We start from the raw sequence: 220194 nt of genomic DNA, 5'->3' as shown, positions 1-220194 counted from the left end.
CTTCGGTCCGATTGAAGAGCTGCGTCAGAAACACGGCCAGCTTGCAGCGGTTGCGCCGTTGCCATCGGCGCACTTCACCAAGCCAAGCATCGTGATTAAACCAAACGCCAACGCACGTCCGTGCGGCGACACAACCGGCTATCTGGCCAACCCGAAGGAGGTGTGAGATGGGAAGTGGATGGCATGAATGGCCGCTGGTGCTATTTACGGTATTGGGGCAATGCGTCGTTGGCGCAACGATAATTACGGGAATGGGCTGGTTGGCAGCGCGCAATGAGCCGGAGGATCAGCGCCGGATCGTGCGTAATATGTTCTTCCTGTGGGTCATTATGGGCATCGCCTTTTTTGCTTCGGTGCTGCATCTTGGCTCACCGCTGCGGGCCTTTAACTCGTTAAACCGGATCGGCGCCTCGGCGCTGAGTAACGAAATCGCCAGCGGTTCGGTCTTTTTCGCCGTTGGAGGCTTTTGGTGGTTGCTATCAATGGTCGGTAAAATGCCAGCGACGCTCGGACGAGTTTGGCAAATCATCGGCATGGTGCTGGGATTAGTCTTTGTCTGGGCGATGACGCGTGTTTATCAGATAGATACCGTGCCAACCTGGTATAATGGATACACCACAGCTTCTTTCTTCTTAACTGTGGTGCTCACCGGGCCGCTGTTTGCCGCCCTGCTGCTGAAGCTTGCGAAAGTGCCGTTTAATGGCAAGTTCTTTGTCTCATTAAGCGTGCTGGCTTTGCTGGCAAGCCTTGCGCTGGTGGTGATGCAAACCGCCGAGCTTGGCTTTATTCACAGCTCGGTTCAGCAAGCCAACGCCCTGCTGCCAGACTGGGGAAGCCTGCAGGTATGGCGCTTTGTACTGCTGACGGCAGGTTTAGGCTGTTGGATTTGCCCGCTGTTGCGCCGGGTTTCGCCGCGCGCGCTTGGGCTAGCAGCAGGCTTGGTACTGGTGCTGTTGGGTGAGTTTATCGGCCGCGGGCTGTTCTATGGCCTGCACATGACCGTCGGTATGGCGATTGCCGGATAATCTATCGGGGCGGAAAGACTTCCGCCCCATTTAAAGGAAATGCAGTAATGAATGACGTTAAGCCAAACGACGCTTTAGCTTTCTCCGCCCGCGTGCTCGGGGCGATGTTTTATTTCGCACCGGACAGCGCGCTTGCTGAGCCGCTGGTTGCCGCCTTTCGCGACGGCGAATGGGCCGCGCAGTGGCCATACAACGTCGAAAACGTCGATGCCCTCAGTGCGGCGTTTGCTGCCGATACGGATGAATCGTTAGCTCAAGCTTGGCAACGACTGTTTATCGGCCCCGACGCGCTGCCTTCACCACCGTGGGGTTCGGTATGGTTAGACCGCGAAAACGTCCTGTTTGGCGATTCCACGCTGGCGCTGCGTCAGTGGATGCGCGACAACCAAATTGCCTTCGATGTGCAGCAAAACGAGCCGGAAGACCACTTTGGCACTCTGTTGATGCTGGCAGCATGGCTGGTGGAAAACGATCGCCAAGAAGCCTGCGATCAGCTGTTAGCCTGGCATCTGCTGCCGTGGGCTAATCGTTTTATTAGCGAATTTATTCAGCACGCTAGCCACCCGTTCTTCATCGCGCTGGGGCAGCTCGCCCAGCAGACGCTGGGACACTGGCAATCTCATTTGCTGATCCCGGTTGCTGATAAGAAGCTGTATCGCTAATCCGATGCAGCGCCTTCACCACTACCCCGATATTAAGGCGATGCTCCGTCGCCTGTTTATCGCCACGCTCGTCGGCATCTTGGCGGCGCTGGCGGTGGCGTTGTTTCGTCACGCCATGTATCTGCTCGAATGGCTGTTTTTAAGCAACGACAGCGGCAGCCTGGTTAACGCGGCTGAGAGGTTGGTGTGGTGGCGACGATTAATCACGCCGGCACTCGGTGGCCTTGCTGCCGGCACGCTGCTGTGGGGCTGGCAACGCTACACCCGCCAACGCCCGCACGCCCCCACCGATTACATGGAAGCGCTGGAAAGTGATGAAGGTAAATTGGATGTTGGCGCAAGCCTTGTTAAATCCACCGCCTCGCTGCTGGTCGTCGCCAGCGGCAGCGCCATTGGTCGTGAAGGGGCGATGATCCTGCTGGCCGCGTTGGTCGCCTCATGCCTCGCACAGCGATTTACGCCAAAAGAGGAATGGAAGCTGTGGATTGCCTGTGGTGCCGCCGCAGGGATGGCCAGCGCCTATCATGCGCCATTGGCGGGTAGCTTATTTATCGCCGAGATCCTCTTTGGCACGCTGATGCTCGCGTCGCTCGGGCCTGTGGTCATTGCCGCCGTTGTCGCCCTATTGACGACACAAATGATGAACGGCGGAGCTGAACTCCTGTACCGCGTCGCAGCATTACCCACGCTGCATGCCAGCCACTATGGATTAATGCTGGTTATCGGGCTGGTCTGTGGGCTGGGGGGCCCGCTGCTCATGTGGCTGATGGAAATAGGTCATCGGGGATTTGTGCGGCTCAAACTCTCACCACCTTGGCAGTTGGCGCTCGGCGGAGCAATAGTCGGTTTACTGTCGTTGTTGACGCCCGCGGTCTGGGGCAACGGCTATAGCGTAGTACAGGGATTTTTGCTCGCGCCGCCGGTGCTCAGCGTGATTGCCGGTATTTTTGTGTGCAAACTGTTGGCGATCCTCGCCAGCAGCTGTTCGGGCGCGCCCGGTGGGGTATTTACGCCTACATTATTTATCGGTCTGGCTATTGGGATTCTGTTTGCCGATACGTGGCATTTCGTCTTTCACGGGGATCAGGGAATGGCGGTTTTGCTGGGGATCACCGGCATGGCTACGCTGCTGGCAGCCACCACGCATGCGCCGATGATGTCAACGCTGATGATTTGTGAAATGACCGGGCAATATACGCTGCTGCCCGGTTTACTGATTGCCTGCGTTGTCGCTTCGGTGTTGTCTCGCACCTTACGCCAGAATTCTATCTACCGTCAGCACGTTACTTAACATCGCTAAATCAACGTACTGGCTCAGCTCACGCTGTTCCGGGCGCGGCAGATATGGCAGTTCGCCAATCAGCGGTGCGGGCAGTTTTTTGCTCAACACGTCGATGATTTCCGCATAGTGCGAAAGACCCGGATTGATGCGGTTCGCCACCCAACCGATCAGCGGTAAACCGTCGTTGGCAATGGCCTGCGCCGTCAGTAACGCATGGTTAATGCACCCTTCCTGAATCCCCACCACCATCAAAACCGGCAGCTGTTCTTGCACGACCCACTCGGAAAGCGGACGCAGATCGTTCATCAGGCTACGCCAACCGCCGGTGCCTTCAACCACCACGTTATCAACCTGTTTACTCAGATTGGCTAAGCCATCCGACAGCAGCCCATAATTGATAGGGCAACTGTGTGCCACGCTGCTCTCTTCTTCGCTCAGTGCGATAGGATTGATTGCCTCGTAAGGCAACACCAGAGATGAAACACTTTGCAGCACCAACGCATCTTTATTGCGCAGACCTTCAGCGGTCTCCTTGCTGCCTTTTGCTACCGGTTTGTATCCCGCTACCCGTTTCCCGCTGGCGGCGAGCGCCTGCAATAGCGCACGAGAAACCACCGTCTTACCGACAGAAGTATCAGTTCCAGTAATGAAGAAACGATTAAGCATGACCCACTAACCCCACAGCGACGCCTGAAAAAATCAAGGCAATGAATAATTCAACCGGGTGAAAGTTTACGTGATGCACAGACAAGGCGGCTTGCGTTAGCGCAATTTTTTGCAAAACCGCAAAAAATTGTTAACCCTGTAACAGTCTGATCAGCAATGTTCCATTATAGAGCGCATCTTTCACCAGCGCGGCGCCGGCCATGGTGCCTCGATTCGAGAATTGCGTCTGTTCAACGGAGATGTGTTTGCTGTATGCCGGTAGAGACTGTTGATTAATGCAGTCGCTAATCGCCGGGAAGAGGATTTCAGAGGCAAGATTAAATGGAGAACCAATCAATATTTTCTGTGGATTGAACAGGTTAACCATGATGGCAAGGATCCGTCCAACGTTGGTACCGATGCTGCCAATAATATCCTTGGCGAGCAGATCTCCCTGAAGCGCAGCCTGACACAGCCACTCAACGGTCAGCGGCTTTTGATGCAGCATGGAGCTCATCGACTGCTGCATACGCACCTGCGTCAATTCCATCACGCTTTCGACGCTGGCAATAGTTTCAAGACAGCCGTGATTACCGCAGTAACAGCGTTTCCCGTAGGGATCGACCTGGGTATGGCCAATTTCCACCAGGCTACTGCTGCCTGCATGCAGCAAGCGACCGTCGGTAATGACCCCAGCGCCCACGTTGTGATCGATAGCTACCTGAATAACGTCTCTTGCCCCACGCGACGCACCAAATAACGCCTCAGCCATTGTCCACGCGCTGATATCGTGCTGAATATAAATTGGCACGCCGGTATGCGCCTCAAGCGTAGCTCCCAGCGGCACATCGGTGACGTCGTAAAACGGCATACGGTGAATAATGCCGTTTTCGGTATCAATGATGCCAGGGAGCGTAATGGCAATCGACGTTAACCGCTCCAACACATTCTGGTGACGAATAAAGAACTGGTCGATATGAGCAAGCACTCGGTCTAAGAAAGGCTCTTCATGTAAAAGCGACAGCTCGAGCTGTTCTTCCACCACCAGCTTACTGCTGAGATCGCGCAAGGAGAGATGAATATCACCACGGCCAATACGGACGGAAAGATAGTGCCAAGCTTCAGTTTCCACTTTTAGGCCTACGGCGGGACGGCCACGGCTACCCACTTCCTGAATTTCCGTTTCCTGAACCAGATGCGCTTCCAACAGTTCGCGGACGATTTTGGTGATGCTGGCCGGGGCCAATTGCGCGAGTCGTGAGAGGTCGATACGGGAAACCGGGCCGAGCTGATCAATGAGGCGATAAACCGCCCCTGCATTGGTCTGCTTGATTTGATCGATATGGCCTGGCTGACTGTCCGATACCACCGTAAACTCCCTTATTTTCGCGCTTCGAAATAAACTTTGGGCTATGGTGAAGTACTTCAACGGCTGGCGTCAAATTTTTACTTAGCCTTGTGATTTACTGCACAATTTTTCATGCTTTTGTCGGCGAAACGCTCACCTTTGCCGCAGTCAGGAGGTGTTGTTTAAAACGCTCCGCCGCCTGACTCAGTTCGTGGTGCTTTGACCAGACCAGCCACATTTCCGATACCGCATCCGCTTGCGCAATCGGAACCCAGCGCATTTCCTGTAGCTGAACCCGCCGAAACGAGGCCGGTAAAATCGACACCCCTAGTCCCGACGCCACAAGGCCAATAATGGTCATCGCTTCCCCCACTTCCTGAGTGATGGTTGGTGTCACGCCATAACGCCGCATCAGTCCCAGAATATCGTCATATAACCCGGTGCCAACATGGGGATCAAAAAAGACAAACGGCTGCTGGCCCAGTTCAACCAGACTCACTGCTTCTTGACTCGCCAGCGGGTTATCTCGGTGAATCATCGCTAGCAGCGGTTCGCGCAGAATAACCTGCCAGTCGAGCGTGTCGGGCAGCTCAGTGTTACGCATCAACCCCAATTCCAGTTTGCCTTCGGTCAGCGGTGAAATTTGCTCGCGGGTGTTAGTCTCACGGGTTTGAATATGCACGTCGGGGTAATGCTGACGAAAGGTCGATAGCGTATCGGAAACTGCCTTAATAAACGGTGCGGAAGAGGTAAAACCGATGCGTAGCTCGCCGGTTTCGCCGTGATGAAGACGACTTGCTCGCGCCGCGGCCTCGTTGACCTGCAGCAGGATCTGCCGGCTGTCAGCAAGAAACTGACGCCCTGCTTCCGTCAAACTGACGCTCCGGTTGGTTCGGGCAAAAAGACGGGCACCCACCTGCTGTTCGAGGATCTGAATCTGCTGGCTCAGCGGCGGCTGGGAGATATTCAACCGCGCGGCGGCGCGGCCAAAATGTAGCTCCTCGGCAACTGCCACGAAATAGCGTAGGTGGCGAAGCTCAATATTCATATGTTAAAGGTCTTAATTGAGATTATTAATATATTAGACATAATATTTACAATTTCCTACCCTGTTTATGTGACCTATGTCGTTTTTATATCTCGTTTTTGATCAAGGATTTCCCCGTGAGCCGCACAACGACCGCAGACCATACGCCCGTTATTGATGTCCGCGATGATACCCCCTCTCCAGCCAATACCTTTATCCGCCGTGGTACGCCGCCATTTATTCGCGTGACGCTGGCCCTATTCTCCGCAGGGCTTGCAACCTTTGCGCTGCTGTACTGCGTTCAGCCGATTTTGCCGGTTCTTTCTCACGAATTTGGCATCTCTCCGGCACAAAGCAGTATTTCATTGTCGATCTCAACCATCATGCTGGCGGTCGGTTTATTGGTGACTGGCCCACTTTCTGACGCTATTGGTCGTAAGCAGGTCATGGTGACCGCCTTAGTGCTCGCCTCGTGCTGTTCGTTGCTCTCCACCATGATGACCAGTTGGCACGGTATTCTAATTATGCGCGCGCTGATTGGCCTCTCGCTGAGCGGCGTGGCGGCAGTGGGCATGACCTATCTCAGCGAGGAGATCCACCCAAGCTTTGTGGCCTTTTCGATGGGGCTCTACATCAGCGGTAACTCGATTGGCGGCATGAGCGGACGACTGCTTACCGGTGTCTTTACCGACTTTTTTGGCTGGCGCGTCGCGCTGGCGGTGATCAGCGCCTTCGCGCTGGGTGCGGCGATTATGTTCTGGCGCATTCTGCCGGAGTCACGCCACTTTCGCCCTAGCTCACTCAAACCCAAATCACTGCTGATTAACCTACGCCTGCATTGGCGCGACCGCGGTCTACCGCTGCTGTTCATCGAAGGTTTTCTGCTGATGGGCGCGTTTGTCACGCTGTTTAACTACATTGGCTACCGCCTAATGCTCGCTCCGTGGTCGCTGAATCAAGCGGTGGTGGGCCTGCTTTCTGTCGCCTATCTGACGGGAACGTGGAGTTCACCGAAAGCCGGGATGATGACGACGCGATACGGTCGTGGGCCGGTGATGATTTTCTTTACCGGCGTCATGCTGCTTGGCTTACTGCTAACGCTGTTTTCGCCGCTGTGGGTGATTTTCCCCGGCATGCTGCTTTTCTCCGCTGGTTTTTTTGCCGCCCACTCGGTTGCCAGCAGTTGGATTGGCCCACGCGCACGGCGCGCGCGCGGTCAGGCCTCGTCGCTGTATCTGTTTAGCTACTATCTGGGTTCAAGTATTGCCGGGACGCTGGGCGGTGTGTTCTGGCATCACTGGGGATGGAACGGCGTGGGTGGGTTTATTGCCGCAATGCTGGTTCTGGCGCTGGTGACGGGCAGCAGTCTGCACCATCGTCTGCAAAAGCCCCTGCGTTAATGACTTCCCTTCTGGCCCGCCGCTGTGCGGGCTGTTACCAGATGCCGAGGAAAGGTGATAGCCCTGCCACATCTCTCAGCGCATCAATCGACAGCAGCAAGATAAAGATCCAGATGAACGGATTCATGATGTACCGCCCGCAACTGTTAACTTAGTGTTAAGTATGGACCAGCCCACGCATTTTCCCTCATACTTTGGTATTGTTTTTTGACCCTCCCCGCCCTTCAATTTCGTTCACTCGGATCAGGACAAAATGGAAAATAATAACTACCAACAACTCACTCGTACTTTCCAGCGTTTATCCCGTTTTTCCCATCTCGGTTCCATTGCCCATTGGGATATGGCGGCGATGATGCCGCCCGGTGGCAGTGCGGCCCGTGGCGAGGCGTTAGCCGAACTCGGCGTATTGCAACATCAGATCCTCACCGATAAAAAAGTGGCGGACTGGTTGGCTGGCGCCCGGCAGGAAAATCTGAATGACGACGAACGGGCGAACCTGCGTGAAATGACTCGTGCTTACCAGCAGGCCGCGCTGCTGCCGGAAAGCTTGGTGGAAGCCAAATCGCTGGCGGGCAATCGCTGCGAACACGCCTGGCGCACCCAGCGCAAAAATAACGATTGGGCAGGTTTTGCGCCTAATCTGAAAGAAGTCGTTCGCCTGAGCCGTGAGGAAGCCAGAATTCGCGCCGAAGCCAGCGGATGTTTGCCGTACGATGCGTTGCTTGATATTTATGAGCCAGGCATGACCAGCAGTCGGCTCGACGTGCTGTTTACCGATCTGAAAAGCTGGCTGCCAGCGCTGTTACAAAATGTGGTGCAGAAGCAATCCAGCCTGAAGCTTATCGACCCACAAGGCCCCTTCCCGACCGACTCACAGCGCCAACTGGGGCTGGATGCGATGACCCTGCTGGGTTTCGACTTTGACGGTGGCCGCCTTGACGTCAGCTCTCATCCGTTCTGCGGCGGCGTGCCGGAAGATGTGCGCATCACCACCCGTTATGATGAAAACGATCTGCTGAGCGCGCTTTTTGGCGTTGTCCATGAAACCGGGCACGCCCGTTACGAGCAAAATCTGCCGCGTCATTGGGCCGGGCAACCCGTGGCTCAGGCGCGATCGATGGGCGTTCACGAATCACAAAGCCTGTTTTTTGAAATGCAATTGGGCCGCAGTAACGCCTTCCTCAAGCACCTGTTGCCGATGATCCAACAGCGTTTTGCTCACCAACCCGCCTTCACGCTCGATAATTTTATCGCATGGAGCCAGCGCGTCGAGCGTGGTTACATTCGTGTCGATGCCGATGAAGTCAGCTACCCGGCACACGTGATCCTGCGCTACGAAATTGAAAGCGCATTGATTAACGGTGAAATCGAGGTGGATGACATTCCGGGACTGTGGAATGAAAAAATGCAGCAGTATCTTGGCCTTACAACCGAAGGCAACTACCGCAACGGCTGTATGCAGGATATTCACTGGACCGACGGTGGTTTTGGCTACTTCCCGTCCTATACTCTGGGCGCGATGTACGCCGCACAGCTGTTCCAGGCTGCCCGCAAGGCGTTGCCAGAGCTCGATAATCAGCTCAATGAGGGGAATTTCTCCCCACTGTTTGGCTGGCTGCAACAAAACATCTGGCAGCACGGTAGTCGTTTCAGTACCTCGGAATTAATGATCAAAGCCACCGGAGAAGACCTTAACAGCCGTTATTTCCGCGATCATCTCACCGCACGATATCTGTAATCATCAACGCCAGGGGGTTTTCCTGGCGTTGTACATTCGGTTACACGCCGAAACCAATCACTCACGGAAAGCGCTGCGACCCGAAGGTATAGTTCTTTCAACGGCCCCGCAGTGGGGTTGAATGAAAAACCAATTCGAGGGTATTAGAATGAAAAAAGTATTAGCTCTGGTTGTTGCCGCTGCTATGGGTCTGTCTTCCGCTGCATTCGCTGCTGACGCTGTTGCCACTCCGGCTCCGGCTGCTACTGCGACCGCAACTCACGCGGCTCCAGCGAAAACCACTCACCACAAAAAACACAAAAAAGCAGCACCAGCTCAGAAAGCTCAGGCCGCTAAAAAACACAAAAAAGCAGTGAAACACGAAGCGACTAAACCCGCTGTAGAGCAGAAAGCTCAAGCGGCTAAAAAACACAAAAAAGCCGCAGCTAAACCTGCTGTAGCGCAGAAAGCTCAGGCTGCTAAAAAACACAAAAAAGCAGTGAAACACGAAGCTGCAAAACCAGCTGCACAGCCAGCTGCGTAATTCAAACGCAAGTTGATTCCTGATGATACATCGGCGCTTTTATAGCGCCGATTTTTTCCCGGAGAGCAGTCATGTTGCGGCGCTATCGTTTCGAGCTCATCCTGGCTTTACTTATCGTCTGCGCACTCATCGCGACTCAGTTTTTCTTTTACTGAGCGTAGTTCGCTGATTTTTCTCCCACTTTTCATTCCTCCCGTCTATAGTAGTCTCATTGGGTATTTCTTTTATAATCATAATTGCCCCATCAGAGAGTGATATGCGTACAGCCTTTGTGTGTTATTTACTGGGATCGTTGTCCGTACTGCCTTTTCTTGCCCACGCCGATGATAGCGACATCAGCGCAAAAGATATTAAAACCCTGTTCTTTGGTCAGGACAATCGTGTCGTCGTTACGGATCCCGCACAATCGCCGTGGGATGCCATCGGCCAACTGGAAACCGCCAGCGGCAACCTGTGCACGGCCACCTTAATTTCCCCTCACCTAGCGCTTACCGCCGGGCACTGTTTGCTTGAACCGCCGCGCGGCAAGCTCGATAAAGCCGTCGCCCTGCGTTTTGTTTCGCACAAGGGCAACTGGCGCTATGAAATTCACGGTATTGAAGGACGCGTTGATCCGTCCCTTGGTAAACGTCTAAAACCCGACGGCGACGGTTGGATAGTTCCCGCCTCCGCAGCACCTTGGGATTTTGGCCTGATCGTGCTGCGTTACCCGCCGTCTGGGATAACGCCTATTCCGCTTTTTAGCGGGGATAAAGACGAACTGACCGCCGCGCTGAAAGCGGTAGAGCGTAAAGTCACGCAGTCGGGTTATCCGGTTGACCACCTTGATTCACTGTACAGTCATCAAGATTGTACGGTCACCGGCTGGGCACAAACCTCGGTGCTTTCACATCAGTGCGATACCTTGCCGGGCGATAGCGGCTCGCCACTGCTGTTAAAAACAGACTCTGGATGGCAGGTCATTGCCGTACAAAGTTCAGCGCCAGCCGCAAAAGACCGCTGGCGGGCCGATAACCGGGCCATCTCGGTGACCGGTTTTCGCGATAAGCTCGAAGCGTTAGCCGCCGGAAACTAGCTCAGTCGCTGCTGGTGGCGTAACGCCAGCAGCGAGGATAACGGCATCGGTTGGCTAAAATAAAACCCTTGCAACTGGTCACAACCCGCCAAACGCAGCAGCTTCATCTGTTTCTCGGTTTCCACTCCTTCAGCGACCACCGTCATCCCTAACGCGCTGGCAATGCGGATAGTGCCGCTCACCAGCGCTGCGGCTTGATCGTCGTTATCCACCAGCCCGGCCAGCGATTTATCAATCTTGATGGTGTCGAAGTTAAAACGTCGCAGGTAGCCAATGCTCGAATAACCGGTGCCGAAATCATCAAGCGCCACGGCGGTGCCCAGCGCTTTTAACGCCGAGATTGCCACCCGCGCGCGCTCTGGTTTTTCCAGCACGTAAGTTTCCGTCACCTCCAGTTGCAGCCTCGCCGGTGGGAACCCAGACGACTTCAGCACGCTGGACACTTTTTCTTCAAATTCTGGGTCGCGAAACTGCGCGGGGGAAATATTCACCGATAGTTTCAGATCGTTGTGGGCCAACAGGTCGCGACAGGCGCGGGCCAGCACAAACTGCCCCAGCGAGTAAATCAGCCCGCTGGTCTCGGCAATGGTGATAAAGGCATCGGGCATCAGTTCTCCTTTCGGTCGACGCGGCCAGCGTACCAATGCTTCAACCCCCACCATCGCTTGGGACCGGGCGCAGACAATCGGCTGATACCACACTTCAAACTCGTCTCTTTCCAGACCATGGCGGATATCGTTTTCAATTGACAGTTGGTATTCACGCACGCTGTTTAGCTCGGCGTCGTAATGGGTGATTCGTCCTTTGCCGGTAATTTTAGAGTGGTACATCGCGATATCCGCCTGGCGGAAAAGTTCGGAGCTGGAGCTTGCCTGCAACGTACCACTGGCGATACCGATGCTGGCGCTGATGTGCAGCGTCCGCTCACCGATACGAATCGGCGTATTCAGATATTCCAATACTCGCTCGGCAAACGCCGAGGCCTGCGCCGGTGAGCGTTGACCACCGACAGTCATCGCAAATTCGTCGCCGCCCATCCGCGCCAGCATTCCCCCTGCCGGCACTAGCGTTTGCAACATATCGGCTATGCGAATAATCAGAATATCGCCGATATCATGTCCGTAAATATCGTTAACATCTTTAAAACCATCAAGATCGATAAAAACAACGGTTTTCAGATCCTTATCGCCCCGCATGCTGATACGCTCGAGCTGTTCAATCAGCGCCCGTCGGTTTGGCAAATGGCTGAGCCAATCGGTGAGCGCAATTTCACGCGCCTGTCGTTCCCCTCGCGCCAGTTTCCAAAGCCCCAGACTGCTCAGCAAGATAAACAACAGAATTAACCCCGCGGCCAATAGGACGATTTCACGAATTTGCGGCGACGCCGCATTTGCCGCTTCTACGCCTGGCTGGCGCAACTGCCAATCAAGCCAGCCGACCACGCGGTCACCGGCGGTGCGAATGGGAATGTTGTACTGATTTCGCGGCGCATCGGTAAGGCTCAGATTTTCAATCTGAAATGTGTTGCCCAGATTACGCAACAGCGTTGGGTTTACGTGACGGGTAATCACCAGATAGCGGCGAGTACTGTCATAAACTTCTAGCCGGCCGGTCATCGGACGAATGAGTCCAATGCCGATAAACGCAATGCCTTCCCGGGTACGCGTGATCCCGGCGAACATATTTCGCCCTTCACTAAGCGGCCTTTTATTTTCGTCAATCAGTTCGCGCAGCCCATCGCCAAAAAAGCGCAGATCCTTCTCGTTAAAAGGATTGCTATGAAACGCGCCCCACAGCACGTGATAATTTTCATCCAGCACAAAGGTGCCGTCATAGAGGTTATTGATTTTAAAGCCAGCCCCCCAGGTGTTGTACAACCAGGTGGTATCCAGCGTGGGCGGGTAGACTTTGCGGACGGCATCGTCCCAGATAGCATTATCGATAACCAGCGACAGCACGCGGTTGATGGATGTCTGAACAGCGCCATCGACGGAAAGAGCGGATCGTCTGGCATCAATATCGTTGGTTTTTGCACTAATCAACTGCTGTGAGAGATACAGCAACGAGATAATAGAGAAAATCAGACCAATGCCGGCCAAAAATATCATCACAAATAGCGTTCTGGCCGTGGCAATATTACGCCAGCGTGACGGATTTAACATGTATCACCCTCGCATACGCTCGTACAACCCTTTGTTACAAGCGTAATACAGACGGGCAATTTCGCTGCCTGAAATCTCAGGCAGCGATCACATCAGGCAAGTTTAATCAGTATCATTCCAATCAACAGCAGACCGACCCCAACCCAGCCTTTATTATTTAAACGCTGGCCGAAGAGGATCCACCCGGCGGCAAGCGTTGCCGCAACGCCAAAACCGCCCCAAATGGCGTAGGCCACCGAGAGATCGATCCCTTTTACCGCCTGCGATAGCGCGCTGAACGCGGCCAACACAGCGACCAGTGAAAGGATGCCGTACAGTTTGTTACGGAAGCCATCCGAAAACTTAAGGAAAATATTAGCGACAATCTCCAGAACAATGGAGCCTGCCAACCATGCGCCGTGAACCCACTCAAACTGCTGCATGGTCCACCTCTTTATTCATCACTTTACGCGGAGATTTTCGCGTTCCCGATTTGATAAGCACAATACCGGCAATCAACGTCGCCAGACCTGCCAATTTCATCACCGTCAAACTTTCGTCAAACAGCAAAACGCTGAACAGGGTTATCAATAAAATCCCGATCCCTTCCCACAATGCGTAGGCCACGCCGAGGGCGATTTTTTTCACCGCAAACGAAAGGAAAATATATGACAGCGCGATCATCACGAGCATTAAAATAAAGCCGGTATTTCCATCACTGACGCTTGCCCATTTCATAGACAGCGTACCCGTAATTTCTGCAACAATGGCGAGGGCTAATAGAATCCAATAAAACATGGTGCTTCTCCTGCATGAGAATATAATCCGTCGCAGCTTGCGAGAAACGCAAACTGAAAAAAATGATTAAAATTTAGCTCAAACGAAGAAGGAGACTAAAGCGCGTTGCGCCAGTGCTGCTCACCAAGGAAGGCAGAATAGGAAGGTAAAACAGAAGGTTTGGTAGAAATGTACGTCCTGAACATATTGTCCATAAAATTACAATTATCCGCGGTATTGCTTCTCATCGTTGCGGAGTAAAATTGTCCTCAGTAGTTAAACACAGCTAATTTCTAACACAATTGCAGAAGTATCTCAAAATGTTTTCAAATCTTTACTGATGTTGTTTGATGTTAATGTATTTATTATGAGGTAAATCGCAATTATCATATTCTACATAAAATAATTCGCGTTGCAGAAAGATGGCAAACGGAAGAATGAACGCAGCCAACGCCTCTGCAATTTGAAGTATGACGTGTATCTTTATATTTTTTGCTGGAGTTAACTCAACATGTCCAGGCCGATAATCACGCTTAATGGATTAAAACTAGTCATCATGCTGGGCATGCTGGTGATCATTCTGACCGGTATTCGCTTTGCGGCGGATATCATTGTTCCCTTCGTGCTAGCGCTGTTTATTGCCGTGGTGCTAAACCCGGTAGTGCAGTTAATGGTGCGCTGGCGAGTGCCGAGGGCGCTGGCGATCTCAAGTCTGATAGGCGTTATCATCCTAGCCGCTGTACTTCTGCTCGCCTCGCTTGGCACCTCGCTGAATGAACTGACGCGCACCCTGCCGCAGTATCGTTCCTCACTCGCCATCCCTTTGTACAATTTGCAGCCGTGGATGCAGCGTTTTGGGATAAGCGTTAGCCCGGATGAACTGATTAAATATATCGACCCAAATGCCGCAATGACGCTGGTTTCCCGGCTGTTATCGCAGCTCTCCAACGCGATGTCGTCCATTTTCTTACTGCTGCTAACGGTGGTGTTTATGCTGTTTGAGGTCCCGCAGCTACCCGCAAAACTGCAACAGGTGATGAGTCGCCCCACTGAGGGAATGGCGGCAATTCAGCGGGCGCTGGACAGCGTGTCGCATTATCTGGTGTTGAAAACGGCAATCAGCGTGGTGACCGGTCTGTTGGTCTGGGGAATGCTCGAGCTGTTGGACGTCCGTTTTGCCTTTATCTGGGGGCTGCTGGCCTTCGCGCTTAACTACATTCCCAACATTGGTTCGGTGCTGGCAGCCATCCCCCCTATCCTGCAGGTGTTGGTATTTAGCGGCTTTTACGATGCGCTGATCGTACTTGCGGGGTATCTGACCATAAACTTGGTTTTTGGCAATATTCTAGAGCCTCGCATTATGGGACGCGGGTTGGGGCTCTCCACTCTCGTCGTGTTTCTGTCGCTGATTTTCTGGGGCTGGCTGCTCGGCCCGGTTGGCATGTTGCTATCGGTGCCATTGACGATCATCGTCAAAATTGCCCTCGAGCAGACGGAAGGCGGGAAAAGTATTGCTATTTTGCTCAGCGATCTGAGCAAGTAGCACTCAAAACAGCGACAGCATCAGCGCAACGGGAAAGCTAAACGGCCAAGTTGCGCCAATCAGTAGCGCCGCTATTAAGCGAATGGCGGCGCTTTCTTTCGTCAGAAACCAAGTAATAAAGGCACAGATAACGCCCATCACGGCATAGAAGACGAGCATATGTTGGTACAGCGTCACCAATCGAATCCTTATAATTGATAGTTAAAGCGGCGCAATATGCTACGTTTTTTGACGTACATCAAGTTTTTCGCCGCTTTTCGCTTGGGGAAGTTCAGCGCACAGCTATTCATCTCCAGATGAATAATCTGCCCATCCATGTAAATGCCGGGTTAGCCTATGCCGATAAAGAGGTTAATTCTGTGATTCATCTTACATTCAGCGTTTTGGCTGGGAGGTTGCAAAAATACTGTCGGCGGTCGGATCGCTAACGTAGCGGTTAGGATCGTACTGAGGAATGAGATTGACCTTCTCCGTATCCCAAGCTTCGCCCAGGCAGGCTGCGCTAACGGATTGCGCCCCATCACAGGTGGCGATTCGGCTCGCCGAAAACCAGATACCAACAACCATCGCCGTGGCAATCACCACTGCGCTACTAACAACAATTTTATTCATGACTCTAACTATGCTCAGTTTTTCAACGGCGCGGATCCTCGCACGTTGCCTCGAGCATGTCAAAAGTGAGGGGCTGCGCGGCAGGCCTGAAGCCTACCGCGAAGGGAGTAACTAGTGCTTTATCATGACGTGGCGAACCACGGTGTAATCCTCAAGTCCGTATACCGACATATCCTTACCGTAGCCCGATAACTTCTGCCCACCGTGCGGCATTTCGCTCACCAGCATGAAATGGGTGTTGACCCACGTGCAGCCATATTGCAAACGGGCGCTCAGGCGATGAGCGCGCCCCACGTCTTTCGTCCAGACCGATGAAGCTAGGCCATACTGCGAGTCGTTTGCCCACGACAGCACCTGATCTTCATCCTCAAACACGGTCACGCTGACGACCGGGCCGAAAACCTCACGCTGGACAATATCATCTTCCTGCCGCGCGCCAGCCAGCAGAGTCGGTTGGAAATAGTAGCCCTTACCCGAGGCCTTTTCGCCCCCGGTGACCACCTTAATATGTGAGAGCGCTTTGGCCCGCGTCACCGCCTCGTTGACTCTCGCCAGATGCGCCTCGGAGCTTAGCGGCCCCAGTTCAGTTGCCGGATTGTCCGGTGCACCCAGTTGAATGCTGGCCACCGCCGCCCCCAGTTTCTCGACCAGTTCCTCATAGACGCCCTTTTGGGCATATATTCGACACGCGGCAGTACAATCCTGACCGGCGTTATAGAAACCAAAGGTTCTGACCCCTTCCACCACCGCGTCAATATCCGCATCGTCAAACACGATAACCGGCGCTTTACCACCCAGTTCCATATGTGTGCGCTTAATCGACGGCGCGGTATGGGCGATGATATGTTCACCGGTGGCAATGGAACCGGTTAAGGAGACCATCCGCACGCTGGCATGTCCGGTCAGCGGATCGCCAACCGTTTTACCGCGTCCGAACAGCACGTTGAGCACTCCGGGCGGGAAGATATCTTTTGCCAACTCCGCCAGCGTTAACGCCGTCAGTGGCGTAATTTCTGAAGGCTTAATCACCACGCAGTTACCCGCCGCCAGCGCCGGGGCCAGCTTCCACGCCGCCATCATTAGCGGATAGTTCCACGGAGCGATGGATGCCACGACGCCGACCGGGTCACGGCGGATCATCGAGGTATGTCCTTCCAGATATTCTCCCGCCGCCAGTCCGTTTAAGCAGCGCGCCGCGCCGGCGAAAAAGCGAAACACATCAACCACCGCCGGAATCTCATCGTTGATGACACAGTGCAGCGGTTTACCGCAGTTCAGGGATTCGAGTTTGGCGAAGGTTTCCGCATGTTGTTCAATCACATCGGCCAATTTAAGCAGGCATTCCGCCCGCTGCTTCGGGGTCGTTTGCCCCCACTGGGCGAACGCGCGGTCGGCGGCGGTGACCGCCGCGTCAACCTGCGCCGCTGACGCCTCCGTGATGTGCAGCAGGATCTCGCCCGTTGCCGGGTTAAACACCGGCTGCGCTTCGCCTTCACCTGCCACCAGTTCACCATTAATCAGTAACTTATGTTGCATAGCATGATCCTGTGTTATTTAAACGTCGTACTTCCACCGGCAGCGCCTTCATCTTCGCGAGTCAGCCACCATGCCCCTAAAATCGGTATCATCGTCAGTATCATCACCAGCAGTGCCACCACGTTGGTTACCGGAACATCGCGCGGTCGCCCTAACTGATTAAGCAACCAAAGTGGCAACGTACGCTCGTGCCCGGCGGTAAAGGTGGTGACAATAATTTCATCAAATGACAGCGCAAAGGCCAGCATTCCCCCGGCCAGCAGCGCCGAACTCAGGTTCGGCAATACCACATGACGGAAGGTTTGCCAGCCGTTGGCCCCCAAATCCATCGATGCCTCGACTAGGCTCCACGAGGTGCGCCGGAAGCGGGCAATCACGTTGTTAAACACCACCACCACGCAAAAGGTGGCATGGCCGATAATTATCGTAAGAAGCCCCGGCTCGAGATTGACGGCTTTAAACGCCGTCAGTAACGCAAGTCCGGTGACAATTCCCGGCAGCGCAATCGGCAGCAGAAGCAACAGCGACACCGCGCTTTTGCCAAAGAAATCACGCCGCCAAAGAGCCGCTGCAGCAAGCGTGCCAAGTACTAAGGCGATGGTTGTCGAAAACGCAGCAATTTTAAGTGACAGTGTCACCGCCTCGAAAATATCGTCGCGCCCTGCCGCCTCGCTAAACCAGCGTAGCGTCAGCCCTTGCGGGGGAAAGCTAAACGCCGCGTCCTCGGTGTTAAAGGCGTAAATCGCGATTATTACCAACGGGAAATGCAGAAAGATAACCCCGCCCCAAGCGGCAATTTTGAGGAACAGCGGTGCGCGTTCAGAGTGCATCAAACGCTCCTAGGCGCTTCACGAACGCCAAATAAAGGGCAATAAGAACGATCGGCACCAGGGTAAACGCCGCCGCCATCGGCATATTGCCAATCGCGCCCTGCTGGGAATAAACCATATTGCCGATGAAATACCCTGGCGGCCCCACCAGCTGCGGGACGATAAAGTCGCCGAGCGTCAGTGAAAAGGTAAAGATCGATCCGGCAGCAATACCGGGGATTGCCATCGGGATAACCACGTGGCGGAAAGTCTGCCGCGGCAGAGCGCCCAGATCGGCGGAGGCCTGCAACAGCGAGGATGGAATCCGCTCAAGCGCCGCCTGAACGGGCAGGATCATAAACGGCAGCCAGATATAGACGAACACCAGAAATCGTCCCAGTCCGGAAGTCGAGAGCGTATTGCCGCCGACACCTGGCACCGTCAAAATGGCGCTTAATACCGACCCCAACCCCATATGATTAAGAAACCACTGCGCCACGCCATCTTTCGCCAGCAGCAATGTCCAAGCATAGGCTTTAACGATATAGCTCGCCCACATTGGCAACATCACCGCCACGTAGAAAAACGCTTTTTGTTTGCCGCTGGTGTAGCGCGCCATGTACCACGCCATCGGAAATGCCAGCAGCGCACTGGCGAGGGTAACGGCCAGCGCCATCACCAGCGTTCGCACAATGATGTCGTAGTTGGCGGGGTTAAACAGCGCGTACAGATTCGCCAAGGTCAGGGTTGGCGTGACCGACATGGTGAAATCATCGAAGGTATAAAAACCCTGCCACAGCAGCGTCAAAAGCGAGCCAAAGTAAACGATGCCAAACCACATCAACGGGCCAAGCAGCAGCAGGAAGAGCCCCAGCGTCGGCCGACGCCAGAACAAACTCGACAGGCTTTTCAGACCGCGCGACGGAGGAACCGGAGCCATGCTCATATCCATTTACCTCCCTCCGTCGAGCGCAATCATCGCATTGCGCGCCCAGGACACCAGTACGGTGTTGCCGACAACCGGGCCGTTCGCATCCAGTCCGGCAGAGAAGTTACCTTGGCTGACCAGCAGCTTGCTACCGCCCTCCAAAAGCAGCTCATAGCGCGTCGCGGCGCCCTGATACTGCACCGCTTGCACCCGGCCTTTGGTTTGCACTTCTCCGCCATCGTTGAGAGAAATATGTTCCGGCCGCAGCGCCCAGTTGCCGTCCATACCGCACAGCGCCAGCGCCGTAGCGGGGTCAAAAACGTTGGAGGTGCCAACGAAGCTGGCAACAAACGGCGTGCGCGGACGCAGATAGAGCGCGCGCGGCGTGTCCACTTGTTCAATACGACCGTTGTTAAAAACCGCCACGCGGTCGGACATCGACAGCGCTTCACTCTGATCGTGGGTGACGAAGATGAAGGTGATCCCCAGCTCCTGCTGCAGTTTTTTCAACTCCAGCTGCATCTGCTCGCGCAGCTTGAGATCCAACGCGCCCAGCGGTTCGTCGAGCAGCAGCACGCGCGGCTCGTTGACCAGTGCACGGGCAATCGCTACCCGCTGACGCTGGCCGCCGGAAAGCTGCGACGGCTTACGCCCACCAACAAACCCGAGCGCCACCTTTTCCAACGCCTGAGCCGCCTTGCTTTGCCGCTCTTTTTTCGCCACGCCTTTGACCATCAGTCCATAAGCGACGTTTTCTAGCACCGACATGTGCGGAAACAGCGCGTAGTCCTGAAACACGGTATTGACATCACGATCCCACGGAGGCAGTTCGCTAGCCTGTTGTCCAAAGATTGAAATCGAGCCGCCTGAAAGCTGTTCAAATCCAGCAATCAGCCGCAGGCAGGTGGTTTTGCCGGAGCCTGACGGCCCCAGCATAGAGAAAAATTCCCCGTCGTGGATGGCAATGCTAACGCCATCCACCGCCCGTACGTCACCATAAAGTCGCGAGACGTCATGAAACTCTACTGCATACGTCATGATGGACTCCTGGGTGATTAACGACCGCCCATGATGGCGATGTAGTCTTGCGTCCAACGGCTATACGGCACATATTTTCCGCCTTCGGCAATTGGCGTCTTCCAGAAAGCTATCTTGTCAAAGAAGCTATAGCCGTTGGTTTCACAGCCTTTATCGCCCAGCAGCGCACTGGCTTTACAGCCTTGCGCAACCACCGGCAACGAGCCAAACCATGCTGCGACATCGCCCTGAACCTTCGGCGTCAAGGACCAGTTCATCCACTTATAGGCACAAACTGGGTGCTTCGCTTCGGCGTGCAACATGGTGGTATCCGCCCAACCCGTTACACCTTCTTTAGGGAAGACGGTGGCAATCGGCTGGCCTTCGCCTTTCAAACCGTTTGCCTGATATGGCCACGCGCTAGACGCCACCACCCCTTCATTTTTGAAGTCGCTCATCTGCACGGTGGTATCGTGCCAATAACGGTGGATCAGCTGATGCTGGTCACGCAGCACTTTGAGCACCGCCTGATATTGGGCTTCGGTCAATTGGTACGGATCGCTAATGCCAAGCTGCGGCTGGGTCGCTTTCACAAACAGTGCCGCATCAGCGATGTAGATTGGACCATCATAAGCCTGCACGCGCCCCTGATTGGTTTTGCCATCCGGCAGATTTTGTTTCACGAAGACGACGTTCCAAGAGTCCGGCGGCGTTGGGAAGGTTTTGGTGTTGTACATCAGCAGGTTTGGCCCCCACTGATACGGCGTGCCGTAGACTTTGCCATCGACGTTAAACCACGCCCCTTTCTCAAGGCGCGGGTCGAGGGTTTTCCAGTTTTCAATCAATGCGGTATTAATCGGCACTACGCGTTTGCCCATGATCAGGCGCAATGAGGCATCACCGGAAGCGGTGACCAGATCGTAGCCACCTTTCGCCATCAGGCTGACCATTTCATCCGAGGTAGCAGCCGTTTTCACATTCACCTGGCAGCCAGACTCTTTTTCAAAGGCGGTGACCCAGTCATATTGCTTGTCGGTCTGACCGCGTTCGATATAACCCGGCCAAGCGATAATATCGAGCCGCCCTTCGCCTTTGCCCAGCGAGGTTGGCGGTTCGGCGGCATTGGCGGTTGCCACGGTCATGACAAGCGCGCACAGGCTGCTGCGGGCAAATTTCTTGCTCATAAATTTTTACTCCTGTCAGAATAGAATTGAGCGGCAGCCGTGCCGTTAAAAATATCTCCCTGTTTAAAAATAGACGCCGCGATGCCAGCCACCTGTGCGACACAAAGAAATATGTACAGGTTGTGACCAAGGGCGCATTGTGCAAAAAAGCCAATTTGGGGATAGATAATCTGGATTATAGACAAGGAGTTACCGGCCACAGGTCGCTATGCGAATTTCCTATGACCGGTATAAAGAATTCCCCCTCGATACGATGACGCAGGGGATGAAAGCGTAGGTGTGAATTACATGAGCTGTCGAATCAGCCGTCCTAACGTTTCGACGGCTTTATCTTCCCTTTCTCCCCAGCCCCAGGCCGTATTGAAACGGAAAAATGATGCCCAGCTGTCGGTGGTTGAAAACATCTTGCCCGGCGCAATGCTGATATGGTGCTCCAACGCGTTAGAACTCAGTTTGCCTGCATCCATGCCAGCTGGCAGTTCCAGCCACAGAAAATAACCGCTGTCGCTATGGTGGATATGTACCTCCGGCGGCAACGAACGCAACAACGACTGCCATGCCAGTTGCTTACGCTCTGCCAACTGCCGACGTAGCCGCCGCAGATGGGCGTCATAGCGTTTGGTGGCGAGGTAATCCACCAGTGCCATCTGCATTGGTGAACTGGTCGATAACGTGCTCATCAGTTGCAAATGCTGAATGCGCTTGGCGTGTTTACCCGCCGCCACCCAACCGATACGAAATCCCGGCACCAGGCACTTTGAAAACGAGCTGCAATGCAGCGTCATATCACTTTTATCCCACGCCTTTGCGGGCAACGGTTTTTCGCGGCCAAAATAGAGCTCACTGTAAACATCATCTTCAATCAGCGTGACGTTGTATTCGCTGAGGATCGCAATCAGGCGGGCTTTCTTTTCTGGTGTGAGGGTGAAGCCCAGCGGATTCTGGCTATTGGTCATCAGCCAACAGGCCTTCACCGGATAGGTTTGCAGCGCCTGCACTAGCGCATCGAGATCGATGCCCTCTTTCACATCGGTCGCCACCGACAGCGCTTTGAGCTTCAGCCGTTCCAGTGCTTGGAGTGCTCCGTAGAAACAGGGATTTTCGATAATGACCCAATCACCCGGTTCGGTGACCGCCTGTAAGCTCAGGTTCAGCGCTTCGAGGGCTCCGGCGGTAATCACAATCTCATCCGGTGAAATCGTCATTCCCTGTAGCGCGTAGCGGCGGGCGATGGCATGGCGCAGTTCGTCGTTTCCCGGCGGCAGGTTTTCAATCACGCTCATCGCCGTCGCGGTTTTACTGACCTGCGCCAATGAACGGTTTAGCTGTGGCAGCGGGAAGAGTTTCGGATCGGGAAAAGCTGAAGCAAACGGCAGAACCGCCGCATTACGGCTGGCCTGGAGGACTTCAAAAATATAGGTGTTGATATCCACCGCGTTATCCGGCATCACCTGTGCGGCAACCGGCCGCGTTGTTGCTACCGGACGCGGCGCAACATAATAACCGGACTGCGGGCGTGCCACGATACGCCCTTGGCTTTCCAGAAGCTGATAGGCGTGGCTCACGGTCATAAAACTCATACCGCTATTGACCACCTGTTCACGCAGCGATGGCAGCTTGTCGCCCGGCTGCCACACCCCGAGGGCTATCTGTTCCGTCATCTTCTCAGCGAGACGCTGGTACTTTTTCATGGTGATTTCCGCAGGCTTTGACTTTGCGCCTATATTATATCAGCGTTAAAAATTATGCATTTTTATGTAACTGATATAAATCCACAAACTCGCCTCATCAAAGCCTGCGGCAAAATAGTTTTATTTTTTTTCGATTTCTTTGCATCCGTTTTCTTTTGTCAATCGTATTACTTCATGAGGGCTTAAGAAGTCCGATTCGACAACGTTAATGAGGAAATGAAAATGAAACAATTTCTGCCATCTCTTCTCTTTTCTGCACTGGCTTTCAGCGGCGTGACTCAGGCCGCAATGATGGACAACAACACCGTAATGGTTGGCGGCGCAGCGATGTACCCGTCCAAAAATATTGTGCAAAACGCGGTCAATTCGAAAGATCACACCACCTTGGTTGCCGCGGTAAAAGCCGCAGGACTGGTGCCGACACTTGAAGGGAATGGGCCATTTACCGTTTTCGCCCCGACCAACACGGCATTCGAAAAACTGCCAGCGGGAACGGTCGATTCTCTGCTTAAACCCGAAAATAAACAAAAACTCACCGCCGTGCTGACCTATCACGTGGTGGCGGGAAAATACGATATGAAAGCCCTTGAGAAGAAAATTAAGGCCGGTGGCGGTAAAGCCGAGCTGAAAACGGTTAATGGTGGAGCGCTATGGGTCATGGCAAACGGCCCGCATAATATCCAGCTTAAAGATGCGCACGGCAATATTGCCAACATCAGCACCTATGATGTTAATCAGAGCAACGGCGTGATTGATGTAATTGATACCGTGCTCATGCCATAAGTCTATCGTTGCCTATACTTGGTGCAGCCACCCAGTCTGTGGCTGCACCTTTATTAGGGACACTAATGACAACACATTCGGCGCAGATCCATGCAGGATTAATGAGCCAGATAGCCTGTGGTGATAAACAGGCGCTGGAACTGCTTTATAAAACGATATCACCCCGGTTATTCGGTATTATTTTGCGTATTGTCAGACGCCGCGATTGGGCCGAAGAGATCCTCCACGATACCTTTATTCAAATCTGGCAATGTGCCCTGTATTACGACGCGCAGCGCAGCGAACCGCAAATATGGCTCAATCATATTGCACGAAACCGCGCGATTGATTATCTGCGTAAACACGAGAATCGTTGCTGTTCGGTAGACGATATCGATGAAGCAGAAGAGATGTCGCAGCGACCGCTGACCGCGGACGATGTTCCCGATGAAGCAAAACGGCTTCACCACTGCATGGAACATTTGCCCTCTGAACAGCGCCAAAGCATCGCCCTGGCCTACTACCGTGGGTTGTCTCAAACTGAGATTGCACTCTCCTTGAGCCAACCGGAAGGTACGGTGAAAAGCTGGATCCGACGTGCGTTAATTCACCTTCGGGAGTGCATTGGCCTATGAATACGCAGGAAAACGATGCCATCCTTGCCGCCGAATATGTCCTCGGACTGGTGGATGCGCCGACGCGCCAGTTGCTCGACCGACGCATGAATGAAGATGATGCCTTTGCAAAACAGGTATTGCACTGGCAAAAAGCATTCAGCGGTATTGATGCCATCACCGAAGAAAGTGTGCCATCGCCTGAAATCTGGCAGAAAATATCGCACAAAGTGAATCACGACACTCGGACCACAACGCCGTTACGCCCCGCTGCGTGGCTCGGCTGGTCACTTGCTGCCGCCCTCGCTGGCATCCTTATCTTTAACGTGGTGAGACAACCCGATTCTTCCGTTGAAATGCGCCCCGTCGCAGTACTGAACGGAACGCAGTCTGACGCCCAGTTTATCGTCAGCCTCGACAAATCAGCCCGCCTTCTTCGGGTGTCGTCACTTAATGTCGTCCTGCCTCAGGCCAAAAACCTACAGCTGTGGCTGATTAAAGGGCATGAACCGCCTCAATCCATTGGGTTGATTACCGAACGGGGCAGCAATGAATTCCAGCTGGCGGCAAATATGCTGGATAATCAAACGACGCTGGCAGTCAGCCTTGAACCGGTTGGCGGTTCACCACTCGTTGGGCCTTCAGGGCCAATCGTCTACATGGGCAAAACTGTTATGGATTAATAACAGCCGACTGTCTCTGCAAGACAGCGCAGGCAGACTTTAGAATCAAGACCGAGTTTTTAATCTCTACGGAGTTTGCATGTTCGGTCTTGATGCGTTTCACCTCGCGCGAATACAGTTTGCGTTTACCGTTTCGTTTCACATTATCTTCCCCGCTATTACCATCGGCCTTGCCAGCTATTTGGCGGTGTTGGAAGGGATATGGCTTAAAACCCGCAACCCGGTTTGGCGTTCGCTGTATCAGTTTTGGTCGAAAATTTTTGCCGTCAACTTCGGCATGGGCGTCGTTTCCGGGCTGGTGATGGCCTATCAGTTCGGTACCAACTGGAGCGGTTTTTCCCAGTTTGCAGGCAGCATTACCGGGCCGCTCTTAACCTATGAGGTGCTAACCGCCTTTTTCCTTGAAGCCGGTTTTCTTGGCGTGATGCTGTTTGGCTGGAACCGTGTGGGGCCAGGGCTGCACTTCTTCGCCACCTGCATGGTGGCACTAGGAACCATCATCTCAACGTTTTGGATCTTGGCCTCAAATAGCTGGATGCAAACGCCGCAAGGGTATGAAATTGTTAACGGTCAGGTGGTGCCGGTAGACTGGTTTGCGGTGATATTTAACCCGTCGTTCCCCTATCGCCTGTTCCACATGTCTATCGCCGCGTTTCTGAGCAGCGCGCTGTTCGTCGGCGCGTCCGCGGCATGGCATCTACTGCGCGGCAATCAAACGCCGGCCATCCGCATTATGTTCTCCATGTCACTGTGGATGACGCTTATCGTCGCGCCGATTCAGGCGATGGTTGGCGATATGCACGGGCTAAATACTCTTAAGCACCAGCCGGCCAAAATTGCGGCCATTGAGGGCCATTGGCAAAACGTACCGGGTGAACCGACCCCACTGCTGCTGTTCGGCTGGCCTGATATGCAACAGGAGCGAACCCGTTTTGGTCTTGAGATCCCGGCGCTCGGCAGCCTGATCCTCACCCACAGTCTGGATAAACAGGTTCCAGCACTCAAAGAATTCGCACCTGAAAACCGCCCTAATTCCACCATCGTGTTCTGGTCATTCCGCATTATGACGGGGCTGGGCATGCTGATGCTGCTGTTAGGCATGATCGCGCTGTGGTTACGCAAAAAGCAGACGCTTTACACCTCGCGTCCATTCCTGTGGTTTGCCCTGCTGATGGGGCCATCGGGACTGGTGGCCATCCTCGCGGGCTGGGTTACCACCGAAGTGGGTCGCCAGCCGTGGGTGGTTTATGGCCTACAGCGCACGGTAGATGCGGTCTCCGCTCACGGTGACCTGCATATGAGCGTGAGCCTGCTGGCGTTCTTTGTGGTCTATACCTCGGTGTTCGGCGTCGGCTACAGCTACATGGTTCGGCTGATCCGCAAAGGACCGCAGCCCTTCAATGAGGCACCACACGGCACCGCCGCGCGTCCGCTATCTGCGGCCATGACCCCTATTTCTCAAAAGGAGGACCGCGCATGAGCCTCGACCTCTCCATTATCTGGTTTGTGATTATTGTCTTTGCCACTCTGATGTATATCGTCATGGATGGTTTTGATTTAGGGATAGGCATCCTGTTTCCCTTTACCCGCGACGCGAAAGATCGCGACCTGATGGTTAACAGCGTAGCCCCGGTCTGGGACGGTAACGAAACCTGGCTGGTACTCGGTGGCGCAGGTTTGTTTGGCGCATTCCCACTGGCTTACGCCGTCATCATCGATGCGCTCACTATTCCTTTAACGCTGATGCTGGTGGGGCTGATTTTCCGCGGCGTCGCCTTTGAATTCCGCTTCAACGCCACTCCATCGCATCGTCCCTTCTGGGATAACGCCTTTATGGGTGGGTCTATTCTCGCCACCTTCTGCCAAGGGATCGTGGTCGGGGCGGTGATCAATGGCTTTGAGGTCAGCGGACGCGCATACAGCGGCGGCCCATTCGACTGGTTGACACCGTTTACCCTGTTTTGCGGTCTGGGACTGGTTATCGCTTACGCGTTGCTGGGCGCCACTTGGTTGGTAATGAAAAGTGAATCAACGCTACAAAATACCATGCGTCGCAGCGCGCGCAGTCTGCTGCTGGTACTGCTGGCCGTTATCGCCGTGATAAGCCTATGGACGCCGCTACTCCATCACCAGATTGCCCAGCGCTGGTTTAGCCTGCCAAATCTCTACTATCTGCTGCCGGTTCCCCTGCTGGTAATCGTCGCGAGCACCCTGTTGTGGAGACATCTTGGCCGTGATTCCAGCCACAATCAGCCGTTTATTCTCACTCTGGTGTTGGTGTTTCTCGGATTCAGCGGCCTTGGCATCAGTATTTGGCCGGCGATCATCCCGCCGTCTATCACGCTTTGGCAGGCTGCCGCGCCGGTACAGAGTCAGGAATTCATGCTGATTGGCGCGCTATTTATTATTCCGGTCATTCTGGTTTACACCTTCTGGAGCTACTACGTTTTTCGCGGCAAAGTGCCGCAGGATGAGGGCTATCACTGATGAAAAATCCTTGGGTTTCACGAATTTTCTGGCTGGTTGTCCTTTGGGGCGGCAGCGTGTTGGCGTTGACGGTAGTGGGCGGACTGTTTCGCGTGCTGATGAACGCCGCCGGGTTTAAGTCCTGAAGGTGGCAGCGGTTATTGATTGGTCAATAATCTCAGAGACTTCCTAATTCAGGCCGTTCTTCACAATTGCTCCATGATTTGCGCGCCAACTAGGCCTCACACGAAAGCAATGATTGGAGTACGTGATGAAAAAATTAGTGGCATTATCCGCCATTCTGGCAATGGGTCTGTGTTCAACTGCATTTGCCGCTGAACAACAGCCGCCAAGAAAACCGCCGGTGGAACAGCAGCAAAACGGCCATCCGTCGCACGACAACAAAGGCCAGCAGCACGATGGTAAAGGCCAGCCGCAACGTGACGACAAAGGTCAGCAGCATGACGGCAAAAACCAGCCGCCGCGCGACAACAAAGGTCAGCAGCACGATGGCAAAGGCCAGCCGCAGCATGACAACAAAGGTCAGCAGCACGATGGCAAAGGCCAGCCGCAGCATGACAACAAAGGTCAGCAGCACGATGGCAAAGGCCAGCCGCCAAAACACGACGGCGACAACAAACTGCCACCAAAAGACGCGCCGCGTAGCTAATTAAAAAAGGCCGGAGAGTGTCACCACTTTCCGGCCTTTTCATTTGTGCCCCGCTTACCCTCGCCGCTTTGGCAACGTCTTAAGCAATTCGTCCGGGCTCACCGATGCCACCACGCTTCCCGGCAGCGGCATCTTTAGAATGTGATTTTTCATCTTGCCAATGACATGCATTTCGCACGGACGGCAGTCAAACTTCAGCGTCAGCACTTCATCACCGTTAACCAACTGCATCGGCGTGGCTTTCCAGCTTTTTATTGACCCTTTCGCCTGCTTCGGACAGAGATTAAACGCAAAGCGCAGGCAGTGTTTGGTGATCATCACCGGCACGTCGCCTTTTTCCTGATGCGCTTCATATGCTGCATCAATCAGCTGTACGCCATAGCGATGATAAAATTCACGCGCTTTATGATTATAAACGTTGGCGAGGAAGCTTAAATGATTGTCCGGATAAACCGGCGCCGGATACGCAACCACTTTACGCTCACCACGGCGATAGGCTTCGAGGCGCGCGATGTCGAGCATCTCCACCGTTTCACGGCGCAGCTGATTGAGCAGGCTGTTCGGTACAAATAGCGCTTCAGGCAGCATAACGTCAACGCTGCGCGGATAGTAAAGGGTTTGCCCCAGTTTGCTAATGCCGTCATGCAACTGCTGACGCGCTTTTTCGCCATTGTTGGCAATGGCAAATTCGCCGTCGAGCATATGGCTTACGCAAACGCCCTCTTCGCTGGTTAACGTCAGCACCAGTTGTTCGCGCCAGCCGGAAAGCACGATGTCGACGGCAACCCGCCGCTCGCTGGACGTTTTTTGCAGCGCCTGCTGCCAGTTGTGGTCAAGGTTGCGGTTCAGCACCTGATTAGGACGGACTTTGTGCAGATCGATGGGCATTTCGTTGGGCTTCACGCGATAGCGGTTTTCGCCAATTTTCTCTACCGTATTGGCGCGAAAACCGACCACTTCACGTTTAATCAGCACGTTTAGGCCATCGCCGTTAGCCAGCGGTTCGCTCACCGCGACGTCCAGCGTATCTTTGTTGACCTTCAGCACTTCCCCTACCGGTAGCCCAACAAATTTTGGCGAATCGAACGCCCCGATATTCATCTGCCGTTCATTAACAAAGTAATCGGTGCTGCCACGGTGGAAGGTTTTATCCGTCGACGGGATAAAGAAATGTTCCGTGCGTCCTGCGGAAGAACGTGAAAAATTACCGCGCGATTCAATCAGGGAATCGAGCATTTGCCGGTAATGGGCGGTGATGTTCTTCACGTAACTCATGTCTTTGTAGCGCCCTTCAATTTTGAAGGAGCGCACGCCGGCGTCGATTAGCGCGCCGAGGTTGGCGGTCTGATCGTTGTCTTTCATCGACAAGAGATGTTTTTCAAAAGCTACCACGCGACCGTCGCCATCTTTCAGGGTGTACGGCAAACGGCAGGCCTGCGAGCAATCGCCACGGTTGGCGCTGCGCCCGGTTTGGGCGTGGGAGATATTGCACTGCCCAGAGTACGCCACGCACAGCGCGCCGTGGATAAAGAACTCAATCGTGGCATCCGTGGCGGCGTGAATTGCTTTTATCTGCGCGAGGTTCAACTCGCGCGCCAACACAATCTGGCTGAATCCGACGTCAGAGAGGAATTTGGCTTTTTCCACACTGCGGATATCGCATTGGGTACTGGCGTGCAGTTCAATGGGCGGGATATCAAGCTGCAAAATGCCCATGTCCTGAACAATCAGCGCATCGACGCCGGTTTCATACAGTTGAGTAATCAACCGCTGCGCCGGTTCCAGTTCATCATCGTGCAAAATAGTATTCAGGGTAATGAAGATTTTTGCCCCGTAACGGTGGGCAAATGGCACCAGTTCTGCAATATCCTGCAGGCTGTTGCTGGCGTTATGTCGGGCGCCAAAACCGGGGCCGCCAATATACACGGCGTCTGCACCGTGGAGAATGGCTTCACGAGCAATCGCCGTATCGCGGGCGGGGCTTAGGAGTTCAAGATGCGCGTTGGGCTGGGACATACAATCGGGATCATCCAATAGGCACACTAAATGTCAGTCTATTGTAACCAGAAGCCACGATAGACGGAATAATTTCCCCTAGAACTCATCACGAATAGCTTATTTTCAACAACCTATTACCGAATTCGGCATTTCCACCAACGGCGGCACTGCGATAGAGTCGGTGCCGTATTCCGGACTTCCTCGTAACGGCCACGTTATGGTTCATTGTCGTGATTTGCCGCAGGCTTGCCTGCGGCTTTTTCTTTGGGGTAATGGATAATAGAGTGAAAGTGCGCCGTCTGCTCGCCGCTGTTACGGTAAGCGTGAGCCAGATCGCCTGCAAAGCGTAAGCCTGCCCCGGCGTATAGCGGTTGCCATTGTCCTTCCACAAACATATCCAGCGTGCCGCTTATCACTACTACGTGCTCAATCACCCCTTTTTCATGCGGCGTCGATTCGCTTAGCGCACCCGGAGCGAGGGTAATGGAGAAATGGTCAAAGCACAGTTCAGGGTCCCAAGGGAAGACCGGGGTGACCACCATCGCTTGCTGCTGCGGATCAAAGGCTTGTTCACCGTTTGATTCCGGCGGCGTAATAAACACCGAAAATGGGACGTTCAGACCGGTGGCGATTTTCCATAATGTGGCCACCGTAGGGCTGGATTCGTTACGTTCAATTTGCCCCAGCATCGCCTTCGATACGCCGGTTTGTTCCGCCAGCTTAGACAGGCTCCAACCGCGCTGCTGACGCAGAGTTTTCAGCGTTGCAGCAAGATGTTGCGCAATATTCATTCCACCTCCGTCTGATTGCATGATGTCAGTATACCCCACGCAGCAAGCCACTTAGCAATGCAATTGCCACCATTGTGCGCTATAACGCACAATGCTAGACTCATTGGATGCTATAACGCACAAGAGAATCATCATGCTTCCTGCTTTCGTTCCTTTTCCAACTCTGCTGGCGGGTTTTGTCGCCGTACTGGTGGGCTATGCCAGCTCCGCCGCCATCATCTGGCAGGCTGCGGCTGCGGCTGGAGCCAACGCACTGCAAATCTCAGGCTGGATGACGGCGCTGGGGCTCGCGATGGGCGTGAGCACGCTGGTGCTCACCCTGTGGCGCAAAGTCCCTATTTTAACCGCCTGGTCGACTCCGGGTGCCGCCCTGCTAGTGGGCAGTTTACAGGGCGCCACGCTCAATGATGCGGTAGGCATTTTTATCTTTGCCAATGCGCTGATTGTTCTGTGCGGACTTACCGGCTGGTTCGCCAAGCTGATGAAGCTTATCCCTCATTCGCTTGCCGCCGCCATGTTGGCCGGCATTCTGCTGCGGTTTGGTCTTGAGGCGTTTGCCACGCTACAAGGGCATTTACTGCTTTGTGGCAGCATGTTGGTGGCATGGTTGCTGTTTAAAGCAATTGCCCCACGCTATGCGGTGGTGGCCGCGCTTGCGGTCGGGACCGTTGTGGCGATGCTAAAAGGTGACGTTGTCACTGATTCATTAAGCATGGCCGTGGTTCTGCCACAGTTTATCTCCCCCCACTTCTCCGTCACCCAGTTGCTCAGTATCGGTATTCCGTTCTTCTTGGTGACCATGGCTTCACAAAATGCGCCGGGTCTTGCCACTCTCCAGGCCTCTGGCTATCACGTGCCGGTGTCGCCATTAATCGTCATCAGCGGCGCGTTTGGCCTATTGCTGGCACCTTTTGGCGTCTACTCCGTCTGCATCGCCGCCATCACCGCCGCCATCTGCCAAAGCCCGGATGCCCATCCCGACCCACAAAAACGCTGGCAGGCCGCGGCAGCAGCTGGTGTTTTCTATCTCATCGCGGGGATTTTTGGCGGTTCCATTACCGCGCTGATGGCGGCGCTGCCTACCGTGTGGATCCAGATGCTCGCTGGGTTGGCACTGCTGGGTACACTTGGCGGCAGTCTGTTTGGGTCGCTCAACGTCGCAGATGAACGCGACGCGGCGCTGGTGACATTTTTGGTCACCGCCAGCGGCATCACGCTTGGCGGTATAGGTTCCGCATTCTGGGGATTAGTGATTGGCGGAATAAGCTTTGCGCTGTTATCGAGAAAGCGCAAGGCGTAGCTGGGAAGGCGTGGTACCGATAGCCGCTTTAAAACGGTTGCTAAAGTGGCTGGCGGAGCTAAATCCGCAGTTGAGCGCAATCTCGGTCAGCGGCAGCGTGGTATCACGCACCTGCTGCTGCGCTCGGTCCATCCGTCGCTGCATCACATACTGATGCGGCGCAAGCCCGACCGACTGCCGAAACATACGGGCAAAGTGATATTCGCTGAGACTCGCCTGGGCTGCCAAATCCGCCAGTGTCAACGGCTGAGCGAGCTGAGCATCGATAAACTCCAGCGTGTTGCGCAGTACGCCGGGTGACAGGCCGCCGGTCACGGTCGGTAGCCGCCAATTGACGTTGGCATAGTTCTGCAACAGATGGGTCAAAAGCAGCGTGCTGGCGCTGCTTAACGTCAGTTGATTAGCCGCCTGCTGCCAGTCATAGCTCAACAGGAACTGGCGATAGAGCAACGTTATTTTCTCATCACTACCAAATATCTGTTCATCCAAGCTGAGCGACGCCGGGCTGCGGTCCCACACCTGCTCACCAACCTTACGCAGGTGCTCCTCGGTGCAATAAAGATGCACAAACGACAGATCGCCGCGAATATCCCACGTGGATTCGCTGTCTTGCGGCATCAGGCAAAAACGATCCGGTCCTCCGCCATTTTTCCAGCCGTGCGGCGTTTTTTGATAGCTTTCATAACCATCTGCCACATACAGGCTCAACGTGTGGTGATCGCTTTGTACCGTCAGGTTGTCGCATTTATTGTACCAGGCAGCCAGTTGGATCCCAGAATTCAGCGCAACGGTCTCCCTCAGAACAGCATTCTGACTTTTTAATCGTTCAAAGGTCGCGTAGGAGTGGGTCATTAACATATCTGCCACAAATATCTATTGCGCCAGTCTAGAGCGTGAGCCGCCGGGATTCCAGCACTGTGCGCGTTAGCGCTGATAAAAAACCGCAAGAATATGCAAGTCGTTGGCAACCTTGTGCAAGCGCCCGCATCGCCATCGCGCCAGACTCAATGCATTATCGTTTTTGCCGTGGGGTATTATGAACGCGTTGCTTTATGCTTTGGTGGTAGTTATCTGGGGAACCACTTGGATTGCCATTTTCTTACAACAAGGTCCGGTGCCAGAAGCAGTGTCCATTTTCTGGCGTTTCGCTATTGCCAGCGTCACCATGCTGACCATTTTGTTGTGCCTACGCCGTTTGCGCCCGCTGACGCTGCGCGATCATCTGTTTTGCATGTTGCAGGGCTGCTGCGTTTTCGGCTTTAACTTCTTGTGTTTTTACACCGCAGCGAAGTGGATTAACACCGGGCTGGAGTCCGTTATCTTCTCAATGGCGGTGTTATTTAACGCCATCAACAGCTTCCTGTTTTATCGTCAGACGCCGCCTAAGCGCTTCTACTTTGCCGCCCTGCTGGGGTTGGCGGGAATTATCATTCTGTTCTGGCAAGACCTACGCTCCGTTGGTATGAGCAGCACCTTATTGGCTGGGATCCTGCTCAGCGCGCTGGGCACCTACGGTTTTTCATTAGGCAATATGCTCAGTATGCGTCACCAGCGTCGCGGACTGGAAACGCTGACCACCAACACCTGGGCCATGCTGTACGGCACCGCCATTATCGGCGTTATCGCTCTGCTGCGCGGCGACAACTTCAGCATACAGTGGACGGTTAGCTACGTGGGAGCGCTGTTGTATCTGGCCATTTTCGGTTCAGTTATTGCGTTTGGCGTTTATTTCACGCTAGTCGGGCGAATTGGCGCCAGCAATGCGGCTTACAGTACGCTACTGTTTCCGCTGGTCGCGCTGACGCTTTCGACGATTTATGAAGGCTACCAATGGCATGCCAATGCCATTATCGGGCTGGTCTTGATTCTGCTGGGCAATTTGGTGATGTTCGCTAAACCTCAGCTCTGGCGAGTTCCGTTTGCCAGTCGAGCTTAAAAACAGAAAGGGGCGGCAGATATTTGCCGCCCCCTCTCTTTAGACGGGGATTAATTCAAATTAATGCTGGTTCAGTTCAAATTTAACTGCGTCAATCGCCATATCATCAATCACCTGCTTCAGCGTATCGAGCGTCAACTGCGAATCAGAGTTAGACAAATCTTTGCCTTCGCCCTTACGTACGACTTTAATCACCGGCTTATTGGTCGCCGCATCAATCACTTCACCTTCAAAATAAAGGTCGGTATTCATCGTGCGGTGTCCCGTCGCGGCCTCGGTTCCGGCGACAACCATCGCAATCGGGATCACTTCGTAGAACTGCAATCCTTCTTTGCTGGAGTCAACCGCAGTAATAGCGCCACGGAAAATCAGGCTGTGCGGACCGGCGGTCGTGACCAGCGGCTTGCGTTCACTGATGGCTTTCTTAAGCTGGGTGTTGGTGTAAGTTAGGATATCTGACAGCGCCTTTTGCCCAACCTGCGTCGTCGGTTTCGGCACCGGATAATAGGTCACCGGGTTATAGACAACGTTGGTGTAGTTATTCGGGTTGTAATCTGGAGAGATCCAACGCAGCTCAGTTTTTCCTGACGGCGTGGTTATTTCTTTGAGGCCTGAATAATCTTTTAAAAAACCGGAGTATTGTTCTTTTGTCGTGGTCTTTGATGCACAACCGGCTAATGCCAGCATGCCCACAAGGGCTGCCGCTTTGAAAAACGTTTGAGTACGCATGAGAATAATCCCTGATAAATGCATAGATGCCAGTTAGTTATAGCAAAGGAATCAGGTTTTTGTTGTGGCAAAAATAGCTGTCGATCTCAATATTAATAAAAATGATTCAGCAAATAACGGGCTTCCGCCCGTTATATAAATGCCAATTATAATTGCTTACGTGCCAGCATCGTCGCAAAGCGTAATTTGATACGGTTACCGTTTTCATCGGTGCGGTGCAGTTCACCCACATCTTCGTTGTATTTCAGTAGATCCCAGCCGGCATAATAGTTTTTCAGCTCACCGGTTTTAAACGCAAACGGGAATCCCACGGTGCATGGGAAATCATCGGTATCCATTGCCGCCACGATCAGGTTATAGCCGCCTGGTCTCGTGCAGCGCTGCATATTGGCGATAAGACCGGGAATGGTTTTCGCTTCCAGAAACATCATCACCACGGTGGAGAGGATAAAATCGAACTCGCCATCAAAGGTTAACGTATTGAGATCCTTAATGGATGCCTGCAGGTTCTCCAGCCCTTCAGCTTCACGAATCGACAGCAAATTCTGAATGCTCATCGGGTTTTTATCCCACGCCGTCACATCATAGCCATTGGCCGCGAGATACAGGCTGTTACGGCCGTTGCCGCAACCCAGATCGAGCGTTTTTCCCGGCTTAACGATGGTCGCCGCATGCACCACATCGGAATGGGTACGGGTCATACCATATTTGTCGGTGAAGTAGTTTTCATCACAAGTGGTCATTATTCATCCTTCGGTTTCATCAGTGTCGACCGTGCAACACGGGTCAAGAGTTTGCCTTGAACCAGCAACAGCAGCGTTCTTAACAGCAGCAGGCCAATTACGATATTGGTAAAAATAAACAGCGGCAGCGCCAGATTATGGAAAAAGCCCGCACCGCTGGCGTGGCCTAGATGCAGGCCGGTGGACGCCAGCGCGGATATGCCGAACGAGAAGCTCCAGAACGACGCATTAAATGCCTGGCGGAGATACCAAGGCATCAGGCGCAGCATAAACAGCAGTTGCAGCAACCCGTAGCCGAACAGCATTTTGGCGAAGACATCTGCGTGGCCACCATTGACGCTAAGCCAGGCATTACAGGCCACCAGCGCGGGTGCGAGTTGAATACCCAGCGACGTGCGCAGCGGTACCGACAGCGTGCCGCCGCTACGCAGACGCTGCACAATAGCCGGCTCCAGCGTTATCCAAGAGATGATGCCCGCACCTAAAAACACCAGTCCGGCGTCGTTAAAGCCGAGCGCACCGCAGGCCATCGCGCTGATAAAGTTGTTCGCCACGGTTGGCAGATAGAGCCCCGGCGTCGTCGCCTCGGCAGGATGTTCCCCGCGCCACAGACCGGCGGTTTGCCACGCGGCGTAGCACAGCTGAAGCACGACGCCCACGCTAAACAGGGATAACGCCAGCGGGCGCGACCACGGCGTGACGCCGATGGCGACCAGCATCGTCGTGGCAGGAAACAAACTCACAAAGCTGCTGGCAATCGGATGGTTCATCTCCTGCCAGAGGCTATAGGGAAAACGTACCGCTCGGGTCACGAACGATAGCGTGAGCAGTGACCACATGACGATAGCCAAAATCACTAGCCCATCGCCAATCGCATGGCTGACCGGCAGAATCGTGCTGGCATAGCGCCAAGCAAAGCCCATACCGATAGTCCCCAACACCATGCCAAAATAACCCGCAGGGAGATTGAGCACTCGGGCTTCATCTTCTTTTTTATGCATTTAGTTTATAATTTCAAATATTATTTAAGTTGCATTTTAAATGATTCTTTACTGCTGCGCTAGCGAGAAAAAGAGGTAACAATCAGCTTGCAACCAAGAATCCCCAAGATAGTGGCAGAAGTCCTATCCACCGCCCCTTTCACTCGCAGATAGACACGGCGCGGCTTTTCCGCCGACAGTAAAAACGCCACCAGCGAATACCATCCTGCATCAATCACAAAACTCATCACCGGTACAATATAGTAGAACGCCGTGGGGATATGGGTTGGCAGCAGCGCGGTAAAGATGGAAGCAAACACAATCGCCGTTTTCGGGTTACTCAACTGGGTAAGAAGCCCATTGCGAAACGCATTCCATAGCGACATGGTTGTCGCCTCGCCGCCGAGCGCAATTGCCATCGGTTGACGAGCGCCACGAAAAATCTTAATGCCCATCCAGATAAGATAAGCGCCACCGGCGATTTTCAGGCCAATAAACAATTCAGGCACCGCATTCAGCACCCTTTGCAGCCCTAACATCGCCATGATGGCAAACACGCTGGCTCCGATGCCGGTTCCTAGCGCCGTCATTAGACCGTGCAGACGCGAGTGCACCACGGCGGTTCGCGCCACATAAATAAAGCTTGGCCCTGGGCTCATGACGCCCATGATTAATACGGCTGCAATAGCAATGAGACTTGAAATCACCCTGTTAACTCCCGATTTTTATCATGTTAAGAGCCCCCAGTTATACCGCAGAAACGGCTGATATGGTCAGGTTTTGCTACAGTTAAAACGAGGCATATTTCCGGGGCTATCATGAACAAATACCGTCTAAGCGAAGATACCCGTACCGTTCAGATTGGCGAGCCTGGCGCTAAAGAAAAACGCGTGGTGCGCCAGATTATCGCGCTGCGCGATTTTGCTGACGTCACCGCTGGCATGCGCGGTGGTTGGTTGGAAGATGAACAAGCGCTCAGCCACGATGGTGACTGCTGGATTTACGACGAGAACAGTCTGGTCTATGCCGGCGCACGGGTGGAGGGCAATGCCCGCGTGACCCAGCCTTGTGAAATCAGCCATCACGCCCAAATAAGCGGTAACGCCTGGGTCGATGCGAGCCGCGTCAGCCATCACGCTCGCCTGAGCGGTCAGGTCGCGCTACAGGCCTCACAGGTGCATGGCGTTTGTCATCTCTTTGGTCATGCGCGAATCGGCGAACATAGCCAAATTATTGGCGCGAAAGGGTTCACCGCCGAACGTGATCGCGAGCTGCAAATTTACGATAGCGCCCGTCTCATCAACTGCCGGGTGGTGCATCAGGCGCAGATTTACGGCAACGCTTGGCTTAAATACGCCTTTGTCGAACACCGGGCGGAAATTTACGACCACGCTCGCCTGGAAGGCAACGAAGAGAACAATATCTGGGTCTCCGACTGTGCGAAGGTGTACGGCAACGCCCACATCATCGCTGGTTTCGGCGAAGATGAGATCCCGACGCTACGCTACAGCGCGCAGGTGGCAGAAAGCGCGGTGGTTGAGGGAAACTGCCTGCTTAAGCATCACGTGCTGGTCGGTGGCAATGCAAAACTGCGCGGCGGCCCTATTCTGCTGGACGATCATGTGTTGGTGCAGGGGGACGTACAGATTATTGGCGATGTGATTCTCGAGTATCACATTGATTTAACCGATAACGTGGTGGTCGAGGCTTTTCCCGGGGAGGCTATCCATCTGCGGGGGCGGAAATCGCTTAGCGGAGAGCAGCATATTATCCGCACTCCGCTATTTGGTGCGCTATAACGCCGGTTTGTCGATAATGCGCGCGTAGATGTTCTGGTCATGGAACGTTCCGTTTAGGAACTCAGCCTGGCGTAAACACCCTTCCAACGAGAAACCATTACGCAGTGCGACCTGATTGCTACGCAGGTTATCCACCCGGCATTTAATCACGAAGCGGCGGATCTCCCCGCGTACCGCGTAATAATCGATAAACGCCTGTAGCGCCGCCGTTAATATCCCTTTCCCCTGCGCATGTTCATCTAGCCAATAGCCAATGTAGCCCGTCTTATTAGACGGTTCTATTTGGTTAAAGGAGAGCACGCCGACCATACGCTCATCACTAAAAATGAGGAACATTTTGGCGATGCCACGCTGGTGCAACATCATATTGCCCTGCACGTTTTGCCGAGTATCCTGCTCGCTGTTGACGAACTGCGGCCAGTTGAGCGTGTGCTGTAGCCAGTCTTTGTTTTCTAGCACTAACTGATGCAGCGCGGCGATATGTGTTTCGTTAACGGCCTGCAGAGACAGCGTCTCGCTAACGGTAATGATTTCTGCGGGAGTCATGTTCAGGAGGTTCCGTTCAGATAAAAAAACCCGGCAAAGCGAGGCTTGGCCGGGTTATTGCGGCATTACTTCATGATGCGGTCGTCGACGTATTGACGTTTATCAGGCGCCGGCGGGAAGTATTGATACAGCCAGGTTTCGCTGATGGCATCACCCTGACAGCGCAGGAACAGACGCATATCCACCGGGTCGGTCGAATCGGAGGTCGGATACCAGTCGAACAGAATGCGGTAGCCATCGAACGGTTCGACGTAGAGGATTTCTATCTGTTTTGCTTCGCCGTTGGAAAGCGTGATCACAGGCTCGATGCCCTTCGGTGCCGCCGCTTTTAAATCACCGCCGACAAAATCAATGGCAAAGCGACGAGACCATTTTTCCGGGTAATGCTCGCCCGGCGCCCAACCTTCCGGGAAGCTACCCATACCGGTACGGGTCGCCAACACGCGGGCCAACGGTGAACGGATTGGCGGCATGGCGCTCCAGTACAGGCGATAGCTGAAGTCCATGGTGTCGCCGGCTTTCATCGGTTTTTCCGGCTGCCAGAAGCAGACGATGTTATCCAGCGTCTCACCGGTGGTTGGAATTTCCATCAGGCTGACGGCTCCTTTCCCCCAATGGTTACGTGGCTCAACCCACAGGCTTGGGCGCTTGTTATACCAGCCCATGACATCCTGATAGTGGGTGAAGTCGCGATCCAATTGCAGCAGGCCAAAGCCTTTCGGGTTTTTATCCTGATAGGCGTTAAATTGTAGCTTCTGCGGGTTGTTCAGAGGACGGCAAATCCACTCACCGTTGCCCAGCCACATCGCCAAGCGGTCTGAGTCGTGGATTTGCGGGTGGATGGTATCGCAAACGCGGCGTTCGTTATTGCCGCAGCTGAACATACTGGTCATCGGTGCGATGCCCAACTGCTTAATATCCTTACGGGCATAGATGTGGTTTTCCACATCCATAATCACCTGGGCCTTTTCACAGTGCACCACGAACTTGTAGGCACCGGTAACGCTGGCGCTGTCGAGCAGTGCATAGACGGTAAAGGTGGTCGCTCCCGGTTTGGCGGTTTCAAACCAGAATGAGGTAAAGTCTGGGAACTCTTCCAAGCTGTCGGTATAGGTGTCGATAGCCAGCCCGCGAGCGGAAAGACCGTACTGATAGGTGCTGTCCACCGCGCGGAAATAGCTGGCGCCGAGGAATGAAACAATATCGCGGCGCGCCAGTTCTGGTGCTTTAAATACGCGGAACCCGGCAAAGCCGAGATCGGTCTGGCCTTCGAGCTGCTTGGTGTCGACGCCCGCGTCGTTGTACTGGAACAGTTCAGGACGGAAATGAATTTCACGGGCTTGCTGGCTGGCTGAATCCAGCGAGAACATGCGCACGCGACGGCGGAACCCCATGCCCACATGGAAGAACTGCACATCGAGCTGGCGCTCTTTGACGTTGTTCCACAGTGACTGAGAGGCGTCGTACTGAATACTGTTGTAGGCCTGCGGGGTCAGCTTTGCCAGCGTATCCGGCAGCGCACGCGGTGCACCGCTCCACGGCTGACGCGACAGATCGTGCGCCATGGATTGCAGGACGTTGAAATCAAAACGACGCGTCTGGCCGTCGGCGATATCGGACTCCTGAGCCAGCGCGGCCTGGGAGAATAGCGATGCAAAACCGGAGGTACCGCACACGGCGGCAACGGCCATTGAAGATTTGAGAAAGTGTCTGCGATTCATGCCTGGCAAAGCGTCCTTTTAAAGTCGGAATGCTGCAAAATAAAAACGGCGTTTGAAGCGCCCACTCTAGACAAAAATGACTGATAATCCAATTGGTCAGCGAACAAAATCTGCTAGTCCAAGCTCACATGATGCTTCATCACCCGTTTGAACAGCGCCATGCGCGCGCGCATAAAGCGGTTCTCCACGCGGAATCCCGCCTGCTTGTGCAAACCCATACGCAGCAAACGATCCCGACCGCGCACCGCTGCCGGCCAACGCAGCGGCCCTGCCAGTACGGTATGGCTGGCGCTGGCATCACGGGCAAAGCTCGCCCAATAGTCTGCCATGGCTGCTGCAAACGTCAGGTCGGCATCAGTAACATAGTCGCGCGACGGCGTTATCTGCCCGAGAGTATCGAATATATAAGGCACTTCATTGCCGTGCCACGCGCCGTGGGGATAGGTCTGATGCTCGGCTTCGGCAACATAATCAAACCAGTAGCGCCAGCAAGGTTGGTTGACGCGCTGCTGCGCCTGCATCACCACATAGCCCAAGGTGGTAAACGCCATATCCCGGCATACCTGACGGCCCAGCTCTTCATCACCTTTCACGCCCGGATACAGCAGTTTAATCAGCCCCAAGCCAAAGCGCCGCTCGCGGCGTAACTTCTCAATCTGACCCGCAAGATCGACGCCAAATACCGCCATTACGCTGGCTTCATCGCTGTTGGAACCCACCAATACCGGCATGGCATGTTGCTTACCGGCGAAGAAAACATCCAGCATCGGCTGCGGTAATACCGCATCGCCAACAATAGGCGCAGGCCCGGTATTGTGCGGAGATTCAAGAGACCAGAAAACATCGGCGGGCAATTCGCGCAGACTTTGCGCCGTGGCATTGGGGAGATTGAAGTGTTCGGCTAAGCGTTCGCCACGGGCAAGCGCAGCCTCTCGCGGTAGATCAGGTAAGGTGTAGCCACTTTGGATAATCGCTTTGTGGAAAAGCCCTTGCGCTTTTGGTGAGGTCATCAGCGACAGCACGCTGCGCGCACCGGCCGATTCACCGAATAACGTGACGTTGTCACGATCGCCGCCAAATCCAGCAATATTCTCCTGCACCCAGCGCAGCGCGGCTATCTGATCCATTAAGCCAAAATTGTACAGTCGTTCGCCGTCTTCGCCTTCCAGCGCCGGATGAGCAAAAAAGCCCAGATGCCCGAGGCGATAGTTGACCGTCACCACCACCACGCCGCGCTGAGCCAGCGCTTTACCTTCATACGGCGGCAGGCCACCCGCGCCGATGGTAAATCCACCACCGTGCAGCCAGACCATGACCGGCAGCGTGGTCGAACGTTCGGCTGGCGACCAGACGTTAAGGTAGAGGCAGTCTTCACTAAAACGACCCGGATCGCCTCCCCCCAGTTCTTGGCAATATTCACTGTTTTGCCAGCTTGACGCCGAAAAGCTGTCGCATTGACGGATACCCGTCCATGGGCTCAGCGGCTGAGGCGCTCGCCAGCGCAGTGAGCCCACCGGCGGCGTGGCGTAAGGAATGCCGCGCCACACATGAATATCCCCATCCACTACGCCTGATAACGTTCCCTGTAGCGTGTCCAGCCGGGTCGAGGTATTCTGCATGTCTATATCCTTTTTGCTTTCAATCCATGCAGAGTACCTGTTTCAGAGCAGACCGCAACGCCGTTTGCTGCGCAGTTCAGCCTCTTCGTACAGATTAAATTCATTGAGCACCGCGCGCCCGAGCGCCTGTTCAAAGGCATCACGGCAGGCATTGCCGTGGCTATGGGTTTGCGCATCGCCCCCTAGATTTGATTGGAAAATCCCCGCCGCGCTTACCGGCAGAAAATCCTCATAGGTGATCGGCTGCGCCACAATCCAGCCGCGTTCGATGAGCGGCTGCGGGTCGTCGCCGGGGCGAATGGCCTGTCGATGGGCGTCACCGGTCGGCGTCAAGCGATAGCGGAACCACGCCAGCCCCTGCTGGCGCAGTAAAAATTCACTGTCTGGGAAGGCTTTAAATACCGCCTGTAAATGCTGTTGATGAGTCAGGTTATCTTTGCCAACGCCCGCTTCGGCAAGCAGCTTATCGTACAGAGCTCGACCTTTTGGCGTCAACGCCACGCCGCGTTGCTCGATCTCGCCAAAACGCGCGGTATGAGTGCCGCTAAGTTCACCGGCAAATTCCACCGGTTCCTCCAACGCTTTAAAGCTGGTTTGCCGTAATAAAAGCGGCACCACCCGACGCGGCGGGCCTTCAATCACCGCTTTTGGCTCGATACCGTATTCCGCCATCAACGACTGCACCCGGTCGATATCCAAGGTGCGCGGCGTCAGGTGGTTAATATGACAACCGGGGAAACACACCACGTCGGCAATGAGCCGATGCTGTTGATTGAGCGCCTGATAGGTTTCTTTATCCACCGTCGCGTGGCGATGCCAGCGGAAGGTTTCCAGCGCTTCATGGACAAACTCATGTGCCTGAGCCGCGGTGAATCCGCCCTGCTCATCATGAATGTCCATTAACGCCCGACAGCGAGGCGTAAAGATGTCACGACGAGCCAGAATTTTCGCCGCTTTCTGGCGCAGCGCAGGGTCGTCGATAAGTTCCAGACGCAGTAATGAGGTGAATACGCGGAAAGGATTTCGCTGCAATGCCGCGTCATCCACCGGGCGAAAAGCGGTAGAGTGCACCGGCACGCCGGCCACCGACAGGTCGTAATAACCTACCGGCTGCATCCCCATAATGCCGAAGATCCGGCACAGCGTTGCGAGCTCCTCGGCGGTGCCCACGCGAATGGCTCCGTGCCGCTCTACGTTTAGACGCGACAACTCGTCGGCGTTCGCCAATTGCTCATGTAAGCGCGTGTTGCTTTCCAGCACAGCCAGGTTTACGTCAGCGACTAATGCCATCAAAGTGCCATACTGCGGCACTTCTTGCTGGTACATAGCCGACATTGCTTGTGAAAAATCTTCCCGGATATCGTCCGCCGAAAGGGTGTGCGCCATGATGTCATGTCTCCTGTGACTATATTTGCAGTGTAGGAAAGCCAATGACGCTGTGCGGTAAGAATTTACAAACTGTGATCCGGGCTACTGAGTTGATTTACTAAATGAATTTTCGGTTGTACATAACCTGAAGTTATCCAAAACACCCCTTAAATTCACTTTAAATTAACAATATGTTTACACACACTGTCTGTGGCAATAATAAAATACCCTACACGGAGCCACCTATGAGCACGAAATGGTCACCGCAAGAAGTGATTCACCGGGATTATAATAACCACCCACCCGCCTACGCCCCAGGCTACAAAACCAGCGTATTACGTTCGCCGCGCAACGCGCTTATCTCGCTGCAAAACTCCTTGTCTGAAATAACCGGCCCGGTCTTTTCCCAGCAGGATCTTGGCCCGCTGGATAACGACCTGATCCTAAACTATGCCAAAGAAGGTCTACCGATTGGCGAACGCATCATCGTTCACGGCTACGTGCGTGACGGTTTTGGTCGTCCGCTGAAAAACACACTGGTTGAAGTCTGGCAAGCGAATGCCGGTGGTCGCTATCGGCATAAGAAAGATCAGTATCTGGCCCCAATTGACCCGAATTTCGGCGGCTGCGGTCGCGTGATGACCGACGAAAATGGCTATTACTTTTTCCGCACCATCAAGCCCGGTCCTTATCCGTGGCGCAATCAGGCCAGCGACTGGCGCCCTTCGCATATTCATTTCTCCATTTTTGGTGAAGCTTTTGCCCAGCGTCTGATTACCCAAATGTATTTCGAAGGTGACCCGCTGATTAAACAGTGTCCGATTGTGAAAGCCATTAATAACGATGACGCCATTCGCACGCTGATAGCTGAGCTCGATACCCACGCGGCGGTCCCTCTGGATTGCCTAGCGTACCGCTTCGATTTGGTCTTGCGCGGTCAGCGCGCGACGCTATTTGAAAACCGCACTCAGGGGGCTGCCCGATGAAAGATTATTTGCCGGAGACGGCATCACAAACCGCTGGCCCCTACGTGCACATTGGCCTCGCGCCGGACGCCGCAGGTTTCCATATCTTTGAAAAAAACTTTGGCCCGACCCTCACCAATAGCCACACGTCGGGTGAGCGCATTGCTATCGAAGGCCGCGTCTTCGACGGCTCCGGCACCCCGGTTCGTGATGTGCTGATAGAGATTTGGCAGGCTAACGCCAACGGGCGTTATAACCATATAGCCGACCAGCAGAGCGAAAAGTCGCTGGAGGAAGATTTTCGTGGCTGGGGCCGCGCCTGTTCAAACTTTGATAGCGGCATCTGGCGTTTTGACACCATCAAGCCTGGCCAAGTTACGGGCCGCGATGGGCGTCTGATGGCACCGCACGTGAATTTGTGGGTCGTCGCGCGCGGCATCAATATTGGCCTGAACACCAGAATGTATTTCTCCGATGAACAAGACGCTAACGCCAAAGATCCGGTGCTGAATATCATCGAATGGGAAGTCCGCCGCCAGACGCTGATTGGGCGCAAAGAGCAACGTGGTAACGAAACCGTGTACTGCTTCGATATTTATCTGCAAGGCGAGAAAGAAACGGTGTTTTTTGATGTGTAGCTTGGTGTCGTGATGCTGCCTGATGGCGCTTCGCTTATCAGGTCTACGTGTAGGTTGCTGTAGGCCTGATAAGCGAAGCGCCATCCGCGCCCCCCAATGCAACAAAATACTTGTCTGTTAAACCGCACAAATGTTAATAATATTTTGCTAGCAAGTTATCAAATTTAAACAACATCACTTGTCACTGATGCCGCTCTGTTTTTAACATCGCCTATGGAAAAAAATGTTCTCTTTAGTCAGCGCATTCGACTGCGCCATCTGCACACATTCGTAGCCGTCGCTCAGCAAGGAACTTTGGGGCGAGCGGCTGAAACCCTTAATTTAAGCCAACCTGCGCTTTCCAAGACGCTGAACGAACTCGAGCAGCTCACCGGCTCTCGCCTGTTTGAACGTGGGCGCATGGGGGCACAACTGACCCTCAACGGCGAGCAGTTTTTAACCCATGCGGTGAAGGTTCTCGACGCGCTTAATAACGCGGGCCAAGCGCTTATTCGTAAAGAAGGTGTTAACAACGATGTGGTGCGCATCGGTGCCCTGCCGACCGCCGCCCTTGGGGTTTTGCCTGCCGTAATCGGCCCATTTCATCAGCAGCAAAAAGAGGTGACTTTACAGGTCGCCACCATGAATAACACCATGCTGCTGGCGGCGCTGAAGTCCGGTGATATCGACTTGGGTATTGGCCGAATGTCCGACCCAGAACTGATGACCGGGCTGAATTATGAACTCCTGTTCCTTGAATCGTTGAAGCTAGTGGTACGTCCGGACCATCCTCTGCTGCACGACAACATCACCTTAAGTCGAGTGCTGGAATGGCCGGTCGTTGTCTCTCCGAAAGGCACGGTACCAAGGCAGAACGCCGAAACGCTGCTGCAAAGCCAGGGCTGCAAAATGCCAGCGGGATGTATTGAAACCCTTTCGGCGTCGCTCTCTCGCCAATTGACGGTTGACTATAACTACATCTGGTTTGTCCCCTCCGGCGCGGTGAAAGATGATTTGCGTCGCGGGGTTCTCACTGCGCTACCGATTGGCACGCAGGGCCAAGGAGAACCTATCGGGATATTAACGCGAGTCGACACGCCGCTTTCGGCTGGCGCCCAGATACTGCTGAGCGCAGTACGTAAATCGATGCCAACTTGAGATCTGCCCGGTGGCGTATAGCTTACCGGGCCTACAGTACCGTGCAGGCCCGGTAAGCTTTACACCGTCAAGCGGAAGCCAAAGCGAGGACAGATTGTTTTTCAACCTTACTCCACGCCAGTTTGGGAAATGCGTTAACCGCGCTTGCGGGAGAAACATTCACTATTTGAATATTATTTCTTTCGCAATATGATTGAGCTGTAATAAATGCGTTTATTATATTATTGAAGTCTCTTGCAAGACGAGTCGATTGCACATCACTCTGGTTTTCATAAAACCTTGGCGCCGTGAAATTATTCATATCCAATCCCACAAGATAGATTTCTTTATAACCGAGCGCGCAGGCAATTTGTAAGGCCGGATAGGTTACCGTGCCGCAATCAAAAACAACGCGGTTTACATCATCTGAAAAACCTATTCCGTTATGCCAGAAAAAATGGGCATCGCCCTTTTTGATAGGATAAGTTGCCCCCAGAAATTGATGTACCGTCGAGTCAGTCACCGTTTCAATAATTTTAAATTTACAGCGGATCGCTTCCCACGGAATCAGCGAGCAAATCGACTCCAGACATTTGCACGGACAAAACAGGGTTAGCTCATCTCTCGATACAATTTCTCTAACCAAATCAATACGATTAATGACAAAACTGCGATCAATGATTACATACCAATCAAAGGCAATCGATGCCATCGCCCCCGCTCCGTTCACCCCCATGTAATCAAAGTAGTCGTCAAAGAATGTAGTGGAAATCTCATTAACCGATGGCCCAGAAGCCATAATTAAAAGTGGTTTTGTTCTTTCATTGCGGTTTACCTCAATGGTATTGAGTTTTTCTTTTTTGAAGAACACATTTTTAATTGCCCCCAACGGTTCCCTTTCCACTTTAAAATAAGGCCAAAGGTTTTTGTTGTGTCTGTATTTTTCAGAATGCGTTAGACGGTAAGTTGTTTTACAAATCCATCTGGAAAACATATGTAATCCCGACATGCGTTAATTCCCTGAATATATTAATTGGTCATATTTCCGATGCGGATTAATAATATCTAAATAGCGCTCTGTCTAAGCAATAAATGCGAATGACTCAGTTTTCAGGTGAAAAAATAGACAATTAAAAATATGCAATTCGTCTAGGACTTCTTTGCGATAGCACGCAACCTCCCCGCGTCATGCCCTCAAGGCTACAGCAACCGATAAGCAATTAATGCGAAATTATTTATTAACAATTGCGCAATGCATTTTAACAGATCTATCATACCCGGAATTAACCAAATGGTTCACATGCAGTACTTAAGATGAACTAATGATTTCATCATGAAGCCATTTCAGGCTTCATTCAAAACTAAATAGCGAAAACCAAGTTCCACCTGGTTCATTTCGCGCCACTTTATTTGGCTTTTTGCAAGGAGAACAATATGGCGACTGGCTACGTGCCGCGAGGATTCCCCCGGGTCCTACAGTGGCTTCTTATCGTGCTGATGATGGTAATCGGCCTAGCAATCGGTGCGCTAGGGGCAAAACTGGCTTCTGTAGGGGGAAGTTGGTTCTTCGCGCTGATGGGACTGGTGATGGTGGTCAGCGCCGTTCTGATTGCTCGCCAGCGTCGTGGCGGGATTGTGCTGTATGCACTGGCCTTTATTGTCTCGATTATCTGGTCTATCAGCGACGCGGGATGGGATTTCTGGCCGCTATTCTCTCGCCTGTTCGTTTTCGGCGTGCTGGCAACGCTGAGCGCGCTGGTATGGCCGTACATGTCCAACGCACCAACCAACAACAAGGCCCCGGCGTTTGGCATTGCGGCAATTTTAGCCGTGGTGCTGTTGGGCAGTATGGGGTGGATGTTTAAACCGCAGACGCTGGTTTCCGCCACCGAAGCGGTTCCGGTGAAGCCGGTTGCCGCCGGTGAAGAACAGAAGAACTGGGAGCATTGGGGTAATACAACCCACGGCGACCGATTCGCTGCACTGGATCAAATCAATAAGCAGAATATCAATAAACTGCAGGTGGCGTGGGTAGCGCATACCGGTGATATCCCACAGAGCAATGGCTCTGGCGCGGAAGATCAGAATACCCCATTGCAGGTCAGCGATACCCTTTTCGTCTGCACGCCTTACAGTAAAGTGCTGGCGCTGGACGTCGATAGCGGCAAAGAGAAATGGCGCTATGACGCAAAGGCGACCGCCCCAAACTGGCAGCGCTGTCGCGGTCTTGGCTACTTTGAAGACACGCAGGCGCTGACTACGCCGACGGCGTCAACCCAACCGGCTGCCTGCCCGCGCCGCCTGTTCCTGCCAACCACCGACGCGCGGCTTATTGCCATCAATGCCGATACCGGCAAACTGTGTGAAGACTTTGGCAACCACGGCGTGGTTGACCTGAGCATTGGCATGGGCGAAATCAAACCAGGCTACTACCAGCAAACCTCGACACCACTAGTCGCCGGGAATGTCGTGGTGGTCGGCGGCCGTGTCGCAGACAACTTCTCTACCGATGAACCGCCAGGCGTCGTTCGCGCCTATGATGTTCGTAGCGGTAAACTCGCCTGGGCTTGGGATCCGGGTAACCCGAATCTGACCGGCCTGCCGCCGGAAGGCCAGACCTACACTCGTGGTACGCCAAACGTCTGGTCTGCCATGTCTTATGACGCGAAGCTGAACCTAGTCTATCTGCCAACCGGTAACGCCACGCCGGACTTCTGGGCCGGTGAACGCACGGCGTTGGATGATAAATACAGCTCCTCAATCGTCGCGGTTGATGCCACAACAGGTAAAGTACGCTGGCACTACCAGACGACTCACCACGACCTGTGGGACTTTGATCTGCCGTCACAACCGCTGCTGTACGACTTGCCTAACGGTAAAGGCGGCACCACGCCGGTACTGGTACAGACCAGTAAGCAGGGCATGATCTTTATGCTCAATCGTGAGACCGGTGAACCTGTGGCGAAGGTAGAAGAGCGTCCGGCTCCGGCTGGCAACGTTCAGGGCGAACGGTATTCACCCACGCAGCCGTATTCGGTTGGTATGCCGATGATCGGCAACGAAACGCTGACCGAGTCCGACATGTGGGGCGCCACGCCGGTTGATCTGCTGCTGTGCCGTATTCAGTTTAAAGAGATGCGCCATCAGGGGATCTTTACCCCGCCGGGCGTTGACCGTTCGCTGCAATATCCGGGCTCGCTGGGCGGCATGAACTGGGGCAGCGTCTCCGTTGACCCGAACAACAGCCTGATGTTCGTTAACGACATGCGTTTGGGCCTGGCGAACTATATGGTTCCACGCGCTAACGTGGCGAAAAATGCCAGCGGCATTGAGATGGGTATTGTACCAATGGACGGGACGCCGTTTGGCGCGATGCGCGAACGCTTCCTGTCACCGTTGGGCATTCCGTGCCAGAAGCCGCCGTTCGGTACTATGTCGGCAGTCGATCTGAAGTCGGGGAAAATTGTCTGGCAGGTGCCGGTTGGGACCGTGGAAGACACCGGCCCGCTGGGGATCCGCATGCATATGCCAATCCCAATCGGCATGCCGACGCTCGGCGCGTCTTTATCTACCCAGTCCGGCCTGCTGTTCTTTGCCGGGACGCAGGATTTCTATCTGCGCGCGTTTGATACCGCGACAGGGAAAGAGATTTGGAAAGACCGTCTGCCGGTTGGCAGCCAGTCTGGCCCAATGACCTACGTGTCACCGAAAACCGGGAAACAGTACATCGTGATTAACGCCGGTGGCGCACGCCAATCGCCGGATCGCGGTGACTATATTATTGCTTACGCGTTACCTGATTCGCAGTAAATGGCAGCCCCGTCACCCTTGCGGCGACGGGGCATTATCATCGGGAAATGTGCGGTAATCTTGCCTGATGGCGCTGCGCTTATCAGGCCTACAGGCTACTTGCTGTAGGCCGGATAAGGTGTTTACGCCGCCATCCAGCAACATGCACTAATCAGAACGTTTCCCAGTTATCAGCCCCCGCAGCCGCTGGCCGCGTTGGGATAAATGTCGGTTTCACGTTCGTTTTTTCCACCTCAACACGCTCAGCGCCTTCAATGCGGAACGTGCCTACTGCATGAGTCAATCGCGCCGCCTGTTCTTCTAGAGAGGCTGCCGCCGCTGACGCTTCTTCTACCAGCGAGGCGTTTTGTTGCGTGACGTTGTCCATTTCGGTCACCGCCTGACTCACCTGCTGAATTCCCCGATTTTGTTCGTCGGACGCAGCGGCAATTTCCAGCATAATATCGGTCACCCGTTTCACCGCATCGACAATATCGGTCATGGTTGAGCCGGCGCGTACGACTTCGTTAGACCCGCGTTCAATCAACGTTACCGATTCGCTGATAAGCCCCTCAATCTCTTTCGCCGCTTGAGCACTGCGGCTTGCCAAGGTGCGAACTTCGCTGGCGACAACCGCGAATCCGCGCCCCTGTTCACCGGCACGAGCCGCTTCTACCGCTGCGTTCAACGCCAGAATATTGGTTTGGAAAGCAATGCTATTAATCACCGAGGTGATTTCTGAGATTTTCTTCGAGCTGGTCGAAATGCTCCCCATCGTTGACACTACGCCGGAGACCAGTTGTCCACCGCGAGAGGCTTTGCCAGAAGCGTCTTCCGCCAGTTTGCTGGCGTGGTGTGCGTTGTCCGCATTCTGCTTCACGGTGGCGGCCAGTTGTTCCATGCTTGCGGCCGTCTGCTCAATCGCTGCTGCCTGCTGTTCGGTACGAGAAGAGAGATCGGTGTTGCCCATCGAGATTTCGCTGGTGCCACGATAAATCTCTTCTGCGCCTTGACGTACGGTGCCCACCGTTTTCACCAGAGAGTGCTGCATCTTTTGCAGGTTGCCGTTGAGCTGACCAATTTCACTGCGCCCAACCGGCTCATCTGCCACCGTTAAATTACCGCTAGCAATCTGCTCGATTCGCACCCCGGCGCGCTGTAATGGCTGGATAACCACGCGACGTAAAGTCGTGAAGGTAATGATGGTCATTAATACCGCTAGCACAAACGCGCCAATCATAAAGATGATGCCGAGCGTGGTGCGGCTGTGCGCCAGTTCGTTGAGCTGGTTAGCACGCGCGGTACGGATATCAATAACCTTCAGGCGTACGTCGTTATAGCCATCATCCAGCGCACGGGCCTGCTCGCTTTCATAATTGATAATCGCTTCAAACATGCCATTTTGCGCATATTTCAGCATCGGCTTCATGCCTTCAAGATAAGCGTTATAGCGCTGATTCATTTCCGCATCGAGCGCGAGATCCGCGGCCGTTTTCACCGCTCTGTCGGTGTAGAGTTTAAATCCTTCCTGCGAACGCTTTATCCCGGCCTGCGCCGCCGCCAGGTTTTTCTTCATGCTGTCCATTTCAGCAATGCGGCTGTCTGCGCCCGCATGAATCATCATCATCCGTGCTTCACGCAGGTAGTTGGCGCTGTCCGAAAGCCCGACGCGAACCTGCAATTCCTGAGTCACATCCCGCTGATCGGTATCGGCCTGCCACAGAAAATAGCCCGCCAGCCCCGAACTTAACGCGAACAGCAGCAAAATACCGCCGAGTACGGAGCCGAAGAACGGAACGAGCCGAATGTGGTGGAGGAAACTTAGCTTTTGCGCACGACTCTGCGTCGACTTTTTATCCATGAGTAGACTCTCTTGTACTTGAGGTAAGTAAGAGAGTCATCGGCCATAGCCGTTAATTTCTTATCAGGAAAGATGTAAAACGCAAGGTGGGTCACAAATAAGAAAACCGGCGGGATAATTCCCACCGGTTGATGGCGTTACTTATCGCCGAAATGAATCACGGTACGGATAGATTTACCTTCGTGCATCAGATCGAAGGCTTCATTGATTTTGTCCAACGGCAGGCGGTGTGTGATAAACGGATCGAGCTGAATTTTGCCCGACATCGCTTCTTCCACCATGCCCGGCAACTGGGTGCGCCCTTTCACGCCGCCGAACGCTGAACCGCGCCATACACGGCCGGTCACCAGTTGGAACGGTCGGGTTTTGATTTCCTGCCCCGCGCCCGCCACACCGATGATGATGCTTTCGCCCCAACCTTTGTGGCAGCATTCCAGCGCCGCACGCATCACGTTGACGTTGCCGATACATTCGAAACTGAAATCAACGCCGCCGTCGGTCAACTCAACAATCACATCCTGGACCGGCTTATCATAATCTTTCGGATTGATAAAATCGGTTGCCCCCATCTCCCCGGCCAATTTGAATTTTTCAGGGTTGGTGTCGACTGCCAGAATGCGTCCGGCTTTCGCCTGCACCGCGCCCTGGATGACCGCCAGACCAATGCCGCCGAGGCCGAATACCGCAACGGTGTCGCCTTCTTTTACTTTCGCCGTATTGTGTACTGCGCCGATACCGGTGGTGACGCCACAGCCCAACAGACACACTTTATCCAACGGCGCCTGCGGATTGACCTTAGCCAAAGAGATTTCGGCCACCACGGTATATTCGCTAAAAGTACTGGTGCCCATGTAGTGATAGATTGGCTCACCGTTATAGGAGAAACGCGTGGTGCCATCCGGCATCAGACCTTTGCCCTGGGTCGCACGAACCGCTTGGCACAGGTTAGTTTTGCCGGATTTACAGAATTTACACTCGCCACATTCGGCGGTATACAGTGGAATAACGTGGTCGCCGGCCTTCAGGCTGGTGACGCCTTCGCCCACTTCCACCACCACGCCGCCGCCTTCATGCCCGAGCACCGCCGGGAACACGCCTTCCGGATCATCACCGGAGAGCGTGAAGGCATCGGTGTGGCAAACGCCGGTATGGGTGATTTTGACCAGCACTTCACCTTTTTTGGGCGGCGCGACGTCAATTTCAACAATTTTCAGCGGCTGACCTGGGCCAAACGCAACTGCAGCACGTGATTTCATAGCTGTCTCTTCCGTTGTGATGATTATTTTAAATAGGAGCGTAGCAGATGACCGACTTCGGTCATGCGTAAGGCACGCTGATCCGGCGTCGTTTCGCCGCTGACCAGTTCATCTTTGAGATGCATCTCGACCATTTCGCCCATCAGACCGTTAGACGCTCCGCGAATCGAGGCGATTTGTTGCAGGATGGTCAGACAGGATTCACCTGACTCGAGCGCGCGCTCCAGCGCCTCTACCTGCCCTTTGATGCGACGAACGCGGCTTAACGCGCGTTTTTTGTCTTCAGGTGAATGCGGCATTGAACCTCCAAATAATATAGGGGGGTATACTATATAAAAAAGCAGAAGCTGTAAAATTAATGTTGCATAAGGGAGTTTAGCAAGACGTGCAGGCCGAATAAGCATAGCGCCATCCGGCCATAACATTTAGGACTGCAAGGTCGCCAGTCGCGCCGCAAAACCAACAAACACCAGCCCAATGAGACTGTTGCCAATTTTCGCCAGCTTTTTACGCGTTTTCACGTAGCGAGTGACCAGTGAGCCGGAAACAATCAGGAAGCTCAGGTAGGTGAAGCTCACCAGTTCCAACGTTACCGCCAAGATAAAGAAGGCCAAGCCTGGGGTTGTCGACTGTACGTCGATAAACTGCACGAAAAACGACACGTAGAACAAAATCGCTTTTGGGTTTGTCAGGCTTAGGGTCAAGGCGCGCTTAAAGATAGCATGGCCCGGTTCTGGCTCCTCTTCCTGCCCTACCGTTTTGCGTTTTAGCGTGCTGTAGAGCATTTTGCCGCCGAGATACAGCAGATAAATCGCCCCCAAATAACGCACAATGTTAAACAACAGCGGGGTAGTTTTAATCAGCGTTGCCACGCCAGCGAAGGAGAGAGACATCAACACGGCATCGCCAATAAATACCGCCAGCGCCGCCATATACCCTTTGCGGATACCGTGCGCGACGCCAGTTTTCAGGACGAAAAAGGTATTTGGCCCCGGAACCAAAATAATAAAAATGGCCCCGAGCAAATAGGTCCAGTAATTCAGTACGCCAAAATCTGCGAACACCCTGTTCTCCTCCACACAAACATAAGAAATACCGATGGCGTATGGTAACGCACAGACTTGGCAGTTAAAAGCCTTGTCAACGGCGCTTGCGCGGCATCATCCGCAACAGCGTATTGTCCTTCCACCAATAGTGGTGCGCCAGTGCCGCCAGCGCGTGCAGGCCAATCAGCCAGTAGCCAATATTAGCCAGTAAAATATGGTAGGACTTGAGCGTATCCACAAGGTCGAAGTTGCCTTCGGCGGCGTGCGGCATCACCAGACCAAAGGCCATCCACGGATTGCCTCGGTTATACATCATCACCAAACCAATCAGCGGCAAGGCGATAAAGAGCAGGTAGATACACAGATGCCCTAAATGCGCCATACCGGTCATCATCGGTTTAGGCTTCGGGGTTATTGGCGGCGCCGGACGCTTTAGACGCACAAGCAGGCGCGCCACCATCAGCACTAGAATGCTGATGCCGCAGGAAACATGCACCATATTAATCAATGGCCGATCGCTACGGGGGAAGAAGCCACGTAATTCCATCGCAGCATAGGCTACGACGACCAGCCCAAACACCAGCCAGTGAATGGCTATTTGTAAGCGGGAATATTTGTCGTTCATCGCGAAAACACCCTGGAAAGTAACACAAAAGAGCAAAGTAACCGTCTTTCATTAAAAATTCATTAACTTTTTCATATCGATACAAATTAAATTAGCGAAATAACGTTGCCCTTCCCGGCGAGCTGAACTAAGCCTGGACAGGTGAAACTCATCATCCATATTTATTAATCATAGTTTTTTTAAAGCACGCGTATGGGGCAACCCCCATTACTGACAGGAGTACACCATGAGTAAGATAGGCATTAACGGGTTTGGGCGTATCGGCCGTCTGGTTCTGCGCCGTTTACTGGAAGTGTCCAGCAGTCACGAAGTGGTCGCGATTAACGATCTGACCTCGCCGAAAGTGCTGGCCTATTTATTGAAGTATGACTCGAACTACGGTCCGTTCCCGTGGAGCGTAGATTTCACCGATAATGCGCTGATTGTTAACGGTAAGACCATCAACGTGTATGCCGAAAAAGAAGCCAAAAACATTCCATGGACGGCGCAAGGTGCGGAGATCATTGTTGAATGTACCGGTTTCTACACCTCAACCGAAAAATCGCAAGCGCACCTTGATGCTGGCGCCAAAAAAGTACTCATTTCTGCGCCTGCCGGTGATATGAAAACGTTGGTCTTCAACGTCAACGATGACACCCTCAACGCCAGTGACAAAATTATCTCCGTCGCGTCATGTACCACCAACTGCCTGGCGCCGATGGCAAAAACCCTGAACGATGCTTTCGGTATTCAACTGGGTACGATGACCACCATCCACGCTTATACCGGCACGCAGTCACTGGTGGATGGTCCACGCGGCAAAGACCTGCGCGCATCGAGAGCCGCGGCTGAAAACATCATTCCGCACACCACGGGGGCGGCAAAAGCGATTGGTCTGGTGATTCCGGCGCTCAGCGGTAAACTGAAAGGCCACGCCCAACGCGTACCGACCAAAACCGGATCGGTCACCGAGTTAGTCTCTATTCTCAGTAAAAAAGTCACCGCCGATGAAGTCAATCAGGTGATGAAAAACGCGGCGAAGAACAACGAATCCTTTGGTTATACCGAAGATGAGATTGTCTCCTCCGATATTATCGGCAGCCACTTTGGTTCTGTCTTTGACGCCACCCAGACCGAAGTCAGTGAGGCAGGCGATCTGCAGCTGGTGAAAACGGTCTCTTGGTACGATAACGAATACGGATTTGTGACCCAACTCATTCGCGTGCTTGAGAAGTACGCCAAAATGTAATCACCTCGCGGGGGATGCCACTCCCCCGCTTTTCCGCCCAAAAATGGTCGTCCAATTTTCGGTTGTGAGTATTCATCGCCTCGCGGCACACTCCGCTTGCCCCCACAACCGGAGATCACCATGGATTTTACCGCACTGCATTATCAAGCCTCCCCACTGCTTCTTGCCAACGTTTGGGACGCGAGCAGCGCCCGCGCCGCCGCCCAGGCAGGTTATCAGGCACTTGGCACCTCAAGCGCGGCCATCGCGACTATGCTCGGATATGCGGATGGCGAAAGCCTTACCTTTGAAGAACTGTACTTTATGGTTTGCCGGATCCGTGCTGCCAGCACGTTGCCGCTGAACGTCGATATGGAGTCGGGCTACGCCGAGACGCCAGACGGCGTGGTCGAAAACCTGCTGCGATTGGCGGCACTCGGCGTCGTCGGTGTTAATTTGGAAGATAGCCGAGTGCGCAACGGTAAACGCGAGCTTGAAGATGCCGCGCTGTTTGCTAACCGCCTGCAAAGCATCCGCAAGGGACTCACCGCCCAGAGCTGCACATTATTTCTTAACATTCGCACCGACCCTTTTTTACTCGGACTTGCCAACGCCCGTGAAGAAACCTTAACTCGCACAATGCGTTATGCAGAACACGGCGCTGACGGTATTTTTGTGCCCTGTGTCACCCACCCTGATGACATCGCCGCTATTGTGAATCAAACTTCGCTGCCGCTAAATGTCATGGCTGTGCCCGTTCTGCCGGACTTTGCCCAGCTGGGCAAACTCGGCGTGCGACGCATTTCTATGGGCAATGCGCTACATTGCGCGATACAAAACAGGCTAAACGAACTACTGTTAACCCTTCGCCAACAGCAATCCTTTACAGGAGTTTTCGCCGATGAAAATCACCGATAGCGCCCAGTGTGATACGTGGTATCAGGCGCTACTTGAACGCGCTTCGGAATATACCGGCGTTTTCTTTGTCGGTGTCAAAACCACCGGGGTATTTTGCCTGTCCATTTGCCGGGCGCGTAAACCGAAGCGGGAAAACGTGGAGTTTTTTAATACTTTCAAATCGGCGCTGGACGCCGGTTTTCGCCCGTGCAAAGTGTGTCGTCCCACCGAAAATGCCTGTTCAGCGCCACCGTTCATCGAGCAGGCGCTAGCCCTGGTACGTCAAACGCCCAAAGCGCGGGTTAGCGATAGTCTGCTGCGCCACCATGGGATTAGCCCTGAACGGGTACGGCGCTGGTTCTTACAGCATCACGGCATGACCTTTCAGGCGTTTCAACGCATGCAGCGGGTTAACGTGGCATTGCAGGAGCTGAAAGCGGGACGCAGCGCTACCGACGTCGCTTTTGATAGCGGTTACGAGTCGCTTAGCGGTTTCGGCTATACCTGCAAAAAGCTGACCGGGCACTCCCCAGTTGAGCATCAGCAGACTATCCTAATTCACCGTTTTACCACCCCGCTTGGGCCAATGTTCGTTTGCGCTACCGAGCGCGGTGTATGTCTGCTGGAGTTTGTCGACCGAAGAATGCTGGAAACAGAATTTAGCGATCTGCAACGCTTGTTACGCGCCAGGATTATCGCCGGTACCAATTCGCATATTCGCCAAGCCGAGCAGGAAATTGGTGAGTACTTTGCCGGTCAACGCCGTGATTTTACCCTTGCGTTGGATACGCCGGGGAGCGATTTTCAGCGCAGCGTTTGGCAAGCGCTGGCCCAGCTTCCCAGTGGGCGCACCACCCATTATCAGGCACTGGCCGAATCGATGAATAAGCCCACCGCCGCCCGCGCCGTGGCCGCAGCAAACGGAGCCAACCGCATTGCCATTGTCATCCCCTGTCATCGTGTCATAGGCAAAGATGGCAGTATGACCGGCTACGGCGGCGGGGTGGCGCGCAAAGCTTGGCTGCTAGAACACGAGAAAATGTTCGCCATCCCGCAACGGGAAGCCGTTTTCGAACAGGAAGAATAACGCGGGCAGTCATGGGACAGGAATAACGGGAAAGCGTTTCGTATCGGCGGCCGGATGACGACGTTTGTCGCATCCGACCGCCCGGGATTTAACCTTGAGTCTGTAAATACACCATTTGAGTTTGCAGATATTCATTCAGGCCGTGCTTTCCATCTGCCCCGCCAATACCTGATTTACGCCAACCGGCATGGAAACCCTGCATCGCTTCAAAGTGCTCACGGTTAATATAGGTTTCGCCAAACTTCAGCCCGCGAACCGCTTTCATGGCCAGATTGAGATCGCGCGTATAAATAGATGAGGTCAAGCCATACTCGCTATCGTTAGCCATCGCGAGCGCGTCATCGAGAGTATCGAACATCACCACCGGCAGTACCGGCCCGAAGGTCTCTTCATGCATAATATCCATCTCCTGACGCACATCGAGTAGGAGCGTAGGCGGATAGAAATAACCCGTGCCCTCAACCGCTTTACCGCCCAGTGCCACGCGCGCCCCTTGCTTCACGGCTTTAGCAACCTTCTGCTCGACGCGTTCCAGCGCGGCGGCGTTAATCAGCGGCCCCATCGCAATATCGTTACGCTGCGATGGATCGCCAAATGCCACCGCTTTCATCGCCTCACCGAGCTTATTGATGAAACGGTCGTAAATACCTTTTTGCACATACAGACGCTCAGCGCAGTTACAGACCTGCCCGGTGTTGATGACTCGTGAGTCCACCACCGCTTTTACCGCCAGCTCAAGGTCGGCATCGTCCAGAACAATCGCTGGCGCTTTGCCGCCAAGTTCCAGACAGACTTTGGTGATATTTTTCGCCGCCGCCGCCATGATTTTCTCACCGGCCGCCACGCTGCCCGTCATGCTGACCATCGCCACTTTCGGGTTGCCCGCCAGCTCTTGACCTACGGTTTCACCGCGCCCCAGCACAAGGTTAAAGACCCCTTTCGGCAGGCCAATCTGATGCACAATCTCGGCGAACGCCACCGCGTTATTGGGCGTAAATTCGCTCGGTTTAATGACAATGGTATTGCCGGTGATAAGCGCAGGAGCAAGCTTACGGGCAATCAGGAAGAAGGGGAAGTTCCACGGCAAAATGCCGGTGGTCACGCCCAGCGCGCGTTTGAAGACAAAAATGTTTTCACCCGGACGGTCACTTTGCAGGATTTCGCCTTCATAGCGACGCGCCCATTCGGCCATGTATTCGATATAATCCGCAGTGAAACCGACTTCCACCTCCGCCAGCTGTTGAATTTTGCCACCTTCGGCCACAATCATCTGGCTGATTTCAGGCGCACGAGCGCGGATCCCTGCGGCAATTTTGCGCAACCATCCGGCGCGTTCAATAGCGGGCAGTGCCTCCCAGGCCGGTTGCGCGCGTTCCGCAGCATCGATTGCCAACCTAGCGTGCTCAGCGTCGCCATCAGGAATGCGGGAAAGACACGCTTGTGTCGCGGGATTGATAACGTCAATCCACTGATCTCCCTGCCAGTTAACGAACTGTCCATCAATATACATCGGATGTTGCACGGTTGCCGTCATGACCTGCTCCTGTTTGTATGATGTTTTAACAAGTGAAATTATTGTTAAATACATATACATTTCGGCAACTTTTCCCACTTAATCCGTCCGTTTCTGTGAGGCAACTCATAAACATAGATCAAGAGTTGAAACAGCATGCCAGAATTCGGTTGAGCCTTTGTTTATGGCCAAAAACGTATGATGGAGACAATTGTTTTTAATTTCCGGCTTTACTGAGTTTAATCATGCGCAGAACCCTCATTTCATCAGCATTTGCATCCGCCGCCGCGCTGGTTGCCCCCTGCAATGCGGGTGAAATCAACCTGTACTCTATCAATACGGGTTCCTTCGTTTATCACATGACCGATAATCACGGCCAATATAACGAAAAATTCAATAATGATTTCTTTTCGGTCGAACGGAAGTTTTCCGCTGATTCAAAATACAGTCTGCTCGTCGGGACAATGAAAAACAGCTTCGCCGATCGCTGTCTGACGCTGGGCGTGCGGCGGGATTGGTTCAACAGCCAGACGGGATGGACCTTTAAGGGGATTTACGCCTATACCGGCGAGTTCTTCTTTGATGCTTTCAGCCACTGCGGCGATGACGGTGCCTATCATACGGCGAAAAAAATCACCGGCGTCGGTTTCGCCCCTTATGTTTATCATGGCCTGCAATATAACTTTACCGACTATTTCGGCGTGGAGAGCGGCATTATTCTGCCTTCAATATTTGTCGTCAGCGTGCAGTGGAGCTTCCGTTAATACGGGCCGCTGACGGCGGCCCGTAGGTTTGAACTAACCGATATTGCGGCTCGCCAGTTCCGCTAATAGCTGCGGTTGTGCAGCCAAATGCTGCCAGGCGTCTTCTACGTCGCTTGGAATATCGACATGACTAATAAACCCTTTGCCCCGTGGACCGTAACCATGGGCATCATCTCGCAAACGCGGCAACTCACCGAGAATCAACGATAGATAGCGGGCAACCGGCCATACACCTGCTGCTGGCTGCTGCCAGGCCACGCCCTGCGGCGTATTTTCCAGTACCGGTATAAAGCCGGGGAAACTCACCCATTTCGGTGACGGTGTCACGTCTTGCCAGACCCGTGCAAAGGTCGCCATGGTGCGCCGCTGCATGGTGGGGTCCTGCACCAGCGTTGCACTTTGTGGATTGATGCCTTGCTGTTCCATCACTCGCCGGGTAAACCATGCGTTTTCACCGCAGTTGGTGGACTCATCCTCAACCACAATACGCTCGCGTGGAATGTGCCAGAACTGATGCGCAATTTCCGCCAGCAGCGTTGCTTCCGGTTCGCCGTTCACACTTATTTGCCGATAGCGCGGGTGCTGCGCCAGCGCTTGATAAAGAAATGAGGTTGAATGACCTACTCCGCCGCAGATAAGCAGCGTGCCGCCGCTGCGTTTTGCCAGTTCGCAGGCGGCATCGACCGTCGGCATCACGGCGTTTCCGGCCAGCACCACCAGCTGTGCGTCGGCGGTATCCGGTCGGCCGTCAACATCATCCTGCGCCAACCAGCGTCCCAGCCGATTTGCCGCCTCCAGTGAGGCTTGTGTTAAACATGACACGCTCATTGTCCTCGATACTCCTTTGTCTAGCTCCGGCAATTTGTAACAGAAATGAAATAACTAGAAACGTCTAAAAACAATGCGGTTGCACCTGAATTTTACACCACAAATTAGAACGATTTCAGAATTAACACCTAACATATCCCATTATTACAGTCATTTAAAATAGAAATAAGGTTCATTTTAACTCACAAACTTCAACGTCAGGCTTGCCAAAGATAACGCGCATATCTAAGTTGCTTAACAATCAAGCAACCTTTTTCACAATTAAGGTTGCACCATTTCACCTTTCAGGGTGACACCTGATTTTAACCCAACGTGGCGGGAGTGATTCTTCATGACAATACAAGAAAGCAGCACCACGATCCTGAAAAAAAATAAAAGGGTCCTGATTGCTAGCCTAACCGGTAGTTCCATTGAATGGTTTGACTATTTTCTGTACGGCACGGCCGCCGCATTGGTCTTCAACAAAATCTTTTTCCCAATGGTTGACCCGGTTATTGGCCTGATTCTCTCCTACCTCTCTTTCTCACTCACTTTCTTTATTCGTCCAATCGGCGGGGTAATTTTCGCCCATATTGGCGACCGCATTGGCCGCAAAAAAACCTTAGTTCTTACCCTTTCGCTGATGGGCAGTGCAACCGTCATGATTGGCCTGCTGCCAACCTACGACCAGATTGGCATCTGGGCACCGATTCTGCTGATTCTGATGCGTATTATTCAGGGCATCGGCATCGGCGGCGAATGGGGCGGCGCATTGCTGCTAGCCTATGAATACGCGCCAGAGAAGCGCAAAGGCTTCTTCGGCAGCATCCCGCAGGCGGGCGTCACCATCGGGATGCTGATGGCAACCTTTATCGTCTCGTTGATGACCCTGTTTAGCGAAGAACAGTTCCTCTCCTGGGGCTGGCGTATTCCGTTCCTGATGAGCGCCGTGCTGGTGCTGGTCGGTCTGTGGATCCGTAAAGATATCGATGAAACGCCAGAATTCAAGAAGGTGAAAGAGTCCGGCAAGGTCGCCAAAGCGCCGTTACGCGAAACCCTAACCCACCACTGGCGCGAAGTGATTATTGCCGCAGGCCTGAAGGTGGTGGAAACCGCGCCGTTCTATATTTTCTCTACCTTTGTGGTCAGCTATGCCACCACGACACTCACCTACCAAAAGTCGCAGGTGCTTGAAGCCGTGACTCTCGGTGCGCTGGTGTCGACCGTTATGATCCCGCTGATGGGCCTTCTGTCGGACAAAATTGGCCGTCAACGGATGTACGCCATCAGCGTTGTTCTGCTGGGCCTGTTTATCGTGCCGTGGTTCCTGTTGCTCAATACCGGTACTACCTGGGGCATTATGCTGGCGACGGTTATCACTTTCGGCATCCTGTGGTCACCGATTACCGCCGTGCTGGGGACTTTGTGTTCCGAGATTTTCAGCGCTAACGTACGCTATACGGGGATAACGCTAGGTTATCAAATTGGCGCAGCATTGGCGGGCGGCACCGCGCCGCTGATTGCTACCGGTTTGCTGGCGAAATATAACGGCAACTGGGTTCCTGTCGCTTGGTATCTGGGGATCACCGTGGCTATCTCGCTGACGGCGATTTTCTTTGCTAGCCGCCGTAAACGTCAGGATGTGGTCGTTAACGGCCAAGCCAGCCAGATCTAATCTTATGGCCCGGCGGCGCAGCGTGACGTCGGGCCTTTCGCTAACAGTCCCGTTCCCTTCAGATAACACTTATTTTTCATATTCACTTGAATTATGGTTTCCGCCGAACGTAAACTCATTAGAGCTCTAATGATTATGAATAATTCGCCATGGATAACCGTCAGCTAAATTTCTCCCATCTTCTCTATCTTACCGCCCATCACTGGCGACTGGCCGTCAATCGGCGACTTAAGGATCTTGGCATGAGCCAAGCCATGTGGGTTGCCGTCGCCTCGATTGCCAGCAACGAGCAGCCGCTTTCGCAAATCGAGCTGGCGCAAGCGCTTGGTGTCGAAAGCGCCACCGTAGTGCCCTTGATTAACAAGCTGGTCAATTTGGGGCTGGTTGAACGGGCGCTCACCGAGCGTGATAAGCGTAAACGTCTGCTGGTCGCCACCGAAAAAGGGATGGCGCTCTATCATCAGGTCAAAGCGGTGGCTGATGAGCTGCGAGAAGAGATTCTGACGGTCATTACCCCAGAAGAACAGGAACAAACCCGTGAAGTTCTGATGAAGCTACTGCGTGAAGTGGAGAAGAAATAATGTCCCCTCCACGCCGCGATCCTTACGCCCCGCACGACTGGGCGCCGCATGAAAAACCGGCCATTCTCGGTTCGCCGTCAACGCCAATTCACAGCATGCCAAAACGGGTTGCCTACGGCATCGTCGGCCTACTGGTGTGCCTGACCGGTGCACTGGGCAACGCGGTGGTCACCGCCAATCTGCAAAACCTGCAGGGTTCGTTCGCCGCCTGGTCGACGGAAATCGCCTGGCTGCCTGCGGTATACGTGATGACCAACGTGTCCATCAACCTGCTGCTGGTCAAATTTCGCCAGCAGTTTGGCCTGCGTGCGTTTACCGAAGGCTTTCTGGTGCTGTATGTGCTGGTGACCTTTTTCCACCTGTTCGTCAACGATCTCAACTCCGCGCTGATGGTACGCGCCGCGCACGGCATGGTGGCGGCGGCGCTCAGTTCGCTGGGCATTTACTACCAAGTTCAGGCATGGCCGGCAAAACACCGACTAAAGGCGCTAACCATCGGTATTACCGGTTCATCGCTGGCGATCCCCCTCGCCCGTCTGTTCTCCACCGAACTGCTGCAAATCGACGAATGGCGCGGCCTCTATTTCTTCGAATTAGGACTCGCGCTGGTGTCATTGGCCTGCGTCATTGCCCTAAAACTGCCGCCAAGCGACCGCAAAAAGGTGTTTGAGAAAAAAGACTTTATCACCTTTATTCTGCTGGCCCCCGGCATGGCGCTTATCTGCGCGGTGCTATCGCTGGGCCGTCTTGATTGGTGGTTCGAAGCGCCGTGGATCGGCTGGTCGCTGGCTGCCGCCACGGTGCTTATCATCAGCGCCATGATTTTTGAACATAATCGCAGCAACCCGCTGCTCAATACGCGCTGGCTCTCCAGTGGCAGTATTCTGCGGTTGGGATTGATCATGGTGCTAATTCGCATTGTGCTGGCAGAGCAAAATACCGGGGTTATCGGCTGGTTGCAGTTTGTCGGATTACAGAACGAACAAATGACCTCGCTGGCGTGGTCTATTTTTGCCGGTATCCTCTGTGGAATTATCGCCAGTTGCCTGACGCTAAATCCCGCGCGCCTATATTGGCCCACCGCCACGGCGCTGGCGCTTATCATGATTGCATCGCTGCTCGACAGCCAGTCCACCAGCCTCACCCGCCCAGACCAGCTAATGCTGAGCCAGTTCCTGTTGGGCTTTGGCAGCGCCTTTTTCCTCGCCCCAGCGATGCTGGCGGGTATCGGCGGCGTCATTGCCGACCAGCGCAATCTCGTGAGTTTCTCGGTGCTGTTTGGCATGAGCCAGAACCTCGGCGGCCTATTGGGTTCCGCTATCCTCGGCACCTTCCAGACCTGGCGTGAAAAATTCCACTCCAGTCAGTTAGCTGACCAGATAACGACCCTGAATCCGCTGATAAACGATCGCCTGCAACAGTATGCTCAGCAATATCAAAGTCAGATTGGCGACAGTACGTTGCTCAATGTGCAGGCCAGCGCCCTGCTCCAAACCGCGTCTACGCTCGAGGCCAATATTCTTGCCTACAATGACACCTTTATGCTGACAGCGGCCATCTCTGCCGCCACGCTGCTATGGGTATTCTGGCGATTGTTGAGACTGCGAATTACCGCTCATGTTGCGCTCAAACGCGCAACGGGCAGCAAATAATAACAAAAGAGATCTGGAGTCGTTATGAGTCAGCAGGATGCGGCCAAGCAACAGGCCAACACCCGCAATAATATCCGCGTGGTATCGATTTTTACCGCCGCTGCCATCGGTCTGGTGGGCGTATTGGTCATTCTGTACGCCTGGCAGCTGCCACCGTTTACCCGTCACAGCCAGTTTACGGATAACGCCTACGTGCGCGGGCAAACCACCTTTATTAGCCCGCAGGTCAGCGGTTATATCACCGGGGTGAATGTCCAAGACTTTAATCAGGTCAAAAAAGGACAGGTGCTGTTCCAGATTGACGATCGCATTTACCGGCAACGGGTTCATCAGGCGCAGGCGCAACTGGCGATGAAAGAAGCCGCGCTAAAAAATAATCTCCAGCAGCGTAAAAGCGCCGAGGCGGTGATTGCCCGTAACGAGGCGGCGCTAGAAAACGCCCGCGCGCAAAATCTGAAAACCCAGGCAGATTTAAAGCGCGTGCAGGATCTGACCGCCGACGGTTCATTATCGATTCGAGAGCGAGATTCTGCGCGTGCTAGCGCCGCTCAGGGCATCGCCGATATTGAACAGGCTAAGGCCACGCTTGAAATGTCGCGTCAGGATCTGCAAACCACGATTGTTAACCTTGATGCACTAAAGGCAGATGTCGCCAACGCGACCGCAGCGCTGGAGCTGGCGGAAATTGATCTTAACAATACGCAGATTATCGCCCCCACCGATGGCCAGATGGGACAAATTGCGGTGCGCCTCGGCGCTTACGTTACGGCGGGTACGCACCTCGCTCCACTGGTGCCGCCGCAGCATTGGGTTATCGCCAATTTGAAAGAGACCCAGTTAGCCACCGTGCGCGTCGGCCAGCCGGTGACCTTTAATGTCGATGCGCTAAATGGCGAAAAATTCCACGGCACCGTACAAAGCATTTCACCGGCGACCGGCGTGGAGTTCAGCGCCATTTCACCGGACAACGCCACCGGTAACTTTGTCAAAATTGCCCAGCGTATTCCGGTGCGGATTGCCGTTGATGAGGGGCAGCGCAACAGCCTGCGCCTGCGACCGGGGATGTCGGTGCAGGTGACCATTGATACCCGCGCGGAGACAACGCCATGATCCGCCCCGTCGCCATTGCCCTGGCGCTGATGCTAGCGGGCTGCCAATCGGCGGATATTCAGCGCGCCGAGCCTACGCTTGCCATCCCCACCGCTTGGCGCGCCGATATTGGCCCAACAAGCAGTGTTGAGGGGGTCTGGTGGCGCAATCTCCACGACAGCGAGCTCAATCAATATGTTGATCGGGCGCTTGAATATAACAGCGATGTGCTCATTGCCCGTGAGCGGGTTAATGAATATCAGGCCCGCGTATACGCCGCCGATGGCAGTCTCTTCCCGACGCTGGACGTGGGATTATCCGGCACCCGCGCCCGTTCGCAATCTGCCGCCACCGGCCTGCCAATTCACAGCACGGTGTATAAAGGCGGCCTGACCGCCAGCTATGATGTCGATCTGTGGGGGGCAAACCGCAGCGCTGCCGATGCAGCACAGGCTAGCCTCGAGTCGCAAAAAGCCGCTGCCGCCGCGGCAAATCTGACCGTTGCAACGTCAGTGGCGGTGGGTTACGTCACGCTGCTGTCGCTAGACCAGCAGCTGCGCGTCACCGAGCAGACGCTAAAATCCCGAGAAGATGCCTACAATCTGGCTAAACGCCAGTTCGAAACGGGCTACACCTCGCGACTGGAATTGATGCAGGCCGACTCGGAACTGCGTTCAACTCGTTCGCAGGTGCCGTTATTGCAGCATCAGATAGCCCAGCAGGAGAACGCGCTCTCCGTGCTGCTCGGTGCCAATCCTGGGGCGATAAAACGCAACGAATTTGACCGGCTCACGCCGCTCGCGCTGCCTTCACAGCTGCCATCAACGCTGCTCAACCGCCGCCCGGACGTGGTACAGGCGCAGCGACAACTGGTTGCCGCCGACGCGACCCTCGCCTCATCACAGGCAAAATTGCTGCCGTCAATTAATCTCACGGCCGCGGGAAGCTATCAGGACCGCACCTTGGCGGATCTGCTTGATAATCCACTGCGCTTATGGAGCGTCGGCGGCAGTATTCTCGCCCCGCTGCTCAATCGCCAAGCGCTCAACGCTCAGGCCGACGTGTCGATGGCGCAACGTAATCAGGCGCTTTATGGCTATGAAAAAACGGTTCGCAGCGCCTTTAGAGAGGTGAATGACAGTCTTGACGCTATCACCCGTTATGGTGAACAGTTAACCGCGCTTCAAGGGCAAGAAGAAGTAGCGCAGGAGACGCTACGGATTGCACAAAATCGCTATCGCAACGGCTACTCTTCTTATCTTGATGTGCTGGACGCTCAGCGCACGTTGTTCGCGACCCAAATCAGCGTCGTGCAGGTTAAAAACAACCTGCTGCTGGCGCAAATAGACCTTTACCGGGCGCTGGGAGGCGGCTGGTCTTCACTGTCAGGCTGACAAAATCAGGCGGGTGTCATGATGCAAAAGCAGTGGTCTGAAGTTGATAATTATTTAATAGAAAATCTCATTCCTGACTGTCGGGTTTTGGCTCAGGTTTTGGAAAATAACCATCGTGCTGGGCTTCCCGCACACGATGTTGCGGCCAATCAGGGGCAACTGTTGGCGCTGTTTGTCCGGATGGTCGGGGCAAAATCGATACTGGAAATTGGTACGCTTGGCGCGTACAGCACCATCTGGATGGCGCGAGAACTGCCGGAAAATGGGCGGTTGATTACGCTGGAAGCCGACCCTAAGCACGCGAAGGTGGCCCGTGAAAATATTCAGCTCGCCGGGCTTGGCGATCGCGTGACGCTTCACGAGGGGCCAGCGCTGGATTCACTGGCGACATTGGCAACAGAGGCGCCCTTCGACCTCATTTTCATCGATGCCGATAAACCCAACAATCCATATTACCTACAGTGGGCGTTGAAGTACGCCCGTCCCGGGACGCTGATTATTGGCGATAACGTGGTGCGCGATGGCGAGGTGACTAATCCGAATAGCACTGACGAACGCGTGCAGGGCGTGCGCCGGTTTATCGAGATGATGCGCAACGACCCGCGGCTCACGGTCACGGCGCTGCAAACGGTGGGAATCAAAGGGTGGGATGGATTTACGCTGGCATGGGTGAATGCCTGATGACGTGAAGCTTTAAGGCCTACAAGAACGCTTATTGTAGGCCCGGTAAGCTTGCGCCACCGGGCAATCTTTACGCCGTAATCTGCTCCATCGCCTGTAAAATACGCTTGTCGGAGATGGGGTACGGAGTTCCAAGCTGCTGCGCAAAGAAGCTGACGCGCAGCTCTTCAATCATCCAGCGGATCTCTTTCACGTCTTCATCTTCCCGACGCGCTGGCGGCAGCTTATTCAACCACTGCTGCCACGCCTGCTGCACGCTTTCCACTTTCAGCATTTGCACTCGGTCGCGGTGCGGGTCAACGGCCAGTTTTTCCAGACGTTTTTCAATCGCCTGAAGGTAACGTAGCGTATCCCCCAGTCGACGGAAGCCGTTGCCGGTGACAAAACCGCGATACACCAAACCGTTCATCTGTGCCTTAATATCCGACAGGCCCAGCGCCATCGTCATATCCACGCGCCCTTTCAGTCGCTTGTTGACGTTAAATACGGCAGTGAGAATTTGCTCAACCTGTTTGGCGATACCGACCACCGTTTCGTTGAGGTCGGCGCGAACTCGTTCATGCAAGGCTGCAAAGCCTGCCTCCGTCCACACCGGGCCGCCCGCTTCGTCAATTAGCTTATCGACGCCGCAGGAGATGCAATCATCAATGAGATCAAGCACCTTACCGTACGGGTTGAAGTACAGCCCCAGTTTGGCTTTATTCGGCAGCTTCTCGTGCAGATATTTAATTGGCGATGGAATATTCAGCAGCAACAAACGACGCAAACCGCGCCACATCATCTGCTGTTGCTCCAGTTCGTTATCGAACAGCTTGATAGCCACACTGTCGCGTTCATCGACCAGCGCCGGCCAAGCTTTCACCTTATAGTTGCCGCGTTTTTGTTCATAACGCTCCGGCAGGTCGCCAAAGCTCCAGATATGCAGATTACTCTGCTCGATACCATCGTCAGCAACCGCCGACAGCGTCTCCTGCACCTTGCCCTTCAGCGCATCTTTCAGATCCTGTAAGACACGCCCTTCCTGCAGTTTCTTGTTTTTGTCGTCAACAACCCGGTAGGTGATTTTTAGGTGATCGGGCACCTGATCCCACTGCCAGGCATCGCGGTCAACGGTGACACCGGTCATCCGGCGCAGCTCGCGCTCCAGAGAATCAAGTAACGGCAGCTCCAGCGGCGTCACGCGGCCTAAGAACGCTTCAGCGTAGTTGGGTGCCGGTACAAAGTTACGGCGAACAGGTTTCGGCAACGATTTAATCAGCGCGATAATCAATTCACGGCGCAGCCCTGGAATTTGCCATTCAAATCCGGCCTCTTCAACCTGGTTTAATAACGGCAGCGGAATATGCACCGTCACACCGTCAGCATCCGCGCCCGGTTCAAACTGATAGGTCAGACGCAGCTTCAGGTTGCCCTGATGCCAGAAGTTCGGGTAGTCCAGCTTGCTGACCTGCTCCGCCCCTTCCTTAATTAGCATGTGCTTCTCAAAGTTGAGCAGATCCGGCGTTTCACGGCTGGCCTGTTTCCACCACTTGTCGAAGTGGCGCGCGGAAATCACATCATGGCTGATACGCTGGTCGTAAAATTCGAACATCGTCTCGTCATCCACCAGAATGTCGCGACGGCGCGATTTATGCTCCAGCTCTTCAATTTCATTGCGCAATTTTAAGTTGTCGCGGAAGAACGCGTGGCGTGTCTGCCAGTCGCCCTCGACCAGCGCATGACGGATAAACAGCTCGCGGCACAGAGCCGGGTCTATTTGGCTGTAGTTAACCTTACGCGCCGCGACAACCGGCAGACCGTAAACGGTCACTTTTTCCGTCGCCATCACCGCGCCTTGCGCGCGCTCCCAGTGCGGTTCGCTGTACGAGCGTTTCAGCAAATGTTGGGCGACAGGCTCAACCCATTCCGGATCGATGCGGGCGGCAATGCGTCCCCACAGGCGGCTGGTTTCCACCAGTTCGGCAACCATCGCCCATTTCGGCGGTTTCTTGAACAAGCCAGAGCCCGGGAAGATCGAGAATCGAGCGTTACGCGCGCCGGTGAACTCCTGCTTGTCGGTATCTTTCATACCGATATGCGACAACAGACCGGTGAGCAGCGCGATATGAATTTCGCGATATTCCGCCGGTTCGCTGTTCACCGGAATGCCCAGTTCCTTCACCACCTGGCGCAGCTGAGTGTAGATATCCTGCCACTCGCGTACGCGCAGATAGTTAAGGAAATCCAGCTTGCACTGACGGCGGAACTGATTCGACGACAGCGCTTTTTGCTGCTCGCCTAGGTAGTTCCACAGGTTCACAAACGCGAGGAAGTCAGACTCTTTGTCGTGGAATCGGCGGTGTTTTTCATCCGAAGCCTGCTGTTTGTCCATCGGCCGCTCGCGCGGGTCTTGAATGGAGAGCGCCGACGTAATGATCATCGCTTCGCGCACACAGCCATGTTTTTGCGCTTCCAGCACCATGCGTGCCAGACGCGGATCGACCGGCAGTTGACTAAGCTGTCGGCCCAGCGGCGTCAGCTTATAAGCGGTTTGCTGTTCGTCGGTGGTAATCGCGCTCAGCTCCTCGAGCAAACGCACACCGTCTTGAATATTGCGCTTATCCGGAGCTTCGACAAACGGGAACGCCGCGATATCGCCCAGCCCCAGTGCGGTCATCTGCAAGATAACCGACGCCAGGTTGGTACGCAGAATTTCCGGGTCGGTAAACTCAGGACGCGAAAGGAAATCATCTTCCGAGTACAGACGAATACAAATACCTTCCGACACACGACCGCAGCGGCCCTTACGCTGGTTTGCCGACGCCTGTGAGACCGGCTCTATCGGCAGACGCTGGACTTTCGTGCGGTAGCTATAGCGGCTAATACGTGCAGTACCCGGATCGATAACGTACTTGATCCCCGGCACGGTCAGCGACGTTTCCGCCACGTTGGTCGCCAGTACAATGCGACGTCCGCTGTGCGACTGGAAGACCCGGTTCTGTTCGCTGTTCGACAAACGCGCATACAGCGGCAGGATTTCCGTGTGTCGCAGGTCGCGCTTACTCAGCGCATCGGCGGTGTCGCGAATCTCACGTTCACCACTCATAAAGATCAGAATGTCGCCCGGGCTTTCACGGCCCAGTTCATCCACGGCGTCGAAAATGGCCTGTAGCTGATCGCGCTCGGTGTCGTCCGCCTCTTCAACGATAGGACGATAGCGTACGTCGACCGGATAGGTTCGACCGGATACTTCAATAATGGGCGCATTGTTAAAGTGGCGCGAGAAGCGTTCTGGATCGATGGTCGCCGAGGTAATGATGATTTTCAGATCAGGGCGGCGTGGCAGCAGTTCACGCAGGTAGCCGAGCAGGAAATCGATGTTCAGGCTGCGTTCGTGGGCTTCATCGATAATGATGGTGTCGTACTGCATCAACAGGCGGTCTTGCTGGATTTCGGCCAGCAAAATACCGTCGGTCATCAGCTTGACCATGGTGTTGTCGCTGACGTGATCGCTAAAACGGACTTTGTAGCCGATGCAGCCACCCGGCTCAGTTTGCAGCTCTTCTGCAATACGATTAGCGACGGTACGCGCCGCCAGACGGCGCGGTTGGGTGTGACCGATAAGGCCTTTGATCCCACGCCCCAGCTCCATGCAGATTTTTGGCAACTGCGTGGTTTTACCCGAGCCGGTTTCCCCGGCAACGATAACCACCTGGTTGTCGCGAATAGCGTCGAGAATGTCCTGTTTTTTCTGGCTTACCGGCAGATTTTCCGGGTAGTCGATCTGCGGACGCGCGGCTTCGCGTAGCACGACTTTACCTGCTGCCTGTTCAATTTCTTGCGCCATCTCCTGAATAATGGCCTGTTGAGCATCAGGATTTTTAACCTTCTTAACGCCATGTAATCGGCGGATAAACCGCTGTTTATCCCGCAGCATCAGCGTTTCAAGGCGCTGGTTAAGCATCGAAAAGGTGATTTTTTGTTGTTCTGTCATAGTGTTATCAGGCAGCTTAGTGCCGGGAAAAAACTCTTATAAAGTATGGTCCTAGAGTACCACATTTGTGTATTTCATGCTTTGTTCAAAAAAACTGACAATAGAATTCGATATATTGCGCTATCCCTGTGGCAGGAATGTGAATAGAGTGTCAACAAGCAACAGGGCAACGCCCGTCAATCAAATATAAGGAATTACCTATGAGCAAAGTATTGGTTCTGAAATCCAGCATCCTGGCAGGCTACTCTCAATCAGGTCAGCTGTCCGACTATTTTGTTGAACAGTGGCGCGAAAAGCACTCCGCTGACGAAATCACCGTCCGTGACCTGGCTGCGAACCCAATTCCAGTACTGGATGGCGAACTGGTAGGCGCACTGCGCCCAAGCGATTCCCCACTGACTCCACGCCAGCAGGAAGCGCTGACGCTCTCTGACGAGCTGATTGCCGAGCTGAAAGCACACGATGTGATTGTTATCGCCGCGCCAATGTACAACTTCAACATCCCAACTCAGCTGAAAAACTACTTCGACCTGATTGCCCGTGCTGGCGTGACCTTCCGTTACACCGAAAAAGGCCCAGAAGGTCTGGTGACCGGCAAACGTGCTATCGTGCTGTCCAGCCGTGGTGGGATCCATAAAGATACCGCAACCGACCTCATCACCCCGTACCTGAACGTGTTCCTGGGCTTTATCGGTATCACCGACGTGAACGTAGTCTTTGCTGAAGGCATCGCTTACGGCCCAGAAGTTGCAACCAAAGCGACTTCAGATGCGAAAGCGGTCATCGACAGCCTGGTTGCCTAATCGCATTCAGCCTTAGATACCCATAAAAAAACCTGCTGATGCAGGTTTTTTTATGCCGTAAACGACAGCCTATTACCACCGCAGGCTTTAGCCCTTCGCCGCAATGCCATCAAGCTTCGCCAGCACCTCAGCCGATAGCACCACCTGGCTGGCAGCCATATTCTCCCGCAGGTGCTCCACCGATGAGGTGCCGGGGATCAGTAAGATATTAGGTGAACGGTGCAGCAGCCAGGCCAGCGCGGTCTGCATTGGCGTAATTCCCAGCGAGCTGGCAATGTCATTCAGGGTTGACGATTGCAGCGGCGAGAAGCCGCCCAGCGGGAAGAACGGCACGTAGGCAATGCCATCGCGAGCCAGTTCATCAATCAGCGCATCATCACCACGATGGGCGATATTGTATTCATTTTGCACGCAGACAATGTTGGCTATCTTACGCGCTTCGGCAACCTGAGCGGACGTGACGTTACTGACCCCGATATGCTTCACCAAACCCTGGTGCTGCAGTTCCGCCAACGCGCTGATGGATGCCTCAATCGAGCCTTCACTCGGCCCATGTCCGTCACCGAGCATAATGCGCATATTGACCACATCCAGCACATCCAGCCCAAGATTACGCAGGTTATCGTGCACCGCTTTTTTGAGTTCTTCCGGCGAGAACGCCGGGAGCCAGGCTGCGGCCTCATCGCGGCGAGCGCCAATTTTAGTGACAATCACCAAATCGTCGGCGTAAGGATGCAGCGCTTCACGGATTATCTGATTGGTTACGTGCGGACCGTAGAAATCGCTGGTATCGATGTGATTCACACCCAGCGCCAGCGCTTCGCGCAAGACACTGATTGCCGCGTGACGATCTTTTGGCGGGCCAAAAACACCCGGCCCTGCCAGCTGCATTGCCCCGTAGCCGAGGCGATTGACAAATTGGGAACCAAGGGAAAACGTACCGTACTGAGTCATAACGTCCTGCCTGTCGCATCATGAAGTGTCATTCTATTCTTAACCATTGCGCAAAGGCGCTCAACAAGAATAGATGGCTTTTAGTGCATTGCGCGGCAAATGTTCTTAATTCCACCACGTTATTTCCCCGTTCAGCAAGCTGCCTATTTTGGTGTTGAAATGAAGACGCTGACGCTATAGGTTTGACTGCACCAATAAAGCACTGCGGATCATGATGTTGCGAATCAAGCGACGGGTGAATTCCTGTGTAATATTGCGTTGATAAAAAACTTTAATAATAAATAGCAGCAGAACCCTTCGTCCTTAATACAAATTAATATCACGGATAAAAATGTATAAAAATATTTTAGTCGGTGGCCTGGCCGCCATACTTCTGAGTGGATGTACCGCAGGTTTCAGGCCTGCGCTTGAGGATTATAAAGGCACCGATGCCGCGCGTATTCGCGCCAGCACCTCTGGTAATACCGCATTGCAGTTTTACGAAAAGCAGGTAAATGGTTGCTATAAGAAAGTCCTTGAGAGACGCATTACCACTGGTCTCGCTATTATCGGTATTCCGGTAACCGGCAACAAACGACTTTCAGACATGCCAGCGTCTAATGATGTTAAAGGCGTATTTATTAATGAGTTCACCATCAAGCCGGGACAACTCATTGATATCGTGCATTACGCCAGCACGACATCCCATTCTGATTTCGTCCCGCAGCCGAACCATAATTACGATATTATCGTTACCGGTTCGTTATATTCCGGTGATTCTGTGGCGGTTAAAGATTTGGATGCTAACGCTAAAATGGTGCGCTGGAGAACGGACGGCGTTAAATTGTGCCCGAGTGGGGTTTTTGATTAATCTTATGCTTGGAGTTGATAAGGCTTCTTCGCGTTTGGCTTAAGGGAAAGACCATTCGGGGTTCAGCTCCCGGTTGCGCTCCTTTTAGCATTCCGCCATATAAAACGAACGGATGCAGGGAGCGCTTCGGTGATTTAGACGCCACCCACACCGCTGCGTTCTTTTAGTTAACAGCAAGCAACGGAGTGGCTGGAACCAATGAGTCCCCGCTTGAAATCGGCGAGCCGGAGAATGGAAGACAAGGTCAGGACGCCATGGATGGCGGACTGAGGCGAACCGAGACAGGATGTCGAGTTTCGCCGTGCCGCAGGCTGGAATTCGGAGGAGAGCGTAGTGCGAAGCACCGATTTCGCTGCGGGGCCGCGGGGATTGCAAAGGGGGTCACGGCTGACCCCCTTTGCCCGTTCACCGGTGAAGAGGCTCCCTGTTCTGCCGAACATAAAGTGAACGGAACCCAGCTCGATCTTCATTACGCCTGATAGAAAACACAAACTAGCGCCCTACGTTCTCCTCAGCAACGTTTCGCTGATGACGACTCATCAACCAAAACACCGCCAGCCCAGCTAGCACAATCCCAGGCGCTGAAGCCGCCATCACCCCCACCGTCCCCGTGCCGAGTGCCAGCATTTTACCGGCGAGCAGTGGGCCGCTCATCGCCCCCAACCGCCCAACCGCCACCGCGGTACCCACCCCGGTGGCGCGAATTTCAGTGCCATAGAACAACGGAGCCAACGCATAAAGAACGCTTTGCCCACCGGTGGCGAACATCCCGGCAACAAAGCCCGCGGCTATCATCATGCTAAATGAGCTCGCCGTCCCCAAAGCAATCAGCGATGCCAGCATGCCGCAGTAGATCAACAGCGACATTTTAAGCGGGCTGAGTTTGTCCATCAGCGCGCCCAGCATCAGCGTACCCAGCGCAGCCCCCATTTGCAGTGCAAACATCACACCGGCCGCCTGTGAGCGACTAAATCCCTGATCGACCAGCAGCATTGGCAGCCAGTTAATCAGCATATACACCACCAGCAGGGTAAAGAAATAGCACAGCCACAACAGCAGCGTTGAAGACGCGGTGCCAGAGGCAAAAATGGCGCGCAGCGGTGCTGGAGCATCTTGCTGCTGGCGGCTAAACGCCTGCGACTCCGGCAAGCGGAGCATCAACAGCGGAACCAGCAGCAGCGGCACAATGCCGCCAACCCAGAATATCGTCTGCCAAGCCTGCGTCAGGCCGCTGAAGCCCATAGCAGCTGCCAGCGCCGCGCCAATCGGTACGCCGCAGTACATCAGACTAACCGCTGTACCGCGAAAACGGGGTCCCGCCGCTTCAGAGGTTAGCGCAATCAAATTGGGCAGCGCCGCCCCTAACCCCGCGCCGGTCATAAAGCGGGCAAACACCAGCGAGGGGAAATCCCACGCCAGTGCGGTCACAATCGAAAATAGGCCAAACAGCACCACCGAGCCCAGCAGGACTTTCTTACGTCCGTGCCTGTCGGCTAGCATGCCGCCAAACAATGCCCCCGGCAGCAGGCCAAGGATCCCAGCGCTGAAAATCCAGCCCATCTGCATTTTGTCCAAACCAAACGCCTGAGCAATACCGACGGCGGCGATGCCCGCGGCCTGTAAATCCAGCCCTTCCATCAGAGCGACTAAAAAACACAGCCCGACGGTTTGCATCAGGCGGGACGTCTTCGGCGGTGAGGTAGCATGGGTGATATTCGACATAATAAGACCTTTTGTAGAGTGCAGGTTGAAAGGTGGCCGATACGTTGCCGGCCACATTATTTTTTCATTTTCGTTCGCCCGGTCGGTACATTGCCGACCGGTAGTTATCAGGCTTGTGCTTTAGCTTTTAGATCCAGCGCGACGTCAACGATCATATCTTCCTGACCGCCCACCATCCGCCGTTTGCCCAGTTCGACCAGAATATCAACCGCGCTTAGGCCGTAGCGGGCTGCCGCCACTTCACTATGACGCAGGAAGCTTGAGTACACGCCGGCATAGCCCAGCGCCAGCGTTTCGCGATCGACGCGAACCGGACGATCCTGCAATGGGCGCACTAAATCGTCAGCGGCCGCCATCAGCGCGTACAGGTCAGTGCCGTGTTCCCAGCCCTGCTTGTCAGCAGCGGCGATAAACACTTCCAGCGGCGCATTCCCGGCGCCCGCACCCATGCCGGCCAGGCTGGCATCAATACGGTCGCAGCCCTCTTCTACCGCCACCAACGAGTTAGCTACGCCAAGACTTAAGTTATGGTGAGCGTGCATACCGGTTTGGGTTTCTGGGCGCAGGACATCTTTCAGCGCGCGGAAGCGATGACGAATGTCGTTCATGTTCATCGCGCCGCCGGAGTCCACCACGTAAATACAGGTTGCGCCGTAGCTTTCCATCAATTTGGCCTGCTGCGCCAGATTCTCCGGGCTGGTCATATGGCTCATCATCAGGAAACCGACGGTATCCATCCCCAGCTCGCGGGCATAGGCAATGTGCTGGGCGGAGACGTCCGCTTCGGTACAGTGCGTCGCGACACGCACCACACGGGCACCGGCCTGGTAAGCATTTTTCAAATCGTGCAGCGTGCCGATGCCGGGGATCAGCAGCGTGGCAATTTTACTGTGGGTCACCACCTCTGCCGCCGCGGCAATCCACTCCACATCGCTGTGTGCGCCAAAACCGTAGTTAAAGCTGGAACCCTGCAGACCGTCTCCGTGCGCCACTTCAATGGAATCGACGCGGGCATCGTCCAGCGCTTTCGCAATCTGGCGTACGTTATCTAATGAATATTGATGGCGGATAGCGTGCATACCGTCGCGTAATGTCACGTCTGAGATATAGAGTTTTTTACCGTTCATGCGACTTCTCCTGCCACTTTCATGCGCGTTTGGGCCATTTTTTCTGCGGTCGACATCGCCGCGGAGGTCATAATGTCGAGGTTGCCTGCATAGGCTGGCAGGTAGTGCGCCGCACCCTCCACTTCCAGATAGACGGCGGTTTTCAACCCGGAGAACTGTCCCACGCCCGGAATGTTGACCGGTTGGTCTTCCGGAATGACCTCAAACTGGACCTTTTGTTTTAAGCGATAACCCGGCACATAGGCCTGCACCGCCGCCGCCATCTCTTCAATGGAGGCTTCAATTTCCGCTTGCGATGCCGCTTCGCTCAGCACATACACCGTATCGCGCATCATGACCGGCGGCTCTGCCGGGTTTAAAATGATGATGGCTTTACCCTTCGCCGCGCCGCCGACAACCTCAATCGCCTGCGAGGTGGTTTCGGTGAACTCATCGATGTTGGCGCGCGTGCCCGGCCCCGCTGATTTACTCGAGATTGAAGCAATAATTTCCGCATAGTGGACTTTCGCCACCCGTGACACTGCCGCCACCATTGGGATAGTGGCCTGCCCGCCGCAGGTCACCATATTAACGTTGCCCTGCGACAGATTTTTATCCAGATTCACCACCGGCACGCAGTACGGGCCAATCGCCGCTGGCGTCAGGTCGATCAGACGAATATCCGGTTTGGCCTTGCGCAGCGCCGCGTCGTTCTTAATGTGTGCACCGGCGCTGGTCGCATCAAACACGATATCGATGTCGGCGAACTCTTTCATCGCCATCAGCCCGCTAACTCCTTCATGCGTCGTGGCGACACCCATGCGTTTGGCGCGCGCCAGACCGTCGGAATTCGGATCGATACCCACCATCACCGACATTTCCAAATGCTTGCCATGGCGCAGAATTTTAATCATCAGGTCGGTGCCGATATTGCCGGAGCCGATGATGGCGACTTTACATTTACTCATGACTGACTTCCTTCTTGTACCGCGGAAAACGTCGTGGATACCGAACCAATGCCTTCGATAAACGCCTCAAACCTGTCGCCCGGGTTAACCGCAACCATCGGGCCAAGTGCGCCGGTCAAGATGATGTCACCGGCGCGCAGCGGCTCGTCGAGGCTGGCCATCTTGCGCGCCAGCCACACGGCGGCGTTCAGCGGATGGCCTAGGCATTCGCTGCCTAAACCACGAGAGACTTCTTCGTTATTGCGCGTCATCTTCATGACGCAATTTTTCAAATCCAGCGCCGCCGGACGCTGTGCAGGTCCGCCGACCACATACACGCCGCAGGAAGCGTTATCCGCAACGGTATCGACGAATTTTATCGACCAGTCGCGAACCCGGCTGCCAACCACTTCCAGCGCCGGAAGCACCCATTCAATAGCGTTGTACAGCTCGTCAAAAGTGGTGTCGGCATGCGGAAGATCGCGGTTTAACACCAGCGCGATTTCCGCTTCAATTTTCGGCTGCAGCACACGCGAGAACGGGATAGTTTCGTTATCGCCGTAACACATGTCGGCGAACAGCGTGCCGAAGTCCGGCTGGTCAACGCCCAGTTGCTGCTGCACTTTCGGATGGGTTAATCCCACTTTGCGGCCCACGATACGACGCCCCTGCGCCACGCCATGCTGGACGTTAATGCGCTGAATGGCATAGGCCGCTTCGGCGTTTTCAATACCGATAACATCGCGCAGTGGCTCAATGATTTGCCCGCGCTCTTCGGCGTGGCGTAAGGCCTGCGCCAGCGACTCCAGAGAGTAATTCGACATGTCGGCTCCTTATGCGCGGTCGAGGAAATTCAGCACCAGTTGGTTGAACGCGTCGGCGTGCTCCCACTGCGCCCAGTGCCCGCAGTCGCGGTAAATGTGCAGCTCAGAACCGTTAATGCCCGAGAGCAAGCGCAGCCCCGCATCCATTGGCACGAAACGGTCGTTACGGCCCCAAACCACCAGCGTCTGCGCCTTGATTTCGCCCAGTCGAGGGCCAAAATCCGGGAACTGTTTCGGGTTGGCTTCAAGACTTTTAATGAAGTTTTCCAAGTGATCGCGACGCGACAGCATATTGTTGAGACGCGCTTCAAACAGCGCTTCGGTCAAATCGCTGGTGTCGTAAACGAAAATGCTCATCATCTTTTTGAGATTATCGATGGTCGGCTCGCGATACAGGGCGTTCAGCAGTTTGATGCCTTCGGTTGGCATCGGGGTAAACAGGCTCATGCCGCCTGTACCGCCGCCCATCAGCACCAATTTGCCCACGCGCTCAGGCCACGTTAAGGTGAATGCCACCGCGCTGTGCCCGCCCATCGAGTTGCCCAGCAGGTGAACTTTTTCGATATCCAGTTGATCCACCACGCTTTTCAAAATGCGGGCGTTAAGGTCGGAGCGAGAGCCGGTATTAACGATGGAGTCGCTTTTGCCCCAGCCCGGGCAGTCCAGCAGCAGCACGCGATAGCCGGCCTCGACCAATGGGTCGATATTGCGGCTAAAGTTAGCCCAGCCGGTCGCCCCAGGGCCGGAGCCGTGCAGCAGAACAACGGTTTCGTCGCCCTGACCGCAGTCGTTAAAATGGATGCGTAGCGTCTGCCCGGCCTCTTCAACGTTGAGAAAACGGCTGGTGGCAGCTTCGGTTTGTGGTTGATAACTCATCATATTCTCCTGCTCAATCAATTCGTGGTAGTGGCGCTCAGGGAGCCAAATCCGGCGATCCACTCAGGGATCGGGCGATAGTAACGGCCTTCCGTGCGGTAGTTGCCCATCGCGGCAAGCGTGGCGAATGCGGCGGCCCAGGTTTTCACTTCGTGCGTCGATTTACCGGCAATAGCGGAAAGCTCTTCGTTACTAATGGCGTCTAATTCGGTTAGTCGCCCCTGCTCGAGCAGCGACATAAACTGGTTATCCCAGATAGGGTTGAGCGGATGCAGCGTCTTTTGGTCTTCAACAAAACGCTCAGCGGCTTCAATCACCCGGCGCTGGCGCAATTCGCGCTCGTCGGCTGGCAGGTATCTGCCGCTGCCCAACAATCTGTCGCGCATATGCGCATCCACTCGAGCCAGTTCCGGTACCGGCGGCTGATGCGACAAGCCGCCCGAGCCTAAAATCAGCACCCGTTTGTTCAACGTTGACAGAAAGCGTCCCATGGCTTCACCCAGCATGCGGGTGCGCTGGAAGCCCGGCAGCGGCGTCGCTACACCGTTGATAAATACCGGCAGCACCGGCACGTTATCCAGCCCACCGAGCAGCAGTTCCAGCGGCTGAGCAAAACCATGATCGACCTGCATACAGTAGGAAACGGCTAAATCGATGCCGCTTTTCATCACCGAATGGGCGCAGGCTTCTGCCAGTTCAGTTGGCACCGGCAGTTCACCTGCCGCACTTGAGAAATCGCCAATCGAAGTTGCGCCGACGCCGAGGCAAAACGGCGGCATCACGTCGTAGAAAAATCCGTTGTAGTGATCCGGGGCATACAGCACCACCAGTTCCGGCGCAAACGCCGCAATACGGTCGCGGGCCGCGGCGATGACGCCATTGACCTCATCCAGCACCACTTGTTCCGGGTCAACGTAGCCCACCAGCGGCGTATGGGAGAGACAGTGAAGATAGGCATTCATCTCAGGCCACCTTTTCAACAAGAAGGTCAGAATCCACGCTGGTTAACGCCATCACGTCAGCAAGCTGGTCGAGTTTTTGACTTAGGGTTTGTGGAATAGCCAGCGCCGCAACGAATCGGTCTGGGCGCACGATGACAATCGAAGCATCCTGCGCGGCGAACCAGGTTTTCAGTCGGTTTTGGCTATCGCCAATGCGGATAACGCCGTCGAAATTATCCTGCGGCGTGCGGATCTGCACCTCTGGGACCACCTGAATAAAGCAGGTGCCCAGTTCACGCCATTGGGCAATTTGGCGATCGTTCATGCCCCACAGCGGGTTGCATCCCCAGGCTATCACCGCAAATTTGGCACCAATCACCTGGTCGAGCAGGACGACATCTCCGTTTTCATGGGTCACTTTGGGCTGAATAAACATTTTGCCCACCGGCGAGGATTTCGCGTTCCCCTCCAGCAGCAGCGCACCTTCGCGATACTGCGGCATCGGCTTAAAGCGCATTTCTAGGAAGTAGCGTTTGACCGGCGGGAGATAGTTCAACAGCCAAGAGATGCCGTCGCGCACCGTGCCGTGCCAGCGCTTTGACGGCGCAAGGACGTTACCGGCGGTAACGGAGAGATCGATCATGGCTTTGGCGTGATCGCGACGCTCTTGCTGATAGCTATCCAGCAGCGTATCGCCGGCCTTGCCCTTCACCACCAGCGCCAGTTTCCACGCGAGGTTGAAGGCATCGCGCATGCCGCTGTTGTAACCCTGCCCCTGCCAAACCGGCATGATATGGGCGGCATCCCCGGCCAACAGCACGCGGTCGATGCGAAAACGTTCGGCTAAGCGAGCGTTGTGGGTGTACACACGCTGGCGGATCAGCTCGACATTATCCGGGTCAGGCAGCACCTGGCTTAGCAAGCGACGCATATTCTCTGGCTCGCTGAGCTGTGCCTCCGTTTCCCCCGGCATCACCATAAATTCGAAACGACGTACGCCGTGCGGCAGCGCAGCGGAGACATACGGACGAACCGGGTCGCAGCACAGATAAATATGCGGAGTGGCGAGCGGGTCGTTGGCAATATCAATAACGATCCACTGGTTAGGCGCCGTCTTGCCCTCGAACGGCACATTCAAGGTGCGGCGAATCACACTTGCCCCGCCGTCACAGGCAACCAGCCAGTCGGCTTTAACGGTTTCACGTTCACCGCTGGCGCCTTTCAGATTAATAGTGACACTGTCACTATTTTGGCTAAACCCATCTAGCTCGCGGGAGAACAGGCAGCGGACGTTCGGGAAGCGTTTTAGGCCCTGATACATCACCTCATCAACCTGTGGCTGAATGAAAGCGTTACGGCGCGACCAGCCAAACTCGTCGGTCATCGGTTGGATATCGGCAAAACAGCGGCCTTTCGGCGTCAGGAAACGCATGGCATGCCACGGCGTGGTGTGCGGCAGGACTTTATCCACGAGATCCACGGATTGCAGGGTGCGCAGCGCTTCATCGTCAATACCGATGGCTCGCGGATAGTCGATGAGCTTATCCAGTTTCTCGACCACCAGCACCTCGATGCCCATCTGTCCTAAATAGTTCGCCATCATCAATCCCACCGGACCCGCGCCAGCAATGGCGACCTGAACGCGGTGTTGTACTGCGGGTTGGATATCTGGATTGGATGTTGTCATCTTTAATACCTCACGGCTCGGACCAAACGATCGACTGCGGTTAATGACAGCGATCGCTTGTTAAATGGATGTAAAATATTTTTATAATGAACGCAGTATATGTCCGGGAATTTGCGCTACAATCAAAACAAGCCAAAACGTGCACTAGGTGCACAACGTTGTTTTAGATGAATAAATGGCGGGAAAAGTGAAGAACAGCGAGAGCACAGACTACAAAACGGTCCGCGGATTAACCCGTGGGTTATTGTTGCTAAATTTGTTAAATAAATTCGACGGAGGCGCATCAACCGCGACCCTGGCCGAGTTTAGCGGCCTGCATCGCACCACCGTAAGACGATTGCTGGAGACCCTTCAGGAAGAGGGATATGTGCGGCGTAGTCTGTCAGACGATAGTTTCCGTTTAACCCTGAAAGTTCGGCAGTTAAGCGAGGGATTTCGTGACGAGCATTGGATTTCTGCACTCGCAACACCGTTACTTGGAGAATTATTGCGCGAGGTCATATGGCCGACCGATTTAACCACTCTGGACGTTGACGCAATGGTAGTGCGCGAAACCACTCACCGCTTTAGCCGCCTCTCCTTTCACCGCTCAATGGTTGGCCGCCGTCTGCCGCTGCTGTTGACGGCTTCTGGCCTGACCTGGCTTGCCTTCTCGCCCGACAGCGAACGCCAGCCGATTATCGCGATGCTGGCCGGACGCCCGGAAGAGGAATATCAGTTAGCGCGCGAGCCGGAAAAACTCGAGGCCATCCTTGAGCGTACCCGACAAAATGGTTATGGCGCCAACTTCCAAGGCTGGCAATTGGAGCAGAAAATTGCCTCCATCGCCGTTCCGGTGCGCAGCCAGGGCCGTGTTATCGGCTGTTTGAATCTCGTCTATATCGCCAAAGCGATGACTATCGAGCAGGCGGCGGAAAAACATCTACCAGCTTTGCTGCGGGTGACGCACCAGATTGAAGAACGAATGGAAGAAGAAGAGATCGTCTATGAGCGGCGCTGAGGGGATTTTCACTTTATTCATATAAGACTTATCGTCTGCGGGCTATTTTTCCCCTCACCGCTTGCGCCTAACATCCGGGCATTGCAGACAATACCCGGAGTTACCATGAAAGCATTCGCCATTACCCGCGCAGCCTTACAGGGCAGCAACATTGCCAATATTGAAGCCATCACGTTGCCCATCCCGCAGGCAACCGGTCACGATATTCTGGTCGAAGTGAAGGCCATTTCCGTCAATCCTGTGGATACCAAAGTTCGTGCCGGATTCTCCGGCGATACCCCGCGCGTACTCGGCTGGGATGCGGTTGGTGTAGTGAAAGAGATTGGCGACGGCGTAACCCTATTCGCCCCCGGCGATGAAGTTTGGTATGCCGGGGCGCTGGGCCGTCCAGGTAGTAACAGTGAGTTCCAGTTGGTGGATGAGCGCATTGTGGCGCTGAAACCCAAAACGCTGGATAACGCCTCAGCGGCCGCGCTGCCGCTGACCGCTATCACCGCGTGGGAGTTGCTGTTCGACCGACTGGGCGTACAGCGCGAGGGGAATGCTGGCGATACGCTGCTGATTGTCGGCGCGGCGGGCGGCGTCGGTTCTATTTTGACGCAACTGGCGAGTAAGCTTACCAAAATGACGGTCATTGGCACCGCTTCTCGTCCACAAAGCCAAAAGTGGGTGCGCGATGCCGGAGCCGATTATGTTGTCGATCATACTAAACCGCTGAATGAAGAGCTGGCGCGCATTGGGATTAAAGAGGTCACCCATGTTGCCAGCCTCAATAATACCGAAGGCCATTACCTGCAGCTGATTGATGTTCTAGCGCCGCAGGGGAAACTGGCGCTGATTGACGATCCGCAAAGCCTGGACGTAGTGCCGCTGAAGCTGAAAAGTATTTCGCTACACTGGGAGTTTATGTTTACCCGTTCAATGTTTGAAACCCGCGATATCACCGCACAGCATCATTTATTGACCGAGGTGGCGACACTGATTGACAACCAGATCATCAAAACCACCCTTGGCGAACATTTCGGCATCATCAGCGCGGAGAATTTGCAAAAGGCGCACGCCCAGCTTGAAACCGGTCGTGCGGTCGGCAAAATCGTGCTGGAGGGGTTTTAAGATGATTTCGTTGATTGCCGTATTGAAGGCCGAAACCGGAAAAACCGACGAACTGCGTCAAGCGCTTCAGGCGTTGCTGTTACCTACGCGCCAAGAGCCGGGCAACGTGGAGTATGCGCTGTTCCAGCTACGCGACGAACCCGAAACCTTCTACATGCGCGAGTCGTGGAAAGACCAGGCGGCGATGGATTCACACGTTGCCCAGCCACATTTTCAGACCTTTATCGCGCAGATGGATGCCCTGCTGGCTGAGCCCTTACGCTTGGACTATTTGACCCCGATTGAGCCGCGATAGCCATTTTTCATAATGTGCTGGCCACTGTACCGTTGGCGTTCCCAGTCGGCCCATGGCAAAACCGTGGCCGCCGGTTGGGTAGCGATACAAAGTGACGTCAACCTGCTCACGAATGCATGCGGCCTGCATGATTAGCGTATTGCGCGGGTCGGAGACCGGGTCATCTTCCGCCTGCACCAAGAATACGGGTGGCGTTTGGGGCGTGACGTAGTGCTGCACCGACCATGCAGCTTCTTGAGCGGGCGTGGCGGCGTGGCCCAACAATATTTTATGCGTTGAAGTATGGTTGAACGGTTTCTCCAGCGTGATTATCGGGTAAATCAGCGCGGCGCTGTCCGCTCGTGGGGGCAGATTGTCCAGCGCATCAATGCGCGTATAGCTGCGATAATCTGGCCGTGTTGCCGCCATCGCCAGCAGATGTCCCCCGGCAGAAAACCCCAACACGCTAACCTGCTTTTCACGGCTTCGCACCATGCGCAGCGCTCGCTGAGCATCCTGTAACGCCACTTCATTGCCATCGTGCCAACCCTCTCCCGGCAAACGGTAACTCAGGATGTAGGCGGTATAACCGCGCGCCACCAGCCAGTGCGCCGCGGGCCAGGCCTCCATGGCCATTTCAATCCGCTTGTAACCCCCTCCCGCCGCAATCAGTACGCCGTGACCGTTTGGCGATACCGGTGTGACTACCGTTAAAAACGGCAGCGCAATATGGCTTTGTGCCCCCTTTGGGCTGATGTGCATCTCACCCGTTGGCCCGCCGCCGCCCGGGGGGAGTCCCGGCCATAAACGCAGCGTATAGGGCGATTTCACCGCCGATGCGGCAAAAATAGCCCCGGATTTCAGCGCTAATGCGACGGTGGGGAAACACAATAAAAACTGTCGGCGATCCATAATGATGCTCTGAGTCTGGCGAGATGCTCAGTTAAGCAGAAAAAATGGTCGTGAGGATGAAGGATGTGTGGCGAATTGTGACGAACAGGTCGGCGGTGCGCAGGCGGTCAGGCTAAATTCTGAAAACACAGAACATGTGTATTTATACAGCAGTTGTTGATTGCCGCTCAAGCTTGCGCTGCTATAGGATGGTCGTAATCCCGATTTTCGGGAGAGGCGCAATGTTGCGGGGGCTTGATCCCTGGCGGCAGCTGTTGCTGGAAAGAGAAAACCCCCGCACGTTGTTCGGTAAAACCTGGCAACAATACGGGGGCTAACCTTGACCGTCAACACGTTGAGAATAGCCGCGAATCGTTGCCATTGCAATCAGGATAGCGCTATGACGCTGATGCAATGGGCGTTTATGTTCTGGCACGATCTGGCCGCTCCGGTCATGGTCGGTGTGCTCACCGGTCTGATTCTGGGCTGGTGGCGTAGTCGGAAGTAAACGCCCGGGCGTCATGAGCGCCGCGATGGCGGCATGCGCCCGAACCGGGCCGCGGGGGAAACTCTGCGGCCTTTTTCGTTAGTGACGCCCAGGCCAGTAGAAATTTAGGGGTATTCCCGTCAGACGGTTTGCAATTACATTCGTTATATAATCAAATACACACCGTTTATTCACTCCTGACTGAGCGACCCATGTCCACACTACACCGTTTACTTCTCGGCCTTACGCTTGCCTGCTCTTGTCTCGCGTCCGCAACTCCGGCCCTAGCCGATCGTACCGTCACCGACCAGCTTGGCCGACAGGTTACCCTGCCCGATACCGTTAACCGCGTTGTTGTTCTGCAGCACCAGACGCTAAACCTGTTGGTTCAACTCAATGCCTCCGATGATGTTGTCGGTGTGCTGAGCAGTTGGAAAAAACAGCTCGGCCCGCAATTCGCCCGCTTTATGCCCACGATTGAAAAGCTGCCAATGCCGGGCGACCTGACCCAGGTCAACATTGAAAGCCTGCTAGCGTTGCATCCGCAGGTGGTGTTTGTGGCAAATTACGCCCCTGAACCGATGATCCAGCAGATTCAGAATGCCGGTATTCCGGTGGTGGCAATTTCACTGCGTGAAGACGCCGTGGGCGAAAAGAATAAAATGAATCCGTCGATGGCAGACGAAGAACGCGCCTATAACGAAGGACTTAAACAGGGTATCCGTCTGATTGGCGAGGTGGTGAATCGTGATGCCGAAGCCAAAAAGCTGATTGACTATATCTTCGCTGCCCGTGCCAAATTTAATGCCCCGGTTGCCACCATTCCTACGGCGGAAAAAGTGCGGGTGTATATGGCAAATCCCGATCTCAACACTTACGGCTCCGGCAAATATACCGGCCTGATGATGCAGCATGCGGGCGCAATGAACGTGGCCGCCGCGACGGTGAAAGGCGCACGCCAGGTATCGCTTGAGCAAGTGCTGCAATGGAACCCGCAGGTTATTTTCGTGCAGGACCGCTATCCGGAAGTGTTAAAGCAGATAACCACCGACCCGCAGTGGCAGGCCATTGATGCGGTGAAAAACCATCGCGTGTGGCTAATGCCGGAATACGCCAAGGCCTGGGGTTACCCAATGCCGGAAGCGCTGGCAATTGGCGAATTGTGGATGGCGAAAAAACTCTATCCGCAGCGCTACACCAACATCGACGTCGATGCACAAGCGCAGGATTACTACCGCCGTTTCTATCGCACTGACTGGCAGGCTAATGCACATCAGTAGCCATCCGAAATCGGTTCAGGGTGGGCTGATGCTGCTCACTCTGGCCGTCGCTGTCGTCTCGCTGTGCTTTGGCCAATATGGCTTATCGATCAAGGATGTGCTGTTCCAGTTGGCCCATCCTCATCATACCGTTGATATCGCCCACCAAATTGTCTGGTCGGTGAGACTGCCAAGGATCCTCATGGCTCTGCTGGCCGGCGGCGCGTTGGGGCTATGTGGCGCGACATTGCAGGGAGTATTTCAAAACCCGCTGGTCGATCCGCATATTATCGGCGTGACCTCCGGTTCTGCCTTTGGCGGCACGCTGGCGATTTTGCTCGGACTAAGCATGCCGATGATGATGGGTACCACCTTCTTCTTTGGCCTGTTGGCACTCACCTTGGTCTATCTGCTGGCCGCCTTACAACAGCGTGAAAGTACGCTGGTCTTGATTCTGGCCGGGATCATCTTGAGCGGCTTTTTTGCCGCGCTGGTCAGCTTAATGCAGTACATGGCTGACACCGAAGAGGTGTTGCCCAACATTGTCTTTTGGCTACTGGGCAGCTTTGCCACCGCTAACTGGACGAAGGTTTTACTGCTGGCAATCCCGATGACCTTGGCGGCGCTAGTGCTGTTTAAACTACGCTGGCGCATTAATTTGCTGTCGTTGGACGATAAAGATGCTCGGGCGCTGGGCGTACAGGTGACGGCATTACGACGCGGCGTGTTGCTGTGTTGCGCGCTGCTGGTCGCCGCACAGGTGGCTGTGAGCGGCAGTATTGCATGGGTCGGTTTAGTTATCCCGCATCTGGCGCGCATGCTTGCCGGAGCCGACCACCGTCGTCTTCTTCCCTGCGCATTTTGGCTCGGAGCCAGCTTTATGGTGCTGGTTGACGATCTCGCCCGTACCCTTACCGCCGCGGAGATCCCCATCGGGATTATCACCGCGCTGGTTGGCGCACCGCTGTTTGCCGTTATGTTAGTGCGCGCGAGCCGTAAAGGAATGCTGAAATGACCCCATCGCTTACGCTATCGCAATTAGAATATGGTCACAAAGCGCCGCTTTTCGCTCCGCTTGATCTGCACTGTCGGCCCGGGGAAGTCTGGGCGGTACTGGGAGCCAACGGGCGCGGTAAAAGCACCTTGCTGGATACCATCACCGGCGTGCTGCCCGCCCTTAGCGGCAACGTCACCGTCTCCGGCGGCGTCGGGATTGTGCCGCAGTCGTTTCGCGCCGCCTTCGCTTGGCGAGTGAAAGAGGTGGTATTAATGGGTCGCGCGCGTCATATCGCCCTTTTCTCTCAGCCGCAGGAAGAAGACGAACGGCAGGTGCTGGAAGCGCTGGCGCTGTTGAATATCACTGAGCTTGCGGATGCGATGTTCAGCAACCTTTCCGGCGGGCAACAGCAGTTGGTGATGATTGCCCGCGCGCTGGTAAGCGCCAGCCAGAATATCCTGTTAGATGAACCGTGCTCGGCGCTGGATTTAGGCAATCAGCAAACGGTGTTACAGCTCATCATCGACCTTGCGCGGGCGCAGGCTCGTACGGTGATGTTCACCACTCACGACCCCACTCATGCGCTGCAGGTCGCCAGCCATACGCTGCTGCTGTTGCCTAACGGACAGTGGCTGGCGGGCGCCACGGCGGATATTGTCCAGCAGGAGACGCTACGGCAGGCCTACGGAGTTACTGTGCGAAAAATCCAACTGCCGGATTACCCGACCGCCGTGGTGACGCCGCTGTTTGAACTTAGACGCTAGCCTTCAGGAAACCCGCCTCATGTAGGCAGCGCTGCCCTTCGTCCGCGAGGACAAACTGGCAAAACTGCCGTGCTGCGTCGTTTTCGTCCAGCATCGCCATGTAGTATTCGCAGCGAATATTCCACTCTGCCGGTATGCAGACGCTGCGGAGATCCGTTTCCTCCGTCAGCGCCGTGGCGTAATGCGCATAGCCGATAAACACGTCAGCCAAATTTTGCCGAATGATCCAGCTGCTCGCCATTTCACCCACGGGTAACACCAGCGTGTCGCGCCCGCCCACCAACGGCATGGCCCGCAATTTTAGTGACTCACCGAGACCCGGATGGCGAGCTTCAATACGGTCAAATAGCTGCCACGTATAGTCGCCCGAAGGATCGCACTGCGGCGTCGAGGTTCCCAGCCGCAACGTGTTGTCACTTAATAACTCCAGCCAGCTTTTACCGGCGGTTTGCGGAGTGTTTCTCACGGTTAAAATCAGTTCATTACGGGCGAAAAGGCGCGGTTCACTCGCGCGTCCAGCGGCATAAAGCGCCTGCGGGTGTTGGCGATTAGCCGAAGCAAAAACGCAACATGGCTCGCCTTGTTCAATTCGTTCACGCAGCAAACCTGCCGGGCCGTAGTGGATGGTCATCGGTATCCCGCTTTGTTGCGTAAACCGTGCCTGGAGGGGGGTAAATGCGCGGCGGAGACTACCCGCCGCGAACAGAGTGAGTGTGGAATGCATAAGAGATCGTCATCGCCCGGAAATAAGCGTTATGTTACTCGGGCTATTACGCTATTGACCAGCGCTTTAATAACGAATTTGCGCCAGCGCCCGGAGCTGCTCCGGCGTCGCCACCGGCAGGTGGAAGAAATCCAGATAAGCGGGGATCATTTCAAACAGCATATCGGTACCGCGTTGCACCGGACATCCTCGCGCCATTGCCGCCTGTAGTAACGGCGTAATCTCCTGCTTCATCACCACCTCGCCAACAAACGTACCGGGCGCAATCCGCTGCACCTCAATCGGCAGCGGATCGCCGGGCGCCATGCCGAGCGGCGTGGCATTCACCACCAGCGAATGTCCCTGCGGATCGTTCGACATGACCGTCAGTTTAAGTTGCGGATAATGGGTTTGCAGACGGTCAGCCAGCGCTTGCGCCGCCGCCTCTCGCGCATCAAACAGCGTTAGCGCACTAACGCCCGCGGCCGCCAGCGAAGCGGCTATCGCCGAGCCCACTCCGCCGCTGCCCGCCACCAGCGCTCGCGCGCCCCGGGTTTGAAAGCCTTTACGCTGAATGCCGCGCACAAAACCGTCGCCGTCAAACATGTCGCCGGTCAGCGAGCCATCGCTTTCCCGGCGAATGGCGTTACAGGCACCGGCAATTTGCGCCGTGGGGCTAAGACGATCAACCAGCGAACAGGTCGCCACTTTGTGCGGCATCGTGACCAGCGCCCCCGCAATATTGGTCAGGGAAAATAATGTCGGGATTAACGCGGCGTAATCTTCCGGTTTAATTCCCATTGGCACCACTTTGACGTCCACCTGCTGGTTTTCAAACCACGGGTTGTAGATCATCGGCGCCTTAAAACTGGCCGTGGGATAGCCTAAATGCGCAATAAGGCGCGTGTGACCACTAATTTGCATGCGTGGCCTCTTGGTCTGGCAGATCCAGTTCGATACGCTTAACGTCGCCCAGAATAAACAGATACGCCACTACGCCCAGCAGCGCCGCACCGCCGATATAAATCAGCGCATAGAAGAAATTGCCGAAGGCGGCGACGATAAAACCAATCACCAGCGGCGTCAGGATCCCCGCAAGGTTGGCGCAAAAGTTAAATAAGCCGCCGGTTAATCCGCCCAGCCCTTTTGGCGCCATATCCGAGATCAAGGTCCAGCCTAGCCCCACCATGCCCTGCCCGAAGAAGGCAAACGACATCACCAGAATGACCGCCATATCGCTGTGCAACCAATTCGCACTAATGATGCAGCTCGCCATCAGCAGCCCGGCGATAATCGGCAGCTTGCGCCCCAAATTCACATTGCCGGTGGCTTTGAGCAGTTTATCGGAGACCCAGCCGCCGAACATTACGCCGCCCGCCGCCGCGAGGAACGGCAGAATGGCAAAGAAGCCGACTTTCAGCCAAGGCATATGACGTTCAGTCGCCAGATAGGTTGGAAACCATGTGAGGAAGAAGACCAGTACGGTATTGCCAGCAAACTGACCGATGCTCGCCCCGACAATCTGTCGTTTGCCAAGCAGTTGGCGCACCAACGGCCAGCTAAAGACTTTGCGCTGTTCGGCACCGGTGCTCATACCGCCGCCCGCCATAATGTAGTCCCGCTCTTGCGCACTTAAGCGTTTATCTTCATGCGGCTCGCGGTAGTGACGCCACCAGACCAACGCAAACAAAATGCCCACCACACCGACGGTGATAAACAGCATGCGCCAGCCAAAGCCGTCCATAATCCAAAACAGCAGCGGCGCAAAGCAGGCCAGCCCAAGATATTCGCCAACCGTATAAACCGCCGTGGCTCGGGCGCGTTCTTGCTGTGGAAACCAGGCGCTCACCACTCGACTGTTGACCGGAAAACACGGCGCTTCGCTGATACCCAGACCAAAACGGCACAACAGCAATGACTTCAGGCCGACGGCGAAACCGTGGAATAGCGTAAACAGTGACCAAAAACTCAGCGCCAGAAAATAGGTCACTTTATTGCCGAAGCGGTCGAGGAACATGCCACCGGGGATTTGCGCTAGCGCGTAGGTCCATGCAAAGGCGGAAAAGACGATGCCCATCACCGCCGCCCCAATACCCAGTTCCTGAGTCAACTGCGGGGCAGCGATGCCCAGCACGGTTCTATCGAGATAGTTAATCATGGTGCCGACGGCTAGCAGCGCCAGAATGCCGATACGCCGCCGGGTGCGAGGAACTGCGTTAACCGCCTCAGCGGTCGCCACGCGATTATGGCCGAGTGAGTTCATAGAGTTTACCTGTCGTTGTCGGGTGCAGATGAATGTTTCTTGTTATGGTCTGTCCTACGGCACTTGCGTACCGTTTGGTACATTTTATCATTTAACGATATTGCATTGCCGAAAGCCTGACCGCCGCGTTGACCGCGCCATACTGCGCGTAGCCATGGCGTCTTTCGGTTAATTCAAAGAAGAAACGGCCCTCGCTGAACGGCCAGGTATAGCGATGCAGAAACTCACCGCCCGCGCTGTCGCGGTCGTAGAGAATTTGCTGACGCTGGAGGCGTTCTGCCTGTGCCGACACACCAAAACGCGCCAGCAAATCTTCGTAATAGTTGGCGGGTACCGGTAGCGAGAGCGAGGCGTCCAGCGGCTGACTTTCCAGCAGGGAAAGAAGGCTGTTGCAGGCAAAAGCCGCATGTTGAAGCCCCGCGCCCTGATAGCAAGCAACCGACCGGGCAATCTGCGTGGCCCGGCTTTGGGAAATATTCAGTGCTAGACGAATATTTCCCTGCGGGCTTTGCACCGCCAGGCTGCGGACCAGCCCGTAAGGATCGGGGAGAGTCTGTTCGTGTTCGAGGGTGAAGCCCAGCACCGTGCGGCAAAACATCACCCAGTTATCTCGGCTATCGGCATCCATCCCTAAGGCCAGATGGTCAATCCCCAGCAGATGCCCTTCGCTCGCCGTTGTGGTCAGATTAAAATCCTGTGCGTAGATATCTTGTTTATCATCAACCAGATAAATCAGGCTGCCATCCGGTGCGCACACGGCTGGAATAGCGCTTTCATTCGGCCCCGCGTCCCCCTGCCAGGTGGCGTAGCCATAGGCTTTGGCGCGGGCAATAATCGGCGCGCTTTCGCTAACCCGCAGCGCCATCGCGCAGAGCGAGACTCCGTGGCGCTGGTAAAAATGATCGGCCCAACTATGGGGCTGATAGTTAATAATGACCCGCGCACCACCGTTGCTCCACAGCGCCACCTGTTTTGAGCGGTGCATCCCCGCTAATCTAAACCCCATGCCTTCCAGCATATTACTGAGCTTTTTCGCTTCCGCAGGGCTTGCGGCAAATTCAATAAACTCGGTGCCACTGAAGGTCGGTAACGGTGCCGATGCAAATAGGTCGGCATCAGTTTCCCGAAGCGTTCGCTGCGTTTGTTCCTCTAGCCACAGCAGCGATCGATAGCCATCTTTCGCCGTCGTGCCGTTGGGCGAGGCGCGAAAACCGTCGTTGAAAATCTCCAACGACCAAGGGCCACGGTAGCCAAGACGCGTCAGTTCACGCGTGAACTCCACCAGCGGCAGTTCGCCTTGTCCGGGGAAACAGCGGAAATGGCGGCTCCATTCGAGCACGTCCATCTTCATCAACGGCGCATCGGCCAATTGCAGAAAGGTGATTTTCTCCATAGGGACTTCGTGCAGGCGGTGTAAATCGTCGCCCAACGCCAGGATATGAAAACTGTCGAGTACGATGCCCATCGCCGGGCTGTCGACGGTTTTTACCCGCTCCCACGCCTGATACCAGTGGTTTACCTGCGTTCCCCACGCCAGCGCTTCGTAGCCAATTTTGATATTTTCCCGTTCGGCGAGCGTCGCGAGCGCGCGCAAATCGGCTATTTGTAGCTCAACGTCAGCGGAACAGTCGGCCTGCACGTTGCTGCACAGCAGCATCGTGTCGCAGCCGAGCTCATGCATCAGGGAAAATTTACGTTTTGCGCGTGCCAGATTTGCTGCAAACTGGGTCCGGCTTGCGCCTTCAAAATCACGAAATGGCTGAAATAACGTAATTTTTAGCCCCAGATCGTCGGCCATCTTACGGACATCCGCTGGCGTACCGGTATAATAGAGCAAATCATTTTCGAAGATCTCAACCCCCTGATAACCTGCCGCGGCAATCGCGCTCAGTTTTTCGGGCAAGGTTCCAGAAATAGACACGGTAGCAATAGAACGCAGCATAGTTTCACCTGGCTTACGCGGTAACAGTTGCATCGAATATGAATCATTTGGTTCAACGCCGCCAGATTTGGTTGCTAATTTGTGATCGTTGTGTGTATTTTTTGTTCCACTGGAAAAGTTAACAGGAGTTGTTATGTCGGCCATTGACCACGATGAAGCCCAATCGCTCAAAACCCGCATTTTCACCGCTGCAATTGCCATTTTTGCAGAGCATGGGCTGGCTGGCGCCAGAATGGAACAGATAGCCGGAGAGGCACAGACCACCAAGCGCATGGTGGTTTATTACTTTAAAACCAAGGAAATGCTGTACCAGGCGGTACTGCAATATGTCTACGCGCGGATCCGTGAAACGGAACAGCAGCTAGGACTTGAGAATCAACCGCCGGTTGAAGCGCTGGTGCAATTGGTGAAATGGAGTGTGCGTTATCATGCTCAACACGCCGACTTTATGCGGATTATCTGTATGGAGAACATGCAGCGCGGAAAGTGGCTGCTCGCCAGTGGGGATTTGAAGCGGTTAAATAAGAGCGCCCTGTCGTTACTTGAGCACATTTTGCATCGAGGGCAGGAGCAAGGAATTTTTCAGCCAGCACTGGAAGCTCGTGACGTACACCGTTTAATTAGCTCTTTTAGCTTTTATCAGGTTTCCAACTTTTACAGTTTTAATAGCCTTTATCTGGACGGCCCGCTTCCGGATATCGATGATGAAGCACTCATCACTCACCATAGTGAACTGGCAGTGAAAGCGATTCTGCGCTTCGTCATCGCCTGACCACGCTATTTATTGACGGATAATTACTGCCCCGCCAGCGCCGTCACCACCTTTTGCATCGCTTCACGCGTGAGTTCTGAGCGCTGGACTTTATTATTTGCCAGCGCAGTACGGACAACGCCGGCAATCACAATATGTTTTGGCTCTTGGCCAAGATCACGCATTTCCAGCACCACTTTTCCCACCACGCGACACATCTCCTGGTACAAAACGTCGTCTTTCGTCAGATTTCCCATCATTTACGCTCGCTAATTTCCATTATAATCAATTTATTATTGTTTTGTTTCGTTGATAACGCAAATCAACATCTTACCGACAACGCTTCGTTTTTTGGCCGTTGCGCAATTATCTGTTACATTTTTACCGATAAATCGTTTTTAATTTGTTAATGGTCTTGTTTTATTTTTGAAACGGTGTTTTTATTTTCTTTTTGCCGCATAACATCGTATAATCCGCCGCGTTTCTTTCTTGAATGGTTTCAGCTCATTGGACTGCATTAATAAACGATTAAAACATCGCCTATTTCACTATGCTGAACCTCTAGCACACTTTCCTCTGCACGCTTTTTTTATGTCACCTATCCTTATGGCGTGGCATAGCAACTTTCGTAATACCGGTTTGACTCCGTGGCCGTGCGCGCATGGAGCGAGAATTCAAAATCCCAATCCTTCTCAATCTCAACTTAAAGACTAAGACTGTCATGAAAAAGACCAAAATTGTTTGCACCATCGGACCAAAAACTGAATCCGAAGAAATGTTAGGCAAAATGCTTGATGCTGGCATGAACGTTATGCGTCTGAACTTCTCCCACGGCGACTATGCTGAACACGGTCAGCGCATCAAAAACCTGCGCAACGTGATGGGCAAAACCGGTAAGAAAGCAGCAATCCTGCTGGATACCAAAGGTCCAGAAATCCGTACCATCAAGCTGGAAGGCGGTAACGACGTTTCTCTGAAAGCGGGCCAGACCTTCACTTTCACCACCGACAAATCCGTTGTGGGCAACAGCGACATCGTTGCTGTGACCTATGAAGGTTTCACCACTGACCTGACCGTGGGCAACACCGTTCTGGTTGACGATGGTCTGATCGGCATGGAAGTTACCGCTATCGAAGGTAACAACGTTATCTGTAAAGTGCTGAACAACGGTGACCTGGGCGAAAACAAAGGCGTTAACCTGCCAGGCGTTTCTATCGCACTGCCAGCACTGGCTGAAAAAGACAAACAGGATCTGATCTTCGGTTGCGAACAAGGCGTTGACTTTGTTGCTGCATCCTTCATCCGTAAGCGTTCCGACGTGGTTGAGATCCGTGAGCACCTGAAAGCCCACGGCGGCGCAAACATCCAGATCATCTCCAAGATCGAAAACCAGGAAGGCCTGAACAACTTCGACGAAATCCTCGAAGCTTCTGACGGCATCATGGTTGCTCGTGGCGATATGGGCGTTGAAATCCCAGTTGAAGAAGTTATCTTCGCGCAGAAAATGATCATCGAAAAATGTATCCGTGCTCGTAAAGTCGTTATCACTGCGACCCAGATGCTGGATTCCATGATCAAAAACCCACGCCCTACCCGCGCTGAAGCTGGCGACGTTGCTAACGCCATCCTCGACGGCACCGACGCAGTTATGCTGTCCGGCGAATCCGCTAAAGGTAAATACCCGCTGGAAGCTGTGACCATCATGGCAACCATCTGCGAACGTACCGATCGCGTGATGTCCAGCCGTCTGGACTTCAACAACGACAGCCGCAAACTGCGCATCACCGAAGCCGTTTGCCGTGGCGCTGTTGAAACCGCAGAAAAACTGGATGCACCGCTTATTGTTGTTGCAACCCAGGGCGGTAAATCTGCTCGTGCTATCCGTAAATACTTCCCAGACGCCACCATCCTGGCGCTGACTACCAACGAAACTACCGCGCGTCAGCTGGTGCTGAGCAAAGGCGTTGTCGCTCAGGTGGTTAAAGAAATCAGCTCTACCGATGATTTCTACCGTATGGGCAAAGAAGTCGCTGTAGAAAGCGGTCTGGCTCAGAAAGGTGACGTTGTTGTTATGGTTTCCGGTGCTCTGGTACCAAGCGGAACAACCAATACTGCATCCGTGCACGTACTGTAATAATTCACATACTTATTATAGTTTGCTTAAAAAAGCGCCCGACGGGCGCTTTTTTTATACATTCAGATAACATCATTGAATAAAAATCAAATAGGATTTCACTATTTAAAGTTTGATTATCTAAGATGAATCCGATGGAAGTTCCCTGTTTTCACAGCCTTTTTCACTGCAAAACCTTAAAGTCGGTGCTTCTTTGAGCGAACAATCAAAAATAAGGGAAAAGGTTTAAAAAAATATTCTCAATACAAAAAAGTTTGTGTAATACTTGTAGCGCTACATGGAGATTAACTCAATCTAGAGGGTATTTATAATGAATCGTACTAAACTGGTACTGGGCGCGGTAATCCTGGGTTCTACTCTGCTGGCAGGTTGCTCCAGCAATGCTAAAATCGATCAGCTGTCTTCTGACGTTCAGACTCTGAACGCTAAAGTTGACCAGCTGAGCAACGACGTGAACGCAGTGCGTTCCGACGTTCAGGCTGCTAAAGACGACGCAGCACGCGCTAACCAGCGTCTGGACAACCAGGCTCACTCTTACCGTAAGTAAGAGTTCTGGTAATAAAAATGGCGCACATTGTGCGCCATTTTTTTTGCCTGCGATTTACCCTTCTCTACTGCGTCACTTTCTCAGACGTCACATCACCATTTTGCGCCGACTGCACCGACGTTGCTGGCGTCATCTTCGAATCAGACACCATCATCGGATAACCCGCACGACGCGACAGAATTTTCTGCACTTGGGCTTCGCCTACGCTCGCCTGTTGCACGAACTGCTTGAAGTCAGGTGACAGCGTCATCTTCATGGTTTGCGTGTCCTGAGACTCGTTCTGTGACAATGGACGGTGCACTTCCAGATAGCGTGTGCCATTCGGCTCGACCGAATATTTCACCGGCTCGTTGATAACCCTAACCGGCGTCCCACTGCGCACCTGGGCGAACAGGGATTTAATATCCGGAGCATTCATGCGAATACACCCTGAGCTTACACGTAGACCGACGCTATCCGGCGCGTTGGTACCATGAATGAGATATTCGCCGTTACCGTAAGCTAGACGCAGCGCATACAGTCCCAGTGGGTTACCTGGCCCCGCAGGAACCACCGCCGGCAACGTTACGCCGCGTTCCAGCGAACGCTTGCGGATACCCGCCGTTGGCGTCCACGTTGGATTCGGGATTTTTTGCCCTACCCGGGTGGTCATTTCCGGGGTTTCCAGACCCTGTAGCCCAATACCGATAGGATACACCTGCACCTGCTGTGCGCCCGGCGGGAAGTAATACAACCGCAGTTCAGCAAGATTCACCACAATCCCTTCACGCGGCACATCCGGTAGCAACATTTGCGAGGGAATGGTCACCACGGTGCCCGCTCTGGGAACCGGCGCGATGGTATTGTTCGCTTCGAGGATTAACATCGCCGCCGTATCAAAGCGTCGGGCGATAGCCTGGAGGTTTTTGTCCCCTTCCTGGACGGTGTAGGTTTGGTTCTGACCGATTAAACGACTGTTGGCAGGGGGTAATGGGTAGTCGACGGCCCAGGCGCTAGAAATCGCGCTGAGGGCGCTTAAAATGCTGAGTGTTAAAAGAGACGCGCGCTTCATATCTGGATTCCTTATTCATTTTCACTGACAACATGCCAGAAAGCTGAACGACCAGTGGGACGGGCAACCCGCCCTTCTTTCTTCATAACAGAACCGAAGCTGTCTTTACTCGTTGTCTTTCGAGTTGCAGGTGCGTTGACTGCGTTCCCGCAACTCGAAATCCATAGAGTTTATATTAGCTAAAACTCGCCGCACGCGTACGAATTGCGCGGATCATCGCCTCCAATCCTTGAGAACGTGATGGCGTCAGATGCTGCGCTAGCGCCATCTCCTCAAACCAGGGACGTACGTCGAAGGCCTGCACATCCGTGGCGGTCATCCCATCGTAGAGGATAAACACAACGGCAATCAAGCCCTTAACGATAGCCGCATCGCTATCGCCCTGTAGCGTGATGCGCCCCTGCGCGTCACGGTCCATCACTATCCATACCTGGCTTTGACATCCTTGAATGATGTTTTGCGCCGTATGCTGCTCCGGGCTTAGCGGCGGCAATCGCTGCCCCAACTCGATGATATAGAGGTACTTCTCTTCCCAGTTGGCGCAACGGTTAAAGTTGCGCAACAGTTTGTCTTTGTCCGGTAAAACCGCCATCGTTGGCTCCCGTTATCCCAGTAAACGTCGAATGCGCTGTAACCCTGCCACCAGTCGGTCGACTTCCTCAGTGGTGTTGTACATGGCCAGCGATGCCCGACACATGGCGGGCACCTGATAAAACGCCATCAGCGGCATCGCACAGTGATGCCCGGTGCGCACAGCAATGCCATAATTATCGAGGAAACTCCCCACGTCATAGGCGTGGTGCTGCCCGAGGTTAAACGCAATAACGCCGACGCGATCGGCCGGACCGTAGAGGTGTAGATCGGGAACGTGGGTCAGCGCGTCCAGCGCGTAGCGCATCAGCGTCTGTTCATATTCACCGATGGCCGTTAGCCCCAAGCCGCTGACATAGTCCAGCGCGGCGCCTAGACCAATAATTCCTCCGGTATTCGGCGTGCCGGCTTCAAAACGCCACGGCGCTTTCGCCCAAGTCGTGCCCTCTGTCAGGCTGACGGTAGCAATCATTGAGCCACCGCCTTCCCACGGCGGCATGGATTGAAGAACATCGGCTTTCACATATAACGCGCCAATGCCCGTCGGCCCATACAGCTTATGGCCGGAGAAAGCATAAAAGTCACAGTCCAGCGCCTGCACGTCCACCGACTGATGCATCACCGCCTGCGCCCCGTCCACCAGCACTTTAGCGCCGTGCTGATGCGCCAGCGTAATCAATTCAGCCAACGGGTTTTCAGTGCCCAGCACGTTGGACACCTGCGTGACCGCCAGCAGGCGGGTGCGTTCATCAAACAGCTGCGCTGCGGCATCGAGTTGCAACGTACCATCGGCATTTAACGGGATCACGCGAATCTCAGCACCGCTACGCGTGCAGAGCATCTGCCACGGCACAATATTGGCATGATGCTCCATCGCGGTGATCACGATGTTGTCACCCGCTTTGACGTTGTCGGTGCCCCAACTGTTGGCCACCAGATTTATTGCTTCGGTGGTGCCGCGCACAAAAACAATTTCTTCCGCGCTGGCGGCATTAAGAAAATGCGCCACCTTCTGGCGCACCTCTTCCATCCGCTGCGTGGCTTCGGCGCTTAGCGTATGGATCCCGCGGTGGACGGCCGCATAACCGTGACGATAAAAGGCGGCCTCCGCGTGGATCACCTGCTCGGGTTTCTGCGCGCTGGCGGCTGAGTCGAGATAGGCCAGCGGCTGGCCGTTAACCTCGCGCGCCAGCACGGGAAAATCACTACGCACCTGTTGTACGGAAAAGGTCATTATTTACCTCCAGACAGACGCTGCCCAATCCGCTCCAGCACGTGTAGCTTGAGCGGTTCTAAGGGAATAACGTCCGTTAATCCAGCGGCGAAGGCGTAGAGGATGATTTTTTTCGCCTCCTCCAGCGCGATGCCACGGGCACGCAGATAAAAGAGCTGTTCGTCATCGATTCGGCCAACGGTCGCACCATGGCTGCACTTCACATCATCCGCGTAAATTTCCAGCTGCGGCTTGGTATCAACCTCCGCCAAGCGCCCCAACAGCAGATTGTTATTAGTCATCTGCCCGTCGGTTTTAATGGCATGCGGTGCCACCGTGATCACGCCGTTAAAGACCGCACGACCTTTGTCGCTGACGATGGTTTTGTGCAACTGGCGGCTATCACAGTAGCCTTTGTTGTGCTCAAGCCAAGTACGTGTGTCGCACACTTCGTTATTGACCGGCATCGCCAAGCTGTTGATGCGCAGCGTGCTGTTTTCGTCATTCAGCTGCGTGCTGGTGTGATGACGCGTCACCGCCGCCCCCAGCAGGAAGCTATGGCTGAAGGCAGACGCGTCGCGCCCTAAGCGCAGATCGTTATGACCAAAATGGTAGCTCTGGGCATTTTCAAAGCCCAGTTTGAAATGCTGAAGCTGGGCGTTATCAGCCACCTCAGCGGTCAGGCGTGAGCCGGTAAAGTGGCGCGCGTCGTTCAGACTGACGTACTGCTCAATCACCGTCGCCTGCGCCCCGCTCTCTAGTTGCAGATGGTGGCGATAGTGCGCGGTGTTCATCTCATCGCTCGTCAGGCCGCGAGTGATATGCAGCAGCAATAGCGGTTTGGCGGGCCGTTGGTTACGGCGCACCTGAATATGGGTGACGCTGGTCGCCAGACTTTCGGTTAAATGCAGGAATATCTCACCGTGAACGGCTTCCGGCAGCGATTGTCGCTGGTTGTTGACCGTGACCTCAAAGCCGCTGTCTGAGAGTGAGTCGCTAAGCCGCGCATCGAACTGTCCGTCGACAAACACCAGACGCCAAGTATCTAGCGCCAACGCATGGGCATCGCACTCGGCCACCGTCAGCGCCGGGAGCGCCGGGGCAACAAAAGTACTGGTCAGCAGTTTATCCAGCGACGTGTATTTCCAGTCTTCGTCTTTACGCGAAGGCAGCCCCAGATCTTTAACCTGTTTAAGATGCGCGAGCGCCTGCGGCGACGCCTGTCCACCACGCGCTTGAAGTAACGCATGCCACTGCTGCAACGCGCTACTGCTGTTCGCTAAGCCAGCCATAGCCCTGCTCCTCCAGTTGTTTCACCAGAGTGAAGTCTCCGGATTTCACAATGCGTCCCTGATAAAGCACGTGCACAACATCAGGCTTGATGTAGTCCAGAATCCGCTGATAGTGGGTCACGATGATAAAGGCGCGCTTACCGTCACGCAGGGAGTTCACCCCTTCAGAGACAACTTTCAATGCATCGATATCCAGCCCGGAGTCCGTTTCATCAAGAATGCATAAAGATGGCTCCAGCACCGCCATCTGTAGGATATCATTGCGTTTTTTCTCACCACCGGAGAAACCGACGTTCACCGAACGGGTTAATAGATCCGGCGGCATTTTCAAAAGATCGATCTTAGCTTCCATTAGATCTTGGAAGTCGAAACGATCCAGCGGTTCCTGTCCGCGATGGGCGCGTACCGCGTTAAGCGCAGTTTGCAGGAAAAACTGGTTGCTGACGCCGGGGATCTCCACCGGATATTGAAAGGCCATAAAAATACCTTCGCCCGCACGTTCTTCCGGCGACATCGCCAGCAGGTCGTTACCGTTAAAGGTCACTTCACCGCCGGTCACGGTATAATCTTCACGCCCGGCAAGCGTGGCGGAGAGCGTACTTTTCCCCGAACCGTTCGGCCCCATGATGGCGTGGACTTCGCCCGGACGCACGTTCAGACTCACTCCACGAAGGATGGCCTTATCATCAACCGAGACCTGTAAATCTTTGATATTCAACATACCGTTTCCCTTAATACTTAACCGACGCTGTGTTCAAGGCTGATAGCCAGCAATTTTTGTGCTTCCACGGCAAACTCCAGCGGCAGTTCCGAGAAAACATCCTTACAAAAGCCATTCACAATCATCGAGATAGCATCATCTTCGCTAATCCCTCGTTGCAGGCAGTAAAACAGTTGGTCTTCACCAATACGTGAGGTGGTCGCCTCATGTTCTAGCGTGGCGCTGTTGTTGCGACATTCCACGTATGGGAAGGTATGGGCACCGCAGTCCGGGCCAATCAGCATTGAGTCGCACTGGGTAAAGTTACGTGCGTTGGTCGCGGTCGGCATGATTTTCACCAAGCCGCGGTAGCTGTTCTGGCTGTGTCCGGCGGAGATCCCTTTTGAGATAATGGTTGATTTGGTGTTTTTGCCGATGTGGATCATTTTGGTGCCGGTATCGGCCTGCTGATGACCGCTGGTCAGCGCCACCGAGAAAAATTCACCGACTGAGTTGTCGCCGCGCAGAATGCAGCTTGGGTATTTCCAAGTGATAGCCGAACCGGTTTCCGACTGCGTCCACGACATCTTGCTGTTTTCGCCTTCGCACAGCGCGCGTTTGGTGACAAAGTTGAGAATGCCGCCGCTGTTGCCGTCGCCGGGGAACCAGTTCTGCACGGTGGAATATTTCACTTCCGCATCTTTATGGATAATCACTTCCACGACCGCCGCATGGAGCTGGTAGCTGTCACGCACCGGGGCCGAGCAGCCTTCAATGTAACTGACGTAGCTGCCTTCATCGGCAATCAGAATGGTGCGTTCAAACTGACCGGTCTTTTCCGCGTTAATGCGAAAATAGGTTGATAGCTCCATCGGACAGCGCACGCCTTTCGGGATATAGATAAAGGTGCCATCTGAGGCAACGGCGGCGTTGAGCGCGGCAAAGAAGTTGTCGTTTTCCGGCACCACCGTGCCAAGGTAGCGCTTTACCAGCTCAGCATGTTCATGGATGGCTTCGCCAAAAGAGCAAAAAATCACGCCATGTTCGGCCAGCTTTTCTCGGTAGGTCGTCGCGACCGAAACGGAGTCAAAAATGGCGTCAACCGCCACCTCTTTTCCTTCTCGTACCGGGACACCCAGTTGGTTAAACGCGGCTTCGACCTCATCGGTCAAGAAGCTGCTCGTCCCTGCCTGCTGGTTCGCGCCGGGTTCCGAGGCGCAGGTATCGTCGCAGTTACCGCATGATGGCGCTGAGTAATAGCTGTAATCCTGGTAGTTTAAGCCTTCATAGTTGGCTTTCAGCCAGTGTGGTTCTTCCATTTCTAGCCAAGCGTGATAGGCCTTCAGGCGAAATTCCAACATCCACTCTGGTTCATTACGTCGTGCAGAAATCGCCCGCACAACGCTTTCGTTAATGCCCTGCGCCAATTCGTCGGTTTGTAGTTGGGTAAAGAACCCTTCTTTGTAATTCAGCGGGCCACCGGCCCAGCTCTGGACATCGTCAGTTGCTTCAGTATTACGAGACATAGTACCGCCTATACCCCAAAGCTTTCGCCGCAGCCGCATTCGTTTTGGGCTTTCGGGTTATGAAATTTGAACAGCTGGTTTAAACCTTCACGGACGTAATCCACTTCCGTACCGTCGATAAACGGCATCGCCTGCAGCGCCACAAACAGCTTCGCGCCGTCGGTTTCGAAAATGAGATCGTCCTTTTCAACCGACGTCACGGTGTCGAGCACGTAGCCAAAGCCAGCGCAGCCGGTTTGCTTCACGCCGAGCCGTAGACCAAGGATCTCGGGTTTGTTGCTGATTAACTGGTGAATATGCGCTGCTGCCGCTGGCGTAAGCGTTAAGCCGCGCCACGCAAAATCAGCAGGATTGAAAGTTTCTGACTGCAGTTCCATCGTTCCACCTCATGTTTTAGGCCACTAGGGCATAACACCATGTTAGTGATAATGATTATCACTTCAACCCCTGATCAGCAGGGGCTTTGCGCGAAAAAAGCCTTTTACTAAGCATAGACCCTGTGTGGTGGCTGGATAGGCTAAGCAAAAATTATGTAATTAACTGATAAATATTGGGATTGGGTGGCCTACAAGCGTGAAGATGGGCGTTTGTAAAGATGTGCTAAAAATGCCTATTTATCTGATAGATATTTTGCTGTTTTTGGCAAATACACTCCCACCCTCGCATGTCAGCGGTCCATCGGGATTTTTGTCCCATGAACAAATTTCCGCAGATAATTCTGCAGTAAGCGTTAAGATAACCGCTCAGCCGAGTTAGCCCGTCAGTCGGCGACTCAAAAGATGTAGGGAGCGATGGTATCAATATGCAGCGTCAGGACGTTTTATCATCAAGAATAAAATCAATTGGTTATGACGAAAAACATAAGCTTCTTGAAATAGAGTTTTTTACTTTAGGCATCTACCAGTATGTTGGTGTTCCGCTAAAAACTTACGCCACTTTTTTAAGCGTTAAATCCAAAGGACGTTTTTTTGACGGCGTTATTAAAGATAAATTTCTCTGCCGTAAGATAGGTTAAACACTCTTTGGGGTTCTACAGACCCGTTTTTTTACTCTCTGAATAGCACATCAGATTATGGAGTTCACATGGAAAATCAACATATTGGTGACGTCGTCCTTGATGAAAAAGCTATCGCCACAGGCGTAAGCAGCGTGGCGGCGCAACTGAACAACGATTTTACGGATGCCGTCGTGATTACCGTTGTTCCCGGCGGGATCCTCTATACCGCCGACCTCACCCGGCAGCTTAATTTTGATATCAGCATGGATTATATATCGTGCCCCCATACGCCAGGCGATCGTAACAACAACTCCAGCATCGTTTACCACCATAATATTGAGATTGCTGGCCGCCACATCATCATCATCGACGATGCTATCGAGTCTGGCGGCACCATGAAACGTCTAGTGGAATTCATTGCGCAAAACTATCAGCCCGCGTCTATTTCGATTGCCGTGCTGTTCGTCAAACCCGGCCGCGTTGAGATCCCCGTTAAACAATATTATGCCTACGAAATGGATAACGACGACCTGCTGATCGGTTATGGCATGCCGTGGGACAACAAATACCGCAACCGGCCGAATGTGGCCAAGCTTATCAAGTAACAACCTGCCGCCTCCGCAGATGACATGACGTTATGTCATCTGCGATTTTAATAAACGTGAATGTGAAAAACTCGAGGCCTCACGTGTGGTTTATTTCTGGCCGTTAATCAGAAAATGAAGCCTGATTTTCAGTGATTGAATCGCGGAGGTAACGGGTTGGAGTGGTCCCTGTGTACTGGCGGAAAAAGACAATGAATGCACTGTCGCTGACAAAATCAAGCTGCTGAGCAACCTGACTCAGTTGCCAACCATCACAGAGCATTTCCATTGCTTTCAGCAGCCGCCATTGTTGCCTCCAACTCTGATAATTCATTCCCGTATCTCTGGTAAATATACGGCTTATTGTACGTTCACATGCCCCGACCTTTTGAGCTAACTGTCCCAGACGTGGGGGCAATTCTCCCCTGCGCACCCTGTCCAGCCATGCGCTCAGACGATTATCGGAGGGAAATTTCAACGTCCAGTTTTCGCTTTGAGCACTTTTGATTTCTTCACAAAAAACGGTGATTAGGCTGCCTTGTCGTTCTTCCGTCATTCCCCATTGCCAAAAGGCCATCCGTTCTATCACCTCGAAGAACAGCGGATTAACTTCAACGATCTGCAGAGGCAACTCTAATAACGGTAATTTGCTTGAAAAATAAAGAGAACGATAGGCCATTGAGCTATTCATAATCGCACGATGAACCGTGCCAGCCGGTATCCAGGCCGCGCGTCGAGGCGGCAGTAGGCATAGGGTATTATCCAGCTCAATGGTGATGCTTCCGGCCGCCGAGAAAAGGAGCTGATGGCGAAGGTGGCTATGCATCCCTGAATCGTGCACCCCCATATCGGATGCAATTCCGATAACCAACTCATCGAACGTGTCCGGATCGAAAGAATCATCTTGATTGATCTTCATCTTATGTCCGACTTTTAATATATACAGTCCTTATAATGGTAATGAGACATAGCAAGTTTCGCAATAATAGCTGCATATTCTGTTTATCTAAGGATTGTTGCTATGAATATCCATAAACAGCCACCGTTGTGGCTGCTGACATTATTAATCATGTTTCCCCAGTTGGTGGAAACCATATACAGCCCGGCATTGCCAAACATTGCCCATGCCTTTTCGGTAAGCAGTGAGCGTGCCGCTCAGACTCTTTCAGTCTATTTTGTCGCATTTGCCGTCGGCGTTGCGCTCTGGGGCTGGTTAAGCGACCGCATCGGTCGTCGACCAGCCATGATAGCTGGACTGCTGTGCTACGGGACAGGCTCCGCACTGGCGCTGGTTGCGACAGACTTTAGCGTCTTGCTCCTCGCTCGCATGGTGGCAGCCGTCGGCGCTGCGGCAGGGTCCGTTGTTGTGCAGACCATGCTGCGGGATAGTTATGAATCGACTGCATTAGCCCGCGTCTTTTCCGTTATGGGAGCGGCGCTTGCAGTGAGCCCAGTCTTTGGCCTAGTCAGCGGAGGCTGGCTGGTTAGCCTGTATGGTCATGCTGGCGTATTTATTGCGCTGGTCACAATGGCGCTCGTGCTGCTCACGCTGACGGTCATCATGCTGCCTGAAACGCGGTCAGCAAATACATCTGGCTCCCGGTTTGGCGGGCTGGCTAGCCGGATGGCGGGAGATAGAAGTCTGTGGAAAAATGCGATGCTTGTTGCGCTGCTGAATACGATGCTTTTCAGCTACTACAGTCTTGCACCGTTTCTGTTCGGACAATTGGGCTGGAGTTCTCAGGCCTTCGGATGGACGGGAGTCTTACTGGCCCTTGCCTCTTTAACGGGAAGCCTCTGGAACAGGAAGTTGCTGTCCATCGGCTTGTCTCCTGAACGACTAGTGAAAAATGCCTGCGCGCTAGCGCTTTTATCGGGCGTCATGGCATGGCTATTACAGCAATCGGTCTGGATCCTTTTGCCGATGGCCGGCGTCGTGGTTGCCTATGGTATTGCGATCCCCAACGTACTGAGCCAAGCCTTGAGCCAATACCGTGAACAGGCAGGGGCCGCCGGAGCGCTGTTTGGATTGGTCTACTATCTATTGCTGGGAATGATGCTGGGACTTGCCGGTATCGTGCAGCAACTGGGATTAGTTCTGACAGTTTGTGCTGTGATAGCTTGGCTTTGCTGCCTATCACGCCGCTAAAAACCCGGTGCCGCTGAGACACTCTGACTTGCCCTTCTCAGCCAACAAAAAGCACCGGATAACATGCCAATGCCGCCTTCGGGCGGCATTTTTAGCGTTGTCGTTGTCCGTTGGGCTCACCGTTTATTGTGAACCTTATCTTGAAAGGATTGATTGGAATAAAGCAAATGAGTAACATCCGCTCTTTCGGATAAAGAAAATGTCTATTGCTGATTCACTTCTCGCTTTCTCCTTCGCAGCACTATTACTCACGCTCACTCCAGGCCTAGATACAGCGCTCATCCTTCGAACGGCCTGCGCTGAGGGCGGTAAAAAAGCTTTCCATGCGGCTCTTGGAATAGACTTCGGCTGTTTCATATGGGGCACGCTTGTCGCGTTTGGTTTAGGCGCACTAATGGCGGCTTCAGAGCTCGCTTATTCAATGCTCAAAATCTGCGGCGCGATATACCTGTGCTGGTTAGGTTTACAGCTATTGATGCGACCGAGATCGTCTTTTAACCCTAGCGATAACGGTATTTCTTCATCCGGAAATTGGTTTGTGAAAGGAATGCTTGGGAATGTACTCAACCCTAAAATGGGTATTTTCTATGTCTCTTTTTTGCCTCAATTCATCCCGGCCGGGCACTCTCCTCTAATCTGGACATTTATTCTTGTTAGCATTCATGTCGCGATAGGGACAATTTGGTCTGTCACGCTCATTTTATCGACGCACTTTGCATCCGCCATGCTGAAGAAAAGTCATATAGTCAGGATAATGGACAGAGCTACCGGCGGTTTGTTTATATGCTTTGCGGCTAAACTGGCTCTCAGTTCGAGATAAACCAATTGGTGATGGCGCCGCACAACATGTCCGCTTCTGGCATGGAGCGGACGAGTTATCTGAGGCGAAGGTCCGCGGTGAGCAAACCTTCGTCTCTTTTGTTTTTCAAAACCATAACAATCAATCATTGTTCGGTATTGGATAACTTAACTCTATATCAGGAGCATCAGCTAAATGCCTACCTGAGCGGGCCATCAAATACCCAGCAATCTCTTCTGCACTAAGATGGGTATGTAACATTTCAGGATTCTGAAACCAGCTATCCGGCCAGAATATTAGGTCGGATGGATTACCAGAAAAATTACATTCAAGTAATGAAAGCGCGAAGCTTTGTTCAGATTCTTTGCCTTCGCAGTTGCATATGAATTTGATTGTTTGAAGCAGTTCTTCCCACGTAAAGTCGGGGTAAAATTTATCCAGATTAAAAGCCATCCGGGTAAACTCTCTGGCGCTGGTCCAAGAGGCGTAATCTCTGAAATCAGAAAATGCATAGGGACACACAACATGATTGTTCCATTCGACAATCATAGCCGCCAGAATAGGGTCTTCCTCATCTGAACCTTCATCAATTTTAGAAAGTATAAATTCAGCATTTTTTGAGAGTTCATTAATCTTTTTACTACTGACTTTGGTGGGTTTCATCCTTTCTGGCAGTGGCATTGTTTTAATCCTTGAGAAGTAGGACATTAAAAATATTGGTTAAGAATAATACTACCTATGCAGATGCTGCACTACTACAGTCCGCCTAGGACACCAAGCAGACAAACTCGTTGAGCTGAGGGCCCTTTGTAAACGCGGCGTAGATATTCAACATTAAAGCTACTCTCTGATTTTTTTATGCTAAAGTTTTGTATCGATTATCCGACGAGTAGCGTTTCCCATGTAAAGATTTTCTCTTTTAACAGTGCTTATTTTCCGCGTTGCCCTTGGGCTGCGTGGGCTTCTGTTATTTAAGATGAGAATCTACTTACATGAACACACTACTGTTTGCGCTTATTGGCGCATTGCGCAGCCATCGTTGGCTTCGTCTCCTTGGATTTGCCTATATCCTGTCATCGCTGGGCAATGGACTCACTCAGGTCATTATTTTCGGCCAGCTCTTATATTGGCAGGCTTCTCCTGCCACGCTTACCATGGTGTATATGCTGTCGATGCTGCCCGGTTTTATTGGCAGCATTTGGGGCGAGAGACTGTGTAAGAAAACGTCACCATTACGGATCCTGATTTTTGCCGAAATCTTGGGCCTGCTTGCACTTGCTTTTCCCGTGTATGGTTTGCTGCATCATAACGTGCCGGCGCTACTGGTGGTGCAATGTATCGAAGCCCTGCTCAGCGGTATAAGCTACCCAGCGCTGACGCTATTGTTCAAACGAGGATTACGCCATGATGAACTTCCAGCGGCAACGGCCATGGAAACCATCATTTTTGCGTCACAGGTGCTGTTGGGGACCGGCTTGGGCGTTCTTCTGTTTGGCCTGATCGATACGTTGCATCTGCTTGCCATTGATGCCCTTAGTTTTGTGGCTTCTGCAATTTTGATTATGATGTCTGCCGCGGCTTTTCGCACAGCAGAAACCCAGCCAACAGAGGCTATGCCGGGCCGACAGGAGCCACTCTGGCGCGCCATATCCCCCTCGCAAAAAAGAACCATTATGCTGTTACCCGCGCTTGCCGCAGTTGGTGCGCCTGCGATGGCGCTCTTGCCTGCGCTGGCACAAGAAATCAGACCTGAAGATTCTGCCGGGCTGGCCTTACCGCTTCTTTTTGCGCGAAGCCTTGGGCAGCTTTGCGGGCCGCTGATGCTTGATGCCCGTAAATTACAGCTGTATGCCGTGAATAACAGGATATTGCTCGCATGTCTGGGTATATTTATTGGATGCTATTTTTTATTACCGCTATCCGCCGGATATTCTTACATTGGGCTGATTCTGATTTTCAGTGCGCATATGGCATCGAATATTGTATTTGCATTGGGCACGTTTGGCATTCTCGGAAACTTTCCCCAGACACAGGTTGCAAAAGCCAGCGCGATGTCATGGCGAGCGCAGGTACTGGCCGCCACTGTCTTCACCGGTATAACCAGTGCGATGGCGCATTACTTTGGCGCATTTAACGCGCTTTATTGTATGTTGCCGTTCAGTCTGGGAATCGTAGGGGTTTTACTCTGGCTGAATCGAACGAAAGCGCCAAATAATGTGAACCTACGTCTTCGCGAGTAAAGAGCATCTGCCGTCGATCCTGCTTGCCAACCAATGGTTGGCAAGCTTTTTATCTCAACGCGTCTACTTCAGGCTTACAGAGATGAAAGTCCGCTGCGAGCGAGGAGCGAACGTTGAGGCATCTAATAAATCGTCTCAATTTTCAACGTTTCTTACCCTTAATGTCCTGATTAGCAAATCATATAAACTATCCACAGCTGAAGAGCCCTGAGAGGCACGACTTCTGAACAATGCTACTTCCATAGGTTCAAGGGGCCCCAAAAAATGTTCACTGCCAAGAACTTGTAAATGGGGTGGCACGCTGCACTGGGTCAGAACGGCAACAGCTAGGCCACTTTCTACTGCTGTAATTTGTCCCGACAGACTGGAGCTGTTATAGACCACCTTATATCTACGCCCCTGTAATGCTAATGCATTGATAGCACTACGCTTAGCAAGGCTCGCGCTTTCATATACCGCAATGGGTAATGGATCACGCCTCCAGACCTCAAATTGCGGAGAACCTACCCACACCATCGGTTCATAAAATAATAACGAGCCTTGGCTGGGATGTTCCCGTGAGACCAAGGCCAAATCGAGATCGCCGCTCTCAACGCGAGGAATTAACGAAGTTGATTGTTCACAACTCAGTTCGATCTCGACTGACCCGAAGTTAGGCGCAAATCTCTTCAGCGCAGGTGTAAGGTATTTTGCTGCATAATCATCAGGGACACCTAAACGAATACGCCCTGTTAACTCCTTACCGTGGAATGCCGCCTGCGTTTCAGCATGAAGGTCGAGCATCCTTCGGGCATAACCCAACAGTTTTTGTCCTTCAGACGTGAGTTGATGTTGACGAGGACCGCGAAGTAAAAGTTGGCACCCTAACGCGGATTCCAACTTTTTAAGCTGCATGCTGACCGCAGACTGCGAGCGATGGACTTCAGGTGCCGCAGCCGAAAGCGATCCCGCGTCCACTACCGCGACAAAGCATTTGAGCCAGTCCATTTGTAGGTCTTGATTATGCACTCAGGAACCTTGTATTCGATTATCAAATATTAACATCAATTATTATGCGTTTTTATCGATTCTACAACGCTGTCATAGTGGCTGCCTGTTTGCTTTTGATCAGGAGGACCCAAATGACGTTTCGAGAGCCCGATTTGTCTCAACTTAGCCATTCACTGATTTGGTCTGGTTTTCGGCAGCTTATCCCGGTTTCATTATTTGTCGCTGTTTTTGGTGCCGCTTTTGGCCTAGCCGCATCCCAGAAAGGAATGGATCAGACCTCGGCCGCAATGATGAGCTTGTTGGTATTTGCCGGTTATGCACAATTCGCAGCGTTAGAGCTTTGGACGCCTCATATTCCTGTAATAACGCTAATAGCCACCGTCTTTGCCATTAATGCCAGGCATCTGTTGATGGGGGCCACCTTATATCCGTGGTTGCGCTCTTTAACACCCGCTAAACGCTACGGAATCATGATGGTTGCATCCGATGCTAACTGGGCTATGTCCATTCAGGCATTCAGCAGGGGAAAAGCAGGCCTGGGATTGCTCTTTGGCGGCGGTCTTGCGTTATGGCTTTTTTGGGTAGTAGGGACTCTTGTAGGACTGTATTTCGGTAATGCTATCCAGGAGCCTAAAAACTATGGTCTTGACATGGTCATGGGATGTTTTCTCCTTTCCATGGTGTTCGAAGGAGAAAGAAATCTAAGAATATTTTGTATCTGGGCCGTAGCGGCCGGAGCTTCGCTGATTGCTTATAAATGGTTACCAGAAAATAGCCACGTGATCACCGGAGCCCTCGCCGGAGGCATCACTGGAATCATCATGAGAGATAAAAAATGAGTATTGAGACGGTAGGTTTTGGGTCTCTGATTATTATCATTATAATGGCCTTGGTCACTCTTGCTACCCGATGGGGTGGCGTCTGGGTTATGTCTTTTGTTCCTTTTAATAACAGAATAAAAGCCTTTATTCAGGGCATGTCAGGTTCTGTGCTCGTTGCGATTTTAGCCCCCGTGGCTCTTACAGGCGACAAAGGTGCTCAGATGGCATTATTAACCACCGCTATTTTAATACTGGTTTTAAAAAGGCCTTTGATTGCTATCACTTTTGGGATTGTCGTTTCAGCGCTGGTCAGATATTTTTGGCCAGTCTAAGCCCAATAAATACACTGATGCATTTAAGCGAAATCTATGAGTTTAAAGCCGCGTACAATCGTTTTAATCCCCGGATTTATGCTGAATGAAATGCTTTGGCATGAATTTGAAACATACCTGCCATCAAACTGTATTGTTCATCATGCACCCGTAACCGAAGGCCAAACAATTCGTGATGTAGCGCGGTATCTGATTACTCTTCTGCCTGAAAAGTTTTCTTTAATAGGTTTTTCGATTGGAGGATACATTGCCCGACAACTGGCAGCAGAATTCCCTGAACGCGTGGAGTCCTTAGTACTTATTGCCAGTTCCTTACGGGAAGATACGCCGTTAGAGGCTGAAGCAAAGCGGCAAAGTGTACAGTCACTGCCCCCGACAACATTTAAGGGGTTGAGCAGCTATGCTATTGCCCGGTCACTCCACCCTCTAAACGCATCAAATCAGGATATGATTTCAGCTATCCAGAAAATGGGATGCTCTCTGGGATTTGAAGCCTTTATCATGCAATCATCATTATCTAGGCAAGGTATACCTTCATCAGCAACGATATGTTGTCCAACGCTGATTATCGCTAGTGAAGATGATGCTATCCGTTCGATGAAGGAGGCAGAAGAGTTGGTCGAAGCCATACCTTATGCATCGTTAAGAATCATTCGGGGTTGCGGTCATATGATCCCGCTCGAACAGCCCGGGGAGTTGGCAAGAATAATTGCTGAATGGATCCCGGCTACGTGAATTATTAGGTGTTTATCCCTCAAATTTCCTAGCTTATTGCATCAGGGTAAGGTCCACTCCTGGCACGGAACGGGCATTCGGACATAGCTAATCTCCGGAGAGTCCAGAACATCTCCCGCCCTCTTCAGCGTGATATTGTCAATATGGATGGATAGATAACAACGGCAGGCGTTAAGCCCGCCATCACTCAGCGGAAAAAGTCATCCACTGAATCACTCCACTCATGGCCGGACACAGACCATACCTTGTTTATTGGAGGAGGAAATCCGCTTCTGCAGTAGCCTTTTTTTCCGACAAAATCGAACACTCCATGCGGATATCCGTTGATAAGGAGTACGCACTTCTGACTGTCTTCAGACCAGCCGATTTTAACGTCAGAAGGAATGTTTCCGTCTGAAATATCCTCGACATTGTATATATGCACGACATCCTGAATCGGGTTTCCTTCAACGGACTCATCGAGCGCGTAGAAATACCCGGTCTGGCCGTCGTCTTCGAATACGGCGGCCAGCATGCCCTCAGGAGCTAGGCTTTTTATCACCTGCGCTTCTCCAACAATGAGCTGTGCCTGTATCGTCACTAAAATCGTCATACCGATTACTCTCCTTTTCCTTGTTGTTTTGTTAGGCAACTTTCTAACTGACAAGCAATTTACCACAACATCCTTGCGATGAATTACAGCCGTAAATTGAGTCTATTCAGTTGACAAGCAATTGCTTTAGAAAGGTCTGCTGTTGGGATGAGGAGGACAGGCATGAAGGGCTAAAAGTGCCCATCGAAGAATTAAGGCAAAGTACAACATCTTCAGGTAATAAATGTGCTTGGCTGCAATAACGTGATTACCGACCCGAAGGCCGGTAATTGCTAACACCGATAAACGTTTACCATGCGTAGGCTTCAGGTGCTTCTCCGCCTGGTCCCGGCCAAATGGTATCCAGCCTTTTGAGCGTGTCGTCTGAAAGGGACAACGTCAGGGCATTGAGATTCTGACGGAGCTGTTCAGCCGTACGCGGGCCGCTGAGCACGGCGCTAACCACGGGGTTTTGCAGCAACCAAGCCAACGCGACGTCTGACGGAGATTCCCCCAAGTCATCGCACAGTGTTTCCCAAGCTTCCAATTGCGGGCGCAGGCGGCTGATTTGCGCCTGCGTTTGCGGCGATGCCCTGCGGCCACCCGCTATTTTCTTCAGAACGCCACCCAGCATGCCCATCCCGACCGGGCTCCAGGGAATAAGGCCAATGCCGTAATGACGCAGTGCCGGAATAACTTCCAGCTCAACCGCACGCTGGGTCAAGTTATACAGACTCTGTTCCGACGCCAGCCCCAGCAGGTTGCGCGCGTCCGCCTTACATTGTGCGGTAGCAATATCCCAGCCTGCAAAGTTACTGCTGCCCACATAGCTGATTTTTCCCTCGCGGATCAGCTGTTCCATGGCCTGCCAGACTTCCTCCCAGGGCGTGTTCCGGTCAATATGGTGCATTTGGTAGAGATCGATATGGTCCGTTTTCAGCCTTTTCAGGCTGGCTTCACAGGCTCGGCGAATATGGTAAGCGGACAGATATTTGTCGTTCGGACCCGTGTCCATCGGCTGGTAGACTTTCGTGGCCAGCACTATTCGGTCACGCTGACCACTGCGCGCCAGCCAGTTACCGATGATCTCTTCGGATATCCCGTAACCCTTTGCCATATCCGGCGATTGCGGCCCGCCATAGACATCCGCGGTATCGAAAAAGTTGATGCCCGCATCCACAGCTTCATCCATGATCCTGAAGCTGGTCGGCTCATCCGTCAGCTCACCGAAATTCATGGTGCCGAGGCCGATGCGGCTCACCCGCAGGCCGGTGCGGCCCAGATGTTTGTAATTCATATCAGATGTTCCTTAACTGAACGCGTTATCGCAGGTTCTTACGGAAAAAGTCGGTTAATTTGTCAAAAGGGATCAGGTCGGTACGGTCATACAGATCGACATGCCCTGCGCCCGGGACGATATACAGCTCTTTAGGCTGACCGGCGCGTTTGAATGCGTCTTCGCTGAACTCTTTTGAATGAGCTTGGTCTCCGGTGATAAACAACATCGGGCGCGGCGAAATAGTTTCAATGTCATTGAACGGATAGAAGTTCATAAATTTGCCAATACTGCTCAGCATCGGTTTTGTGGTCAGTTCTTCTTTCTCGCCCTGCGGGGTGTAGCCGCCGCGTTCTGTGCGGTAGAAATCAAAGAATTCGCGCTGAATTTCCGGCGTGGAGGCATCCAGTTTATTCACGGTGCCGGGAATATACGCGGTCTCTCCCCCTTTGAACTCGCCAAAACGTTGCTCAATGGCCGACTGGATAACGGCCTTACGTTGTTCCAGTGTCTGGGAATGGTTGAGGCCATTACGGAACGCGGACCCCATGTCATACATGCTGACCGTAGCGATGGCTTTCATCCGCGGATCAATCTTCGCGGCGCTGATAACAAAGCTTCCGCTGCCGCAAATGCCCAGCACGCCGATGTTTTCCGGATCAACAAACGGCTGTGTGCTCAGATAATCAACCGCCGCACTGAAATCATCCGCGTAGATCTCCGGTGAAATCAGATGCCCCGGCTTGCCTTCGCTTTCCCCCCAGAACGAGAGATCAATCGCCAGCGTGACAAACCCCTGCTCCGCCAGCTTTTGTGCATACAGATTTGAGCTTTGCTCCTTGACCGCCCCCATTGGGTGACCCACGACGATCGCCGGTTTTTTGCTGTTCTGATTCATCGTCTTCGGCATAAACAGGTTACCGACCACGTTCATCTGATACTGGTTCTTAAAGGTCACTTTCTCCTGCGTCACCTTATCGCTTTTATAAAAATTGTCGGCCCCACGGGACATATCCGCCGCGGAGGCGGCAAACGCACTGATGAACAGCCCCAGCGCCAGCGTAAATTTATTCATGATGGTCTCCTTAACAGGACAAGAGTGATGAAGAGTCTCAGGCAGAGGTGTCTGCACGTGAGGTTAGAAAAATCAGTACGGTGGCAATAATCAGCATCACAGCGCTTGCCAAAAAAGTGATCTCGTAGCCGTGATGGTCGAAAAGCAGGCCGCCCACCGTCGAACCGAGGGCAATGGACAACTGCACCATCGCCACCATCAACCCGCCGCCCGCTTCGGCATTCTGAGGGAAGGTACGCGGAACCCATGCCCACCACCCCACAGGTGCTGCGGTGGAGATCAATCCCCACAGCCCGAGCAGCGCCGTCACGATAGCCACCTGACTGCCGAAGACGGTCAGCGTCAGCGCGGTCATGGCCATCAGGACGGGGATGGCAATCAGGGTCGGGTAGAATCCTCGTTTCAGAACCCTGCTAATAAGCATGGTGCCGATGAAACCCGCGACGCCGATAACCAATAGGAGCTGAGTCACCGTTGCGGCATCCACCCGCGTCACCGTCTCAAGGAAAGGCCGGATGTAGGTGAATAGCGTGAACTGCCCCATAAAGAAGATGCCAACACCCAGCATGCCCAGCGTGACCACACGGCGGCGAAACAGCGTGAAAACGTTGCCGGAACCGGTACTCTGGCGGGTGACTGGCATGGAAGGCAGGCTTGTCAGTTGCCAAACAAATGCGACTATCGCGACCGGCACTAGGCAGAAAAAGGCCCCCCGCCAGCCGATCGCCGCCCCTAGCCAACTGCCCAGAGGCGCGGCCACGACGGTAGCCAGTGCATTGCCGCTGTTGAAAATAGTCAGAGCCAGTGGAACACGGTGCACCGGAACCAACCGCATTGCCGTCGCAGCCGACATCGACCAGAATCCGCCGACCACGATGCCAATCAGAGCCCTGCCCGCCATATAGGTCAGGTAATTGGGTGCCATCGCAATCACGCCACCGGAAACCGCCATAATGGAGGTCAGGCCTAGTAGCAGAGTTTTCCGGTTAAGCGTGCCTGCCAGCACGGAAATAAACAGGCTGGTCACCACGGCAAACGCCCCGGAAATAGCGATGCCCTGCCCGGCCATACCTTCGGTAACCTGCAGGGTCTGCGCTATCGGTGTCAGGAGGCTGACCGGCATAAATTCGGAGGCGATCAGAGCGAAGACGCACAGCGTCATGGCAAAGACGCCACTCCAGTGAGCGGGCGGCTTTCCGCTTCCGGTTCTTTTTGTTCTGTTCTCGTCTGTCTTGTTACTCATTTACGACTTTCTTTTCAGTGGTTAACGTTGACTTTTTCATCGCATTATTGTTACCAATATGCAGCGGGTTAACTAGCTAATGAATCCTTAATGACCTTATAAGTAAAACTTATAAATAGACCGGAAACGAACATGCCCAGACGCAATCTCAACGATTTACTCTCTTTCATCACCGTAGCGCGGGAAGGCAGCTTTACGCGCGCTGCCGCGCAGCTTGGGGTGACTCAACCGGCGCTGAGCCAGGCGATTTCCGGACTGGAAGAACGGATGCAAATCCGCCTGCTGACCCGGACCACCCGCAGCGTGTCGGTGACGACCGCCGGGGAGCGTCTGTTGCAGTCGGTGGGCCATCGTATTGATGAGATTGAAGCCGAACTGGACATGCTGACGGCATTGCGTGATAAGCCTGCGGGAACCGTCCGTATTACCTGTGGACCTAATGTCCTGAAAACCACGCTGCTGCCAAAGCTGACGCCGCTGTTACGCGAATATCCGGATATTCATATTGAATTTGACGCCAACCATGGGTTCCGTGACATCGTGGCGGATCGTTTTGATGCTGGTGTGAGGCTTGGAGACACCATCGACAAGGACATGATAGCGGTGCCCATCGGCCCAAAACTGCGCATGGCGGCTGTCGCTTCTCCTGAGTATTTTGCCCGGTGCACCGCCCCTCAGACGCCACGCGATCTTATGCAACATTGCTGCATTAATGAGCGAATGGTTCAATCAGGGAAGATTTACGCCTGGGAATTTGAGCAAGAAAGCGGCAAGTTTCACGTTCGGGTTGAAGGGCAATTGACGTTTAATACATCAGAACACGTCGTTGATGCTGCGCTTGCTGGGCTCGGGATTGCTTTTTTACCTGAGGAGGAGTTCGGCACGCATTTGCGGGAAGGAAAACTGATCCGGGTGCTTGAAGAATGGTGTCGGCCTTTTCCCGGTTACTATCTTTATTACCCCAGCCGTAAACAGCCCTCCCCGGCCTTTTCACTCGTTGTGGATGCATTGCGCATTAACCGGAAAATTTAACGCTGAATTATCGGGCCAATATTTCCAGAATGGATATGAATGCCCTACTAGGTACTGACTGGCCCAGCCCTTCAGGACTATTTTTAATAAAGGAGTTCGCATGCTAAAGGTCATCGCCGAAGATTTTATCAAACCCGAGTGCGTCGACACGGTTCTGCCTTTATACCGCGAACTCATCGCGGCAACGAAGAAAGAGCCGCTGTGTATTGCTTATGATTTATACCGGGATGAAAAGGATCCCGGACATTTTATTTTCATTGAAGAATGGCCTGACCGAACAGCGCTCGATGCACACTGTGCCAGCGAGCATTTTACTCGGCTAGTTCCTTTGATTGATCAATATGCACGTAAAGCGGCGCAGTATATTCTGATGGATGGTCGAGTGTAGCCGGAGAGATAAAGTTTGCTTCTTGGTGCGGTGGGGATGAGTTATTTGAGCTGAAGGTCTGCTTTGAGCGAAGAGCAGACATCATTGACCAAGGAATCATGAATATTATTATCTCCTAGGCTTATTAAATAGACTTAGGGAGAACTGGTGTTGGGCTGGAAATTACACATCGGCTTTCTTTTGGTCATCATCATTGGGTTTGTACTATTTGGTTTCATTTCTTCACTCCAGCAACGGCAGTGAAATGTTCGTCACCCTTGCAGCAGGCCATCCATGAAACACAAAAACCCGCTCAGGGCGGGTTTTTTATCACGTTCACTTATCTGCTCAGGCCAGTGCCGTCATCGCTGTCGTAAGCGTCTGTGTCGTTATCGGCAATTAAAGCGCGACAACATTTCCGGCAGCCGGACCTTTGGCACCATTCTCAATCGAGAACTCAACCTTCTGGCCTTCGTCGAGAGTTTTGTAATCGTTGCTCTGAATGGCAGAGAAATGAACAAAAACATCTTTGCTGCCGTCAGATGGCGTAATGAAGCCGAAACCTTTGTCAGAATTAAACCATTTTACTAAACCAGTCATTTTATTAGACATAGATACTTCCTTTAATTTTCTTGAGCCACACGTTGTGGCGAACATGGCCTGCTTGCAGATGAGGACTTATTGGGCACTTAGGAGGAGGCTCATGCAGAAGAGTATCTAAGGATAACGCTTGAAATGAGGACTGCTTTACTAAAACTGCTTTCATAAGGTCTGTATGCCAAACCGATGATGCATCTTGGACTCATATCAGTTGATAAGCAAGATTATTTTTGTCAGTAATCTGTTGGGGAAACTTACAATTCAAAGGGACAGTAATCTTAAAAGCCCTGACCATTGCAGCCAGGGCTTTTAAGGTACTACAGACTTCAGATTTAACATTAATGGACTTAATAAAGTGATACTGCTATTTATACTGCTTTCAAATGTACCCGTTCACTACAGATAATATTGGGCATCAATACTAAAAAGCCTCCCTCTATTTATCTAGTTATACACCGCCTACGCTTTAAAAATCTAAGCGCGGCAACTTAAACAAGCACATCCCCCATCGCGACATATACTCTTTGATGCGTTGCCCTTTGCTGATACGGTTACCATCAAAAACGAAACTGTCAGCATAAACTAAAAAAAACAAGGCCTTACATCGTCGCACTAACACTACCATTTTGCGAATCAGCACAATCACTACGAGGCCTGAAAGCTAACTACATCCCAAACAACAAACTTCGTGGCCTGTGAAGCAAAATGGCTTAACCCAGAACTTCTTTCTATTTACTAACCGACTAACCACTTTCATTGTGCTGCTGAGTACTAATTTACTTATTTAAGATTTGTGGTCAATACTGTTTTTTAAAACATGTTTTTATTAACAGCGATAGTGACTATGCGGCATCCCGTTACTCATTGTACCGCTCTACTAGCAACCGTCTGCTATTTGCACTTAACGGGCATAATAAATCCGAAGAGGTGCGACGCAACATTAGTGTTCATATTTATTTCACCTGCAACAAATCACCGAATCTTGTCGTGTATCGTGGCGACAACATGTCCCTTTTCATTTGCCACTCTTGCTGAGTGCCCTGCCCGGCAAAATACAAGGTTCCCCGCCCGGCCTTCGCGTTGAGCTGATCCAAAACCTTCATTAGCTGAGCGCTCTTTTTCCGTGGCGGGCGCTCATCAAACAGGTCGAGCTGAGCCACACCTTGGCTGAAAAAGTCACCTAGCATCACCCCTGCTTTCTGGTATCTGTGGCCATTTTCCCATATCGCATCTAGGCAGCGGATGGCTGCCTCAACAATATCTCTGGTATCCCGAGTGGGAGTGAGCAATTTCACGGAGCCGCTGTTCCCGTAATACGACTCCCTAACGGCGAATGGCGACGTTTTGACAAACGCAGAAATAAACCGGCAGTACTGGTGCTCGCCACGCAATTTTTCTGCAGCCCGTATCGCGTAGCTACAAATGGCCTGCCGCATCTGCTCGTACTGAGTGATGCGTTCTCCAAACGATCGGGAGCAGACAATTTCCTGCTTTTCTGGCGCAAACTCTTCCAGTTCGAGGCACGGCTCGCCACGGAGTTCTCGCACCGTCCGTTCGAGGGTCACGTTGAAGTGCTTCCTGATAAAACGGATGTCGGTATCCGCCAGTTGGAGCACGGTTTTGATGCCCATCGCTTCAAGCTTTTTGCTGATACGCCGCCCAACGCCCCACACTTCATCGATAGGTAAAAGCGCCATTAATTTCCGCTGACGTTCTACATTTGACAGGTCGACAACTCCGCCAGTCTGGTGCTGCCACTGCTTCGCAGCGTGGTTGGCCAGCTTTGCTAGCGTTTTGGTTGGCGCAATACCTACCCCAACGGTGAGGTGTGTTCGCTTAAACACGGTTGCGCGAATTTCTTTGCCAAAATCGGTCAGGTCCCGGCAATTTCTGACGCCGGTCAGGTCGCAAAATGATTCGTCAATTGAATATATCTCGCAGCGCGGCAACATCTCTTCCAGCGTGGTCATCAATCGCAGACTCATATCGGCGTAAAGCTCATAGTTACTCGAAAAAAAGTGGATTCTTTGCGGAAACCGGACATCTTTAAGCCTGAACCAAGGCGTTCCCATTTTGATCCCCAGCGCCTTAGCTTCCGTGCTGCGAGCAATAACGCAGCCGTCGTTGTTGCTCAGGACACAGACTGGTTTCCCTTTGAGATCAGGGCGAAAGACCATTTCACAGGAGGCGTAGAAGCTGTTCGCATCCACCAAGGCAAACATACTTAACCTCTGATTTTGATAATGCTGGTGACGACGCCAAAGATATCAAGAATACCCTCACTGCCGATGACTATCGGGCTGTAGGCTTCATTCATCGGATTCAATTGAACAACGGGATGCAGTTGTAGCTGTTTGACGGTGAACTCTCCGTCCACGGCCGCAATAACAATGTCCCCCTGCTTTGCCGTTAGAGAACTGTCGATGACCAGAAGATCGCCCGACGCAATCCCGCCATCAATCATGCTATCGCCAGCCGCTTTGACGAAATAGGTCGCCGACGGATGCTGCACGAGTAGTTCGTTGAGATCGATGCGCCGTTCGACGTAGTCTTGCGCCGGGCTTGGAAAGCCACAGGAAACGGTAGTGCCATACAACGGCAACGCGATAACGTCGCGCTGCTCAGAGAATGTGAAAAACTGCATGATAATCACCCAATGCATATACTGTACATTTATACAGTATATGCATTGGCCGTTGGCAGCAAGTCCCCGGCGGATAAATCTGCCGAGGCTAGGCAACGCCTGTCGTTGTCTCTCCTACGCTACGACGTTGTCATTCAAGGAAAAGCACACTGAAAACCATTAACCTAGAATAGAAAAAATTAATGCGGATAAATCTGACCAAACGATAACCTGCAGCGAAACCCGCAATATCCGCCTTAAATCAAAACCACTTCCAAGCGAGTTGGGGCTGTCATCCCACCCTATTATCGGCAAAGACATTCATTCTTTATCGCCCTCGGCCTGCATTCCACCTTGAAATAATATGTTAACTTAATTGCTTGTTATCAATGATGTTATCTGTAAACTGTCTTTCCATATCATCTGCAAAACTAATATTGATACTTTCTCGTTGCGAATAACATCAGAGCGTTACTCGCCAAGCTTTAATCATAAAAAATAAAAACCATGTGGTTTAATGTTACAAATGAAAAAAAATCCAACAGAAAAGAAAAATAAAGACTCATTTATTACGTCTCGTTACATAATACTCTGTATCGGTATTCTTTTTTGCCTTGCCGTTTTGCTGATCCGCGTGGCGGATTTACAGTTTTTAAACCATCCAATGCTGGCTCGCGAAGCAGATCAGCGTTCATTACGAACCGTTGAGCTGCCAACAAACCGAGGAACGTTAGAGGATCGCAACGGTGAAGCCTTAGCGATGAGCGTCCCTTCTCGCGATGTGATTGCCGATCCGGTGAAAATCGTCGAGGCGAGCCCCAACTTCCACGACCCCAAATGGCAATATCTGGCCTCTGCGCTCAACACCACCACCGATGAAATTGCCAATAAGATTTACCAGAATGCACACCGGCATTTTCTGTTTCTCGACAGAAAAGTGGAGCTTGGGATCGCCAAAGATGTGGAAAATCTGCATATAAAAGGAATCAGCGAAGTCTATAACGACAGTCGTTACTATCCGATGGGAGAAGCCGCCGCGCCGTTGCTGGGTATCGTGGGTGCCGATAACTCAGGGTTAAACGGTGTGGAAAAAGGCTATGACAATATTCTGCAAGGCGAGCCGGGAAAAGAGATCTACCGCAAAGACGCCTCCGGCGGCATTATCAACGTGCTCGATTACGATGCGCCGAAGCAGCCGCCGACCGTACAGCTGAGCATTGATAAATTTGATCAATACACGATGTACAGCAAACTGCGCGAAGGGGTGTTGTTGAATAAGGCAGACTCCGGCGCGGCGGTGTTGGTGAAAATTGATACCGGCGAAATCCTTGCGATGGCCTCTTACCCTTCGTACAACCCTAATAATTTTGACAACGCGACTCAAACGCAGATGCGCGATGTGGCCATTAACGACAGCTTTGAGCCCGGCTCAACGGTTAAGCCTTTGGTGATTATTGAAGGGCTGGAGCGGCATATTATTCAGCCCGATACGCTGCTGAATACCACGCCGTATCGCGTTAACGGGCACCTGATCCGCGATGTCGGTCATTGGCCGCAGCTCACGCCGACCGGCATTTTACAAAAATCGAGCGATATCGGGGTGTCTCATATTGCGCTGGCGATGCCGGCACAAGCGCTGGTCGATACCTACCATGCCTTCGGTCTAGGAAAACCAACCGGGCTTGGGCTGAGCGGCGAAAGCGTAGGTTATTTCCCACTCCATCGTCAGCAGTGGGCAGATATCGAACGAGCCACCTTCTCCTTCGGCTACGGTCTACGCGTGACACCGCTACAAATTGCGCGCGAATACGCCACGATGGGTTCGTACGGTATTTACCGCCCGCTGTCGATAACCAAAGTGACGCCACCGGTAATAGGCCAACAGGTTGCCGACCCAGCGATTGTGAAAACCGTCGTCCGTATGATGGAAAGCGATGTTTTGCCCGGCGGGAGCGGCGTGAGAGCGGCGGTGCCGGGATATCGTCTGGCGACCAAAACCGGTACGGCTGAAAAGCTTGGCGATAGCGGAAAGTATGACGGCGGCTACGTGAACTATACCGCAGGCGTAGCCCCGGTGAGCCATCCTGAGGTCGCACTGGTGGTGGTGGTTAACAACCCAACGGCGGGCACGCACTTTGGGGGATCGGTGGCAGCCCCGATATTTGGCAATATTATGGGTCCGGTGCTGAAAAATATGAATATTGCGCCGGATGCATTGCAGTAATGCCATGCCTGATGGCGCTTCGCTTATCAGGCCTACATAACACGTAGGCCGGATAAGGCAACGCCGCCATCCGGCAATCTACCGCACTAGCGCCTGACGACGCTGCGCCTATCAGGCCTGCACAACAGCGGTGGTGAGCCGTGATGAGCAGCACAAACGCCCCTGCTCATCGAAGATCTCAATCTGCCAGACCTGATGACGACGCCCAGCGTGCAGCGCTTTACAAACGCCGCGCACCCGGCCGCTGCGCACGGAGCGGATATGGTTGGCGTTGACTTCAAGCCCGACCACCCGATCCTCGCCTTCAGTACACAGATATCCGGCCACGGAACCCATGGTTTCCGCCAGCACCACCGATGCACCACCGTGCAGCAGGCCAAACGGCTGATGCGTGCGATTATCCACCGGCATTGTCGCCTCCAGCGAATCATCGCCGATACGGTCAAACTGGATATCCAGCAGGCCGACCATATTGCCTTCCCCCATCGCATTGAGGGCTTCCAGCGTCACGTGTCGTTTCCAGATCATCCGATAATCTCCAGTAAAGCCTGCAGCGGATGGCGAACCCCGTTACCTTCAACGCGTTTCACCTGGCTACGGCAGGAATAGCCCGTTGCCAGACAGCGATTACGCGGTAGCCGCTGCATAGCCTGATGCCAAGACAGCTCATAGATGCCCAACGAGTTGACGTGATTTTTCACTTCATGACCGTAAGTCCCGGCCATGCCGCAGCAGCCGACACTGACGTTTTCCAGCGTCGCACCAAAGCGCGCAAAGATCGTAGCCCACTGTTTTGGTGCCGTTGGCAGCGCCGTGACCTCAGTACAGTGGCCGAATAGATACCAAGATTCTCCCGCAGGCAGTGTGTTCTCGCGCCCCTCAAGCACCTGCGGCAGCCATTCATGGACCAGCATCACGTTGAAATCACCGCGTTGGTCGCCCAGCACCTGCTTATACTCATCGCGATAACACAGCACTAACGCCGGATCGACGCCGACCATCGGCATACCCAACGCCGCCACCCGATTCAAGTAGTCTGACGTTTTCTGCGCCGTTTTGGTAAAGCGCGTGACGAAGCCCTTAATATGCTGCGCTTTACCGTTTGGCGAGAACGGCAGCAGCACCGGCTGATAGCCTAATTTATCGATAAGACGAATAAAATCAGCAACCACCTGCGCATCGTAGTAGCTGGTAAACGGATCCTGCACCACCAGCACCGTTTGCGCTTTTTGCTCAGGCGTTAACGCTTCTAACTGCTCAAGCGTCAGGTTCGCCGAACGGTGCGTAACCACCTGCTTTTGCAGCGACGGAACCGACAGCATCGGCAAATCCACCATCCCAATGTGTTTTTCTGACAGCTTGCGCACCAGCGGCTGATTCATAAAGAAGTTGAAGGTCTTCGGCGCTCGCGCCATCAGCGGTGCATAGCTTTCGACCGTCGCCACCAGATGATCGCGTACCGGACGCAGATAACGCGTGTGATAAAGCTGCAGGAAGCGGGAGCGGAACTCCGGCACGTCAATTTTGATCGGGCACTGGGTGGAACAGGCTTTACAGGCCAAACAGCCGGACATTGCCTCTTTCACTTCATGCGAGAAATCGTATTCCCCTTTACGGGCATGCCAGCTGTTGCGCGTACGTTCCACCAGCGAACGTAGGCTCGCGCGTTGCTCCGGCAGATCTTTTTCCAGCATTCCGGGGTCAACGCCGCGATCGGCCAGCAACCGCAGCCATTCACGCACCAGCGTCGCACGGCCTTTCGGCGAATGCATACGGTTGTTGGTGATTTTCATCGACGGGCACATTGGGCTTTTGGCATCAAAGTTGAAGCACAGGCCGTTGCCGTTACACTCCATCGCGCCACGCCATGACGAACGCACGCTGACCGGAATCTGCCTGTCGTAGGTGCCGCGTTTCACCGCATCCACCTTCATCATTGGCGCATCAACGCCTTCCGGTGGACAGATTTTCCCCGGGTTCAGACGATTATCCGGATCGAATGCCGCTTTGACTTTCCGCAGTTCGGCGTAAAGCTGCTCGCCAAAGAAGGCCGGACTGTATTCGGCACGGAAGCCTTTACCGTGTTCCCCCCACAGCAGGCCGCCATATTTGGCGGTAAGCGCCACGACGTCATCGGAGATCTGTTTCATTAAGATCTCCTGCTGCGGATCGCACATATCCAGCGCCGGGCGAACATGCAGCACACCGGCATCAACGTGACCAAACATGCCGTAGCTCAGACCGTGGCTATCAAGCAGGCCGCGGAATTCAACGATATAGTCCGCGAGATGCTCCGGCGGCACACAGGTATCTTCGGCAAAGGGAATCGGCTTCGCAGCCCCTTTGGCATTACCGAGCAGGCCAACCGCTTTTTTACGCATCGCGTAAATACGCTCGATACCGTCAAGTTCATTACAACGCTGCCAGCCAATCAGCCCACCTTCATGCTGGGCAATCAACTCGTCCAGACGCTGGCACAACGCGCTCACCTGGCTTTCAATCAGCGCTTCGTCATCGCCCGCAAACTCAACGATATTCAGGCCCAGCATCTCTTTGTCGGGAACATCAGTAATCAGTTCATTGACTGAATGCCAGACAATATCTTCCCGTGCCAGATTCAACACCTTCGAGTCAACCGTCTCAACCGACAGCGCACGGGCTTCAACCATAAACGGCGCATTACGCAGCGCGGAGTCAAAAGAGTCGTATTTGATATTCACCAGACGGCGCACTTTCGGCAGCCGGGTGATGTCCAGACGCGCTTCGGTGATAAACGCCAGCGTCCCTTCCGAACCGGTCAGCACGCGGGTGAGATCAAATTCAGTCATCGCGTCATTAAAGACGTGACGCAGATCGTAACCGGTCAAGAAGCGGTTCAGTTTGGGAAATTTATCAATAATCAGTTGGCGGTTGTCATGGCAGCTGTCAAACACGGTTCTGTAGATTCGCCCCGCCGTCGACTGCTCTTTCGCCATCGTTTCAGCAAGCGTAATGGGAACCGGTTGGGTATCTAGGATATCGCCGCCCAGCAGCACCGCGCGCACACCCAAGACGTGATCGGACGTTTTGCCGTAAACCAATGACCCTTGCCCGGAGGCATCGGTGTTAATCATTCCGCCCAGCGTCGCGCGGTTGCTGGTCGAAAGTTCAGGTGCAAAGAAGTAGCCGTAGGGTTTTAAATATTGATTGAGTTGATCCTTAATCACACCAGCTTCAACGCGCACCCAACCCTCTTCGGGATTGATTTCAATAATGCGGTTCATATAGCGGGACATATCAACGATGATGCCCTGATTCAGCGCCTGACCATTAGTCCCGGTGCCACCGCCGCGCGGGGTAAAGACCAGAGATTGATAGCGTTCTTCGGCTGCAATACGGGCCAACAGCGCAACATCCGCCGTGGAACGTGGAAATATCACCGCATCAGGAAGAAGCTGATAAATACTGTTATCGGTCGCCATCGTCAGCCTGTCGGCGTAGCGTGTCGCGGTATCGCCGGTAAAGCCTTGTTGCTCCAGTGCTTGCAAATAATTCAGCACCAACGGTACTTCGCCAGGTGCTTGGGAAATCAGTGGGATCATTACGATTGACCCTTTTTAGAATTTGGAATGTTGTGTTATTCGCACAAAACTTCACCAGCCATCATAATGACATCAGCCAGCAGCGTTATGTGTATTTATACACGGCACACTTCAAGTTGCAGGTGCGTTGGCTGTGCTCGTTCACCCCAGTCACGTACTTATGTACGCTCTTGGGATTCACTCCCTTGCCGCCTTCCTGAAACTCGAATTATGTTGTGTATATGATTAATCGTTTGCGTCGTGCCATTATGGTTTTATCACATTTTTTCCTTATGCGCCCGGTAGATTTTGCCGCAGAATCAGCGCCGGGAATTTATTGATATTATTATCAATGAACGGATTTATGCCGCGTCAGCGGCCTTTCGAGTGACTGAAGGTAAAGCTTATTTATGAACACGGTTTCTAAACCACGGGATATTCCACAAATACTGCTATCAGTGCTGTTTATTGCACTGATGATCATCGCTTGTTTATGGATTGTTCAGCCGTTTATTCTGGGCTTCGCCTGGGCATCCACTATCGTGATTGCCACCTGGCCCGTGCTGATTTGGTTCCAGCGCCTCCTTTTCGGTCGCCGCTCGCTGGCTGTTCTTGTCATGACGTTGCTACTCTTTTTACTGTTCGTCATACCTATTGCCTTGCTGGTCAACAGCCTCGTTGACGGCAGCACACCGCTTGTTCACGCCATCACCAGCGGAACCCTGACGCTGCCAGATTTTGACTGGTTGAACAGCATTCCATTTATTGGCGCCAAAATGTACAGCGGTTGGCACAGCCTGCTCGATATGGGCGGCAGCGCGTTAATGGCGAAGGTTCGCCCTTACCTCGGCACCACGACCACCTGGTTTGTGGGCCAAGCCGCGCATGTCGGTCGCTTCCTGTTGCACAGCGGCCTGATGCTGTTGTTCAGCGCCCTGCTGTACTGGCAGGGTGAAAAGGTCGCCTTTGGCATGCGCTACTTTGCGACCCGCTTGGCGGCAAAACGTGGCGATGCAGCGGTTCTACTGGCCGGACAGGCTATCCGCGCCGTTGCGTTGGGCGTGGTGGTCACCGCGCTCGTTCAGGCCGTGCTCGGCGGCATTGGTCTCGCTATCTCCGGCGTGCCCTATGCGACACTGTTAACCGTGGTGATGATATTTTCTTGCCTCGTGCAGCTTGGTCCATTAATCGTCCTAGTCCCTTGCATTATCTGGCTCTACTGGACTGGCGATACAACCTGGGGCACTGTGCTGCTGGTTTGGAGCTGCGTGGTGGGGACGATGGATAACGTCATTCGCCCGATGCTTATCCGCATGGGCGCCGACCTGCCGATGATTCTCATCCTCTCTGGCGTTATCGGTGGACTGGTTGCCTTCGGCATGATTGGCCTGTTTATTGGCCCGGTGCTATTGGCCGTCTCCTGGCGTCTGTTTGATGCTTGGCTTCACGAAGTGCCGCCGCCGTCCTCCGACCCGGATCAGGTTCTGGAAGAACTGGCTGAGCTTGAACAGAATAACTATCCCAAACAGTAAGGTCGTCCATTAAGGGGAGTGCTTGTCATGATTCCCCTGACCATTCGACAATCGCAGTGCGGTCACGTCCATCAGGATTATCACCTTTGCGGTACAGGTCAATTTTCCTTTAATTTCGCTATGTTAGGGTTGTGCACTCGACGGAAAAGGAGCGCACGGTGGCGGACGATTTTGACCTAATTATTGTTGGCGCGGGGATCGCAGGATCAACCTGCGCTCTGCTCTGCTCTCGTGCGGGATTATCCGTATTGTTGCTGGAACGCGGTGAATATCCCGGCAGCAAAAACCTCTCCGGCGGTCGGCTTTATGGCTATGCCCTTGCCGATATTATTCCCGATTTTCAAAACCACGCTCCGCTTGAGCGCCGCATTACCCATGAGCATTTTTCCCTGCTGACCGCCGAAGGCGCAACGACCATCGGAGGAACGCACCCCGCCAGCGCCTCATGGAGTGTGCTTCGCGCACGTTTCGATCCTTGGCTTGCCGCACAGGCTGAAGCCGCCGGAGCGCAGTTGCTCTGCGGCGCCACGGTCGACTCGCTGTACACGGAACAGGGGCGGATAGCTGGGGTAATCTGTGAGGGCGAACGGATTGGTGCCAAAACGGTAGTACTGGCGGAGGGCGCTAACAGCCTGTTGGCAGAACAACATGGGCTGGCGGCCCGGCCAGCATGGGATACGATGGCGTTAGGCATTAAAGAAACCCTAGCACTTGATCCGTCGCTGCTGGAGGAGCGTTTTAATCTGGAAGAAAATGAAGGCGCGGCGTGGCTGTTCAGCGGGCAAATCTGCGGAGCGAAACCCGCGGGTGCGTTCTTGTATACCAACAAGCAGACCATCTCGTTGGGCATCGTTGCCCCGCTGTCCTCTCTTCGCGACGGCCCGGGTGCCGCCTCTTCTCTCCTTGCAACACTAAAACATCATCCCACGTTGCGTCCACTGATACGCCATGCGCAACCCGTTGAATACGGCGCGCATCTGGTCCCCGAAGGCGGGTTACACAGCATGCCGCAGCGCAAATCGGGGGATGGCTGGCTGCTGATGGGTGATTGTCTGCGTACCTGTATTAATACCGGCGTGACTATCCGCGGAATGGATATGGCGGTTCTCAATGCGAAGGCAGCAGCCCAGGCGCTGATTGCCCATACCCAAGAGCCGGAAAAAACGCTATCCCAACTCTACGAGCAGTTCATCGCGCAAAGCGCTCTATGGCAGCAACTTCAACGCTATCGCCACGTTCCAGGTTTATTGCAGCGTGAAGGTTGGTATCGCCAGTGGCCCACCTTTGCGCAGAATGTGCTACGGGATCTATCCCGCGTAGAACCAGACGCCAATCTGCCGTTGTGGAAAATAGTACTGCGGCATACGCGACATTTTGGCCCAGCGCGTTTAACTGCCGATATTTTAAGGAGTCTGCGATGTCTGTAAACGAGAGCTTAGCGCAGAATTGCTATCATCCCGACGAAACATCACATATCACCCTGCACGAATCGCTCAGTGCAGAGCAGTGTGCATTACTGGAAAAAATTTGTCCCGCCGGGTTGTTCCAACGTGACGCTAGCCTCAAGGAAATGCTTCATTTTGAAGGTTGTTTGGAGTGTGGATGCTGTCGTCTTATTGCGGGTGATGGCGCCATAGATAAGTGGCGCTACCCCGCTTCCGGCAAAGGGATAAGCCTACGCTTTAGTTAAATTATCTAAGGATCGCCAAGTGCCCTTACTCCACCTGTTAAGACAAAACCCGGTGATTGCCGCGGTAAAAGACAACGCCAGCTTACAGCTCGCCATTGACTCCGACTGCCGGTTTATTTCCGTGCTCTACGGCAGCATTTGTACCATCAGCCATATCGTGCAAAAAATTAAGCAGGCTGGGAAATTTGCCTTCATCCATGTCGATTTACTCGAAGGCACATCAAATAAAGAAGTGGTGATCCAATTTTTGAAGCTGGTTACGCAGGCTGACGGAATTATCAGCACCAAACCCAATATGCTGAAAGCTGCACGCGCCGAAGGCTATTTTTGCATTCACCGGCTATTTATCGTCGACTCAATATCGTTTCACAATATTGATAAACAGGTGGCGCAGTCCAATGCAGACTGCATTGAGATCCTCCCCGGCTGTATGCCAAAGGTACTGAACTGGGTAACGGAGAAAGTCCGCCAGCCGTTGATTGCCGGCGGTCTAGTCTGCGACGAAGAAGATGCCCGCAATGCGATCGCAGCAGGCGTTGCCGCGCTTTCCACCACGAACACTGACGTGTGGAAACTGGCTAAAAAGCTGAATTAAGCGGATGGCTAACCACGTTAAAAATTGCCCGGTAGCGCTACGCTTACCGGGCCTTCATGCCATCATCATCTTTTGACGAGATAGGTCTGCAAACTGGCTTCATCAGGAAAAGTGAGCTGTTAGTCATCCATACAGTCAACCAATGCCGTCAGAACCGCCTCAGCATCCCCAACGATGCCCACGTCCGCCGCGGCAAATATCGGTGCCGTTTGGCTGTTGTTGACAGCCACGATAAACCCACTTTGCTGCACCCCTGCCATGAATGCTGATGCGCCAGAAGCTCCGGCGATAATGCAGATTTCAGGCGCGACGTTCAGACCGGAAATACCAATCATCCGCTGTTCATCACAACCACCGGCCATCACTCGCTGGCGGGTAAAACCAAGCTCGGCGTTTAGTTCGGTGGCCAACTTATCAAAAATTTCCGTTTGTGCGCCCAGCCCGGTTGCCAACACCACTTTCGCTGCGTTTAGCGGATGGCGCGTTTTTGCTAGGATCTCAGGCGCAGGCAACGGATCTGCAGTAGGCTGAACCACAATATCAAGCGTCGGCATCGCTGCGGGAAGTCCCTCGCCGCGTAAAGCGCGATTGCGCGATGCCGACAGGCAAAGCGGGCGATTGCTTGCCCGTAGAGTTGCATATAACGCGTTGCCGTAGACGGCTTTACTTAAGGTATGGGCAACAGGTGAATAGGTCTCAACCTGGCAAACGCTACTCCCCCCCAGACGCCACGCCAGCCGCGTTGCCAGTTCATCACCGATGATTGATGCAGGGAAAACGATCGTCTCGACGATTTGACAATAGTATTGGGTTTCGAGCGCGGACAATATCGCGGGTATCGAGAATACGTCGCCCGGCAATCGCCAACCTATCAATGCGCTTTCAGTCAGCCCACTATCGGCAATAAAAGACGCCAACGGCTGTTCATCAGCGGAATCCAGCAGCACCACGGCAATCGTCATGACGGCATCCTTTGTGCGAGATAGTCACGCCATAAACGACGGGCGGCAGCCTGCGGTGAGTTTTCGTTAATAAGCAATCCCGCGCGGCGCACCGGTTTTCTTTCCAGCGCAACACAAGCAATGGAAGGCGGCAAATTCGATTCACACATCGCATGGGAAACTTCCACCTTCGCCGCTGCAAGCCGTGCGCGCATGCCGGGAACCCGAAGTGCCATTTGCCCACGATTTTGTACCATCAGCACCGTGGGCTGCTGTACATGCCATTGAGTACGCTGCGTCAAATTCTCACACTGCACCATAAAACCCGCCTCAGCTAACGTTAATCCGCACACCTGAGACAAACACGGCCAGCCGAGCATCTCCGCCAACAGCCAACCGGTCTGCCCGTTCTGCCCTTCACTGCTTTGCGTACCAAGCAACACCAGTTCGCTCCCACTTTGTTTCACTTGCTTTGCGAGCTGCTCCGCCACCAGCGCCGGATGAAAGCGCATATCTTGCTGCGTTTCGAGTAACGTCAGTTGCTCGAAGCCAAGCGCCGCTAAATGACGCAAGGCAGGAATTGCGCGTTCATCGCCCATCGTGACGGCACTTAGCACCGTAGAAGGCGCATTGTCACGCAGCATCAACATCAGTTCCGCGGCGCCCTGCTCATCATTGCCCATCATCACGCGCATTAATGCTGAATCAGGCCCGATAGTCCCGGTGGCCGCGGCCTGCCAATTCGCCTCAACCAGCATCGAGAGATCGGGTTCGGATTTAAACGCCAACAGTATGTTCATTCACCTTTCCTTGTGGCTTTGGCGGCAGATCGGCTGCCTCCACCAGCGAGAGATTTTTCGTTTCCGGCGCCCATAACGCAGAAACAAGGAGCCCAACGAGCAATATAGCCACCAGTACAAGTAACGTGTTACGCATTCCCCATGCGGTCAGCGCTACAGGCAGCAGGCCGGTGCCGAGGGCTGCGCCAAGGCGGCTCATGGCCGTAGCAAATCCCACCCCCAACGAGCGAATATCCGTAGGAAAACTCTCAGCGGGTAAAATACCCACCAGATTACTGGCCGCAGAAATGGTCGCACTGAACAGGATAAATAACAGTAAAATCAGGAAACTATTGCTAGCTGGCGTAAAGGCCAGCGCGGTCAACGTCACGGCCAGTAATAGGAAGCTGCTGATTAAAAACTGGCGACGCGACAGAGACCAAGTTAGCACCAGCCCGATCAGCGCGCCGATGATCAGCAGCCCGTTGAGGATAAGGCTCGCGGTGAGCGCATCCTCAAGGCCTATCGTCATGGAGATAGTCGGCAGCCAGGTGTAGATGACAAACCACGGTACAACCAGACAGACAAAAAATAGGCTGTTAAATGCCGTTCGCCGCCAGTATCGGGCGGAAAACAGCGTGCTGATATGACGCGTGGTGACGCCCGCTATCTCATCTCCGGGCAAAACATTGGCCCCGAGAAAGCGTCGGACAATCGCATGGGCCTCGGTGATTCGTCCCTGTCGCATCAACCAGCGTGGTGATTCCGGCGTCCCCATTCGCAAAAGCGTTATCGCCAGCGCAGGGAAAGCCGCCGACGCTAGCAACCAGCGCCAAGCTTCTGGGCTGCTGTTAAGCCAAGCGTGTCCCGCCACACTTGCCAGTACATAGCCAACGGTCCAGACCACGCTGAACGCGCCCAACAACATGCCTCGATAGCGCTTAGGTGAAAACTCAGCCAGCAGAGTATGACCGACGGAGTAATCCCCGCCGAGGCCAAAACCAATCAGGATGCGTAGGAAAATAAGCTGTTCCGGGGTGGTAACAAAAAATTGCAGAAAAGAGGCCAACGTAATGAGTAAAAAGCTGAAGGTAAAAATACGCTGCCGGCCAATGTGGTCGGATATCCAGCCCAAAATCAGGCTGCCAAGAAACAGGCCAAACAGCGCCGAGCCGCCAATCAGCCCCTCCTGCATCGGCGAGAGATTCATTTGCGGCTGCAACTGGATCATGGCGTAGCCAATAACCCCAAGCACATAGCCATCGGTCAGATGTGCGCCAAAAGTCAGGCCGGCAATACGCCAGTGAAAGCGGGTTAGCGGCAGATCGTCCATACGAATGGGTGACGTACTCATAGCTGCCCCTTTAAAAAAAGATGGTTTCCCGTTTAGGGAAACCATTGGCGTGATTATTTTTCAATCGGATAAATCGTCCCGGTATTCATAATGCCGTTCGGGTCGAGCTGTTTCTTCAGCGCTTCCAGCAGCGCCCAAGCGCTACCGTGCTCTGCTTTGGCCCAATGAACGCGATGCTTACCAATACCATGATGGTGAACCATTGAACCGCCGAGATTAATAGTCTCTTCGCAGATGATCTTATTGAGCGGATTGTGGTACTTGTCGATCTCTTCTTCCGGCTTGCAGTCCACCACGTTGTAATCGTAAACAAAGTACATATTGGTGCCGTTAATGTAGCTATGGGAAGAATGACCGCCCAGCATGGTAATGTCGTCTGCATGCGGGAATTCAGTGCGAATGCGGTGGAGAACACGCTCATAGATGTTGTGGATGCTACTCCAGTCGCCGGACACTTCCGTAGTGAAGCCCATGTTGCCGGTTTTCAGGATCTGCACGCGTTCCGCAGCCACTTTCTCAGGGCCCCAGTTCAGATTGTTGAACCAGTTTTCGATAAGCTTGCTGTCAACACGGGTACACTGCGGGAAACGGGCAACAAGTTCAGCGATGCCTTCACCGGTGGCGCGAGCCATTCGTGGATTACCTTCAGCCATGAAAATCAGCACGCATTTGCCATCAGCAAAGTGGGTGAAGTGCTGTGTGCCGTCTTCTGCATCGTACAGACGAGCAATCGACGGACGATAGCCTTCCACCATGACCTCACGCAGGATCTCGAAGCCCACTTTCATGTCGTCGAGAACATAGCCGTAAAAGAGATTGTTTTCTGGCGTGTATTTGAAAATTTTCACTGTCACTTCAGTGATATAGCACAGCGCCCCTTCGTTACCGATGATGATGTGACGGATATCTGGCCCCGCGGCACGGCGTGGCACATTTTTAATGCGAGTGATGGTGCCATCCGGCAGAACGGCCTCCAGCCCAACAACCATGTCTTCAATCGCGCCATATAACGTGGAAAATTGGCCGATGCTGCGAGTGGCGACCAAACCGCCCATCTGGGCTAGCGGTTTAGACTGCGGCGAATGTCCGGTGGTATAGCCTTTTGCACGCAGCGCATCTTCCAACACCTCCAGCGGCACGCCGCACTGAGCGGTGGCCTGCATGTTCTCAATATCAATATCGATAATTTTGTTCATCCCGGAGCCATCAAGCACCAGAGAGTTCTTCACCACCGTTTCCAGCCCGCCTTCTGTCGCGGAAGCACCGGTACGCGGCACGCCGGTGATTTTGTGCTGGTTCATAAATGCCAGCACCTGAGAAACCTGCTCGGTCGATCCCAATTTCACCACCGCAGCGGGAAGGGGTAACGTATAAACACCGTGAATGTCTGCATACTTTCTGAAGCGGTCGTAGCTATTTTTCTTCAACACATTTTCATCAGTAACAACGCGGCCAGGACCAACTAACTCTTTGACCTGTTCGACAATGGCTTCGCGGGATAAAGACATAGTATTTCCTTTCTGTTTTGAACATAAAAAATACAGGAACCACCTTTTAACAGGTAATATTCTTTAAGGATTTTCTTAACTAGCGAACTAAATATCCGCCATCAACGACCAATAAATGACCATTCACATAATCAGATGCCCGACTCGCCAGATAAACCATTGCCCCCATTAAATCCTGAGTATCTCCCCAACGATTTGCAGGGATATGATCCAACACGCGCTGGTTCGTTTCGGGATTACTGCGGGTAGCTGTCGTAATTTCCGTGGCATAATAGCCAGGCGCAATACCATTTACTTGAATATTATGCTGCCCCAACTCGTCGCAATATGCCTTGGTAAAACCAGCCAGTGCATGTTTTGTTGCTGAATATGCCGGAGACCATTGCCCACCTAAATAAGAAAATAGCGAACATATATTAATGATTTTCCCGTGCTGTTGCGGGATCATGACTTTTGCCGCTTCATGGCTTAATTCAAACGCAGCGGTCAGGTTGACCGCAATCATTGGGTCCCAATCGGCACGCCCAAAATCCAGCACCTTGTTCAGCTTACAAATACCAGCGTTATTCACGAGGATATCCACGGTGCCAAAACGCTCGCAGCAGGCAGCAACTATCTCACGAGGTGCGCCTTCAGCCGTGATATCCACCTGCATAAATTCAACCTGTACACCCTGTTGTTCAATCAGTTCGCGGGTTTCGCCATTATCCTTGATGAAGCTCGGTATAAACAGATTGGCACCTGCCTTTGCCAACGCCATCGCAAAGGCCTGGCCTAATCCACTGTTGCCACCGGTCACAATGGCGGTTTTACCTTGCAGTGAGAAGAAATCCATGGAAAAAGCATTAAGAGATTCAATAGACATGATGGGCTCCAAAATCCTTTAGGCAAAAAAAAAGAAAGGCAACTTCCCCCGCTTGAGGGAAGTCACCTTTCTCATATTCTCTGGTAACTGGAATTAGTTTTATCACAGCCCAGAAGGATCGATTGTGATGAAACTCACAGAGCCAAACTTCCACCATTTAAAAATAATAATAAAGAGAATCGTGATTATTCTCACACTCAAATCTTGTTGGCCATGATATTTATAACGCCAATTACTGGAGACCATGAGAAAAGTAATCCACCTGCAAGGGCGGTTTACTTTTCTCTTTTTTTTGTCTTTAATTCAGCCCCAATAACACGAGAGAACGATATGCAACATTCATCATATCGCCGTTGGATAACCCTCGCCATTATTAGTTTTAGCGGTGGCGTCAGTTTTGATCTTGCCTATTTGCGTTATATTTACCAGATTCCCATGGCAAAATTTATGGGTTTCACTAATACCGAAATAGGCTTAATAATGAGCACATTCGGAATTACCGCAATTATTCTCTATGCGCCCAGTGGGATTATCGCTGACAAGTTTTCTCACCGTAAAATGATTACCTCCTCAATGATTATTACCGGGCTGCTGGGACTGTTAATGGCCACCTATCCCCCGCTTTGGGTGATGTTACTCATTCAGGTGGCTTTTGCTATCACCACTATCCTGATGCTGTGGTCAGTATCGATTAAGGCCGCATCTCTGCTTGGCACACACAGCGAACAGGGCAAGATCATGGGCTGGATGGAAGGACTGCGAGGCGTCGGCGTGATGTCGCTGGCGGTCTTTACCATGTGGGCTTTCTCGCAATTCGAGCCTGAAGATCCCAATAGCCTGAAAACCGTCATCCTGATCTACAGCGTGGTCTATATCCTGCTGGGATTCCTGTGCTGGTTCTTTGTCAGCGAGGGAAAATCTCCACACAATGACGATGCAGGGCAAGCAAATAAAGCCTTTCAGCTCAGCGATATCCTGGCGGTTTTACGCATCAGCACCACCTGGTACTGCAGCATGGTGATTTTTGGCGTATTTACCATCTACGCTATTCTCAGCTACTCCACCAACTATCTGACAGAAATGTATGGGATGTCGCTGGTCGCTGCCAGCTACATGGGGATTGTTATCAATAAGATTTTCCGCGCAATCTGTGGCCCTCTCGGTGGGATAATCACCACCTACAGCAAAATCAAATCCCCTACCCGCGTGGTTCAACTGCTCTCCATTATCGGCGCCATCGCGCTTATCGCCCTACTGGCGACCAACTCCAACCCTGAGTCAGTGGGAATGGGAATCGGCCTGATATTGCTGCTCGGTTTCACCTGCTACGCCTCTCGTGGCCTTTACTGGGCCTGCCCAGGCGAAGCCAGAACGCCGTCTTACATTATGGGAACCACCGTCGGGATCTGCTCCGTCATCGGTTTCCTCCCTGACGTCTTTGTCTACCCGGTAGTTGGCTACTGGCAAGACACCCTGCCCGCAGCCGAAGCCTATCGCAATATGTGGCTGATGGGGTTGTGCGCCCTAAGCATGGTTATCGTCTTCACCTTCCTGCTGGCAAGAAAGATCCGCGCCGCCAGCCGCGATGAAAACGTGACGCTACCCGCCGACAAAACGGTCAGCGAGTGACGGTGTAATTTTAAAGGAGAAAGACTATGTCTAAGAAGTACATCATTGGAATTGATGGCGGCAGTCAAAGTACAAAAGTAGTGATGTATGACCTCGAAGGGAATGTAGTGTGTGAAGGCAAAGGCCTGCTACAGCCCATGCACACCCCTGATGCAGATACCGTGGAACACCCAGATGACGACCTGTGGACTTCTCTGTGTGCGGCGGGCAAAGATTTAATGGGCCGTTTTCAGGGCAATAGAGCGGATATCGTAGGTATCGGCTTGGGATCGATTCGTTGCTGTCGTGCGCTGTTGAAAGCCGACGGCACGCCCGCTGCGCCATTGATTAGCTGGCAAGATAGCCGCGTAACGCGGCCCTACGAGCACGACAACGAACAGGTGGCCTATGTGACCTCCTTCTCCGGCTATCTTTCACATCGTTTGACCGGAGAGTTCAAGGACAATATCGCCAACTACTTCGGACAATGGCCAGTAGATTACAAGACCTGGGGCTGGAGTGACGATCCCGAGGTAATTCAGAAATTTAATCTACCGCGTAGCATGTTATTTGATGTACAAATGCCCGGCTCCATTTTGGGACATATCACATCAGAAGCATCAGCGTTAACGGGCTTCCCACAAGGTTTGCCGGTGGTATGCAGTACCAGCGATAAAGCCGTTGAAGCACTTGGCGCAGGTATGCTGGATGATGATACGGCGGTTATTTCTTTGGGCACATACATCGCCCTGATGATGAACGGCAAAGCGCTGCCGAAAGATCCTGTTCATTACTGGCCTATCATGTCATCCATACCGGAAACCCTGCTGTATGAAGGTTACGGCATTCGCAAAGGCATGTGGACGGTAAGTTGGCTTCGAGACATGTTGGGGGAGTCATTCATTCAAGATGCCCATTCTCAAGGGCTTTCCCCGGAAGATTTGCTGAATAAAAAAGCCAGTCAGGTGCCACCGGGCTGCGACGGTCTGATGACCGTGCTGGACTGGCTCACCAACCCGTGGGAGCCGTACAAGCGCGGGATTATGATTGGGTTTAACGCCACGATGGATTACGCCTGGATTTACCGCTCGATTCTTGAAAGCATCGCGCTGACCCTGAAGAATAATTACGACAATATGACGTCGGAAATGAAGCATTCTGCCAAACAGATAATCATCACCGGCGGCGGCTCAAACAGCTGTCTGTTTATGCAGATTTTTGCTGATGTGTTTAACCTGCCCGCCAGACGTAATGAGATTAACGGCTGCGCAAGCCTCGGTGCTGCAATCAATACGGCTGTTGGGCTAGGGCTGTATACGTCGTACCAACAGGCCATCGACAATATGGTACGGGTGAAGGATGTCTTTACGCCGGTGGCAGAAAATGCTGCACGTTATGAAGCGATGAATAAAGGCATCTTTAAAGACCTGACACAGCACACCGATCCTATCTTGAAAAAATCCTACGCGGTCTTCCACGGTGATTTGGATAACCTAGACGCGATTCAAAGCTGGTCAAACGCATAATCAAAGAAAGCGAGGCCGGCATAACCGATTGGTTATGCCGCCTCATAGCCTCAAGCAGCACCAACTTCACGGCCTCAAAGCGCCCTCTTGATTACTTAAATAAATCTAACCGGTTGGTGCGTTGCCAAGGGACAAAAACCGGCGCGATTTGCGACATCTCGCGGAAATTATTCACATTTATTTAACTATTGAGAGGAATCCGATCGACGCAAAAAATACGTATGCCTACTATAAGCTTCAAGGTAATAGAACAACCCCTTGATTTATATATCCCCTGAGTGAAACAACGAATTGCTGTGTGTAGTCTTTGCCCATCTCCCACGATGGGCATTTTTTTTAACACTATATCAGCCGATTTCGCAGCGGCTCATCATCCGCCAATTCGACGGCAACACGCGGGTTTGCCCATTAACCTGCACCGTCACGCGGCAATGAATATCTGCCGATGAACTCCCAATCTGCAACTCAAACTCACCGGGTTCAACGATGCGCTGACCGTCATAGCTGGTGAAGTTCAGCATATCTACCGGCAGCGTAAAGGTTAGCGTCGTCTGTTCACCTGGTGACAGTGTCACGCGTTCAAACGCCTTCAGTTCCTGAAGCGGACGCACCATCGATGCCACTTTATCGCGCACATAAATCTGCACGACTTCGCTGCCGCTACGCTCTGCGATATTTTTGACCGGAATACGCAAGGTAATGTCACCGTCAATCGGCACTTGGCTTTGCGCCAGCTGCGGCTCACCATAGGTGAACTCGCCCCAACCTTTACCGTAGCCAAACGGATACAGCGCGCCAAAATGGAAGGCAAACGGCGTACCACCACTTTTCAACTTATGGTTATAGTAAAACGGCATCGCCCCGGCACTTTTCGGCACGCTAACCACCAGACGCCCTTGCGGTTCGGCGCGTCCGGTCAGCACGTCGGCTATCGCCCAGCCGCCCTCTTGACCCGGCGCCCATGCCAGCATCAGCGCCGCGACTTTCTCTTCTAGACCTTGCAGGTTATACGGACGTCCACCGGTCATCACCACCACGACCGGCTTGCCGGTGTCCACTAGCGCCTGAAGCAGCTGCTGCTGTACGCCGGGCAAATTCAGGCTGTCGGTATCAGAACCTTCACCCACCGTACCGCTCTGGAACAGCCCCGCCAGATCGCCCAGACAGACGACAACCACCTCGCTTTCCAACGCGGCAGATACCGCTTGCGGGATCAGGCTAAGATCCTCAGATACCGGAGAAGACTGCATCGGCTTGCCCGAGCTATCACCAGGGAAGACCGGCGCGCCCGCCATGCGTTGCTCAATGATATGGCAGCCTTTGGCATAGCGAACCTGACTATCACCAAGATAATGGCGAAGTGCTGCCAGCGGTGTGGTCACCTGCGAGGTTTTCTCCACCATATCGCTGATGATCAAATGCACCGGGAAGCTATAGCCGCTAAGCAGCGCCAGCGGATCGTCCGCCGTCGGGCCGACGACTGCAATACGAGGTTTGCCGGTAAGCGGCAGCACATCGCGGTTCTCCAGCAGCGTAATCGAGCGGGTTGCCACTTCTCTTGCCACCTGGCGGGTCGTATCTGACTGCAGCGAGATGGCATTCTCATCGGTATAAGGGTGTTCAAACAGGCCAAGACGGAATTTTTCCGTCAGCGTGCGGGCGACAATTTCGTCAATTTTCTCAGGGGAAATAAGCCCGCGCGCAACCGCTTCAGCCAGATGACGAGCGCAGTCGTCTTTCGGTAGCTCTACGTCCAGCCCAGCGTTAAATGCCAGTGCCGCCGATTCAGCCGCATCCTGCGCAACGCCGTGGTGCTGATGCAGCAGACTCACGCCACCGTAATCAGCCACGACGATACCGTCAAAGCCCCAGCGCTCACGCAGCACCGTGGTTAACAGGAAGCTGTCGCTGTGCCCCGGCTGATTATCGATGTCGTGATAGGCCGGCATCACAGATCCCGCATTCGATTGTTTTACCGCCATTTCGAATGGCAGCAAGAAGGTATCGTTCAGTTCACGAAAGCCCAAATGCACTGGCGCATGGTTACGCGCCCCTTCGCTAAACGAGTGACCAACGTAGTGCTTAAGCGTCGCCAACACGTCGCGTTTTTCGCCCTGTAGCCCTTCAACATAGGCACAGGCCATGACCCCCACCAGCCACGGGTCTTCGCCAAAGGTTTCTTCGGTGCGCCCCCAGCGTACATCGCGAGAAACATCGAGCACCGGCGCCAGCCCCTGCTTGCAACCGGTGGATCGGGCCTCTTCACCAATCTGCTGTGCGGCACGTTTGACCAGCGCGGGATCCCATGTCGAGCCGTAGTTCAACGATGATGGGAACAGCGTGGCGTCTTTACACAGCAGTCCCACGAGGCACTCTTCATGAAATAGCGCGGGGATCCCGAGGCGAGTCTCTTCAATCATCATTTTTTGCAGGCGATTGGCGGCGCGAACGCCGGTTTTAGCATCGACAATATGGGTGCCCAACGGACGGGTAATTTGCCCAACCCCAAGTTTTAAGCGTTCGCTGAGCGATGACTGCGCACTAACGCCCGCAAATTCATCGCTCATGTCAGTTCTTTCACGATGCTGTCCCTCTTCCGACAGCACCAGCCACCAAGCATGCATCTGGGCGTATTTCTCTTCAGGCGTCATACGCGCCAGTAAATCATCGACACGCTCCTGAATCGGGCGTTGGGGATCTTTGTAAATCGGGGTCATAGCCGTTCTCCTGAGTTGCTGGTCAATGCCCGAAATCATTCAGCACAATGACGGGTTAGCGCACGGTATTAGCATTTGTGAATCAGTATTCAGAAGTGACGGGCGTGGAACAATTGTCGAAATTGCCAGCGGATTTATGATTTTTGGTTTTCTTCGCGAAGTGTGATCGCCAACAACTCGAATGATTTGGGGGAACGGCAAAAAAAATCCCGGACACAAGGCCCGGGATTATCAACGGCAAGATGCGTTATTTTTTCAGTTCGGCCAGACCCAGCCAAGTTTGAACAACGGTATCAGGGTTCAACGACAGGCTGTCGATCCCTTCGTCCATCAACCAGGCGGCAAAGTCTTCGTGATCGGACGGCCCCTGGCCACAGATCCCCACATATTTGCCCTGTTTCTTCGCCGCGCGAATCGCCATCGACAGCAGCGCTTTCACCGCGTCGTTGCGCTCATCGAACAGTGCCGAAACCACGCCAGAGTCACGGTCAAGACCCAGTGCGAGCTGCGTCATGTCGTTGGAACCGATAGAGAAACCATCGAAATGCTCGAGGAACTGTTCGGCTAACAAGGCGTTAGATGGGATTTCGCACATCATAATGATCTTCAGACCATTTTCGCCGCGCTTGAGCCCCTGACGCGCCAGTTCATCGACAACCGCTTTCGCTTGGTCGACGGTACGTACGAACGGCACCATAATCTCAACGTTGGTCAGACCCATCTCGTTACGTACGCGTTTCACCGCGTCACACTCCAGCGCAAAGCAGTCGCGGAAGCTATCAGACACGTAACGACCTGCGCCACGGAAGCCGAGCATTGGGTTCTCTTCTTCCGGCTCATAGCGCTCGCCGCCCACCAGGTTGGCGTATTCATTAGATTTGAAATCCGAGAGGCGCACAATGACGCGTTTCGGATAGAATGCCGCGCCGAGCGTGGCAATCCCTTCGGTCAGGCGGCCAACGTAAAACTCTTTCGGCGAGTCAAAACCTTTCATCATCTCGCGGATTTCGTTTTGCAGCTTAGGTTCCTGGTCATCAAATTCCAGCAACGCACGTGGGTGTACGCCAATCATCCGGTTGATAATGAATTCCAGACGCGCTAGACCGACGCCTTCGTTTGGCAGACAGGCGAAGTCAAACGCACGGTCCGGGTTACCGACGTTCATCATGATTTTCAACGGCAGATCCGGCATGGTATCGACGCTGGAACTGTTGATGCTAAAGTCCAGCAGGTCGGCGTAGACATAGCCAGTGTCACCTTCGGCGCAGGAAACGGTAACCTGTTCGTCATCCTTCATGCGCTCGGTGGCATCACCACAGCCTACGACGGCTGGAATGCCCAGTTCACGCGCGATAATCGCCGCGTGACAGGTACGCCCACCACGGTTAGTGACGATGGCTGCCGCTTTTTTCATGATCGGTTCCCAATCGGGGTCGGTCATGTCGGTCACCAGTACATCACCCGGCTGGATCCGATTCATTTCACTGATATCGTGGATCACCTTCACGCTACCCGCACCAATGCGGTGGCCGATAGCGCGGCCCTCAGAGACAATGCGCCCCTGAGAATGCAGCGTATAGCGCTCCATTACCTGCCCACGCGAACGTACGGTTTCTGGACGCGCCTGAACGATAAACAGCTTGCCAGTGTGACCGTCTTTAGCCCACTCGATGTCCATTGGACGACCGTAGTGCTGCTCAATCTGTACGGCCTGCTTCGCCAGCTCTTGGATTTCGTCGTTGGTCAACGAGAAAATGTCACACTGCGCCTGCGGTACGTCTTCAATACGTACCTGCTTGCCGTGCTCTTGGGTCGGTGCGTACACCATACGAATTTTTTTCGAGCCCATCGTGCGACGCACAATAGCCGGGCGACCGGCGGCAAGCGTCGGCTTGTGCACATAAAACTCATCCGGGTTCACAGCGCCCTGCACCACCATCTCGCCCAGTCCCCACGCGGAGGTAATAAATACCACCTGATCGAAGCCGGATTCGGTATCGATGGAGAACATCACGCCGGAGGATGCGAGGTCGGAACGCACCATCAGCTGAACGCCCGCCGACAGCGCAACGCCGCGGTGGTCATAGCCTTGGTGAACACGATAGGAGATCGCGCGGTCGTTAAACAGTGAAGCAAATACGTGCTTCACGGCGACCAGCACTGCATCAAAGCCGTGGACGTTTAGGAAGGTTTCCTGCTGTCCCGCAAAGGAGGCATCCGGCATATCTTCTGCGGTGGCTGAGGAGCGCACGGCAAAAGAGGCATTGGCATTGTCTGCCGCCAGCTGGTTATATGCCTCGTGAATAGCCTGTTCCAGTTCGCTCTGGAAAGGAGTGTCGATGATCCATTGGCGGATCTGCGCGCCGGCTTTCGCCAGGGCGGTAACGTCGTCAATATCGGTGTTATCCAACAGCTGATAAATCTGCTGGTTCACGCCGCTCTGGTCGAGGAACTGATTAAACGCATCGGCAGTGGTGGCAAATCCGTTAGGTACTGAAACTCCCATCCCGGACAGATTCGTAATCATTTCACCCAAGGAGGCATTTTTGCCTCCAACTCTGTCTACATCATTCATGCCGAGTTGGTTATACCAAAGCACCAGCGGTGACGAGCCATTGTTGGACATCGAGACAATCCTTTTTTGATTAAAGAAGCAGTGATAAGTAACGACTGACTACTCAAAATATCCTCGCATATTTAAACTGCTGAAAAAAACGGTGAATCGTGTAAGCAAATTATTTTTTTACTTTTTAGGATTGATTCCATGTAATTCATAACCTACTGATTAAGCTAAAAAGCCACAATAACCGACGGTCTATTGGCGATAAGATAAAAATGAAATGGGTATTTCATTAAAAATAAAAATACCATTTCATTTTTAATTTAACGACAAGCATCATCCGGTTGTGTTTAAATTTAATTTACGCTTTCAGGCAATTAACGGGGAAAGGCAAAATGGAAAACTCAGTCGATCGTCAGGTATTTTATATTTCCGACGGCACCGCCATTACGGCGGAGGTTCTCGGCCACGCGGTGATGTCACAATTCCCGGTGGCGATAAACAGCATTACATTGCCGTTTATTGAAAGCGAAAGCCGGGCGAAGGCGGTAAAGGAGCAGATCGACGCAATTTATCAGCAATCCGGTGTGCGCCCGTTAGTTTTCTACTCCATCGTTATTCCTGAAATTCGTCACATTATTCTGCAATGTGAGGGATTTTGTCAGGATATCGTGCAAGCGCTGGTCGCTCCGTTACAGGAAGAGTTAAAGCTTGAGCCCACCCCTATTGCCCACCGCACCCACGGCTTAACGCCGGGTAATCTCACTAAGTACGATGCGCGTATCGCCGCTATTGATTACACCTTGGCGCACGACGATGGTATTTCACTGCGTAACCTTGATCAGGCCCAGGTGATTTTGCTTGGCGTTTCGCGCTGTGGGAAAACGCCCACCAGCCTTTATCTGGCAATGCAGTTTGGCATTCGCGCCGCCAACTACCCGTTTATTGCCGACGACATGGATAACCTTGTGCTGCCCGCGTCGCTAAAACCACTGCAGCATAAGCTATTTGGCCTAACCATCAACGCCGAGCGTCTGGCAGCCATCCGCGAAGAAAGACGTGAGAACAGTCGCTATGCTTCAATGCGTCAGTGCCGGATGGAAGTTGCCGAAGTGGAGGCGCTGTATCGCAGAAACCAGATCCCGTGGATTAACAGCACCAATTACTCGGTGGAAGAAATTGCTACTAAAATCATGGATATTATGGGATTGAGTCGGAGAATGTACTAATACACTAGTACAATACATCGAATTTGTTTATCATGTCAGTGTGATTGAGCGCACATTACGCTCCGCGCTTGAATTCAGCGGAGATTGGTTTATCGTGATGTGCATCACTTCCCAGCATATTGGCTGGCGAAGCAACAAATTTCTGAGACTTCCATGAATAAGACCGATGAATTGCGTACTGCTCGAATTGAGAGCCTGATTACGCCTGCTGAACTTGCTGAGCGCCACCCGGTATCGCCGGACGTTGCGGCGCACGTTACCGCCTCACGCCGTCGAATTGAAAAGATCCTCAACGGTGAAGATCACCGCCTGCTGGCGATCGTGGGCCCCTGCTCTATCCACGATCTTGATGCTGCCATCGATTACGCTCGCCGTTTGCAGGTACTGCGTGACAAGCATCAGGGTGAGTTGGAAATCGTGATGCGCACCTATTTTGAAAAACCGCGCACGGTCGTGGGCTGGAAAGGTTTAATTTCCGATCCGGATCTCAACGGCAGTTACCGCGTTAATCACGGTATTGAGCAGGCACGCAAACTGCTGCTGCAGGTGAATACGCTGGGTGTTCCGACTGCTACCGAATTCCTCGATATGGTGACCGGTCAGTTTATCGCCGATCTCATTAGCTGGGGCGCTATTGGCGCGCGAACCACTGAAAGCCAGATTCACCGTGAAATGGCGTCGGCGCTTTCTTGTCCAGTCGGTTTTAAAAACGGCACCGATGGCAATACGCGCATTGCGGTTGACGCCATTCGCGCTTCTCGCGCCAGTCACATGTTCTTGTCGCCGGATAAAAATGGCCAGATGACCATTTACCAGACCAGCGGTAACCCATACGGGCATATCATCATGCGTGGTGGTAAAAAACCGAACTACCATGCCAACGATATTGCCGCAGCCTGCGATACGCTGCACGAGTTCGATTTGCCTGAGCATCTGGTGGTTGATTTCAGCCACGGGAACTGTCAGAAACAGCATCGTCGCCAGTTGGAAGTATGTGACGATATTTGCCAGCAGATCCGCAACGGCTCGACGGCCATTGCCGGTATTATGGCTGAAAGTTTCCTGCGTGAAGGCACGCAGAAAATTGTCGCCGACCAACCGCTCACCTACGGCCAATCAATTACCGATCCTTGTCTGAGCTGGGAAGATACCGAACTGCTGTTGGAAAAATTAGCAGCCGCTGTAGCAACCCGCCTGTAATATCTCCGCCCGCCGCAAAACGGCGGGCGTTTTATTTCTCTGTTGATTTTATTAAATAAATCTTGCGGTCAATACATTTAATATTGATAATGCTTATCATTGTTACATTGATTTGCATTATAGATATGTCGCTAATGGATACCTGCGCAGAAATAGAAAACCAAAAGGATAATACCCCTCGCCCTCTTTCCAGCGATCGCCGGATCGACAGCCAAACGCTGTTGGGTCAGGAAGGTCGTGTGATTATCGAACACGGTGAACAACAATATCTGCTGCGACAAACTCAGGCAGGCAAACTTATTTTAACGAAATAGCTGCACCACCAGAAACGGCAGCGCAGCCTTTAAAGCACTAGCTCGAACAGCTGATTTCGAGATGTTTACCCCAATCAGGCGGACGACGACTGTAGTCGTCCTGACGGTCAGACCACGGCGAGCGCAGTGCCTCGTGCAACCGATACAATTCCTGGTAGTCGCCCTGCTCAGCCTGTTCAATCGCTCGTTGGGCCAGCCAGTTACGTAAAACGATTGCCGGATTCGCGAGCTTCATCGCCTGTTGGCGCTGGGCATCATCAATCTGCTCTTGCTGAAGACGCGAGCGGTATTGAGTAAACCAGCTATCAAAAGCGGCCCGGTCGATAAACTCATCGCGCAGCGGCGAGGATGCATCGTGCTGTTCGGTTTCACTCAGCAGACGAAATGTACGAGTGTAATCACTGCTCTCTCGCTTCATCAATGCATACAAGCCGTTCAGCAGGTCGTTATCTGAAGATTCGTCACTAAAGAGCCCCAATTTCTTACGCATCCGCTGGCCATACTCGCGGAACAGCGTCTGCTGATAGCTATCTAGCGCCGAATTAAGAGCATCGACCTCAATCAGCGCCGACAGCGACTGCGCGAGGCACTGTAAATTCCACAAACCGATGGCTGGCTGATTATCAAAGCGGTAGCGCCCCTGATGGTCCGAATGATTGCAGATAAACTCCGGCTGGTAATCATCAAGGAAGGCAAATGGACCGTAGTCGAGCGTCAGCCCGAGAATGGACATGTTATCGGTATTCATCACGCCATGCGCGAAACCGACCGTTTGCCAGCGAGCAATCATCTGCGCCGTACGCGTCACCACATCATGGAACCACAGCGCGTAACGCTCTGGCTCATCCTGCAAATGCGGCCAATGGTGGCGTATCGTGTAGTCAGCAAGCTGACGAACTTTGTCCATATCACGACGATAATAGAAATGCTCAAAATGACCGAAGCGAATATGGCTTTCAGCAATACGCATCAGCATCGCGCCGGACTCAACGGTTTCGCGTTGAATTGGCGTATCGCTGGTGACAATCGCCAACGCACGCGTACCCGGAATGCCCAGATAGTGCATCGCTTCAGAAGCTAGGCTTTCACGCAGCGTGGAGCGCAACACGGCACGACCGTCACCCATACGCGAATATGGCGTCAGCCCCGCACCTTTAAGATGCCAGTCAACCGTTTTGCCGTTTTCCAACTGCTGTTCACCCAGCAGAATACCGCGACCGTCGCCCAGTTGACCTGCCCAGACGCCGAACTGATGACCGCTATAGACCTGCGCCAGCGGCGACATCCCCGGCAACAACTGTTCGCCACCCCAAACGCCAGCCCCCTTTTCGGGAGTAAAAAGCGCAGCCGGGATTGCTAACTCATCGGCAAGCGGCGCGTTATGCCAGATCACTCGGGCATTATGTAGCGGTGTCGGCTGCCGCGGACTATAAAATCCTGGCAGCTCGTCGCGCCAGCGGGTGTTAAATGACAGGTTCATGGTTCCTCCTGCCCGTAGTGTATTGGGTTACGGTAGGATAAACACCCGAGGAAACGCAGGGTTATTGTTGTACTAATGTTATTAATGACGATTCCGGCACCACCGGCCACAAGCTTCCCAACATGCCGCTAAAACCAAAGGACTCTACGCGCTGTCGAAGAGTGTCGTCATCAATACCGGAAATCATAATCGCCCGGCAATAGGGCTGAATTTGGCTAACAATAGCGCGTAGAAACGGCTCAAGGGAGGCCGATTTTGCTTGGCGTTGCACAAAGTTCCTATCCAACACCACTCGGCTAAAGAGGCCAGCAAAGACCGCTTTGGTTGAGGCATCTCCGGAGCCAAAATCACTCAATACCAGCGGGAATCGCTGACAAAGTTTGGCGAGCGGGTGATGTTCATCAATTTGATTAAGTCCTGGAAAACCTTCGCTAACCGCCAGTTCCAGAAAAGAAAAACGTTCGACGCTGGCTGCGAGCTCATCCTGGGTCAGCAGTGCTTCTACCACCCCGGGGGAAACGGTGACCCATGCTTTCAGCCCATGCTGGAGAAAAAACAGCTGGCAGGTTGTGAGCAACTGCAGCTTTTCCTGAAATAAGGTAATTTCTTCTTGCGCGGTAAGGCGTGGCAGAACGAGGCTTGTCGGAATACGAACGTGATTATTAACACCGCTAAACTGGCTGACCACTTTCAGGCCAACGAGTTTATCCCCACTATTCCTGGCAGGGAGAAAAAACAACTGAGAACAATACGTATTATCCAGCGATACAATCATTGCGACTGCCCTTCACCAAAAGTCATGTCCGGGTTCCTGAAGTCACAAAGCGAAAACCTACGGTAATAGATGATGTGCTTATTCCTTTCATCGGTTCCTTGTTATTCCATTTGTCCGTCACTGGAACGTAACGATTGTAATCGAAACTAATGGATTAACACAATCAACCTTAAGTTCCACAAAATTGTTAAACAAAATGAGAATATCGGCGGAAATTTAATTTAAATTAAATAATATACGTAAAAAAAGGAGGCGAATCGCCTCCTGTTGTTTTGTTTAAATTCGTCGGGCCTGCCAAAAATTCTTTTGCCAGTAGACGTTATCGAGCGAGGATCGCGTCACACCTTGACTGGTTGAAGCATGGATAAACTGATTGTCGGTATCGTAGATGCCTACATGCAGGCCGCTTTCACCAGCACCTGTCTTGAAGAACACCAAATCGCCGGGCAGGAGATCGCCTTTATCTATTTCGGTACCTATTTTTGCCTGCTGCCGAGTTTCCCTTGGAAGACGCATTTCAAATTTATCGCGGAAAGTCACCAGCACAAACGCGGAACAATCGACGCCGCGACGATTCATGCCGCCATAACGATAAGGTGCACCGCGCCAGTGTTGTAGCTGATCGTTTAAGCTAGCAATCACGGTAATAGAATCCGCAAGCCGGGGATTCGGCGGTGGCGGACGATGACTACTACAGCCCGCAAGAATGAATGCCACGAGAAGGAGAGTCCAGAAACGCATATCCAGCGCATCCTCAATTTTTATAATCAGCCACCAAATTATATCGATAAGCGATCGACTGGCAAGCAATGACCATCGTTGGTGGCGGAATATGGACTATTTTTCACTGCCATCGTCATAAACAAGCCATTGATGGCCCGCTATTTCCAGTTTCTGGAAAGTCATATTATAAGCGGCGGCTAAATTTTCCGGTCGCAATACTTCATCTGTACAACCGCTAGCAATCAACCGCCCTGCGCATAATAACCATACACGGTTGGCATGACGCAACGTGTAGTTGAGGTCATGGCTGCTCATCACTATCGTCACGCCCGCAGCACGAACCTCGGCCAGCAGCTTATCCAGCGCCGTCTGCTGGGCGACATCAAGGCTATTCATGGGCTCATCAAGTAACAGAAGCTGGCCTTGGTTATTATCCCATGGGGAAATTTGTAAGATCACCGCGGCAAGCCTGACGCGCTGCCATTCGCCGCCGGAGAGTTGGCTGACGTTACGCCCAAGCTTATTTTCAAGCCCGAGCGCTTCGATCACGTGCCCGGTAAATGTCGAGCGTTGATTATCGTGCTGATGCAGCATCAGGAACTGCCAGACCGGCATGGCAAACGGAGGCGTCTGATGTTGAGAAAGATAGGCCCGATGACGCGCCAACTCGCTGGCGGTCCACCCATCCAGCGTTTCCCCGTTGAGAGTTACCCGCCCTTTACCCCGGCTCAGCCCGGCCATTCTGGCTAAGAGCGTGCTCTTTCCCGCCCCATTGGGCCCGACGAGATGAATAATCTCACCGCGACCAACATCAACGCTAACACCCTGTAGCCGAGCGCTTTCGCTAACGTCCTGAAGCTGCATCAGAGGAATCATGACTGAGCGAGAGCCTGCTTAATGGCAGCCATCAGCGTTGGGTCATCCGGCGTCATGTCAGGTGAGAAACGGCTGATAACCTCGCCGTCACGCCCAATTAAGAACTTCTCAAAATTCCACAGGATATCGCCCGGTTGCGCGGGTGCACGCCCTTTGCTGGCCATACGCTCATAGAAGCCACTACCGTCAGGCGCAATGGCGTTCGGCGCGAGGCGAGTCAGCAAGCCATACAGTGGGTGACGTCCTTCGCCGTTAACCTCAATTTTGCTAAACAGCGGGAACGTGACGCCATAGGTCGTACTGCAGAAGGTTTTGATCTCATCCGCACTGCCCGGTTCCTGCCCTAAAAACTGGTTGCAAGGGAAGCCCAACACGGTAAAGCCCTCGCCCTGTAGCGACGTTTGCAAGGCTTCCAGTTGCTCATACTGTGGTGTCAGGCCACACTTAGAAGCTACGTTTACAATCAGCAGCACGTTGCCTTTGTAGCCTTCTAGGGTGGTGTTTTCACCGTCAATGGTGGTGACTGGGGTGTTCAAAATCGTGGTTTGCATAGCATCCTCTTTTCAGGTTAAGCCGGGTCTATCGCCCGGACTTTAATAGTAACCAGATAAATACCGGCGCGCCTAGCGTCGCCGTCACAACACCTATCGGCAGCTCTGCGGCAGACAGCGCCAGTCGCGCGATAATATCGGCAAACAGGAGCGTACTGGCACCGGCTAACGCGCTGGCTGGCAACAACACGCGGTGGTCGGTCAATCCGCATAGCCGCAGCATATGTGGCACCACCAGCCCAATAAAACCGATCGCCCCGGCCAACGCCACGCTCACGCCCACCAGCCAGCCGGTCGCCATCACCAGCAGCTTACGCCATAGCGCAATGGGAACACCCAACTGGCGAGCGGAAGTTTCGCCCAGCGCCAGCAGATTGAGCGGTTGCGATTGCAGGCCAATCCAAACCATCACGGGCAATAGCGCCACCATCAGCCACAGCTGTTGCCAATCAACACCGCCAAACCCGCCCATCATCCAATACATCAGTTGGCGCAAGTCGAACGACGTCGAGAAATAAACCGCCCAGGTCATCAATGCACTACATATAATCCCCAGCGCAACACCCGCCAGCAGCAAACGACTGGTGGACAGATGCCGGCGCGCAAAGCGCATCAAAATGGCCGTGATAAACAATGCTCCGGCTATTGCCGCTAGCCCCGCAGCCCAGTTGGGCAAAGCGCCCTGACCCAGCATGATGACTGCAATAAGCCCCACGCCGGCGCCATTCGACACGCCGAGCAGACCGGGCTCCGCGAGCGGATTTTCAAACAGGGCCTGCATCACTGCGCCACAAAGCGCGAGAGAGGCACCAACCAGCATGACGGCAACGGTGCGCGGCAAACGGATCTGCCAGATAAAGAGTTGTCCCTTGGCGCTAAACCACTCCCCCGGAGCAATCCATTGATCGCCCGCGCAAAGGCCGATGACCAGCATAAACAGGAGTACCAGCGTCAGTGCGACAAGCCAGCGGCGGTTTCGCCTTTGCTGTTGATGTACGTAGAGCTGCATAATTATCCGTAAGCTCGTAGAGAAGCTTTTGATTTTACGGTGGATGCGGCACCTAAGAAAAGAAAAAGGCCGCGAATGCGGCCTTTTTAGTTAGTTCAGATTACTCTTCTTTGGGTGTTGCGTTTTCGACCCGGCTTTTTAACTTCTGGCCAGGTCTGAAGGTCACCACACGCCGGGCTGTAATGGGAATATCTTCACCCGTTTTTGGGTTACGTCCCGGGCGTTGATTTTTATCACGCAAATCAAAGTTACCAAAACCGGATAGCTTCACCTGCTCGCCGTTTTCCAGAGCGCGACGGATCTCCTCAAAAAACAGTTCTACCAGTTCTTTGGCATCCCGCTTGCTAAGCCCAAGCTTATCAAACAGATATTCTGACATTTCAGCTTTTGTAAGCGCCATAGGTTCAATCCCTCAATGATGCCTGGAATCGCTCTTTTAATGCCTCTACACATTTGGCGACGGTAGCGGCAATCTCCTCTTCTTCGAGTGTACGGCTGGTATCTTGTAAAATCAGGCTGATAGCAAGGCTCTTCGAGCCCTCCGCAACACCCTTACCGCGGTACACGTCAAATAAGTTTACGCCAACTATCTGATTTACGCCAACTTTCTTACATTCGTTTAAAACATCAGCGGCAGGCACGTTTTCAGCAACGACAACCGCGATATCGCGACGGTTAGCCGGGAAGCGAGAAATGTCCTGAGCCTGAGGAACCACGCGGTCTGCAAGCTTGCTCCACTCAATTTCGAATGCCAGCGTACGGCCGTTCAGATCCAGTTTACGCTCAAGTTCAGGGTGAATAACACCAATGAAACCAATGCGTTCACCTTTCAGATAAATCGCCGCAGACTGCCCCGGATGCAGCGCCGGGTTGGCTTCTGCTTTAAATTGAATTTCAGACAATTTACCGGTCAGCTCGAGAACTGATTCCAGATCGCCCTTCATATCATAGAAATCAACGGTCTCTTTTGCCAGGTTCCAGTGTTCTTCATAGCGGTTGCCGCAGATAAGACCACCCAGCATCACGTCCTGACGGATACCCAGCGGCGCTTGCGTATCCGGAACAAAACGCAGACCGGTTTCGAAAATACGTACACGGTTTTGCTGGCGGTTCTGGTTGTATACCGCGGTCGCCAACAGGCCTGTCAGCAGGGACAGACGCATTGCGGACATTTCGCTAGAGATTGGGCTTGGCAGGATCAGTGCTTCTTCGCCCGGATGAACCCATTGCTGGACTTTCGGATCAACGAAGCTATAGGTGATCACCTCCTGATAGCCTTTATCGTTCAGCATCGATTTCACGCGCTTCAGAGACAGGTTGGCTTCTTTATGGCTACCCATTACCAGGCCTGCCTGCACTGGCTCGTTTGGAATGCTGTTGTAGCCATAAATACGGGCCACTTCTTCAACCAAGTCTTCTTCGATGGCGATATCGAAACGCCAACTTGGCGCAACAGCCTGCCACTCATCGGTGCCAGCGGTCACTTCGCAGCCCAGACGGGTCAGGATATCGGTCACCTGATCGTCAGCGATGTGATGGCCAATCAGGCGGTCCAGTTTGCTACGGCGCAGCGTAATGGTGGCACGCTGCGGCAGAGTCGCTTCACTGGTGACATCGATGATTGGGCCAGCTTCGCCGCCGCACAGGTCCAGCAGCAGAGCGGTCGCACGTTCCATCGCCTTATATTGCAACGCCGGATCCACGCCGCGCTCATAGCGGTGAGAGGCATCGGTGTGCAGACCATAGCGGCGCGCGCGGCCGGTAATAGACAGCGGGCTGAAGAACGCAGACTCCAGAAGAACGTTCTGGGTTTCATCATTCACGCCAGAGTGTTCGCCACCAAAGATACCTGCCATCGCCAGCGCTTTATTGTGGTCGGCAATGACCAGCGTCTCAGCGCTGAGCTTCGCTTCGGTACCGTCCAGCAACACTAGGGTTTCCCCTTCTTTTGCCATACGGACATTGATCCCGCCTTCAATGCGATCTTTATCGAACGCATGCATCGGTTGACCCAGTTCCAGCAGCACGTAGTTGGTCACGTCAACCACCGCATCGATAGAGCGAATGCCGCAGCGACGCAGCTTCTCTTTCATCCACAGTGGCGTTGGTGCCTTAACGTTAATTCCTTTAACCACACGGCCCAGGTAACGAGGACAAGCATCGGCGGCTTCCACATCAATTGGCAGCACATCAGAAATAGTCGCCGCAACGGGCGCGATTTCTGGTGCGTTCAGCGGCAGCTGGTTCAGTACCGCAACATCACGTGCTACACCGATGATACCTAAGCAATCGGCGCGGTTTGGCGTCACGCTAATTTCGATGGTGTTGTCATCAAGCTTCAAGTATTCACGGATATCGGTGCCCAGTGGCGCATCGGCCGGCAGTTCAATGATGCCGTCATGATCATCGGAAATTCCCAGCTCGGAGAACGAGCACAGCATCCCTTCCGATGGCTCACCGCGCAGTTTTGCAGCTTTAATTTTAAAATCACCTGGCAGCACAGCGCCGATAGTCGCTACTGCGACTTTCAGCCCCTGACGGCAGTTTGGCGCACCGCAAACGATATCCAGCAGACGCTCGCCGCCGACGTTGATTTTTGTCACGCGCAGTTTATCGGCATTCGGATGCTGGCCACATTCCACCACTTCACCGACGACCACACCGTTGAAGCTGCCGGCAACGGTTTCTACACCGTCAACTTCCAGACCCGCCATGGTGATTTGCCCTGACAGCGCTTCGCTATCAATGGCTGGATTGACCCATTCGCGTAACCACAGTTCACTGAATTTCATTGTTTTTTCCTGCCCTTATTTAAACTGTTTGAGGAAACGCAGATCGTTTTCGAAGAACGCACGTAAATCGGTGACGCCGTAACGCAGCATGGTCAGACGCTCCATGCCCATACCAAAGGCGAAGCCGGAGTATACTTCCGGGTCAATACCGACGTTGCGCAGAACATTCGGGTGCACCATGCCGCAACCCAGAACTTCCAACCATTTACCGTTTTTGCCCATCACATCGACTTCAGCAGACGGTTCGGTGAACGGGAAGTAGGATGGACGGAAACGAATTTGCAGATCTTCCTCGAAGAAGTTGCGCAGGAAATCGTGAATAGTCCCCTTCAGGTTGGTAAAGCTGATGTTTTTATCAACAATCAGGCCTTCCATCTGGTGGAACATTGGGGTGTGCGTCTGGTCGTAGTCGTTACGATATACGCGGCCTGGCGCGATAATACGGATTGGCGGCTCTTGGCCATTCATGGTGCGGATCTGCACGCCTGAGGTCTGGGTGCGCAGCAGGCGCGTAGCATCAAACCAGAAAGTGTCGTGGTCAGCACGTGCCGGGTGGTGTGCCGGAATATTCAGCGCATCGAAGTTGTGATAGTCATCTTCGATTTCCGGGCCCGTCGCAACGGTAAAACCGAGCTCACCGAAGAAACTTTCAATACGGTCGATGGTACGGGTAACCGGGTGCAGGCCACCGTTTTCAATACGACGACCCGGCAGCGAGATATCGATAGTCTCCGCAGCCAGACGCGCATTCAGTGCCGCGCTTTCAAGGTTCGCTTTACGCGCATTCAGCGCTTGTTGTACCTGCTCTTTCGCTTCGTTAATCACCGCACCGGCTGCTGGACGCTCTTCCGGCGGCAGCTCGCGCAGGGTGGTCATTTGAAGGGTCAGGTGCCCTTTCTTACCCAAATATTCGACGCGGACGTTGTCTAACGCGGCAACATCTGAAGCCTGGTTAATGGCGGCCGTTGCACTGGCAACCAGCTCTGCGAGATGTGACATGGTTTTCCTCGTTATGTGGCGATATTCGTAAGCGTCATAAACAAAAAAAGCCTCCATCAGGAGGCTTTCTGGCGCTGTTTTCCGTTTCTTCTTTCACGCGCAAGCCTCCTGGTTTCAGGTGCTAAAGTAAAAAAAGAAGCGGAAAATAGCAGCATTCATGCTTGCGTTACCTTGTGTGGTAAAGATCGTAGAACCTTTATTGAAAGGGCTACGGGAATAAATGTCAACGTATTGATGCAGTTGAAATGAAAAGAGGGAGACTAGCTCCCTCTTCCAACTGGCTTACGCCAGTGCTGCTTTCGCTTTTTCAACTAACGCGGTGAACGCGATTTTGTCGAATACTGCGATGTCAGCCAGGATCTTACGGTCGATTTCAACAGAGGCTTTTTTCAGGCCATTGATGAATTTGCTGTAAGAAATACCGTTCTGACGTGCTGCTGCGTTGATACGCGCAATCCACAGTTGACGGAACTGACGCTTTTTCTGACGACGGTCACGATAAGCGTACTGACCTGCTTTGATAACAGCCTGGAAGGCAACGCGGTATACGCGAGAACGCGCACCGTAGTAGCCTTTAGCTTGTTTCAAAATTTTCTTGTGACGTGCACGGGCAACTACACCACGTTTTACGCGAGCCATATGTGCTCTCCTGTATCTATTCTAATTAAAAAGTTAAAAGTTAAACGACTTATGCGTACGGCAGGCACGCGATTACCAGGCCCAGATCGCCTTTGGAAACCATGGCTTTTGGACGCAGGTGACGTTTACGCTTGGTAGCTTTCTTAGTCAGAATGTGACGCAGGTTAGCGCGCTTGTGCTTAAAACCACCTTTACCGGTTTTTTTGAAGCGCTTAGCAGCACCGCGTACGGTCTTAATTTTTGGCATTTTAATAACTTCCACTTCGCATTGTTAATAAACGAAACATAGGCGAACAACACCTGTGAAGCCCGAAGGCTCCACAGACATTGCTACTTGAAGGCCTTACTGTTTCTTCTTAGGAGCGAGCACCATGATCATCTGGCGGCCTTCGATCTTCGTTGGGAAGGATTCGACTACTGCCAGTTCACTCAGATCGTCACGGACGCGCGTGAGCACTTCCATACCAATCTGTTGGTGGGCCATCTCACGACCGCGGAAACGCAGTGTGATCTTGGCCTTATCGCCCTCTTCGAGAAAGCGTACCAGGCTGCGGAGTTTTACCTGGTAGTCGCCATCATCGGTACCAGGACGGAATTTGATTTCCTTAACCTGGATAACTTTTTGCTTTTTCTTCTGTTCCTTAGAAGACTTACTTTTTTCATAAAGGAACTTGCCGTAGTCCATGATACGACAAACTGGCGGTTCGGCGTTAGGGCTGATTTCAACTAAATCTACTCCAGCTTCTTCAGCCTTTTCGATTGCTTCTCTCAGACTCACAATACCCAAAGCTTCGCCTTCCAGACCTGTTAAGCGAACTTCTAGGGCGCGAATCTCGCCATTGATACGATTCGGACGTGCCGTTTGAACTCGTTTTCCGCCTTTAATACCTTATTCCTCCAGTTGTTTTAGACTGCGGCTGCGAATCTCTTGTTGCAGCTTCTCGATAACTTCATTTACGTCCAGGCTGCCCAAGTCTTTGCCACGACGGGTACGCACGGCAACTTTGCCTGCTTCTACCTCTTTGTCGCCACAGACCAACATGTAAGGGACACGACGTAAAGTGTGCTCGCGGATTTTAAAGCCAATCTTCTCATTTCTCAAGTCTGCTTTTACACGAATACCCGCATTTTGCAGTTTACGAGTCAATTCGTTGACATATTCAGACTGAGAATCAGTGATATTCATAACCACAACCTGCACTGGTGCAATCCAGGTTGGGAAGAAACCGGCAAATTCTTCGGTCAGGATGCCAATGAAGCGCTCCAGTGAACCCAGAATTGCGCGGTGAATCATCACCGGTACCTGACGTTCGTTGTTTTCGCCAATATAAGAGGCGCTCAGACGAGACGGCAGAGAGAAGTCTAACTGTACAGTACCGCACTGCCATGCACGATCGAGGCAGTCATAAAGGGTAAATTCAATTTTCGGACCGTAGAAGGCACCTTCTCCCAGTTGATATTCAAACGGGATATTGTTTTCTTCCAGCGCCACAGCCAAATCGGCCTCAGCACGGTCCCATGTTTCATCGCTACCGATACGTTTTTCCGGACGCGTTGAAAGTTTGACCACGATTTTTTCGAAACCGAAAGTGCTGTACATATCATAGACTAAACGAATACATGCGTTCACTTCATCACGCACCTGCTCTTCAGTACAGAAGATATGGGCGTCATCTTGAGTAAACCCACGTACGCGCATGAGGCCATGCAGAGCACCTGACGGTTCGTTACGGTGGCAGCTACCGAACTCGGCCATACGAAGCGGCAGATCACGGTAGGATTTCAGACCTTGGTTGAAGATCTGTACGTGCCCTGGGCAGTTCATCGGTTTGATGCAGTATTCACGGTTCTCTGAAGAAGTAGTGAACATTGCGTCTTTATAGTTATCCCAGTGACCGGTTTTTTCCCACAGCACGCGGTCCATCATGAATGGACCTTTTACTTCCTGGTACTGGTACTCTTTGAGCTTGGAACGCACAAAGGTTTCCAGTTCACGGAAAATTGTCCAGCCGTCATTGTGCCAGAACACCATGCCCGGCGCTTCTTCCTGCATATGATACAGGTCGAGCTGCTTACCAATTTTACGGTGGTCGCGTTTTGCCGCTTCTTCCAGTCGCAGCAGGTAGGCATTGAGGGCTTTTTTATCGCCCCATGCGGTACCGTAAATACGCTGCAACATCTTGTTATTGCTATCGCCGCGCCAGTAAGCGCCAGCGGTTTTCATCAGCTTGAAGTTGTGACAAAAACGCATGTTCGGCACGTGCGGACCACGGCACATGTCGACGTATTCTTCGTGATGGTACAAGCCAGGCTTGTCATCATGCGAAATATTTTCATCAAGAATAGAAACCTTGTAGGTTTCACCACGAGAAACGAAGGTGTCGCGGGCTTCATGCCAGCTCACTTTCTTCTTGATAACATCGTAGTTTTTCTCGGCGAGCTCATGCATACGTTTTTCGAGCGCGTCGATGTCTTCCTGGGTCAGCGTATGGTCAAGATCAACGTCATAATAGAAGCCGTTGTCGATAACCGGGCCGATCGCCATTTTGGTGTTTGGCCAAAGCTGTTTAATCGCATGGCCAAGCAGGTGTGCGCTTGAGTGACGAATGATTTCAATACCATCTTCATCTTTTACGGTGATGAGAGACAGTGTTGCATCGTTTTCAATCAGATCGGAAGCATCAACCAGCTCGCCGTTCACGCGTCCAGCAATGGTAGCTTTGGCAAGACCAGGGCCAATATCCAGAGCAACATCCATTGGGCTAACGGCATGGTCGTAATGGCGTTGGCTGCCATCAGGAAGGGTAATTACAGGCATTTAATGTCCTTATTTGCAGTGGTGCCCCACACGAAAGAGCACATACAAAATTAAATTATTTAAAAATATCAGATGGTTAAATGCGTTTCTGAGCTTCACTCTGCTAAGTGTGTACTTTGTATGGATAAAATCCAAACGTACCCGCATTAACTGTCTGATACCGAGCCACCAGTGTACACGCCATGGACTTGTCAGAAAAGCGTGAATTCAGTATGAGAACTGATGCTCTATCCTACCGGTTACAAATGATGCAGATCCCCTTGCTTATCCAAGATGCTGAGAAATATAAGGGAGGAGCTCGGTATGATATTTAAATTTTTAACGCTAGAAGCGGTACTTCACGCCTATCTGCCCCATCGTATCGCTGTACCCCTTATCACCGACGCGGACGCCAACGCCGCCCCAAAGATTAACGCGTTGGGTAACAACACCTTCAACACCCGCTTTCATTTCAGCCATGTTGCGCGCGCCGCTCTGATAATCGCTAACACCGTTCATTCTCGTACCAAACGCATTCGTGTTATGTAGCCAGTTAGCTTCAACAAAAGGTGAAAACTCACGGTCCTTATTGTCATCAAGGTGGCTATGACCGCGTATAAACAGCCGCGCGCCAAGCCGTGTTTGTACATTATCCTGACCAATACTTTGCACCTGAGTACCATTAACTTCCGTCACGTTATCTGCATTAACGCCCATATAGACGAGCTGAGCCTGCGGCTGGAGGTACAAAGCGCTGCGAGGAGAGTCGGTGAGTTGCCATGCATAGCCGGATTCTATCGACCACGTGAATCCTTTACTATCATAGTCTTCCGAGGGCAAACCCTGTCCGTTAACACTATTGTTGAACCAGCTGTAAACACCCCAAGTATCAACATAAAGACCCGTCTGCTTCGTGGCATTTTGGTACCAGGTCGCATAGATGCCCGCACTGTAGCCGTCAACCGAGCCACGCGAACTGTAGCCCTGAGGATTGGCCGTTGAATGGCTGCTGACATTGCCGTATCCGGCCATCATGCCTGCATTCCAGTGGTCTTCACCGTTGAAGGAACCCTGTACCAGAGAGCCGCCAAGCTGGACAACATATCGGTTTGCGATCGTATCTAACTGGTCGCTGCTATCACTAAAACGGGTATGCCCACCGCTTTGTCGCAGCCACAGCGAGGGCGAAGCGTTTGGACCATTTTGCGGATCGACATACGTTGCCCCGCCTTCCCGATCGTTCAGCTGATGAATGAACAATGTATTCGCTGCAGCCTGATTGGCGGTATAGCTGGCTAATTCTGGACGGTAGGCAGGGACTTCGGGAGCTACACTAATCGATGTTCCTTGTGGCGTGTAAAAACTGGTTAAATACCAGTTCTTATCTTTGGTTCCCGCGCCTCGGCGCAAGAAGTAATCATATGCGCCAGCAACAATACGCCCTCCTTGGATAAAATTCGCATTTGACTGTCCGGCAACGCTAATCACTTCGATGCCTTCTATTGTCTTCGCCCCTGTCCCTCCAGTATTGGTGACGTACACATTGCTACTGCCACTACTGTCGCCAGCAATTGACAATAGATCCGTGGTTGAGCTGTCATCTCCTAACGTGGTATTCAAATTAATCACACTATTTGAACCGCCTTGATAATCACCGCTAACCGTTAATACGCTGCCTGCGCGAGTATGACTCCGGCTAAGGGACACGATTCCGTTATTCGTCAGGCTGCCGTTAACACTGAGCTGGCTGGGATCAGACATGAGCGCGGTAGATGCGAGTGAACCCACCGTTAGCGCTGCACCATCACCGATTTGCACATTCCCCAGCTCACCCTCACCGGAAACAAGCGTTCCATTTTGCGCAATAAGGGAGCCGCCAAGCGCGCCATCTACGTTCAGATTTCCTGCGCTTAAGGTTAAAACGCCAGAGTATCCGCTGCTGTCCGCATTCAATAATGTCTGTTTGCCCGCACTCATCGACAGATTTCCCGCCCCGGCAAGAGCGCCGCTCAACGTAGCCACCGATCCATTTGCCGCCACAAATTGTCCGCCACCCATACTGACATTAATCAGGCGGGATATAGTCAGGTCTTGGGTAGTGTTTAGCGTACCGCCGTCGAAAGTCAGCGCGCCATCTATGCTCCCCAAATTACTGTCCTGCGAAATCTGCACCGCGCCCGCTTTTAAGGTTGTGCCACCGCTATAGGTATTATTGCCCGCCAATACCAGCACGCCCTCCCCCGTTTTGACTAAGCTTCCGCCAGTTTGGTTACTCTTTATCATGACATTCGAATCGGTATAGTGCTTACGTACAACAGCATTCATTCCGTCAGAAATCACACCTGAAACGGTTGACGACAGATTCAAACTGCCCACGGTGAGGGTATTTGCGCCAAGATAAACGTTCCCGGCACCAGACAGCGCGCCCAAGGTGACGTCACTAGAAGCATTGGCGATATCTAATACTCCCCCAGCATTGTTGACGACCGTTGCGCTCCCAGTATTCCCTAATGTACTAAAGACCGTATATCCGCCGCTGTTATTGGTTATCGAGGCCGTTCCTGCGGTGGAATTGCCGTAGAAGCCCGTCATACCCTGAATATCATTCGTGATATTTGCTTGCCCAGCAGATGCATTGACGCTAAACGAGGTAGACGCTTCATGACTGTTATTGATAACAGACTGCGCGGCATTCGCCGTGTTAGAAAAGGCCACGCCAGCATCAGAAAATGTGTTTAGGATTGAGTCTATGCCTTTGACATTCATGGTGGCGCTACCTGCCGTCGCGTTAGCGAAAAAGATCATATAGTTTGAGAGTAAACCGGGCCGACTGCCGGTAAGAACGCCGGTAAGATTGTAGGTGGTGTTCCCTGCCGAGGCAGTATCAAAAAAACTCAGATTGCCCTTACCATTCAATGTCACATTGTCGGCTGTGATCAGTGTATTCCCGGTGATAAATAACCCAGCACCGTTGATGGTGGCGTTATCGCCAGCACCGGGGACACGCCCTACGCTCCATCGCGATGTGTCCGTCCATGTCCCACCAGAGGTTCCATTCCAAGAGATATCCGCAGAAAATGAAGGCGCGGACAAAACAATTAATGCTGAGATTGATAACCTTTTAGCATTCATGAATAAGCAAAACCTTAGCCGGTCTAATTTTTAATCATTATATATCAACCAAAGCGGAGCCTATGGCGCGAAGCCAGTTAATGTAGAAATTTGAGAGGACGCGCGATAAACCGGCGATGTCGTGTGCATTGAAGGCCGGTTTTCAGGAGGAAGACTCACTTCATAGCAGGTTGATAACGTATCAGATGAGCTTACCTGTCATCAGGATAGAATAAACGCCTTATCGCCCTCGTTCGTCCCTACGGAAATTTTTACCCGAACTTCTGGTACACTGTGTCCACGCTTGAAGAAAAGGACCTGACCATGCCGACAAATCGATTTGCCAAAAAACACTGGAAAATGGTGCTGGTGCTAATAGTCATCTGTGGGGCAATGCTGTTACTACGATGGGCGGCGATGATATGGGGGTAATTCACCCGATGACAAATATTTGATAATTAAAATACAAGATAAGTTATTGCCTGAGCATCAAAACACATACAAAAAATGCTTTTCATTTATGTTCATTGACAATATGTGCGGGGGAAGTTTATTGAAGCTGACGATTTAATGACAAAAACTGAAGGTTTTTATTTAAGAAAAGAATAATAGCAGCAAGAAAAACCGGTACCACTCTACCCGGTTTTCTCTGCCGGTATTAATAATCAATAGAAAATCAAATTATTACAGCACAGAAATATTAGGACCAGCCGCCCGCAACCAGAGTGTGAACGTTAAATGCGTCGTCCATAGATTGACCGGTAGACTGAGAGCCGGGAGCGATGTTAGAACCAGCTTCAACGTCATAGGCGCTGGAGATACCAACGTGCTGCGTCGTAGTTACGTTTGTAGAACTGGCAGGCTGTGTTGCAGGTTCAGCGGCGAATACGCCGAAAGAAAGTGCTGACAGCAGAATAGCTGCAGATGCGATTTTGATATTTTTCATAATGTTTATTCTCTGACTAGATTAAGACTTCTAAACACGAAGGCATCATATTGCCCTTGAACATAGTCTAGATCCAGATCACACTTTTGGCTAGTCAAAATATTTAGCTATTCGTGTCAAATTTACTGAATATATGTCAGAAGGGCGGAATGTGGAGATATTATGAAGAATATGTATTTTCAATTAAAATAAAACAGTGGTTATATTTAATAATAACACGAAACGATAAATATCAGAACACAGGCCGGGTATTCCCGGCCTGTGAAATATTACATGGTATAACCCAGAGTCAGCGACGTGCGGCGGTCGGTATGATTCGGCGCCGTTGCCGGTGGTTCAGAGTTCCAGGTCACGTTATAAGCGACCTTCAAGCCAAAATGCTCGTTGATCGCCACGTTCAAAGCGGTCTCCGAGTTCACCGTAGTATCGTCTGCACCCAGTACAGAAACACCTTGAGTGAATTTGGTGGTATCCGTCATCTGCCAAGCGTAAGCGCCAGAAGCGTAACCCAGCGGTTGCGTCTCCGAATTGCCATCTGTGTACTCATCGTAACGTACACCCGGACCGAATTCGAAACGCAGGCTGTGAATTGGGCCGTTCAGGAACTGATGACCGTAACCTGCGGTAAACACGTCGCGTTCATGGTAGCCGTTATAGCGGTCGGTCAACCAGCTCGCCTGACCAAACAGGTAGTCACGGCTCGTCATGTTGTAACGGCTACGTCCACCGACTGAATATTTTTCAGAGGAACGGTCATCATTAGCGGAGGTGTTGCTAGCAGTGCCCCACAGGGACCATGCCGTCGACTCGCCGTACCATGTCAGCGTGGAATCAGCCGTGGCCGAAGAGCTTTTAGTATTGCCTGATTGCGCGAGGTAGCCCGCATTAACATCGCCTTCAAAAGGCTTCTTAGCGGTAGTTGGGTCATCCATGACAGTAAAAACGGTATCACTGGCGGTTGCATACGCAGACGCAAACACGCCCCCCAGCAGCACAACCGCTACCGGTACTGTCTTCAAAAGCTTCATTTATTAAGAGTCCGTACAACAAAAAAGGAGACGATTTCGTCCCGGAAACTTTCGCGAGGATCAACGACGGGGTGGTCCATAGAAAGGCAACAAATTATAAAAAGGCACGTATAACATAGCAATCATATTCTTCTGTCATTTTTTGAATAAGAGCGGCCCCAAAACGCGTTTTATTTCATAATAAAAACAGGCAGTTCTTTACCATTATCTATAAAAATCATGCCGTTGTTCCTTTCTTTATCATCCGGTAAGTGCCAGACTGAAATGCGATTGGTTTAGAACAACCCATCAATTCATAAAGGGAGGTTATCGCAATGGTAAAAATTTACACCCTGACGCTCGCCCCTTCACTCGACAGCGCCACGCAAACACCACAAATATACCCAGAGGGAAAGCTTCGCTGTACATCTCCAATCTTCGAGCCTGGAGGCGGCGGTATTAACGTCGCACGCGCAATCACTTTTCTCGGCGGCGAAGCCACAGCAATTTTCCCTGCAGGCGGTGCAACCGGCCAGCATTTAGTCGATCTACTCCAGGCCGAACATGTTCCCGTTGAAAGCGTCGAATCCAAGGAGTGGACGCGTCAGAATCTCCACGTTCATGTTGACGCGAGCGGCGAACAGTATCGCTTCGTGATGCCGGGTGCGACGCTTCATCACGACGAGCTACACCGATTACAGGAAAAGATACTGCAAATTCCGACCGGTTCGTTACTGGTTATCAGCGGAAGTCTACCTCCAGGCGTGTCGCTTGACACGTTCGTCGAACTGATAAAGAAAGCCCAGCAGCACGGATTACGCTGTGTTATTGATAGCTCAGGAGATGCATTAACCGCCGCGCTGAATATTGGCCATATTGAGTTGGTCAAACCTAACCAGAAAGAACTGAGTGCCCTCGTGCAACGTGAATTGATACAGCCGGACGATGTCCGCCAAGCTGCACAGGAAATTATTCGCAGCGGCAAAGCGCATCGCGTTGTGGTCTCGTTGGGAGCTCAAGGGGCATTGGCGGTGGACGCCAATAGCTGCGTGCAGGTCGTTCCCCCACCTATCAAAAGCCAAAGCACCGTCGGCGCCGGGGATAGCATGGTGGGCGCCATGACGCTCAAACTAGCTGAAAACGCTGACCTGAAAACCATGGTTCGCTACGGAGTCGCCGCAGGCAGTGCCGCAACCATTAATCAGGGAACACGTCTGTGTTCGCGTGACAACACGCAAAAAATATTCGACTACCTGCAACAGCACTAAATGTTCAGTATATCGGACTCACGGGGCCCCCCGTGGGTCGCGAAATAGCCGTAATCGACTATGCTAACAAAACTCCATTGTTAACAATGGAGTGCATTGCGGTGGTTGCCCCATCGTCGCTCAAAGTGACCCACCTGCGTTCGTAGCAGAAACGAAGTCATTTAGCCCGTGCATTCAACACCTTTTTTTCGGTTGTGCGGTATAGCTCGAATTTTACCCTGTACTTATGCGCTAACCTTATGATATGGCAGAAAACATGGGGAGAGACATCATGTGGCAAGCGATCGGAATCCTGTTAGACGAGCAGCTTGGAAGTGGCGAAATCGAACAGCGCAATGAACTGCCCGGCGGAGAAATTCATGCCGCATGGCATTTGAAGTATGCTGGTCGTGATTTTTTCGTTAAATGCGATGAACGTGAATTACTGCCCATTTTTACTGCGGAGGCTGACCAGCTCGAACTGCTCTCCCGTAGCAAAACCGTGAGTGTCCCTGAAGTTTTCGTCGTCGGCTCCGATCGTGACTATAGCTTCTTAGTCATGGAATACCTGCCGCCGCGCCCTCTGGATGCGCATAACGCTTTTTTACTCGGACAGCAGCTAGCCCGGTTACATCAGTGGAGCGATCAGCCGCAATTCGGCCTCGATTTCGATAACGACCTCTCCACTACCCCGCAGCCAAATGCCTGGCAACGTCGCTGGTCAACCTTCTTTGCTGAGCAGCGTATCGGTTGGCAGCTTGAGCTAGCCGCAGAAAAAGGCATGAAATTTGGCGAGATTGACGCCATTGTTGAACATATCCAGCAACGGCTAAGTGCACATCAGCCACAGCCGTCTTTGCTGCACGGCGATCTGTGGTCTAACAACTGCGCGTTGGGTCCGAATGGCCCGTATATTTTTGATCCTGCCTGCTACTGGGGCGATCGTGAATGTGACCTGGCCATGTTACCGCTACATCCAGATCAGCCACCGCAAATCTACGACGGCTATCAGTCCATTTCTCCGCTCCCTGCCGATTTTCTCGACCGGCAACCGGTGTATCAGCTCTATACCTTGATTAACCGAGCCATCTTGTTTGGCGGGCAACATTTGGTCGTCGCACAAAAAGCGTTGGATAAAGTTCTAGCCGCATAACAATAAAGCCCCCTTTCGGGGGCTTTATCATCAGTTCATCTGCACGCCTTTCAGGCGGAACTCAATATTCATAATCAGTCCGGTACCCGGTTTGCCCGCTTCGTAACGCCATTTGCGCATCGCGGTCTTAACGTCGCGCTCAAACATATTGGACGGTTGTGCCGACAGAATTTCAACATTATCAACACGACCATCGGCGGTCACATCGAATTTCACCCGCACTTTCCCTTCAATACGCAACGCCTGTGCACGGGTTGGGTAGCCCGGCTGCTGACGATTCAACGCACGAGGCCCAGTAGGTGCATTCACCGACGGCGCGCTTGCCCCCGGCAGATTATTGGCCACGGAGCGCGCCGGTGGAGCTTCTTTATTAACCGTCGATAACGGACGCTGTTCGACTGGTTTCACTTCCGGCTTTGGCTGCTCAACTTTTTTAACCGGCTTCGGTTTTGGTTTTGGCTTCGGTTTCGGCTTATGAATAACGACCGGTGCTTGCGGCACCTCTGGAATGGGTTCCGGCTCTGGTTCAGGTTCCGGTTCAACCACCGGCTGTGGTTGAACAACGGCCTGAGGAGGCTCTAAATCTGCGGGCGCGACCATCGTAATGGTAATCGGCTGAGCGGGAGCCGGCAGTTCAATAACCTGATGTACCGAGGTATAAAGCAGACCAGCCACAACGGCACCGTGGATACCAACAGAGAGTAGCGTCGGCCATGGAAAGCGGCGAGGTAAATCAAGGGTCATTGCAGTCATAGTCGTTACAGTTGAAAAATGAGAACTCGATTTTAAATGCAAATAGCAATCATATTCAATAAGACATCTTATCTTCGGTCAACTTTCTCCCCGGGTTGGCTAAAAAAACCGCGCAAAATCACGACTTTCACCCGCCATAAAACTTTGCATTGCAGTCATTGACGCTTTCCCTTACCGTGATCCGCAAATTATTTAAACAGGAGTTCGCCCGTGCTTTACGTCATCTACGCCCAGGATATCGCTGACTCTCTTGAAAAACGAATGTCCGTACGCCCAGCTCATCTGGCGCGACTGCAGCTGCTGCACGATGAAGGCCGTCTGCTGACCGCAGGCCCAATGCCCGCCGTTGACAGCAACGACCCAGGAGCTGCAGGCTTTAGCGGCTCAACGGTCATTGCCGAATTTGAATCTCTGGAAGCAGCTCAATCATGGGCGCAGGACGATCCGTACGTTGCGGCAGGCGTTTACCAGCAGGTTTCGGTCCGTCCTTATAAAAAAGTGTTTTAGTCTCTTCTAATTACGCCGTGTAACCACGGCGTTCTATTCTGCCTTCCCCGCTCATGAATCGGAAAAGCTAACTCGCTTTTTGCTTTTGCTGATACGTGCGCCGTGAGGACAACAACGATGATGCCGCATCAATCCGACGGATTGAATTTAACCAGTATGCCGCGCTTGAGCTCAATTTTCCCCGACCGTTTCAAATCAGCAAGGAACTGCATAATCCAGCTTCGTGAAAATAGCGTTCGATCCTGGATATAGCTCAGTGCGGTCGTATTTTGGCGAATCAATTCCGACTCATGGCTCAGCGCATCGAGAAGAATATGTGCGGTCCTGCCATGATCGTTCTCTGCCAGCATGTTATGGTACAGGTGATACCACATTAGCATCCAAGTCAGGATCGTCGCATGCGGCTTCCATAAATTAAGGTCATCAAGATATTTTTCAAAAGTCGCCATCGGTAATAGCGCATATTCAATATCGTCAATGGCTCGGATGACAAAGTGATTGTCTTCATCAACTGAAGGCACTCCTGACCCGAGCACAAATGGCGCGCGCATATTCGCCAGTGTTCTCAAATCCCATTGGCGAACAACATTGATATGCCCGTTAAGCAGAAATAACACCTGCCTTTCACCGCGAATAGTCAGAAAGATGCGTTTGTTTTTTCTTCCATGGCGTATTATCAACTTATCTTCCATTGCGTTGATAATTGCGGTCATTTCAGAAATTGGTTTGCTTTCATGCAGATGCGGGAGCTGGCTCTTCATCATTTAATGGCCCTGAGGTAAACAAATAGCGAGGTGGATATACGCCATGCTTCAAGTTGCCGATGCGCTGTCAGACAACCCATTTCGATAGGGCTAATTATAGCAATGTTGGCCATTGCAATGAGTTTTATAGATGCGCGGGAGAAGTGATAGAGAGATAAGGAGAATCGCAACCGCCCCGTAATGAGGCGGTGGTAAGTATATACACATCAAGATGAAAACCGCCGGTCAGTGGCCCCGGTCAGAGATCGTAGATGGCATAAAGCAGGCAATTGCGCTGCCGGCCGACAATGCATTTTCTGATAGAATGGATGCGCATATTACGACGCGACTGAGATTCCAGCCAACGCGATTTACGACGGTTTGCTTGTCTCAGCATCCGCCAGCGCCCCACCTCGGGTCTACTACGCTTCATTTCTACCGCTCTTTCCAATAAAGACGGCTCATTATAGCCCCTTGCCAACGACTGACCAGCGCTTTCTCCTCGCGTTTTTATTTGCCAGATGCCTCTTGATGCGTAAACTCTTAACAACTGGCTTTCAAAAGGATTTTCGAAATATGACAACCGTCTACACCGTAGTGAGTTGGATGGCAATTCTGGGGTACTGGTTGCTGATAGCCGGGGTAACATTACGTATTTTAATGAAACGCCGCGCCGTACCATCGGCAATGGCTTGGCTACTGGTCATCTATATTCTGCCGCTGGTTGGGATCATCGCCTATCTGTCACTAGGTGAACTCCACCTCGGTAAACGTCGTGCGGAACGCGCGCGCGCTATGTGGCCTTCCACGGCGAAATGGCTCAACGACCTTAAGGCCTGCAAACATATCTTCGCCGAAGACAACAGCCAAGTCGCCGCTTCACTGTTTAAACTCTGCGAGCGCCGCCAAGGTATTGCCGGACTGAAAGGTAACCAGCTACAGCTCTTGACCGAAACCGACGATGTGATGCAAGCCCTCATTCGCGATATCCAACTCGCGCGGCATAACATCGAGATGGTTTTCTATATCTGGCAGCCCGGTGGGATGGCAGATCAGGTCGCTGAATCGCTGATGGCAGCCGCACGCCGAGGCGTCCACTGCCGTCTGATGTTAGATTCCGCCGGTAGCGTTGCATTTTTCCGCAGCCCTTGGGCCGCCATGATGCGCAATGCCGGCGTGGATGTTGTTGAAGCGCTTAAGGTCAATCTAATGCGTGTATTTTTACGGCGCATGGATTTACGTCAACATCGTAAAATGATCATGATTGACAACTATATTGCCTATACCGGCAGTATGAATATGGTCGACCCTCGCTTCTTTAAGCAAGATTCCGGCGTTGGTCAATGGATCGATCTGATGGCGCGTATGGAAGGCCCAATTGCCACAGGCATGGGCATTGTCTACTCCTGCGACTGGGAAATTGAAACCGGCAAACGCATTTTGCCGCCAACGCCGGACCTCAATATTATGCCGTTTGAAGAGGCCAGCGGTCATACCATTCAGACTATCGCGTCAGGTCCTGGTTTTCCGGAAGATTTAATCCACCAGGCCTTACTCACCGCGGCATACTCCGCGCGCGAGTATCTGATTATGACCACCCCCTACTTCGTTCCCAGCGACGACCTGCTCCACGCCATCTGTACCGCAGCACAACGTGGGGTAGACGTGAGCATTATTATGCCGCGTAAAAATGACTCCGTGCTGGTCGGCTGGGCGAGCCGCGCATTCTTTACCGAGCTACTGGCGGCCGGCGTAAAAATTTATCAGTTTGAAGGTGGACTGCTGCACACCAAGAGCGTACTTGTCGATGGAGAACTGAGCCTGGTTGGTACGGTAAATCTCGACATGCGCAGTCTGTGGCTCAATTTTGAGATAACGCTGGTCATCGACGACGCCGGATTCGGCGCCGATCTTGCGGCGGTACAGGATGATTATATTTCGCGGTCGCGCCTGCTGGATGCGCGACTGTGGGTAAAACGTCCCTTCTGGCACCGTATTGCTGAGCGGCTGTTTTACTTCTTCAGTCCGTTGCTGTAAAACGTGCCCATCAGAACTTAACAGGTAGTCATTATGGATATGGATTTGAACAATCGCCTGACCGAAGACGAAACGCTGGAACAGGCTTACGACATTTTTCTTGAGCTGGCGGGTGATAACCTCGACCCGGCGGATATCCTGCTTTTCAACCTTCAGTTCGAAGAGCGTGGCGGTGCCGAATTGTTTGACCCATCTGAAGACTGGAAGGATCACGTTGATTACGATCTGAACCCGGATTTCTTCGCTGAGGTGGTCATTGGTCTAGCAGAAACCGACGGCGGCGAACTGAATGATATTTTCGCCCGCGTTCTGCTGTGTCGTGAAAAAGACCACAAACTCTGCCATATTCTCTGGCGCGAATAAGTCACCGTTGTAGGCCGGATAAAGCGGAACGCCGCCATCCGGCATAACCACCGCATCATGCCGGATGGCACTGCGTTTATCAGGCCTACTATTCCCTTAGATGATTGGTTTTATTCTTCATTGTGAGGCAGCGCAGTACCGCAGGCGTTACAATAGCGGGCCTTCACCGCATGGTCGCGCAATTTGCAGTGCGGGCAAACCCGTTCGTGTCGACGTTTCTGGAATTCATTGGTCATCTGCGCGCTAATAATCCCGGTCGGGATAGCAATCACCGAGTAGCCGATTAAAATCAGCACCGACGCCACCATTCTTCCCACTGCGGTATGCGGTGTAATATCGCCGTAGCCGACCGTTGTCACCGTAACAATTGCCCAGTAAACCGCCGTACTTAGCGTTGTAAAACCGTTTGCAGGCCCTTCAATGCCGTACATTAACGCCCCAGAAACCACCATCAGGATGCCAATAAACGCATAGAACAGAATCAACTGATGACGCGAATTAACGATGGCGTTCCATAGGCTGTTCACCGCAGGCATCAAACGCAGCAATTTCAGGATCCGTAGCACGCGGATCACGCGCATGGCGCGCCATGCAAACAGGTAGTCCACGCCGATCTGTGGCCACAGCATAATGACGTAAAACGGCAAGATAGTAGCGAGGTCAATAAAGCCCCAGAAGCTAAATACATAGCGCGCAGGCTGCGGCCAACAAAAGACCCGCAGGAGATACTCCAAGGTGAAAACCAGCGTGAAGCCGATCTCCAGCAAAACAAAGGCGTGCCATTCATCGAACGTCAGATGATAGGTGGTACCAATACCTGATTCGACAAAAATAGCGATGACGCTTAACAGCGCGAAAAGCCCGCACAGAGCTTCAAACCGTCGTCCGGTCCGGGTGCGTTGATCGAAAAGAAAATGATAGAGACGATGACGCAGAGCGCTAATAGCCACCACGTTGTAACCTCGTATAAAAAAGGGCTGGCAACCTGCCAGCCCTGACGATTATAACGGGTCAACCTTCAGACAGGAAACCGCGTGGCGGAAACTCCCCTCCAGAAGCGGGCGGGTTTTCGCACATTCTGGCCCCGCCAACGGGCAGCGAGTACGGAATACGCAGCCTGACGGAGGATTGATAGGTGAAGGCAGTTCCCCTTCCAGCAGTTGGATGGTTTTATTCTGCTCGAGATCTGGATCGGGCACCGGCACCGCAGACATCAACGCTTTGGTATAAGGGTGCAGCGGGTTGTTGTACACCTCATCATAAGTGCCAAGCTCAACCGCATGTCCCAAATACATCACCAGCACGCGATCTGAAATATGCTTCACGACCGCGAGGTCATGGGCGATAAAGATCAGCGACAGTCCCATTTCACGCTGCAACTGCTGCAGTAAATTGACCACCTGCGCTTGGATAGACACGTCTAACGCTGACACCGGCTCATCGCAAATAATCAGCTTTGGTTCGAGGATCAGCGCACGGGCAATACCAATACGCTGGCACTGGCCACCGGAAAACTCATGCGGATAACGGTTGACCAGGTTTGGCAGCAGCCCCACCTTCATCATCATGGTTTTCACTTTGTCACGCACTTCCTGGCGCGACAATTTCGGGTAGTAAGTGCGCAGCGGTTCAGCAATGATTTCGCCGATGGTCATACGCGGGTTGAGCGAGGCTAGCGGATCTTGGAAGATCATCTGAATATCGCTACGGACATCTCGCCACTCGCTTGGCTTCATTCCTAATAAATCTTTGCCAAGCCAAGCTACTCGGCCTTCCGTTGCCTTCACCAAGCCAATAATGGCACGGGCAAAGGTCGACTTACCGCAACCTGACTCGCCCACAACGCCTAGCGTTTCGCCTTCGTACAGACGAAGCGTGACGCCATCAACCGCCTTCAGGGATTTTGCCGGCTGCCAGAACCACTGCTTGCCATCTTTAATCTCGAAATGGACCTTTAAGTCTGCAATCTCCAGCAGAACTTTTCTTTCATCAGCTACGGCGCTCATACCAGCTCTCCCACGGTTCTAAAGCAGGCGCGTAAGCGGCCTGGCGCAAACTCTTCCAGCGGCGGTGCGCTGCTGCATGTTTCAATCGCATGCGGGCAGCGAGGCTGGAACGGGCAACCTTTTGGCAAACGCAGCAGGTTCGGCGGGTTGCCTGGGATGGTAAGAAGCGATTCGCCTTCGCCAGCAAGACGAGGAACGGCATTGAGCAAACCAATAGAGTAAGGATGCGCTGGATGATAAAACACATCACGCGCCTTGCCGTATTCCATGGTTCGCCCGGCATACATTACCAGCACCTTATCGCAGATGCCTGCAACGACGCCTAAGTCGTGAGTTATCATGATGATCGCGGTGTTGAATTCACGCTTCAACTCATTCAACAGCGTCATAATTTGCGCCTGAACGGTAACATCGAGCGCAGTGGTGGGTTCATCAGCAATCAATAGTTTCGGGCGGCACATCAGTGCCATTGCAATCATCACACGCTGACGCATCCCGCCTGAAAACTCATGCGGATACATTTTCATGCGTTTACGCGCTTCAGGCATTTTGACCGCATCCAGCATTTTGACCGACTCTTCAAACGCTTCGGCTTTGCCCATGCTTTTATGCAGCATCAGCACTTCCATCAGCTGTTCACCCACCCGCATATACGGGTTAAGTGACGTCATCGGGTCTTGGAAAATCATGGAGATCTGCTCGGCGCGCAGCTTGTTCAGAGCACTCTCAGGTAAATTGAGGATCTCTTTGCCGTTAAACAGCGCAGATCCGCCAATCTGTCCATTACTGGCCAGCAACCCCATCAACGCAAATGCGGTTTGTGATTTACCCGAACCGGACTCACCAACGATGCCCAGCGTTTCACCCGCTCGCAGGCTAAAGTTGAGATCGTTTACCGCGGTAACATCGCCATCAGGCGTTTTAAAGGTGACGCGCAGGTCTTTGACGTCCAGCAGTCGCGGTGACGCTGTTGCCGTTTCAATTATGCTCATGGCAACACTCCTTAACGGTCTTTCGGGTCGAGGGCATCACGCAGGCCATCGCCGATAAAGTTAAAACAAAACAGCGTCACGACTAGGAACCCAGCCGGGAACAGCAGCAGCCACGGCGACACTTCCATTGAGTTAGCACCATCGCTTAACAGTGCACCCCAGCTGCTCAGCGGTTCCTGCGTACCCAGACCTAAAAAGCTCAGGAAGGATTCGAACAGGATCATGCTTGGTACCAGCAGTGAGGCATACACCACCACCACACCCAGCACGTTCGGCACAATATGGCGCACGACGATATTGAAGGTGGAAACTCCCCCCACCTGTGCAGCTTCAATAAACTCTTTGCGTTTCAGGCTCAGGGTCTGGCCGCGTACGATACGCGCCATATCCAGCCAGGAAACCATGCCGATAGCGACAAAAATCAGCAGGATGTTTTGACCAAAGAAGGTGACCAACAGAATGACGAAGAACATGAATGGGAAGGAATTGAGGATCTCCAACAGACGCATCATGACCGAGTCGATTTTGCCGCCAAGGTAACCCGATAAAGAACCGTAGAGCGTCCCAACAACAACGGCCACCAGCGCTGCGGCAATGCCCACCATCAGTGAAATACGCCCACCGATGGCCACACGAACCAGCAGATCACGACCGGATGAGTCGGTACCAAAATAGTGCCCAGATTCCAGATCCGGTGCGTTAGACATCATGCCCCAGTCTGTGTCGAAATAGGAAAACGACGACAGCATCGGTGCAAAGGTAACGAACAGCGCAATCAGAACCAGTACCACTAGGCTTGCCACCGCCGCACGGTTATGCATAAAGCGCCGACGGGCGTCCTGCCAAAGGCTGCGCCCTTCCACTTCCAGCTTCTCACTGAAGTTTTCCAGCGCCTCGCTGCTTTTTTTACTTAACATCATGGCGAACTCCAGCCTTAGTAACGGATTTTCGGGTCAATCACGGCGTAGAGCACGTCTACTACCGCGTTAAACAGGATCGTCAATGCGCCAACCAAAATGGTCAGGCTCAGCACCAGGGAGTAATCGCGGTTAAGCGCCCCGTTGACGAAAAGCTGTCCAATACCCGGCAAACCGTAGATCGTCTCAATGACCATCGAACCGGTAATAATACCGACGAAGGCAGGTCCCATATAAGAAAGCACCGGCAACAGTGCAGGCTTTAATGCATGGCGGAAAATAATCCGTCGCATTGGCAGCCCTTTTGCGCGCGCCGTACGAATAAAGTTGGAGTGAAGAACTTCAATCATCGAACCACGGGTAATACGCGCAATGCTGGCGATATACGCCAGAGAGAGCGCCACCATTGGCAGAATCATGAATTTCAGCGCCCCACCGTTCCAGCCACCACCGGGGAGCCAGTGCAGGGTAATCGCGAAGACCATCACCAGTAGCGGCGCGACAACAAAGCTGGGTATCACAACCCCGGTCATTGCCACCCCCATCACCGCATAATCCCATTTAGTATTCTGGTTTAACGCAGCAATAATACCGGCTGATACCCCGAGAATAACGGCCAGCAGAAACGCCGCGGCACCTAATTTTGCCGAAACGGGCAGACTGCTCGCGACCAGATCGTTGACCGAATAATCTTTATATTTAAAAGAGGGGCCAAAATCACCGTGTGCCAGTTGCTTCAGATAGTTGAAATACTGGGTGGTGATAGGATCGTTCAGGTGATATTTCGCTTCAATGTTGGCCATGACTTCTGGCGGCAGCGTGCGCTCACCCGTAAACGGGCTTCCGGGCGCGAGGCGCATCATGAAGAACGAAATTGTAATGAGAATAAATAGCGTCGGAATCGCTTCCAGACAGCGACGGAGAATAAATTTCAACATTGCCCATACCTTTTGGCTTGTGCCTACAATATTGCGAAAAGCGAGACACCGTGGGGCAAGCCTTGCCCGCCCCACGTATTGCCATTAGTGCTTAATAATATACATGTTTCTTGTATAAGTATTATCCAGCGGGTCTTTACCGGTGTAACCACCGACCCACGGTTTCACCAGACGGGCGTTCACGTAGTAATAAACAGGAACAATCGCGCTGTCTTTATCCAGTTGCTGCTCGGCTTTGTTATACAGCTCGGCGCGTTGAGCGTCGTCGCTCGCTTTCAGCGTTTCAGCCATGATGCTATCAAACGCCGGGCTCTTATAATGCGCGGTGTTCATGGAGCTGTTGGACAGCATGGTGTTTAGGAAAGAGGTCGGTTCGTTGTAGTCCGCACACCAGCCAGCACGTGCGATATCAAACGTCCCCTGATGACGCGTATCGAGGAAAGTCTTCCATTCTTGGTTGACCAGCTTCACATCGACGCCGATATTTTTCTTCCACAACGATGCCGCAGCGATCGCCAGTTTTTTGTGCAGATCTGACGTGTTGTACAGCAGATTAATCGTCAGCGGTTTATCCGCCGTGTAACCCGCCTCGGCCAGCAGTTTCTTCGCTTCCTCGTTACGTTTATCCTGCGTCCAACCGAACCACTCTGGTTTTGTCAGTTTCGCGCCGTCGGTATACGGCGGGGTATAGCCAAATGCAGGCATATCGCCCTGCGCTTTCACTTTATTAGTAATAATATCGCGATCGATACCCAGTTTCAGCGCAGTACGCACACGAACGTCAGTAAACGGTGCTTTCTGGTTATTGATTTCATAGTAATAAGTACAAAGGTATGGATCGACGTGGACTTCTTTCGGGATTTCTTTTTTCAATTTCTGGAACAGTTCAATCGGCATGTTGTTATAGGTCATGTCGATCTCGCCGCTGCGATAGCGGTTAACGTCAGTCACTTCCGAAGAAATAGGCAGGAAGGTCACTTGGTTAATAACGGTCTTCGCGTTATCCCAATAGGTTTTGCTACGCTCAAGCACAATACGTTCGTTAACAACCCAATCTTTTAATGTGTAAGCGCCGTTAGTTACGATATTGCCCGGCTGGGTCCATTTCTCACCAAATTTTTCAATCGCGGCTTTTGGCACTGGCGAAGTCGATGGGTGAACCAACAGTTTATAGAAATACGGGACTGGCTCGCTTAAGGTCACTTCTAAAGTATGATCGTCGACAGCTTTCACGCCAAGATCGGTGATTGGCGCTTTCCCTTCGAGAATTCCATCGATATTTGCGACGTGGCCATACTGCAAGTAGCTCGCATAAGGAGAAGCGGTTTTCGGATCAACTGAACGCTGCCAGCTATAAACGAAGTCTTGCGCGGTAACCGGTGAACCGTCGGACCATTTCGCGTCTTTACGCAGATGGAAAGTCCAGACTTTAAAATCTTTATTATCCCAAGACTCCGCAACGCCCGGTGCCGGGTGTCCATCTAAATCGCTAACCAGCAAACCTTCGAACAGGTCACGGCTGATATTAGATTCAGGAACGCCTTCAATTTTATGCGGGTCCAGAGATTGCACTTCAGAACCGTTATTACGCACCAGCGTTTGTTTTTCCGCCAGCTGCACGCCCGCAGGAACATCCGCGGCCATTGCAACATTTCCTGCGATCAGCGCGGTGAGAATTCCCGCCGCAACTAAGCTTTTTTTTGTGATGATGGACATTGTGTTGATACTCCGTTCATTATTATTACTGACTATCGTCAGCCTGTTTAGTCCCCTTGCGGGTTCCTGTACAGCGCAGGAGATTTTTGCGTCTGTCAGGTCATTTACTGCCTGCTATCACCGACTTTTTTATTACGGTCGCTCTTATGGCAACCTGACGTCGATTCATTAAAAGTCTCCCCCCTGTCGGGCGACTTCCCTTATTCTGTTCATAACCGCCTGCAAATAGAAACGGTTATCATTTACAAAGTTTTATCTTGCAAATAACGTAGGCCGGAAAGTACCAAATGACTCTCACCGTCGCCAATATAATTTGCAAATTTGTTAACCAATTCTCTTTTGCTCAGAAAATTGTAGTTTGGCAGACAGATTAGCTGGCGATGCGACATTGCCAAAATCACCATTTATCAATTAGATATGTAAAAATCGTCTGCTGCTGCATGTATCAACTGCAAGATGTTTGTTTTTTGCACAAAAAATTAACAGTTGTTCATTTTTTAGCACATAACTCTGCATTGAAACTAAAATTACTAATATCATTTCAATTATCTAACAGCAAGCCCCAGAGTATCATGTGACGGAAATAACATTCATATGTCGGATTGAGGTAGCAACGGCAAAACGCATTCAATTGATATTTATTGAATTTTTAAAATATTCGAATTGGTTATCTCTGCAGGACCGCAGAGATTGAGGGATAGGTTTTTCTGATAATAACGGCGCGCAAAGAGACAAGGCTCTTGTTGCGCGCCGTAGAATAACTAACCGACCAAGCCCGGGAATATCGATTTGACGCCGGTAACAATAAATTCAATGCCTAGTGCCATCAATAAAAGCCCCATGATACGTGTCACCACGTTAATTCCCGTCTGCCCCAGCATACGCACCAGCCACGGGGAGATACGGAAGATCCCCCAACAGCATGCCGCGAACAGAGCAATAGAGAGCGAAAAACCGATTAAATAAGAGAAGGAATGATAACGCGTGCCCCACACAATGGTTGAGCTGATTGCCCCTGGCCCTGCCATTAATGGTAAAGCAAGCGGAACGACGCCGAGACTTTCGCGCACCGCGGTCTCTGATTTTTCCTGCTTATTCTGCTTATCTTCCCCAAGCTTGCCGCTGATCATCGACATGGCGATAGTCACCACGAGAATCCCGCCGGCAATACGGAAGGAGTCAATGGAGATGCCGAATACCTGCAGGATAAGGTCACCGAGGAATAACGACGTCAGCAAAATAATGGCAACCGAAAGGCTGGCGGTTGTATTGGTTTTGTTTCGCACCACCGCTGTCTGATTACTCGTCAGACTGATAAACACGGGGATGATCCCCACCGGGTTAACTAATGCGAACAGCCCGATGAAGAACTTAAAGAAGATAGGAAAATCAAACAGCGTTTGAATCACATGAACCCCGAAGAACCATTAAAAGTTGTAGTTGACGAACAACAAACCGTGAAATGCGCTGACAATACCTTTTTTATTAGCAGTGTTCATCTGAATTATCCATAAAAAGAGGTGTAAAACAGAGTGTTATGGATTTGTATAAACTATGCTAATGTCTCCTCTTTCGTTGCTCACGATTGATTAACAGTTTCTGCGTTTTGCTAAAGGCACCCTGCTGAAAGGTGTCAGCTTGGCCTAAATTTGATTTAGATCACGTAAATCGTACTCAGAAATGGGTAATCTGCTTACACCGAAAGGATTCAGCCAGAAAATATAATGGCGTATCTTTGAAGTTAAGCTCCTTGGCTAAATTGAAGCTCTTTTAGTAAATCAGTGGATCAGTTTGTGAATAACGCTTTGTTTTCTTAACTTTTTCACCAGCTGCAGGTGATTTGTCTATACTGACTTGTCGAGCAGATGATTCACTAAAAAAGTTTAACATTATCAGGAGAGCATTATGGCTGTTACTAATGTCGCTGAACTTAACGCACTCGTAGAGCGCGTAAAAAAAGCCCAGCGTGAATATGCCAGTTTCACTCAAGAGCAAGTTGACAAAATCTTCCGCGCCGCCGCTCTGGCCGCTGCAGATGCTCGAATCCCTCTCGCCAAAATGGCCGTTGCCGAATCAGGCATGGGTATCGTCGAAGACAAAGTGATCAAAAACCACTTCGCCTCTGAATATATCTACAACGCCTATAAAGATGAAAAGACCTGTGGTGTTCTGTCTGAAGACCAGACCTTCGGTACCATCACCATTGCTGAACCTATCGGCATTATCTGCGGTATCGTACCAACCACTAACCCAACGTCTACCGCTATCTTCAAATCGCTGATTAGCCTGAAGACACGTAACGCCATCATCTTCTCTCCGCACCCACGTGCTAAAGATGCCACTAACAAAGCAGCAGACATCGTCCTGCAGGCAGCTATTGCAGCTGGCGCCCCGAAAGATCTGATCGGCTGGATTGACCAACCGTCTGTTGAACTGTCTAACGCGCTGATGCATCACCCAGACATTAACCTGATCCTTGCGACCGGCGGTCCAGGCATGGTTAAAGCTGCATACAGCTCTGGTAAACCAGCCATCGGCGTTGGCGCAGGTAACACCCCAGTTGTTATCGACGAAACTGCAGATATCAAACGTGCTGTTGCATCTGTACTGATGTCCAAAACCTTCGATAACGGCGTAATTTGTGCTTCCGAGCAGTCCGTTGTTGTTGTTGACGCCGTATACGACGCCGTTCGTGAACGTTTCGCAAGCCACGGCGGCTACATGCTGCAGGGTAAAGAACTGAAAGCTGTTCAGGACATCATCCTGAAAAATGGCGGTCTGAACGCGGCAATCGTTGGTCAGCCGGCGCACAAAATCGCTGAACTGGCAGGCTTCACCGTACCATCAACCACCAAGATCCTGATTGGTGAAGTGAAGGTTGTTGACGAAAGCGAACCGTTTGCACACGAAAAACTGTCTCCGACTTTGGCAATGTACCGCGCGAAGAACTTCGAAGACGCTGTTGATAAAGCTGAAAAACTGGTTGCAATGGGCGGTATCGGTCATACCTCTTGCCTGTACACCGACCAGGACAACCAGCCAGAGCGCGTTGCTTACTTCGGTCAACTGATGAAAACCGCGCGTATCCTGATCAACACCCCTGCGTCTCAGGGTGGTATCGGTGACCTGTATAACTTCAAACTCGCACCTTCCCTGACTCTGGGTTGTGGTTCATGGGGTGGTAACTCCATCTCTGAAAACGTTGGTCCTAAGCACCTGATCAACAAAAAAACCGTTGCTAAGCGAGCTGAAAACATGTTGTGGCACAAACTTCCGAAATCTATCTACTTCCGTCGTGGCTCATTGCCAATCGCGCTGGATGAAGTGATTACCGATGGTCACAAACGTGCGCTGATCGTGACCGACCGCTTCCTGTTCAACAACGGCTATGCTGACCAGATCACCTCTGTTCTGAAAGCTGCTGGCGTTGAAACTGAAGTGTTCTTCGAAGTTGAAGCTGACCCAACACTGACCGTTGTACGCAAAGGCGCTGATCTGGCGAACTCCTTCAAACCAGATGTGATCATCGCACTGGGTGGCGGTTCCCCAATGGATGCGGCGAAAATCATGTGGGTTATGTACGAACACCCAGAAACTCATTTCGAAGAACTGGCGTTGCGCTTTATGGACATCCGTAAACGTATCTACAAGTTCCCGAAAATGGGCGTGAAAGCCAAAATGGTTGCGGTCACCACCACTTCCGGTACTGGCTCTGAAGTGACTCCGTTTGCGGTTGTTACCGATGATGCAACGGGTCAGAAATATCCACTGGCTGACTATGCACTGACTCCAGATATGGCTATCGTTGATGCCAACCTGGTTATGGACATGCCGAAATCACTGTGTGCATTCGGTGGTCTGGATGCCGTGACTCACGCCCTGGAAGCTTACGTTTCTGTACTGGCATCTGAGTTCTCTGACGGTCAGGCTCTGCAGGCACTGAAACTGCTGAAAGAAAACCTGCCAGCGTCCTACCATGAAGGTTCTAAGAACCCGGTAGCACGTGAGCGAGTTCACAGTGCAGCAACCATCGCAGGTATCGCATTTGCGAACGCCTTCCTGGGTGTATGTCACTCCATGGCACACAAACTGGGCTCTCAGTTCCACATTCCTCACGGTCTGGCGAACGCCCTGTTGATCAGCAACGTTATTCGCTATAACGCGAACGACAACCCAACCAAACAGACTGCATTCAGCCAGTACGACCGTCCACAGGCTCGTCGTCGCTACGCTGAAATCGCAGACCATCTGGGTCTGAGCGCACCGGGCGACCGTACTGCAGCTAAGATTGAGAAACTGCTGGGCTGGTTGGACGAAATCAAAGCGGACCTGGGGATTCCTAAGTCTATCCGTGAAGCTGGCGTGCAGGAAGCTGACTTCCTGGCAAACGTCGACAAACTGTCTGAAGATGCGTTTGATGACCAGTGTACCGGTGCTAACCCACGTTACCCACTGATTGCTGAACTCAAACAAATCCTGCTGGATACTTTCTACGGTCGTGATTACGTAGAAGGCGCTGCAGAAGAGAAGAAAGAAGCTGCACCGGCTAAAGCTGAGAAAAAAGCGAAGAAATAATCCGCTTTATCTCTGCTAAAGAGTGAACAAATTAAGCCCCATCATTGATGGGGCTTTTTTATTGCCTGCCAACAAATGCTTGAGTTTTGCTAATGTATTTGGATATCAATCAAGAGAGAAAACAGAGGATCGAAATGGCAGAACGCCCTACCCCTATACATTGCAGTTTAGGGGCAGGAAACGCATCAGGAATGATTACTCAAAACGGCAGGACTGACGGTGTTCATCCTGAATAAGGGTCAGTGAGCCCTTCTCCAACGCTTCTTTGTAGTGTTTACGGCAAACAGACACATAGCGTTCATTGCCGCCAATAACCACCTGCTCGCCTTCATTGTACGGACGACCTTGCTGATCGAGACGCAAAACCATGCTGGCTTTACGGCCGCAGAAACAAATTGTTTTGAGTTCCACCAGCTTATCTGACAGCGCCAGTAAATACTGGCTCCCCCCAAATAACTCGCCCCTGAAGTCCGTTCTCAGCCCGTAGCACAGCACCGGGATATCAAGATTGTCGACCACGTCAGAGAGCGCATAGACCTGCTCACGCGTCAGGAACTGGCATTCATCCACCAGTACGCAGTTAACCGACTCACGCGCGTTCTCTGCGTTAATTTCAGCAAACAGGTTACTGTCTTTATTAAACAGTTTCGCCGGTGAAGACAGGCCAATACGAGAACTTACTTTACCCGCGCCAAAACGATCGTCTATTTCAGCGGTATAAACGATGGTGCGCATACCACGTTCTTGGTAATTGTATGATGACTGCAACAGGGCCGTCGACTTCCCAGCGTTCATCGCTGAGTAGTAAAAATAAAGTTGTGCCATTGGCTGAGAAATCCTAATCAATGCGTTTTTTAAACGGCCCGCAGTGTAACATATTTTGCGTTCACGCTTCCTGCCTCATCCCGTCATTGTGTATGAACGCACACTCTGCTGTCGCATGCATCATAGGAAAATCACGTGGAATGTACGGATATTAAACGCTACATCGTTTTTCACTCTGTATATTTAGAGCCTAGATACAGTTAACCTCATCATATGACTGAAGTATTTACTATATCCACTCGGCAAAACCGCATGGTTTTTAGCGTCGTTACGATAAAATAGCTGACATGATGAATAGTTGAAAAATTTAATGAATCCGACATAAAAGATGTGAGCGAAACCAATTCGCGTAGCAATATGCTGGGCGTTGTTATCTGCAAATTAAACTGTTTCCGTCTGAAATAACATCGTCATAACGAGCTACCTAAACCTCCCCTTCTTCATTAGCCGCCGTGTATTGCAGCAGAGGACAGTATCAGCTTGCTACAATTTACCCGCACTAGAAAGAAGGTAAATAGATTAGAAGAGGTTAAGACAAATGATACAGCCCCATGCCAGGCAGCAACGTAGTTGAGGTGCGTAACGATTCCAAAGCTATAAAATGAAGCACAAAATGAACACCGGCTTGCTAATACATAAGGTTGATATTTATCCATGCTAGGTATATTCATGCGCATAAGCCTAGCGGCATACCGCCTGTTATCCCTTGGCCCATCGCGACAATAAGTACTACCAGAATGTGTTCCCCCCTGACAATTTAACTTATAAAAATTAATAACAGCACCAAATAACACGTTATTTTGAATTCCTTACATTCTTCCCTATTGCACAACCGATTTTATCGCTCTATTATTACAACAACAAACCACCCCACAATATAAGTTTGAGATTACTACAATGAGCGAAGCACTTAAAATTTTGAACAACATCCGTACTCTTCGTGCGCAGGCAAGAGAATGCACCCTTGAAACGCTTGAAGAAATGCTGGAAAAATTAGAAGTTGTTGTTAACGAACGTCGCGAAGAAGATAACGCTGCAGCTGCAGAAATCGAAGAACGCACTCGTAAACTGCAACAATATCGTGAAATGCTGATTGCTGACGGTATTGATCCGAACGAACTGCTGAATAGCATGGCTGCTGCTAAAACTGGCACCAAAGCTAAACGCGCTGCACGTCCGGCTAAATATAGCTACATCGACGAAAACGGCGAAGCCAAAACTTGGACTGGCCAAGGTCGTACTCCAGCAGTAATCAAAAAAGCGATGGACGAGCAGGGTAAATCCCTGGACGATTTCCTGATCAAGGATTAATCCTTACGCTTCGCGAGAATCCCGCTACGGCGGGATTTTTTATATCTGAAAAACGAACCCCACGCCATAACGTGCCAACAATAAAGCGTTCATTTTTTATCCATAATTTTTATTCGGATATAAAAAAACCGGGTTTCCCCGGTTTTAGCGGTTATCGCTAAATTACTTCGCGATATCCAGAGTATCCTGCAGCCAGGCTTTGAAATCTTCACCCAGCGTATTGTGGCGGATGCCGTATTCGACAAATGCCTGCATATAACCCAGTTTATTACCACAGTCATGGCTTTTGCCTTTCATGTGGTACGCTTCAACGGTCTCTTTTTCGATAAGCATATCGATAGCGTCGGTCAGCTGGATTTCGTCACCTGCTCCCGGAGGCGTTTTCGCCAGCAGAGGCCAGATTTCCGCACTCAGCACATAACGGCCTACAACGGCGAGATTCGATGGCGCTACGTCAGCCTTAGGTTTCTCTACCACGCCAACCATCGGTACGCTGTCGCCTGGGTTTAAGGCCGCCCCTTTGCAATCAACAACACCATATGCCGTCACGTCTGCAACCGGCTCAACCATAATCTGGCTAGCGCCCGTTTCGTCAAATCGTGCAATCATATCGGCCAAGTTATCACGGCTCAGATCTGACTCGTATTCATCGAGGATAACGTCAGGCAAAATTACCGCAACCGGCTCATCGCCAACCACCGGATGTGCGCACAGCACTGCGTGTCCAAGCCCTTTAGCCAGCCCCTGACGAACCTGCATAATGGTCACGTGCGGCGGGCAAATAGACTGTACTTCTTCCAGAAGCTGGCGTTTAACGCGCTTCTCCAGCATGGCTTCAAGCTCAAAGCTGGTATCAAAATGGTTCTCGATAGAATTCTTGGAAGAATGGGTAACCAGTACAATTTCAGTGATACCAGCTGCAATACACTCGTTCACGACATACTGAATTAAAGGCTTATCCACCAGCGGCAGCATTTCCTTAGGAATTGCTTTCGTTGCCGGTAACATCCTTGTTCCTAATCCCGCAACCGGGATTACAGCCTTTGTTACTTTCGAATTTAGGGCAGCCATTAAAATCTCCTGAACTGTTCAAACTTTGAACTTGCTCGTTAATTAAATACGCATCGAGTATATCATTACAACCTCATGAGGCTGCTCTGAAAGGACACGTTGACCTCGAATTAAGATTTATACCCGAAGACGTTGAGCTGTAGGAGGGGCGTTTCCCATTGTTCCAGTTACCTCGTGAAACATATCAACGATGAGAACCGGACTGGCTAACGCACCAGCACGCTTAATGCAGGACGAGTATATCCACATCAATGTGCGGATAGTATCACCACGGCGGATAAGCCGTTAAAGCTATCAGTATAAAAAAATTCGGTTGCTCATTCCGCAGACAACATTAAGCGTAAACGGCCACCGTTTCCCCACACTTGGCATTGCCATGAAGTACAACGCTGGCTAATTTGGTTGAGATAAGCATTTCCTAACGTGCCGAGCGGTACGCCGTTGCTTATTTGAATTTGGTGGTCACCGGTATTTAATGTGCCATTTAACCCAGCGGAGACCAGAATGAGGTTTTTCAAGCCACTGTGATAATAACCGACCAGCAACGGAAACTGACCAGGGAGGTTAGCCTGACGCAGCAGTTGATTAACTCGCTTAAGCAGACTCCCTAATTCTGGTAGCCGCTGCCCTTGATGGGACAGTTGTTCTTGCAGCAGGCCATTAAACAAAACACGCAGTAATAATGCGGCTAATACCCCATTATCACCCGCTCGCGTCACATCGAGACAATAAAATGCTAAATCGTGCTCTGATAAAGGCGCAATATCCAACACCAACCCCGGAGCATCAACGGCCATAAGCTGGCGATAATTTACGCGGCAGTGAGATATTTCCTGCTGCACCGGCGGCTGTAATTCTTGTAACAATTTAGCCGCCGCGGCTGGATTGTTAACCAGTGCATCCCAATCTTCAAATAACCGCTCTTCTTCTTCCACCCGGGAATTAAACATATTGGGATAAAGGCAGGCGAGCACGGTTTCCCGTAGGCGATTCAGATCCTTAACCGGCTTTAATAATACGTCCTGAACGCCAAGGCGCAGCGCTTTGGCAATATCAGCCATGTTTTCGGTTGCTGAGATGATAAGAATCGGCAATGTATCGCCGGCATTGCGCAGATGTTCGACCAACTGCAGCCCATTCATGCGCGGCATCGCAAGGTCGCAAATCATTAAATCGGGTTTCTGACTGGCCATCTGCGTTAGCGCATCCAAGCCGTCCTGCGCCAACAGCGTGTCCGCGCCGAGAGACGAAAGCCAAGAATCCATAAGCGAGCGGAAAACGGGTTCGTCTTCAACAATCAAAATCTGTTTTCCCGCCAACGGCTGCGTCATGATATCTCCCCTGCCCGACGATAAGTAAATAGTGGCATGCTATTGTGATAATCGCCTTTCAGAATTTGCTGAAGTAGTCAAAAAAGCACCTTAAGTGGAACTTTGCACTAAAGGTAAAAGTTCATCTGTCTTTTTTTCAACCGCTTGTTGACCCGCGGCTATTGCAGATGAAGCGCGATGAAAATCCAAGGTCGAGATCTGAGGGCAAAACGGTTGTAAAAGGATATCCGGTGGATCGCCCGCCATACGGTTGCGCTTAAGCCGATTCTCCAACACCTGTATTGAAGTCGTCATGATTTCCATCGCCGTCGGTGCCAACACCGAGCGACGAGCCGCGACGCGGCCAAGACGAGAACGCAGGCGTTCACGCCATGATAGCTCATCCGCCGATTCATTCATCTCGCCATCCGGTTGAATATTGACGGACAGGAGATCCTGCTGCATAAGATGTGCGTCATGTTGCAAATCGACAGCAATCACAATGTCCGCACCCAGCGCGCGTGTTAACGAGACCGGTACCGGGTTGACGACTGCGCCATCCACCAACCAATAACCGTTATGCTGAACCGGCGCCATCAGCCCAGGAATACTGCACGACGCCCTTACCGCCATATGCAGATCGCCTTCAGTAAACCACAGTTCTCGCCCGGTACTCAGATTGGTGGCGACCGCCGCAAAGCGCTTCTCGCAATGTTCTATCGTCTCATTGGGCATAATTTGCCGGTATTGATTAAACACCCGCTCACCGCGTAGCAATCCTCCCCGTCGCCAGGAAAGATCCATCAATCGCAATACATCCCAATAGCTGAATGAGCAGACCCACTGCTCTAATGCAGGCAGGCGGTTGCTGGCGTAGGCAGCACCGACTAGTGAACCGATTGAGCATCCGGCAACAATATCAATCTCAATGCCCATCTTTTGTAGCGCTTTAATGACGCCAATATGCGACCAGCCCCGCGCTGCCCCTGAACCTAACGCCAGGCCAATTTTGATTTTTCTCATTGTTGCTGATGAATTTCCTCTTGCTTCCAGCGTGGCATCATTGCCAGCGCTCGGTTACCATAGTGATATCAGGCGTCACATCGCCATTACTCTGTCAATTCAGGGAGACATCTTTGTCTGAACTTTGCCCTTGTGGCAGCGCTCTCGAGTATAGCTTATGTTGCCAGCGTTATCTGTCCGGCAACGAATACGCTCCAGACCCGTCACACCTTATGCGTTCCCGCTATTGCGCCTTCGTGCGTAAGGATGCAGATTATCTGGTAAAAACTTGGCACCCGAGCTGCCAAGCAGGCGCATTTCGTCACGATATCGAACAGGGCTTTGCTCATACCCAGTGGCGAGGATTGACCGTTTTTGCCACCCAAGAGAGCTCGTGTCCCGATGAAGGCTTCGTGAGCTTTGTCGCCCGTTTTACCGAGAATAACAAGAACGGCGCTATCATTGAGCGTTCACGTTTCTTAAAAGAAAACGGGCAGTGGTATTATATCGACGGCACCCGGCCCGTATTTGGCAGAAACGATCCCTGCCCGTGCGGTTCGGGGAAGAAATTTAAAAAATGCTGCGGGGATTAAACTCTGTGGATTTTGGGTTGTAGGAAGGCGGCAAGAGAGTGAATCCCAATGAGCTTACTTGAGTAAGTGATTCGGGTGAACGAACGCAGCCAACGCACCAGCAACCTGAAAGACGACGAGTTTAGACCCGATACAGCTTCGCAAACATCATCAACAGGATTTACCCGGCAATGCACTCCACTCAACGTAAAATTCTGCGCACCATCTGCCCTGACCAGAAAGGCCTGATCGCGCGCATCACTAACATTTGCTACAAGCATGAACTTAACATCGTACAGAACAATGAATTTGTTGATCACCGTACCGGACGCTTCTTTATGCGTACCGAGCTGGAAGGGATCTTCAATGACACCACCCTGCTCGCCGATTTAGACAGCGCGCTCCCGGAAGGTTCTGTTCGTGAACTCACCCCAGCCGGACGCCGTCGCATCGTCATTTTGGTCACCAAAGAAGCCCACTGCTTGGGCGACCTGCTGATGAAGGCCAACTATGGCGGCCTCGACGTTGAGATTGCCGCGGTTATCGGCAACCATGAAACGCTGCGTTCGCTGGTTGAACGCTTTGATATTCCTTTCCAGTTGGTTAGCCATGAAGGTCTTGCCCGTGAGGAGCACGATAAGCTGATGGCCGATGCTATCGACGCACATCAGCCGGATTATGTCGTGCTGGCCAAATACATGCGTGTGCTGACGCCGGAGTTTGTCGGCCGCTTCCCGAATAAGATTATCAATATTCACCATTCATTCCTGCCGGCATTTATCGGTGCACGTCCGTATCATCAGGCCTATGAGCGCGGCGTGAAGATCGTGGGCGCCACCGCGCACTACGTAAACGACAATCTGGATGAGGGTCCAATCATCATGCAGGATGTTATTCACGTCGATCACACCTACACGGCAGAAGATATGATGCGTGCCGGTCGCGACGTCGAAAAAAATGTCCTGAGCCGCGCGCTTTACCAAGTGCTAGCCCAGCGTGTGTTTGTATACGGTAACCGGACGATCATTCTTTAATCGCGAACGAAATGAATTGATTAGCTTTAATCCGTTACGGATGAAAAGTACGCAAACAGTTCATTTTCGATAAAGGAATACTTTACAGCGGCGCGTCATTTGATATGATGCGCCCCGCTTCCCGAGTAAGGGAGCAGGCCAGTAAAATCTAGCATTACCCCGTGGTGGGGTTCCCGAGCGGCCAAAGGGAGCAGACTGTAAATCTGCCGTCATCGACTTCGAAGGTTCGAATCCTTCCCCCACCACCATCACTTCTAAAAGTACTCATTCTTATAAACGCACTTTATTTCATGTTCTGCTCGTGCAGGAAAGCATTCCCCGGCGTCGCTTCGCTCGGCCGGGCTATAACGGTTTAATTCCACGGTTAAAACAGCACTGTCACCAACAGATAACTCGCCACGCATGCGCAGCTCACGCCAATCAGTCCCGGCAGGATGAAGCTGTGGTTAATAATAAATTTCCCTATGCGGGTGGTGCCAGACCGGTCGAAGCCAATACAGGCTAAATCGCTGGGATAGGTTGGCAGGACGAAATAGCCGTAAGACGCCGGGAAGAAAGCAATCAGCATTTTTGGCTCAACGCCCAGCATCAAGCCCATTGGGGCAACCGCTGTCAACGCTGCCGCCTGACTGTTCACCAGTTTTGAAACCAGAAACAGTACGATGGCGTAGGTCCACGGATGGCTTTTTACCACGCCTTCTAGGGCCATTTTCAACTCATCAAGGTGCGCCTGGAAAAAGGTATCACTCATCCACGCCACGCCGAAAACGGAGAAAATCGCCACCATACCCGCTTTAAACACCGCACCGTTAGAAATCGCGGTAGCGTTCACTTTACAGACCAGCAGCATCACCGCCCCAGCAATCAGCATCATCATCTGAATGACCAGGTTCATCGACAGCGCTTTCATTGCCCCTTTGACTTCAAACGCCGGACGTAACTCCGGAAGCGCGCCCAGCAGGACAACCACTAAAATCCCGGCAAAGAAGATCCACGTTGCCCAATACGCCTGCTTGGGGAAGGTCTGGTTCATCAGCGTTTCGCTACCACCGTAGATATATTCCCGCTGTTTCGGATCGGCAATTTTAGCCTGAAATTCCGGATCGTCCGCCAGATCCTTACCGCGCTTCAGACTCCAAAGTGCGGCGATTAGTACGCCAAACAGCGAAGCGGGCACCGAGACAGACAAGATCTCCAAAATCCCCCAAGCGCGCCCTATTCCGTGCCCAGCCGCCAAAATAGACACCAGCGATACCACGGCTACAGACACAGGGGACGCGGTAATCGCCATTTGCGAAGCGATAGAGGCCACCGCCATCGGGCGCTCAGGACGAATGCCCTTCTTCAGCGCAATATCGCCAATAATTGGGAACATGGTGTACACCACATGTCCGGTCCCGCACAGAAAGGTCAGCGTCCACGTGGTAAACGGTGCCAGCAGCGTGATGTGCTGTGGATGCTTACGCAACAGACGTTCGGCAAACTGCATCATCACATTCAGACCGCCTGCCGTTTGTAGCGTCGCCGCGCAACCGATGACGGCGAGAATCGTGAGCATCACATCCACCGGCGGCTTGCCCGGCTCCAGCCCAAAAATAAAGGTCAGAATAAACAAGCCGATACCGCTGATTAGCCCCAGCCCCATCCCACCAAAGCGTGTGCCAACCAGCAGGCACAAAATGATGACAACAAACTCGATAGTAATCATGAAAGTCCCTTAACGTGAGTAATTGCGAAAATCATTACAGAATGTAAGGGAATACGTTGGGACGCAGATCTTGTTTGTTAAATCGCCATAAAAACAATCACTTAATAACAATTAATTAACAAACGATTACCTGTAATACTTCACTCATTTGATAAACAAAAAAGCCGGAAGAGATTGCTCTCTTCCGGCTTTTTGTACTGCGGTGAAACGAAGATTAGTGACGCGCGCGAACTATCTGATATTTACGCGTCAGATACTCCACCGGCACGCTCCAGATGTGCACCAGACGTGAGAATGGGAACAGCAGGAACAGCGTCATACCCAGTACCAAGTGCATACGGTAGATAAACGCCACGCCATCAAGATGCGCCGATGCACCGCCGTGGAAGGTGACGACCGACTGTGCCCAGCCAACCAGTTTCATCATTTCGCTACCGTCCATGTGCTGAGCAGAGAACGGAATGGTCAGCAGGCCTAGGGCGCACTGGATAACCAACACGGAAAGCACCAGAATATCGGCACCGGTGGTGGTCGCACGCACGCGTGGGCTGAAAAGACGACGTTTCAACAGCAAAATGCCGCCGACCAAGCACATCAGGCCAGCCGCACCACCGCCAAACATCGCCATCTTCTGTTTCACTTCCAGTGGTAACCAGGCTTCGTACATCCAATGCGGAGTCAGCATCCCAAGGAAGTGACCGGCGAATACCCCAAGGATCCCGATATGGAACAGGTTCGACGCTAGGTTCATCCCCTTGCGGTCCAGCATCTGGCTGGACGCTGCACGCCAGGTGTACTGGCCATAGTCGTAGCGCAGCCAGCTACCAATCAAAAACACCGAACCCGCAATGTACGGATAGATGTCGAAGAAGAACATATTTAGGAAGTGCATTATTGCTGTCCTCCGTTAGAGATATTCAGATATTGCGGGGCCACGGCTCCGGCAAAACGACGCTGGTGATTGGAGATTTCCGACTCACCGCAACCCTGGTCGGCAAAGAATTTCACCTGCTCTTCTTCCCATACGGCATCCAGCGCCTGCGGCGTATCATCGCGAGCTTCGTCAGCGATTTTCTCCGCCACTTTGGCCTCGTCTACCGCACTATTTGCCAGCTTCAGCAGCTGTTCAAACAGCACCGCATAGCGGCTTTCACGCTGTTGCAGACGAGCACAAAGCAGCGCCAGAATCGGCGCGATATCGGCAAGACCGCCAATGGCTTCGCTTTCCGGCAGCTGCGCCAGATATTCAAGATACAGCGGCAGGTGATCCGGCAGTTCGCGGCTGTCGAGCACCAGGCCGTGCTGCTCGTATTGATTCAGCAGATCAACCATTGCCTGACCGCGATCGCGAGACTCGCCATGAACGTGTTCGAACAGCAGCAGCGACGTCGCGCGGCCACGGTCAAACAGTTCACTATAGGCTGCCTGCGCATCCAGCGGATCCTGCGCGGTTAAATCGCGCAGGAAGATGCCCAAAGCCTGGGCATCCGCTTTATCTAGTTTTTCTGACGACGCCAGAACCTCAAAGAGTTCGCCTTGGTGCTGCCATAAGGCAGCATCCGGGTACTCCAGCAAACGAGAGACAACCACCAGTTCAATCATGCGTGTGGCTCCGTTTTGCTGCTCACATCCACCGAATCAATACGGCGGCTGTTGAACAGGTTGAACTTAGTATCAGAACCGTGGCAGCCGTCACCGAAGCTAAAGCCGCAGCCGTTTTTCTCTGGGAAGGCGTCACGCGCCTGTTCGCGGTGGCTACTCGGCACCACGAAACGATCTTCGTAGTTAGCGATAGCCAGGTAACGATACATTTCCTGCGCCTGTGCTTCGGTCAGACCCACCTCTTCCAGCGCACGAGTATCGATAACGCCATCGACGGTTTCGGTACGTTTGAAGTGACGCATCGCCAGCATACGTTTCAGCGCCAGCAGTACCGGCTGGGTGTCACCAGCGGTCAGCAGGTTGGCCAGATACTGGACCGGGATACGCAGGCTTTCTACGTCCGGCAGAATACCGTTGCTACCCAGTTCGCCCGCGTCAGCGGCGGACTGAATTGGTGACAGCGGTGGCACGTACCAAACCATTGGTAGCGTGCGATATTCCGGGTGCAGCGGCAGCGCCAGCTTCCAGTCCATCGCCATTTTGTAAACCGGTGATTTCTGCGCCGCGTCAATCACGCTCAGCGGAATACCGTCTTTCTGCGCCTGTTCAATCACTTTCGGATCGTTTGGATCGAGGAACACATCCAACTGGCGCTGATACAGGTCTTTCTCGTTTTCAGTGCTGGCCGCATTTTCAATCGCATCCGCGTCATAAAGCAGCACGCCGAGGTAGCGGATACGACCCACGCAGGTCTCGGAACACACGGTCGGCTGACCCGCTTCGATGCGCGGGTAGCAGAAGATGCATTTTTCAGACTTGCCGCTCTTCCAGTTGAAGTAGATTTTTTTGTACGGGCAACCGGTAATACACATACGCCAGCCGCGGCATTTGTCCTGATCGATCAGCACAATGCCGTCTTCTTCACGCTTGTAGATAGCACCGCTCGGGCAGGTTGCTACACACGCCGGATTCAGGCAGTGCTCGCATAGGCGCGGCAGGTACATCATGAAGGTGTTTTCAAACTGGCCGTACATCGCCTTCTGCATGTTCTCGAAGTTTTTGTCTTTCGACAGCTTCTCGAACTCGCCGCCCAGATCGTCTTCCCAGTTCGGGCCTTTGGTGATCTTGTCCATACGCTTGCCGGTAATCAGCGAGCGAGGACGGGCAATCGGCTGGGCTTTACTGTCAGCCGGGGCGTTATGCAGCGTCTGGTAGTCGAAATCAAACGGTTCGTAGTAATCATCCAGGCCCGGCAAATGTGGGTTAGCGAAGATTTTACCCAGCAGCAGCGCTTTGTTACCCATGCGCGGCACCAGTTTGCCGTTGATCTTACGGATCCAACCGCCCTTCCATTTTTCCTGGTTTTCCCAGTCGGTAGGGAAACCGGTGCCCGGCTTGGTTTCGACGTTATTGAACCACGCGTACTCGGTCCCTTCACGGCTGGTCCAGACGTTTTTACAGGTGACTGAGCAGGTATGACAGCCGATGCATTTATCGAGATTCAGCACCATGCCGACTTGTGAACGAATTTTCATTTTACGCTCTCCTGTACCTGGTCATTGCCTTCGCCATCCAGCCAGTTAATGTTCTTCATCTTACGTACCACAACAAACTCATCACGGTTTGACCCTACGGTGCCGTAGTAGTTAAAGCCGTAGGCCAGGTGCCCATAACCACCAATCATGTGGGTTGGTTTCGGGGTAATGCGGGTGACGGAGTTGTGAATACCGCCACGTTGGCCGGTAATTTCAGAACCCGGCAGGTTCACGATACGTTCCTGCGCGTGGTACATCATGGTCATCCCAGCCGGCACACGTTGGCTCACCACCGCACGCGCGGTCAGTGCACCGTTGTTGTTGAAGACTTCGATCCAGTCGTTATCTTCAATGCCGATCTCTTTGGCGTCTTCTTCGCTCATCCACACCACCGGACCGCCACGACCTAAGGTCAGCATCAGCAAGTTGTCGCTGTAGGTTGAGTGAATGCCCCATTTCTGGTGCGGCGTCAGGAAGTTCAGCGCCTTCTCTGGGTTGCCATTCGATTTCTTGCCCATCACCTCTTTCACCGAACGGGTATCAATCGGCGGACGGTAAACCAGTAGGCTTTCACCGAAGTCACGCATCCACTGGTGATCCTGATACAGCGACTGACGGCCGGTCAGCGTACGCCATGGGATCAGCTCGTGAACGTTGGTGTAACCGGCGTTATAGGAGACATGCTCATCTTCAAGGCCAGACCACGTTGGGCTGGAGATAATCTTGCGCGGTTGCGCCTGAATATCACGGAAGCGAATTTTCTCGTCTTCTTTATTGAGCGCCAGGTGCGTATGGTCGCGACCGGTAAACTCACTCAACGCCGCCCAAGCTTTCACCGCCACCTGACCGTTAGTTTCCGGTGCAAGCGTGAGGATCATTTCCGCCGCGTCAATCGCCGTATCCAGCATCGGCTGGCCTTTGGCTGGGCCTTCCGCTTTGGTGTAGTTGAGCTTACGCAGCAGATCCATTTCGCTCTGGGTATTCCAAGCAATACCTTTACCGCCGTTACCGATTTTTTCCATCAATGGACCGATGGAGGTAAAGCGTTCGTAGGTTGCCGGATAGTCGCGTTCAACCGGAATAATGTGCGGTGCGGTTTTGCCCGGGATCAGGTCGCATTCGCCTTTTTTCCAGTCTTTAACATCTAGCGGCTGCGCCAGTTCAGCGGCGGAGTCGTGCTGGATTGGCAGCGTTACCACGTCGGTTTCTTTGCCGAGGTGCCCCACGCAGACTTCAGAGAATTTCTTCGCGATGCCTTTATAGATATCCCAGTCGCTTTTCGACTCCCAGGCCGGGTCAACGGCGGCAGACAGCGGATGAATAAACGGATGCATATCCGAGGTATTCATGTCGTCTTTTTCGTACCAGGTCGCGGTTGGCAGGACGATATCGGAATACAGACAGGTGCTCGACAGACGGAAGTCCAGCGTCACCACCAGATCCAATTTGCCGTCAAGGCCGTTATCCTGCCACTCCACTTCTTCCGGCTTCATGCCGCCCTGCTTGCCCAGATCCAGCCCCTGAATACCGTGCTCAGTACCCAGCAGGTACTTCAGCATGTACTCATGACCTTTACCGGAAGAACCCAGCAGGTTAGAACGCCAGATGAACAGGTTGCGCGGGTGGTTTTTACCGTTTTCCGGCTGTTCAGCCGCAAAGCGAATCGTGCCTTCTTTCAGCGCTTTCACGGTGTAGTCAACCGGGGTCATACCGGCTTTCTTCGCTTCATCGGCGATACGCAGCGGGTTAGTGCCAAGCTGTGGTGCAGATGGCAGCCAGCCCATACGTTCAGCACGGACGTTGAAGTCCAGCAGGTGGCCGGTATAGCGAGATTTATCCGCCAGCGGTGACAGCAACTCTTGCGCGGTAACCGACTCGTAGCGCCATTGGCTGGAGTGGTTATAGAAGTAAGAAGTGCTGTTCATGTGACGTGCCGGACGCTGCCAGTCAAGGGCAAACGCCAGTGGCTGCCAACCGGTCTGTGGACGCAGTTTTTCCTGGCCGACATAGTGTGCCCAGCCGCCGCCGCTTTGACCGACGCAGCCGCAGAACACCAGCATGTTGATAAGACCGCGATAGTTCATATCGAGGTGATACCAGTGGTTCAGACCCGCGCCGACGATAATCATCGAACGACCGTGCGTCTTATCAGCGTTATCAGCGAATTCACGCGCGGTACGAATGATATGCGCACGCGGTACGCCGGTGATTTTTTCTGCCCACGCCGGGGTATACGCCTTCATGTCATCGTAGCTGGAAGCGCAGTTTTCGTCGTTCAGACCGCGTTCCAGACCATAGTTGGCCATGGTTAAGTCGTAAACGGTGGTCACCAGTGCCGTCGTGCCATCCGCCAACTGCAGGCGCTTAACCGGCAGTTTGTGCAGCAGAATGTTTTCCAGTTCCACGCTGGTGAAATGTTCGGTGCCTTCGCCGCCAAAGTACGGGAAACCAACCTGCGCGATATCATCCTGGCTACCCAGCAGGCTCAGCTGCAGTTCCGTTTCGTCACCGGATTTGCCGTCGCGCTGTTCAAGGTTCCACTTGCCTTTTTCGCCCCAGCGGAAACCGATGGAACCGTTTGGTGCCACCATGTCGCCGTCGGCATTGACCGCGACGGTTTTCCATTCAGGGTTGTTTTCCTGACCCAGAGAATCCACCAGATCGGAAGCGCGCAGCATACGGCCTGCGGCGTAGTAGCCTTCACGCTCTTCGAGCATCACCAGCATCGGCATATCGGTATAACGACGCACATAGTCGGTGAAGTACTGGCTCGGTTTATCGAGGTGGAATTCTCGCAGCATCACGTGGCCCATCGCCAGCGCCATTGCCGCATCGGTACCCTGTTTTGGTGCTAACCACAGATCGCAAAGTTTAGCGATTTCGGCATAGTCCGGCGTGATGGCGACAGTTTTGGTGCCTTTATAGCGAACTTCAGTGAAGAAGTGCGCATCCGGGGTACGGGTCTGCGGAACGTTAGAGCCCCAAGCGATGATATAGCTGGAGTTGTACCAGTCGGCGGATTCCGGCACGTCGGTTTGCTCGCCCCAAGTCTGCGGTGACGCAGGTGGCAGGTCGCAATACCAGTCGTAGAAGCTTAGGCAGGTGCCGCCAATCAGTGACAGGTAACGGGCGCCGGAAGCGTAGGAAACCATGGACATCGCCGGGATCGGCGAGAAGCCAGCCACGCGGTCCGGGCCGTAGGTTTTGACGGTGTAAACGTTCGAGGCCGCAATCAGCTCATTCACTTCCTGCCAGGATGAACGCACGAAACCACCGCGTCCACGGGCCTGTTTGAAGCTTTTGGCTTTATCGGCGTCTTCAATAATGGATGCCCATGCATCAACCGGATCGCTGTGCAGTTTTTTCGCTTCACGCCACATTTTCATCAGGCGTTTGCGCATCAGCGGATATTTCAGACGGTTGGCACTATAGAGATACCAAGAATAGCTCGCCCCGCGCGGACAGCCGCGTGGCTCGTGATTTGGTAGGTCAGGTCGGGTGCGTGGATAGTCGGTCTGCTGGGTTTCCCAGGTGACGAGGCCATTTTTAACGTAGATTTTCCAGCTGCAAGAACCGGTGCAGTTCACGCCGTGCGTTGAACGAACAACCTTGTCATGCTGCCAACGCTGACGGTATCCATCTTCCCAATCCCGGTTGGTATCTAGAATCTGTCCGTGCCCATCGGCAAAAGTTTCGCCCTTTTGTTTAAAGTAGCGAAACCGGTCCAGGAATTTACTCATCGGGTCTCTCCTGTTTGGAGCCTCACGGCTCTCTGATAAGTCGACATTGCTCAATTTGCAGCGAAGGTAACGCGCTGAAAGATGGGGGGAATTGATAACGATCAAGATGGCCTTTCTTAACAAACGCCACAAAAAAGGCTCATACCACCAAGGTGGTATTCAAACTTATTTTTCAATTGCCTGTAAAATAAGGATTTTTCAGCAAATAGCATTATTGCAAAGTGTAAAAATCACCGCCGTCGGTATTAAGGGGTAGACGCTTTATCGACCCTGCAAAGCGATAACGAGCGCCGGGCTAACCGGTTTATTCACACCAACAGTATGTTGTAACTAAGCGAACATAAAAATAAAGGCGCAGATCTCCGCGCCTTTATTCATTAATAACGACTTGCGTTATTTTTTCGCTTTACGCCCATACACTACCCACGTCACCACTACGCAGACAATATAGAACACGAGGAAGACTTTCATCGCGCCGGCTGGCGAGCCGGTTAATTCCAGCGAAGTGCCGAACGCTTTCGGAATAAAGAAGCCGCCAATCGCGCCGATAGCCGAAATAAAGCCCAGCGCCGCCGCGGTGTCAGTGGCCGCTTCACGCATTGCTTTTTCTTCTGTGCCGCCTTCCGCCTTCACGCGATCCATCGTCAACTTACGGAAGATCACCGAAATCATCTGGAAGGTAGAACCGCTACCCAGACCTGCCGTCATGAACAGCCCCAGGAAGACCACGTAGAAAGCAATAAAGCTGCCGCCTTCGCCGTTAGCCGGCAGGGTCAGGAACAGCAACGCACTGAACAATGCCATCAGAATGAAGTTAACCAGCGTAACGCGAGTGCCGCCCAGACGGTCAGAAATCGCCCCGCCCGCAGAACGTGCCAGCGCACCGATAAACGGACCAAAGAAGGCGTAATGCAGGATCTGAATTTCAGGGAACTGGGTTTTCGACAGCATCGCAAAACCGGCCGAGAAGCCGATGAACGAGCCGAAGGTCGCCAGATAAAGCAGGCTCATGATCCACAGGTGACCGCGCTTAAGCACCGGCAGCTGTTCTTTCAGAGAAGCTTTAGAGGTTGCCAGTTCGTTCATACCAAACCAAGCCGCCACGGTGAAGATGGCCAAGAACGGCACCCAAATCCACGCGGCGTTCGCCAAGAACAACTCAGAGCCGTCAGGCTGAGCCACGCCCTGGCTGCCAAAAACGGCGAAGATAGACAGCGAAATCGCCAGTGGAGCCACCAGCTGCATCACGCTCACGCCCATATTACCCAGACCGCCGTTTAAACCCAGCGCACCACCCTGCTTCTGTTTCGGGAAGAAGAAGCTGATGTTTGCCATACTGGAAGCGAAGTTGGCGCCGGCAAAACCGCACAGCAGAGAAATGATGATGAAGGTGCTAAACGGCGTCGTGGTATCCTGAACCGCAAACCCTAACCAAACGCAGGGAATGATAAGGATCCCGGTACTAAACGCCGTCCAGCGACGGCCGCCGAAGATTGGTACCATAAAGGAATACGGTACACGCAGCAGCGCCCCGGAGACCGACGGCAGCGCCGTCAGCATGAAGAGCTGATCGGTTGTAAACTGGAAGCCCACTTTAGGTAAATTAACCGCCACGGCGCTAAACAGCATCCATACGCAGAACGCCAGCAGCAAACACGGTACTGAAATCCACAGGTTCCGGCTTGCGACGCGGTGGCCGCGTTCTTGCCAGAACGCCGGATCTTCCGGACGCCAGTCGGTAATGACAGCGCCGGTAGCCCTTTCGGGGGCAGTGGAGTGACTCATAGACACCTCTGATTATTAATATTAACCCTTGCACAGTAGGGTTTACACCGCGCGGTAAGTTGATATAAATCAAAGGAAAAGTCGTCCATGTTACGGTCAAAAAAACATCATCACCCTTTATGGGTAGGCTTTTATTGATAAAAAAACCTGCTTTATCACGTGGCTGTTACTCCGTTACTCCTTTACCCCCGGCATCTTGGCTATTATGGAAATAAAGGAGTACCTCTAATTGGGTATGGGTATACTCCAGGCGATAGCCGAAAATAACGCCACTCGCCGGAGAGTCTTCCGCTAGGAGCCATGTCGCACCATGTTTAGACGTTTATTTACACCACTGACGCTAGTGAATCAACTGGCGCTGATCGTACTGCTGTCTACCCTGATTGGGGTGGCGAGTATGATGATATCCGCACGCCTGATAAACGGCGTCCAGGGTAGCGCTCATGCCATCAACCAGGCCGGCTCTCTGCGTATGCAAAGCTATCGCCTGCTGGCCGCGATTCCGGTGAAAGAGAGCGACCAAGTCCTATTTGATGAAATGCAGCAGACCGTGTTCAGCCCAGAACTGCAGCTCGCCGCCGAACGCGATGGCCAGGTTAAACAATTGGCCTCTCTGCAGCAGTACTGGCTAACACATCTGGCGCCAGACATCCACAACGCACAAACTCAGACGGCGGTGGTCAACGATCTCACCGGCTTCGTTAACCGTATCAATCAGCTGGTGACCGTTTTCGATCACACCACCGAGGAGCGCATTTCCCACGTGGTATGGATGCACCGGCTGATGGCGCTGTTTATGGCGCTGCTGTTTATTTTCACCGTGTTCTGGCTACGCAGCCGTCTGTTGCATCCGTGGCGACAGCTGCTGAGAATGGCTGAAGCCATCAGTCACCGTGATTTTACCTACCGCGCGCAAATCAGCGGCCGCAATGAAATGGCGACGCTGGGCATGGCGCTGAATAATATGTCCGCCGAACTTGCCGAAAGCTATGCGTCGCTGGAGCGCCGCGTGCAGGAAAAAACCGCCGGTCTTGAGCAAAAAAATGCCATCCTCTCCTTCCTGTGGCAGGCCAACCGTCGCCTGCACGCCAGCGTGCCGCTGTGTGAACGCATCTCACCGGTGCTGAACGGGCTACAGGAACTGACGCCGCTGCGGGAAATTGAAGTCCGGGTTTACGATACCGAGGACGAAGAGAATCATCAGGAATTTAGCTGTCATTCCGGCTGGGAGTGCGATGATAAAGGCTGCTATCTCTGCCCGCGCGACATCGACACCTCCTCCCCGGTCGGCGCAACCTTAAAATGGCGGCTGACCGATCCGCGTAACCAGTACGGTATTCTGCTTGCCACGCTGCCAGAGGGCCGCGAACTGAGCCACGATCAGCAGCAGTTAGTCGACACCTTACTGGAGCAGCTCACCTCGACGCTGGCGCTGGACAAGCAGTTAGAACGTCAACAGCAGCTGATTGTCATGGAAGAACGCACCACCATCGCTCGGGAACTGCATGACTCCATCGCTCAGTCGCTCTCTTGTATGAAAATGCAGATTAGCTGTTTGCAGATGATGCAAAACGAACACTCTTCGCCAGAAAGCCGCGAACTGCTGAGCCAGGTGCGTAATGAATTAAATACCTCGTGGGCGCAGCTGCGCGAGCTGTTGACCACCTTCCGCCTGAAGCTGACCGAGTCCGGTCTGCGTCCAGCGCTGGAGTCCAGCTGTCAGGAATACAGCAACCACTTTGGCTTCCCGGTTCAGCTTGATTATCAGCTGCCACCGCGCTACGTACCGTCGCATCAGGCGATTCACGTGTTGCAAATTGCGCGTGAGGCGCTGAGCAATGCCTTAAAACATTCACAGGCTACGGAAGTGAAGGTCAGCGTGACCCAACACGGTAACCAGGTGAAAATGGTGGTTGCTGATAACGGCTGCGGCGTGCCGCAGCACGCTGAACGCAGCAACCACTATGGTCTTATTATTATGCGTGACCGCACGCAGAGCCTGCGTGGCGATTGCCAGGTTCGACGCCGCGAAGTTGGCGGCACCGAAGTTGTGGTTACGTTTGTCCCCGAAAAATCGCTTTCAACTCCCCAAGGAGAAATCCATGAGTAATCAGGAACGGGCTACAATCCTGCTAATTGACGATCATCCCATGCTGCGCACCGGCGTAAAACAGCTGGTCAGTATGGCATCGGATATTCAGGTCGTGGGCGAAGCCAGCAACGGTGAGCAAGGCATTGAGCTGGCAGAATCGCTCGATCCTGACCTGATCCTGCTTGACCTCAACATGCCCGGCATGAATGGGCTGGAAACGCTGGACAGGCTGCGTGAAAAGTCGCTTTCCGGCCGCGTTGTCGTGTTTAGCGTCTCCAACCACGAAGAAGACGTGGTCACCGCCTTAAAACGCGGCGCTGACGGCTATCTGCTTAAAGATATGGAACCGGAAGATTTGCTGAAAGCCCTGCAACAAGCGGCGGCAGGTGAAATGGTGCTTAGCGAAGCGTTAACCCCAGTGCTGGCCGCCAGCCTGCGTGCCAACCGCGCAACCTCGGATCGTGACATCAACCAGTTGACCCCACGCGAACGCGATATTCTCAAGCTTATTGCCCAGGGTCTGCCGAACAAAATGATTGCCCGTCGCCTCGACATTACCGAAAGCACCGTCAAGGTTCACGTCAAACATATGCTCAAAAAGATGAAGCTGAAATCCCGCGTTGAAGCTGCCGTTTGGGTGCATCAGGATCGTATTTTCTGATAGTGCTTAAGGCGTCAAACCTGACCAACCGTCGTTCGTCGGCACAAAGCTGACGACCGGTTCGGTCAACACCAGCGTTATCTCATTTGAGGTGACGCGCTGTCCTTTATTATCTTCAACCACCACCGACAGATGCCACGTATTGCTGGCCCCCTCGCGATAATCCCACGCTGGCATAATAATGCTCCAGCCATCGCTGCTGTTATTCGCAGCAGGCGGCGTCAGACTTAGCGCGGTGGTATCGCCCTGCCAGCTTAGCGACTTCACCGTATTGCTGTTGCGAATTTGCAGCTTCAACGGCACCGTTTCATAACTGGTCAAATCCCACGGCGGCGTCGCCAGGTAGACCGTCAGATTCTTACGGGTGCGAGATTCAATCACCGGCTGGTTATTGCGTTCCGGCGCATCATAACGGCTACCGCGCAGCGTTCGAGTTTGCGCAACTTCATCGGCGGCGAGCTGTTTCTTGAGCGGGACACCAAAACGATAGTTCACCTTCATTCCAAGGTTATTCTGGTTCACCCCGCTTTCCCCCTGCTTGTGCTGAGCGCTAAAGGTCAGCAGCGGAACCGGCGTATAATTAAGCCCCAACGATACCGCCAACGGGTTATGGTAGCCGGTGCCGGTACGGAACAGATCCACGTGCTCGCCGAAATATTGTTCAAGGCTAAGACTGGTGTTGATGTGGTTATAAGCGGGGATCCATGCCTGCGCAGTGACATCATAGCCGCGCGCCATACGCTGTTGCAGCGTGGTGCCGCTATTTTGCCAATCGCGAAGCGGGTGATAGTAGTTGGCAGAAAAACGCAAATTCTCGCCCCAGGCTTCCGCGCCAAGGCCGCCACGGTTGAGATTCTCATCCAGCAGGCTGTCGTAGAAGGTGTTATAGCCTAATAGCCAGTGCCCGGCCACCCAGCGTTGCCCGATACCCAGATTGCCCACTAGCCCCTCGTCTTGTTGGGTCACGCCCAACTGGCTCCAAGTGAGGTAGCGCGTATTATCCTGCAAAGGCATAAACCAGCTACCGTGGCTTCCGGTAAGCTCGCCCTGTTCATTGACCAGCAGTTGAATATTGGTATTGCCCCACGGCGATAGCCAGCTTTCAAGCTGCTGGTTCATCTGCCCGTTGATGCGATCCTGTAGCTGCGTTAGCGCAAACAGGCGCGCCTGCTCGCCGGTATCAAGGCCATTATCTGTCATGCTCGCTTCGCCGAAAGATTTCGCCATTTCAGCAAGATGTTTTTCTGTATCGTGGTTTTCCGGCGCGATGCTGAGATCCGGCAAATCATCGAAAGGATGTTCCGCCTCATCGATAAACGACTGTCGCGCACGCGCGCCGCCGCTCACCAGCATCACCAACAGCAAACATGACGAGTAAAAACGTAAAGCAAGCACCCAAAAACCTCATAGCCAACGAAAAGAGGGCGGCAATCCGCCAACCCTAACCTGCATAGTTTAGCTTTTTTCGCCGGCTCCTTCAGCCCTACCGCCCTATTCTAGGAATAGACTGAAGGGTCATGAAATCATCGTCTTCCGCTCGGCACAGGCCAGCAACGCTTTCAGCTCCGGGATGCACGAGCCGCAGTTGGTGCCGCATTTCAGCGTGCGTCCCAATGCTGCGGTCGTTAAACAGCCCTGCTTTTCGATAGCGTCAGCGATGGTTTTTTCACCCACGCTGAAACAGCTACACACAATTTTGCCCACCGATGGTCGCGCCAGATCCCGACCGCTCAATAGCCCGTGCCGTTCAATCAGCGTTTGTGGCGCAGCGTTAAACGCACGAAGGATAAGTGCCTCATCAATCTCCGGCAGCGCCCGACTGCTCCAGAATCCCAGCATCAAACGCTCTTCTTCCCAGGCCAGAAGATGCCACGTTTCCCCGAGGCTGGCGGTCTGGATCTGCCAACCATGTTGATGACACCAAGCCAGCAGGTCCGCCTCGATGGGACGATCGCCGCCAAGCGTCAGATGATGAAGCCCCAACGTGGCTTTACGCCACCAATGCACATGCGCCGGTAATCTGACCGGCGAACGGGAATACAGCTCGCCCTGAAAACGTGGCTGCCACGGCGCAATGCGCACCGCCGTCTGCTTACTCTCGGGCTGACCGGAATACGGATCGACCACCGACTCAACGAGGCTATTGATTTTCCCCTGCCGCGCAAAGCAGTCATTCCAGTGCATCGGAGCAAACAGCGATCCGGGACGCTGGCTATCGGTCACTACAACCCGTGCGACCATCACCCCTCGGGGCGAGCCGACCCGCGCCAATGCGCCATGGTGTAAGCTAAACCGGGTCGCATCCTGCGGCGCCACCTCGACTATCGGCTGAGCAATATGTTGCATCAAGCGTGGGACGTCACCGGTGCGGGTCATGGTATGCCACTGGTCGCGGATACGTCCGCTGTTCAAAATCAGAGGATAAAGCGGGTCGGGACGCGCCTGCATGTTCTGCGGTGTGACCGGGACCATGCGCAAACGCCCATCCGCATGCCAGCCACGGCGCAGATCAAGCGGTTTTGCGCCGTTTGTCACCGGCCAGCAAATCGGCTCTAGCGCATCCCACTGCTCACGGCTCAGCGCTGATAGGCCGCTGATATCAAACGCCCGTTGCCCTGCGTTCTCAAAGCCCGACAGCGCCGCATGCTCACTAAAAACCTCGTGCGGGTGCTGCCAGCCAAACGCCGCAGCAAAACCGAGTTTTTTCGCCACCTGCGCGATAATCCACCAATCGGCTCGCGCCTCGCCGGGTGCGGGTAAAAAGGCCCGCTGACGGGAGATCCGCCGCTCAGAGTTGGTCACCGTGCCGTTTTTCTCGCCCCAGCTCAGCGCCGGAAAACGAATATGGGCATAGCGTGAAGTTTCAGTATCCGCCGTGACCTCAGAGACGATAACCAACGGACAAGCCGCCAGCGCCCGACTCACCGCGTGGCTATCCGGTAGCGAAACCGCCGGGTTGGTGCCCATAATCCACACGGCCTTGACCTCGCCGCGCCCAATGGCGGCAAACAGTTCCACGGCCATTAACCCCGGTGTCTGCGCCAGCCGTTCGGTTCCCCAAAAGCGCGCCACCCGAGCCAGATCGTCAGGTTCAAAGTTCATATGCGCCGCCAGCATCGTTGCCAGCCCGCCAACCTCCCGACCGCCCATCGCATTTGGCTGCCCGGTCAGCGAAAATGGCCCACAGCCCGCACGGCCATATTTCCCACACGCCAGATGGACGTTAATAATCGCATTACATTTGTCGCTGCCGCTGGAAGATTGGTTAATCCCCATCGTGTAGAGCGTAACGGCCCGCGGTGCGGCGATAAAATCCTGATAAAAAGCCTGTACCTGCGCCGCCGGAAGGCCACAAAAATCCGCCACCTTCGCCACCGTCCAGCGTTTTGCCTGCGCCAACGCGTCGTCAGCATCAGTAAAGTCCGTCTCGGCCACGCCGGTTTGCGCGATCGCTCGCAGCAATCCAACGAATAACCCGGCATCGGTGCCCGGCGCAATCGCCAGATGCTGGTCAGCAATATCGCAGGTGGCGGTACGCCGTGGGTCAATCACCACCACCTTCATCTGTGGGTTTTGCAGTTTGGCCTGTACCAACCGCTGATACAGTACCGGATGCGCCCAGGCGGCATTGGAGCCTACCAGCACCACCAGATCGCTGCACTCAACGTCTTGATAGCTGCACGGCACCACGTCCGCGCCGAACGCCCGCTTATAGCCGGTCACGGCGGAAGACATGCACAGCCGCGAGTTGGTATCGATATTCCCCGCCCCGATAAACCCCTTCATCAGCTTGTTGGCAGCGTAGTAGTCTTCGGTCAGCAGTTGGCCGGAGGCATAAAATGCCACCGCCTGCGGACCATGTTCGGCAATGATGGCCTGCAGGCGCGTACCTGCTGCTGTCAGCGCCTGCGACCAACTGACCAACTCGCCGTCAAGCCGTGGGTGCAGCAACCGTCCGGCGAGTCCGGTCGTTTCTGCCAGCGACGAGCCCTTCACGCACAACCGTCCAAAGTTGGCCGGATGCGCGGCGTCGCCCTGCACGCTCACCGCGCCGTCACTCACGCTTGCTAACACCCCGCAGCCCACGCCGCAATAAGGACAGGTCGTTCGGGTTTCGCTCATGATGCCTCCGCGCGCATCACCAGCGCCTGGTTGCCAACCCACACTTTGCCGTCTTCAATTTTCACCGGCCACGCTCGCACGACCTGTTCGCCGCTCTCGCACAAGCGTCCGTCACGCAGGCGGATGCGCTGTTTATACAGCGGGGAGATAACCATCGGTTCGCCGTCAGCATCGCCCAGTAATCCACGTGAGAGCACATTGGCCTGGCTGCCCGGCTCCTGATTATCCAGCGCATACACTTTGTCATTTAAGCGGAACAACGCGATTTGCATCTCGCCAAGGCGCGCGCCGATCCCCGCCTGCGGAGGAATGGCGTCAATGGAACAGACCGCCTGCCACGGTTTTTTGCTGCCAGCCAAGGCCGGGAGCGCTGTTACCGGTGCCAGCTGCGGCTGTCCGCGTACCGGCTGGCGAACCACGGCTTCATCCGGGCTATCGCTATTCACGAACGAGCGGAACAGCGCCAGACGCTGCGGATCGTTTAAGGTGGTCTGCCATTCGCACTGGTAGCTGTCGATAACCCGCGCCATCTCCTGCTCCAACTCTTCGCCGATGCCCAGCGAGTCATCGAGGATCACGCTTTTGAGGTATTCAATTCCCCCTTGCAGATTGTCCATCCAGGTACTGGTGCGCTGCAGGCGATCGGCAGTTCGAATGTAAAACATCAGGAAACGATCGACAGTACGCAGCAAGGTGGCATCGTCGAGATCGCTGGCAAACAGATCGGCATGGCGCGGCTTCATCCCGCCGTTGCCGCACAGATAGAGGTTCCAGCCCTTATCTGTGGCAATCACACCCACGTCTTTGCTCTGCGCTTCGGCACATTCGCGGGTGCAGCCGGAGACCGCCATTTTAATTTTATGCGGCGCGCGCAGCCCTTTGTAACGATGCTCGAGGGTGACAGCCAGCCTGGTGGAATCTTGCACGCCGTAGCGACACCAGGTGGAGCCGACGCAGGATTTCACCGTCCGCAGCGATTTGCCGTAGGCGTGCCCGGTTTCAAAACCCGCCGCCAGTAGCTCACGCCAGATTTCCGGCAGCTGTTCGAGCCGTGCGCCAAAAAGATCGATGCGCTGACCGCCGGTAATTTTGCTGTACAGCGAGTAGCGTTTGGCGATATGCCCGATAGCGATAAGCCCATCCGGAGTCACTTCACCTGCCGGCATGCGCGGGACAATCGAATAAGTACCGTCCTTCTGGATATTGGCAAAATAGCGATCGTTGGTGTCTTGCAGCGGCAAGTGCGCGGGTTTTAGCAGGTACTCGTTCCAGCATGATGCCAATATCGAGCCCACTAGCGGTTTGCAGATTTCGCAACCGTCGCCCTGTCCATAACGGTTCATCAGCTGTTCGAAGGTGTGAATACGGTTTACCCTCACCAGGTGATAGAGTTCTTGGCGCGAATAGGCGAAGTGTTCGCAGATATCTTTTTTGACCTCCACGCCCTGCTGCGCCAACTGATATTCCATGACCTGTTTGACCAGCGCGCTACAGCCGCCGCAGCCCGTCGCCGCTTTGGTGCAGCTTTTAATTGCGCCAATGCTGGTAGCCCCCGTGACAACCGCCTGGCAGATATCCCCTTTGCTAACGTTATGACAGGAGCAAATCTGTGCGCTGTCCGGCAGTGCCGCAACCCCCAACGCTTTGGGCGCGCTGCCTTCCAGCGCTGGGAGGATCAGCGACTCAGGTCGTGACGGCAGTGCAATATCGTTAAGCATCATCTGTAATAGCGTGGCGTAATCACTGGCATCGCCCACCAGCACGCCACCAAGCAATTTTTTGCCGTCGCTGCTGACGACGATTTTTTTGTAGACTTGCTCTGGGCCGTGGATCCACTGATAGCTCTGGCAGCCCGCAGTGCGCCCTTGCGCATCACCAAATGAAGCCACGTCGACACCCAATAGCTTGAGTTTGGTGCTCATATCCGCGCCGCTAAACGCGCTGTCTTCTCCCGCCAGCACACCGGCTGCGACCCGCGCCATCTGGTAGCCGGGCGCCACCAGTCCGTAAATTTTGTTATCCCACAGCGCGCATTCACCAATGGCAAAAATATCCTCTTCAGAGGTATGGCACTGGTTATCAATCACAATGCCGCCGCGTTCGCCAAGGGCCAGCCCGCTGGTGCGCGCCAGCGCATCCTGTGGACGGATACCGGCCGAAAACACCACCATATCGGTCTCTAGGCTGCCGCCGTCGGCAAAGTTCAGCAGCAGTCCATTTGCCGTTTGTGTCATGGCGGTGGTGGCCTTGCCGGTGTGGACGCCGACACCCAATTCACTGATTTTCTCACGCAGCATCGCCGCACCGCCGTTATCAAGCTGCACGGCCATCAGATTGGGCGCGAACTCCACCACCTGCGTCGAAAGCCCCAGCTGGCGCAGCGCGTTCGCCGCCTCCAGCCCCAGCAGACCACCACCAATCACCACGCCGCGCGTAGCGGTCTTCGCAAAAGCCGCGATAGCATCAAGGTCGTCAAGGGTGCGGTAGACGAAGCAGCCAGGCAGAGAGTTCCCGGGGATCGGTGGCACAAACGGATAAGAGCCGGTGGCGAGCACCAGTTTATCCCAGTGCAGCTCGTGCCCCTCGGCGTCGCGGATCAGGCGCGCCTCGGTATCGATGGCGGTTACCGGCTGCGATAGCCGCAGTTCAATGCCGTTGTCGGCAAAGAAGTTTTCTGCCACCAGCGATAACGAATCAGCGCTGCGTCCGGCAAAGTATTCCGACAAATGCACTCGGTCATAGGCGCCGTAGCGCTCCTCGCCAAAGACCACAATTTGATACTGCTTGTGTAGGTTACGACTCACGCACTGCTCAAGAAAATGGTGGCCAACCATCCCGTGTCCAACCACCGCTAGCGTTAATTTTGTCATGGTTTGCGTTCCTGCAGCCGTCGGCTGCGTCGTGAATTGGTCAAAGATCCAACCCGCTTGTGCAGGCTGCGTGGTGTGAAGTAAATCGGTAAAAGTTGCCGCGCTGGCGCAATCGCCAAGCAGCAGCACGCCGGTGAGTTGTCCGTCGCGCACCAGTAGACGGCGGTAGTGCCCGGTCAGAGGATCAAAGGAACACCATCGTTCATCCTCATCCTTTGCCTGAACCTGCCCGGCGCTAAAGAGCTCGATGCCGGTCACCTTCAGGCGCGTGCCGCACTCTTCGCCCTGAAAGTCCGCTATCGGTTCACCGGCAAGGCGTGCTGCCAGTACATCCGCCTGCTGTAGACAGGGGGCGACCAGGCCAAAAGTTTGTCCCTCTATCTCGCAGCATTCGCCAATCGCGCTTACCCCGGGGATTGCCGTGGCAAGCTGGCGGTTGACGATAATGCCGCGCTGACAGGCAACGCCTGCGCTCTGCGCCAGCGTAATATTTGGCCGCACGCCGGTTGCCATCACCACACGAGTAGCCGGAATTTCTCGCCCATCGCTAAGCACCACCTCTTGCGGTGTTATCTGGCTAATGGCGGCGTTGAGTTCGCAAGCAATCCCACGTTCAGCCAGCCGCTGGACGAGGAGCACACCAGCCTGCTCATCCACCTGCTGTTCCATCAGGCGATCGCCACGATGAATAATAGTGACATTGTCACCTTTTCGTCGTAGCGCAGCCGCGGCTTCCACGCCTAATACACCGCCACCAATCACCACCGTGTCCCCTGCCGCCGCCAGAATGGCCTCCACATCATTGATGGTGCGAAAGGCGAAAACGTGCGCTAGGTCGATGCCGGGTAGCGGCGGTAAAAAGGCCTGCGATCCGCAGGTGAACACCAGTTCATCCCATGCCAGTTCGCGGCGGGTGGTAAGCACCTGCCGCGCCGTGGTATCCACCGCCAGCACGGTTTCACCACAGCACAGGCAGATATCGTGCTCGGCGTACCACGCCTCGGGGTGCAGCAGTGTTTGGACGAAGCTCTTTTCGCCGCCTAACACGGGCGACAGTTGAATGCGGTTATAGGCCGGATGCGGTTCCTCACCGATAATGGTTATCGCAAATGCGCCGGGGGCTTTGGCGACCAACGTTTCTGCTAGCCGGGTTGCCGCCATACCGTTGCCAATCATCACCAGTTTCCGCATACACCCGCCCCTTATGCCGCTTTCGGCTGTTTTTCATAAAGGAAATGGAGGATCTGCTGACGCAGGTGGTGATAACGGCTGTCATCGGCCAGCGCGACCCGATTGCGCGGGCGCGGTAAATTAACGTTGAGAATTTCACCGACGGTCGCCGCCGGGCCGTTGGTCATCATCATCACACGATCCGAGAGCAGCACCGCCTCATCAACATCATGAGTTATCAACACGATGGTGGTGTTCAGCGACTGCTGTATTTGCATTACCGAATCCTGCAGATGCGCGCGGGTCAGCGCATCCAGCGCGCCGAAAGGTTCATCCATCAGCAGCACCTTGGGTTTCATCGCCAGCGCCCTAGCAATGCCCACACGCTGCTTCATGCCACCGGAGATTTCGCCAGGGCGTTTATGCATGGCGTGCCCCATTTGTACGCGGTCAAGATTGTGCTCAATCCACTCCCGGCGCTCCGCTTTGCTCATGGCGCGTTTGAAGACGTGGTCAACCGCCAGCGCCACGTTTTCAAAGCAGCTCAACCAAGGCAGTAGCGAATGGTTTTGAAATACCACGGCTCTGTCTGGACCAGGGCCGGCGATTTCGCGGTTATCGCAAATAAGCCCGCCTTCGCTTGGCAGCGTAATGCCGGCTATGAGGTTGAGCAGCGTTGATTTACCGCAGCCAGAGTGACCGATAAGACTGACGGTCTCCCCTTCATGGATATCAAAGGAGACGTCTTGCAGCGCCAGAAACTCACCGCTGGCGGTGTTAAAACGCTGGCTCACAGCCTGTACCTGAATTAATGGTTTCATTGCTCTTTCCTCACTTATCCTGCCAGCTAAAACGACGCGCAATCAGCATCAACCCTTGCTCCAAGAGCAGGCCCACGACGCCGATTATCACAATGGCAATCAGGATGTTTTCGACGTTGAGGTTGTTCCACTCGTTCCAGATCCAAAAACCGATCCCCAACCCGCCGGTGAGCATTTCCGCCGCCACAATCACCAGCCAGGCAATGCCGATGGACAGGCGTACGCCGGTAAGCACCGAGGGCAGCACCGCTGGGAAGAGGATTTTGCGCATCACCGTCCATTCGGAGAGCTGCAGCACGCGCGCCACGTTGAGATAGTCCTGCGGGATACGCTTGACCCCTTCGGCGGTGTTAATCACCATCGGCCAGATAGAGCAGATAAAAATGGTCCAGCTCGACGCTGGCTCAGCTTTTTGAAACAGCAGCAGGCCAATCGGCAGCCAGGCCAGCGGGCTGACCGGGCGCAGCAGCGCGATGAGCGGCGTAAACATGCGAGAGGCAAAGGTAAAGCGGCCAATCAGAAAGCCCAGCGGGATCCCCACCAGCGCCGCCAACCCAAAGCCCACCGCCACGCGCTGCAATGAGGCCAGCACGTTCCAGCCGACCCCGACATCGTTCGGACCGTTGTTGTAGAACGGATCAGCGAACAGCGTTAACGCCGAATCCAGTGTGCTGAGCGGCGTTGGAAAGCCTTTACTGTTCACTGCGGCCAACTGCCAGGCCAGCACCAGCAGCCCCAGCCCCAGCAGCGCCGGAATGGCGCGCTCGGCCAGCATTCGCAGGTGGCGCTTGAATGCCGGCGACCTACGGCGAACCTGAACCGGCGGCAGCGTGATCACTTCACCTGCCGGTGCCGGCGCGTTGACAATAGCGTTTTTCGTTTTCATCTCATGCCCCCAAACGTTGAATGGCGAAACTGCGGGCGTACCCGGCGGGATCGGCTCCGGTCCAAATAGAACCATCTATCAATTTGCTGCTGCGCATCGTTTGCGTAGGGGCAGTAATTCCCCCCACCGCCTGCGCGGCTTCTTTCCAAACGTCGATACGGTTAATACGCGTGGCGACGGCGAGATAGTCCGGGTCGCTTTTAAGCAGACCCCAGCGACGAAACTGGGTTAAGAACCACATCCCGTCCGACAGCCAAGGGAAACTGACCTCGCCTTGGTCGAAAAAGCGAATCGCATGCGCGTCCTGCCAGCGACGCCCGATGCCGTTGTCGTAGGCGCCAAGCATGCGGCCGGTCAGATACTGTTCTTTGGTGTTCAGCCAGCCGCGTTGGGCAAGGATCCGCGCGGTTTCGCGTTTGTTGTCGTCGGATGCGTCAATCCAGCGGGCGGCATCGAGCAGCGCGGCGACGAGGGCGCGGCTAGTGTTGGGATGTTGCTCGACCCAATCGCGGCGGGTACCGAGCACTTTTTCCGGATGATCCGGCCAGATATCCTGACTGGTGGCGGCGGTAAAACCGATGCGGTCATTGATCGCACGGGCATTCCAAGGTTCGCCCACGCAGAACCCCACCATATTGCCGATACGCATATTCATGACCATCTGCGGTGGAGGGACCACTACCGTACGTACATCGGTAAACGGGTTGATGCCGCCGCTCGCCAGCCAGTAATAAAGCCACATGGCATGAGTGCCGGTTGGGAAGGTATGGGCGAAGGTATAGGCCCCCGGTTCGCTGCGGCTCACGAGCTTTTGCAAACCGCTAAGGTCGGTAACGCCTTGTTGTTGTAAATCCGTGGACAGCGTTATTGCTTGTCCATTGCGGTTTAGGGTCAGCAGGTTGGCCATCGGCTGCGGTTTACCGGCCACGCCCAACTCCAGCCCGTACAGCAGGCCGTAAAGAATATGCGCCGCGTCGAGTTCGCCATTAACCAGCTTGTCGCGCACCGCCGCCCAGCTCGCCTCTTTGCTCGGCACCAGCGTGATACCGTACTTTTTATCGAAGCCTTTAAGCGCCGCGATCGCCAAAGGCGCGCAGTCGGTCAGCGGGATAAAACCCACTTTGACCGTTTGTAGCTCTGGCTTATCGGAGCCTGCCGCCCAAGCCGACTGCATAATGCCCGGCAGCAGCATTGCGCCGCCAAACGCCGCGCCTGCCTGTAATAACCGCCGCCGTGATAGTGAAAACGTCTCGCCCATAACTTGCTCCCAATGCAAAAAAAAAGCGCCCAGCAATGCTTACGCATTGCAGGACGCCTTTATCCTCGAGGTTCACGCACCGCCATTGGCGCGCAACCGTCTCTTTTCAGAAATAATGCAAATCAGATGCCAAGTACGAAATCGCCTACTTTCAGGGGGAAATTACACCGGCACTCATGCTTTTTGCACCGCAGCAAAGCATTCATGCCCGGTGATTGTGCAACGGCGTCTCCGGCTCGCTTTGCCATAACGATTTAACTGCCAGCAGCGCCCGGGCTATCTCCACCATCCGCTGATTTTTATCCATCGCCATCTTGCGCAGACAGTGCCACGCCTGTTCCTCATTCATCTGTCGATGGGTCATTAGAATGCTTTTGGCTTTATCAATTAACCGCCGCTCTTCCAGCGTGTCTTTTAGCGAGGCCAACTGACTGGAGAGTTGCTCCAGTTCGTGCGCCTGCTGGCGGACCAACGGCAGTAACTGCCGGTCCAGGTGCAGCACGAGAGTGTCGCCAACCGGATCGTCAAAAGTCGGGGCTGGTTCGCTTTCCTCCTGTAAAAGAACGTCGACGGCGGACATGAGTTCGCCAATCAACAGCTCTTCAAGCCCGCGCATCTGCTCTAGCCGCTGGGTTTGCAGCGTAAACCAGTGCAGTGCGCTCTCCCCACCATCGGCCGTCGGTTTGCGGGTACAGGCGATACGCCGCAGCTGTTCGATGGCAATGTTCGCCTGACATTCGGTAAAAAACAGCATCTTCAGCGGGCCGCTCGCCAGCGTTAAGAAGCTGTCAAAGCAGGGTTGCTGCCCATCAATTCTATCAACCAGCCGCTGACGCAGTTCATCGCTGAAATCGCCTTGGGCAAACCCCTGCGCGCCTAGCGCTCGCTCCTGGCCCACCAGCTCTTTGCCCTGCATAAAGCTGTAAAGCGCCACCAGCCGTCCGGCAAGCGTAGGGTCATCGATGCTGTCATTGAGCTGAGGAATGATATTAAGCAGATGGCGGATGGTGCGGCTGAACTGGTCGGTGGCGGTCTCAGGGCTTATATGTAATGCGCCCACTTTCTCGCGCAGGGCCGGCAGCTGTTCTAGCGACCACACCGCACGGGCGATTCGCTGGCACAAACCGCTGGCTGCGGGTAAAAATTGCGGCAGCAGCAGGCTCAGCAGGCTACGCGTTTGCTCATCCACTAGGGCCGCGGCCGCGCGACGCTCTGCGCCATATAATCGTCCTTCGGAACACAACCAGATGTTGGATGCACCCCGCTCACACTGTAACATATGCACCACGTGGCTTAACTGGCTCACCAGTTGCCCCTGCTGTGCGAGCTGATGGAGCTGCTCTTTTTGCACCTGACGCGCGTAACGAAACCACTCGATAGCGCCGGGTGTCTCATCTTCACGGTTTATCATGCGCTCTCCCGTTATAGGATTTTCTTACCGATAGTCCTAACGTCTAGCAATAACCGTGCCTTAAAGGAGTTCAGATGCAACGTATCGTCATTATCGCCAACGGTGCTGCTTACGGCAGCGAGTCTTTGTTCAATAGCCTGCGTTTAGCCATTGCCCTGCGCGAGCAGCAAGATGATTTGCAGCTGCAGCTATTTTTAATGTCTGACGCAGTGACGGCAGGCCTACGCGGGCAAAAACCGGCTGAAGGTTACAATATTCAGCAGATGCTGGAGATCCTCACCGCCCAAGGCGTTCCGGTGAAGCTGTGTAAGACCTGCACCGACGGACGCGGCATCAGCGCGCTGCCATTGATTGACGGTGTTGAAATTGGCACGCTGGTTGAACTGGCGCAATGGACGCTGGCAGCAGACAAGGTGTTAACCTTCTGATTCGCTAAAACCTTCGCCGTTTAAAGGATTTTATATTAGCCCTGAATCATTACTCGTATGAATGTCACGCAGGCTGAATGGATTCAGGTGTTTTGTCATTTTTGTTGAAGCGTTACGGATTTTGTTGATCAAAATCATCATCAGTCCCCGCTGTGTTTGGTGTTATGCCATGAGTGATTTGTGAACAATATCACAGGTGAAAAAGAGGATTCGATCGCAGGACGCGGGTTGACTCATAGGCAGCGGGGTAGATTGGCGATGGTGAAGGCAAGTTTGACATTGTTTGGCGGGGATACGGTGGTGGTGCGTTGTTCTGAGCGTTGCCATATTCATTTAATGAGCACGCAGAAGAGCACCAGTAATCATAATACCGATATTTTGAGCGTTCAGAACGAAGAGAAAGCGTATCTGACCGTGCCGTACAGCGGTACCTGGAATGTGCTGATCGATAGCCACAGCCAGTCTCTTGAGCACTCCATCAGTTTCGTAGCAGCCTGATGATTCACCCCGGAAGCACGCACTTCCGGGGTTTTTAGTTCGCGGGTTAAACCGCTCCCGACGGATTCATCCCGCCGACCAGCATCCGAACTTTACCAATCAACTCGTTCAAACCGTCATCCGGCATGCCCATTTTTTGCAGCTCCTGCTCTAGCGAGAACAGATACTGCGCGTTGGTGCCAAGCGGGCCGCTAGCGCGGGCTATCAGCGGCGCAATGACCTGCACGCTGGTATCCGACTCATACAGCGGGTGGCGCGGGTCCATAATAAACACCAGCGCGTTAACCGTGCGGCCATCATCGAGGCTCAGTTTGCACCAGGTTGGCAGGTAGCAGCCGGTGATCATCTCGCGCTTCCACAGCAGCGAAAGCTCGTTTTCAATTTCATCATCTGGCAAACGATAGGCGACGCCGGTGGTACGTCCGCCCTCTTTAAGGGCCAGCATTCGTCCCGGCTGACAGGCACTGCCGCGTCCGGCGGTCAGTCGCAAGCAGAACGCTCGATGCCAGCCAACCAGCGTACCGGTTACCGATTCGCTAAAATTCAGCGCGGGATTCCACATCAGTGAGCCGTAGCCGAAGATCCAGACCGGGCCGTTATCGGGGCGACAGGCCAGCGTCGCCGCCAGCGATGCCGCACGTTGTTCAGCAGACCATAATAGCGATTCCTCAATGGCGCCAAACGCCGTTGTACAATCTGCCTTCATTAAGAAATCACGGGTTAACACTTTAAACCTCCACCACCACTTCTCTTCCCTGCAACACATACGCCCTTAGGGGAACGAATGGTGACCTCCGGAGCTGTCATTGATGAAATATTATCCAGCTTTATACTGCAGGATGCAATTTGTCTGCTATGGCTTGTGCGCAAATTCATCGGCGTTTTCGCGACAAAAACAGAAAATCCCAACGCCCCAATATGCTGTTATTTAAAAAATATTTAACCGACATTTCATATTATAGACGTCTATGCGAAAAAATGCCTATATGGGTAAATTTTAGTAAAAGATCGCATTTTAGGTAGAAAAATTTGTTAATTTATATCACTGCTTTTTTCTATAATTATAAATACCTGCACAGATGGAGACAAACATGACCCACGCGCACGAGGCGGTGAAAACTCGCCATAAGGAGACGTCGCTTATTTTCCCGATAGTGGCGCTGGCAATCCTGATATTCTGGGGAAATAATCAGTCATTGCCAGTGGTCATCGCCATTAACGCCATGGCGCTCGTCGGTATACTCTGCAGCGCATTTAGTGTTGTACGTCATGCGGATGTTTTAGCACATCGTCTTGGCGAACCTTACGGCTCTCTGATTCTAAGTCTTTCCGTGGTTATCCTTGAGGTTAGCCTGATATCGGCATTGATGGCCACGGGCGATGCCGCCCCTACCCTAATGCGCGATACGCTCTATTCCATCATTATGATCGTCACCGGCGGTTTGGTCGGCTTTTCGTTATTACTTGGCGGGCGTAAATTTGCCACGCAATATATGAACCTGTTTGGTATCAAGCAGTATTTAATTGCGTTGTTCCCGCTAGCGATTATTGTTCTGGTTTTCCCAACGGCATTACCGGGCGCCAACTTTACTATTAGCCAATCGCTGTTGGTGGCGCTGATTTCCGCCGCGATGTACGGCGTATTCCTGTTAATTCAGACCAAAACGCACCAGAGCCTGTTC

The 220194-nt window shown here is 53.1% G+C and carries 199 protein-coding genes, 1 tRNA gene, 1 other RNA gene, 2 pseudogenes and 1 other annotated feature (1 of these 204 running past the window's edge); of the genes and pseudogenes, 82 read left to right on the top strand and 121 right to left on the bottom strand.

Translation table 11 applies throughout. The annotated features are described in order from the left end of the window. The 4 genes and pseudogenes from AB4K05_RS16175 to clcB form a co-directional block, all read left to right on the top strand. Nucleotides 1–166, top strand: a pseudogene (locus AB4K05_RS16175) (dimethyl sulfoxide reductase subunit B); the annotation flags it as partial. A 1-nt stretch (nt 167) separates the two neighbouring features. Beyond that, entirely contained in the window at nt 168–1025 is an 858-nt protein-coding gene (locus AB4K05_RS16170; protein WP_368480943.1) for a DmsC/YnfH family molybdoenzyme membrane anchor subunit, read from the top strand. 47 nt (nt 1026–1072) lie between these two features. Beyond that, the gene (gene dmsD / locus AB4K05_RS16165; RefSeq protein ID WP_368480942.1) at nt 1073–1687 is read left to right on the top strand and encodes a Tat proofreading chaperone DmsD; all 615 of its coding nucleotides are present in this window, start codon (nt 1073–1075) and stop codon (nt 1685–1687) included. A 4-nt stretch (nt 1688–1691) separates the two neighbouring features. Then, nucleotides 1692–2978: a voltage-gated ClC-type chloride channel ClcB gene (gene clcB / locus AB4K05_RS16160; RefSeq protein ID WP_368480941.1), complete on the top strand. Its 1287-nt coding sequence runs from the start codon at nt 1692–1694 to the stop codon at nt 2976–2978. Here the strand turns inward: clcB and bioD are convergent. The 3 genes from bioD to AB4K05_RS16145 all read right to left on the bottom strand — a co-directional run bounded on the left by bioD (nt 2940) and on the right by AB4K05_RS16145 (nt 6010). Next, on the bottom strand, nt 2940–3635 hold the full coding sequence (bioD, locus tag AB4K05_RS16155; protein WP_368480940.1) for a dethiobiotin synthase: 696 nt from the start codon (nt 3633–3635) through the stop codon (nt 2940–2942). The genes clcB and bioD overlap by 39 nt on opposite strands. 130 nt (nt 3636–3765) lie before the next feature. Beyond that, on the bottom strand, nt 3766–4983 hold the full coding sequence (gene mlc, locus AB4K05_RS16150; RefSeq protein ID WP_368480939.1) for a sugar metabolism global transcriptional regulator Mlc: 1218 nt from the start codon (nt 4981–4983) through the stop codon (nt 3766–3768). Nucleotides 4984–5092: 109 nt separating this feature from the next. After that, nucleotides 5093–6010: a LysR family transcriptional regulator gene (locus AB4K05_RS16145; protein WP_368480938.1), complete on the bottom strand. Its 918-nt coding sequence runs from the start codon at nt 6008–6010 to the stop codon at nt 5093–5095. Nucleotides 6011–6162: 152 nt separating this feature from the next. On the opposite strand from AB4K05_RS16145, the gene AB4K05_RS16140 reads away from it, so the two are divergent. After that, nucleotides 6163–7389, top strand: a complete 1227-nt coding sequence (locus tag AB4K05_RS16140; RefSeq protein ID WP_368480969.1) for an MFS transporter — start codon at nt 6163–6165, stop codon at nt 7387–7389. 34 nt (nt 7390–7423) lie between these two features. Here AB4K05_RS16140 and AB4K05_RS16135 read toward each other — a convergent pair whose 3' ends face one another. Then, nucleotides 7424–7516: a KPN_01571 family protein gene (locus AB4K05_RS16135; protein ID WP_368480937.1), complete on the bottom strand. Its 93-nt coding sequence runs from the start codon at nt 7514–7516 to the stop codon at nt 7424–7426. Nucleotides 7517–7642: 126 nt separating this feature from the next. Here AB4K05_RS16135 and AB4K05_RS16130 point away from each other — a divergent pair, with 126 nt between their 5' ends. From AB4K05_RS16130 to AB4K05_RS16120, 3 genes are all read left to right on the top strand, one after another. Beyond that, nucleotides 7643–9127: a carboxypeptidase M32 gene (locus tag AB4K05_RS16130; RefSeq protein ID WP_368480936.1), complete on the top strand. Its 1485-nt coding sequence runs from the start codon at nt 7643–7645 to the stop codon at nt 9125–9127. Between the two features lie 148 nt (nt 9128–9275). After that, on the top strand, nt 9276–9650 hold the full coding sequence (gene asr, locus AB4K05_RS16125) for an acid resistance repetitive basic protein Asr (RefSeq protein ID WP_368480968.1): 375 nt from the start codon (nt 9276–9278) through the stop codon (nt 9648–9650). A 256-nt stretch (nt 9651–9906) separates the two neighbouring features. Beyond that, nucleotides 9907–10725 carry a serine protease gene (locus AB4K05_RS16120; RefSeq protein WP_368480935.1) on the top strand — a complete coding sequence of 273 codons (819 nt, stop codon included), beginning with the start codon at nt 9907–9909 and terminating at the stop codon, nt 10723–10725. On the opposite strand, the gene AB4K05_RS16115 is transcribed toward AB4K05_RS16120, so the two are convergent. From AB4K05_RS16115 to mdtJ, 3 genes are all read right to left on the bottom strand, one after another. Next, nucleotides 10722–12887: a putative bifunctional diguanylate cyclase/phosphodiesterase gene (locus tag AB4K05_RS16115; protein ID WP_368480934.1), complete on the bottom strand. Its 2166-nt coding sequence runs from the start codon at nt 12885–12887 to the stop codon at nt 10722–10724. The genes AB4K05_RS16120 and AB4K05_RS16115 overlap by 4 nt on opposite strands. A 92-nt stretch (nt 12888–12979) precedes the next feature. After that, the gene (gene mdtI, locus AB4K05_RS16110; RefSeq protein ID WP_368480933.1) at nt 12980–13309 is read right to left on the bottom strand and encodes a multidrug/spermidine efflux SMR transporter subunit MdtI; all 330 of its coding nucleotides are present in this window, start codon (nt 13307–13309) and stop codon (nt 12980–12982) included. Then, complete coding sequence (mdtJ, locus tag AB4K05_RS16105; protein ID WP_368480932.1) at nt 13296–13664, bottom strand: multidrug/spermidine efflux SMR transporter subunit MdtJ; 369 nt, start codon at nt 13662–13664, stop codon at nt 13296–13298. Before mdtJ ends, mdtI begins: the two co-directional genes overlap by 14 nt. 490 nt (nt 13665–14154) lie before the next feature. Here mdtJ and AB4K05_RS16100 point away from each other — a divergent pair, with 490 nt between their 5' ends. Further along, nucleotides 14155–15186 carry an AI-2E family transporter gene (locus AB4K05_RS16100; RefSeq protein WP_368480931.1) on the top strand — a complete coding sequence of 344 codons (1032 nt, stop codon included), beginning with the start codon at nt 14155–14157 and terminating at the stop codon, nt 15184–15186. 3 nt (nt 15187–15189) lie between these two features. Here AB4K05_RS16100 and AB4K05_RS16095 read toward each other — a convergent pair whose 3' ends face one another. From AB4K05_RS16095 to AB4K05_RS16060, 8 genes are all read right to left on the bottom strand, one after another. Beyond that, complete coding sequence (locus AB4K05_RS16095; protein ID WP_368480930.1) at nt 15190–15363, bottom strand: GhoT/OrtT family toxin; 174 nt, start codon at nt 15361–15363, stop codon at nt 15190–15192. 198 nt (nt 15364–15561) lie between these two features. Continuing rightward, nucleotides 15562–15798 carry a hypothetical protein gene (locus AB4K05_RS16090; RefSeq protein ID WP_368480929.1) on the bottom strand — a complete coding sequence of 79 codons (237 nt, stop codon included), beginning with the start codon at nt 15796–15798 and terminating at the stop codon, nt 15562–15564. Nucleotides 15799–15909: 111 nt separating this feature from the next. Further along, nucleotides 15910–17334, bottom strand: coding sequence for an aminobutyraldehyde dehydrogenase (gene patD / locus AB4K05_RS16085; protein ID WP_368480928.1), 1425 nt, complete (start codon nt 17332–17334; stop codon nt 15910–15912). A gap of 14 nt (nt 17335–17348) precedes the next feature. Further along, entirely contained in the window at nt 17349–18164 is an 816-nt protein-coding gene (locus AB4K05_RS16080) for an ABC transporter permease (protein WP_368480927.1), read from the bottom strand. Next, the gene (locus AB4K05_RS16075) at nt 18154–19095 is read right to left on the bottom strand and encodes an ABC transporter permease (RefSeq protein ID WP_368480926.1); all 942 of its coding nucleotides are present in this window, start codon (nt 19093–19095) and stop codon (nt 18154–18156) included. The genes AB4K05_RS16080 and AB4K05_RS16075 overlap by 11 nt, the downstream gene beginning before the upstream one ends. After that, complete coding sequence (locus AB4K05_RS16070) at nt 19096–20109, bottom strand: ABC transporter ATP-binding protein (protein WP_368480925.1); 1014 nt, start codon at nt 20107–20109, stop codon at nt 19096–19098. Nucleotides 20110–20126: 17 nt separating this feature from the next. Further along, entirely contained in the window at nt 20127–21272 is a 1146-nt protein-coding gene (gene ydcS, locus AB4K05_RS16065; protein ID WP_368480924.1) for a putative ABC transporter substrate-binding protein YdcS, read from the bottom strand. A 284-nt stretch (nt 21273–21556) separates the two neighbouring features. Beyond that, nucleotides 21557–22963: a PLP-dependent aminotransferase family protein gene (locus AB4K05_RS16060; RefSeq protein ID WP_368480923.1), complete on the bottom strand. Its 1407-nt coding sequence runs from the start codon at nt 22961–22963 to the stop codon at nt 21557–21559. A 222-nt stretch (nt 22964–23185) separates the two neighbouring features. Here AB4K05_RS16060 and AB4K05_RS16055 point away from each other — a divergent pair, with 222 nt between their 5' ends. From AB4K05_RS16055 to AB4K05_RS16025, 7 genes are all read left to right on the top strand, one after another. After that, entirely contained in the window at nt 23186–23746 is a 561-nt protein-coding gene (locus tag AB4K05_RS16055) for a fasciclin domain-containing protein (protein ID WP_368480922.1), read from the top strand. Between the two features lie 65 nt (nt 23747–23811). Then, the gene (locus AB4K05_RS16050) at nt 23812–24360 is read left to right on the top strand and encodes a sigma-70 family RNA polymerase sigma factor (RefSeq protein WP_368480921.1); all 549 of its coding nucleotides are present in this window, start codon (nt 23812–23814) and stop codon (nt 24358–24360) included. Continuing rightward, nucleotides 24357–25022: an anti-sigma factor gene (locus tag AB4K05_RS16045; RefSeq protein WP_368480920.1), complete on the top strand. Its 666-nt coding sequence runs from the start codon at nt 24357–24359 to the stop codon at nt 25020–25022. The genes AB4K05_RS16050 and AB4K05_RS16045 overlap by 4 nt, the downstream gene beginning before the upstream one ends. Before the next feature lie 79 nt (nt 25023–25101). Next, nucleotides 25102–26502, top strand: coding sequence for a cytochrome ubiquinol oxidase subunit I (locus tag AB4K05_RS16040; protein ID WP_368480919.1), 1401 nt, complete (start codon nt 25102–25104; stop codon nt 26500–26502). Continuing rightward, nucleotides 26499–27509 carry a cytochrome d ubiquinol oxidase subunit II gene (gene cydB / locus AB4K05_RS16035; RefSeq protein WP_368480918.1) on the top strand — a complete coding sequence of 337 codons (1011 nt, stop codon included), beginning with the start codon at nt 26499–26501 and terminating at the stop codon, nt 27507–27509. Before AB4K05_RS16040 ends, cydB begins: the two co-directional genes overlap by 4 nt. Beyond that, complete coding sequence (locus tag AB4K05_RS16030; RefSeq protein WP_368480917.1) at nt 27509–27634, top strand: DUF2474 domain-containing protein; 126 nt, start codon at nt 27509–27511, stop codon at nt 27632–27634. Before cydB ends, AB4K05_RS16030 begins: the two co-directional genes overlap by 1 nt. 125 nt (nt 27635–27759) lie before the next feature. Further along, nucleotides 27760–28158 (top strand): hypothetical protein, encoded by a 399-nt coding sequence (locus tag AB4K05_RS16025; protein ID WP_368480916.1) that lies wholly within the window; start codon nt 27760–27762, stop codon nt 28156–28158. A gap of 54 nt (nt 28159–28212) precedes the next feature. Here AB4K05_RS16025 and AB4K05_RS16020 read toward each other — a convergent pair whose 3' ends face one another. Both AB4K05_RS16020 and AB4K05_RS16015 read right to left on the bottom strand, forming a co-directional pair. Beyond that, nucleotides 28213–30174, bottom strand: coding sequence for a U32 family peptidase (locus AB4K05_RS16020; protein ID WP_368480915.1), 1962 nt, complete (start codon nt 30172–30174; stop codon nt 28213–28215). Nucleotides 30175–30371: 197 nt separating this feature from the next. Then, the gene (locus AB4K05_RS16015) at nt 30372–30947 is read right to left on the bottom strand and encodes a helix-turn-helix domain-containing protein (RefSeq protein WP_368480914.1); all 576 of its coding nucleotides are present in this window, start codon (nt 30945–30947) and stop codon (nt 30372–30374) included. Nucleotides 30948–31038: 91 nt separating this feature from the next. On the opposite strand from AB4K05_RS16015, the gene AB4K05_RS16010 reads away from it, so the two are divergent. Further along, nucleotides 31039–32247 carry a benzoate/H(+) symporter BenE family transporter gene (locus AB4K05_RS16010; protein WP_368480913.1) on the top strand — a complete coding sequence of 403 codons (1209 nt, stop codon included), beginning with the start codon at nt 31039–31041 and terminating at the stop codon, nt 32245–32247. Here AB4K05_RS16010 and AB4K05_RS16005 read toward each other — a convergent pair. Next, nucleotides 32224–33099, bottom strand: a complete 876-nt coding sequence (locus AB4K05_RS16005) for a helix-turn-helix domain-containing protein (protein WP_368480912.1) — start codon at nt 33097–33099, stop codon at nt 32224–32226. The two genes, AB4K05_RS16010 and AB4K05_RS16005, sit on opposite strands and share 24 nt — an antisense overlap. A gap of 184 nt (nt 33100–33283) precedes the next feature. On the opposite strand from AB4K05_RS16005, the gene AB4K05_RS16000 reads away from it, so the two are divergent. Beyond that, the gene (locus AB4K05_RS16000; RefSeq protein ID WP_368480911.1) at nt 33284–34183 is read left to right on the top strand and encodes a DMT family transporter; all 900 of its coding nucleotides are present in this window, start codon (nt 33284–33286) and stop codon (nt 34181–34183) included. A gap of 60 nt (nt 34184–34243) precedes the next feature. Here AB4K05_RS16000 and AB4K05_RS15995 read toward each other — a convergent pair whose 3' ends face one another. From AB4K05_RS15995 to AB4K05_RS15980, 4 genes are all read right to left on the bottom strand, one after another. Next, nucleotides 34244–34912, bottom strand: a complete 669-nt coding sequence (locus AB4K05_RS15995; RefSeq protein WP_368480910.1) for a DUF3313 domain-containing protein — start codon at nt 34910–34912, stop codon at nt 34244–34246. Between the two features lie 146 nt (nt 34913–35058). Then, nucleotides 35059–35655, bottom strand: coding sequence for a tellurite resistance methyltransferase TehB (gene tehB, locus AB4K05_RS15990; protein WP_368480909.1), 597 nt, complete (start codon nt 35653–35655; stop codon nt 35059–35061). Next, nucleotides 35655–36656 carry a dicarboxylate transporter/tellurite-resistance protein TehA gene (gene tehA / locus AB4K05_RS15985; RefSeq protein ID WP_368480908.1) on the bottom strand — a complete coding sequence of 334 codons (1002 nt, stop codon included), beginning with the start codon at nt 36654–36656 and terminating at the stop codon, nt 35655–35657. Before tehA ends, tehB begins: the two co-directional genes overlap by 1 nt. A gap of 59 nt (nt 36657–36715) precedes the next feature. Continuing rightward, complete coding sequence (locus AB4K05_RS15980; protein WP_368480967.1) at nt 36716–37303, bottom strand: LysE family translocator; 588 nt, start codon at nt 37301–37303, stop codon at nt 36716–36718. 150 nt (nt 37304–37453) lie between these two features. Between AB4K05_RS15980 and ydcK the strand changes: the two genes are divergently transcribed. Beyond that, the gene (ydcK, locus tag AB4K05_RS15975) at nt 37454–38434 is read left to right on the top strand and encodes a YdcK family protein (protein ID WP_368480907.1); all 981 of its coding nucleotides are present in this window, start codon (nt 37454–37456) and stop codon (nt 38432–38434) included. On the opposite strand, the gene rimL is transcribed toward ydcK, so the two are convergent. From rimL to AB4K05_RS15955, 4 genes are all read right to left on the bottom strand, one after another. Beyond that, the gene (gene rimL, locus AB4K05_RS15970; protein WP_368480906.1) at nt 38429–38980 is read right to left on the bottom strand and encodes a 50S ribosomal protein L7/L12-serine acetyltransferase; all 552 of its coding nucleotides are present in this window, start codon (nt 38978–38980) and stop codon (nt 38429–38431) included. The genes ydcK and rimL overlap by 6 nt on opposite strands. Nucleotides 38981–39045: 65 nt before the next feature. Continuing rightward, nucleotides 39046–40701, bottom strand: a complete 1656-nt coding sequence (locus AB4K05_RS15965; protein WP_368480905.1) for a glucan biosynthesis protein D — start codon at nt 40699–40701, stop codon at nt 39046–39048. 113 nt (nt 40702–40814) lie between these two features. Next, entirely contained in the window at nt 40815–42320 is a 1506-nt protein-coding gene (locus tag AB4K05_RS15960) for a carboxylesterase/lipase family protein (protein WP_368480904.1), read from the bottom strand. A 42-nt stretch (nt 42321–42362) separates the two neighbouring features. Beyond that, nucleotides 42363–43706 (bottom strand): VOC family protein, encoded by a 1344-nt coding sequence (locus AB4K05_RS15955; RefSeq protein ID WP_368480903.1) that lies wholly within the window; start codon nt 43704–43706, stop codon nt 42363–42365. 227 nt (nt 43707–43933) lie between these two features. Between AB4K05_RS15955 and pcaH the strand changes: the two genes are divergently transcribed. The 3 genes from pcaH to AB4K05_RS15940 all read left to right on the top strand — a co-directional run bounded on the left by pcaH (nt 43934) and on the right by AB4K05_RS15940 (nt 46428). Next, on the top strand, nt 43934–44674 hold the full coding sequence (pcaH, locus tag AB4K05_RS15950) for a protocatechuate 3,4-dioxygenase subunit beta (protein ID WP_368480902.1): 741 nt from the start codon (nt 43934–43936) through the stop codon (nt 44672–44674). Beyond that, entirely contained in the window at nt 44671–45291 is a 621-nt protein-coding gene (gene pcaG / locus AB4K05_RS15945; protein WP_368480901.1) for a protocatechuate 3,4-dioxygenase subunit alpha, read from the top strand. The genes pcaH and pcaG overlap by 4 nt, the downstream gene beginning before the upstream one ends. A gap of 213 nt (nt 45292–45504) precedes the next feature. After that, complete coding sequence (locus tag AB4K05_RS15940) at nt 45505–46428, top strand: LysR substrate-binding domain-containing protein (protein ID WP_368480900.1); 924 nt, start codon at nt 45505–45507, stop codon at nt 46426–46428. Between the two features lie 67 nt (nt 46429–46495). Here AB4K05_RS15940 and AB4K05_RS15935 read toward each other — a convergent pair whose 3' ends face one another. Next, on the bottom strand, nt 46496–47416 hold the full coding sequence (locus AB4K05_RS15935; protein WP_368480899.1) for a lipopolysaccharide core biosynthesis protein RfaZ: 921 nt from the start codon (nt 47414–47416) through the stop codon (nt 46496–46498). A gap of 425 nt (nt 47417–47841) precedes the next feature. On the opposite strand from AB4K05_RS15935, the gene AB4K05_RS15930 reads away from it, so the two are divergent. Beyond that, complete coding sequence (locus AB4K05_RS15930) at nt 47842–50217, top strand: glucose/quinate/shikimate family membrane-bound PQQ-dependent dehydrogenase (protein ID WP_368480898.1); 2376 nt, start codon at nt 47842–47844, stop codon at nt 50215–50217. A gap of 151 nt (nt 50218–50368) precedes the next feature. Here the strand turns inward: AB4K05_RS15930 and AB4K05_RS15925 are convergent, their stop codons facing one another. From AB4K05_RS15925 to cybB, 5 genes are all read right to left on the bottom strand, one after another. Then, nucleotides 50369–52057: a methyl-accepting chemotaxis protein gene (locus AB4K05_RS15925; protein ID WP_368480897.1), complete on the bottom strand. Its 1689-nt coding sequence runs from the start codon at nt 52055–52057 to the stop codon at nt 50369–50371. Between the two features lie 137 nt (nt 52058–52194). Beyond that, nucleotides 52195–53313 (bottom strand): S-(hydroxymethyl)glutathione dehydrogenase/class III alcohol dehydrogenase, encoded by a 1119-nt coding sequence (locus AB4K05_RS15920; RefSeq protein ID WP_368480896.1) that lies wholly within the window; start codon nt 53311–53313, stop codon nt 52195–52197. A 23-nt stretch (nt 53314–53336) separates the two neighbouring features. Further along, nucleotides 53337–53612 (bottom strand): metal/formaldehyde-sensitive transcriptional repressor, encoded by a 276-nt coding sequence (locus tag AB4K05_RS15915; RefSeq protein ID WP_052282486.1) that lies wholly within the window; start codon nt 53610–53612, stop codon nt 53337–53339. Between the two features lie 126 nt (nt 53613–53738). Then, nucleotides 53739–54377: a leucine efflux protein LeuE gene (leuE, locus tag AB4K05_RS15910; protein ID WP_368480895.1), complete on the bottom strand. Its 639-nt coding sequence runs from the start codon at nt 54375–54377 to the stop codon at nt 53739–53741. A 76-nt stretch (nt 54378–54453) separates the two neighbouring features. Then, nucleotides 54454–54984 carry a cytochrome b561 gene (gene cybB / locus AB4K05_RS15905; protein ID WP_368480894.1) on the bottom strand — a complete coding sequence of 177 codons (531 nt, stop codon included), beginning with the start codon at nt 54982–54984 and terminating at the stop codon, nt 54454–54456. 226 nt (nt 54985–55210) lie between these two features. Between cybB and gap the strand changes: the two genes are divergently transcribed. The 3 genes from gap (at nt 55211) to AB4K05_RS15890 (ending at nt 58175) form a co-directional block, all read left to right on the top strand. Then, nucleotides 55211–56212: a type I glyceraldehyde-3-phosphate dehydrogenase gene (gene gap, locus AB4K05_RS15900; protein ID WP_368480893.1), complete on the top strand. Its 1002-nt coding sequence runs from the start codon at nt 55211–55213 to the stop codon at nt 56210–56212. A 120-nt stretch (nt 56213–56332) separates the two neighbouring features. Then, nucleotides 56333–57109 (top strand): isocitrate lyase/phosphoenolpyruvate mutase family protein, encoded by a 777-nt coding sequence (locus tag AB4K05_RS15895; RefSeq protein WP_368480892.1) that lies wholly within the window; start codon nt 56333–56335, stop codon nt 57107–57109. Beyond that, nucleotides 57093–58175: a bifunctional transcriptional activator/DNA repair enzyme AdaA gene (locus AB4K05_RS15890; protein WP_368480891.1), complete on the top strand. Its 1083-nt coding sequence runs from the start codon at nt 57093–57095 to the stop codon at nt 58173–58175. The genes AB4K05_RS15895 and AB4K05_RS15890 overlap by 17 nt, the downstream gene beginning before the upstream one ends. Nucleotides 58176–58263: 88 nt before the next feature. On the opposite strand, the gene aldA is transcribed toward AB4K05_RS15890, so the two are convergent. Beyond that, nucleotides 58264–59709, bottom strand: a complete 1446-nt coding sequence (aldA, locus tag AB4K05_RS15885) for an aldehyde dehydrogenase (RefSeq protein ID WP_368480890.1) — start codon at nt 59707–59709, stop codon at nt 58264–58266. 224 nt (nt 59710–59933) lie between these two features. On the opposite strand from aldA, the gene AB4K05_RS15880 reads away from it, so the two are divergent. After that, nucleotides 59934–60452 carry a hypothetical protein gene (locus AB4K05_RS15880; protein WP_368480889.1) on the top strand — a complete coding sequence of 173 codons (519 nt, stop codon included), beginning with the start codon at nt 59934–59936 and terminating at the stop codon, nt 60450–60452. A 33-nt stretch (nt 60453–60485) separates the two neighbouring features. Here the strand turns inward: AB4K05_RS15880 and AB4K05_RS15875 are convergent, their stop codons facing one another. Continuing rightward, nucleotides 60486–61280, bottom strand: a complete 795-nt coding sequence (locus AB4K05_RS15875) for a YdcF family protein (RefSeq protein WP_368480888.1) — start codon at nt 61278–61280, stop codon at nt 60486–60488. A 331-nt stretch (nt 61281–61611) separates the two neighbouring features. On the opposite strand from AB4K05_RS15875, the gene AB4K05_RS15870 reads away from it, so the two are divergent. The 6 genes from AB4K05_RS15870 (at nt 61612) to AB4K05_RS15845 (ending at nt 68331) form a co-directional block, all read left to right on the top strand. After that, nucleotides 61612–62934: an MFS transporter gene (locus AB4K05_RS15870; protein WP_368480887.1), complete on the top strand. Its 1323-nt coding sequence runs from the start codon at nt 61612–61614 to the stop codon at nt 62932–62934. Between the two features lie 149 nt (nt 62935–63083). Continuing rightward, complete coding sequence (locus tag AB4K05_RS15865) at nt 63084–63515, top strand: MarR family winged helix-turn-helix transcriptional regulator (protein WP_368480886.1); 432 nt, start codon at nt 63084–63086, stop codon at nt 63513–63515. Further along, a complete protein-coding gene (locus tag AB4K05_RS15860; RefSeq protein ID WP_368480885.1) occupies nt 63515–65167 on the top strand; it encodes an MFS transporter in 1653 nt (550 codons plus the stop codon). Before AB4K05_RS15865 ends, AB4K05_RS15860 begins: the two co-directional genes overlap by 1 nt. 24 nt (nt 65168–65191) lie before the next feature. Then, nucleotides 65192–66277 (top strand): HlyD family secretion protein, encoded by a 1086-nt coding sequence (locus tag AB4K05_RS15855; protein WP_368480884.1) that lies wholly within the window; start codon nt 65192–65194, stop codon nt 66275–66277. Continuing rightward, nucleotides 66274–67650: an efflux transporter outer membrane subunit gene (locus tag AB4K05_RS15850; protein ID WP_368480883.1), complete on the top strand. Its 1377-nt coding sequence runs from the start codon at nt 66274–66276 to the stop codon at nt 67648–67650. The genes AB4K05_RS15855 and AB4K05_RS15850 overlap by 4 nt, the downstream gene beginning before the upstream one ends. A gap of 21 nt (nt 67651–67671) precedes the next feature. Next, nucleotides 67672–68331 carry an O-methyltransferase gene (locus tag AB4K05_RS15845; RefSeq protein WP_368480966.1) on the top strand — a complete coding sequence of 220 codons (660 nt, stop codon included), beginning with the start codon at nt 67672–67674 and terminating at the stop codon, nt 68329–68331. A 70-nt stretch (nt 68332–68401) separates the two neighbouring features. On the opposite strand, the gene hrpA is transcribed toward AB4K05_RS15845, so the two are convergent. Continuing rightward, complete coding sequence (gene hrpA, locus AB4K05_RS15840; protein ID WP_368480882.1) at nt 68402–72304, bottom strand: ATP-dependent RNA helicase HrpA; 3903 nt, start codon at nt 72302–72304, stop codon at nt 68402–68404. A 200-nt stretch (nt 72305–72504) separates the two neighbouring features. Here hrpA and azoR point away from each other — a divergent pair, with 200 nt between their 5' ends. After that, complete coding sequence (gene azoR / locus AB4K05_RS15835; protein WP_368480881.1) at nt 72505–73107, top strand: FMN-dependent NADH-azoreductase; 603 nt, start codon at nt 72505–72507, stop codon at nt 73105–73107. An 87-nt stretch (nt 73108–73194) separates the two neighbouring features. Here azoR and AB4K05_RS15830 read toward each other — a convergent pair whose 3' ends face one another. After that, nucleotides 73195–74061, bottom strand: a complete 867-nt coding sequence (locus AB4K05_RS15830; protein ID WP_368480880.1) for an aldo/keto reductase family oxidoreductase — start codon at nt 74059–74061, stop codon at nt 73195–73197. Nucleotides 74062–74392: 331 nt separating this feature from the next. Here AB4K05_RS15830 and AB4K05_RS15825 point away from each other — a divergent pair, with 331 nt between their 5' ends. Continuing rightward, nucleotides 74393–74911, top strand: coding sequence for a hypothetical protein (locus AB4K05_RS15825; RefSeq protein ID WP_368480879.1), 519 nt, complete (start codon nt 74393–74395; stop codon nt 74909–74911). 492 nt (nt 74912–75403) lie between these two features. Here AB4K05_RS15825 and mhpT read toward each other — a convergent pair whose 3' ends face one another. From mhpT to AB4K05_RS15790, 7 genes are all read right to left on the bottom strand, one after another. After that, entirely contained in the window at nt 75404–76633 is a 1230-nt protein-coding gene (gene mhpT / locus AB4K05_RS15820) for a 3-(3-hydroxy-phenyl)propionate transporter MhpT (protein WP_368480878.1), read from the bottom strand. A gap of 107 nt (nt 76634–76740) precedes the next feature. Then, complete coding sequence (mhpE, locus tag AB4K05_RS15815; protein WP_368480877.1) at nt 76741–77760, bottom strand: 4-hydroxy-2-oxovalerate aldolase; 1020 nt, start codon at nt 77758–77760, stop codon at nt 76741–76743. Beyond that, complete coding sequence (gene mhpF / locus AB4K05_RS15810; RefSeq protein ID WP_368480876.1) at nt 77757–78707, bottom strand: acetaldehyde dehydrogenase; 951 nt, start codon at nt 78705–78707, stop codon at nt 77757–77759. Before mhpF ends, mhpE begins: the two co-directional genes overlap by 4 nt. Then, the gene (gene mhpD, locus AB4K05_RS15805; RefSeq protein ID WP_368480875.1) at nt 78704–79510 is read right to left on the bottom strand and encodes a 2-keto-4-pentenoate hydratase; all 807 of its coding nucleotides are present in this window, start codon (nt 79508–79510) and stop codon (nt 78704–78706) included. The genes mhpF and mhpD overlap by 4 nt, the downstream gene beginning before the upstream one ends. 9 nt (nt 79511–79519) lie before the next feature. Further along, nucleotides 79520–80386 (bottom strand): 2-hydroxy-6-oxonona-2,4-dienedioate hydrolase, encoded by an 867-nt coding sequence (gene mhpC, locus AB4K05_RS15800; RefSeq protein WP_368480965.1) that lies wholly within the window; start codon nt 80384–80386, stop codon nt 79520–79522. A gap of 17 nt (nt 80387–80403) precedes the next feature. Continuing rightward, a complete protein-coding gene (mhpB, locus tag AB4K05_RS15795) occupies nt 80404–81348 on the bottom strand; it encodes a 2,3-dihydroxyphenylpropionate/2,3-dihydroxicinnamic acid 1,2-dioxygenase (protein ID WP_368480874.1) in 945 nt (314 codons plus the stop codon). A 1-nt stretch (nt 81349) separates the two neighbouring features. Further along, complete coding sequence (locus AB4K05_RS15790) at nt 81350–83014, bottom strand: bifunctional 3-(3-hydroxy-phenyl)propionate/3-hydroxycinnamic acid hydroxylase (protein WP_368480873.1); 1665 nt, start codon at nt 83012–83014, stop codon at nt 81350–81352. A 187-nt stretch (nt 83015–83201) separates the two neighbouring features. On the opposite strand from AB4K05_RS15790, the gene AB4K05_RS15785 reads away from it, so the two are divergent. The 3 genes from AB4K05_RS15785 (at nt 83202) to AB4K05_RS15775 (ending at nt 85422) form a co-directional block, all read left to right on the top strand. Then, on the top strand, nt 83202–84014 hold the full coding sequence (locus AB4K05_RS15785; protein ID WP_368480872.1) for a DNA-binding transcriptional regulator: 813 nt from the start codon (nt 83202–83204) through the stop codon (nt 84012–84014). 105 nt (nt 84015–84119) lie between these two features. After that, the gene (locus tag AB4K05_RS15780) at nt 84120–85127 is read left to right on the top strand and encodes a zinc-binding alcohol dehydrogenase family protein (RefSeq protein ID WP_368480871.1); all 1008 of its coding nucleotides are present in this window, start codon (nt 84120–84122) and stop codon (nt 85125–85127) included. A 1-nt stretch (nt 85128) separates the two neighbouring features. Further along, nucleotides 85129–85422, top strand: coding sequence for a putative quinol monooxygenase (locus tag AB4K05_RS15775; RefSeq protein WP_368480870.1), 294 nt, complete (start codon nt 85129–85131; stop codon nt 85420–85422). Here the strand turns inward: AB4K05_RS15775 and AB4K05_RS15770 are convergent. Beyond that, entirely contained in the window at nt 85384–86313 is a 930-nt protein-coding gene (locus tag AB4K05_RS15770) for an alpha/beta hydrolase (RefSeq protein ID WP_368480869.1), read from the bottom strand. The two genes, AB4K05_RS15775 and AB4K05_RS15770, sit on opposite strands and share 39 nt — an antisense overlap. A gap of 379 nt (nt 86314–86692) precedes the next feature. Here AB4K05_RS15770 and AB4K05_RS15765 point away from each other — a divergent pair, with 379 nt between their 5' ends. From AB4K05_RS15765 to AB4K05_RS15750, 4 genes are all read left to right on the top strand, one after another. Then, nucleotides 86693–86800: a type I toxin-antitoxin system toxin Ldr family protein gene (locus AB4K05_RS15765; protein ID WP_349593424.1), complete on the top strand. Its 108-nt coding sequence runs from the start codon at nt 86693–86695 to the stop codon at nt 86798–86800. Nucleotides 86801–86991: 191 nt separating this feature from the next. Beyond that, complete coding sequence (locus tag AB4K05_RS15760; protein WP_368480868.1) at nt 86992–88059, top strand: ABC transporter substrate-binding protein; 1068 nt, start codon at nt 86992–86994, stop codon at nt 88057–88059. Beyond that, on the top strand, nt 88046–89053 hold the full coding sequence (locus AB4K05_RS15755) for a FecCD family ABC transporter permease (RefSeq protein ID WP_368480867.1): 1008 nt from the start codon (nt 88046–88048) through the stop codon (nt 89051–89053). The genes AB4K05_RS15760 and AB4K05_RS15755 overlap by 14 nt, the downstream gene beginning before the upstream one ends. Next, nucleotides 89050–89799 carry an ABC transporter ATP-binding protein gene (locus tag AB4K05_RS15750; protein ID WP_368480866.1) on the top strand — a complete coding sequence of 250 codons (750 nt, stop codon included), beginning with the start codon at nt 89050–89052 and terminating at the stop codon, nt 89797–89799. The genes AB4K05_RS15755 and AB4K05_RS15750 overlap by 4 nt, the downstream gene beginning before the upstream one ends. Here the strand turns inward: AB4K05_RS15750 and AB4K05_RS15745 are convergent. The 4 genes from AB4K05_RS15745 to AB4K05_RS15730 all read right to left on the bottom strand — a co-directional run bounded on the left by AB4K05_RS15745 (nt 89789) and on the right by AB4K05_RS15730 (nt 94707). Then, nucleotides 89789–90523 (bottom strand): substrate-binding domain-containing protein, encoded by a 735-nt coding sequence (locus AB4K05_RS15745; protein ID WP_368480865.1) that lies wholly within the window; start codon nt 90521–90523, stop codon nt 89789–89791. The genes AB4K05_RS15750 and AB4K05_RS15745 overlap by 11 nt on opposite strands. Before the next feature lie 66 nt (nt 90524–90589). Next, a complete protein-coding gene (locus AB4K05_RS15740) occupies nt 90590–91426 on the bottom strand; it encodes a shikimate dehydrogenase (protein ID WP_368480864.1) in 837 nt (278 codons plus the stop codon). Further along, on the bottom strand, nt 91416–92765 hold the full coding sequence (locus tag AB4K05_RS15735) for an MFS transporter (protein WP_368480863.1): 1350 nt from the start codon (nt 92763–92765) through the stop codon (nt 91416–91418). Before AB4K05_RS15735 ends, AB4K05_RS15740 begins: the two co-directional genes overlap by 11 nt. A 91-nt stretch (nt 92766–92856) precedes the next feature. Next, the gene (locus AB4K05_RS15730) at nt 92857–94707 is read right to left on the bottom strand and encodes a bifunctional sugar phosphate isomerase/epimerase/4-hydroxyphenylpyruvate dioxygenase family protein (protein ID WP_368480964.1); all 1851 of its coding nucleotides are present in this window, start codon (nt 94705–94707) and stop codon (nt 92857–92859) included. Between the two features lie 133 nt (nt 94708–94840). On the opposite strand from AB4K05_RS15730, the gene AB4K05_RS15725 reads away from it, so the two are divergent. After that, a complete protein-coding gene (locus tag AB4K05_RS15725; protein WP_368480862.1) occupies nt 94841–95479 on the top strand; it encodes a TetR family transcriptional regulator in 639 nt (212 codons plus the stop codon). A 23-nt stretch (nt 95480–95502) separates the two neighbouring features. Here the strand turns inward: AB4K05_RS15725 and fumD are convergent, their stop codons facing one another. Next, on the bottom strand, nt 95503–95715 hold the full coding sequence (fumD, locus tag AB4K05_RS15720) for a fumarate hydratase FumD (RefSeq protein ID WP_368480963.1): 213 nt from the start codon (nt 95713–95715) through the stop codon (nt 95503–95505). A gap of 183 nt (nt 95716–95898) precedes the next feature. After that, nucleotides 95899–95985 (bottom strand): annotated as a pseudogene (locus AB4K05_RS15715) (hypothetical protein); the annotation flags it as partial. A gap of 194 nt (nt 95986–96179) precedes the next feature. Between AB4K05_RS15715 and pykF the strand changes: the two are divergent. Together pykF and AB4K05_RS15705 are read left to right on the top strand one after the other, a co-directional pair. After that, nucleotides 96180–97592 (top strand): pyruvate kinase PykF, encoded by a 1413-nt coding sequence (gene pykF / locus AB4K05_RS15710; protein WP_368480861.1) that lies wholly within the window; start codon nt 96180–96182, stop codon nt 97590–97592. Between the two features lie 310 nt (nt 97593–97902). Then, nucleotides 97903–98139 carry a major outer membrane lipoprotein gene (locus AB4K05_RS15705; protein ID WP_006118977.1) on the top strand — a complete coding sequence of 79 codons (237 nt, stop codon included), beginning with the start codon at nt 97903–97905 and terminating at the stop codon, nt 98137–98139. A gap of 64 nt (nt 98140–98203) precedes the next feature. Here AB4K05_RS15705 and AB4K05_RS15700 read toward each other — a convergent pair whose 3' ends face one another. The 7 genes from AB4K05_RS15700 to sufA form a co-directional block, all read right to left on the bottom strand. Next, nucleotides 98204–99190 (bottom strand): L,D-transpeptidase family protein, encoded by a 987-nt coding sequence (locus AB4K05_RS15700; RefSeq protein ID WP_368480860.1) that lies wholly within the window; start codon nt 99188–99190, stop codon nt 98204–98206. Between the two features lie 175 nt (nt 99191–99365). Continuing rightward, a complete protein-coding gene (sufE, locus tag AB4K05_RS15695) occupies nt 99366–99782 on the bottom strand; it encodes a cysteine desulfuration protein SufE (RefSeq protein WP_368480859.1) in 417 nt (138 codons plus the stop codon). Nucleotides 99783–99794: 12 nt separating this feature from the next. After that, the gene (gene sufS, locus AB4K05_RS15690) at nt 99795–101015 is read right to left on the bottom strand and encodes a cysteine desulfurase SufS (RefSeq protein ID WP_368480858.1); all 1221 of its coding nucleotides are present in this window, start codon (nt 101013–101015) and stop codon (nt 99795–99797) included. Then, nucleotides 101015–102286, bottom strand: a complete 1272-nt coding sequence (gene sufD / locus AB4K05_RS15685; protein ID WP_368480857.1) for a Fe-S cluster assembly protein SufD — start codon at nt 102284–102286, stop codon at nt 101015–101017. The genes sufS and sufD overlap by 1 nt, the downstream gene beginning before the upstream one ends. Then, a complete protein-coding gene (gene sufC, locus AB4K05_RS15680) occupies nt 102261–103007 on the bottom strand; it encodes a Fe-S cluster assembly ATPase SufC (RefSeq protein ID WP_368480856.1) in 747 nt (248 codons plus the stop codon). The genes sufD and sufC overlap by 26 nt, the downstream gene beginning before the upstream one ends. A gap of 17 nt (nt 103008–103024) precedes the next feature. Beyond that, nucleotides 103025–104512, bottom strand: coding sequence for a Fe-S cluster assembly protein SufB (gene sufB / locus AB4K05_RS15675; protein WP_368480855.1), 1488 nt, complete (start codon nt 104510–104512; stop codon nt 103025–103027). Nucleotides 104513–104520: 8 nt separating this feature from the next. Further along, on the bottom strand, nt 104521–104889 hold the full coding sequence (gene sufA / locus AB4K05_RS15670) for a Fe-S cluster assembly scaffold SufA (RefSeq protein ID WP_368480854.1): 369 nt from the start codon (nt 104887–104889) through the stop codon (nt 104521–104523). A 425-nt stretch (nt 104890–105314) separates the two neighbouring features. Between sufA and AB4K05_RS15665 the strand changes: the two genes are divergently transcribed. Continuing rightward, complete coding sequence (locus tag AB4K05_RS15665) at nt 105315–105527, top strand: KTSC domain-containing protein (RefSeq protein WP_368480853.1); 213 nt, start codon at nt 105315–105317, stop codon at nt 105525–105527. A 68-nt stretch (nt 105528–105595) separates the two neighbouring features. Then, a complete protein-coding gene (locus AB4K05_RS15660) occupies nt 105596–106114 on the top strand; it encodes a phosphoribosyltransferase (RefSeq protein WP_368480852.1) in 519 nt (172 codons plus the stop codon). A gap of 103 nt (nt 106115–106217) precedes the next feature. Here AB4K05_RS15660 and AB4K05_RS15655 read toward each other — a convergent pair whose 3' ends face one another. Beyond that, complete coding sequence (locus AB4K05_RS15655; RefSeq protein WP_368480851.1) at nt 106218–107012, bottom strand: helix-turn-helix domain-containing protein; 795 nt, start codon at nt 107010–107012, stop codon at nt 106218–106220. A gap of 102 nt (nt 107013–107114) precedes the next feature. On the opposite strand from AB4K05_RS15655, the gene AB4K05_RS15650 reads away from it, so the two are divergent. Further along, on the top strand, nt 107115–108242 hold the full coding sequence (locus tag AB4K05_RS15650) for a multidrug effflux MFS transporter (protein WP_368480850.1): 1128 nt from the start codon (nt 107115–107117) through the stop codon (nt 108240–108242). A gap of 199 nt (nt 108243–108441) precedes the next feature. Beyond that, on the top strand, nt 108442–109062 hold the full coding sequence (locus AB4K05_RS15645) for a LysE family translocator (RefSeq protein ID WP_368480849.1): 621 nt from the start codon (nt 108442–108444) through the stop codon (nt 109060–109062). Nucleotides 109063–109182: 120 nt separating this feature from the next. On the opposite strand, the gene AB4K05_RS15640 is transcribed toward AB4K05_RS15645, so the two are convergent. Beyond that, a complete protein-coding gene (locus AB4K05_RS15640; RefSeq protein ID WP_368480848.1) occupies nt 109183–109722 on the bottom strand; it encodes a hypothetical protein in 540 nt (179 codons plus the stop codon). 482 nt (nt 109723–110204) lie between these two features. Between AB4K05_RS15640 and AB4K05_RS15635 the strand changes: the two genes are divergently transcribed. After that, entirely contained in the window at nt 110205–111281 is a 1077-nt protein-coding gene (locus AB4K05_RS15635) for an MFS transporter (RefSeq protein WP_368480847.1), read from the top strand. 135 nt (nt 111282–111416) lie between these two features. Here AB4K05_RS15635 and AB4K05_RS15630 read toward each other — a convergent pair whose 3' ends face one another. After that, nucleotides 111417–112268 (bottom strand): LysR family transcriptional regulator, encoded by an 852-nt coding sequence (locus AB4K05_RS15630; protein ID WP_368480846.1) that lies wholly within the window; start codon nt 112266–112268, stop codon nt 111417–111419. A gap of 134 nt (nt 112269–112402) precedes the next feature. Here AB4K05_RS15630 and AB4K05_RS15625 point away from each other — a divergent pair, with 134 nt between their 5' ends. The 3 genes from AB4K05_RS15625 to AB4K05_RS15615 are packed head-to-tail and all read left to right on the top strand — an operon-like array spanning nt 112403 to nt 114159. Then, nucleotides 112403–113110, top strand: coding sequence for an AzlC family ABC transporter permease (locus AB4K05_RS15625; RefSeq protein WP_368480845.1), 708 nt, complete (start codon nt 112403–112405; stop codon nt 113108–113110). Beyond that, nucleotides 113107–113424, top strand: a complete 318-nt coding sequence (locus AB4K05_RS15620) for an AzlD family protein (RefSeq protein WP_368480844.1) — start codon at nt 113107–113109, stop codon at nt 113422–113424. The genes AB4K05_RS15625 and AB4K05_RS15620 overlap by 4 nt, the downstream gene beginning before the upstream one ends. Before the next feature lie 36 nt (nt 113425–113460). Next, a complete protein-coding gene (locus tag AB4K05_RS15615) occupies nt 113461–114159 on the top strand; it encodes an alpha/beta fold hydrolase (protein WP_368480843.1) in 699 nt (232 codons plus the stop codon). Between the two features lie 187 nt (nt 114160–114346). On the opposite strand, the gene AB4K05_RS15610 is transcribed toward AB4K05_RS15615, so the two are convergent. From AB4K05_RS15610 to AB4K05_RS15595, 4 genes are all read right to left on the bottom strand, one after another. Further along, complete coding sequence (locus AB4K05_RS15610; protein ID WP_368480842.1) at nt 114347–114751, bottom strand: DUF2251 domain-containing protein; 405 nt, start codon at nt 114749–114751, stop codon at nt 114347–114349. A 289-nt stretch (nt 114752–115040) separates the two neighbouring features. Next, a complete protein-coding gene (locus tag AB4K05_RS15605; RefSeq protein ID WP_368480841.1) occupies nt 115041–116027 on the bottom strand; it encodes an aldo/keto reductase in 987 nt (328 codons plus the stop codon). Between the two features lie 25 nt (nt 116028–116052). Then, entirely contained in the window at nt 116053–117081 is a 1029-nt protein-coding gene (locus AB4K05_RS15600; RefSeq protein WP_368480840.1) for an alpha/beta hydrolase, read from the bottom strand. Between the two features lie 37 nt (nt 117082–117118). Continuing rightward, the gene (locus AB4K05_RS15595) at nt 117119–118324 is read right to left on the bottom strand and encodes an MFS transporter (RefSeq protein WP_368480839.1); all 1206 of its coding nucleotides are present in this window, start codon (nt 118322–118324) and stop codon (nt 117119–117121) included. A 132-nt stretch (nt 118325–118456) separates the two neighbouring features. Here AB4K05_RS15595 and AB4K05_RS15590 point away from each other — a divergent pair, with 132 nt between their 5' ends. Further along, nucleotides 118457–119356 (top strand): LysR family transcriptional regulator, encoded by a 900-nt coding sequence (locus tag AB4K05_RS15590; protein WP_368480838.1) that lies wholly within the window; start codon nt 118457–118459, stop codon nt 119354–119356. A gap of 100 nt (nt 119357–119456) precedes the next feature. Further along, nucleotides 119457–119744, top strand: a complete 288-nt coding sequence (locus AB4K05_RS15585; RefSeq protein WP_368480837.1) for a putative quinol monooxygenase — start codon at nt 119457–119459, stop codon at nt 119742–119744. A 378-nt stretch (nt 119745–120122) separates the two neighbouring features. On the opposite strand, the gene cspG is transcribed toward AB4K05_RS15585, so the two are convergent. The 3 genes from cspG to umuD form a co-directional block, all read right to left on the bottom strand. Next, nucleotides 120123–120335: a cold shock protein CspG gene (gene cspG, locus AB4K05_RS15580; protein WP_224234541.1), complete on the bottom strand. Its 213-nt coding sequence runs from the start codon at nt 120333–120335 to the stop codon at nt 120123–120125. Between the two features lie 941 nt (nt 120336–121276). Beyond that, on the bottom strand, nt 121277–122545 hold the full coding sequence (locus AB4K05_RS15575; protein ID WP_368480836.1) for a Y-family DNA polymerase: 1269 nt from the start codon (nt 122543–122545) through the stop codon (nt 121277–121279). Between the two features lie 2 nt (nt 122546–122547). Next, complete coding sequence (gene umuD, locus AB4K05_RS15570; protein WP_368480835.1) at nt 122548–122967, bottom strand: translesion error-prone DNA polymerase V autoproteolytic subunit; 420 nt, start codon at nt 122965–122967, stop codon at nt 122548–122550. A 496-nt stretch (nt 122968–123463) separates the two neighbouring features. On the opposite strand from umuD, the gene AB4K05_RS15565 reads away from it, so the two are divergent. Continuing rightward, nucleotides 123464–125170, top strand: coding sequence for a penicillin-binding transpeptidase domain-containing protein (locus tag AB4K05_RS15565; RefSeq protein WP_368480834.1), 1707 nt, complete (start codon nt 123464–123466; stop codon nt 125168–125170). A 111-nt stretch (nt 125171–125281) separates the two neighbouring features. On the opposite strand, the gene menI is transcribed toward AB4K05_RS15565, so the two are convergent. Then, on the bottom strand, nt 125282–125698 hold the full coding sequence (gene menI, locus AB4K05_RS15560) for a 1,4-dihydroxy-2-naphthoyl-CoA hydrolase (RefSeq protein WP_368480833.1): 417 nt from the start codon (nt 125696–125698) through the stop codon (nt 125282–125284). Next, on the bottom strand, nt 125695–128751 hold the full coding sequence (locus AB4K05_RS15555) for an FAD-binding and (Fe-S)-binding domain-containing protein (protein WP_368480832.1): 3057 nt from the start codon (nt 128749–128751) through the stop codon (nt 125695–125697). Before AB4K05_RS15555 ends, menI begins: the two co-directional genes overlap by 4 nt. A 389-nt stretch (nt 128752–129140) precedes the next feature. Here AB4K05_RS15555 and ydiK point away from each other — a divergent pair, with 389 nt between their 5' ends. From ydiK to AB4K05_RS15535, 4 genes are all read left to right on the top strand, one after another. After that, entirely contained in the window at nt 129141–130262 is a 1122-nt protein-coding gene (gene ydiK, locus AB4K05_RS15550) for an AI-2E family transporter YdiK (RefSeq protein WP_368480831.1), read from the top strand. A 158-nt stretch (nt 130263–130420) separates the two neighbouring features. Further along, entirely contained in the window at nt 130421–131689 is a 1269-nt protein-coding gene (locus AB4K05_RS15545) for an FAD-dependent oxidoreductase (protein ID WP_368480830.1), read from the top strand. Next, entirely contained in the window at nt 131680–131952 is a 273-nt protein-coding gene (locus AB4K05_RS15540; protein ID WP_368480829.1) for a ferredoxin family protein, read from the top strand. The genes AB4K05_RS15545 and AB4K05_RS15540 overlap by 10 nt, the downstream gene beginning before the upstream one ends. Nucleotides 131953–131971: 19 nt before the next feature. Further along, the gene (locus tag AB4K05_RS15535; protein WP_368480828.1) at nt 131972–132547 is read left to right on the top strand and encodes a glycerol-3-phosphate responsive antiterminator; all 576 of its coding nucleotides are present in this window, start codon (nt 131972–131974) and stop codon (nt 132545–132547) included. Nucleotides 132548–132666: 119 nt separating this feature from the next. Here AB4K05_RS15535 and AB4K05_RS15530 read toward each other — a convergent pair whose 3' ends face one another. The 5 genes from AB4K05_RS15530 to AB4K05_RS15510 form a co-directional block, all read right to left on the bottom strand. Further along, nucleotides 132667–133509, bottom strand: a complete 843-nt coding sequence (locus AB4K05_RS15530; protein ID WP_368480827.1) for an FAD-binding protein — start codon at nt 133507–133509, stop codon at nt 132667–132669. Continuing rightward, nucleotides 133506–134288 carry an electron transfer flavoprotein subunit beta/FixA family protein gene (locus AB4K05_RS15525; RefSeq protein ID WP_368480826.1) on the bottom strand — a complete coding sequence of 261 codons (783 nt, stop codon included), beginning with the start codon at nt 134286–134288 and terminating at the stop codon, nt 133506–133508. The genes AB4K05_RS15530 and AB4K05_RS15525 overlap by 4 nt, the downstream gene beginning before the upstream one ends. Continuing rightward, nucleotides 134266–135621: an MFS transporter gene (locus tag AB4K05_RS15520; RefSeq protein ID WP_368480825.1), complete on the bottom strand. Its 1356-nt coding sequence runs from the start codon at nt 135619–135621 to the stop codon at nt 134266–134268. The genes AB4K05_RS15525 and AB4K05_RS15520 overlap by 23 nt, the downstream gene beginning before the upstream one ends. A 53-nt stretch (nt 135622–135674) precedes the next feature. After that, entirely contained in the window at nt 135675–137129 is a 1455-nt protein-coding gene (locus AB4K05_RS15515) for an FAD-binding oxidoreductase (protein ID WP_368480824.1), read from the bottom strand. A 79-nt stretch (nt 137130–137208) separates the two neighbouring features. Beyond that, nucleotides 137209–137994, bottom strand: a complete 786-nt coding sequence (locus tag AB4K05_RS15510; RefSeq protein WP_368480823.1) for an SDR family oxidoreductase — start codon at nt 137992–137994, stop codon at nt 137209–137211. Between the two features lie 330 nt (nt 137995–138324). Between AB4K05_RS15510 and AB4K05_RS15505 the strand changes: the two genes are divergently transcribed. The 3 genes from AB4K05_RS15505 (at nt 138325) to rprA (ending at nt 141467) form a co-directional block, all read left to right on the top strand. Further along, complete coding sequence (locus AB4K05_RS15505) at nt 138325–139623, top strand: nitrate/nitrite transporter (RefSeq protein ID WP_368480822.1); 1299 nt, start codon at nt 138325–138327, stop codon at nt 139621–139623. 26 nt (nt 139624–139649) lie between these two features. Further along, nucleotides 139650–141128: an FGGY-family carbohydrate kinase gene (locus AB4K05_RS15500; RefSeq protein ID WP_368480821.1), complete on the top strand. Its 1479-nt coding sequence runs from the start codon at nt 139650–139652 to the stop codon at nt 141126–141128. A 239-nt stretch (nt 141129–141367) separates the two neighbouring features. After that, an RNA gene (rprA, locus tag AB4K05_RS15495) (antisense sRNA RprA) lies at nt 141368–141467 on the top strand. A gap of 8 nt (nt 141468–141475) precedes the next feature. On the opposite strand, the gene AB4K05_RS15490 is transcribed toward rprA, so the two are convergent. Next, nucleotides 141476–143845, bottom strand: a complete 2370-nt coding sequence (locus tag AB4K05_RS15490) for a glycoside hydrolase family 3 N-terminal domain-containing protein (RefSeq protein ID WP_368480820.1) — start codon at nt 143843–143845, stop codon at nt 141476–141478. A 247-nt stretch (nt 143846–144092) separates the two neighbouring features. Then, a complete protein-coding gene (gene ppsA / locus AB4K05_RS15485; protein ID WP_368480819.1) occupies nt 144093–146471 on the bottom strand; it encodes a phosphoenolpyruvate synthase in 2379 nt (792 codons plus the stop codon). 329 nt (nt 146472–146800) lie between these two features. On the opposite strand from ppsA, the gene AB4K05_RS15480 reads away from it, so the two are divergent. The 3 genes from AB4K05_RS15480 (at nt 146801) to hemP (ending at nt 149148) form a co-directional block, all read left to right on the top strand. Continuing rightward, nucleotides 146801–147634 carry a pyruvate, water dikinase regulatory protein gene (locus AB4K05_RS15480; protein WP_368480818.1) on the top strand — a complete coding sequence of 278 codons (834 nt, stop codon included), beginning with the start codon at nt 146801–146803 and terminating at the stop codon, nt 147632–147634. A gap of 153 nt (nt 147635–147787) precedes the next feature. Beyond that, entirely contained in the window at nt 147788–148834 is a 1047-nt protein-coding gene (gene aroH / locus AB4K05_RS15475) for a 3-deoxy-7-phosphoheptulonate synthase AroH (RefSeq protein ID WP_368480817.1), read from the top strand. 89 nt (nt 148835–148923) lie between these two features. Further along, a complete protein-coding gene (gene hemP, locus AB4K05_RS15470; RefSeq protein ID WP_368480816.1) occupies nt 148924–149148 on the top strand; it encodes a hemin uptake protein HemP in 225 nt (74 codons plus the stop codon). 37 nt (nt 149149–149185) lie between these two features. Here the strand turns inward: hemP and selO are convergent, their stop codons facing one another. From selO to AB4K05_RS15395, 15 genes are all read right to left on the bottom strand, one after another. After that, nucleotides 149186–150628, bottom strand: a complete 1443-nt coding sequence (selO, locus tag AB4K05_RS15465) for a protein adenylyltransferase SelO (protein ID WP_368480815.1) — start codon at nt 150626–150628, stop codon at nt 149186–149188. Nucleotides 150629–150689: 61 nt separating this feature from the next. Beyond that, nucleotides 150690–151403: an EAL domain-containing protein gene (locus AB4K05_RS15460; RefSeq protein ID WP_368480814.1), complete on the bottom strand. Its 714-nt coding sequence runs from the start codon at nt 151401–151403 to the stop codon at nt 150690–150692. 276 nt (nt 151404–151679) lie between these two features. After that, complete coding sequence (locus AB4K05_RS15455; protein ID WP_368480813.1) at nt 151680–152144, bottom strand: NlpC/P60 family protein; 465 nt, start codon at nt 152142–152144, stop codon at nt 151680–151682. A gap of 96 nt (nt 152145–152240) precedes the next feature. Further along, entirely contained in the window at nt 152241–153002 is a 762-nt protein-coding gene (gene btuD, locus AB4K05_RS15450; RefSeq protein ID WP_368480812.1) for a vitamin B12 ABC transporter ATP-binding protein BtuD, read from the bottom strand. Further along, a complete protein-coding gene (locus tag AB4K05_RS15445) occupies nt 152999–153553 on the bottom strand; it encodes a glutathione peroxidase (RefSeq protein WP_368480811.1) in 555 nt (184 codons plus the stop codon). Before AB4K05_RS15445 ends, btuD begins: the two co-directional genes overlap by 4 nt. A 28-nt stretch (nt 153554–153581) precedes the next feature. Next, on the bottom strand, nt 153582–154562 hold the full coding sequence (gene btuC, locus AB4K05_RS15440) for a vitamin B12 ABC transporter permease BtuC (RefSeq protein WP_368480810.1): 981 nt from the start codon (nt 154560–154562) through the stop codon (nt 153582–153584). A 100-nt stretch (nt 154563–154662) separates the two neighbouring features. Beyond that, nucleotides 154663–154962 (bottom strand): integration host factor subunit alpha, encoded by a 300-nt coding sequence (gene ihfA / locus AB4K05_RS15435; protein ID WP_003030571.1) that lies wholly within the window; start codon nt 154960–154962, stop codon nt 154663–154665. A gap of 4 nt (nt 154963–154966) precedes the next feature. After that, a complete protein-coding gene (gene pheT / locus AB4K05_RS15430; RefSeq protein ID WP_368480809.1) occupies nt 154967–157354 on the bottom strand; it encodes a phenylalanine--tRNA ligase subunit beta in 2388 nt (795 codons plus the stop codon). Between the two features lie 15 nt (nt 157355–157369). Continuing rightward, a complete protein-coding gene (gene pheS / locus AB4K05_RS15425) occupies nt 157370–158353 on the bottom strand; it encodes a phenylalanine--tRNA ligase subunit alpha (protein WP_368480808.1) in 984 nt (327 codons plus the stop codon). Between the two features lie 40 nt (nt 158354–158393). Continuing rightward, nucleotides 158394–158517, bottom strand: a sequence feature (Phe leader region). After that, complete coding sequence (pheM, locus tag AB4K05_RS15420; protein ID WP_001386830.1) at nt 158468–158512, bottom strand: pheST operon leader peptide PheM; 45 nt, start codon at nt 158510–158512, stop codon at nt 158468–158470. It overlaps the preceding feature by 45 nt. A gap of 118 nt (nt 158518–158635) precedes the next feature. Next, nucleotides 158636–158992 (bottom strand): 50S ribosomal protein L20, encoded by a 357-nt coding sequence (rplT, locus tag AB4K05_RS15415; protein ID WP_052284424.1) that lies wholly within the window; start codon nt 158990–158992, stop codon nt 158636–158638. A gap of 49 nt (nt 158993–159041) precedes the next feature. Then, nucleotides 159042–159239 carry a 50S ribosomal protein L35 gene (rpmI, locus tag AB4K05_RS15410; protein WP_012017121.1) on the bottom strand — a complete coding sequence of 66 codons (198 nt, stop codon included), beginning with the start codon at nt 159237–159239 and terminating at the stop codon, nt 159042–159044. A 96-nt stretch (nt 159240–159335) separates the two neighbouring features. Continuing rightward, nucleotides 159336–159878 (bottom strand): translation initiation factor IF-3, encoded by a 543-nt coding sequence (gene infC / locus AB4K05_RS15405; protein ID WP_071830666.1) that lies wholly within the window; start codon nt 159876–159878, stop codon nt 159336–159338. Between the two features lie 3 nt (nt 159879–159881). Continuing rightward, on the bottom strand, nt 159882–161810 hold the full coding sequence (gene thrS / locus AB4K05_RS15400; RefSeq protein ID WP_368480807.1) for a threonine--tRNA ligase: 1929 nt from the start codon (nt 161808–161810) through the stop codon (nt 159882–159884). Between the two features lie 324 nt (nt 161811–162134). Next, nucleotides 162135–164921: an autotransporter outer membrane beta-barrel domain-containing protein gene (locus tag AB4K05_RS15395; protein WP_368480806.1), complete on the bottom strand. Its 2787-nt coding sequence runs from the start codon at nt 164919–164921 to the stop codon at nt 162135–162137. Between the two features lie 303 nt (nt 164922–165224). On the opposite strand from AB4K05_RS15395, the gene yniD reads away from it, so the two are divergent. Next, nucleotides 165225–165332, top strand: a complete 108-nt coding sequence (gene yniD, locus AB4K05_RS15390) for a small membrane protein YniD (protein ID WP_368480805.1) — start codon at nt 165225–165227, stop codon at nt 165330–165332. Nucleotides 165333–165600: 268 nt separating this feature from the next. On the opposite strand, the gene AB4K05_RS15385 is transcribed toward yniD, so the two are convergent. After that, complete coding sequence (locus AB4K05_RS15385; protein ID WP_368480804.1) at nt 165601–165846, bottom strand: hypothetical protein; 246 nt, start codon at nt 165844–165846, stop codon at nt 165601–165603. A 269-nt stretch (nt 165847–166115) separates the two neighbouring features. Then, nucleotides 166116–166874, bottom strand: a complete 759-nt coding sequence (locus AB4K05_RS15380; RefSeq protein WP_368480803.1) for a YdiY family protein — start codon at nt 166872–166874, stop codon at nt 166116–166118. Between the two features lie 314 nt (nt 166875–167188). Between AB4K05_RS15380 and pfkB the strand changes: the two genes are divergently transcribed. Further along, nucleotides 167189–168121, top strand: coding sequence for a 6-phosphofructokinase II (pfkB, locus tag AB4K05_RS15375; protein WP_368480802.1), 933 nt, complete (start codon nt 167189–167191; stop codon nt 168119–168121). Between the two features lie 271 nt (nt 168122–168392). Further along, nucleotides 168393–169253, top strand: coding sequence for a fructosamine kinase family protein (locus tag AB4K05_RS15370; RefSeq protein ID WP_368480801.1), 861 nt, complete (start codon nt 168393–168395; stop codon nt 169251–169253). Between the two features lie 30 nt (nt 169254–169283). Here AB4K05_RS15370 and tonB read toward each other — a convergent pair whose 3' ends face one another. Continuing rightward, nucleotides 169284–169997: a TonB system transport protein TonB gene (gene tonB / locus AB4K05_RS15365; RefSeq protein WP_368480962.1), complete on the bottom strand. Its 714-nt coding sequence runs from the start codon at nt 169995–169997 to the stop codon at nt 169284–169286. 219 nt (nt 169998–170216) lie between these two features. Between tonB and AB4K05_RS15360 the strand changes: the two genes are divergently transcribed. After that, nucleotides 170217–170513 carry a YciI family protein gene (locus AB4K05_RS15360; RefSeq protein WP_368480800.1) on the top strand — a complete coding sequence of 99 codons (297 nt, stop codon included), beginning with the start codon at nt 170217–170219 and terminating at the stop codon, nt 170511–170513. Nucleotides 170514–170641: 128 nt separating this feature from the next. On the opposite strand, the gene AB4K05_RS15355 is transcribed toward AB4K05_RS15360, so the two are convergent. Both AB4K05_RS15355 and AB4K05_RS15350 read right to left on the bottom strand, forming a co-directional pair. Then, the gene (locus AB4K05_RS15355) at nt 170642–171277 is read right to left on the bottom strand and encodes a helix-turn-helix domain-containing protein (RefSeq protein ID WP_368480799.1); all 636 of its coding nucleotides are present in this window, start codon (nt 171275–171277) and stop codon (nt 170642–170644) included. A gap of 238 nt (nt 171278–171515) precedes the next feature. Further along, the gene (locus tag AB4K05_RS15350; protein ID WP_368480798.1) at nt 171516–171689 is read right to left on the bottom strand and encodes a YciY family protein; all 174 of its coding nucleotides are present in this window, start codon (nt 171687–171689) and stop codon (nt 171516–171518) included. Nucleotides 171690–171832: 143 nt separating this feature from the next. On the opposite strand from AB4K05_RS15350, the gene cls reads away from it, so the two are divergent. Together cls and AB4K05_RS15340 are read left to right on the top strand one after the other, a co-directional pair. Beyond that, nucleotides 171833–173293 carry a cardiolipin synthase gene (cls, locus tag AB4K05_RS15345; protein WP_368480797.1) on the top strand — a complete coding sequence of 487 codons (1461 nt, stop codon included), beginning with the start codon at nt 171833–171835 and terminating at the stop codon, nt 173291–173293. A 33-nt stretch (nt 173294–173326) separates the two neighbouring features. After that, a complete protein-coding gene (locus AB4K05_RS15340) occupies nt 173327–173656 on the top strand; it encodes an HI1450 family dsDNA-mimic protein (RefSeq protein WP_368480796.1) in 330 nt (109 codons plus the stop codon). A gap of 110 nt (nt 173657–173766) precedes the next feature. On the opposite strand, the gene AB4K05_RS15335 is transcribed toward AB4K05_RS15340, so the two are convergent. From AB4K05_RS15335 to AB4K05_RS15305, 7 genes are all read right to left on the bottom strand, one after another. Further along, nucleotides 173767–174609 carry an ion transporter gene (locus tag AB4K05_RS15335; protein ID WP_368480795.1) on the bottom strand — a complete coding sequence of 281 codons (843 nt, stop codon included), beginning with the start codon at nt 174607–174609 and terminating at the stop codon, nt 173767–173769. A 48-nt stretch (nt 174610–174657) separates the two neighbouring features. Then, on the bottom strand, nt 174658–175662 hold the full coding sequence (oppF, locus tag AB4K05_RS15330; protein ID WP_368480794.1) for a murein tripeptide/oligopeptide ABC transporter ATP binding protein OppF: 1005 nt from the start codon (nt 175660–175662) through the stop codon (nt 174658–174660). Then, nucleotides 175659–176654: an ABC transporter ATP-binding protein gene (locus tag AB4K05_RS15325; RefSeq protein ID WP_368480793.1), complete on the bottom strand. Its 996-nt coding sequence runs from the start codon at nt 176652–176654 to the stop codon at nt 175659–175661. Before AB4K05_RS15325 ends, oppF begins: the two co-directional genes overlap by 4 nt. Nucleotides 176655–176665: 11 nt before the next feature. Next, entirely contained in the window at nt 176666–177574 is a 909-nt protein-coding gene (gene oppC / locus AB4K05_RS15320; protein ID WP_368480792.1) for an oligopeptide ABC transporter permease OppC, read from the bottom strand. A gap of 14 nt (nt 177575–177588) precedes the next feature. Continuing rightward, on the bottom strand, nt 177589–178509 hold the full coding sequence (gene oppB, locus AB4K05_RS15315; protein ID WP_368480791.1) for an oligopeptide ABC transporter permease OppB: 921 nt from the start codon (nt 178507–178509) through the stop codon (nt 177589–177591). A gap of 84 nt (nt 178510–178593) precedes the next feature. After that, nucleotides 178594–180225 carry an oligopeptide ABC transporter substrate-binding protein OppA gene (oppA, locus tag AB4K05_RS15310; protein WP_368480790.1) on the bottom strand — a complete coding sequence of 544 codons (1632 nt, stop codon included), beginning with the start codon at nt 180223–180225 and terminating at the stop codon, nt 178594–178596. 761 nt (nt 180226–180986) lie between these two features. Then, nucleotides 180987–181634 carry a YchE family NAAT transporter gene (locus AB4K05_RS15305; protein WP_368480789.1) on the bottom strand — a complete coding sequence of 216 codons (648 nt, stop codon included), beginning with the start codon at nt 181632–181634 and terminating at the stop codon, nt 180987–180989. 496 nt (nt 181635–182130) lie between these two features. On the opposite strand from AB4K05_RS15305, the gene adhE reads away from it, so the two are divergent. Beyond that, on the top strand, nt 182131–184800 hold the full coding sequence (gene adhE, locus AB4K05_RS15300; RefSeq protein ID WP_368480788.1) for a bifunctional acetaldehyde-CoA/alcohol dehydrogenase: 2670 nt from the start codon (nt 182131–182133) through the stop codon (nt 184798–184800). A 195-nt stretch (nt 184801–184995) separates the two neighbouring features. On the opposite strand, the gene tdk is transcribed toward adhE, so the two are convergent. Beyond that, a complete protein-coding gene (gene tdk, locus AB4K05_RS15295) occupies nt 184996–185625 on the bottom strand; it encodes a thymidine kinase (protein ID WP_368480787.1) in 630 nt (209 codons plus the stop codon). Between the two features lie 897 nt (nt 185626–186522). Here tdk and hns point away from each other — a divergent pair. Further along, the gene (gene hns, locus AB4K05_RS15290; protein WP_368480786.1) at nt 186523–186936 is read left to right on the top strand and encodes a histone-like nucleoid-structuring protein H-NS; all 414 of its coding nucleotides are present in this window, start codon (nt 186523–186525) and stop codon (nt 186934–186936) included. A gap of 162 nt (nt 186937–187098) precedes the next feature. Here hns and galU read toward each other — a convergent pair whose 3' ends face one another. The 3 genes from galU to rssA all read right to left on the bottom strand — a co-directional run bounded on the left by galU (nt 187099) and on the right by rssA (nt 190340). Continuing rightward, on the bottom strand, nt 187099–188007 hold the full coding sequence (galU, locus tag AB4K05_RS15285; RefSeq protein WP_368480785.1) for a UTP--glucose-1-phosphate uridylyltransferase GalU: 909 nt from the start codon (nt 188005–188007) through the stop codon (nt 187099–187101). 317 nt (nt 188008–188324) lie between these two features. Beyond that, complete coding sequence (gene rssB / locus AB4K05_RS15280) at nt 188325–189338, bottom strand: two-component system response regulator RssB (protein WP_368480784.1); 1014 nt, start codon at nt 189336–189338, stop codon at nt 188325–188327. 90 nt (nt 189339–189428) lie between these two features. Next, nucleotides 189429–190340 carry a patatin-like phospholipase RssA gene (gene rssA, locus AB4K05_RS15275; RefSeq protein WP_368480783.1) on the bottom strand — a complete coding sequence of 304 codons (912 nt, stop codon included), beginning with the start codon at nt 190338–190340 and terminating at the stop codon, nt 189429–189431. Nucleotides 190341–190453: 113 nt separating this feature from the next. Between rssA and AB4K05_RS15270 the strand changes: the two genes are divergently transcribed. The 3 genes from AB4K05_RS15270 (at nt 190454) to AB4K05_RS15260 (ending at nt 192173) form a co-directional block, all read left to right on the top strand. Further along, nucleotides 190454–190912 carry a YchJ family protein gene (locus tag AB4K05_RS15270; RefSeq protein ID WP_368480782.1) on the top strand — a complete coding sequence of 153 codons (459 nt, stop codon included), beginning with the start codon at nt 190454–190456 and terminating at the stop codon, nt 190910–190912. Between the two features lie 170 nt (nt 190913–191082). After that, complete coding sequence (gene purU, locus AB4K05_RS15265; RefSeq protein ID WP_368480781.1) at nt 191083–191925, top strand: formyltetrahydrofolate deformylase; 843 nt, start codon at nt 191083–191085, stop codon at nt 191923–191925. A gap of 163 nt (nt 191926–192088) precedes the next feature. Next, a tRNA-Tyr gene (locus AB4K05_RS15260) sits at nt 192089–192173 on the top strand. 116 nt (nt 192174–192289) lie between these two features. Here AB4K05_RS15260 and AB4K05_RS15255 read toward each other — a convergent pair. The 6 genes from AB4K05_RS15255 to AB4K05_RS15230 form a co-directional block, all read right to left on the bottom strand. Then, nucleotides 192290–193633 carry an anaerobic C4-dicarboxylate transporter gene (locus tag AB4K05_RS15255; RefSeq protein WP_368480780.1) on the bottom strand — a complete coding sequence of 448 codons (1344 nt, stop codon included), beginning with the start codon at nt 193631–193633 and terminating at the stop codon, nt 192290–192292. 214 nt (nt 193634–193847) lie between these two features. Next, nucleotides 193848–194525, bottom strand: coding sequence for a respiratory nitrate reductase subunit gamma (narI, locus tag AB4K05_RS15250; protein ID WP_368480779.1), 678 nt, complete (start codon nt 194523–194525; stop codon nt 193848–193850). Next, complete coding sequence (gene narJ / locus AB4K05_RS15245) at nt 194525–195235, bottom strand: nitrate reductase molybdenum cofactor assembly chaperone (protein WP_368480778.1); 711 nt, start codon at nt 195233–195235, stop codon at nt 194525–194527. The genes narI and narJ overlap by 1 nt, the downstream gene beginning before the upstream one ends. Continuing rightward, nucleotides 195232–196770: a nitrate reductase subunit beta gene (gene narH, locus AB4K05_RS15240; protein ID WP_368480777.1), complete on the bottom strand. Its 1539-nt coding sequence runs from the start codon at nt 196768–196770 to the stop codon at nt 195232–195234. The genes narJ and narH overlap by 4 nt, the downstream gene beginning before the upstream one ends. Next, the gene (locus AB4K05_RS15235) at nt 196767–200510 is read right to left on the bottom strand and encodes a nitrate reductase subunit alpha (protein ID WP_368480776.1); all 3744 of its coding nucleotides are present in this window, start codon (nt 200508–200510) and stop codon (nt 196767–196769) included. Before AB4K05_RS15235 ends, narH begins: the two co-directional genes overlap by 4 nt. A gap of 393 nt (nt 200511–200903) precedes the next feature. Beyond that, nucleotides 200904–202295: a NarK family nitrate/nitrite MFS transporter gene (locus AB4K05_RS15230; protein WP_368480775.1), complete on the bottom strand. Its 1392-nt coding sequence runs from the start codon at nt 202293–202295 to the stop codon at nt 200904–200906. 310 nt (nt 202296–202605) lie between these two features. Here AB4K05_RS15230 and narX point away from each other — a divergent pair, with 310 nt between their 5' ends. Continuing rightward, complete coding sequence (gene narX, locus AB4K05_RS15225) at nt 202606–204405, top strand: nitrate/nitrite two-component system sensor histidine kinase NarX (protein ID WP_368480774.1); 1800 nt, start codon at nt 202606–202608, stop codon at nt 204403–204405. Then, the gene (gene narL / locus AB4K05_RS15220) at nt 204398–205048 is read left to right on the top strand and encodes a two-component system response regulator NarL (protein WP_368480773.1); all 651 of its coding nucleotides are present in this window, start codon (nt 204398–204400) and stop codon (nt 205046–205048) included. Before narX ends, narL begins: the two co-directional genes overlap by 8 nt. Nucleotides 205049–205054: 6 nt before the next feature. On the opposite strand, the gene AB4K05_RS15215 is transcribed toward narL, so the two are convergent. The 7 genes from AB4K05_RS15215 to nasR all read right to left on the bottom strand — a co-directional run bounded on the left by AB4K05_RS15215 (nt 205055) and on the right by nasR (nt 217586). Continuing rightward, the gene (locus AB4K05_RS15215; protein ID WP_368480961.1) at nt 205055–206401 is read right to left on the bottom strand and encodes a YchO/YchP family invasin; all 1347 of its coding nucleotides are present in this window, start codon (nt 206399–206401) and stop codon (nt 205055–205057) included. 162 nt (nt 206402–206563) lie between these two features. After that, nucleotides 206564–209170, bottom strand: coding sequence for a molybdopterin-dependent oxidoreductase (locus AB4K05_RS15210; RefSeq protein WP_368480772.1), 2607 nt, complete (start codon nt 209168–209170; stop codon nt 206564–206566). Then, nucleotides 209167–213231 (bottom strand): nitrite reductase large subunit NirB, encoded by a 4065-nt coding sequence (gene nirB / locus AB4K05_RS15205; protein ID WP_368480771.1) that lies wholly within the window; start codon nt 213229–213231, stop codon nt 209167–209169. Before nirB ends, AB4K05_RS15210 begins: the two co-directional genes overlap by 4 nt. An 11-nt stretch (nt 213232–213242) precedes the next feature. Continuing rightward, complete coding sequence (locus AB4K05_RS15200) at nt 213243–214031, bottom strand: ABC transporter ATP-binding protein (protein ID WP_368480770.1); 789 nt, start codon at nt 214029–214031, stop codon at nt 213243–213245. A 10-nt stretch (nt 214032–214041) separates the two neighbouring features. Then, on the bottom strand, nt 214042–214917 hold the full coding sequence (gene ntrB, locus AB4K05_RS15195; RefSeq protein WP_368480769.1) for a nitrate ABC transporter permease: 876 nt from the start codon (nt 214915–214917) through the stop codon (nt 214042–214044). A 1-nt stretch (nt 214918) separates the two neighbouring features. After that, nucleotides 214919–216175 (bottom strand): CmpA/NrtA family ABC transporter substrate-binding protein, encoded by a 1257-nt coding sequence (locus tag AB4K05_RS15190; protein WP_368480768.1) that lies wholly within the window; start codon nt 216173–216175, stop codon nt 214919–214921. Between the two features lie 202 nt (nt 216176–216377). Beyond that, the gene (gene nasR / locus AB4K05_RS15185) at nt 216378–217586 is read right to left on the bottom strand and encodes a nitrate regulatory protein NasR (protein ID WP_368480767.1); all 1209 of its coding nucleotides are present in this window, start codon (nt 217584–217586) and stop codon (nt 216378–216380) included. 74 nt (nt 217587–217660) lie between these two features. On the opposite strand from nasR, the gene AB4K05_RS15180 reads away from it, so the two are divergent. Continuing rightward, the gene (locus tag AB4K05_RS15180; protein ID WP_052284386.1) at nt 217661–218014 is read left to right on the top strand and encodes a DsrE/DsrF/TusD sulfur relay family protein; all 354 of its coding nucleotides are present in this window, start codon (nt 217661–217663) and stop codon (nt 218012–218014) included. 252 nt (nt 218015–218266) lie between these two features. Continuing rightward, nucleotides 218267–218512: a DUF1883 domain-containing protein gene (locus AB4K05_RS15175; RefSeq protein ID WP_368480960.1), complete on the top strand. Its 246-nt coding sequence runs from the start codon at nt 218267–218269 to the stop codon at nt 218510–218512. 46 nt (nt 218513–218558) lie between these two features. Here AB4K05_RS15175 and AB4K05_RS15170 read toward each other — a convergent pair whose 3' ends face one another. Further along, nucleotides 218559–219239, bottom strand: a complete 681-nt coding sequence (locus AB4K05_RS15170) for a gamma-glutamylcyclotransferase (protein WP_368480766.1) — start codon at nt 219237–219239, stop codon at nt 218559–218561. 364 nt (nt 219240–219603) lie between these two features. Here AB4K05_RS15170 and chaA point away from each other — a divergent pair, with 364 nt between their 5' ends. Then, a protein-coding gene (chaA, locus tag AB4K05_RS15165) for a sodium-potassium/proton antiporter ChaA (RefSeq protein WP_368480765.1) crosses the window boundary here: on the top strand, nt 219604–220194 show its 5' portion. The gene runs 510 nt beyond the window's last position; the window shows 591 of its 1101 coding nt (coding positions 1–591); it begins with the start codon at nt 219604–219606; the stop codon falls past the right edge of the window.

The organism is Kluyvera sp. STS39-E (assembly GCF_040932435.1).
Lineage (GTDB): Bacteria > Pseudomonadota > Gammaproteobacteria > Enterobacterales > Enterobacteriaceae > Kluyvera.
Note: the sequence above shows the minus strand (reverse complement) of the source record. Positions and strands in the feature narration are given on the sequence as shown.

Excerpts from the sequence above, each read along its gene's own strand:
- ydiK (WP_368480831.1), top strand. The coding sequence starts at position 129,141 with ATGAACACGGTTTCTAAACCACGGGATATTCCACAAATACTGCTATCA.
- tehA (WP_368480908.1), bottom strand. The coding sequence starts at position 36,656 with ATGCATAAAAAAGAAGATGAAGCCCGAGTGCTCAATCTCCCTGCGGGT.
- rssA (WP_368480783.1), bottom strand. The coding sequence starts at position 190,340 with ATGAGAAAAATCAAAATTGGCCTGGCGTTAGGTTCAGGGGCAGCGCGG.
- AB4K05_RS15995 (WP_368480910.1), bottom strand. The coding sequence starts at position 34,912 with ATGCGTACTCAAACGTTTTTCAAAGCGGCAGCCCTTGTGGGCATGCTG.
- AB4K05_RS16005 (WP_368480912.1), bottom strand. The coding sequence starts at position 33,099 with ATGACCCACTCCTACGCGACCTTTGAACGATTAAAAAGTCAGAATGCT.
- AB4K05_RS15645 (WP_368480849.1), top strand. The coding sequence starts at position 108,442 with ATGTCTATTGCTGATTCACTTCTCGCTTTCTCCTTCGCAGCACTATTA.
- AB4K05_RS15935 (WP_368480899.1), bottom strand. The coding sequence starts at position 47,416 with ATGTCGGGATTACATATGTTTTCCAGATGGATTTGTAAAACAACTTAC.
- AB4K05_RS15705 (WP_006118977.1), top strand. The coding sequence starts at position 97,903 with ATGAATCGTACTAAACTGGTACTGGGCGCGGTAATCCTGGGTTCTACT.
- AB4K05_RS15625 (WP_368480845.1), top strand. The coding sequence starts at position 112,403 with ATGACGTTTCGAGAGCCCGATTTGTCTCAACTTAGCCATTCACTGATT.
- AB4K05_RS15655 (WP_368480851.1), bottom strand. The coding sequence starts at position 107,012 with ATGAAGATCAATCAAGATGATTCTTTCGATCCGGACACGTTCGATGAG.
- sufS (WP_368480858.1), bottom strand. The coding sequence starts at position 101,015 with ATGACCTTTTCCGTACAACAGGTGCGTAGTGATTTTCCCGTGCTGGCG.
- AB4K05_RS15940 (WP_368480900.1), top strand. The coding sequence starts at position 45,505 with ATGGAAAAAAATGTTCTCTTTAGTCAGCGCATTCGACTGCGCCATCTG.
- oppC (WP_368480792.1), bottom strand. The coding sequence starts at position 177,574 with ATGATGTTAAGTAAAAAAAGCAGCGAGGCGCTGGAAAACTTCAGTGAG.
- oppF (WP_368480794.1), bottom strand. The coding sequence starts at position 175,662 with ATGAGCGCCGTAGCTGATGAAAGAAAAGTTCTGCTGGAGATTGCAGAC.
- AB4K05_RS16145 (WP_368480938.1), bottom strand. The coding sequence starts at position 6,010 with ATGAATATTGAGCTTCGCCACCTACGCTATTTCGTGGCAGTTGCCGAG.
- AB4K05_RS15380 (WP_368480803.1), bottom strand. The coding sequence starts at position 166,874 with ATGAAGCTTTTGAAGACAGTACCGGTAGCGGTTGTGCTGCTGGGGGGC.
- menI (WP_368480833.1), bottom strand. The coding sequence starts at position 125,698 with ATGATCTGGAAACGACACGTGACGCTGGAAGCCCTCAATGCGATGGGG.
- rssB (WP_368480784.1), bottom strand. The coding sequence starts at position 189,338 with ATGACGCAGCCGTTGGCGGGAAAACAGATTTTGATTGTTGAAGACGAA.
- AB4K05_RS15740 (WP_368480864.1), bottom strand. The coding sequence starts at position 91,426 with ATGCAAATTAGTGGTCACACGCGCCTTATTGCGCATTTAGGCTATCCC.
- AB4K05_RS15745 (WP_368480865.1), bottom strand. The coding sequence starts at position 90,523 with ATGCATTCCACACTCACTCTGTTCGCGGCGGGTAGTCTCCGCCGCGCA.
- pheT (WP_368480809.1), bottom strand. The coding sequence starts at position 157,354 with ATGAAATTCAGTGAACTGTGGTTACGCGAATGGGTCAATCCAGCCATT.
- purU (WP_368480781.1), top strand. The coding sequence starts at position 191,083 with ATGCACTCCACTCAACGTAAAATTCTGCGCACCATCTGCCCTGACCAG.
- AB4K05_RS15855 (WP_368480884.1), top strand. The coding sequence starts at position 65,192 with ATGAGTCAGCAGGATGCGGCCAAGCAACAGGCCAACACCCGCAATAAT.
- AB4K05_RS15925 (WP_368480897.1), bottom strand. The coding sequence starts at position 52,057 with ATGGATAAAAAGTCGACGCAGAGTCGTGCGCAAAAGCTAAGTTTCCTC.
- yniD (WP_368480805.1), top strand. The coding sequence starts at position 165,225 with ATGCCGACAAATCGATTTGCCAAAAAACACTGGAAAATGGTGCTGGTG.
- umuD (WP_368480835.1), bottom strand. The coding sequence starts at position 122,967 with ATGCAGTTTTTCACATTCTCTGAGCAGCGCGACGTTATCGCGTTGCCG.
- btuD (WP_368480812.1), bottom strand. The coding sequence starts at position 153,002 with ATGATTCCTCTGATGCAGCTTCAGGACGTTAGCGAAAGCGCTCGGCTA.
- btuC (WP_368480810.1), bottom strand. The coding sequence starts at position 154,562 with ATGCAGCTCTACGTACATCAACAGCAAAGGCGAAACCGCCGCTGGCTT.
- AB4K05_RS15870 (WP_368480887.1), top strand. The coding sequence starts at position 61,612 with ATGACAATACAAGAAAGCAGCACCACGATCCTGAAAAAAAATAAAAGG.
- AB4K05_RS15635 (WP_368480847.1), top strand. The coding sequence starts at position 110,205 with ATGCTGTCGATGCTGCCCGGTTTTATTGGCAGCATTTGGGGCGAGAGA.
- dmsD (WP_368480942.1), top strand. The coding sequence starts at position 1,073 with ATGAATGACGTTAAGCCAAACGACGCTTTAGCTTTCTCCGCCCGCGTG.
- AB4K05_RS15865 (WP_368480886.1), top strand. The coding sequence starts at position 63,084 with ATGGATAACCGTCAGCTAAATTTCTCCCATCTTCTCTATCTTACCGCC.
- cspG (WP_224234541.1), bottom strand. The coding sequence starts at position 120,335 with ATGTCTAATAAAATGACTGGTTTAGTAAAATGGTTTAATTCTGACAAA.
- mdtI (WP_368480933.1), bottom strand. The coding sequence starts at position 13,309 with ATGCAGCAGTTTGAGTGGGTTCACGGCGCATGGTTGGCAGGCTCCATT.
- pykF (WP_368480861.1), top strand. The coding sequence starts at position 96,180 with ATGAAAAAGACCAAAATTGTTTGCACCATCGGACCAAAAACTGAATCC.
- AB4K05_RS15615 (WP_368480843.1), top strand. The coding sequence starts at position 113,461 with ATGAGTTTAAAGCCGCGTACAATCGTTTTAATCCCCGGATTTATGCTG.
- thrS (WP_368480807.1), bottom strand. The coding sequence starts at position 161,810 with ATGCCTGTAATTACCCTTCCTGATGGCAGCCAACGCCATTACGACCAT.
- AB4K05_RS15500 (WP_368480821.1), top strand. The coding sequence starts at position 139,650 with ATGTCTAAGAAGTACATCATTGGAATTGATGGCGGCAGTCAAAGTACA.
- AB4K05_RS15565 (WP_368480834.1), top strand. The coding sequence starts at position 123,464 with ATGTTACAAATGAAAAAAAATCCAACAGAAAAGAAAAATAAAGACTCA.
- AB4K05_RS16100 (WP_368480931.1), top strand. The coding sequence starts at position 14,155 with ATGTCCAGGCCGATAATCACGCTTAATGGATTAAAACTAGTCATCATG.
- cls (WP_368480797.1), top strand. The coding sequence starts at position 171,833 with ATGACAACCGTCTACACCGTAGTGAGTTGGATGGCAATTCTGGGGTAC.
- AB4K05_RS16000 (WP_368480911.1), top strand. The coding sequence starts at position 33,284 with ATGAACGCGTTGCTTTATGCTTTGGTGGTAGTTATCTGGGGAACCACT.
- AB4K05_RS15650 (WP_368480850.1), top strand. The coding sequence starts at position 107,115 with ATGAATATCCATAAACAGCCACCGTTGTGGCTGCTGACATTATTAATC.
- AB4K05_RS15520 (WP_368480825.1), bottom strand. The coding sequence starts at position 135,621 with ATGAGTACGTCACCCATTCGTATGGACGATCTGCCGCTAACCCGCTTT.
- AB4K05_RS15555 (WP_368480832.1), bottom strand. The coding sequence starts at position 128,751 with ATGATCCCACTGATTTCCCAAGCACCTGGCGAAGTACCGTTGGTGCTG.
- AB4K05_RS15180 (WP_052284386.1), top strand. The coding sequence starts at position 217,661 with ATGCAACGTATCGTCATTATCGCCAACGGTGCTGCTTACGGCAGCGAG.
- pcaG (WP_368480901.1), top strand. The coding sequence starts at position 44,671 with ATGAAAGATTATTTGCCGGAGACGGCATCACAAACCGCTGGCCCCTAC.
- AB4K05_RS15505 (WP_368480822.1), top strand. The coding sequence starts at position 138,325 with ATGCAACATTCATCATATCGCCGTTGGATAACCCTCGCCATTATTAGT.
- aroH (WP_368480817.1), top strand. The coding sequence starts at position 147,788 with ATGAATAAGACCGATGAATTGCGTACTGCTCGAATTGAGAGCCTGATT.
- mhpB (WP_368480874.1), bottom strand. The coding sequence starts at position 81,348 with ATGAATGCCTATCTTCACTGTCTCTCCCATACGCCGCTGGTGGGCTAC.
- tehB (WP_368480909.1), bottom strand. The coding sequence starts at position 35,655 with ATGACCACTTGTGATGAAAACTACTTCACCGACAAATATGGTATGACC.
- AB4K05_RS16040 (WP_368480919.1), top strand. The coding sequence starts at position 25,102 with ATGTTCGGTCTTGATGCGTTTCACCTCGCGCGAATACAGTTTGCGTTT.
- ihfA (WP_003030571.1), bottom strand. The coding sequence starts at position 154,962 with ATGGCGCTTACAAAAGCTGAAATGTCAGAATATCTGTTTGATAAGCTT.
- AB4K05_RS15915 (WP_052282486.1), bottom strand. The coding sequence starts at position 53,612 with ATGCCGCATTCACCTGAAGACAAAAAACGCGCGTTAAGCCGCGTTCGT.
- mhpD (WP_368480875.1), bottom strand. The coding sequence starts at position 79,510 with ATGTCGAATTACTCTCTGGAGTCGCTGGCGCAGGCCTTACGCCACGCC.
- pcaH (WP_368480902.1), top strand. The coding sequence starts at position 43,934 with ATGAGCACGAAATGGTCACCGCAAGAAGTGATTCACCGGGATTATAAT.
- rimL (WP_368480906.1), bottom strand. The coding sequence starts at position 38,980 with ATGACTCCCGCAGAAATCATTACCGTTAGCGAGACGCTGTCTCTGCAG.
- AB4K05_RS15235 (WP_368480776.1), bottom strand. The coding sequence starts at position 200,510 with ATGAGTAAATTCCTGGACCGGTTTCGCTACTTTAAACAAAAGGGCGAA.
- hemP (WP_368480816.1), top strand. The coding sequence starts at position 148,924 with ATGCTTATCATTGTTACATTGATTTGCATTATAGATATGTCGCTAATG.
- AB4K05_RS16015 (WP_368480914.1), bottom strand. The coding sequence starts at position 30,947 with ATGAATATTGCGCAACATCTTGCTGCAACGCTGAAAACTCTGCGTCAG.
- AB4K05_RS15590 (WP_368480838.1), top strand. The coding sequence starts at position 118,457 with ATGCCCAGACGCAATCTCAACGATTTACTCTCTTTCATCACCGTAGCG.
- sufD (WP_368480857.1), bottom strand. The coding sequence starts at position 102,286 with ATGGCTGGCTTAGCGAACAGCAGTAGCGCGTTGCAGCAGTGGCATGCG.
- AB4K05_RS15850 (WP_368480883.1), top strand. The coding sequence starts at position 66,274 with ATGATCCGCCCCGTCGCCATTGCCCTGGCGCTGATGCTAGCGGGCTGC.
- AB4K05_RS16055 (WP_368480922.1), top strand. The coding sequence starts at position 23,186 with ATGAAACAATTTCTGCCATCTCTTCTCTTTTCTGCACTGGCTTTCAGC.
- oppB (WP_368480791.1), bottom strand. The coding sequence starts at position 178,509 with ATGTTGAAATTTATTCTCCGTCGCTGTCTGGAAGCGATTCCGACGCTA.
- AB4K05_RS15660 (WP_368480852.1), top strand. The coding sequence starts at position 105,596 with ATGGAAAATCAACATATTGGTGACGTCGTCCTTGATGAAAAAGCTATC.
- AB4K05_RS15490 (WP_368480820.1), bottom strand. The coding sequence starts at position 143,845 with ATGACCCCGATTTACAAAGATCCCCAACGCCCGATTCAGGAGCGTGTC.
- AB4K05_RS15765 (WP_349593424.1), top strand. The coding sequence starts at position 86,693 with ATGACGCTGATGCAATGGGCGTTTATGTTCTGGCACGATCTGGCCGCT.
- AB4K05_RS15610 (WP_368480842.1), bottom strand. The coding sequence starts at position 114,751 with ATGACGATTTTAGTGACGATACAGGCACAGCTCATTGTTGGAGAAGCG.
- AB4K05_RS15890 (WP_368480891.1), top strand. The coding sequence starts at position 57,093 with ATGAAAATCACCGATAGCGCCCAGTGTGATACGTGGTATCAGGCGCTA.
- narI (WP_368480779.1), bottom strand. The coding sequence starts at position 194,525 with ATGCACTTCCTAAATATGTTCTTCTTCGACATCTATCCGTACATTGCG.
- fumD (WP_368480963.1), bottom strand. The coding sequence starts at position 95,715 with ATGGGAAATCTGACGAAAGACGACGTTTTGTACCAGGAGATGTGTCGC.
- AB4K05_RS15780 (WP_368480871.1), top strand. The coding sequence starts at position 84,120 with ATGAAAGCATTCGCCATTACCCGCGCAGCCTTACAGGGCAGCAACATT.
- AB4K05_RS16010 (WP_368480913.1), top strand. The coding sequence starts at position 31,039 with ATGCTAGACTCATTGGATGCTATAACGCACAAGAGAATCATCATGCTT.
- AB4K05_RS15875 (WP_368480888.1), bottom strand. The coding sequence starts at position 61,280 with ATGAGCGTGTCATGTTTAACACAAGCCTCACTGGAGGCGGCAAATCGG.
- rpmI (WP_012017121.1), bottom strand. The coding sequence starts at position 159,239 with ATGCCAAAAATTAAGACCGTACGCGGTGCTGCTAAGCGCTTCAAAAAA.
- AB4K05_RS16045 (WP_368480920.1), top strand. The coding sequence starts at position 24,357 with ATGAATACGCAGGAAAACGATGCCATCCTTGCCGCCGAATATGTCCTC.
- AB4K05_RS15725 (WP_368480862.1), top strand. The coding sequence starts at position 94,841 with ATGTCGGCCATTGACCACGATGAAGCCCAATCGCTCAAAACCCGCATT.
- bioD (WP_368480940.1), bottom strand. The coding sequence starts at position 3,635 with ATGCTTAATCGTTTCTTCATTACTGGAACTGATACTTCTGTCGGTAAG.
- AB4K05_RS15525 (WP_368480826.1), bottom strand. The coding sequence starts at position 134,288 with ATGAACATACTGTTGGCGTTTAAATCCGAACCCGATCTCTCGATGCTG.
- AB4K05_RS16020 (WP_368480915.1), bottom strand. The coding sequence starts at position 30,174 with ATGTCCCAGCCCAACGCGCATCTTGAACTCCTAAGCCCCGCCCGCGAT.
- AB4K05_RS15755 (WP_368480867.1), top strand. The coding sequence starts at position 88,046 with ATGCACATCAGTAGCCATCCGAAATCGGTTCAGGGTGGGCTGATGCTG.
- AB4K05_RS15980 (WP_368480967.1), bottom strand. The coding sequence starts at position 37,303 with ATGGGCGTCATGAGCCCAGGGCCAAGCTTTATTTATGTGGCGCGAACC.
- oppA (WP_368480790.1), bottom strand. The coding sequence starts at position 180,225 with ATGTCCATCATCACAAAAAAAAGCTTAGTTGCGGCGGGAATTCTCACC.
- pfkB (WP_368480802.1), top strand. The coding sequence starts at position 167,189 with ATGGTAAAAATTTACACCCTGACGCTCGCCCCTTCACTCGACAGCGCC.
- AB4K05_RS15770 (WP_368480869.1), bottom strand. The coding sequence starts at position 86,313 with ATGGATCGCCGACAGTTTTTATTGTGTTTCCCCACCGTCGCATTAGCG.
- AB4K05_RS15190 (WP_368480768.1), bottom strand. The coding sequence starts at position 216,175 with ATGGGCGAGACGTTTTCACTATCACGGCGGCGGTTATTACAGGCAGGC.
- gap (WP_368480893.1), top strand. The coding sequence starts at position 55,211 with ATGAGTAAGATAGGCATTAACGGGTTTGGGCGTATCGGCCGTCTGGTT.
- cydB (WP_368480918.1), top strand. The coding sequence starts at position 26,499 with ATGAGCCTCGACCTCTCCATTATCTGGTTTGTGATTATTGTCTTTGCC.
- AB4K05_RS15825 (WP_368480879.1), top strand. The coding sequence starts at position 74,393 with ATGTATAAAAATATTTTAGTCGGTGGCCTGGCCGCCATACTTCTGAGT.
- sufC (WP_368480856.1), bottom strand. The coding sequence starts at position 103,007 with ATGTTGAATATCAAAGATTTACAGGTCTCGGTTGATGATAAGGCCATC.
- hns (WP_368480786.1), top strand. The coding sequence starts at position 186,523 with ATGAGCGAAGCACTTAAAATTTTGAACAACATCCGTACTCTTCGTGCG.
- AB4K05_RS15920 (WP_368480896.1), bottom strand. The coding sequence starts at position 53,313 with ATGAAATCACGTGCTGCAGTTGCGTTTGGCCCAGGTCAGCCGCTGAAA.
- AB4K05_RS15830 (WP_368480880.1), bottom strand. The coding sequence starts at position 74,061 with ATGACTCAGTACGGTACGTTTTCCCTTGGTTCCCAATTTGTCAATCGC.
- narH (WP_368480777.1), bottom strand. The coding sequence starts at position 196,770 with ATGAAAATTCGTTCACAAGTCGGCATGGTGCTGAATCTCGATAAATGC.
- AB4K05_RS15600 (WP_368480840.1), bottom strand. The coding sequence starts at position 117,081 with ATGAATAAATTTACGCTGGCGCTGGGGCTGTTCATCAGTGCGTTTGCC.
- AB4K05_RS15215 (WP_368480961.1), bottom strand. The coding sequence starts at position 206,401 with ATGCTGGTGAGCGGCGGCGCGCGTGCGCGACAGTCGTTTATCGATGAG.
- rplT (WP_052284424.1), bottom strand. The coding sequence starts at position 158,992 with ATGGCTCGCGTAAAACGTGGTGTAGTTGCCCGTGCACGTCACAAGAAA.
- sufE (WP_368480859.1), bottom strand. The coding sequence starts at position 99,782 with ATGGCGGTTTTACCGGACAAAGACAAACTGTTGCGCAACTTTAACCGT.
- nirB (WP_368480771.1), bottom strand. The coding sequence starts at position 213,231 with ATGCGGAAACTGGTGATGATTGGCAACGGTATGGCGGCAACCCGGCTA.
- AB4K05_RS15385 (WP_368480804.1), bottom strand. The coding sequence starts at position 165,846 with ATGAAAAATATCAAAATCGCATCTGCAGCTATTCTGCTGTCAGCACTT.
- AB4K05_RS15955 (WP_368480903.1), bottom strand. The coding sequence starts at position 43,706 with ATGGCGCACACCCTTTCGGCGGACGATATCCGGGAAGATTTTTCACAA.
- AB4K05_RS15200 (WP_368480770.1), bottom strand. The coding sequence starts at position 214,031 with ATGAAACCATTAATTCAGGTACAGGCTGTGAGCCAGCGTTTTAACACC.
- asr (WP_368480968.1), top strand. The coding sequence starts at position 9,276 with ATGAAAAAAGTATTAGCTCTGGTTGTTGCCGCTGCTATGGGTCTGTCT.
- mhpF (WP_368480876.1), bottom strand. The coding sequence starts at position 78,707 with ATGAGTAAATGTAAAGTCGCCATCATCGGCTCCGGCAATATCGGCACC.
- adhE (WP_368480788.1), top strand. The coding sequence starts at position 182,131 with ATGGCTGTTACTAATGTCGCTGAACTTAACGCACTCGTAGAGCGCGTA.
- narX (WP_368480774.1), top strand. The coding sequence starts at position 202,606 with ATGTTTAGACGTTTATTTACACCACTGACGCTAGTGAATCAACTGGCG.
- AB4K05_RS15340 (WP_368480796.1), top strand. The coding sequence starts at position 173,327 with ATGGATATGGATTTGAACAATCGCCTGACCGAAGACGAAACGCTGGAA.
- hrpA (WP_368480882.1), bottom strand. The coding sequence starts at position 72,304 with ATGACAGAACAACAAAAAATCACCTTTTCGATGCTTAACCAGCGCCTT.
- patD (WP_368480928.1), bottom strand. The coding sequence starts at position 17,334 with ATGCAACATAAGTTACTGATTAATGGTGAACTGGTGGCAGGTGAAGGC.
- AB4K05_RS15760 (WP_368480868.1), top strand. The coding sequence starts at position 86,992 with ATGTCCACACTACACCGTTTACTTCTCGGCCTTACGCTTGCCTGCTCT.
- narJ (WP_368480778.1), bottom strand. The coding sequence starts at position 195,235 with ATGATTGAACTGGTGGTTGTCTCTCGTTTGCTGGAGTACCCGGATGCT.
- clcB (WP_368480941.1), top strand. The coding sequence starts at position 1,692 with ATGCAGCGCCTTCACCACTACCCCGATATTAAGGCGATGCTCCGTCGC.
- AB4K05_RS15665 (WP_368480853.1), top strand. The coding sequence starts at position 105,315 with ATGCAGCGTCAGGACGTTTTATCATCAAGAATAAAATCAATTGGTTAT.
- AB4K05_RS15605 (WP_368480841.1), bottom strand. The coding sequence starts at position 116,027 with ATGAATTACAAACATCTGGGCCGCACCGGCCTGCGGGTGAGCCGCATC.
- AB4K05_RS15730 (WP_368480964.1), bottom strand. The coding sequence starts at position 94,707 with ATGCTGCGTTCTATTGCTACCGTGTCTATTTCTGGAACCTTGCCCGAA.
- AB4K05_RS15510 (WP_368480823.1), bottom strand. The coding sequence starts at position 137,994 with ATGTCTATTGAATCTCTTAATGCTTTTTCCATGGATTTCTTCTCACTG.
- AB4K05_RS15895 (WP_368480892.1), top strand. The coding sequence starts at position 56,333 with ATGGATTTTACCGCACTGCATTATCAAGCCTCCCCACTGCTTCTTGCC.
- AB4K05_RS15630 (WP_368480846.1), bottom strand. The coding sequence starts at position 112,268 with ATGGACTGGCTCAAATGCTTTGTCGCGGTAGTGGACGCGGGATCGCTT.
- AB4K05_RS15395 (WP_368480806.1), bottom strand. The coding sequence starts at position 164,921 with ATGAATGCTAAAAGGTTATCAATCTCAGCATTAATTGTTTTGTCCGCG.
- mhpC (WP_368480965.1), bottom strand. The coding sequence starts at position 80,386 with ATGAGTTATCAACCACAAACCGAAGCTGCCACCAGCCGTTTTCTCAAC.
- AB4K05_RS15530 (WP_368480827.1), bottom strand. The coding sequence starts at position 133,509 with ATGACGATTGCCGTGGTGCTGCTGGATTCCGCTGATGAACAGCCGTTG.
- AB4K05_RS16030 (WP_368480917.1), top strand. The coding sequence starts at position 27,509 with ATGAAAAATCCTTGGGTTTCACGAATTTTCTGGCTGGTTGTCCTTTGG.
- nasR (WP_368480767.1), bottom strand. The coding sequence starts at position 217,586 with ATGATAAACCGTGAAGATGAGACACCCGGCGCTATCGAGTGGTTTCGT.
- AB4K05_RS15595 (WP_368480839.1), bottom strand. The coding sequence starts at position 118,324 with ATGAGTAACAAGACAGACGAGAACAGAACAAAAAGAACCGGAAGCGGA.
- AB4K05_RS15325 (WP_368480793.1), bottom strand. The coding sequence starts at position 176,654 with ATGAGCATAATTGAAACGGCAACAGCGTCACCGCGACTGCTGGACGTC.
- mhpT (WP_368480878.1), bottom strand. The coding sequence starts at position 76,633 with ATGTCGAATATCACCCATGCTACCTCACCGCCGAAGACGTCCCGCCTG.
- AB4K05_RS15445 (WP_368480811.1), bottom strand. The coding sequence starts at position 153,553 with ATGCAAACCACGATTTTGAACACCCCAGTCACCACCATTGACGGTGAA.
- ntrB (WP_368480769.1), bottom strand. The coding sequence starts at position 214,917 with ATGAAAACGAAAAACGCTATTGTCAACGCGCCGGCACCGGCAGGTGAA.
- AB4K05_RS15735 (WP_368480863.1), bottom strand. The coding sequence starts at position 92,765 with ATGAACTCACTCGGCCATAATCGCGTGGCGACCGCTGAGGCGGTTAAC.
- sufB (WP_368480855.1), bottom strand. The coding sequence starts at position 104,512 with ATGTCTCGTAATACTGAAGCAACTGACGATGTCCAGAGCTGGGCCGGT.
- AB4K05_RS16080 (WP_368480927.1), bottom strand. The coding sequence starts at position 18,164 with ATGCACTCTGAACGCGCACCGCTGTTCCTCAAAATTGCCGCTTGGGGC.
- narL (WP_368480773.1), top strand. The coding sequence starts at position 204,398 with ATGAGTAATCAGGAACGGGCTACAATCCTGCTAATTGACGATCATCCC.
- tdk (WP_368480787.1), bottom strand. The coding sequence starts at position 185,625 with ATGGCACAACTTTATTTTTACTACTCAGCGATGAACGCTGGGAAGTCG.
- AB4K05_RS16115 (WP_368480934.1), bottom strand. The coding sequence starts at position 12,887 with ATGTTAAATCCGTCACGCTGGCGTAATATTGCCACGGCCAGAACGCTA.
- AB4K05_RS15355 (WP_368480799.1), bottom strand. The coding sequence starts at position 171,277 with ATGATGAAGAGCCAGCTCCCGCATCTGCATGAAAGCAAACCAATTTCT.
- AB4K05_RS15575 (WP_368480836.1), bottom strand. The coding sequence starts at position 122,545 with ATGTTTGCCTTGGTGGATGCGAACAGCTTCTACGCCTCCTGTGAAATG.
- AB4K05_RS15620 (WP_368480844.1), top strand. The coding sequence starts at position 113,107 with ATGAGTATTGAGACGGTAGGTTTTGGGTCTCTGATTATTATCATTATA.
- selO (WP_368480815.1), bottom strand. The coding sequence starts at position 150,628 with ATGAACCTGTCATTTAACACCCGCTGGCGCGACGAGCTGCCAGGATTT.
- AB4K05_RS15965 (WP_368480905.1), bottom strand. The coding sequence starts at position 40,701 with ATGAATCGCAGACACTTTCTCAAATCTTCAATGGCCGTTGCCGCCGTG.
- AB4K05_RS16170 (WP_368480943.1), top strand. The coding sequence starts at position 168 with ATGGGAAGTGGATGGCATGAATGGCCGCTGGTGCTATTTACGGTATTG.
- AB4K05_RS15210 (WP_368480772.1), bottom strand. The coding sequence starts at position 209,170 with ATGAGCGAAACCCGAACGACCTGTCCTTATTGCGGCGTGGGCTGCGGG.
- AB4K05_RS15845 (WP_368480966.1), top strand. The coding sequence starts at position 67,672 with ATGCAAAAGCAGTGGTCTGAAGTTGATAATTATTTAATAGAAAATCTC.
- AB4K05_RS15460 (WP_368480814.1), bottom strand. The coding sequence starts at position 151,403 with ATGATTGTATCGCTGGATAATACGTATTGTTCTCAGTTGTTTTTTCTC.
- AB4K05_RS16050 (WP_368480921.1), top strand. The coding sequence starts at position 23,812 with ATGACAACACATTCGGCGCAGATCCATGCAGGATTAATGAGCCAGATA.
- AB4K05_RS15585 (WP_368480837.1), top strand. The coding sequence starts at position 119,457 with ATGCTAAAGGTCATCGCCGAAGATTTTATCAAACCCGAGTGCGTCGAC.
- tonB (WP_368480962.1), bottom strand. The coding sequence starts at position 169,997 with ATGACCCTTGATTTACCTCGCCGCTTTCCATGGCCGACGCTACTCTCT.
- AB4K05_RS15790 (WP_368480873.1), bottom strand. The coding sequence starts at position 83,014 with ATGACAACATCCAATCCAGATATCCAACCCGCAGTACAACACCGCGTT.
- mhpE (WP_368480877.1), bottom strand. The coding sequence starts at position 77,760 with ATGAACGGTAAAAAACTCTATATCTCAGACGTGACATTACGCGACGGT.
- AB4K05_RS15255 (WP_368480780.1), bottom strand. The coding sequence starts at position 193,633 with ATGATTACTATCGAGTTTGTTGTCATCATTTTGTGCCTGCTGGTTGGC.
- AB4K05_RS15750 (WP_368480866.1), top strand. The coding sequence starts at position 89,050 with ATGACCCCATCGCTTACGCTATCGCAATTAGAATATGGTCACAAAGCG.
- AB4K05_RS16060 (WP_368480923.1), bottom strand. The coding sequence starts at position 22,963 with ATGAAAAAGTACCAGCGTCTCGCTGAGAAGATGACGGAACAGATAGCC.
- ppsA (WP_368480819.1), bottom strand. The coding sequence starts at position 146,471 with ATGTCCAACAATGGCTCGTCACCGCTGGTGCTTTGGTATAACCAACTC.
- AB4K05_RS15480 (WP_368480818.1), top strand. The coding sequence starts at position 146,801 with ATGGAAAACTCAGTCGATCGTCAGGTATTTTATATTTCCGACGGCACC.
- AB4K05_RS15370 (WP_368480801.1), top strand. The coding sequence starts at position 168,393 with ATGTGGCAAGCGATCGGAATCCTGTTAGACGAGCAGCTTGGAAGTGGC.
- AB4K05_RS15350 (WP_368480798.1), bottom strand. The coding sequence starts at position 171,689 with ATGAAGCGTAGTAGACCCGAGGTGGGGCGCTGGCGGATGCTGAGACAA.
- ydcK (WP_368480907.1), top strand. The coding sequence starts at position 37,454 with ATGAACAAATACCGTCTAAGCGAAGATACCCGTACCGTTCAGATTGGC.
- AB4K05_RS15960 (WP_368480904.1), bottom strand. The coding sequence starts at position 42,320 with ATGCAGAATACCTCGACCCGGCTGGACACGCTACAGGGAACGTTATCA.
- AB4K05_RS15860 (WP_368480885.1), top strand. The coding sequence starts at position 63,515 with ATGTCCCCTCCACGCCGCGATCCTTACGCCCCGCACGACTGGGCGCCG.
- mdtJ (WP_368480932.1), bottom strand. The coding sequence starts at position 13,664 with ATGTTTTATTGGATTCTATTAGCCCTCGCCATTGTTGCAGAAATTACG.
- AB4K05_RS16135 (WP_368480937.1), bottom strand. The coding sequence starts at position 7,516 with ATGAATCCGTTCATCTGGATCTTTATCTTGCTGCTGTCGATTGATGCG.
- galU (WP_368480785.1), bottom strand. The coding sequence starts at position 188,007 with ATGGCTGCCCTAAATTCGAAAGTAACAAAGGCTGTAATCCCGGTTGCG.
- AB4K05_RS16075 (WP_368480926.1), bottom strand. The coding sequence starts at position 19,095 with ATGGATATGAGCATGGCTCCGGTTCCTCCGTCGCGCGGTCTGAAAAGC.
- AB4K05_RS15515 (WP_368480824.1), bottom strand. The coding sequence starts at position 137,129 with ATGTCTTTATCCCGCGAAGCCATTGTCGAACAGGTCAAAGAGTTAGTT.
- AB4K05_RS15455 (WP_368480813.1), bottom strand. The coding sequence starts at position 152,144 with ATGCGTTTCTGGACTCTCCTTCTCGTGGCATTCATTCTTGCGGGCTGT.
- sufA (WP_368480854.1), bottom strand. The coding sequence starts at position 104,889 with ATGGAACTGCAGTCAGAAACTTTCAATCCTGCTGATTTTGCGTGGCGC.
- AB4K05_RS16025 (WP_368480916.1), top strand. The coding sequence starts at position 27,760 with ATGAAAAAATTAGTGGCATTATCCGCCATTCTGGCAATGGGTCTGTGT.
- AB4K05_RS16120 (WP_368480935.1), top strand. The coding sequence starts at position 9,907 with ATGCGTACAGCCTTTGTGTGTTATTTACTGGGATCGTTGTCCGTACTG.
- AB4K05_RS15775 (WP_368480870.1), top strand. The coding sequence starts at position 85,129 with ATGATTTCGTTGATTGCCGTATTGAAGGCCGAAACCGGAAAAACCGAC.
- AB4K05_RS15700 (WP_368480860.1), bottom strand. The coding sequence starts at position 99,190 with ATGAAGCGCGCGTCTCTTTTAACACTCAGCATTTTAAGCGCCCTCAGC.
- AB4K05_RS15540 (WP_368480829.1), top strand. The coding sequence starts at position 131,680 with ATGTCTGTAAACGAGAGCTTAGCGCAGAATTGCTATCATCCCGACGAA.
- AB4K05_RS15230 (WP_368480775.1), bottom strand. The coding sequence starts at position 202,295 with ATGAGTCACTCCACTGCCCCCGAAAGGGCTACCGGCGCTGTCATTACC.
- azoR (WP_368480881.1), top strand. The coding sequence starts at position 72,505 with ATGAGCAAAGTATTGGTTCTGAAATCCAGCATCCTGGCAGGCTACTCT.
- aldA (WP_368480890.1), bottom strand. The coding sequence starts at position 59,709 with ATGACGGCAACCGTGCAACATCCGATGTATATTGATGGACAGTTCGTT.
- AB4K05_RS15930 (WP_368480898.1), top strand. The coding sequence starts at position 47,842 with ATGGCGACTGGCTACGTGCCGCGAGGATTCCCCCGGGTCCTACAGTGG.
- AB4K05_RS16090 (WP_368480929.1), bottom strand. The coding sequence starts at position 15,798 with ATGAATAAAATTGTTGTTAGTAGCGCAGTGGTGATTGCCACGGCGATG.
- cybB (WP_368480894.1), bottom strand. The coding sequence starts at position 54,984 with ATGAACGACAAATATTCCCGCTTACAAATAGCCATTCACTGGCTGGTG.
- AB4K05_RS16070 (WP_368480925.1), bottom strand. The coding sequence starts at position 20,109 with ATGACGTATGCAGTAGAGTTTCATGACGTCTCGCGACTTTATGGTGAC.
- ydcS (WP_368480924.1), bottom strand. The coding sequence starts at position 21,272 with ATGAGCAAGAAATTTGCCCGCAGCAGCCTGTGCGCGCTTGTCATGACC.
- AB4K05_RS16130 (WP_368480936.1), top strand. The coding sequence starts at position 7,643 with ATGGAAAATAATAACTACCAACAACTCACTCGTACTTTCCAGCGTTTA.
- AB4K05_RS15640 (WP_368480848.1), bottom strand. The coding sequence starts at position 109,722 with ATGCCACTGCCAGAAAGGATGAAACCCACCAAAGTCAGTAGTAAAAAG.
- AB4K05_RS15880 (WP_368480889.1), top strand. The coding sequence starts at position 59,934 with ATGCGCAGAACCCTCATTTCATCAGCATTTGCATCCGCCGCCGCGCTG.
- pheS (WP_368480808.1), bottom strand. The coding sequence starts at position 158,353 with ATGTCACATCTCGCAGAGCTGGTTGCCAGTGCAACGGCCGCCATTAAC.